The organism is Bacillus sp. EB106-02-03-XG38 (assembly GCF_058792175.1).
Window position 1 is genome coordinate 152,809 of sequence record NZ_JBYTED010000005.1, and the last position, 230,686, is coordinate 383,494.

192 protein-coding genes and 25 pseudogenes are annotated in these 230,686 nt (G+C 32.1%); 90 read left to right on the forward strand and 127 right to left on the reverse strand.

Going from position 1 to position 230,686, the window contains the following annotated elements; all coding sequences use genetic code 11:
• Positions 1-19: 19 nt before the first annotated feature.
• The 7 genes from AC3WTI_RS21455 to AC3WTI_RS21485 all read left to right on the forward strand — a co-directional run bounded on the left by AC3WTI_RS21455 (position 20) and on the right by AC3WTI_RS21485 (position 7,900).
• On the forward strand, positions 20-1,972 hold the full coding sequence (locus tag AC3WTI_RS21455; RefSeq protein WP_097841361.1) for a B12-binding domain-containing radical SAM protein: 1,953 nt from the start codon (positions 20-22) through the stop codon (positions 1,970-1,972).
• A complete protein-coding gene (locus tag AC3WTI_RS21460) occupies positions 1,953-2,918 on the forward strand; it encodes a multinuclear nonheme iron-dependent oxidase (RefSeq protein WP_097841362.1) in 966 nt (321 codons plus the stop codon). Before AC3WTI_RS21455 ends, AC3WTI_RS21460 begins: the two co-directional genes overlap by 20 nt.
• Positions 2,903-3,694, forward strand: coding sequence for a hypothetical protein (locus AC3WTI_RS21465; protein WP_097841363.1), 792 nt, complete (start codon positions 2,903-2,905; stop codon positions 3,692-3,694). The genes AC3WTI_RS21460 and AC3WTI_RS21465 overlap by 16 nt, the downstream gene beginning before the upstream one ends.
• On the forward strand, positions 3,691-4,935 hold the full coding sequence (locus AC3WTI_RS21470) for a hypothetical protein (RefSeq protein WP_097841364.1): 1,245 nt from the start codon (positions 3,691-3,693) through the stop codon (positions 4,933-4,935). The genes AC3WTI_RS21465 and AC3WTI_RS21470 overlap by 4 nt, the downstream gene beginning before the upstream one ends.
• Before the next feature lie 107 nt (positions 4,936-5,042).
• Positions 5,043-6,053 (forward strand): metallopeptidase TldD-related protein, encoded by a 1,011-nt coding sequence (locus AC3WTI_RS21475; RefSeq protein WP_179861173.1) that lies wholly within the window; start codon positions 5,043-5,045, stop codon positions 6,051-6,053.
• Between the two features lie 19 nt (positions 6,054-6,072).
• Positions 6,073-6,786 (forward strand): cupin-like domain-containing protein, encoded by a 714-nt coding sequence (locus AC3WTI_RS21480; protein WP_097841366.1) that lies wholly within the window; start codon positions 6,073-6,075, stop codon positions 6,784-6,786.
• 37 nt (positions 6,787-6,823) lie between these two features.
• A complete protein-coding gene (locus tag AC3WTI_RS21485) occupies positions 6,824-7,900 on the forward strand; it encodes a M42 family metallopeptidase (RefSeq protein WP_097841367.1) in 1,077 nt (358 codons plus the stop codon).
• A 308-nt stretch (positions 7,901-8,208) separates the two neighbouring features.
• Here the strand turns inward: AC3WTI_RS21485 and AC3WTI_RS21490 are convergent, their stop codons facing one another.
• Positions 8,209-9,201, reverse strand: coding sequence for a helix-turn-helix domain-containing protein (locus AC3WTI_RS21490; protein WP_097841368.1), 993 nt, complete (start codon positions 9,199-9,201; stop codon positions 8,209-8,211).
• 403 nt (positions 9,202-9,604) lie between these two features.
• Here AC3WTI_RS21490 and AC3WTI_RS21495 point away from each other — a divergent pair, with 403 nt between their 5' ends.
• A complete protein-coding gene (locus AC3WTI_RS21495; RefSeq protein ID WP_097841369.1) occupies positions 9,605-10,777 on the forward strand; it encodes a tyrosine-type recombinase/integrase in 1,173 nt (390 codons plus the stop codon).
• Positions 10,778-11,218: 441 nt separating this feature from the next.
• Here AC3WTI_RS21495 and AC3WTI_RS21500 read toward each other — a convergent pair whose 3' ends face one another.
• Complete coding sequence (locus AC3WTI_RS21500) at positions 11,219-12,532, reverse strand: condensation protein (RefSeq protein ID WP_097841370.1); 1,314 nt, start codon at positions 12,530-12,532, stop codon at positions 11,219-11,221.
• Between the two features lie 499 nt (positions 12,533-13,031).
• On the opposite strand from AC3WTI_RS21500, the gene AC3WTI_RS21505 reads away from it, so the two are divergent.
• The 9 genes and pseudogenes from AC3WTI_RS21505 to AC3WTI_RS21545 form a co-directional block, all read left to right on the forward strand.
• Positions 13,032-13,769, forward strand: coding sequence for a lipoprotein BA_5634 family protein (locus AC3WTI_RS21505; protein WP_097841371.1), 738 nt, complete (start codon positions 13,032-13,034; stop codon positions 13,767-13,769).
• A 26-nt stretch (positions 13,770-13,795) separates the two neighbouring features.
• Positions 13,796-14,503, forward strand: a complete 708-nt coding sequence (locus tag AC3WTI_RS21510; protein WP_097841372.1) for an ABC transporter ATP-binding protein — start codon at positions 13,796-13,798, stop codon at positions 14,501-14,503.
• Positions 14,504-14,505: 2 nt separating this feature from the next.
• Positions 14,506-16,488, forward strand: coding sequence for an ABC transporter permease (locus tag AC3WTI_RS21515; protein ID WP_097841373.1), 1,983 nt, complete (start codon positions 14,506-14,508; stop codon positions 16,486-16,488).
• A 79-nt stretch (positions 16,489-16,567) separates the two neighbouring features.
• Complete coding sequence (locus AC3WTI_RS21520) at positions 16,568-17,266, forward strand: response regulator transcription factor (protein WP_097841374.1); 699 nt, start codon at positions 16,568-16,570, stop codon at positions 17,264-17,266.
• 8 nt (positions 17,267-17,274) lie between these two features.
• Entirely contained in the window at positions 17,275-18,510 is a 1,236-nt protein-coding gene (locus AC3WTI_RS21525) for a HAMP domain-containing sensor histidine kinase (RefSeq protein ID WP_097841385.1), read from the forward strand.
• A 48-nt stretch (positions 18,511-18,558) separates the two neighbouring features.
• Positions 18,559-18,972, forward strand: a pseudogene (locus AC3WTI_RS21530) (hypothetical protein); the annotation flags it as partial.
• 202 nt (positions 18,973-19,174) lie between these two features.
• Positions 19,175-20,293: an IS200/IS605 family element RNA-guided endonuclease TnpB gene (tnpB, locus tag AC3WTI_RS21535; protein ID WP_179861174.1), complete on the forward strand. Its 1,119-nt coding sequence runs from the start codon at positions 19,175-19,177 to the stop codon at positions 20,291-20,293.
• Positions 20,294-20,370: 77 nt separating this feature from the next.
• Positions 20,371-20,760, forward strand: a pseudogene (locus AC3WTI_RS21540) (hypothetical protein); the annotation flags it as partial.
• 234 nt (positions 20,761-20,994) lie between these two features.
• Positions 20,995-21,429, forward strand: a pseudogene (locus AC3WTI_RS21545) (carbohydrate-binding protein); the annotation flags it as partial.
• A gap of 234 nt (positions 21,430-21,663) precedes the next feature.
• On the opposite strand, the gene AC3WTI_RS21550 reads toward AC3WTI_RS21545, so the two are convergent.
• Positions 21,664-22,110: a GNAT family N-acetyltransferase gene (locus AC3WTI_RS21550; RefSeq protein ID WP_097841376.1), complete on the reverse strand. Its 447-nt coding sequence runs from the start codon at positions 22,108-22,110 to the stop codon at positions 21,664-21,666.
• 445 nt (positions 22,111-22,555) lie between these two features.
• Between AC3WTI_RS21550 and AC3WTI_RS21555 the strand changes: the two genes are divergently transcribed.
• The 5 genes from AC3WTI_RS21555 to AC3WTI_RS21575 all read left to right on the forward strand — a co-directional run bounded on the left by AC3WTI_RS21555 (position 22,556) and on the right by AC3WTI_RS21575 (position 27,633).
• Positions 22,556-24,517, forward strand: coding sequence for a M6 family metalloprotease domain-containing protein (locus tag AC3WTI_RS21555; protein WP_492304407.1), 1,962 nt, complete (start codon positions 22,556-22,558; stop codon positions 24,515-24,517).
• A 475-nt stretch (positions 24,518-24,992) separates the two neighbouring features.
• Entirely contained in the window at positions 24,993-25,385 is a 393-nt protein-coding gene (locus AC3WTI_RS21560; RefSeq protein ID WP_097841378.1) for a GntR family transcriptional regulator, read from the forward strand.
• A complete protein-coding gene (locus AC3WTI_RS21565; RefSeq protein WP_097841379.1) occupies positions 25,370-26,068 on the forward strand; it encodes an ABC transporter ATP-binding protein in 699 nt (232 codons plus the stop codon). The genes AC3WTI_RS21560 and AC3WTI_RS21565 overlap by 16 nt, the downstream gene beginning before the upstream one ends.
• Entirely contained in the window at positions 26,065-26,859 is a 795-nt protein-coding gene (locus AC3WTI_RS21570; RefSeq protein WP_098904169.1) for an ABC transporter permease, read from the forward strand. The genes AC3WTI_RS21565 and AC3WTI_RS21570 overlap by 4 nt, the downstream gene beginning before the upstream one ends.
• Before the next feature lie 39 nt (positions 26,860-26,898).
• Positions 26,899-27,633 carry a Bax inhibitor-1/YccA family protein gene (locus AC3WTI_RS21575; RefSeq protein WP_098904170.1) on the forward strand — a complete coding sequence of 245 codons (735 nt, stop codon included), beginning with the start codon at positions 26,899-26,901 and terminating at the stop codon, positions 27,631-27,633.
• An 849-nt stretch (positions 27,634-28,482) separates the two neighbouring features.
• Here the strand turns inward: AC3WTI_RS21575 and AC3WTI_RS21580 are convergent.
• A pseudogene (locus AC3WTI_RS21580) lies at positions 28,483-29,913 on the reverse strand (IS4 family transposase).
• Positions 29,914-29,997: 84 nt separating this feature from the next.
• Positions 29,998-30,627, reverse strand: coding sequence for a LysE family translocator (locus AC3WTI_RS21585; protein WP_144488523.1), 630 nt, complete (start codon positions 30,625-30,627; stop codon positions 29,998-30,000).
• 677 nt (positions 30,628-31,304) lie between these two features.
• On the opposite strand from AC3WTI_RS21585, the gene AC3WTI_RS21590 reads away from it, so the two are divergent.
• The 5 genes from AC3WTI_RS21590 (at position 31,305) to AC3WTI_RS21610 (ending at position 37,924) form a co-directional block, all read left to right on the forward strand.
• Positions 31,305-32,681 carry an alpha/beta hydrolase family protein gene (locus tag AC3WTI_RS21590; protein ID WP_097842117.1) on the forward strand — a complete coding sequence of 459 codons (1,377 nt, stop codon included), beginning with the start codon at positions 31,305-31,307 and terminating at the stop codon, positions 32,679-32,681.
• Between the two features lie 289 nt (positions 32,682-32,970).
• Positions 32,971-35,187 carry a binary toxin-like calcium binding domain-containing protein gene (locus AC3WTI_RS21595; protein ID WP_097842118.1) on the forward strand — a complete coding sequence of 739 codons (2,217 nt, stop codon included), beginning with the start codon at positions 32,971-32,973 and terminating at the stop codon, positions 35,185-35,187.
• Between the two features lie 372 nt (positions 35,188-35,559).
• Positions 35,560-36,273: a response regulator transcription factor gene (locus tag AC3WTI_RS21600; protein WP_086391258.1), complete on the forward strand. Its 714-nt coding sequence runs from the start codon at positions 35,560-35,562 to the stop codon at positions 36,271-36,273.
• On the forward strand, positions 36,270-37,328 hold the full coding sequence (locus tag AC3WTI_RS21605) for a sensor histidine kinase (protein ID WP_142305944.1): 1,059 nt from the start codon (positions 36,270-36,272) through the stop codon (positions 37,326-37,328). Before AC3WTI_RS21600 ends, AC3WTI_RS21605 begins: the two co-directional genes overlap by 4 nt.
• Before the next feature lie 98 nt (positions 37,329-37,426).
• Positions 37,427-37,924 carry a DM13 domain-containing protein gene (locus AC3WTI_RS21610; RefSeq protein WP_097842119.1) on the forward strand — a complete coding sequence of 166 codons (498 nt, stop codon included), beginning with the start codon at positions 37,427-37,429 and terminating at the stop codon, positions 37,922-37,924.
• A gap of 368 nt (positions 37,925-38,292) precedes the next feature.
• Here AC3WTI_RS21610 and AC3WTI_RS21615 read toward each other — a convergent pair.
• Positions 38,293-38,451, reverse strand: a pseudogene (locus tag AC3WTI_RS21615) (IS4 family transposase); the annotation flags it as partial.
• Between the two features lie 554 nt (positions 38,452-39,005).
• Entirely contained in the window at positions 39,006-39,950 is a 945-nt protein-coding gene (locus AC3WTI_RS21620) for a nucleoside hydrolase (protein WP_097841950.1), read from the reverse strand.
• A gap of 371 nt (positions 39,951-40,321) precedes the next feature.
• On the opposite strand from AC3WTI_RS21620, the pseudogene AC3WTI_RS21625 reads away from it, so the two are divergent.
• The 3 genes and pseudogenes from AC3WTI_RS21625 to AC3WTI_RS21635 all read left to right on the forward strand — a co-directional run.
• Positions 40,322-40,629, forward strand: a pseudogene (locus AC3WTI_RS21625) (DUF1963 domain-containing protein); the annotation flags it as partial.
• A gap of 437 nt (positions 40,630-41,066) precedes the next feature.
• Positions 41,067-42,467, forward strand: coding sequence for a zinc dependent phospholipase C family protein (locus tag AC3WTI_RS21630; protein WP_097841949.1), 1,401 nt, complete (start codon positions 41,067-41,069; stop codon positions 42,465-42,467).
• A gap of 561 nt (positions 42,468-43,028) precedes the next feature.
• The gene (locus AC3WTI_RS21635; RefSeq protein ID WP_097841948.1) at positions 43,029-44,843 is read left to right on the forward strand and encodes an acyltransferase family protein; all 1,815 of its coding nucleotides are present in this window, start codon (positions 43,029-43,031) and stop codon (positions 44,841-44,843) included.
• 562 nt (positions 44,844-45,405) lie between these two features.
• Here AC3WTI_RS21635 and AC3WTI_RS21640 read toward each other — a convergent pair.
• The 4 genes and pseudogenes from AC3WTI_RS21640 to AC3WTI_RS21655 form a co-directional block, all read right to left on the reverse strand.
• Positions 45,406-46,038, reverse strand: a complete 633-nt coding sequence (locus AC3WTI_RS21640) for a sterol desaturase family protein (protein WP_048528524.1) — start codon at positions 46,036-46,038, stop codon at positions 45,406-45,408.
• Between the two features lie 21 nt (positions 46,039-46,059).
• A complete protein-coding gene (locus tag AC3WTI_RS21645) occupies positions 46,060-46,743 on the reverse strand; it encodes a GntR family transcriptional regulator (protein ID WP_097841947.1) in 684 nt (227 codons plus the stop codon).
• A 377-nt stretch (positions 46,744-47,120) separates the two neighbouring features.
• A pseudogene (locus AC3WTI_RS21650) lies at positions 47,121-47,319 on the reverse strand (DDE-type integrase/transposase/recombinase); the annotation flags it as partial.
• Positions 47,320-47,542: 223 nt separating this feature from the next.
• Positions 47,543-48,207: pseudogene (locus AC3WTI_RS21655) on the reverse strand (transposase); the annotation flags it as partial.
• Positions 48,208-49,013: 806 nt separating this feature from the next.
• Here AC3WTI_RS21655 and nheA point away from each other — a divergent pair.
• From nheA to nheC, 3 genes are all read left to right on the forward strand, one after another.
• Entirely contained in the window at positions 49,014-50,174 is a 1,161-nt protein-coding gene (nheA, locus tag AC3WTI_RS21660; RefSeq protein ID WP_097841946.1) for a non-hemolytic enterotoxin subunit A, read from the forward strand.
• Between the two features lie 59 nt (positions 50,175-50,233).
• Positions 50,234-51,364 carry a non-hemolytic enterotoxin subunit B gene (gene nheB / locus AC3WTI_RS21665; protein WP_071758603.1) on the forward strand — a complete coding sequence of 377 codons (1,131 nt, stop codon included), beginning with the start codon at positions 50,234-50,236 and terminating at the stop codon, positions 51,362-51,364.
• Positions 51,365-51,637: 273 nt separating this feature from the next.
• Positions 51,638-52,726 carry a non-hemolytic enterotoxin subunit C gene (gene nheC, locus AC3WTI_RS21670; protein ID WP_071758595.1) on the forward strand — a complete coding sequence of 363 codons (1,089 nt, stop codon included), beginning with the start codon at positions 51,638-51,640 and terminating at the stop codon, positions 52,724-52,726.
• A 368-nt stretch (positions 52,727-53,094) separates the two neighbouring features.
• On the opposite strand, the pseudogene AC3WTI_RS21675 reads toward nheC, so the two are convergent.
• A pseudogene (locus AC3WTI_RS21675) lies at positions 53,095-53,355 on the reverse strand (zinc ribbon domain-containing protein); the annotation flags it as partial.
• Positions 53,356-53,476: 121 nt separating this feature from the next.
• Between AC3WTI_RS21675 and AC3WTI_RS21680 the strand changes: the two are divergent.
• From AC3WTI_RS21680 to AC3WTI_RS21690, 3 genes and pseudogenes are all read left to right on the forward strand, one after another.
• Positions 53,477-54,136 (forward strand): annotated as a pseudogene (locus tag AC3WTI_RS21680) (BBE domain-containing protein); the annotation flags it as partial.
• A 458-nt stretch (positions 54,137-54,594) separates the two neighbouring features.
• The gene (locus tag AC3WTI_RS21685; RefSeq protein WP_097841944.1) at positions 54,595-55,017 is read left to right on the forward strand and encodes a PH domain-containing protein; all 423 of its coding nucleotides are present in this window, start codon (positions 54,595-54,597) and stop codon (positions 55,015-55,017) included.
• A gap of 61 nt (positions 55,018-55,078) precedes the next feature.
• Complete coding sequence (locus AC3WTI_RS21690) at positions 55,079-55,309, forward strand: hypothetical protein (RefSeq protein WP_097841943.1); 231 nt, start codon at positions 55,079-55,081, stop codon at positions 55,307-55,309.
• 313 nt (positions 55,310-55,622) lie between these two features.
• Here AC3WTI_RS21690 and AC3WTI_RS21695 read toward each other — a convergent pair whose 3' ends face one another.
• Together AC3WTI_RS21695 and AC3WTI_RS21700 are read right to left on the reverse strand one after the other, a co-directional pair.
• Positions 55,623-56,696 carry a DUF5105 domain-containing protein gene (locus AC3WTI_RS21695; RefSeq protein WP_097841942.1) on the reverse strand — a complete coding sequence of 358 codons (1,074 nt, stop codon included), beginning with the start codon at positions 56,694-56,696 and terminating at the stop codon, positions 55,623-55,625.
• A gap of 640 nt (positions 56,697-57,336) precedes the next feature.
• The gene (locus AC3WTI_RS21700; RefSeq protein WP_179861190.1) at positions 57,337-57,510 is read right to left on the reverse strand and encodes a hypothetical protein; all 174 of its coding nucleotides are present in this window, start codon (positions 57,508-57,510) and stop codon (positions 57,337-57,339) included.
• 380 nt (positions 57,511-57,890) lie between these two features.
• Here AC3WTI_RS21700 and AC3WTI_RS21705 point away from each other — a divergent pair, with 380 nt between their 5' ends.
• The 5 genes from AC3WTI_RS21705 (at position 57,891) to AC3WTI_RS21725 (ending at position 61,222) form a co-directional block, all read left to right on the forward strand.
• On the forward strand, positions 57,891-58,196 hold the full coding sequence (locus tag AC3WTI_RS21705; RefSeq protein WP_097841941.1) for an ArsR/SmtB family transcription factor: 306 nt from the start codon (positions 57,891-57,893) through the stop codon (positions 58,194-58,196).
• Positions 58,197-58,434: 238 nt separating this feature from the next.
• The gene (locus AC3WTI_RS21710; RefSeq protein ID WP_179861189.1) at positions 58,435-58,641 is read left to right on the forward strand and encodes a hypothetical protein; all 207 of its coding nucleotides are present in this window, start codon (positions 58,435-58,437) and stop codon (positions 58,639-58,641) included.
• A gap of 8 nt (positions 58,642-58,649) precedes the next feature.
• On the forward strand, positions 58,650-59,384 hold the full coding sequence (locus tag AC3WTI_RS21715; RefSeq protein ID WP_255448470.1) for an ABC transporter permease: 735 nt from the start codon (positions 58,650-58,652) through the stop codon (positions 59,382-59,384).
• Positions 59,385-59,903: 519 nt separating this feature from the next.
• The gene (locus tag AC3WTI_RS21720; protein WP_097841939.1) at positions 59,904-60,887 is read left to right on the forward strand and encodes a hypothetical protein; all 984 of its coding nucleotides are present in this window, start codon (positions 59,904-59,906) and stop codon (positions 60,885-60,887) included.
• Between the two features lie 92 nt (positions 60,888-60,979).
• Positions 60,980-61,222, forward strand: a complete 243-nt coding sequence (locus AC3WTI_RS21725; protein ID WP_097841938.1) for a hypothetical protein — start codon at positions 60,980-60,982, stop codon at positions 61,220-61,222.
• A 302-nt stretch (positions 61,223-61,524) separates the two neighbouring features.
• On the opposite strand, the gene AC3WTI_RS21730 is transcribed toward AC3WTI_RS21725, so the two are convergent.
• From AC3WTI_RS21730 to AC3WTI_RS21740, 3 genes are all read right to left on the reverse strand, one after another.
• The gene (locus tag AC3WTI_RS21730; protein WP_097841937.1) at positions 61,525-62,334 is read right to left on the reverse strand and encodes a lipid II flippase family protein; all 810 of its coding nucleotides are present in this window, start codon (positions 62,332-62,334) and stop codon (positions 61,525-61,527) included.
• A gap of 694 nt (positions 62,335-63,028) precedes the next feature.
• Positions 63,029-63,970 (reverse strand): ABC transporter permease, encoded by a 942-nt coding sequence (locus tag AC3WTI_RS21735; RefSeq protein WP_097841936.1) that lies wholly within the window; start codon positions 63,968-63,970, stop codon positions 63,029-63,031.
• A complete protein-coding gene (locus AC3WTI_RS21740) occupies positions 63,951-64,856 on the reverse strand; it encodes an ABC transporter permease subunit (protein WP_097841935.1) in 906 nt (301 codons plus the stop codon). The genes AC3WTI_RS21735 and AC3WTI_RS21740 overlap by 20 nt, the downstream gene beginning before the upstream one ends.
• A gap of 231 nt (positions 64,857-65,087) precedes the next feature.
• On the opposite strand from AC3WTI_RS21740, the gene AC3WTI_RS21745 reads away from it, so the two are divergent.
• The 7 genes from AC3WTI_RS21745 (at position 65,088) to AC3WTI_RS21775 (ending at position 69,172) form a co-directional block, all read left to right on the forward strand.
• Positions 65,088-65,276: a hypothetical protein gene (locus AC3WTI_RS21745; protein ID WP_087952090.1), complete on the forward strand. Its 189-nt coding sequence runs from the start codon at positions 65,088-65,090 to the stop codon at positions 65,274-65,276.
• A gap of 37 nt (positions 65,277-65,313) precedes the next feature.
• Positions 65,314-65,502 carry a hypothetical protein gene (locus tag AC3WTI_RS21750; RefSeq protein ID WP_001031853.1) on the forward strand — a complete coding sequence of 63 codons (189 nt, stop codon included), beginning with the start codon at positions 65,314-65,316 and terminating at the stop codon, positions 65,500-65,502.
• Positions 65,503-65,539: 37 nt separating this feature from the next.
• A complete protein-coding gene (locus AC3WTI_RS21755) occupies positions 65,540-65,722 on the forward strand; it encodes a hypothetical protein (protein ID WP_097841934.1) in 183 nt (60 codons plus the stop codon).
• Positions 65,723-65,758: 36 nt separating this feature from the next.
• Positions 65,759-65,956: a hypothetical protein gene (locus AC3WTI_RS21760; RefSeq protein WP_097841933.1), complete on the forward strand. Its 198-nt coding sequence runs from the start codon at positions 65,759-65,761 to the stop codon at positions 65,954-65,956.
• A 249-nt stretch (positions 65,957-66,205) separates the two neighbouring features.
• Positions 66,206-68,311 carry a peptidase domain-containing ABC transporter gene (locus AC3WTI_RS21765; RefSeq protein ID WP_097841932.1) on the forward strand — a complete coding sequence of 702 codons (2,106 nt, stop codon included), beginning with the start codon at positions 66,206-66,208 and terminating at the stop codon, positions 68,309-68,311.
• Between the two features lie 11 nt (positions 68,312-68,322).
• Entirely contained in the window at positions 68,323-68,730 is a 408-nt protein-coding gene (locus AC3WTI_RS21770; RefSeq protein WP_097841931.1) for a thioredoxin family protein, read from the forward strand.
• A gap of 31 nt (positions 68,731-68,761) precedes the next feature.
• Positions 68,762-69,172 carry a disulfide bond formation protein B gene (locus AC3WTI_RS21775; RefSeq protein WP_097841930.1) on the forward strand — a complete coding sequence of 137 codons (411 nt, stop codon included), beginning with the start codon at positions 68,762-68,764 and terminating at the stop codon, positions 69,170-69,172.
• A 342-nt stretch (positions 69,173-69,514) separates the two neighbouring features.
• Here AC3WTI_RS21775 and xerS read toward each other — a convergent pair whose 3' ends face one another.
• The 23 genes and pseudogenes from xerS to AC3WTI_RS21890 all read right to left on the reverse strand — a co-directional run.
• Positions 69,515-70,591, reverse strand: coding sequence for a tyrosine recombinase XerS (xerS, locus tag AC3WTI_RS21780; RefSeq protein WP_097841929.1), 1,077 nt, complete (start codon positions 70,589-70,591; stop codon positions 69,515-69,517).
• Between the two features lie 1,417 nt (positions 70,592-72,008).
• Positions 72,009-72,488 (reverse strand): DUF2306 domain-containing protein, encoded by a 480-nt coding sequence (locus AC3WTI_RS21785; protein WP_097841928.1) that lies wholly within the window; start codon positions 72,486-72,488, stop codon positions 72,009-72,011.
• A 41-nt stretch (positions 72,489-72,529) separates the two neighbouring features.
• Positions 72,530-72,805: a 2TM domain-containing protein gene (locus tag AC3WTI_RS21790; RefSeq protein WP_097841927.1), complete on the reverse strand. Its 276-nt coding sequence runs from the start codon at positions 72,803-72,805 to the stop codon at positions 72,530-72,532.
• Positions 72,795-74,540, reverse strand: a complete 1,746-nt coding sequence (locus AC3WTI_RS21795) for an MFS transporter (protein WP_097841926.1) — start codon at positions 74,538-74,540, stop codon at positions 72,795-72,797. The genes AC3WTI_RS21790 and AC3WTI_RS21795 overlap by 11 nt, the downstream gene beginning before the upstream one ends.
• A 35-nt stretch (positions 74,541-74,575) precedes the next feature.
• Positions 74,576-74,965: a hypothetical protein gene (locus tag AC3WTI_RS21800; protein ID WP_097841925.1), complete on the reverse strand. Its 390-nt coding sequence runs from the start codon at positions 74,963-74,965 to the stop codon at positions 74,576-74,578.
• A complete protein-coding gene (locus tag AC3WTI_RS21805; RefSeq protein WP_097841924.1) occupies positions 74,955-77,384 on the reverse strand; it encodes a beta-ketoacyl-[acyl-carrier-protein] synthase family protein in 2,430 nt (809 codons plus the stop codon). The genes AC3WTI_RS21800 and AC3WTI_RS21805 overlap by 11 nt, the downstream gene beginning before the upstream one ends.
• 11 nt (positions 77,385-77,395) lie before the next feature.
• Positions 77,396-78,478, reverse strand: coding sequence for a glycine cleavage T C-terminal barrel domain-containing protein (locus tag AC3WTI_RS21810; protein ID WP_097841923.1), 1,083 nt, complete (start codon positions 78,476-78,478; stop codon positions 77,396-77,398).
• 26 nt (positions 78,479-78,504) lie between these two features.
• Positions 78,505-79,005: a 3-hydroxyacyl-ACP dehydratase FabZ gene (fabZ, locus tag AC3WTI_RS21815; protein WP_097841922.1), complete on the reverse strand. Its 501-nt coding sequence runs from the start codon at positions 79,003-79,005 to the stop codon at positions 78,505-78,507.
• Positions 79,002-79,301: an acyl carrier protein gene (locus AC3WTI_RS21820; RefSeq protein ID WP_097841921.1), complete on the reverse strand. Its 300-nt coding sequence runs from the start codon at positions 79,299-79,301 to the stop codon at positions 79,002-79,004. The genes fabZ and AC3WTI_RS21820 overlap by 4 nt, the downstream gene beginning before the upstream one ends.
• A 23-nt stretch (positions 79,302-79,324) precedes the next feature.
• Complete coding sequence (gene fabG / locus AC3WTI_RS21825; RefSeq protein ID WP_097841920.1) at positions 79,325-80,065, reverse strand: 3-oxoacyl-[acyl-carrier-protein] reductase; 741 nt, start codon at positions 80,063-80,065, stop codon at positions 79,325-79,327.
• The gene (locus AC3WTI_RS21830; RefSeq protein WP_144488512.1) at positions 80,058-81,017 is read right to left on the reverse strand and encodes an ACP S-malonyltransferase; all 960 of its coding nucleotides are present in this window, start codon (positions 81,015-81,017) and stop codon (positions 80,058-80,060) included. The genes fabG and AC3WTI_RS21830 overlap by 8 nt, the downstream gene beginning before the upstream one ends.
• 16 nt (positions 81,018-81,033) lie before the next feature.
• Complete coding sequence (locus AC3WTI_RS21835) at positions 81,034-81,381, reverse strand: holo-ACP synthase (protein WP_097841918.1); 348 nt, start codon at positions 81,379-81,381, stop codon at positions 81,034-81,036.
• A complete protein-coding gene (locus AC3WTI_RS21840) occupies positions 81,378-81,815 on the reverse strand; it encodes an acyl-CoA thioesterase (protein ID WP_097841917.1) in 438 nt (145 codons plus the stop codon). Before AC3WTI_RS21840 ends, AC3WTI_RS21835 begins: the two co-directional genes overlap by 4 nt.
• Before the next feature lie 26 nt (positions 81,816-81,841).
• Positions 81,842-82,579, reverse strand: coding sequence for an SDR family NAD(P)-dependent oxidoreductase (locus AC3WTI_RS21845; protein ID WP_492304408.1), 738 nt, complete (start codon positions 82,577-82,579; stop codon positions 81,842-81,844).
• 489 nt (positions 82,580-83,068) lie between these two features.
• A pseudogene (locus AC3WTI_RS21850) lies at positions 83,069-83,428 on the reverse strand (Tn3 family transposase); the annotation flags it as partial.
• Between the two features lie 600 nt (positions 83,429-84,028).
• Positions 84,029-84,370, reverse strand: a complete 342-nt coding sequence (locus AC3WTI_RS21855; protein WP_097841915.1) for a zinc ribbon domain-containing protein YjdM — start codon at positions 84,368-84,370, stop codon at positions 84,029-84,031.
• A 132-nt stretch (positions 84,371-84,502) separates the two neighbouring features.
• Positions 84,503-84,742, reverse strand: coding sequence for a D-alanine--poly(phosphoribitol) ligase subunit DltC (dltC, locus tag AC3WTI_RS21860; protein WP_046955295.1), 240 nt, complete (start codon positions 84,740-84,742; stop codon positions 84,503-84,505).
• Between the two features lie 41 nt (positions 84,743-84,783).
• A pseudogene (locus AC3WTI_RS21865) lies at positions 84,784-85,092 on the reverse strand (hypothetical protein).
• 79 nt (positions 85,093-85,171) lie between these two features.
• The gene (locus tag AC3WTI_RS21870; RefSeq protein WP_097841953.1) at positions 85,172-86,935 is read right to left on the reverse strand and encodes a SulP family inorganic anion transporter; all 1,764 of its coding nucleotides are present in this window, start codon (positions 86,933-86,935) and stop codon (positions 85,172-85,174) included.
• Between the two features lie 135 nt (positions 86,936-87,070).
• Positions 87,071-87,511 (reverse strand): DNA mismatch repair protein, encoded by a 441-nt coding sequence (locus AC3WTI_RS21875; RefSeq protein WP_097841914.1) that lies wholly within the window; start codon positions 87,509-87,511, stop codon positions 87,071-87,073.
• Between the two features lies 1 nt (position 87,512).
• The gene (locus tag AC3WTI_RS21880; protein WP_016090018.1) at positions 87,513-87,866 is read right to left on the reverse strand and encodes an ArsR/SmtB family transcription factor; all 354 of its coding nucleotides are present in this window, start codon (positions 87,864-87,866) and stop codon (positions 87,513-87,515) included.
• A 674-nt stretch (positions 87,867-88,540) separates the two neighbouring features.
• A complete protein-coding gene (locus AC3WTI_RS21885) occupies positions 88,541-89,047 on the reverse strand; it encodes a GNAT family N-acetyltransferase (protein WP_097841913.1) in 507 nt (168 codons plus the stop codon).
• Positions 89,048-89,296: 249 nt separating this feature from the next.
• A pseudogene (locus AC3WTI_RS21890) lies at positions 89,297-89,461 on the reverse strand (ABC transporter ATP-binding protein); the annotation flags it as partial.
• Between the two features lie 215 nt (positions 89,462-89,676).
• Here AC3WTI_RS21890 and hfq point away from each other — a divergent pair.
• Positions 89,677-89,862 carry an RNA chaperone Hfq gene (gene hfq / locus AC3WTI_RS21895; protein WP_087985476.1) on the forward strand — a complete coding sequence of 62 codons (186 nt, stop codon included), beginning with the start codon at positions 89,677-89,679 and terminating at the stop codon, positions 89,860-89,862.
• A 481-nt stretch (positions 89,863-90,343) separates the two neighbouring features.
• On the opposite strand, the gene AC3WTI_RS21900 is transcribed toward hfq, so the two are convergent.
• From AC3WTI_RS21900 to AC3WTI_RS21925, 6 genes and pseudogenes are all read right to left on the reverse strand, one after another.
• Positions 90,344-90,628, reverse strand: a complete 285-nt coding sequence (locus AC3WTI_RS21900) for an ArsR/SmtB family transcription factor (RefSeq protein WP_097841952.1) — start codon at positions 90,626-90,628, stop codon at positions 90,344-90,346.
• Positions 90,629-90,727: 99 nt separating this feature from the next.
• Positions 90,728-91,147 (reverse strand): disulfide oxidoreductase, encoded by a 420-nt coding sequence (locus tag AC3WTI_RS21905; RefSeq protein ID WP_097841912.1) that lies wholly within the window; start codon positions 91,145-91,147, stop codon positions 90,728-90,730.
• 101 nt (positions 91,148-91,248) lie between these two features.
• Positions 91,249-91,479, reverse strand: a complete 231-nt coding sequence (locus AC3WTI_RS21910) for a hypothetical protein (RefSeq protein ID WP_097841911.1) — start codon at positions 91,477-91,479, stop codon at positions 91,249-91,251.
• A 76-nt stretch (positions 91,480-91,555) separates the two neighbouring features.
• Entirely contained in the window at positions 91,556-91,756 is a 201-nt protein-coding gene (locus AC3WTI_RS21915) for a hypothetical protein (protein ID WP_087985472.1), read from the reverse strand.
• A gap of 51 nt (positions 91,757-91,807) precedes the next feature.
• Positions 91,808-92,444: pseudogene (locus tag AC3WTI_RS21920) on the reverse strand (thermonuclease family protein).
• A 579-nt stretch (positions 92,445-93,023) separates the two neighbouring features.
• On the reverse strand, positions 93,024-93,278 hold the full coding sequence (locus AC3WTI_RS21925; RefSeq protein ID WP_097841910.1) for a DUF3947 family protein: 255 nt from the start codon (positions 93,276-93,278) through the stop codon (positions 93,024-93,026).
• 280 nt (positions 93,279-93,558) lie between these two features.
• On the opposite strand from AC3WTI_RS21925, the gene AC3WTI_RS21930 reads away from it, so the two are divergent.
• On the forward strand, positions 93,559-93,717 hold the full coding sequence (locus tag AC3WTI_RS21930; RefSeq protein ID WP_179861579.1) for a hypothetical protein: 159 nt from the start codon (positions 93,559-93,561) through the stop codon (positions 93,715-93,717).
• 147 nt (positions 93,718-93,864) lie between these two features.
• Here AC3WTI_RS21930 and AC3WTI_RS21935 read toward each other — a convergent pair whose 3' ends face one another.
• From AC3WTI_RS21935 to AC3WTI_RS21980, 10 genes and pseudogenes are all read right to left on the reverse strand, one after another.
• Positions 93,865-94,605 (reverse strand): epoxyqueuosine reductase QueH, encoded by a 741-nt coding sequence (locus AC3WTI_RS21935; protein ID WP_370452654.1) that lies wholly within the window; start codon positions 94,603-94,605, stop codon positions 93,865-93,867.
• A gap of 308 nt (positions 94,606-94,913) precedes the next feature.
• A complete protein-coding gene (locus tag AC3WTI_RS21940; RefSeq protein ID WP_097841908.1) occupies positions 94,914-95,552 on the reverse strand; it encodes a nuclease-related domain-containing protein in 639 nt (212 codons plus the stop codon).
• Positions 95,553-95,568: 16 nt separating this feature from the next.
• Complete coding sequence (locus AC3WTI_RS21945; RefSeq protein ID WP_097841907.1) at positions 95,569-95,952, reverse strand: hypothetical protein; 384 nt, start codon at positions 95,950-95,952, stop codon at positions 95,569-95,571.
• A gap of 343 nt (positions 95,953-96,295) precedes the next feature.
• A complete protein-coding gene (locus AC3WTI_RS21950) occupies positions 96,296-96,928 on the reverse strand; it encodes a hypothetical protein (RefSeq protein ID WP_142305925.1) in 633 nt (210 codons plus the stop codon).
• Positions 96,928-97,557, reverse strand: coding sequence for a hypothetical protein (locus AC3WTI_RS21955; protein WP_097841906.1), 630 nt, complete (start codon positions 97,555-97,557; stop codon positions 96,928-96,930). The genes AC3WTI_RS21950 and AC3WTI_RS21955 overlap by 1 nt, the downstream gene beginning before the upstream one ends.
• A 328-nt stretch (positions 97,558-97,885) precedes the next feature.
• Positions 97,886-98,610: pseudogene (locus tag AC3WTI_RS21960) on the reverse strand (hypothetical protein).
• Positions 98,611-99,794: 1,184 nt separating this feature from the next.
• Positions 99,795-99,896: pseudogene (locus AC3WTI_RS21965) on the reverse strand (VOC family protein); the annotation flags it as partial.
• Positions 99,897-100,040: 144 nt separating this feature from the next.
• Positions 100,041-101,099: an RNA-guided endonuclease TnpB family protein gene (locus AC3WTI_RS21970; protein ID WP_097841905.1), complete on the reverse strand. Its 1,059-nt coding sequence runs from the start codon at positions 101,097-101,099 to the stop codon at positions 100,041-100,043.
• 5 nt (positions 101,100-101,104) lie between these two features.
• Positions 101,105-101,506, reverse strand: coding sequence for an IS200/IS605 family transposase (tnpA, locus tag AC3WTI_RS21975; RefSeq protein ID WP_097841904.1), 402 nt, complete (start codon positions 101,504-101,506; stop codon positions 101,105-101,107).
• A gap of 292 nt (positions 101,507-101,798) precedes the next feature.
• Positions 101,799-102,890, reverse strand: coding sequence for a patatin-like phospholipase family protein (locus tag AC3WTI_RS21980; protein WP_097841903.1), 1,092 nt, complete (start codon positions 102,888-102,890; stop codon positions 101,799-101,801).
• 864 nt (positions 102,891-103,754) lie between these two features.
• On the opposite strand from AC3WTI_RS21980, the gene AC3WTI_RS21985 reads away from it, so the two are divergent.
• The 4 genes from AC3WTI_RS21985 to AC3WTI_RS22000 all read left to right on the forward strand — a co-directional run bounded on the left by AC3WTI_RS21985 (position 103,755) and on the right by AC3WTI_RS22000 (position 108,553).
• On the forward strand, positions 103,755-104,597 hold the full coding sequence (locus AC3WTI_RS21985) for a hypothetical protein (RefSeq protein ID WP_097841902.1): 843 nt from the start codon (positions 103,755-103,757) through the stop codon (positions 104,595-104,597).
• A gap of 601 nt (positions 104,598-105,198) precedes the next feature.
• Positions 105,199-106,083, forward strand: a complete 885-nt coding sequence (locus tag AC3WTI_RS21990; protein ID WP_097841901.1) for an endonuclease I family protein — start codon at positions 105,199-105,201, stop codon at positions 106,081-106,083.
• Positions 106,084-106,109: 26 nt separating this feature from the next.
• On the forward strand, positions 106,110-107,105 hold the full coding sequence (locus tag AC3WTI_RS21995) for a S8 family peptidase (RefSeq protein WP_097841900.1): 996 nt from the start codon (positions 106,110-106,112) through the stop codon (positions 107,103-107,105).
• A gap of 221 nt (positions 107,106-107,326) precedes the next feature.
• Complete coding sequence (locus tag AC3WTI_RS22000; RefSeq protein WP_257127476.1) at positions 107,327-108,553, forward strand: histidine phosphatase family protein; 1,227 nt, start codon at positions 107,327-107,329, stop codon at positions 108,551-108,553.
• Between the two features lie 473 nt (positions 108,554-109,026).
• Here AC3WTI_RS22000 and AC3WTI_RS22005 read toward each other — a convergent pair whose 3' ends face one another.
• Together AC3WTI_RS22005 and AC3WTI_RS22010 are read right to left on the reverse strand one after the other, a co-directional pair.
• Positions 109,027-109,494 (reverse strand): hypothetical protein, encoded by a 468-nt coding sequence (locus AC3WTI_RS22005; protein ID WP_098903309.1) that lies wholly within the window; start codon positions 109,492-109,494, stop codon positions 109,027-109,029.
• A 19-nt stretch (positions 109,495-109,513) separates the two neighbouring features.
• Positions 109,514-109,723: an EndoU domain-containing protein gene (locus tag AC3WTI_RS22010; RefSeq protein WP_253621760.1), complete on the reverse strand. Its 210-nt coding sequence runs from the start codon at positions 109,721-109,723 to the stop codon at positions 109,514-109,516.
• Positions 109,724-110,442: 719 nt separating this feature from the next.
• Between AC3WTI_RS22010 and AC3WTI_RS22015 the strand changes: the two genes are divergently transcribed.
• Positions 110,443-110,847, forward strand: coding sequence for a DUF3221 domain-containing protein (locus AC3WTI_RS22015; protein ID WP_048524861.1), 405 nt, complete (start codon positions 110,443-110,445; stop codon positions 110,845-110,847).
• 332 nt (positions 110,848-111,179) lie between these two features.
• On the opposite strand, the gene AC3WTI_RS22020 is transcribed toward AC3WTI_RS22015, so the two are convergent.
• Positions 111,180-111,911, reverse strand: a complete 732-nt coding sequence (locus tag AC3WTI_RS22020) for a M15 family metallopeptidase (protein WP_098903307.1) — start codon at positions 111,909-111,911, stop codon at positions 111,180-111,182.
• Positions 111,912-112,169: 258 nt separating this feature from the next.
• Between AC3WTI_RS22020 and AC3WTI_RS22025 the strand changes: the two are divergent.
• Positions 112,170-112,423: pseudogene (locus tag AC3WTI_RS22025) on the forward strand (SunI/YnzG family protein).
• A gap of 139 nt (positions 112,424-112,562) precedes the next feature.
• On the opposite strand, the pseudogene AC3WTI_RS22030 reads toward AC3WTI_RS22025, so the two are convergent.
• The 3 genes and pseudogenes from AC3WTI_RS22030 to AC3WTI_RS22040 all read right to left on the reverse strand — a co-directional run.
• Positions 112,563-112,684: pseudogene (locus tag AC3WTI_RS22030) on the reverse strand (sensor histidine kinase); the annotation flags it as partial.
• A gap of 339 nt (positions 112,685-113,023) precedes the next feature.
• Entirely contained in the window at positions 113,024-113,317 is a 294-nt protein-coding gene (locus AC3WTI_RS22035; RefSeq protein ID WP_000964481.1) for a hypothetical protein, read from the reverse strand.
• A gap of 5 nt (positions 113,318-113,322) precedes the next feature.
• Complete coding sequence (locus tag AC3WTI_RS22040; RefSeq protein WP_000903072.1) at positions 113,323-113,523, reverse strand: helix-turn-helix transcriptional regulator; 201 nt, start codon at positions 113,521-113,523, stop codon at positions 113,323-113,325.
• Positions 113,524-114,070: 547 nt separating this feature from the next.
• On the opposite strand from AC3WTI_RS22040, the gene AC3WTI_RS22045 reads away from it, so the two are divergent.
• Both AC3WTI_RS22045 and AC3WTI_RS22050 read left to right on the forward strand, forming a co-directional pair.
• The gene (locus AC3WTI_RS22045; protein ID WP_000217983.1) at positions 114,071-115,171 is read left to right on the forward strand and encodes a response regulator aspartate phosphatase; all 1,101 of its coding nucleotides are present in this window, start codon (positions 114,071-114,073) and stop codon (positions 115,169-115,171) included.
• Positions 115,171-115,329 (forward strand): Phr family secreted Rap phosphatase inhibitor, encoded by a 159-nt coding sequence (locus AC3WTI_RS22050; RefSeq protein ID WP_000721404.1) that lies wholly within the window; start codon positions 115,171-115,173, stop codon positions 115,327-115,329. The genes AC3WTI_RS22045 and AC3WTI_RS22050 overlap by 1 nt, the downstream gene beginning before the upstream one ends.
• A gap of 275 nt (positions 115,330-115,604) precedes the next feature.
• Here the strand turns inward: AC3WTI_RS22050 and AC3WTI_RS22055 are convergent, their stop codons facing one another.
• Both AC3WTI_RS22055 and AC3WTI_RS22060 read right to left on the reverse strand, forming a co-directional pair.
• A complete protein-coding gene (locus tag AC3WTI_RS22055) occupies positions 115,605-117,557 on the reverse strand; it encodes a bifunctional metallophosphatase/5'-nucleotidase (RefSeq protein WP_098903305.1) in 1,953 nt (650 codons plus the stop codon).
• Positions 117,558-117,859: 302 nt separating this feature from the next.
• Positions 117,860-118,375 (reverse strand): DinB family protein, encoded by a 516-nt coding sequence (locus AC3WTI_RS22060; RefSeq protein ID WP_098903304.1) that lies wholly within the window; start codon positions 118,373-118,375, stop codon positions 117,860-117,862.
• A gap of 265 nt (positions 118,376-118,640) precedes the next feature.
• On the opposite strand from AC3WTI_RS22060, the gene AC3WTI_RS22065 reads away from it, so the two are divergent.
• The gene (locus AC3WTI_RS22065; RefSeq protein WP_098903303.1) at positions 118,641-118,853 is read left to right on the forward strand and encodes a hypothetical protein; all 213 of its coding nucleotides are present in this window, start codon (positions 118,641-118,643) and stop codon (positions 118,851-118,853) included.
• Positions 118,854-119,046: 193 nt separating this feature from the next.
• Here AC3WTI_RS22065 and AC3WTI_RS22070 read toward each other — a convergent pair whose 3' ends face one another.
• The 7 genes from AC3WTI_RS22070 to iolG form a co-directional block, all read right to left on the reverse strand.
• Positions 119,047-119,838, reverse strand: a complete 792-nt coding sequence (locus tag AC3WTI_RS22070; RefSeq protein WP_492304409.1) for a 5-deoxy-glucuronate isomerase — start codon at positions 119,836-119,838, stop codon at positions 119,047-119,049.
• Between the two features lie 105 nt (positions 119,839-119,943).
• Entirely contained in the window at positions 119,944-120,789 is an 846-nt protein-coding gene (locus tag AC3WTI_RS22075; protein ID WP_144488506.1) for a class II fructose-bisphosphate aldolase, read from the reverse strand.
• 128 nt (positions 120,790-120,917) lie between these two features.
• The gene (gene iolE, locus AC3WTI_RS22080; RefSeq protein WP_144488505.1) at positions 120,918-121,814 is read right to left on the reverse strand and encodes a myo-inosose-2 dehydratase; all 897 of its coding nucleotides are present in this window, start codon (positions 121,812-121,814) and stop codon (positions 120,918-120,920) included.
• A gap of 122 nt (positions 121,815-121,936) precedes the next feature.
• A complete protein-coding gene (iolD, locus tag AC3WTI_RS22085) occupies positions 121,937-123,871 on the reverse strand; it encodes a 3D-(3,5/4)-trihydroxycyclohexane-1,2-dione acylhydrolase (decyclizing) (protein WP_492304410.1) in 1,935 nt (644 codons plus the stop codon).
• 154 nt (positions 123,872-124,025) lie between these two features.
• A complete protein-coding gene (locus tag AC3WTI_RS22090; RefSeq protein WP_144488503.1) occupies positions 124,026-125,489 on the reverse strand; it encodes a CoA-acylating methylmalonate-semialdehyde dehydrogenase in 1,464 nt (487 codons plus the stop codon).
• 78 nt (positions 125,490-125,567) lie between these two features.
• Positions 125,568-126,566, reverse strand: coding sequence for a 5-dehydro-2-deoxygluconokinase (gene iolC, locus AC3WTI_RS22095; RefSeq protein ID WP_048524889.1), 999 nt, complete (start codon positions 126,564-126,566; stop codon positions 125,568-125,570).
• Between the two features lie 71 nt (positions 126,567-126,637).
• Positions 126,638-127,663 carry an inositol 2-dehydrogenase gene (gene iolG / locus AC3WTI_RS22100; protein WP_098374899.1) on the reverse strand — a complete coding sequence of 342 codons (1,026 nt, stop codon included), beginning with the start codon at positions 127,661-127,663 and terminating at the stop codon, positions 126,638-126,640.
• Positions 127,664-128,157: 494 nt separating this feature from the next.
• Here iolG and AC3WTI_RS22105 point away from each other — a divergent pair, with 494 nt between their 5' ends.
• Positions 128,158-129,438, forward strand: a complete 1,281-nt coding sequence (locus tag AC3WTI_RS22105; protein ID WP_492304411.1) for an MFS transporter — start codon at positions 128,158-128,160, stop codon at positions 129,436-129,438.
• Between the two features lie 87 nt (positions 129,439-129,525).
• Here the strand turns inward: AC3WTI_RS22105 and AC3WTI_RS22110 are convergent, their stop codons facing one another.
• On the reverse strand, positions 129,526-130,527 hold the full coding sequence (locus AC3WTI_RS22110; protein WP_098346286.1) for a LacI family DNA-binding transcriptional regulator: 1,002 nt from the start codon (positions 130,525-130,527) through the stop codon (positions 129,526-129,528).
• A 287-nt stretch (positions 130,528-130,814) separates the two neighbouring features.
• Here AC3WTI_RS22110 and AC3WTI_RS22115 point away from each other — a divergent pair, with 287 nt between their 5' ends.
• From AC3WTI_RS22115 to AC3WTI_RS22125, 3 genes are all read left to right on the forward strand, one after another.
• Positions 130,815-131,804: an S-layer homology domain-containing protein gene (locus AC3WTI_RS22115; protein ID WP_492304412.1), complete on the forward strand. Its 990-nt coding sequence runs from the start codon at positions 130,815-130,817 to the stop codon at positions 131,802-131,804.
• Between the two features lie 712 nt (positions 131,805-132,516).
• Positions 132,517-133,236 (forward strand): S-layer homology domain-containing protein, encoded by a 720-nt coding sequence (locus AC3WTI_RS22120; RefSeq protein ID WP_492304413.1) that lies wholly within the window; start codon positions 132,517-132,519, stop codon positions 133,234-133,236.
• A gap of 735 nt (positions 133,237-133,971) precedes the next feature.
• Positions 133,972-134,268, forward strand: a complete 297-nt coding sequence (locus AC3WTI_RS22125) for a hypothetical protein (RefSeq protein ID WP_071680174.1) — start codon at positions 133,972-133,974, stop codon at positions 134,266-134,268.
• Positions 134,269-134,511: 243 nt separating this feature from the next.
• Here AC3WTI_RS22125 and AC3WTI_RS22130 read toward each other — a convergent pair whose 3' ends face one another.
• Positions 134,512-134,682 carry a hypothetical protein gene (locus AC3WTI_RS22130; protein ID WP_166689422.1) on the reverse strand — a complete coding sequence of 57 codons (171 nt, stop codon included), beginning with the start codon at positions 134,680-134,682 and terminating at the stop codon, positions 134,512-134,514.
• A gap of 467 nt (positions 134,683-135,149) precedes the next feature.
• Here AC3WTI_RS22130 and AC3WTI_RS22135 point away from each other — a divergent pair, with 467 nt between their 5' ends.
• Entirely contained in the window at positions 135,150-135,824 is a 675-nt protein-coding gene (locus AC3WTI_RS22135; protein WP_098903292.1) for a hypothetical protein, read from the forward strand.
• Between the two features lie 217 nt (positions 135,825-136,041).
• Here the strand turns inward: AC3WTI_RS22135 and AC3WTI_RS22140 are convergent, their stop codons facing one another.
• The 3 genes from AC3WTI_RS22140 to AC3WTI_RS22150 form a co-directional block, all read right to left on the reverse strand.
• Positions 136,042-136,440 carry a hypothetical protein gene (locus AC3WTI_RS22140; protein ID WP_492304414.1) on the reverse strand — a complete coding sequence of 133 codons (399 nt, stop codon included), beginning with the start codon at positions 136,438-136,440 and terminating at the stop codon, positions 136,042-136,044.
• A 257-nt stretch (positions 136,441-136,697) separates the two neighbouring features.
• Positions 136,698-137,111 carry a CDI toxin immunity protein gene (locus AC3WTI_RS22145; RefSeq protein ID WP_000212604.1) on the reverse strand — a complete coding sequence of 138 codons (414 nt, stop codon included), beginning with the start codon at positions 137,109-137,111 and terminating at the stop codon, positions 136,698-136,700.
• A 9-nt stretch (positions 137,112-137,120) separates the two neighbouring features.
• Positions 137,121-139,976 carry a pre-toxin TG domain-containing protein gene (locus AC3WTI_RS22150; protein ID WP_492304415.1) on the reverse strand — a complete coding sequence of 952 codons (2,856 nt, stop codon included), beginning with the start codon at positions 139,974-139,976 and terminating at the stop codon, positions 137,121-137,123.
• 308 nt (positions 139,977-140,284) lie between these two features.
• Between AC3WTI_RS22150 and AC3WTI_RS22155 the strand changes: the two genes are divergently transcribed.
• Complete coding sequence (locus AC3WTI_RS22155; protein WP_492304416.1) at positions 140,285-141,211, forward strand: aldo/keto reductase; 927 nt, start codon at positions 140,285-140,287, stop codon at positions 141,209-141,211.
• 486 nt (positions 141,212-141,697) lie between these two features.
• Here AC3WTI_RS22155 and AC3WTI_RS22160 read toward each other — a convergent pair whose 3' ends face one another.
• Complete coding sequence (locus AC3WTI_RS22160; protein WP_492304417.1) at positions 141,698-142,108, reverse strand: hypothetical protein; 411 nt, start codon at positions 142,106-142,108, stop codon at positions 141,698-141,700.
• Positions 142,109-142,204: 96 nt separating this feature from the next.
• Positions 142,205-142,402, reverse strand: a complete 198-nt coding sequence (locus AC3WTI_RS22165) for a helix-turn-helix transcriptional regulator (RefSeq protein WP_492304418.1) — start codon at positions 142,400-142,402, stop codon at positions 142,205-142,207.
• Positions 142,403-142,554: 152 nt separating this feature from the next.
• On the opposite strand from AC3WTI_RS22165, the gene AC3WTI_RS22170 reads away from it, so the two are divergent.
• Positions 142,555-142,914 (forward strand): helix-turn-helix domain-containing protein, encoded by a 360-nt coding sequence (locus tag AC3WTI_RS22170; RefSeq protein ID WP_492304419.1) that lies wholly within the window; start codon positions 142,555-142,557, stop codon positions 142,912-142,914.
• 161 nt (positions 142,915-143,075) lie between these two features.
• Here the strand turns inward: AC3WTI_RS22170 and AC3WTI_RS22175 are convergent, their stop codons facing one another.
• From AC3WTI_RS22175 to AC3WTI_RS22195, 5 genes are all read right to left on the reverse strand, one after another.
• Positions 143,076-144,185: a tyrosine-type recombinase/integrase gene (locus tag AC3WTI_RS22175; RefSeq protein ID WP_492304420.1), complete on the reverse strand. Its 1,110-nt coding sequence runs from the start codon at positions 144,183-144,185 to the stop codon at positions 143,076-143,078.
• A gap of 332 nt (positions 144,186-144,517) precedes the next feature.
• On the reverse strand, positions 144,518-145,678 hold the full coding sequence (dprA, locus tag AC3WTI_RS22180; protein ID WP_492304421.1) for a DNA-processing protein DprA: 1,161 nt from the start codon (positions 145,676-145,678) through the stop codon (positions 144,518-144,520).
• Positions 145,679-145,690: 12 nt separating this feature from the next.
• A complete protein-coding gene (locus AC3WTI_RS22185; RefSeq protein WP_492304422.1) occupies positions 145,691-146,935 on the reverse strand; it encodes a ComF family protein in 1,245 nt (414 codons plus the stop codon).
• Entirely contained in the window at positions 146,895-147,458 is a 564-nt protein-coding gene (locus AC3WTI_RS22190; protein ID WP_492304423.1) for an HAD family hydrolase, read from the reverse strand. The genes AC3WTI_RS22185 and AC3WTI_RS22190 overlap by 41 nt, the downstream gene beginning before the upstream one ends.
• 380 nt (positions 147,459-147,838) lie before the next feature.
• Positions 147,839-148,813, reverse strand: coding sequence for a putative endonuclease domain-containing protein (locus tag AC3WTI_RS22195; RefSeq protein WP_492304424.1), 975 nt, complete (start codon positions 148,811-148,813; stop codon positions 147,839-147,841).
• Between the two features lie 285 nt (positions 148,814-149,098).
• Between AC3WTI_RS22195 and AC3WTI_RS22200 the strand changes: the two genes are divergently transcribed.
• Positions 149,099-149,341 (forward strand): BRO-N domain-containing protein, encoded by a 243-nt coding sequence (locus AC3WTI_RS22200; RefSeq protein ID WP_492304425.1) that lies wholly within the window; start codon positions 149,099-149,101, stop codon positions 149,339-149,341.
• A 593-nt stretch (positions 149,342-149,934) separates the two neighbouring features.
• Here the strand turns inward: AC3WTI_RS22200 and AC3WTI_RS22205 are convergent.
• The gene (locus AC3WTI_RS22205) at positions 149,935-151,701 is read right to left on the reverse strand and encodes an ImmA/IrrE family metallo-endopeptidase (protein ID WP_492304426.1); all 1,767 of its coding nucleotides are present in this window, start codon (positions 151,699-151,701) and stop codon (positions 149,935-149,937) included.
• Entirely contained in the window at positions 151,702-152,292 is a 591-nt protein-coding gene (locus AC3WTI_RS22210; protein ID WP_492304427.1) for a hypothetical protein, read from the reverse strand.
• An 899-nt stretch (positions 152,293-153,191) separates the two neighbouring features.
• Between AC3WTI_RS22210 and AC3WTI_RS22215 the strand changes: the two genes are divergently transcribed.
• Positions 153,192-153,332 (forward strand): hypothetical protein, encoded by a 141-nt coding sequence (locus AC3WTI_RS22215; protein WP_492304428.1) that lies wholly within the window; start codon positions 153,192-153,194, stop codon positions 153,330-153,332.
• Between the two features lie 385 nt (positions 153,333-153,717).
• On the opposite strand, the gene AC3WTI_RS22220 is transcribed toward AC3WTI_RS22215, so the two are convergent.
• Genes AC3WTI_RS22220 through AC3WTI_RS22230 form a run of 3 tightly spaced genes read right to left on the reverse strand, consistent with a single transcriptional unit; the run spans position 153,718 to position 154,860 of the window.
• On the reverse strand, positions 153,718-154,134 hold the full coding sequence (locus tag AC3WTI_RS22220) for a hypothetical protein (protein ID WP_492304429.1): 417 nt from the start codon (positions 154,132-154,134) through the stop codon (positions 153,718-153,720).
• Between the two features lie 11 nt (positions 154,135-154,145).
• Positions 154,146-154,562 (reverse strand): tetratricopeptide repeat protein, encoded by a 417-nt coding sequence (locus AC3WTI_RS22225; RefSeq protein ID WP_492304430.1) that lies wholly within the window; start codon positions 154,560-154,562, stop codon positions 154,146-154,148.
• A gap of 16 nt (positions 154,563-154,578) precedes the next feature.
• The gene (locus AC3WTI_RS22230) at positions 154,579-154,860 is read right to left on the reverse strand and encodes a hypothetical protein (RefSeq protein ID WP_492304431.1); all 282 of its coding nucleotides are present in this window, start codon (positions 154,858-154,860) and stop codon (positions 154,579-154,581) included.
• A 714-nt stretch (positions 154,861-155,574) separates the two neighbouring features.
• On the opposite strand from AC3WTI_RS22230, the gene AC3WTI_RS22235 reads away from it, so the two are divergent.
• Entirely contained in the window at positions 155,575-155,868 is a 294-nt protein-coding gene (locus AC3WTI_RS22235) for a hypothetical protein (RefSeq protein WP_098251677.1), read from the forward strand.
• Between the two features lie 717 nt (positions 155,869-156,585).
• On the opposite strand, the gene AC3WTI_RS22240 is transcribed toward AC3WTI_RS22235, so the two are convergent.
• On the reverse strand, positions 156,586-156,996 hold the full coding sequence (locus AC3WTI_RS22240) for a hypothetical protein (RefSeq protein WP_492304432.1): 411 nt from the start codon (positions 156,994-156,996) through the stop codon (positions 156,586-156,588).
• Between the two features lie 113 nt (positions 156,997-157,109).
• On the reverse strand, positions 157,110-157,298 hold the full coding sequence (locus AC3WTI_RS22245; RefSeq protein WP_492304433.1) for a helix-turn-helix transcriptional regulator: 189 nt from the start codon (positions 157,296-157,298) through the stop codon (positions 157,110-157,112).
• Between the two features lie 160 nt (positions 157,299-157,458).
• Here AC3WTI_RS22245 and AC3WTI_RS22250 point away from each other — a divergent pair, with 160 nt between their 5' ends.
• Entirely contained in the window at positions 157,459-157,782 is a 324-nt protein-coding gene (locus AC3WTI_RS22250) for a helix-turn-helix domain-containing protein (RefSeq protein WP_492304434.1), read from the forward strand.
• Positions 157,783-158,743: 961 nt separating this feature from the next.
• Here the strand turns inward: AC3WTI_RS22250 and AC3WTI_RS22255 are convergent.
• The 5 genes from AC3WTI_RS22255 to AC3WTI_RS22275 all read right to left on the reverse strand — a co-directional run bounded on the left by AC3WTI_RS22255 (position 158,744) and on the right by AC3WTI_RS22275 (position 166,292).
• Positions 158,744-159,799 carry a hypothetical protein gene (locus AC3WTI_RS22255; protein WP_492304435.1) on the reverse strand — a complete coding sequence of 352 codons (1,056 nt, stop codon included), beginning with the start codon at positions 159,797-159,799 and terminating at the stop codon, positions 158,744-158,746.
• The gene (locus AC3WTI_RS22260) at positions 159,799-161,520 is read right to left on the reverse strand and encodes a restriction system-associated AAA family ATPase (RefSeq protein ID WP_492304436.1); all 1,722 of its coding nucleotides are present in this window, start codon (positions 161,518-161,520) and stop codon (positions 159,799-159,801) included. The genes AC3WTI_RS22255 and AC3WTI_RS22260 overlap by 1 nt, the downstream gene beginning before the upstream one ends.
• A complete protein-coding gene (locus AC3WTI_RS22265; protein ID WP_492304437.1) occupies positions 161,517-163,022 on the reverse strand; it encodes a restriction endonuclease subunit S in 1,506 nt (501 codons plus the stop codon). Before AC3WTI_RS22265 ends, AC3WTI_RS22260 begins: the two co-directional genes overlap by 4 nt.
• The gene (locus AC3WTI_RS22270; protein WP_492304438.1) at positions 163,019-164,584 is read right to left on the reverse strand and encodes a type I restriction-modification system subunit M; all 1,566 of its coding nucleotides are present in this window, start codon (positions 164,582-164,584) and stop codon (positions 163,019-163,021) included. The genes AC3WTI_RS22265 and AC3WTI_RS22270 overlap by 4 nt, the downstream gene beginning before the upstream one ends.
• A gap of 460 nt (positions 164,585-165,044) precedes the next feature.
• Positions 165,045-166,292, reverse strand: coding sequence for a DNA cytosine methyltransferase (locus AC3WTI_RS22275; protein WP_492304439.1), 1,248 nt, complete (start codon positions 166,290-166,292; stop codon positions 165,045-165,047).
• A gap of 106 nt (positions 166,293-166,398) precedes the next feature.
• Here AC3WTI_RS22275 and AC3WTI_RS22280 point away from each other — a divergent pair, with 106 nt between their 5' ends.
• A complete protein-coding gene (locus AC3WTI_RS22280; protein WP_492304440.1) occupies positions 166,399-167,271 on the forward strand; it encodes an NgoPII family restriction endonuclease in 873 nt (290 codons plus the stop codon).
• An 811-nt stretch (positions 167,272-168,082) separates the two neighbouring features.
• Here AC3WTI_RS22280 and AC3WTI_RS22285 read toward each other — a convergent pair.
• The 6 genes from AC3WTI_RS22285 to AC3WTI_RS22310 all read right to left on the reverse strand — a co-directional run bounded on the left by AC3WTI_RS22285 (position 168,083) and on the right by AC3WTI_RS22310 (position 180,528).
• Positions 168,083-168,835: a hypothetical protein gene (locus AC3WTI_RS22285; protein ID WP_492304441.1), complete on the reverse strand. Its 753-nt coding sequence runs from the start codon at positions 168,833-168,835 to the stop codon at positions 168,083-168,085.
• A 260-nt stretch (positions 168,836-169,095) separates the two neighbouring features.
• On the reverse strand, positions 169,096-173,034 hold the full coding sequence (locus AC3WTI_RS22290) for an nSTAND3 domain-containing NTPase (protein WP_492304442.1): 3,939 nt from the start codon (positions 173,032-173,034) through the stop codon (positions 169,096-169,098).
• A gap of 124 nt (positions 173,035-173,158) precedes the next feature.
• A complete protein-coding gene (locus AC3WTI_RS22295) occupies positions 173,159-174,577 on the reverse strand; it encodes a UvrD-helicase domain-containing protein (protein WP_492304443.1) in 1,419 nt (472 codons plus the stop codon).
• Positions 174,578-174,621: 44 nt separating this feature from the next.
• The gene (locus AC3WTI_RS22300) at positions 174,622-174,807 is read right to left on the reverse strand and encodes a hypothetical protein (RefSeq protein ID WP_071758279.1); all 186 of its coding nucleotides are present in this window, start codon (positions 174,805-174,807) and stop codon (positions 174,622-174,624) included.
• 11 nt (positions 174,808-174,818) lie between these two features.
• Positions 174,819-177,452 carry a hypothetical protein gene (locus AC3WTI_RS22305; protein ID WP_492304444.1) on the reverse strand — a complete coding sequence of 878 codons (2,634 nt, stop codon included), beginning with the start codon at positions 177,450-177,452 and terminating at the stop codon, positions 174,819-174,821.
• A complete protein-coding gene (locus tag AC3WTI_RS22310; RefSeq protein ID WP_492304445.1) occupies positions 177,442-180,528 on the reverse strand; it encodes a UvrD-helicase domain-containing protein in 3,087 nt (1,028 codons plus the stop codon). Before AC3WTI_RS22310 ends, AC3WTI_RS22305 begins: the two co-directional genes overlap by 11 nt.
• A gap of 448 nt (positions 180,529-180,976) precedes the next feature.
• Between AC3WTI_RS22310 and AC3WTI_RS22315 the strand changes: the two genes are divergently transcribed.
• Positions 180,977-182,674: a DUF2075 domain-containing protein gene (locus tag AC3WTI_RS22315; protein WP_492304446.1), complete on the forward strand. Its 1,698-nt coding sequence runs from the start codon at positions 180,977-180,979 to the stop codon at positions 182,672-182,674.
• A 578-nt stretch (positions 182,675-183,252) separates the two neighbouring features.
• On the opposite strand, the gene AC3WTI_RS22320 is transcribed toward AC3WTI_RS22315, so the two are convergent.
• The gene (locus AC3WTI_RS22320) at positions 183,253-184,518 is read right to left on the reverse strand and encodes a gluzincin family metallopeptidase (RefSeq protein ID WP_492304447.1); all 1,266 of its coding nucleotides are present in this window, start codon (positions 184,516-184,518) and stop codon (positions 183,253-183,255) included.
• A 172-nt stretch (positions 184,519-184,690) separates the two neighbouring features.
• On the opposite strand from AC3WTI_RS22320, the gene AC3WTI_RS22325 reads away from it, so the two are divergent.
• The gene (locus tag AC3WTI_RS22325) at positions 184,691-185,299 is read left to right on the forward strand and encodes a histidine phosphatase family protein (RefSeq protein WP_492304448.1); all 609 of its coding nucleotides are present in this window, start codon (positions 184,691-184,693) and stop codon (positions 185,297-185,299) included.
• A gap of 483 nt (positions 185,300-185,782) precedes the next feature.
• Here the strand turns inward: AC3WTI_RS22325 and AC3WTI_RS22330 are convergent, their stop codons facing one another.
• The 3 genes from AC3WTI_RS22330 to AC3WTI_RS22340 form a co-directional block, all read right to left on the reverse strand.
• The gene (locus AC3WTI_RS22330; protein WP_492304449.1) at positions 185,783-190,579 is read right to left on the reverse strand and encodes a hypothetical protein; all 4,797 of its coding nucleotides are present in this window, start codon (positions 190,577-190,579) and stop codon (positions 185,783-185,785) included.
• 452 nt (positions 190,580-191,031) lie between these two features.
• Positions 191,032-191,577, reverse strand: a complete 546-nt coding sequence (locus tag AC3WTI_RS22335; RefSeq protein WP_492304450.1) for a hypothetical protein — start codon at positions 191,575-191,577, stop codon at positions 191,032-191,034.
• A gap of 14 nt (positions 191,578-191,591) precedes the next feature.
• Positions 191,592-194,357, reverse strand: a complete 2,766-nt coding sequence (locus tag AC3WTI_RS22340; protein ID WP_492304451.1) for an S-layer homology domain-containing protein — start codon at positions 194,355-194,357, stop codon at positions 191,592-191,594.
• Positions 194,358-195,441: 1,084 nt separating this feature from the next.
• Here AC3WTI_RS22340 and AC3WTI_RS22345 point away from each other — a divergent pair.
• Positions 195,442-197,328, forward strand: coding sequence for an ATP-binding protein (locus AC3WTI_RS22345; protein ID WP_492304452.1), 1,887 nt, complete (start codon positions 195,442-195,444; stop codon positions 197,326-197,328).
• A gap of 344 nt (positions 197,329-197,672) precedes the next feature.
• On the opposite strand, the gene AC3WTI_RS22350 is transcribed toward AC3WTI_RS22345, so the two are convergent.
• From AC3WTI_RS22350 to tnpB (AC3WTI_RS22385), 8 genes are all read right to left on the reverse strand, one after another.
• Positions 197,673-198,203 carry a hypothetical protein gene (locus AC3WTI_RS22350; RefSeq protein ID WP_492304453.1) on the reverse strand — a complete coding sequence of 177 codons (531 nt, stop codon included), beginning with the start codon at positions 198,201-198,203 and terminating at the stop codon, positions 197,673-197,675.
• Entirely contained in the window at positions 198,193-199,572 is a 1,380-nt protein-coding gene (locus tag AC3WTI_RS22355) for an AAA family ATPase (protein WP_492304454.1), read from the reverse strand. The genes AC3WTI_RS22350 and AC3WTI_RS22355 overlap by 11 nt, the downstream gene beginning before the upstream one ends.
• A gap of 81 nt (positions 199,573-199,653) precedes the next feature.
• The gene (locus AC3WTI_RS22360) at positions 199,654-199,893 is read right to left on the reverse strand and encodes a helix-turn-helix domain-containing protein (protein ID WP_492304455.1); all 240 of its coding nucleotides are present in this window, start codon (positions 199,891-199,893) and stop codon (positions 199,654-199,656) included.
• 598 nt (positions 199,894-200,491) lie between these two features.
• Positions 200,492-201,805: an McrC family protein gene (locus AC3WTI_RS22365; protein ID WP_492304456.1), complete on the reverse strand. Its 1,314-nt coding sequence runs from the start codon at positions 201,803-201,805 to the stop codon at positions 200,492-200,494.
• Positions 201,806-201,819: 14 nt separating this feature from the next.
• Positions 201,820-203,325, reverse strand: a complete 1,506-nt coding sequence (locus AC3WTI_RS22370; protein ID WP_492304457.1) for a DUF8426 domain-containing protein — start codon at positions 203,323-203,325, stop codon at positions 201,820-201,822.
• A gap of 15 nt (positions 203,326-203,340) precedes the next feature.
• A complete protein-coding gene (locus tag AC3WTI_RS22375) occupies positions 203,341-203,688 on the reverse strand; it encodes a hypothetical protein (RefSeq protein WP_000470160.1) in 348 nt (115 codons plus the stop codon).
• Between the two features lie 111 nt (positions 203,689-203,799).
• Positions 203,800-204,159, reverse strand: coding sequence for a hypothetical protein (locus AC3WTI_RS22380; protein WP_257127607.1), 360 nt, complete (start codon positions 204,157-204,159; stop codon positions 203,800-203,802).
• 60 nt (positions 204,160-204,219) lie between these two features.
• The gene (tnpB, locus tag AC3WTI_RS22385; protein WP_186326974.1) at positions 204,220-205,356 is read right to left on the reverse strand and encodes an IS200/IS605 family element RNA-guided endonuclease TnpB; all 1,137 of its coding nucleotides are present in this window, start codon (positions 205,354-205,356) and stop codon (positions 204,220-204,222) included.
• A 1,102-nt stretch (positions 205,357-206,458) separates the two neighbouring features.
• On the opposite strand from tnpB (AC3WTI_RS22385), the gene AC3WTI_RS22390 reads away from it, so the two are divergent.
• Complete coding sequence (locus tag AC3WTI_RS22390) at positions 206,459-207,019, forward strand: hypothetical protein (RefSeq protein ID WP_492304458.1); 561 nt, start codon at positions 206,459-206,461, stop codon at positions 207,017-207,019.
• 677 nt (positions 207,020-207,696) lie between these two features.
• A pseudogene (locus AC3WTI_RS22395) lies at positions 207,697-207,816 on the forward strand (recombinase family protein); the annotation flags it as partial.
• A gap of 422 nt (positions 207,817-208,238) precedes the next feature.
• Here AC3WTI_RS22395 and AC3WTI_RS22400 read toward each other — a convergent pair.
• Positions 208,239-208,871 (reverse strand): hypothetical protein, encoded by a 633-nt coding sequence (locus tag AC3WTI_RS22400; protein WP_000439082.1) that lies wholly within the window; start codon positions 208,869-208,871, stop codon positions 208,239-208,241.
• Positions 208,872-210,180: 1,309 nt separating this feature from the next.
• On the opposite strand from AC3WTI_RS22400, the pseudogene AC3WTI_RS22405 reads away from it, so the two are divergent.
• Positions 210,181-210,648: pseudogene (locus tag AC3WTI_RS22405) on the forward strand (right-handed parallel beta-helix repeat-containing protein); the annotation flags it as partial.
• Positions 210,649-211,176: 528 nt separating this feature from the next.
• On the opposite strand, the gene AC3WTI_RS22410 reads toward AC3WTI_RS22405, so the two are convergent.
• A complete protein-coding gene (locus AC3WTI_RS22410) occupies positions 211,177-211,596 on the reverse strand; it encodes a hypothetical protein (protein WP_098904153.1) in 420 nt (139 codons plus the stop codon).
• A gap of 19 nt (positions 211,597-211,615) precedes the next feature.
• Positions 211,616-212,743 (reverse strand): hypothetical protein, encoded by a 1,128-nt coding sequence (locus AC3WTI_RS22415; RefSeq protein ID WP_098904154.1) that lies wholly within the window; start codon positions 212,741-212,743, stop codon positions 211,616-211,618.
• Between the two features lie 382 nt (positions 212,744-213,125).
• Here AC3WTI_RS22415 and AC3WTI_RS22420 point away from each other — a divergent pair.
• Positions 213,126-214,151 (forward strand): annotated as a pseudogene (locus AC3WTI_RS22420) (right-handed parallel beta-helix repeat-containing protein); the annotation flags it as partial.
• A gap of 395 nt (positions 214,152-214,546) precedes the next feature.
• Here AC3WTI_RS22420 and AC3WTI_RS22425 read toward each other — a convergent pair.
• A pseudogene (locus AC3WTI_RS22425) lies at positions 214,547-214,972 on the reverse strand (GTP pyrophosphokinase).
• 148 nt (positions 214,973-215,120) lie between these two features.
• Between AC3WTI_RS22425 and AC3WTI_RS22430 the strand changes: the two are divergent.
• From AC3WTI_RS22430 to AC3WTI_RS22455, 6 genes are all read left to right on the forward strand, one after another.
• Positions 215,121-215,321 (forward strand): hypothetical protein, encoded by a 201-nt coding sequence (locus AC3WTI_RS22430; protein WP_492304459.1) that lies wholly within the window; start codon positions 215,121-215,123, stop codon positions 215,319-215,321.
• A gap of 283 nt (positions 215,322-215,604) precedes the next feature.
• A complete protein-coding gene (locus tag AC3WTI_RS22435) occupies positions 215,605-215,970 on the forward strand; it encodes a hypothetical protein (protein ID WP_492304460.1) in 366 nt (121 codons plus the stop codon).
• Positions 215,971-216,108: 138 nt separating this feature from the next.
• Entirely contained in the window at positions 216,109-216,381 is a 273-nt protein-coding gene (locus AC3WTI_RS22440; RefSeq protein WP_064475131.1) for an HU family DNA-binding protein, read from the forward strand.
• 598 nt (positions 216,382-216,979) lie between these two features.
• On the forward strand, positions 216,980-217,300 hold the full coding sequence (locus AC3WTI_RS22445; protein ID WP_001074671.1) for a helix-turn-helix domain-containing protein: 321 nt from the start codon (positions 216,980-216,982) through the stop codon (positions 217,298-217,300).
• A gap of 35 nt (positions 217,301-217,335) precedes the next feature.
• A complete protein-coding gene (locus AC3WTI_RS22450; protein ID WP_304487561.1) occupies positions 217,336-218,007 on the forward strand; it encodes an IS3 family transposase in 672 nt (223 codons plus the stop codon).
• 33 nt (positions 218,008-218,040) lie between these two features.
• Positions 218,041-218,175: an IS3 family transposase gene (locus tag AC3WTI_RS22455; RefSeq protein ID WP_149282397.1), complete on the forward strand. Its 135-nt coding sequence runs from the start codon at positions 218,041-218,043 to the stop codon at positions 218,173-218,175.
• Positions 218,176-218,280: 105 nt separating this feature from the next.
• Here the strand turns inward: AC3WTI_RS22455 and AC3WTI_RS22460 are convergent, their stop codons facing one another.
• The 4 genes and pseudogenes from AC3WTI_RS22460 to AC3WTI_RS22475 all read right to left on the reverse strand — a co-directional run bounded on the left by AC3WTI_RS22460 (position 218,281) and on the right by AC3WTI_RS22475 (position 220,883).
• A complete protein-coding gene (locus AC3WTI_RS22460) occupies positions 218,281-218,439 on the reverse strand; it encodes a Phr family secreted Rap phosphatase inhibitor (protein WP_098904157.1) in 159 nt (52 codons plus the stop codon).
• The gene (locus AC3WTI_RS22465; RefSeq protein WP_098521819.1) at positions 218,439-219,530 is read right to left on the reverse strand and encodes a response regulator aspartate phosphatase; all 1,092 of its coding nucleotides are present in this window, start codon (positions 219,528-219,530) and stop codon (positions 218,439-218,441) included. The genes AC3WTI_RS22460 and AC3WTI_RS22465 overlap by 1 nt, the downstream gene beginning before the upstream one ends.
• Before the next feature lie 684 nt (positions 219,531-220,214).
• Entirely contained in the window at positions 220,215-220,685 is a 471-nt protein-coding gene (locus tag AC3WTI_RS22470; protein ID WP_142306610.1) for a DUF6773 family protein, read from the reverse strand.
• A 1-nt stretch (position 220,686) separates the two neighbouring features.
• Positions 220,687-220,883 (reverse strand): annotated as a pseudogene (locus AC3WTI_RS22475) (helix-turn-helix transcriptional regulator).
• A 368-nt stretch (positions 220,884-221,251) separates the two neighbouring features.
• Between AC3WTI_RS22475 and AC3WTI_RS22480 the strand changes: the two are divergent.
• The 6 genes and pseudogenes from AC3WTI_RS22480 (at position 221,252) to AC3WTI_RS22505 (ending at position 226,906) form a co-directional block, all read left to right on the forward strand.
• Positions 221,252-221,702: pseudogene (locus tag AC3WTI_RS22480) on the forward strand (hypothetical protein).
• 407 nt (positions 221,703-222,109) lie between these two features.
• Positions 222,110-222,598 carry a hypothetical protein gene (locus AC3WTI_RS22485; protein WP_144488477.1) on the forward strand — a complete coding sequence of 163 codons (489 nt, stop codon included), beginning with the start codon at positions 222,110-222,112 and terminating at the stop codon, positions 222,596-222,598.
• 100 nt (positions 222,599-222,698) lie between these two features.
• Complete coding sequence (locus tag AC3WTI_RS22490) at positions 222,699-222,998, forward strand: contact-dependent growth inhibition system immunity protein (protein ID WP_098904065.1); 300 nt, start codon at positions 222,699-222,701, stop codon at positions 222,996-222,998.
• A gap of 678 nt (positions 222,999-223,676) precedes the next feature.
• Positions 223,677-224,954, forward strand: a complete 1,278-nt coding sequence (locus tag AC3WTI_RS22495) for a YncE family protein (RefSeq protein ID WP_098904064.1) — start codon at positions 223,677-223,679, stop codon at positions 224,952-224,954.
• A gap of 92 nt (positions 224,955-225,046) precedes the next feature.
• Complete coding sequence (locus tag AC3WTI_RS22500; protein WP_306647851.1) at positions 225,047-225,238, forward strand: hypothetical protein; 192 nt, start codon at positions 225,047-225,049, stop codon at positions 225,236-225,238.
• 1,134 nt (positions 225,239-226,372) lie between these two features.
• Entirely contained in the window at positions 226,373-226,906 is a 534-nt protein-coding gene (locus tag AC3WTI_RS22505; protein ID WP_492304461.1) for a sunset domain-containing protein, read from the forward strand.
• Between the two features lie 236 nt (positions 226,907-227,142).
• Here the strand turns inward: AC3WTI_RS22505 and AC3WTI_RS22510 are convergent.
• The 6 genes and pseudogenes from AC3WTI_RS22510 to AC3WTI_RS22535 form a co-directional block, all read right to left on the reverse strand.
• Positions 227,143-227,277, reverse strand: a pseudogene (locus tag AC3WTI_RS22510) (N-acetylmuramoyl-L-alanine amidase); the annotation flags it as partial.
• A gap of 32 nt (positions 227,278-227,309) precedes the next feature.
• A complete protein-coding gene (locus AC3WTI_RS22515) occupies positions 227,310-227,549 on the reverse strand; it encodes a holin (RefSeq protein ID WP_098904061.1) in 240 nt (79 codons plus the stop codon).
• Positions 227,549-227,785 (reverse strand): hemolysin XhlA family protein, encoded by a 237-nt coding sequence (locus AC3WTI_RS22520; protein WP_000348715.1) that lies wholly within the window; start codon positions 227,783-227,785, stop codon positions 227,549-227,551. Before AC3WTI_RS22520 ends, AC3WTI_RS22515 begins: the two co-directional genes overlap by 1 nt.
• Before the next feature lie 76 nt (positions 227,786-227,861).
• Complete coding sequence (locus tag AC3WTI_RS22525) at positions 227,862-228,233, reverse strand: hypothetical protein (RefSeq protein WP_098904060.1); 372 nt, start codon at positions 228,231-228,233, stop codon at positions 227,862-227,864.
• Positions 228,234-228,737: 504 nt separating this feature from the next.
• Positions 228,738-229,733, reverse strand: a complete 996-nt coding sequence (locus AC3WTI_RS22530; protein ID WP_098904069.1) for a GH25 family lysozyme — start codon at positions 229,731-229,733, stop codon at positions 228,738-228,740.
• A 66-nt stretch (positions 229,734-229,799) separates the two neighbouring features.
• On the reverse strand, positions 229,800-230,621 hold the full coding sequence (locus tag AC3WTI_RS22535; RefSeq protein ID WP_144488475.1) for a M23 family metallopeptidase: 822 nt from the start codon (positions 230,619-230,621) through the stop codon (positions 229,800-229,802).
• Positions 230,622-230,686 lie beyond the last annotated feature (65 nt).

The following is a 230,686-nucleotide window of genomic DNA, read 5'->3' on the forward strand; positions in this document are numbered from 1 at the left end:
ATTTTAGGGAGATGATTTATTGGAACTTCAGGATTTGAAAATTATTTTCCCACCAGTAACTGAAGCAAGGCTTTTTCCGTATTTGAGCTTACCAATGATAACTGGTTATTTAAGAAATAAAAAATTAAAGGTAGAGCAAAAAGATTTTAATATAGAACTTTGTCATAATATTTTTTCTAAAACAAACTTATTAAAATTTATTGAAAGCTATAAAGGTAAAGAGCTACAAAATATTAAGAACATTTACAGGTTAGAATTTGCAAAATACTTGTATGAAAATCAAGAAGAACTATTTCACAACGTGTTTATCAATAAAAGATCAGATAATGAATTGAAAAATGACGTTAGATTAGTAAGACAAGGCATAGAGCTTTTATTGGAAGCTTCTTTTTTAAAAAAAGAAGTTACATCATTACCCCAAATGATTTCTGAGATAAATATGTTTATTGAAAATCAAGAAGATATTGGTAGTGTTATTCAAAAAAAAATGTTAGTTGAATTTTTAAATCAGAATCCCACCAAAATTCTTGGAATTTCAATTGCATATTACAGTCAGTTATTACCTTCACTACTGTTATGTAAATGGATTAAAGAATTAATGCCAGAAGTTTTTGTTACTCTTGGCGGACAACAAATAATGTTAAGGAAAGAACAACTTTTAAAATTAGATGACCTTAGTCAGTATGTAGATGGTTTAGGAACTGGAGCTGGTGAAGAAACACTTTACCTCCTTTCTAAACATTTGGACGGGGAAGTAGAAAAGCATGATGTACCAGATTTTATTTTTTTAAAAGATAATGTACAAAAAGAGATTTTTAAAAAGTCAGATTATCATATAAAAGACGCTTTACCTCCTGATTTTTCAGATCTTCCCTATAAAAATTATTTAGATGAAGAAGTACATATGTCCATTATTACTTGTGTAGGTTGTTATTGGGGAAGATGTGCGTTTTGTTCATATGGAAATAGATCTAGACAAGAAAAAAATTATCAACAGAAAACCCCTAAACAAATTGCATATGAATGTGAATATCTAATTAAAAATTATGGTGCAACAAGAATAAACTTTATTGATGAAAATACTAATCTACGTTTAGTACTAAACGCAATGAGAATCTTAAATGATAATGGATATCGTATATCTTTTAGTACTAGAAATCGATTGGAAGATATACTTTTAAAGAAGGAATTTTGCAAAGAACTAAAGGATCGAGGCTGCATACTGATGTCCGTAGGGTATGAAACAAATTCGCAAAGAATTTTGGACCTATTGGATAAGGGGGTTACAGCTAATAATTATCAACAAATTATAGATAATCTTCATGAATTAGGAATTCCTCTGCGTTTTTCAATAATTGGTGGATTACCCAATGAAACTGAAGAAGAAGTTATGAATTCAGAAGAGTTTTTGAAAAAAAATGCAGATAAAATAGGTATTGATGTCATGCAAATGCTTGTTGCTGAACCAACAACATATTTAGCAAAAAATCCAGAGAAATATAATATAACTATAACATCGGACGAAAATTTAAGGGGAAATAAGTTACTGAATTATGGTATGGGTAGAATGGGGGCAACATTTAACCATAGTGACGGTGATACCTTTAATGAAAGATTAAACCGATTTCTTGAAATTTATAAAAATGTTAATCCACAAAAGAATGATGAACTACCACCAGATAAAAGGAGCTCTACAGAGTCTAGAGATAATTTGAATCCAAATTCATATACATATATGTTGCAATTATATCCATGGGTGAGAGTAGTAAAAAGCGAGAGAATACTTTTAATGGATTTCTTATGGCAAAGAGTCTTCCCTCTCCCAAATGCAATATATTGTGATCAGGATTATTTATATGTAGTGGAAGAAGAACATCAAGTTTATCTTCAGCATTTTAGTGATAAAGGAGCCGGAATACTAGTTGCTGTTAATGAAGAGGAGGTAATGTTGAATGAAGCTTATAGAAAATAGTGTACGTTTTCCTAAAGTTGAGAATAAGTTAGGCCTGGGTATTGGAATGGACTTACCTTGGGGAGAAGATATTGGATTTTGTACAGCGGAAAATGGAGATGATATTACTCCCAAAATGAAAATCTTTTTTGAAAACTATAAAGATGAGTTTAATTATATGTTTTTCGCATTCCAACCTAAAAATCGAAGTATTCTTAAAGCAGAAGATTACTTTGTAGCGTATGATCGGCTATTTAATGCTGTTCCTAATTATAAAGCAAGAGCATTCCATCAAACCATATTAAATATGGGAGCTACTGAAAAATATGAAAAAAGCTCCATAATAGAATTTACCAATAAGATAATTGAAAGGTATGACATCAAATGGATTGTTGAGGATTTAGGGTTATGGTCCATTAAGGGAAAAACTGTGCCATTTCCATTACCACCATATATGACGCCAAGAGGGCTAGAAGCTTGCATTGAAAATATAAATGAATATCAGAGAAATCTACTGGTACCAGTTTGTATTGAATTTCCTGGTTTTACAGAAGGAACTAATTTCTTTATCGGTGAAATGGATGGTTTTGAGTATTTTAATACTCTAGTTCAAGAGACGAATTCCCCAGTAACTATTGATATAGGGCATATCTTGAGTTATCAATGGCTTATTGGGAATACAAATGAAAAAATGTATACAAATCTTTCTAAGCTACCGCTTGATAATTGCTTTGAATTACATTTATCAGGGTGTCAGATTATTCGTGGAAAGTTTAGGGATCTGCATCATGGAATACTATTAGATGAACAAATAGATTTACTTAAATATTTACTTCCTTTATGTCCAAATTTAAAAGCTGTGACTTATGAAGATCCTAAGTATACTAATGATGGTATTCTCATTCCAAAATCTCAAAGAAATTATCAGAGGATGAAAGAGGTGGTAAAACAATGGCAATATCAGTAGATAAATACTATTCTCTTGACGAAATATTATATAATTTACTACATGATTATGAGTATAGAAATTTATTCTTAAAAGATAAATTCAGTGAGCTAAATATTTCTGAAGAAAACCTAAAACAGATTCAAACCATTGACAAGGAAGAACTAATTGCTACTTCAAAAACCATTGTAAGAAATTTATTGAATGGGAATATAGAACATAGTGGTGGATTAAAAACAGCTTTTCCTGGAACTTTTAAAGAACTAGAACTAAATAATATTGACTTGCAACAATTGATGTATGAATTTGTAGCATCAAAAGAATTTGAAGATTATAAGGAAATCCCTTATGCCGGAGATGGTCAGTGTATTGAGGAGTCATTTTTTTGTTTTTTAAGTAATATTGAAATAATTAAAAGTAATAAAAATATAGAACTGCTTTTAAAACATGAATTCTTAAATGCGATGATATCTATCTTGGTAGTAAATGCAGAGCCAGCATTTAAAATTTTAAGTAAGGATATTAAACATAATGGTCATATTTATTATGCCTCGATTAGACTCGATAGAAATATTGCCGAAGCTTTATTGGGTAAAAAAATTCAGGTGCAACAGGACAAGATTATATGGTTATTTGCAGCAGCTAAAAATAGACTAATAAAAGGCCCTATAGAAGAAAATGTATTACAGTTAATTGAAATTGGAAGCCTACAAAAGATTAATGAAATGAAATTGACTAGTAATGAAGAATCTAACCTAGCAATGAGCATATATAAACTGGGTTTAATCAAATCATGAATACAATTACAACATTTGAAGAGCATGGTGAAGTACTTCCTTTTTGGCAAGGAACTATTAAGGAGCCAGCAACTTTGTTGTATTTTGATCGTCATTTAGATCTTAAATTAATAAGTGAAACTAAAATTCAAAAAATACATCAAAGAGTAGAAAAAAATCAATCATTAAACATTCTAAATAGGGACATACCCTGTAGAGAAGATGAACAATATGCTTATGGATTAGATGACTTTTTATATGCAGCTATTGATTTAAATATGTTTAAAAAAATTATATGGGTCTCTCCAGTAGTTGAACATAAAGGTAATGTAAATGATTTGGGCCAGGTATTTTGGAATTTACTATCTTTAATTCCACAGCATGGTACTGAAATTATTGATTCCTTTAAAAAATATTCGTTTGGTATAGAAACAAAAATAAAAAATACAACCCTCATGATTACAACTTTAAATAATCTTAAGTATATGCAACTTTATAATGAGAGTAATTTAATTACGGATATTGATTTAGATTTTTTCTATAATCCTGAGAACAAGAATTTATATTATAAGCTTGATCAGGTTTTACAGATTTTAAAAGAAAATAAAATTACAGATACCATAAAAACAATGACCTATTCAATAAAGAGTGGTTTTATGCCGGAGCCATATAGAAGATTAAGTAGTATATTTTCTCATAAATTAGATATGAAACTTATTAGTAATCCAGCTCGAAATCATTTGGTACCTATAGAAACAATGGCTGCTCTTTCTAATAGAAAACCAATAGATCAAAAATACTTAAATTATTTACAAGAAAAAGAGCTTGATATTTTAAGTGGAATCGGATGGAAATTACGCTCTTTATTATTAGTACAAATGGGACAGTTAGGCGAGGCTGAAAAATATTATTATCAAGCTAAAGAGCACGGTGATGAAGCTTTTTGGGCAGCCTATAATATTGGTATGAGTTATATGAAGCAAAAAGATTATGAGCATGCATTGAAGTGGTTTCAACAAAAAAAAGGTGTTGTTGACACGATCCAGGCACATAGTTTAATTCTTCAAATTTTATGCCATTTGCATCTAGAAAATTTCGAATATGGCTTATCTTTAGCACATAGAACTCTAGAACTATTACCCATGAGAACGGAAATATATGAACTAATAGAAATTTTTTGTAAGAAAATGAATATGAAAGAAAAAGATTATATCCACTATAAGGAAAACTATCAAAAAATTAATCAATTATTAAAAACATAGGAGGGATTAAGTTTAATAATTTTTTAATCAAACTTCAGTATCAATCTCAAAAAGATTGCATTGAGGTCATTAATGATCAAATTAAAGACACTAGTATTAATAACTTTTTGAAGGGGCAACTTAAAGATTGTATTAAATTACTAGAATTAAATATCTTAAAATTCAGTAAAAATATTATTTCGTATAGAATAAACCTTAATTTAAACAATGAGAGAATCTCCTTATATGAAGAGCCTATAAATAGATATAATTTATTAATCCTATTTCATGTTGAAGGGGAAGAATCTATAATACCCGTTTTATGGCAAGTAAGTACGGAATCTTCACCAGTTCGTATTCTTTCCAATCAAATAGAAGAGTTAAGAATAGAACTAGAGCAAACTGTTCAGGGCAAATCATTAAAAGATAAATTAAAATTACCAGTTATATTAGATCAGTGGCCAGCCTCTCATTTTGTTCATGAATGTTTTGGACATACCTCAGAAGCTGATAATTATATGGAGTATGCTTGTGAAAATGGTTATAGCCTAGGTTATAGATGGTCTGATTATAAGTTTAATGTATATGATGATCCAACTTTATTAGGGCACAAAGCTTATTACGGAATGGATGATGAAGGAGAGAAATCTTTTCGTACCCAAATAATTAAAGAGGGTATTTGGAGTAATTTACTTCATAGTTCAGAAACGAAAAAGAAGCTACAAGCAAAAGGTTCGTGTAATGGTCGAAAAGTTTCATATGACGATAGTATTCTTCCACGTATGTCCATAACGTATATGGATAAAGGTAACGAGAATATCAATGATTTAATATCAAAAATAGAATATGGTCTCTTTTGTAAAGGTTCATGGGGAGGAGGATCAATAGGTACAAAATTTGTAATCAGACCATCTTATGGGATTATTATTAAAAACGGAAGTTTAAGTAATTTAATTATTAGAAGGTTTGATATTAAAGGTTGTAAGTTTGAGGCTGCGAAGAATATCGTTGGTAGTAGTAATGAATTGCGAATTTTCAATCCGGTATTTGGCTGTGATAAAAACAATCAAAATAATTTAAGTGTAACTCAAGGAGCTCCACATATTTATTTTAGAGAGTTAAATATTTACCCAATATAACATTGAAAGAGTGAGGCCAATGATTGAAAGAATAGATTGTAAGAATCTAACCTATGAAAGATTTATGAAGGAGTTTGCAGATAAGAAGCCTGTTATCTTAACAAATCTCGTGAATAATTGGGAGTGCTTTAATTGGGATTTGAAATATTTAAATGATAGATTTGGAGAGCAAGAAGTTGTAATTAGAAAGTCTGATTATGAAGGGAAAAAGAAAGTTTATACAGTGAAGCTTTCTAAATTTATTCAATTGTTAGAAGGTGGAAATGAAGAAAATTGGTATTGTGATTGGCCTTTCTCCATTATGGGAAACAGAGAAATCGCATTATCATATAGTATACCTTCCTTTTTAACAGAGCAAACAGTTAGGAAAAAAGGAGATAAAGAATTGAAATGGGTATTTCTAGGTTCAACGAACACTGGAACTCCATTACATAAAGATTTTCAAGCAACACACAATTGGAATGCCGTTATATTTGGAAAGAAAAAATGGGTGTTTTTTAATCCGGAATTTAATCAAGAAATGGAATATTTAGCGAGTGTAGATTGTAATATTTTTAATCCAACTCCAGAAGAACAAGAAATTATTTTAAAAGCAAAACCTTACTATATAGAACTTAATCAAGGTGAGATTATATATACTCCTAAAAATTGGTGGCATCAAGTTATAAATGAAGAATTAACCTTTGCTATTAGTGAAAACTTTTGGTTTAAGCATGAGCTTCAAGTTAATTAACTTTAAATAAATCATTAAAAAATAGGGGGATTTAATAATGCTAAAAGTAGAAGAACATGTAATTAAGAAAAGTATTTATAAAACATTAGAAGAATTAGTAAGCTTACCTGGTCCTGTTGGTCATGAATATATAGTTAGTGATTGGTTAAAGAAACGTTGGATCAATAAATCAGAGGAATGTTTTGAAGATAAAGTTGGAAATTTAATTTGTAAAATTGGTGGAAAGGGGCCTAAATTATTAATCCAAGCACATATGGATGAAATTGGATTTATAGTGAGGTATATTACCCCTGATGGCTTTTTACTAATTGATCCAGTGCAAGAAGCACATAGGTCTGGTCCTAATCATTTACATATGATAGGTCAATTAGCTCAAGTAATAAGTAGAACAGGGGATGTAGCAACAGGAGTTTTTGCAACATCTACTGGTCATGTCCTTACCGAGCAGCAAATGGCTGGAAATTTAAATTTTAATAGCCTATTTATAGATATGGGGGTTAATAGTAAAGAAGAGGTAGAAAAATTAGGAGTTCATATTGGCTCTAGTGTGGTATGGAAAAGAGAATTAACTCAGATTGGAAATAAGCTTATTGGAAAAGCGTTTGACGATCGGATTGGACTTTTGGTCATGGATCTCCTTTTAGAGAAAATGGACGTTTCCAATTTAAATTATGAAGTATGGTATGGCGCTACAGTGCAAGAAGAGAATAAAGCTCATGGCGCTTATGCTCTAGGTTCAAGAATGGACTTCGATATGGCAATTTCTTTAGATATTGGTTTAGTAGGAGACATACCAACTGTAAATGAACAAGATTATCCTACTAGATTAGGTGGAGGGCCGACACTAGTTTATAAGGATGGTGCTATTCATTATAATCCTAAAATAACATGGGGGTTAGAGGATATATCTAAAAAGTATAACATCCCTTATCAAATTGGTATTTATAGTAATTATGGCTCTGATGGTATAGCCCTTTTTGATAGTGGTATTCCTGCAGCACTTATTGGTATTCCAACTCGTTATACACATACACCTTTTGAAATGGTTGATATCAAAGATATTTATTCTACTGTAAATTTACTAAATCATTTTATTGACAATAAAGCAAACTAGATATGGTCCTGTTGCAAAGTTGATTAAAGTATAGATGATTTTAACTAAAAGCACTTCATTGTATGTGGCTTTTACAAAATTTTATAATTCATCGTACGTTGAAAAACCGAAATCTGTTCGCAGATTTCGGTTTTGTTTATTTAAAGTATGATCTATCTCAATTATTTTTTTCTTTTAGCTTAATGGCATGCGGCCTTATCCATAAATGTATAGAATTGAAATGACTTTTAACCATGGAATAGGCTATAAATTATTGAAGGTAAAAGTATAATAATGTACTGGTTTAAGAATGTTAGTGGAAGAAGTATTTAAATTTTTTCAATATAAGATTTTACTGCCTGTAATAAAAACTCTTCCTGTCCCATACCAGCATCTGTGGCCATTTGCACTATTTTTTGTTTAAATTCATAATCCACATGAAAAGTTAATGGCTCTATATTACTTTTAAAGTAAATTCTTTCTACATGTGGAAGGATTGTGCCGGATTTCATATGAGAATGTAAGTATTTAATTTCCTCTTGAAACTGCACTGGATCAACTTCTAATACGAAAGGTTTGATTTCTAAATTGATAGTACCAGATGAAATACTCAATCGCATATTTGTGACACCTAGCTCTTTATAAAATAAATTTATTAGATTATATGTGATGGAATGAAATAGCTGAGGTTTTTTAAATGAAAAAGATAAATACCCACGTTTCGTAATTACCACTTGTTTCTGGAAAGGATCAAAGGAGTAATCACGCTCCTTATAAGTGGATAGAGGGAAGATCTCCTCATCTTCTGTAAGAATCTTTCCATCTGCTCCATTGATCTCTATTACCCTAGCTGTTTTTCCGGTATGTTTATGTGTTAATAATTGATATAAATATATATCTTCATCTTGAAACTTAGTAATAAATGTTTTTCGCTCTTTTGTTTTAGTTTTTTCATAATCAAGCATAAAAATCTCTAGCTCTTCCTCATCGATAATATATACTTGTTTTCCTCGTTTTTCTACCATTGTTGCGGGTAATTTTCCAGATTTGATGTATGTAAAGATAGTAGATGGTGCAACATTAAGAATTTCAGCTACTTCTTTCGTGCTAAGGCCTTTAACCTCATTTTTATTTTTTAAACGTTCAATATCCTCTAAATAGAAAATCTTACTACCGAATTGCTTCCAGTTATCTTTATATACACATTCTATTAATCCATCTTTTTCTTTTTTTAAAATTGTTTGTACTGTTACTCCTAATAAGTCGGCTGCCTCTTTTGTCGTTACAGTAGGTTTAGTAATGAACAATAAATCTTGTGTCATGAAAGGACACCTCCATAACTATCGTTTACTAGTAATTTAGATATGTATCTATCATATCAGAATATGATTTATATTTAAAATAAGAAATAGAATTTATTAAAGTTCTTATACATATTTATAATATAAAAATACTTGTAATTCGTTTTATATTTTAATGGGTTTTTACAGTTCATTTTATTATAAAAGTAATTTTAATGCTAAATAGCAAATGATTAAACTATAACTATTTAATAATAAATTATAAAAAAATATAATTATAAGTAAATAGAGAAGAATATAGACTTATTACAGAAATAATATGATTTTTAATTTCTATAATTGATGTAAGTGATATAAAAATCATAGTATACTTAATAAATATACTAAAGATTAAAATCTATACAAGAAGAGGTGATCTATAGGTATGGATAATAAAAGTCAAAACGAAAATTTACCTATTTTAAAAAGTCAAAGAGAATTTACAGATATATATTTACACAATATAAAAGTTATATCTTCATTTATGTATAACAATCGTTATATGAATGATTTGGAACAAAAGATAGAGGATGCAGAAAAAGAAGGAAAGGGAAAATATGCATTTCTAGGTGATCTTGAAGTGATATATCATTTTGTAAATTTACAAAATGATATGGATGAAAAGAAAAATAGAAAGGATGATACAAAAAAGAGTTATGTGTCTGAGATACTATCATTTTGCGAATGTATGGTGCAGCATGCAGAAGAGTTTGAAGTGAATGGGGAAGAAGTTCAGCGAAATGCTTCCTTATTAAAAACATTACAGCCTTGGCATATTCGTAAATTTAATTACTGGTTAAAAAATATACAAAATGGTCGAGGTGGGAATACGTATGCTGTTGCAACTTTGGCGAAGAAAACGGTATTGATTCGTTCCTTTTTAAAACATCTTCATGTATTTGGGTATATTGAAAAACCACTTCATGAAGAATTACAGCGTGCAAATGTAAATGAAAAAGATCGGCCGAATCGAGATTTATCCTATGAGGAAGTCATGAAAATATTAGGTTTTTATAAAGAAAGAGGACATTTAATAAACTATACAATAATACTTGCATTAGCTAGTACTGGTGCACGTATTCAGGAGTTGTGTACTGCAAGAGTAAAAGATTTACACTATGATGGAAAGTATTGGTTAAAGGTTAGGGGGAAAGGGGACAAGGTGCGTGAACTTTTCGTTTCAGAACATTTATACCAATGTATTTGTGAGGTGAGGAGAAGAAGGGGTTTCCAAACGGTATTGGAAAAAGGGGATGATAGTCCGTTATTTATAAATCAAAGAGGAAATGCATATAACTCTAAAACATTATCAAACCAAGTAACAGATATGATAAAGAAGACAAACTTAGAGTTCTTACAATATCGTGAAAATCCAGTAACCGCACATACATTTCGACATGCTTTTGCAATTATGGCAGTAGAACAAGGAAATGCAGATTTATATCATTTAATGCAAACACTTGGTCACGAAAATATTCAAACCACAAAAATATATTTAGAAAAGCATATGAAGCGTAAAAATAATGTTGGATCTGCTTTCGCTGATATGTTGATATGAGTTTTATAATAGTTATAGCTGTATTTAATTGTGTGTTTTTTACATAATTAAATACAGCTAATTCTCTTTTATTTTCAATTAATATGAGCATTTATCAAATATAATTGATTGAAGATTAAAAAATTCCTTCTATTTTGATGATATGCATAACTTCTATTGCAGCATTTTTTTAAAAGCTGTTTGTAATGATTTTAATCCAAGCATATGAGGGAACCGAACCATGTGCATCAAGCCAATATTTTGAAGTATCTCACATTTGTTTTCTTAGGTTAATGGGAATGGGCCGGTATCCCATGTATGGCGAACAACTAAACTGGCTTCCTTACATCTTATGTCCGAAGCCAGTTCATCTCTCACATCCTTCCTTCGCATTCCTTGAGGAAGGAATCTTCCTGGCTAGATTTATAAACTTAACTTATTGAGCTTAGGGTGATACTCCCATTACAATTTTGATAATTGATTGACCACACTTTCTAAAAATTGCTCTACCTTTTCTTTTGTAGTATCTGGCGAATGATAACCAATTGTAAATGTAAGTCTCCCATTGTAAGAGCTTGCACCCATTGTAAAGAATGGTGCATACATAATTGGTGATGTTATATACCCGTCCTGAGCTTGAACTTCACCAAACTTAATAGGTTCTTCAGCTATTGATCCGAAATTAGTAAGTAACGGTAAAGCCATTCCCATTTGTAAAGCCAGTTCGTATTGCTGTTTATACATTTCCTTCACTTCAGATAGCTTTTTACTTGCCAGTAACTCCATTCCTGCAGCTGAAGAAAGACCTGGATTTTGAGATTTTATTGTAGCCATTGATTCTTTGACTCGAACTAGAGTTTGATTAAATGAGTCATCATGTTCCATTTTAATCACTGGCATTTCCATCCCGGATAAGTTGCAAATTGAACCAGTTGTATGATTAGGGAGATATCGGCGTAAATCAATTGTTAAACCAATCATTTTTTCTGCGGTGCGAGGTTCTGCATACACAGCAAAATGTGATAAAGAGCGGAAGTATGCAGTCATGATGGCATCATTTAAGGTAGCTCGTTGTGCTTTTGTCCATTGGGTTAAACATAGAGTTTGCTCATGGCTTAACCGTCGAACGGCCATTTTGGGATAAGTATTTTTATTAGGTTGAGATGGAAAAGACCATAATGCTGCTTGTTGTTCTTGGCTGGGCCGATACGCACTTTTGATGTCTATTATTCCAGTATATTCGAATACAGGTGATTGATCACGAAAACCGTCATTTTCTTCATTAAATCTCTTTATAATTTCATCCTTAGACTGCCCCAGAGAAAGTTGAGTATAAATTGCTCCCAGTAAATTAATATATTCCTTGACTCCAGCACTATCTGAACAAAGGTGAGATAATTTCACAACTAACATATTTGTTGAAGTACCTTGTAATAATTTTGTCTGAACCATTGGCCCCTGAATAAGATCTCCAGATTGCTTAATAAAATCTATTGCCATCGTTTCAAGATTTTGATCATTTCCTTCTGCAAAAAAACAAATTGGTGAGTTAGTACTAGATGAATGTTCCTCCCAGTAAGGTATATCACTTTCTACAAAACGGCTGTTTAAAACGGGCTGTAATTGTAACGTTATCCTTACTGATTGTTCAAGTACCTTTTTCGATATACCTATAGGAAAATAAAGAACGGCATTAATTTGTTGATTTGCGGAATAAAGACCTAGTATATAATTCATTCGATCTTGAGGTGTTACTGAATATTTCCTTTGTTCCATAATTTTCTGCCTCTTTTCAAGCTATTTTTGGTAACAATCTTGTTTTTCATAGGATTGTAATTTTTTCAAGAATCCATAATGTTTTCTTATCAATTTTTTAGTATTTCACTTATGAAGGTATGTTTTTCGTAATGATGAATGTTGTTATTGGTATTAATAACATTTATCAATTTTGTTTAGTTCCCGTATGACTTAACAAACGGAATGTGATTTTGTTTGGTTATACATAAACATTTTATATAAAAGTTTGTAAAAAATCCACTGAAATAAACGTGTCATTTTTCTCTTTTTTCGACAGTATCTCCCATCTATTTACTAGCGCTATCCCAACATTAAACAAATTAATTAAGGCGCCTTCTGACATTAAATATACACGTTGTAACTTCTAATCTTACAAAATTGTAAGATTAGAAGTTACATAGTTAGATAGAAGTCATTAACTTATGAAAAAATCTCATCTATAATCCAGATATAAATCATTTATTAAAGGAGTATTTTAATGAAAAAAATTATAAGTTATGCGGTGGTTATTGCCATTTTCATGGGAATAGGATTAGGAGTAAAACGTTATGTGCAAGGTCCAGGACAACCAGTCGATGGAATTCTAGTTAGTGGTACTGCAGCTGATGTAGAAAAAGTCAAAAAAGAATTTAAAGACGATATAAAGCAATCTATAGACTATAAAGTTAAGTACGTCGCTACAATAAGAAAGACCCAATTATCAAAAGAAGATAAGAAACAAAATGATACAAATGAAGAATTTGAAATCAATACTACAGAATATGCAGTTATCAATAGTTCTACCGCGGTAAAATTATTTAATAAGGGACTTCTAAGAGCTAGAAAAGATCCGAATTCAGCGTCTACTATTTCTGAGATGGTGAGAGATAAAAATAAAGTATCTAGTGATCAGAATCTATTATTTTCTTATGCGGGTGATAATCCTACGGTTGATAATTTTGAAAATAACCAGTTGAATTTGAACGGTAAGATGGTACCTGCCCAGCATGTTAAGCAGCAAATTTGGATTGGGTATGACCCCATGAACCTTGTTATTCTAAAAGACCAAGACTATAATGCAATTTCTGAATCAGAGTCAATAATGAAATTAATTCAATTTAAAAAACGTGATTTTGATTATAAAAACAAACAAGAAGTAAACAAAGTTTTACAAGATATTGATAAGGTCTCACCGAATAATCAGCATAAAATAAACTTTGTAGAGGTACAAGACTAATTTAAAATGAAAATAAGGTGATATGAATGGAAATCGTAAGAATAGAGGATGTCGTCAAAAGTTATGGTGAAGGTAATAGTAGGGTAGATGCTTTGAAGGGCATAAACCTTACAATACATCAGGGAGAATTTGTTTCAATCGTAGGAGCTTCTGGATCAGGTAAAAGTACATTGTTGCATATTTTGGGAGGATTAGACCGCCCAAGTTCAGGAAAAGTATTTATTGGAGAGAATAATATTTATAAATATCCAGATAATGAACTTTCAATATTTAGAAGAAGAAAAGTTGGCTTTATATTTCAGTTCTTTAATTTAATTCCTGTATTAAATGTGCAGGAGAATATAGCTTTACCCACTTTACTGGATAATGAACCTATAGATAATTCTTATATGGACGAAATTATTGAAATTCTGGGACTTCATGAAAGAAGAAATCATTTACCATCAGAATTATCAGGAGGTCAGCAACAACGGGTTTCGATTGGGAGAGCACTTATAAATCGCCCACATTTGATTTTAGCTGATGAGCCTACAGGGAATCTTGATACTCAAAACACAAAAGAAGTCATGGATTTATTAAGATTGACAGCAAAAAAATATAATCAAACTATTGTATTGATTACTCATGATTTAAAAATTGCATCAACTTCTGACCGTATTATTACAATTGAAGATGGTCAGATCATTTCCGATCAGTGGCTATCCACCAATAAGCCTAAGACGGGAGGAAATTAATTTTGATTGGTAATTATAAACAATTAAGCAGGAGATACTTAAAGGGGAATATGAAACGAACAATTTTAACTTTGATTGGAATCATACTCTCTGTATCGTTAATTTCTACAATCGGCCTATTTATGAACGGCACTCAGATTTCTCAAATCGAGAATACGAAAAAGAGGCAAGGGTATTCTTTTCATGCTGTGGTATTAAATTACGATGAATCGATATTGAAAAAAATTAAATATAACCCGCAAATTGAATCATTTGGTTTTATGTCACAGGGAGAAACAGTCCAAGTCGGAGACGCTGCTGTACAAATGAATTTTGCTGATGATAACGCCTTGGAGTTTTTAAAATACAGTATTATTAAGGGGAGATTGCCATCTAATGATCAAGAAGTTGCTGTTGATCCCTGGGTATTACCTTATATAAAAGATAATATCAAAATAGGTGATTCATTCGAATTAAATGAAAAAAAATACAAATTGGTAGGTTTTCTAAGTGATAGTGTATATACACAAGAAAATAAAGTGGGACGGGTACTAACCTATAAGCGTAAGTTTAGCGCTGGGGAAGGAAAAATATTAGTCGGAATTAGCCCGGAAGCAAACTTTAATGAGGTTTTAGAGGGACTCAAGACTATTTCCGGAGGGAATAATATTAATATAAGTGAAGAATTAATTCAATTAGAGAAACCAGGTTACAATAATTCGATTATGGCCACGCTAATTATTACTATCAGTATTGTTGTGATAGCGACAGTTGTTGTGATTTACAACGCTTTTCAAATTAGTGTCGTGGAACGGACGAGACAGTTTGGATTGTTGAGAAGCATCGGTGCAACACGAAAGCAAATTAGACAAATCGTGCTGAGAGAAGCTACTTTTCTGGCTGTTATCGCTATACCATTAGGAATTATATGCAGCTTAATAGCACTTGCATCTCTTCAATTCACTTTTTCACTTTTAATGGAAAATAGTAAAGGAGTCTCCATATTCCATGTTGATTGGAAGATTTTATTGATTAGTTCAATTATTACCTTCCTCTCTGTAATAGCATCAAGTTTCTACCCAGCTTATTTTGCAGGAAAAATCTCCCCATTGTTAGCAATCAGCAGTAGGTTGTCAATTAAAAAGGAACAAATCAAAAAACAAAAGAATTACATATTGAGAAAACCTGTATCTTTTCCTTTGAGCATGGCTATGAAAAATGTGAAGCGCAATAAAAATCGTTATACCATTACAATTTTATCAATCATTATAAGTAGTGTGTTATTTATTACTTTTTCGTATTTAATGAATGTTGCATTTGCATCTAAATCTTTTGATAAGTTATCTGTTACATCGGATATTACAATTAAGCTAGAGGATAATAATTCAGATCATTTAGCTGAAAGTGAACAAGTTTTGCGTCAATTGAAATCACTTGGAAATATATCTAATGTAAACGAAAAGAAGAATAGATTTGAAACTAAATTAAAGGATGTAACTCAATCTTCTGCGACAGTTAAGGAAATAGAAAACACGATTGGAAAAAGATATTCCATTGCAATTGTAAATAATTATCAAGAAAATAAGACTAAAAAAGAAGAAAAACTTACTTTACAAGTACTTGCATATAGTTTTATCATAGTCATTTCTTTAATTAGTAGCGTTAATATCCTCAATACTATAACTATAAGTATCATGACTAGACGAAAAGAATTGGCTGCTTTGAAATCCATTGGTATGTCACAAAAAGATTTGAAAAAAATGATTACCTATGAAGCTCTGATTTACGGTTTTTCTGGAAGTTTACAAGGAATCTTTTTTGGTTGTATATTGTCTTATATTTTATATTTAGCTATTTCTGATAAGTTGAAAATGGCATGGACGATTCCTTATGAGGCTTGTATCATTACGTTTGTTTCAGCTTTAATAATTAGTTATTTATCAGTCTTAAATCCATTGAAAAAAATTAAACAAGATAATATTATTGATACTATCAGAGAAGAATAATATTATAGGCCTGGCTAGATTATAGTCAGGCTATTGTAATTGAAGAATAAACTAGGGGAAGAAAAAGGAGAGGGCATACTTGAATAAAAAAATATTACTAGTTGAAGATGATGAAGCTCTTGGCCTAGCCATCGAATTTTCATTAAGAAATGAAGGTTATGAGGTAATTAGAGCGTGCAGTGTACAAGAAGCAAAATACCAGTTTGTTCACAATACATTTGATTTGTTCATCCTTGATATTGGTTTACCAGATGGTAATGGTTATGACTTATGTATATATTTTAAAGGACAAAATGAAAAATCAATTATTATTTTCTTAACTGCACTAGATGAGGAAGCAAATGTGGTAATGGGGCTAGATATAGGCGGAGATGATTATATAACCAAACCATTTCGGGTTAGGGAACTCATGGCTAGAGTGAAAGTACAATTGCGCAAACAAGCAACGCTTGAAACACCTCCTCAGATTTTAAGGTCTGAGAATATAAGAATCGATACGAATCTAGTCAAGGTCTATAAAGATTGTGAAAGTATTACATTGACGAATTTAGAATACAAGCTTCTATTGAATTTCATGATGAATGCTCACAAAGCTATTAAAAGAGATGAGCTCTTACTAAAAATAACGGAAGGAGATAATGTCTTTTTTGATGAAAATACGTTATCTGTATACATTAAGCGTTTAAGGGATAAAATTGAAGACAATCCTCAAAAACCGCAGTTTATCGTTACCGAAAGAGGATATGGTTATCGTTGGAGTAAGGATGTGATTGGGTGAGCAAAATAATGAAAAATACTGAAATAAAAAGCTATATGACGATACTAACCGTTCTTTTATCTTTATTTACGATTTACCAATTTATTACTCAGCAATTATTCTATGATCATTTAAAACGCGATTCTATTGCAACCTGGGGGGAAATCACCGCTAGATTGGTTGAGCAAAATCCTGAAAATGAATCCGAAATTATGAAAGCCTTAACAAATCATTCGTCTCATTCAAGTGAATATCAGAAAAAAGGGACCGAAATCCTAAAACAGTATGGATTATATGAAGACTTGGAATCAAAATTTTTTCCTCACTTAAATAACTTAATTATTGATCACAATCAATTCATTATTTGGGGATTGATTGCTTTTGGGTTGTTGCTTTTTTTGGCAAACTACATGCAACAAAAAATTATTTTTAATAAAATTAGCCAGCTTACTAGGGCTGCCAAAAAAATAATCGAGGGAGATTACTCAGTTGTCATTAATGAAAATAAAGAAGGGGATTTCGCGAAACTGGCAATTTCATTTCGCTCAATGAAGGATATCATTAGAAAAAATATGCAGGATTTGCTTGAGGAAAAGCAATTTTTAGGAGAAATGTTGCAGGATATATCTCATCAGTTAAAAACACCGCTCTCAACTATTTCTATCTATAATGAAATGTTATTAAGTGAAAAACTATCACGTGAGCAAGAAGTTCAATTATTGCAAAATAATGATATTCAAATATCTAGAATGAATGTCTTGATTCAGAATTTGTTAAAAGTAGCAAAAATTGATGCAAAAGCTATTTCGTTTGATAAAGAGCCAGGTAATTTAGTAGATACGACTAAGGAAGTTCTAAATCGCTTGCAAAGCATGATAAGTGATAAGAATATATTGATTGATTGGCATGTACCGAGAGAAATAGTCGTTATTTATGACAAATTATGGATGCAGGAAGCTTTATTAAATCTGTTGAAGAATGCAATCGAACATTCTAAACACGGTGGTAAAATAATGATTCAGGCCAAAAATTCTCCAATTTATACAGAACTAGTGATCCAAGACTTTGGCGAGGGAATCTCAGCTGAAGAATTACCTCATATTTTTGAACGATTCTATAAATCAAGTAGTTCTAAAAAGCACGGCTCGACCGGAATTGGGTTGGCACTTGTCAAAGCTATTATTGAGGCACATCACGCCTTAATTACAGTTGAAAGTGAAAAAAATGTTTATACAAAATTTACAATTACTTTTATGAAATTGTAATAACAGTTGGGTATATATTTTAATCTTTTTCATATAAAGGGGTTTGTTATGTTTAATAGATTGAAGTATTTTCTTTTGTCTGAGAAAGAAATAGTTGATACTGTGAAAAATTACAAGGAGGAAAAAATACACGTTTCCATAATAAAAGATTTTTTAGCGGATTTAATTTTAATAAGAACTTTTATATTTTTAATGTTTGTTCCAATATCAACTTTTGTTTTTTCAATTATAATTTATGGAGCTGTTTTCTTTTTATCTGGTATTAAGATTACTGTTTGGGGCATCACTATAATGTTATTGGTTCCAATAACATTACTTTTCTATATGAATATAACTAATACATCAATTATTATTACTGATTTAGTGAGGAAATTTTTATTAACCATAAAATATCTAAATCCATTTTACTCAATATTAAATAAACCTTGGATATTTATATTGGAGGTATTATTTGGTTTTTTATCATTTTAGCCAAGAAGACTCCTTCCTCAAGGAGCGTGAAGGGTCACAGCCCAGTGAGTAGGTGGGAGCTGAATTGGCTTCGAACAAGGGATGGCAGGAAGCCATCTTAATTGTTCGACATACAGAAAGTGTTACTTTACTATCTATCGAATGTATGTTTGGTGTATAATAGTTATATACCGAAATGGAGGTGAATGAAATGATGATCAATAAAACCTATAAGTTTCGTATCTATCCAAATCAAGCACAAGCAATTCTAATCAACAAAACGATTGGTTGTTCCCGCTTTGTATTCAATCATTTCCTATCCTTATGGAATCACACATACAAAGAGACAGGAAAAGGCTTGACCTATGGTACATGCTCTGCCAAACTCCCTGCCATGAAGAAAGAGTTTGTTTGGCTCAAAGAAGTGGATAGTATTGCGATTCAATCGTCTGTTCGCAACCTTGCGGATGCTTATACGCGCTTTTTCAAAAAACAAAACAGCGCACCGTGCTTTAAATCAAAGAAGAACAACGTACAATCTTATACCACAAAACAAACAAATGAAAACATTGCCGTTGTAGGAAACAAAATAAAGTTGCCAAAACTAGGTCTTGTTCGATTTGCCAAAAGTCGTGAAATAACGGGACGTATTGTAAATGCTACAGTTAGACGAAACCCTTCTGGTAGATATTTTGTGTCACTATTAGTTGAAACAGAAGTACAAGAACTTCCGAAAACACATTCTTACATAGGAATAGATGTAGGACTAAAAGATTTCGCTATTTTGTCAGATGGAAAACCCTATGAAAATCCGAAGTTTTTTCGATCATTAGAAGATAAGTTGGCGAAAGCACAGCGTGTCCTTTCTAGAAGAATGAAAGGATCTTCTCGCTGGAATAAACAACGAGTAAAAGTAGCTAGAATTCATGAATACATATCAAATGCTAGAAAAGATTACTTAGACAAAATCTCAACTGAAATCATCAAAAACCACGATGTTATCGGTATAGAGGATTTGCAAGTATCAAATATGTTAACAAATCGTAAGTTAGCAAAAGCAATTAGTGAATTATCTTGGTCACAGTTTCGAACCATGTTGGAATATAAAGCAAAATGGTATGGCAAACAAGTCATTGCCGTATCGAAAACATTTGCTTCCAGCCAATTATGTTCTTGTTGTGGATATCAAAACAAAGACGTTAAAAATCTAAACCTACGTAAATGGGACTGTCCTTCTTGTCGTACACACCATGACAGGGATATTAACGCAAGTATCAATATAAAGAATGAAGCCATAAGGCTTCTAACCGCAGGGACTGCGGGGCTAGCCTAATCAATTAGAGTTCGATAGAACTCTTTACTTAGGAATCCCTCACTTCTAAACGAAGTGAAAGTGGGGATAGTTCAAATGTCTTTGTACTATCTTTATTTTCTATTTGGATAGTATTACATTCATTAGAAATAGATTTCTCTGAATTTAGTTCGGAGGACAATCGAAGTTTCCAATTTTCAATTGTTATTTTGCATACAGCAATTTATTTGTTTATAAGAGTTCATGGCCAGTATTGTAAGACAACTAAGCAAAAAATTAAAAAGTTGAAAATGAAATTTTATTTATGGTTTTGTTCTATGATTGCAAGTATTGTATATATATTTGAATCACTCTTTAATTATATGAATGGAATTCAAGCAATTTATTTTATATTTGTTTTAATGATTGCTTTAGAAAGAACAGTGACACATTATAAGAAATTTATAGATTTTTTAGAATCTGAAAATTTGTATGAAAAATATTTTTAGAGAGAAAAGTCTTTTGAAATACAAAAAGTTATACCTACTAAGTACTGGGCGAGTAAAAATACGCTATTCTTCCGCTTGAATCATATGAGTGAGCCCGAATGGTGATACATGAAAAAAAGACCTCCCGAATTCGCATACTAAGTGAACTGTATCCTATAAAATAGATGGTTAAAAAAACTGAAAAATCAAGCACTTAAAAGCATGATATATTAGTCAAGTGAAAATTTTCACATAGAAGCACCAACACAACCTAAAGGATTACATAGTATGGGAACGACTGCATCAAGTGTTGATTTAATGTCAGGTCCATCTGACGATAATATTGGTGTAGACCATTAAGATATTTATAGAGAAACAGAAGGATTAATGAAAAAGATTGCAACATCCACTACGACTTCTTATTTGGATAAAAACTTAGTTGCTAATACTACTTATAAATATGTAGTGAAGGCGGTTGATATAGCTGGAAATGAATCTGTACAGAGTGATACATTCACATTTACTACAAAAACTGAAAACGTTCCATATGAAGCATGGGATGCAAAGAAAGCATATAAAAAGGGAGAAAGAGTTCTACACGAGGGAAAAGTGTATGAAGCAGTCCAGAATTATCAAGGAAATGGGGATCCAAACTGGATTTATGCTTTATCATTATGGAAAACAGTGTAAGCTTTACCTGAATATAAACTAAGAGATAATTGGCTTTGATGTAATAAGAAAACTTTGAGAAATCACTTTGCTCTTTATAAAAAAGACGACGTATTCAGCGTCGTCTTTTTTTATCTATTATATGTTTTAGGATGTTACTAGGTAAAATGAAGTATAAATCATTTCCTATCTACATTGCTATACTATTGAACTGTTTTTTATAAGTCCAAAAGTCAACGTGGAGATTGCAAGTACTCATAAAGGATATTTAGCTAACTGTTCACCCCAAGGTGATAAATCAGTTTCAATAAATCCTGCTTTTTTATATACAAATTTAGCTGTAAGGTTTTCAGGAGCATATCCAATCATGATTAAAGAAATATTTGTGTGATTATTACGTTTTATTTCATCAATAACTAGATATATAGCTTGTTTACCTATACCTTTTCCTTGAAATCTTTTATCAATCATAAGTCTATAAATCCAATAATTATTATCATCAGGATCAATCCCAAACATAGTAAATCCTATCATTTTTTCATCAAGATAAATACCTTTTGCATAGAAATTATCTAAAAATTGAACTTCTGCGATTGAATAGAGGTTGGATGCAATAAATGTTTGTTGTTCTTCTTTAACAGACAGTTTAGTTGCTTCTTTCCAATTACTTTTGTCAATTGGCTTTAAATATAATTTCTTCAACTTTATACTCTCCTTCGATTATTGAAGAGGAACACGTAGTTTATAGGCTAGTGAAACGTTATCCTCTTGTTTTTTTGCCCAATCAAATAAAAATATTTACTCATTGACAACGCCTCCTTAAAGGTACAATTAAAAACACGTTATTATATTCAATATAATTATATTCTTTCTCTATAAATTCTTTTCCTGTTGAATAAATCCTATTTCTTAAATACTCAATATTAATATAAGAGGGTTTTATATTTGAAAGTTACGTGAATTATTGGATAATCTTGAGAAAATATTAATTTAATTAAAAAATAACATTTTTTCAATTTCCTGTAATTATAATTAAAGGGTGTTCTGTTAGCCTTATACAGATGTATCCGTTGATTGATTCCATGTATGAATCTAGTTTGGCTATCAATAGAATATTCCACATACCATTGAAAAAGGGGGAAGGTTTATGCAAAGAATTTTTAAATTCCTGTTCATATCCGTTTTTTCTTTAATTTGTGTTTTGTATGTTGAAACGAACGCTTTTGCGGCACCAGCATACGATGGAGTTGTCAACATGAAGCAGCCGTCAGGCGAATCTTTTGAGGGCACATTACATGGTGATGAATGGTTCCATTGGATAAGTACAAAGGATGGTGACGTACTTTTACAAGATCAGAAGGGATATTGGAATTACGCTGAGCTTACATCAGATGAACTGAAATTGACGGGGAAAAAATATAAAATTGATAAGAAGCCTTCGATGGCGGTAAATGAGAACAATTTTAACAAATGGATAAAGAAATACAACCCTCAAGCAAAGAAAAAACAGGAGTACATGAATAAATTACAAATAGAAGCACCAAAAAATATAGATGGAACTGTCACTCCAGTTTTAGGAAATAAAAAATTGCTTGTTTTGTTAATTGGATTTACAGATGTTGATATTGCATATAGCGATAACGATTGGAGTAATAAATTCTTTTCTACAAATCAAAAGTCAGTAAAGAATTACTATAATGAAGTAAGTAATGGAAAAGTACAAATTACTCCAACTTCCGAAACATATGGTACGCAAAATGATGGGGTAGTTAAAATAAAATTAGACTACGCTCATCCGAGTACATCGGGAAAAAGCATGGGAACAGTTATAACAGATGCATTAGCTAAAGCTGATTCCCAAGTGAATTTTGCTAGTCTTGATACTAATAATGATCAAATTATTGACTCCAAAGATGGTTTCTACATTGTAACTGTTCTTGCTGGTAATGAACAGGCTAGTGGCGGTCCACTTCCAAATATTTGGGCACATCAGTCATATGCTCCTAATACAAATCACGATGGTGTTACAGTATCAGGCATGTATACAGCGCAGGGTGAAAAACAATATGGTCATATGGCGACAATTGGTATACCTGCTCATGAGTTAGGACATTCTTTTGGTCTTCCAGATCTATATGGCGACAATAACCGTGTGGGTAATCTAAGTATAATGGGGAATGGGGCTTGGAATAGTCTTCCAGGAGAAGAGTATGGAACTACGCCAGATCATATGGATGCTTGGTCCAAGGTAAAACTAGGCTTTGTAACGCCAAATGTAGTAAATACCAGCAACAATTTTACTCTAAATGCGATCCCAAATAACTATAATGTGTTAAAGATTCCTTTAAAGGATAATACGTATTTTTTAGTTGAGAATCGTGCAAAGGTTGGGTATGATGCGAGCTTACCAACTAATTCTGGTGGTATTGCGGTTTGGCATATTGATGAATCCATGAATAATAATTCCAGTGATCCTCATCCTTTCATTGATATAGAACAATCCGTCAGTGAATACCAAGACCCTTTCTATTACACGAATCAAAATCATGCTGCTACCTTTAGTCCAGACACCAATCCGAATAGTAATACCTACACGGGAGAAAAATCAGGAGTAACAATTACCACTACAAGTACAAGTAATTCTGCAATGAATGTAGCAGTCACAACAAAAGAAGCTAGTTTAATTCCACAAACAAACTGGACACTAAAATATGTAGATAGCTATAATTGGTACAATTTAGGTACGTATGCCTTTGATGGAAACAAAGACACATTTTGGCATACAAATTGGAGCCCAGTAGCTCCAATGCCGCACGAGATTCAAATTGATTTAGGAGCAACCTATAACCTCTCCAAATTCAGCTACCTGCCAAGGCAAGACGGCCAAATAAATGGAACGATTAAGGATTATGAGTTTTACGTAAGTAGTGATGGAGTGAATTGGGGAACAGCTGTATCCATAGGTGCTTTTTCAAATAATACTAATTTGAAAGAAGTCAGCGTTGCAAATAAGACAGGTCGTTATATTAGACTACGTGCATTAAGCGAGGTAAACAATAATCCATGGACAAGTGCAGCTGAAATCAATGTATTTGGAGTGGCTCAATAATATATTTGTGAGGGTATCTATTTAAATCATTGAAACACTATTTCAAAAGGTTATCATACGCTGAGAGTTTCGTTCAGCCTTTGATAACCTTCTTATTTTGCTAATATGTAAATAAATACAGATTAATAAAATTCACTTGCTTACCTTAGTTTAGCCTAAACGTGAAACTTGTTCCAATAGAATTAGGTGTAGGGAATTTAATAAAGCAATATCATGATGATGTAGTAAATGATGGGATAGGTACCATCTTAACGTTAATAAGATAATATTAGGCTGATAGTGCTTCCATTTGAACCATACACCTTTTTAGTAATAGTCCTCAGTAAGTCCAAGATTAGAGATTACTTGTAATTAACGTGAAATTTTTGTATCAGAACCTCAATTTCTATTTATTATAGTTTTTAAAATTACTATTTACATATAATTTACATTAGTGTACTATTTGTCTAGTACACTAATACAGAGGAGTAAAAAAATGAAAACTGAGTTTTCTCCTAATATCCTCATTTATGTTCAGGTAATGGAATACATCAAAAAAGAAATTGTAACAGGACGGTTGGCACCAGGTGAAAAAATTCCTGCTGTACGTGAATTAGCGGGGGAATTACAAGTGAATCCAAATACAATTCAACGTACATTTCAAGAGCTAGAGCGGGAAGGTGTTGCTGAGACACGTAGAGGAACAGGAAGATTTGTAACAATGAATGAAGAAAAAATCAAAGAGCTACGCAAAGAAATGGCTAAAGAGTTGCTTGATAATTTTATAGATGGAATGAATAATTTAGGTTTTATGGAAGAGGAGATTCTCTCAATACTTCCTTCTTCTTTGGAAAAGAAAAAGGAGGGGAATGAATGGAAGAACTATTGAAAATTGAAAATCTTTCGAAAGTATATGATTTAAAAACAGTGATTCAAGATGTAAGCTTAACTATATCAGAAGGGAAAATTATCGGTCTTGTTGGTGAAAATGGTAGTGGTAAAACGACATTATTAAAAATGATATCTGGTTTACGTTACCCTTCTAAAGGAAGTATTACAATTAAAGATAAAAAGGTGGGATTAGAAACGAAAAAAATCGTTTCATTTATGCCCGATAGTCCTGTTTTTGAAAAATGGATGACTGTAAAAGATGCCTTGTTGTTCTATCGAGATATGTATGCCGATTTTAACCTACAACAAGCAATAGAATTAATAGCTAACTTTAAAATCCCGCTAGAGGAGAATATAAGCATCTTATCAAAAGGGAAAACAGGGATATTGCAGCTAATATTAACCTTTTCAAGGAAAGCAAAGGTATATGTACTAGACGAGCCATTGGGTGGAATTGATCTTGTTTCTAGACAGCATATATTAGATTTAATTCTTAACTTTTATTGTGAAGATAGTACCATTCTTATTTCGACTCATTTAATCGAGGAAATTGAAAATATATTTGATGAGGTAATCTTTTTAAAAGACGGGAGTATTGTATTGCATGAAAATGTAGAAGAAATTCGTTTTCATCATGGAAAAGCAGTACATGAGTTATTTAAGGAGGTTTTTGGGAAATGAATCCGCTTTTTCGTTATTTATTTAATTGTAATAGAAAAAAGATAGCCGTCTTTTATTTTGGATTTATTACTATTTCGTTACTTCTTTTATTTAATATGATGGGAATATCGAAGGTTACAAATAAGCTTACAAAGGATATAACATTAGGTATATTTATCTCAATAATAGGTAGCACAGCATTTTTACTGATTTTAATAGCTTTGCCTTCTTTCAATAAAATGCTAAAAAATACTATGATACGTTATACAGCCATCTCAGGAAAAAAGTATATATATGCAAATTTATTCTTCTTCACGTTAATGTTTATTCTTTTATTAGTAATAGGCTTAATTTTTCTATACTATTTCTCCCAGAGTACCTACGGTGGAAAAGTAGGCGGGGGCTACCAACAGGAGTTTCATGAGTTATATGCATATGGATTTCTTCATCACATGCTTTCTGTTTTATTATGGGGAATCGATTTCATGAGTATATTAATCTCCTGCTATTTCATCATGGTAATTACAAAGCTGATTCCTATAAAGTCATCAAAGGGTAAGATGGTTTTATCTGTTATTTTCTTTGCTTTATTTTTAACAATCCAAACATTCGTACTGGATTTATTAAGTAAATTAGAGAAATATGTAATCCCTATAAAGAGTACGAGATTTATAGATAAAAATGGTTTTATTGACACATCACTGTATCCTAGTGAAGGATTTACTATTTTAGATGTATGTTTTACTTGCTTATTCATAATTTTCCTAGCAGCTATTACAGGGCGTATGATTGATAAAAAATTAGAAATATAAAGATTCACTTTAAAGGTAGAGTGTACTTAGGAGGAACAAATGAGGACAACTAATCCAATATTAAAAAAAGAAAAATTTCATAAACAGAAGACAAATGCTTCTATGATGACTATTGGTGGAACGATAGCCAAAACATTCATTTTGCTTATCTTACTTCTTACAGCTTCTGTCTATTCATACGTACAAATGACACAAGGGACAATGAAAATACCTGTGTTAATTGGAATTATAATAGTTACTCTAATTGTCGCATTTGTAGTTATATTCATTCCTCGCATATCACCAATTTGCGCACCGATTTACGCAGTATTACAAGGTATTTTATTAGGAAGTATTTCAGCATATTATACAATGCGATTTGGTGATTCTATCGTTTTAACTGCCGTATTATTAACAATTTCGATTTTATTTGCCATGTTAGTGTTATACGCAGCGAGAATAGTAAAAGTGACTAAAAAGTTTCGTGCGGTTGTAACGGTTGCAACACTTGGAATTCTTATTATGTATTTTATTGTTTTCTTACTTGGCATCTTAGGGGTGACTGTTCCATATATTCACCAAGGTGGGACAATTAGTATCATCATAAGTACAATTGTAATTATTGTCGCTGCATTAGATTTATTACTAGATTTCGATTCAATTGAAAATGGTGTTCATAGTGGAGCACCAAAGTATATGGAATGGTACAGTGCAGTAGGGCTTATGATGACATTAGTATGGTTATACTTGGAGATCCTTCGTCTGGTTTCTTATATTATGAAAAACAAAGACTAAAAAACATCCTGCATGGTTCAGACATGCAGGATGTTTTTTAGTCTTATATTATCAATTGGATTTATATAGATAGTTACAAATGTATGAGTTCAGCCCATACTTATAAATGTAATCTTCCTTTGTATTCAGTATGGGAGGGATTGGTTATGCTGAAGGGAAGTACACTTTAGATGTTAGTTTATCCATACCAAATACCTAATCAGAGAATTTTGTTGCTCTAGCAGATATTGAATATGAAAATTTAACAGGAACATTTGTGAAAAGGGATAGACTTGGTCCAAGTGTTGAATACTCACATACATATTGTCTATAGAGTTGATAAAAGTAATGATAAAAATAAAGGCAGGTGATAGTTAAGGAATTATATCTTACAATATACCAGAGTTATTTAGAATATGTTCAAAGTTTTAAACAGTGTGTTGAAATTACATACCGTAAAAGGTGTTTATCGGGAATTTTGTTTATAAAAAGAATGTATTTTTCAAAAGTTATGTAAAATATAATCATGTATCAAATAGTGAAAGTAGTAACTGATTTTATAGTGAAAAATGTTGAATTATCTACAGATATATTTCTTTTAGTACCCATTTTCTTGTCTCGATATATAGACAAGAAAATGGGTACTTTTTTAAACAAGGATACCAAAGTGGATACTTTGTAAAAGTAGCGAATACTAATTAAATGTGAACTTAAAATTTGATTCTCTATTGGGGTAGCACCACATTGCTATCAAGCTAAGCTCATACAACGTCAATTAAAGTAGAGGTTGTTTCTTTATTATAAAATTTATGTGTAGGGAACCTAAAGATTTGCACACGAAATAAACCCTAACGGGTTTCATTTTTTGAATTAAGCCACTTGATTATCAGACATGGTACAATTGTAAACGACACCTAATATATCAAAGACTGTTTTCTTCTCATATCGATGAGATTTTCTCCCGTTTTGCTGTAGGAGGTTGAACAGGCGAATTAGAATCTTTGATAGCTCTTGGGTGTCTTTCTGTATTGCTTGGAAAAGAAGGAGGAATTAATCTTTAATCATATATATGGCCTTATATTCACTCAGTTCTCGTTTCTTTTTCATAAGAAGCAATTGACGCATTTGAAACATGGTAGAAGAACAGAGTAAAATGGCAATCAGTTGCCCATACAAATGGCATTCCAATCGTTCTCGTTTTATCTTTTTACAATGATGAATATGAAAGAATGATTTCCACGTTTTAAATAAAATCTCGATTTGCCAACGTAAAGAATACCAATCATGTACTTGTCCCATTGGGATAATATCTATAGGAGTATTTGTCATATATACATTGATACCACTAAGCCGTTTACTACGAGCAGAATACTTCATTCCTTTCTTTTTTCTCTTACAGTTTGATCGCGTAATCGTTTTTGTTGTTGTTCTTTTGTTAGTAGATGAAAAATCACACGAGTTGGGACTTTATCAGTCATTCCTACATAAGTGTTGGGTATTTCGTATGTTTGTCCTGGCTGAAGAGAGTTCATTAAAACCTCCATATCTATCTGGATATACTCTGTACCTTTCTTGATTCTGCCATCTTGAAAGTAATCGGGTTTAGGATTTTTTTGATAAATACGTGTATTCGATTTGATACGTGAGATATAGTAAGCCTTTTTATCTTGTATATGTTGAAGATCTTTTAAATGAAAATATCCTAAATCTCGTATACATAAATCATTCGCTGTTACAGTTGGGACACACAGGGAACCGTAGGTTCGATCATGCTGTTTACTGGGACCTGTATGCATATGTAGGAACTTTCCGCTTAATAAATCATACTCAAGCTGAATCTTGACTCCCGCAGTATGGCTGCATCCTCCTGCACCCGCATAAATGAATGTAAAGTAATCTGGGATTTGAAATGCAGTTGAATCTTAAAATACGGATACGCTTGAAAACAGAAGTATATGGAGAAGAAATCGACATAGATGAGGCCAATTTTTGGTTTAGTAGTTCAGCTAGTATGTGTTGTAAGAATTGGACCGCCGCTTTGTTAAATCGTTGATACAGTCCCTCAGGACTGATGAGTACTTCTGTTGATACTTCTAAACAGCTAGATAACTGAGTTAAAGAAGTCGCAGCGACATTTTGACTCATCCATACACATAAAGCAACTAAATCCTTCGCATGATACTTACTAGTTCGTTGTACAAAACCAACATCTCTAGCAAGATCTCCTAAGATATTTGGAGATAAACAGCTTTGAATCTCTTGAGCAAATAGTTGTAATTCATCGGATACAGAAATAGACATACAAAAACGCCATCCTTTCCTATGATTCTACAGAAAGAATAGCGTATTTTTTCATTTTAGGGGGCATTTTTATGTTATTCAGGTTTATTGAGGAGCTTTCGTTTGAAGCAATTTTAACCCCATACCAATAAAAATCAGTCCTGTTATCTTATTTAGAATCATTCCTATCTTTTGGTTTCCTCTTAATTTTTTTGTAACATATGAAGAGAAATAAGCAATAAATAAACACCATAATAGTCCAGTTACTGTAAAAGTAAGTCCTAAAATGATAAAAGGCATAGGACCTGGAACCTTTGTATCTATAAATTGCGGAAGAAACGCAATAAAGAATAAAGAGACTTTTGGATTCGTCAGACTTGTTAAAAGTCCTTGTACATATATCTTTCTAATGTTCAATTTATTGGATGAGGCTTGGAAAGCTACATTTGTCTTATCAAGTATCATTTTAATCCCTAAATATACAAGATAGATAACACCTATAACCTTAATGGTGTTAAATAGTACAATGGATTTTGTAAGTATAATAGATAAACCAAAAGCAACCAATAACGTATGAACTAAAGAACCAGTAATAATACCAAAAACAGAATACACACCTGCTTTTCTACCTTGTGAAATACTTCTCCCCACAATATACATGGTGTCTGCGCCAGGAATTAAATTTAATAAAATCCCTGTTAGTAAAAACACTTCATAATTAATAATACCGTACATTCTAGCATCTCTATCTATTTTTTTGGTGCCCTTATTGATATTAAATTAAATAGACGAAAAAGGAAAGTATTTTCTATTTATTCAATAAAATCAGTGGATTTTTGATTTACAACCAATAAAGTTGATTATGCGAATTGAAAATTCTTTCAGTACTTCTGAAGGGGCTTTTACATGTTTTGCAAGACTTTTTATGGTAGCAAAAAGTACTTTCATGTACAGAAAATCTCTTTTCAGTCTACAACTATTTTTAACAGTCTAATATTTTTTTCTATAGTCTAAAACATTTATTTAATAAGATATTTTTTTAAAAAAATGAGCTTTTTAGTTGCAAATCAGCACAAAATTTCGTTCTGGGGGTACTATGAATTTTTAGCTTGATAGCGATGTGTTGCTCCCCCATATCCATCAAGCTAAGATTTTTAACACTTAAGGAATTTGTAAGTATCAAGTAAGAAAAACGAGAGCTTTGTTTCTTATAATTAAAATATAAAGTGAAGGAAGAAAGGTTGTTTCTGGGGTTAATATGCATGTGGAAAGAGGAGAAATCTACGGTTTTTTAGAGTAATAATATCAGTATGTCAAAGTTTTGGAGATTACTTGCAAATATTTTGAAGTTTTTGCACCAGAACCCTAATTACCATACCTGTTTTTTACCATCACATATTGGAGGTTAAAACATGAATAAAAAAAAGAAAATACAAAAATCAGTACTTACCTTTACCCTACTCTTTTCTTTAGGTGTTTCATCTTTCCCGCTTACAACAGTTATTCAAGCAGATACACGTGAGGAGAAATCTGCAGAAAAGAAACAAATCTCTTTAACGGGACGTACATCATTATTTTTTGAATATCTCCAGCAAGGTAAGTATGCAGAGGCACTTCAGTTGACGTCTGCTGCTTTTCAATCCAAGTTTACAGCAAACACATTACAAAACTGGTGGACACAAAGTGGGATAAAAATCATGGGAACACCTGTAATAAAAGAACGAAACTTGGTCCATCAGACGGTGGGAATTCCAGGAGCTATTGAAGGAACTACCATACCGCTACTCATTAAATTCACACCTGGCGGGAAAGTAGATGAAGTTGGGGAAAGGTCTCCCCAGGAATCTTACATTCCGCATCCTAGATATGACCAACCTGCTTCCTATCAAGAACGTGAAATCGTCATTGGAAATTCTACTTATCCGTTACCAGCCACATTAACAGTTCCGAAACATAAGCCTGGTGAAAAGGTACCCGTCGTTGTTCTTGTTCATGGTGCTGGCATCCATGATCGCGATGCTACCTATTTGGGAACAAAAATCTTACGAGACCTTGCGGTGGGGCTTTCATCCAACGGAATTGCAGTGTTGCGCTATGAAAAACGTACCTTAGAACATGCATTAAAGATGAGTGCAGAACCTGTTACATTAGACCGTGATACTACAGAGGATGCCATATATGCAGCAAAGTCAGCAGCGCAGCAGGAAGGCATTGATCCAAATAATATTTTCATTCTCGGACATAGCCAAGGAGCTGGCACAATGCCGCGTATACTGAGCAAAGCGCCTTCCTCACTTGTTCGAGGAAGTATCTTACTCGCACCACCTGCACGCCCTTTGACTGACACTGCCATTGATGTGAGTCAATACCTTGGGGCGCCAAAGGAAGTAATCGATGAACTAAAAAGACAGTTCGCTTTTATCCTGGATCCCACTTTCAATCCTGACCATCCGCCAGCTGGCTACAATTTTCCGTTTCCGCCTCCTCATTTTATGTATGATGTTACTAGGTGGCGTCCAGTTGAGGAGGCAAAATCACGAAAAGAGCCTTTACTGATTCTGCAAGGGGCACGCGATTATCAAGTAACAGTAAAAAATGACTATACAAAATGGCAGGAAGGACTTTCAAACAGCGGGAATGTTCAGTTCAAAGAATATCCGAAATTGAATCATTTCTTCACGGAGGGTGACGGGGAATTGAGTCTTCCAAGTGAGTACGAAATCCCTGCAAATGTTCCCGAGTACGTCATCCAGGACATTATTACATGGGTCAATGAGACAAAAAAATAAGAAAACATCAAAAGCCTTCATGCAATCATCATTGCGTGAAGGCTTTTTTGAAACTGGTGATTTCATCCAAGTGATTCAGACATATCTATTATTTTCATTATTTTACTGCTTTTTGATGATTCATATATAGATTTTATAGCTTTTAAAAACTCTGTAAGTGTTTTGTAATATTTACGAGAGACTTTTTTAACAGTTATGAGAGAGAAAAGAAAGGTTTGTTATATATGATGAAATTAATCTTATTAGTAGGTGTTCTAATTGACCTAGAAACCAAGGAGGAAAAATAACAATGAAACAATTGAAGCCAGCAATTAGTGTATTAGGTAGTGTATCGATGGCACTGACTTTAGCATCTCCTGCTTTAGCAGATGAAAAACAACAGAATCCAGGACGTACAGTTGAAATATTCAAAGAGAATGCAAATGTAAAAAAAGAAGATAAGAATTTCACGCTCGGATCTGATGGGGAAATAGGTTCACTCATTACACAAAACATTGAAATGGCCAATAACGATTGGGATAAAGATGGTATTTCTAACGACTTAGAGATTAATGGATATAAAATTGAATTCAATTCACAAACTGGAAAAAATGAAGCGAAAGCATGGGATCCTGAGAAGGATAAAGGGAAACCAAAATTTATATCGAATCCTATAAATGCAAATACGGATGGTGATCCTTTTACTGATATGTATGAGGTTGAGAATTATAACAAAGATTCTGATACTAATTTCAATCCGATAGTTGCCAACATGCCGAATTTGCAAATTGGTGTCAAACGAATTGAAGTAATCCCTATTGCAACCATTACGGATAATAATGGCGGATCCGTTAGCAGAGGATGGGAAAAAAGCGTATCTACACAACATTCATTTAATGTAGGTCTAAGTGGTTCAGGTGGTGTAGAAGGTTCTGCAGCCGGTCCTGTTCCTTCCGGAAGTGTTTCAGCAAATGTGGGATACGGATATTCAAAAACAACTACGGAAACGGAGAGTTATACAAATAATTTTGATTGGTCTACTGCAACAACTGTGGATACAGCGAACGCAGCAAAATTACGGGTACATTTGGAATATAAGAATGTAGGAACAGCATCTGCTGAAAATGTTTCGCCTCATTTTAATATTCGTTTAGGAAACAAAATTATTAATACTGTAAAGGCAACACAAGATCGTTATAAAGCAAATTATTTAAGTACAGAAAAAGGTGGACGGAATAAAACAGAAGTTGTAATTGATAGTTTAGAAGGACAAGCAGATGCGAATATTGTCTTATCTTTGGATGAATTGAAAGCCGTTGAACAAGGGGAACTTCTTTCGATTGAAGTTTTACCTACAAGTACAATGGATTTATCTATTGAAAAAGGTGAAGAAATTATGCATTTGGGGGATTCAGGGAGATATGAGTCTAGAGTAAATGCGGCTACTGAACAATTAGAAACAGATATAGGAAATATACCAAAGTTTAGGGTATATACTCCTAAAGACAAATCCCTAGCTGATAAGCCAGTTTTATCCTATAACGAAGTTTTTCAACATGTAAATATAGATACGAAAAAAGTAAATCATATTGTAAACAAGGCAAAAAGTACTAATAATGTATCAGTGGTTTCAGCTAATAATGAAACTGATACATTGAACGATTTAAAAGTTGGACAGGGAGATCGCGGTTATTTACATAAAGATTCTGTACACGGTGCTTTTGCAAAACTACAGCAACCAACATTAGTAGAAGCCAGTTATGATTCTGTGACGCAAAAGATTAGGGCATCAATCTTACCGGGTTTATTTGGAGTGAGTAAAGAGATTCCTACTACTTATAGCAAGAAATGGAATGCTCCGTCACAAACAGTAAAACTAGTTAAACGTGAGAATGGATTTACATATGAATCTAGAGAAAATATACACCCTATTAAATCTGAAATTGCTGCGCACAGAAAAGTTACATTTGAAATCAATGACGCACACAATCTAACGCCTGCACAAAAGATTGATACTGAAGTTAAAGCTAATAAAGAATTTGAAGATTATGTAGTAGATACTTCAGGTGAATTTGTTACAGAAGGAGTTCCTTATACCGTAGCTTCATATGGAAATACAGCTTATTGGGGAAGTCATCATGCCGGGAATAAATGGGAGTATCTTTGGGCTGAAAAATCTAGCGATGAAAAAGTGAATGTAATTATTGAAAGAGTAGGTCAACCTAAACCTGGAAAGCCAATTAAAAAGGATGAAGAGGTATTAATTAAATTTCAAAATCCTATTTATTCAGATTATGCATATTTAAAACTTCAAGATAGTTATATCCATTTAGATCAAAAACAGAACGCAAGTACTTTTAAATTTAATCATGCATATCCAAAGAATTTCACTGGACACCATAAGCAATGGAACATACTATCGAATGGTAACAAGTTAAAAGTAGGATATTTAATCGATTATATGAAATATGGTAATGGAGAGAATGGAACTGATACTATAGCATGGAATCTATCAAGAGTTCAGTAATAGGTAATAATTCTGTTGCTAAGTTTGGAAAGAGAAACGGAAATGAATTGAATCTGAAAAGTTAGATACAATAATTTAGGCTACTAATAAGGAATGAGTTCGATGTTGAATCGGACTCATTTCTTTTAATTTATATGATTTAGTAACTACTATTTTAAATGCTTATCTAGTCATATAAGTAATCAAATGTTAAGATTACTATCTATATTACATAATTTATTTTCCGAATTTTCATTTGTTTCGAGGCTGAAATGTGGAATTCTGATTTATTTATATGATTAGTTTCAATATCTTTACCTATAAAGATATTTTTATTGAATAATAGAAAAAATAAATTTTGTGTTATTGGTGAAAAAGAAGTGAGGATAGTATATGAAGAAAAGAATTTTAATCGTAGAAGATGAAGAAAATATTCGAGAAGTATGCAAACGGTATTTAGAAAGAGAAGAATATGAAGTTTATACCGCTGTAAATGGTAAAGAAGGTTGGGATTTATTTCTTACACATCAACCAGATTTAATTATATTAGATTTGATGATGCCAAAAAAAGATGGATGGGAATTATGCGAGGAAATTCGTCAACAGTCAAATGTCCCTATTATTATGTTAACTGCTAAGGGAGAGGAAAGGGATCGAATTTTAGGCTTAACAATGGGGGCAGATGATTATTTAACCAAGCCCTTTTCCCCTCGTGAATTAGTATTAAGGGTTCAAATTATACTAAGAAGAGGAAGCTATGTACCAATACAAGCGAAAGAATCCCTATTGGAAGTGATAGAGTTTCCAGATTTAAAAATATATCCAAAGACAAGATATGTACTTGTTTGTGATAAAGAAGTGGAGTTAACGGTGAAAGAGTTTGAGGTACTTTATCTCATGGCAAAGCATCCAAAACAAGTATTTTCTCGCTCGCAGCTTCTTGAATTAATTTGGGATTTTGGACATGAAGGGGCCTCAAATACAGTTACCGTATTAGTGAGTCGTTTACGTGAAAAGCTCGAGAAGCATACGATAAAGAATCGTTGGATTCATACGGTTTGGGGTATAGGATATCGCTTTGAGCCAAATGGAGGAAATGAAACATGAGATTACGTATTCAATTGTTACTCATGAATCTATTAAGTACTAGTATTATGGTAATTGCTATATGGTATAGTGAGACCAAAATGTTACTAGAACCGGAACAAACGCGGTTATTAACAGTAATTGCATTTGTGGCATTCATTATTTCAACGTTTATTTATTGGTTAATGACACGTCCTATCATGAGATCTATACAAAATTTAATAAAATTGACGAAACAATTTAGTGATAGACACTTTGAAACGATGTATATAATTGGGCAAGAACCACGTGAGTTTAAAGAATTAGCAACAGCCTTTCAACAGATGGCAAAAAAACTAGAAGAAGGGTTTACTAAGTTAGAGCAACAGGAAAACTCTCGTAAGGAGCTAATTACCAATATCTCACATGACTTACGAACACCTATGGCTAGCATGCAAATGATGATAGAAGCATTACAAGATAACCTGATTGAAGATCCTGAAATGAAAAAGCAATACTTAGCGACGATTTTAAAAGAAATAGAAAGATTAAGTGGATTAATTAACGACTTATTTGATCTTTCGAAATTAGAATTTGAGCAAGTAGATTTTCACCCAAGTTTCACACATTTAGATAAAGTTCTATTAGATGTATTAGAGTCGCATTCTGTCTTATTGGAAGATAAACAAATCAATGTGCAATTGGTTGTTCCAGATACATTACCTAGACTTTTAATTATGCCTTGTAAAATAGAAAGGGTCATAGGAAATTTATTACATAATGCAATACGATATTCTCCTATCTTTGGAACAATTGAATTGACTGTAGTGGAAAATAAACTAACTCAACAGGTCCAATTCACTTTGCGGGATGAAGGAATAGGAATTTCTCCAAATGATCAATTACGTGTATTTGAACGTTTTTTTAGAACAGATCGATCAAGAAGTTCACAATCTGGAGGTTCCGGACTTGGATTAGCTATTGCAAAATCATTAATTGAAATGCACAAAGGGGAAATTGGTGTAAGGAATCGCGCAGATGGTAAGCAGGGAAGTGAATTTTGGTTCACTCTTCCCATTACAACAGTAAAAAAATAAGACGGCTGAAAGACTTTTGTAACATTTACGTTAGAAAAATGAAAGACCTTCTTGTTAACATACTACTACACAGTATGTTACAGGAGGTTTTTTACTTTATGAAAAGAAAATATGTATGGTTTATAGGTGGTTTGATAATTGTATTGGGGATTTTATGGTCATTGTTCCGGCCAGAGAAATTATTTATTGATAAGCACGTAAATGAATCATTGCCACAAGCAGAGATACAATCAACTGAAGTAAAGCAGCAAAGTGATCGAGTAATAAGGGAAGGTCAGTTTCAAAACGGTGTCCATGAAACAACCGGAACGGCAAAAATTTACCAATTAGCGGATGGAAAACGTGTTTTACGACTTTCTAATTTTGCAACATCTAATGGGCCAGATGTACGAGTTGTATTAGTTCCTACAAATCGTTTGAAAAATAATGAAGACGTGAAAAACTATCAGTATATTGAATTAGGAAAATTGAAGGGTAATAAAGGAGACCAAAACTACGAAATTCCTGAAGGGATAGATGTAAGTGAATATGGTTCGGTTTCAGTTTGGTGTAAAAGATTTAATGAAAACTTTGGTGCGGTTTATTTTAATAATTAAATATGAACTTAAAATTTCCTCTTACAGGTGAAATTTATATGAGATATGGTAATAGCTGCAGCGGACTTAGTTGCTAAGAAAGGCACTCATAAGAGTGTCTTTTTCATATTTCTCAATTTTGGTATATTTTAAAGTTATTGGACGTTTACGGAGAGATTTTATTCGTGCATAAAAAATTTTAAGAGTATGTCAGGAAATCTTTGATTTATAAAAAAATATATTTTAAATGTATTATATACAGAAGCCACTTGAGGGGAGGAGTGTTAAATTACAAAACGTATCATAATGTAAGGGGAAGATTTTAGTGAAAGTTTAATGATATGATGGTCACTACACTTTAATTAGGAAGGAAAGAACATGAAATTTCTGTCTCGTTTCTTCTTGATGAGGAAGTAATTGATGCATTTGAAACATGATGGAGGGACAGAAAGAATGCTAATTAGTATTTTATATAAATGACACTCTAGCCATTCTAATTTCACAGAATTACAGTGATGAATACGAAAAAATGATTTCCATGTTTTAAAGTTGAACTACTCACCACTTAACGTCCTTACGGACTGTTTGAAGTAGGAGATTCCTGCGAACACCGGTGTATCCACCGGTTATCTTAGCAGGCTCTACCCGTAGTCCCTACGGTGAAAATATAAGTATCTTGTACGTTGACTCACCACACTACCTACTTTAGCTTGGTTTTCGCAACTTCGGCAAGTATGGGGCGAAAGAACGTTGAAGATTTTACGGTTGCAACGTTTTTCTGCAACCAACCTCATATCTTCAGTTTTCAAAGAGCAATCTGTACAAGTAAATGATAGCAAACATGTTGGCTTATGCCAACCGACATTCATCTCCCACCTAAAATTGGTGTTTCACACCTTCACATTTTTGAGGAAGGAGTCTTCTGTCGGAAAACGATAAATTGTTTTAGGAGTCTCAACAACATCATCATCAACTTAAGGAAATAAGTTACCCCCAAACATAATTAAATTCCAGGTCTATAAAAACAACAAATTTCCAATTAGAGGATACTTTAAAATCTTAGCTTGATAGCAAAACATATCCTTATATATAAGGGTTTTACCTAAAATAGTTCGCCAGTCATTACAGTCATAAACTCCTTAAAAAACTGTTCATAATTCATTTGTATTGCAATCCTATGTTTTGGACGATTACCGAATGTTTCTGGTTCAAAGGTAGATCTAAAATCTCCTATACTTTGTCCTCTTACAGTATCAAGTACATTAACTGTGACTGCTGATTGATGGTAGGTAAAAATGTCATCACGATTAATCGCAATTAAAGTAAGCGCATCATGAACCGGGCTACCTTGTATTCCAGGAACCTTTTTTTGATAAAATTGATAATAGTAATAGTCTAAAAGGGGCTTTAAAAATTTAGTTTTTCCTTTAGAGTGGATATAATTAACCATTTCTGGTGTTACAATAGCCGATTGCGTGACATTCAACGGATAAATTGATAGATTCTTTGCGTATCTCATTACAATATTAGCCGATCCAGGATCGCCATAAAAGTTAGCTTCAGCAATGGGAGTAACATTTCCTGGATATAGAAAAGCTCCGCCCATAATATAATAAGAATGTACATATTCCATCACATCTCCATAAAGGAGAAATAAAGTTGCAAGTGAAGTTAGCCTTCCGGTATTCACGATAATAAGTTCATTTTTATACTGCTTAATAAGTGTAAGCACCTCAAAAAAATTCTCAAATGTCTGAATCTCTAATCCTGTGTAAATGGGCCCTATCCCAAATTTGCCGTGAACTTCTGGGTAAAAAGTTTCAGCTTCTGAAGACATGGAATGCTCCGCCCCACCAAAAACTTTTATATATTCTTTTCCTACACTTTTAAGTAAAAAGCGAACATTTCGAACAACTTCGGCTTTAGGTACGTTCCCATAGTCTGCAACAATTCCTATAACATCAATTTTGTCTGTCAAATGCGCGTATATGATAGCTACCGTATCGTCAATTCCGAAATCCCCAAAAAACAGTACTTTTTTCCCCATACAATGTTGCTCCTTAATTTTACTAATTTTTAAAACGGATCATAATTATGTATCGTAGGATCAGATTGTTCTCATGTTTTTTTTGTAATACGGTATATGAATGAATTCATCTAGTTAATATACACTTTCGTTAATAATGAGCAAATTCCTTTTGTATGAAATGAAATAGTATGGAATTACTAATCTTAACAAGTTTTTTCTGATACCCTATACTCATTATGTGTTCCTCAAAATGATTAAAATACGTTATCTTTTTCTATAATTTTACAGAAAGAATAGCGTATTTTTTCATTATTGATACAATATAATTACCTATTAAAATTAGGAGAAAATAGAATACACATTTAGGCGGAAAAAGACCGGATTTATCTATAAATGAAAGTTGGATTGGAAGATCCCCTATTCATTACCAAATGAAACTTACCGAATCGACCGCTATCAAGACAAAATGTATGCAACCATGATACTTAATTTAGCTCAAATACCTTTTGTTCCAGAAGCAGTAAAAAGTATGAAAGTTATGGCAGTATTTCTTTCTCCAAACTTTGCTAAAGACTTGTCCAGCTTATCAGGAAATTTTCGTATTAGAGAATATGGTTCTTTAGAGGAACTAGTACCAAATGAGATGTCACTTACGTTTCCAAATTTAAAATCTTTTCCCTTAATACCTAGATTACTTTTTGGGAATATAGAAAAGCAAACAAAACAACACTTCAAAAAGTTCATTTTTCATTTTGGGGTAATTCTAAATTCTTTAGTTGATGGATATAGATTATTAACTTAAAACAACATAATTTCAATTATCTAGAGACAACGGTCTTTCATTAATATAATAAATGGAAGGTTATTCAATTCCCTATTTTTGGATATGTAAAATTACATAAAAAAACATGTTTAAATAAGACGCGCTTTTATATATAACTAGAGGTAGAGAAGAAAAACTATTGTTTAGGATTAATTTAAAATTTTTAATTTAATCGATGTTTGTTGGTATTCCATTAAGAGAGAAATTAAGCAATTAGCCTTTGCTACTCGCTCTTTTATTAGAGCTATTTAACTTTCTTGAATAAGATGAATATCCGCATAAGAATCTTTATATTTAGAAAGGGATAAAAAATGAAAAAAATCGTATCAACACTATTTATAGCTGGAGTGACTTTAACTATTTTAGGAGTATGTCCTCAAAGTAGTTATGCTCATCTCGATCAAATTGATTTAAATGAGAATGATCCTATTACTGCAAGATGGTCTGCAGAAGCTCCGTATCATTCTGATAAAAGTACACATTTATGGATTGCAAAACAAGCTATTGAAATTATGAAAACAGAATCTAATATTGAAGCAAATAAGCAGGCTGTGGACTTTTTAAATTATCCACAATATAATGATTTATTTTCTAAAGGATTATATGATGCAGATTATAATGCAGAGTTTAACGATGGTGGTACAGGAATAGGTGGCGTTTTTAAAGGCGGATGGAAATCTCACTTTTATGATCCTGATACTAAAGAAAATTATAGAGGAGAAACAAATCCAACGGCTCTTACACAAGGTAAGAAATACTTTTATGAATCTGGAGAATATTTACGAAATAAGGACTATGAAAAAGCTTTCTATTACTTAGGAGTAGCTACCCACTACTTTACAGATGCTACTCAACCTATGCATGCAGCAAATTTTACTGCAATTGATACGAGAGCTATAAAATATCATAGCTACTTTGAAAATTATGTTACAACCATTCAAAAGCAATTTGCAGTCAATACTGGAGGGAACTATAATAATTCTCTATCCACACCTGAAGAATGGATTGATTATGCGGCTCGAGTAGCTAAACCTGAAATCCAAAATATTACTAATGATAAAACATTTAAGTATTATAATAGTGGTAAGGCACAATTGTGGCAAGAAATGGTTACCCCAGCTGTGCAGCGAAGCTTAGGAGAAGCTCAGCGCAATACAGCAGGTTTCTTAAATCTGTGGTTTAAAACTTTTACTGAAAATGTGAAAGCTCCAAGTATAGAGACTGCATTAATCTATGATATAGAAGGAAGCGTCATAGAAGCAGGGAAAAATTATTATATCGTACCAAGTGAATCTCCTTATCAAGGTTTAACATTTGAATGGTATTTAGCAAATCGTTACGATTATGTCACACTTGCAAATAAAGAAAACAATGGTTTATCTGGTACACCTATGGAATTTGAATTCTACAAAGAAAATGATGCAAAGCTACACCACGGGGAGAGTATATACCTTCGCATGAAGCACTCAAATTACGACCAATTCCAATATTTAAATTGGTCTAATTATTCTAGTTGGATTCACCTTGCTCAAAAATCTGATAGTTTAGCTGATTTTAAAATTAAAATTAACCCGGATAATCCTACAGAATATAATATTTTTACAGATGACTATCCATTAAATTATGAGAATATAAATGCAAAGAAAAATTGGATTGTACTAGGTGAAAAAAAACAAAAACCTAGCTCGTGGAAGTTTATCCCTGTTAGATAACCTAAAAAGAAAAACACTCGTTCTTAATCAGAATGAGTGTTTTTTATCATTTTAACCAAGAAGGCTCTTTCCTCAAGGTATGCGAAGAAGAAAAAAGAAAAGTTCAATCAATATACTATAGATTATAATAAGGAGAAATTAAGTTTCTATAAAGGCGCGAAGATAGAAATAAAAGAGCAAAAGCCAGAGAAATAATTATGAATTTAAGTATCTTGAAATTCTTCTATCTACGGACAAATCAAAGTTCTACATCGAGCTTCTTATATAGAAAATCTGTAAAAAGGATAAATTGGGATTGTGAAATATTACAAGGAGATATTCAAGTACTAGTTAATTAAATGATATATTGTAAAAGTCGAAAAAGCATTTTATAATGTTCTTTCGACTTTTTGGCTTGGTAACAAAGAACATAATTACAAATTAAGGAATTGCTATATAAAAGTTTCGTTGTATAGATGTACTTTTCCTTATATTCATAGAGTTTTCATTTGTTTTCTGTTGATGATCACTTATGAGAAAAAGTAACCAAACATATCAGCAAAGTTTAAGGGAGGATTATATATGCTCACACCATTAAAGAAAAATAATCGTTATATGGTCGGATTAGATAGTTTAAGAGGGCTGGCTATACTGGGCGTCGTGTTATATCATGTCAACTATAAGTGGATACCTGGAGGATTCCTGGGCGTTACAGTTTTCTTTGTACTCTCGGGTTATTTAATTACCGATCTACTTGCTACTGAGTGGGAGAAATATAAAAGAATTGATTTAAAAAATTTCTGGATACGTAGGGCAAGAAGATTACTTCCAGGAATGTTTGTTATGTTCATTATTGTGTTTGCATGGGTGACGTTATTTCATAACTCCTTACTAGGAAAAATGCGGGGAGATTCGTTAGCAGCAGTACTATATATTAGTAACTGGTGGTACATTTATCATAAGTTATCATATTTTGATAACTTTGGCCAATCTACTCCTTTAAATCATTTTTGGTCGTTGGCTGTTGAAGAGCAATTTTATGTAGTCTGGCCATTCATACTTAGTTTAGGATTCTACTACATAAAAAAACGATCACGTATGCCACTATTTATTTTTTTAGGAGCAATTGCTTCAGCAATTGCAATGGCTGTACTGTATGAGCCAGGAAGTGATCCAAGTAGAGTTTATTATGGTACCGATACAAGAGCGTTTTCTCTATTAATAGGGGCAGTACTCGCTCTACTTTGGCCAAGTAATAGACTTTCTAATAAAATTATTCCGTCAGCCCGTCTAGTGTTAGATATAGTTGGGGGAATCGCTTTAATTATTATTTTAATTATGTTTTGGGAGACAAATCAATATGACTCATTCCTATATTGTGGAGGAATGTTATTTTTATCAGTTGTTACTGCTTTATTAGTAGCCAACCTTGCTCATCCAACTAGCAGAATTAGTGTGCTTTTAAGGTTTAAACCATTACGTTGGATTGGTATTCGGTCCTATGGAATATACCTTTGGCATTATCCGATTATCACATTGACAAGCTCGCAAGCTAGTACAGAAGAACCTCATCTTACTAAAGCTATTTTTCAAGTTTTTTTGATTCTACTTATGGCACATCTTTCGTGGAAGTTTATTGAAAATCCAATTCGGCAAGGTGCATTGAAGAATCTTCGTTTAAAGGACTTGAAAATAAGAGACTTATCATTCGTTAATAGAGTTGCTTTAGCATGTACAATATTCCTCTCCATAACAGTTATCTTTGGTTTCTCAACAGCCGGCAAAGTAAAAGACAATTCTAAACAAGTTAGGACAGAGGCGGTACAAGTGAAAAAAAATGAGGAACCAGCTCATCCAGTTACTAAGGAAGAGAAACCGGTTGATAAAACATTAGAGGACGAAAATAAAGATTCCTCTAAACAAATTAAACAACCTAAAACTGTTACAGCCATTGGTGATTCAATTATGATCGATGTCTCTCCGTATTTAAAAGATGCTTTTCCTAATATTACTATTGATGCGAAAATTGGAAGACAGATGTCTCAAGCATTGGAGATAGTAGAGGGAATGAAAAAGGAAGGCACTTTAGGAAGTCATGTTATTATTGGATTAGGTACAAATGGAGCATTTACTACCCAGCAACTAGAATCGTTAATTCAGTTAATAGGTGATGAATGTGAAATTGTATTAGTTAATACTAGAATACCTCGTCCGTGGGAGGCCGTAGTTAATGAGAAATTAAAAGAAGTCTCTTCCAAATTTCCAAATACTGTGCTAGTTGATTGGTATGCAGCAAGTGCTGGAAATCAATCATATTTCGAACCAGATGGAATTCATTTAAATCCAACAGGAGCAAAAGAATACGCTTCACTTGTTGTTCAGCATATTGATAAGTAATTTGATTCTCGTCTAGATAATTTACCATTCATTTTATTTTTAAAGTAGAGGTAGTCAAAACGTCTTTTTGTTATATCTATCAGTAGGATTTAGCTATAAGACAAGTTATTTAACTCGATAATTAAGTAAACTCAAGGGATGTTATAATAAAGAACATAAGAATGTTATTAGTTTAGAATAGAATTTAATCAGAAAAATTTATATTCCTTGATTTTACGTCAAACAAAAAGACTTCATTTTGAAAAAGATTACTCAAAATGGAGTCTTTTTTTGCTAATCAGTATATACATCAGAACAATTTTGTTATATCCGTATTCTTTTAAGTCTATATTTTCTGTTTCTATATAATAATCATAAAACTTTATTTGTAACCATTTGTTACTTCTAAATAAAATAGTGATAAATTAGACATTAAATTAACTGCTAAATAAATTCTTTACGTTAATATGTGAAAAGTTTCTTAACGTACTATTTAATAGGGAAAATACCTGTCACTCCCTGGGAAATGTCGAAACTGCAAAATTCTTTCGATATTTCTGGGATGATGACAATGGATTATTTTTTATAATTCTATTTTCTGGTCACCACGTTTTTCTAGATTTTTAGCAGTTTTACTTTGGACAACATCTTTTTGGTCTTTAAAGGTTCCCATGAGAAAATCATAGGCTGGATTTGTAACACCATACCAGTAATTTTCATTTTTGAAGTGATGCCATAAATGAACTTTTTTCATCCATCGCCCCCATGGTGATATTGGTTGAAGGGGGCGATGCGCGATATAATGCTTCCACTCATAAAATAATAAAAAGAGCATAATACCTGCAATAAATGCGTTTGTCATGACAAAGCTGGATGAAAGAAAATAAAAAATGGCTCCTGAAATTGCAATGTTTGGCACACTATACCATAAGGGTAAAAATAATAAATGTAATTCATTCGGATTTGTATGATGGTCATAATGTAGGCGCTTAAGCATTTTTAATAAAAATGCATTCTTTGGTGGCTTTAGATGAAAAATAAACCTGTGAGTAGCGTACTCAGCTAAGGAATACATAATCATTCCCAAAATAAAAGCACCCCAAATTTCGATAGAGGTTAAATGTAAAATCATAAATCCAAAGCTAGTGAGGAAAAGACAGCTCATAATCAAAATATCAGGATAGGAAAAATATTCTTTAAAATATTTTAGTTTCATTTATCACGCCTCCAGCTTTCTTTATTTTTTTCTATCTTTCCAAAGAGCCAAGCTTTTTTCCAAAGTTGTCTTACACAATCTTTCTGCTTCAATCGCATCTCCTTTTAATGCAGCTTTTAATAAATCGTGATAATAGTTGAAGGATAACTCACGATGATCTTTTACAGAAAAATACCTTTTTGCCATATCTACATAAATGGAATCAAAGCTATTTAAAATGAGTAGAAAGATCGGATTGGCAGCAAGCCCAGCACACCTTTTTTGCAAATCCCAATCAAATGCTGCATAGCTTTCTGCACTATCTTCAAGTTGCTCAAGATTAGCCAGGAGAGCAACCACTTTAGGTTGATTAAACGTAACAGCATTACGAATATAAGTCGGAGTCAACGAACTTCTAAATTCTAATAAATACATAATAAATTCATCTGTAATGGTATGATGATTCTCAACAATATTAATAAGTGTCGTTAGATTACCATTGCTCCAATAATCATTAATAATCGATGGCATTCCTTTTCTCCCTGTTATCCATCCACTCCTTCCTAAACGTTGAAGCGCCTCACGAATAGTTGGGCGACCGACACCAAATTCTTTCGCAAGCTCTCTTTCCGGTGGTAAAGTACTTCCTACAGAATAAACACCACTCAATATGGATCTAATTAATTCATTCTCAATTTTATCTGAGGTGCTTTCCTTTTCTTTCAAGCCATCTTCCCCTTTATTTTCATGGTAATACATGTTAAGTATATTGGTAATACCAAAAATTATATAATGAATTTGAATTTTCCGTCAATAACAAAGATGCGGATTTTTATAAATAGGTTTATCGAACAAGCCCGTAAACTATTTAGTTAGATGGAAAATGATTACTTAAATACGCTGTTAAAGTAACGGGTGTTACAGTGAAAGAAGAATTAATTGAATTAAAAGATTGAGACCATATTTTTTTATAAAAGGATGACTCAATTGAATATAGAAAAAGCGTGTTTTGATTAATCTTTTTTCAAAACACGCTTTTTCTATTTGTTGTTTTATCAGGATGTATTAAGTTAATTTAATCAAACTTTTTTCAAGAGCTACAAATCAATCGTGTTTCCTTCTGAATCGATGGCACGATATAAATACATCCATTGTCTTTTTACTTTAATATAGGTTTTATCGGCTTTCCATGAGTTATTTGTTGATTTAAGATGTTACCATACTTTCTCTAACAAATGAATGAACCCAGCTCATAATCGTTGTATGAGCAACAGATAATCCTCTTTTCTCCATCATTTTCACCTGGAGATGCCAATTTTCTTGTTCTGGGGTATTTATTTTTCTTAGGTTGATGGCGATGGGGTAGCATCACACATCCATCAACTTAAGGTATATTTTTATACAAAATGCGTTCTTTCCATATAGTTTTTTATTATCTTTTATGAATTTTATAAAAGTTGGTATATCAAATAAACCCTGATGGGCTTCAATTTTTTTACTATGTTACCTGATGAGTAGAAGTGGTCTACTCATATATAACACCCAAAATATCAAAGACTGTCTTTTTCTCATATCGATGAGATTTTCGTCCGTTGCGCTGTAGGAGGTTGAATAGACGAAGGAGAACCTTTGGTGATTCTTGGGTGTTTTTGTGTAATGCTTGGTAAAAAAGTAAAAATAATTCTTAATTATGTACATCGCTTTATATTCACTTAGCTCTTTTGGTTTCTTATGTAACAGGAGTTCTCGCATTTTAAACATAGTAGAAGAACATAATAGAATACTAATGAGTTGCCCATAAAGGTGACATTCTAATCATTCTTGTTTAATAGATTTACAACGATGAATTTGAAACCAAGATTTCCATATTTTAAATAACAGTTCAATTTGCCAACGTAGTGAATATAGAACATAAATTTTCTCTTTTGGTACCCATTCCGTAGGAATGTTTGTCATATATCTCGTAATGCCTTGTAAAAGTTTTGTACGCTCTGTATATGTAATTACTTTTTTCTTTTCGCGAATAGCTCGATCACGTAGGCGTTTCTGTTTTTGCTCCTCGGTACATCTATAAACCACAATGCGATTAGGCAGTTTGTCTTTACTCTCCACATATACATCATGTAATTCATACACTTGACCAGGTTGTAATTGCTTCATAATGTCTTTCAAATGAATTTGTATATATACCGGTTAGTTCAGAAAAAATGGTCTTAGCAATGTGGTATCCCATATATGTTTCATTGACTCTATAGGGGGGCATTTAGTTGTTTTAGAGCATGTCGGATTCTTTTGTCCAAGACTGATGAATCCAACGCATAATTGTTATAGAAGTCATGGAAACTTAATATTGATGTAGCGGTAGTACATAATAGTTATTTGAAAAATTACCACTTATGACTATGTATATATAATAGTTAACTTTCCTCTATATAGATATGCAATTTTACATATCCATATAGAGGAAGAAATAAGTGAAGAGTACTGAAAAATTATACTAAAATATTTTTTTGAAAATGAAAATTCACCTAGTTAAATTAAATCAGGTATCTTTTTATCGGTATTATTAAATTATAATTATTTTAATTATAGGAGTGAAGTTCTATAGCAATTTTAGAAGTATAGTATTTTAATGTGTACACATATTACATAATTAAGATAAAAAAACAAAAAAAGGACAAAATTATACAAAAAACTACAAAATTTTACTATATACGCACTGAAAATTTGATGTTTTAATAAGGGCACAAGGTGTTAGTTACATTTTAAGACATATAAAATCAAGATCATCTTCGTATATGTCTTTTATGTAATGACTTAGGGAAAAGTTTATAGTAGGGCATTATGTACAAATGTTTACAATCTATATTTATATTCCTTAAAATTCATCTTTAAATTAATCTATATAGATTAATTGTTGTAGTGTTGGATTTCAAATAATTAAAAATTTAGTCCAACTATTTTATCAAAAGACACCAATAAATGGGGGGATCACTATGAAAAAAGCGTTAGTCGCAGGGTTATTAGTTACAGCAGTATCTACAAGTTGCTTCTCACCTGTAAATACTTTTGCAGAAAGTAATACGACTTATTTACAACCAAGCAGTGTACTTGGATCCGCTATGGATAGGTTATCAAATTCGATTACGAAATTAGGATCACAGACGCCATTAATTCAAGGATATGGGCTAATCATATTACAGCAACCAGACCTTGATGTAAATACTATATATGGAATAACAACTGATCAAGGTACTGCAAGAAACCATGTTCGAGACTGGCTGGATGTATATAATCCCAAATTATTCAAAGTAAATCAAGACATACAGAGTTTCGGAATAAGATTTACAAATTATTATAATACATTGGTTGAACTAGCTGGAAAAATGAATGAAGATCCGCAAGCAAAAGCATCATTTGTACGTATTTTTAATTTACTTCAAGGTGACGTGCAAACAATTCAGTATAATATAAAAATAAATTCAGAAGACTTAAATAATTTTAAAGACGATTTGGTTGAAGATAGTAATAAATTTTCTATTAAAGTTACCAGAGCGTTTGAATCTTATAAGAGTTCAAACGGAGACATTGAAAAATTAAGAACAGAAATGGGACAACTTAATGCAGGCATTCAAGAAGATTTTGAAAAACTTCTAGCTCTACCAAAAGAAAATCTAGACGGTTCTTTAAATATTACAAAGTCGGTTATTAATATTTTGAAAGACGGAGTTAAGGATAAAACTGTAGACGTGTCTAATTTGGAAGCGATTTATAACCAATATGGACAACTCAAAAATGATAAAGTAACAGAACTGAATAAAGCTATTGCTCAGAAGCAACAGAAACTAATTCAATTGGTACAAAATTTATCGAATATTGAAGTGCAAGCAACTCAAATGACACTTATTGAGCAGCAATTAAATAACTTTACAAGAACAGTTAAAAATCAAACTCAGAGTTTTGACAATCTAGTAAGTAGTTGGGACACCTTTAATAACATAATGATTCAAACGGGGACAAGTCTTAATGCTGATACGAAAATAGATTCCAATTCATTACAAGCACGTTTAAAAGAGCTTAAACAGTTTACGGATGAATTGAAAAAACAAACAACGGAATATCAAGAGAGTGTTACAAAAATAAAAGTAACAGGATGAAATTTGTAGAATGAATAATAGTAATTCCCAATAATATAATGTAAGGAGAGAAAAATGTGATGAAAAAACCTTATAAAGTAATGGCCTTATCTACATTAATAGCAACAATCGTAGCAGGTGGCATTATGCCATCATATGCCTCAGCAGAGGAACCAGCACCTATTCATGCAAATCAAGACCTTAAATACCCTAGTTATTACCTTGGACCAACAGGGCTTGATAATGCGATGAAGGATACTAAATCCAATATGTTGGTAATGGATCTGTATGCTTTAACTATACTTAAACAAGCAGATATTAATTTGGATGGTTTACCTTCAGTTGGCGATGATTTAAAAACAGACATTAAAGCCAACCAAAATATTACTAGAGAAAATGCAACATACTGGTTAAATAATTTAAAATCAGGAATAATTACGACGAATCAAAATATTATCAGTTATGATACAACATTCCAAAATTATTCTCGTTATTTATTACAATATAAAAATGATCCAGTCAAACTAACAGCTTTGCTTACAAAGTTGAATGGTGAAATTTCACAGAATAAAGCTCAAGTTACCAAATTAGTGGATGATTTGAGAAGCTTTCGCGGCAAATTAGAAACAGATACACAAAAATTAAAAGGGAATGCTGAAAAAATCGTAAATATTTTAACTGGTGAAGAAGCTGGAATTCCACTGTTCCAGCAACAAATCGAAGCAAATAAAGCATTAATTGATGAAAATAATAAAATTTATATTGGATCGTCGGTTGCAACTGCTTTTAGTGTATACTTAATTCTTTCACCTTTTGCGCCTCTTGGTGCAGCTGGATTAGGAGGCTCTATATTCGGAGTTGTTTCATCGCAGCAGCAGATAATCAAGGCACAAGAAGAAATTATAAAGCTAACACAAAATATTTCAATGGCGAAACTACAGTCAGGTAGGTTAACGATAGTACAAGGTGATATTAAAAATTTAACAGATACAATTGATAAAGCTATTGTTTCTCTTGAAAATATAAAGACTACGTGGGATGTAATGGGTACAAAATATGACGCATTGATTGATAAGGCTAAAAAGGTTGACCCAGAATTCCTTGCTATGGATATAACAGCAGATCTGGATACAGCGAAGGAACATTGGGAGCAGATTAGAAAGTATGCTGAAAATATTCAAAGTAGTGAGATTTCATTCTTGAACAAATAATATTACATCAAGAAATTGCCGAAGTAATGAAAAATATAATATACTAAGTTTCCCTTTTGAAGAACACATAATATGAGTCTCCTGTTCAAGTTTGAGCAGGAGACTTCCTATATAGTTATGAAACTTAATAAAGATTATAGAATAAGAAAGTAAGAGTATCTCTATTTTAATATGTTGTTTTATTTGCAATAATCTTAATTCATTTGAAGTAAAGAATAGAAGCTTATGAATTTAATAAAATATGTGATGCATGTAAAAGAGTAGGTGAAAAAGATGAATAAGAATTTATATAAGAAAATTATTTTGTCAACAATCATTACGGGAATGGCAGCGAATAATGTAATTCCACTTCATACTTTGGCAGCAGAACCAACTGTGTCCCAACAGCAAGAAAGTTTGAAGAACTATTCCCTTGGTCCTGGTGAATTTAAAGAAGTAATGGGAAAAATGGTGGCAAATATCCTTACAATGGATTCATATGCCAATACAATCAGTAATCAACAGCTAACAGATTTAAGTAAAATAAGTTCTATAAATGGTGATTTACAAGCAAACATGATTAAGCATCAACGGGATGCAATAGAGAATGCCGACTTTTGGTTCATGTATTTTAAAACTCGTATTATGTACACGCATCAGAATATTGTAAGTTATAATGATACGTTTCAAGCAAGTTATAAGCTTTTACTAACTGCTATAGAGCAAAAAGATACAGAGAAATTAAAATATGAACTAGAAAATTTGCACAATAGTATTTTGTACAATAGTCAAAAATTAGATGTACTGTTAGAAAAATTGAAAAATTTTCAAGGTGAAATAGCAGAAGATACAAGAAATTTCAAAGAAGATTTCAATCAATTGGAGAATATTCTAGAAAGTACGAACGCTGGTATTCCGCTTCTACAACAACGAATTGAGAATTGTAATAATACCATTAAAGAAAACTATGATAAACGTGGTGGCTATATAGCTTTATCTGTATTTATGCCTCCGGTTGGTATACCATTGATTGTCACTGCTGACAAGAATATCGCATCTGCACAACAAGAAATAGAACAATTAAAGTCCAGAATTTCTGGAGCAGAGGCAGAAGTAGTTATTTTGACTGATGCCAAAAATAAAACGGAACATATGGCTGCAACAGTTGGTACAGCTGTTACTGCTCTTGAAAATATAAAGACTCAGTGGGGGACAGTGGAGAAAAAATATAAATCATTGATTGACAGTGTTGACAACATTAGCCTAGACTTGTTTGATGAGATTATAATAGCAGATCTGAATACAGCGAAGGATAATTGGCAGGACCTTAAAAATTATACGGATAAATTATTTGAAGGTGCTAAGATTGCACAAAATAAATAGATTGTACAAATAGGAAAACCGCAAATAGGACCGGATTACAACTGAATACGTGTAAAATAACAAAATTAAAATTAAATAATAAAAGCTTATCGTAAACTAAAAGAAGCATAAGATGGACAAAATGGTCAGCTTATGCTTCTTGTTACAGCAATATTCTCGTACCTCAACAGATTATTGACTCGTGCAACTTCAATATATTATTCATATAATTTGTTTGAGGATTTATTCCATGATTTTATAATTTTAAAGCTGCCATCTTAATAATAATTTCCCCCGAGTTTCATAACCGCTACTTGAACTACCCCCACTTTCACTTCGTTTAGAAGTGAGGGATTCCTAAGTAAAGAGTTCTATCGAACTCTAATGGATTAGGCTAGCCCCGCAGTCCCTGCGGTTAGAAGCCTTATGGCTTCATTCTTTATATTGATACTTGCGTTAATATCCCTATCATGGTGTATACGACAAGAAGGACAGTCCCATTTACGTAGGTTTAGATTTTTAACGTCTTTGTTTTGATATCCACAACAAGAACATAATTGGCTGGAAGCAAATGTTTTCGATACGGCAATGACTTGTTTGCCATACCATTTTGCTTTATATTCCAACATGGTTCGAAACTGTGACCCTTCACGCTCCTTGAGTAAGGAGTCTTCTTGGCTAAAATGATAAATTTGTATAAATGGGATAAAAAAGAATCGTTGTTTCAATGATTCTTTTTTTATTTGGAGGTTTCTTACAATTGTGCGTAGACCTACTTCTGATAAACGCTTTACCCCTACATTATTATTGTCGTCAGAAAAGACAGCCCCCTTGTTGATGCATGGGATTTTTCATGGATCAGTTACAGACTTACAGAAATTGATACAACCACTTCTCCAAATTGGATCACCTATAAAGGTAGATATAAAAGAATTGTCTTATTTAGAAGCTATAACGTTAATTTCCAATCATCAGCCTGCAACTCCTTTTCCATTTAAAAGCGTAGCACCTTTTATGGACACTTTATTACCTGAAGAAGGTATTGCTACGATTCAACATTTTATAAATCAAGCTCCATCTAATTCTACTGTTTCTGTATTTTTCCAGGGGTTAGGTGGGACTGTTTCTGAAGTATCCGAGGAAGCTACTGCTTATTTTTACCGAAAAGCTCTAATGAATATGGTGTTATTTTCCACTTGGGACAAACCTGAGGGAGCTGCACAAGGGATTCGCTGGGTAGAAGATTTTCGTCACGCATTGATTCCTTTTACGAAAGGAGTCTACGTTAACACACCAGATCTTTTAATGAAAGATTGGCCAGATTTATATTATGGTGAAAACTTCAAACGATTGACTCAATTGAAAGCTAAATACGATCCAGAAGATGTTTTCAATTTTCCACAAAGCATTCCACCTGTTCATAAAAAATAGTATTCCTTTACCGTTATTAAATTTTGCAATTTATAAAAAATACGTTCTAGTTTAAAAAGTATTCAGTTTCATGTCTTTCTTCAAAATTTCTATATTATTAAACAAGACTGATTTAGTTCTATAGAACTGTCTATTAGACTTTTTGTCTAAATAGTTTGGGATTTCATAGCCTTGTTGTAGAAAGACTTGAAAAATAGGAGCTAATTTTATAGTGTAAAATGCAAATTTCCGGCGAAGACTGTCCATTTAGTACCCATTCCCTTGTCCTCATATGGAGACAAGGGAATGGGTACTTTTTAAAAGGAGACAACAAAATGGATATTTTAAAACTTCTTTATTATAAATGAAAATACTTGTGTAATAAATAGTTTCTATTATAAATTGATGTATAATTATATAAAAAAATATAGATATAAAGGTCGTTTTTTCTTATACTTAATGTAAAGAGGTGAACAATAATGAAATTTAAGATTAAACAAAATCCGATTCATATGATTATATTTTTATTAACCATATTCATTTTTATTGCTATGCTTTTTACACAAGGAACCCAAAATATCTACCTTAGCTGCATGATTCTATTAAATATAATTAATTTTTTCTTTATTTACTTTAAATCCACTTATAGAATTGCTGATAAATCATTAATTATCAAATATTATTTTACAAATACTGAAATACCTTATAAAGATATTCAACAGATTAGATACCACGGAAAATCACAGAATTCAACATATTGGTCAAGACAACGACTAGAAATTATATATGGATTATTTAATACTTTATCAGTTTGTATACCAAAGGAAGAAGATAAATTCATTAATTCATTAAAAGATAAATGTCCTAATCTTAAAATTATAGACAAGCCACTTAAACAATAAAACGAATGGAATTGTTTTTATTTAGAATCTATGAATTTACGAATGTAAAAGAGGTGTGAATATGAATCTAGCAACATTCAAAAAAGAATATAAAATAAATTTTTTATTTTGGGGTATACCAATGTTTATCTTTATGAATTTAATCTTTTATAAAGATACTATCGAATACGTTCGAAATAAAGAGTGGATTAATATTATTTTAGATTCTTTTATGGCTCTATTGATAGTTATGGTAGGAACAATACTATATACAATTTTATATCTAGTAATTTCAAAACAAAAAAACAAGTAAACTTTAAATATCGAATGAAAAGGGGATCTAAATAAAATGCTCTCTTTTTTTAGTTTTCAGCAAAATCTAATTAAAAGTGAAGTTAATATTCAATTCTAGATAAATAAGGGTTTCATCACATTGTTATCAAGCTAATCTCATACAACGTCAATTATAGTAGAATTAAATATATAAAATTAATATGAATTTAAGGGGAATAATTTAGATTATAAGTGATGGAATTAATATGAAACTTCTAATAGTTGTTGTAAGTTAATATAAATTGAAAAAACGAAGGTTGTTTGTTACAAACTTCGTTTTCGTTCATATCTTTCTATTGTTTTAAAAATTCTCCCATTATTTCCATTACGTCCTCTGAATCATTTACTTTATCTTTTGAAAAACGCCAGTGTTCTTTTCCGTATCTCTCCATCTCAACCTTTATTACTTTTTCTTTATCTGAAACTTTTGCTTCTGGCAAAATAGATATGAAGTAACTAAACGATTGGCTAAATAATTTAGACTGTTCGATTCCTGGAGTTTCTTTTAGCAATCTTTCATTTTCCTTATTTAATTTTGGTTGCAATTCACTTAATAATAATGGTTTCACTTTTAATTCTACTTCAACTTTATCTTCCTCAGGAGAAGAACCTACTGATTTTACTTTAAATGTAACTTTTTCCTGAAGTACAGATTTCAACTTTTTGTAATAACTTTCAAATTCCTGATCACTAATTCCATTATGCGTACTGGACATTGCGTCTTTTTTAAATTCTTGTTGTATATTTTGAGTAAATTGTTTTCCGTCTTCACCGGATAATGTATTAATTTTGTCTATATCTTTATCATAATAAACAGCATTTATATAGGCTTTTAGAACTTCAGCTGGTTTGTTTAAGTCTTTTGTATTCTTTTCTATTTCTTGCGTATCAATTTTGAAAGAAACTTTTTCTGTTTCCTCGTCTCTTTTTTTTGTTTCTTCATTGGAATAAACGAGCTCATATGATGAGGCTTTATTCACTTCATAGTAGAGAATCCCCGATGTTTTTTTACCAGGTTCTAATTCTATTAAACGTAATTTATCTGAATCAGCCTTATCATATTTCTTCATTTTTTCATCACCTTGATATAGTGTAAAGAGATAAGGTGATATCTCTAACATTTTATCCCCTTTATTTTTCAAACTCACTTTGAATTTCAATACTTTATCTTTATTTATTCCTCCCATTGACCCATTTAATGGTAATACGTATTCAGCATTTTCAACTTCAATTTCCACATTCTTTGAAGACGAAGATGCCTTTCCATTTTTTACAGTTGTGGAAGTTTGTGAAGAACTACAACCAGTCACAATAGTTAATGTAAATATAAACAAAAAACAAAACATAAAAATATTTCTAAGTTTCACTTAAAAACCCTCCATCCCCTTATTTAAAAATATTTACTATTTTACCATGAAATTCTATGTATATGTCTATTGAGCGACAAAATAGCAAAACTTAGAGATAGAAGAACAAGAGATCCTCCAAGCCATGCTGGTGACATTGTACACTTGTTACCTTCGATTGCAGCACAGAGTGAAATTGTTAAAACTTTACTTTATGTCTGATGTGTTCGAATCAGTTTGAATTAAATAATTTTGCTGAAGTAGTGCAAGTCACCAACTCAATGTATCCCAACTTATCATAAAGGGAATAAAAAGATAAAAAGGACAATCCTGTATATAGAAGAAGTTAGTTGATAAATCTGATTTAAAAATTAATGAGGAAACACTAAAAGACATGTATAAAAAGAAAGAAGTAATTGAAAAAAGTTCACCAAAATAGGGATTTATTAAGCAGTATCAATCATTATTTCATAATAAAAAATACCAAATAAGATGATATTGTTTTCCAATGAGATAAAATGTATAATGAGAGTGTAGAGATAAACCATTTGTTAAAGGTTTTAACTCACTAACTATGAGCATAATAATAAAAGACGAGATGCTGGTAACATCCCGTCTAATTTGTAACTGCTGCCGTTAGGTGGTAGATTGCAAAGTTTAATTATTTTTTCGTTGAACCACCTTTCTTGCGTTTGGCAGACGTCTGGGTGGTTCTTTTACTTTTATTATTACGTTTTGCTACTAACTTGTTAGCACAAGCAGTTGCAAAAGTTGTTATGAACACTGTTACGAATAGTTTCGTAGCGTCCTGTAATAATTGTTGTAAAAATTCCATATCGGTTACACCTCCTTTCCCTCCAAATTAAGAGAAAGAAAGGCTGCAACCTCCCACCACACGCCTTCAGTTACTTACTATATTATACCATAATTAGAATACGTTATAGTTTATATTTTATTTTAAAACTTATTATTACAAAGAGTCTTAAAGATAAATATCTTTAAGACTTTTTATGAAATTTAACCTTTATATTAATTAACTCCTATAAATGCCCGCGAATAATTTACTAATTTACAAAAAACTCATAATAAACACACATTAACTCCACTCAAAATACATATTAAAATCATATAATTAATTCAAGACATATAAAACAAATTTATCATTATATAGTTATATTACAAATAAAAAATGCTATTAGAAAGTGAGGCTATATTATGAATAGAATTCTAGATACTAATATTGATACCCAAATTCCAGAAGATGATATCGAACTATTAAAGGCAATGGCACACCCATTACGCCTACAAATCATTAATGAATTAACTAATAAGAAAACGTTAAATGTAACTCAACTAACAGAGATATTGAATATTCCACAATCTACAACATCTCAACATTTATCTAAACTAAAAAGGAACGTTCTACGTGCTGAAAGAAAAGGGCTAGAGGTATACTACTCTATAAACAATTCGAAAGCAGATAAAATTGTAGGAATACTCAATGTTTCGAATATGAATTAAGACATAAATATAACCAAATAAGAAGCCGTTATAAAAATTACATCCACGATATTTTTATAACGGCTTCTTATTTTATCATTTGGTCAATAATGGTCAAATTGTTTTTTTGATAGAGATAACTGATTCCTAATATATAAACATTAATACTATGTATTTTTTCATATATGTTGTAAGAATGTTTGCTCGTTGTTTAAATTACATTAGAAAATATTTACTATTTTTACAACAGGGGCATTGCATGAAATCCAAGGCTGACATAATCCTTACCATATTTGAAGATAAATTAACTGAAATATATAAGACGAACAAAGTCAGACAATCACAAGTTCAAATGGCTTTAGATATAGCGGAATTTCTAGATACAAATAAAAAAATGATGATTATCCAAGCACCCGTAGGAACAGGAAAATCGTTAGCTGCGTTAGTACCGACCTTAGTAGATTAGAAATACAATTGGTTGCAAGGTATACAATCTGGGCCTTCATTAGTGCGATTATTAGCGTAGCTTCCAGCTTGATCGGTCCATTTATGATTGGGATTACGATCGATCATATGGTCGGCAAGGGTGCTGTTGAGTTCGCGGATATCTTCAGACTATTTATACAGCTTAGTCTGGTGTATCTCATCGGAGGCTTGTTCGGTTGGTTGTTGACATATCTTAAGAATCGGCTTGCTAATCAAACAGTAAACGATTTGCGCAGTGAAATGTTCGACAGGCTGAATGTACTGCCACTGAAATATCATGATAATCATCCGCAAGAGGACAGCATCAGCCGATTCGTAAACGATATGGATGCCATATCGGACGGGTTGCTGCAGGGATTCGCCACATTATTAACCGGTGTTGTTACAATCATTGGGGGGATCGCTCTCATGTTGTATACGAATCCGCTCATGACCATGGTTGTACTGTTATCTGCACCAGTGACTTTCTTCGTAGCACGGTTCATCACGATGTGCTCCCAGCAGCTATTTCGTGTTCAGGTACGTATATTGGGTGGGCTGAATGGCTATGTCGAGGAGATGATCGGCGGGCAGAAGGTTGTTCAGGCCTTCCGTTATGAAGATCACTCTTTTACGGAGTTTACAGAGCAAAATGATGAATTGTATCACACAGGGGTAAAACCACATCGCTATCAAGCTAAAAAATACATTATTCCCCAAAACAAAAAATATATATTTTTATAACGTACTACAACTTCTGTTTGGCTACTAAAGTATCTAAAAAAACAAGGTCAACACCAGCTCTGAAACTAGGTTTAACCAATAAACGATTTACTTTAGTAGACGATATGTAACTTTAAGTTATAGCTATATTATAAGTAGGGTTAAAAATATTATGTGAAATTAAAAGTAAACTAAATAAAAACTTTATTTCGTATAAATAAGGAAACCAAAAAGAGCACTAGGTACAAGTGCTCTTTCAGATAGGAGGAAACTCCGTGAATAGGGCCTAGGTTAGAAGTATGTGGTGTAAAAGCAATAAGAACAAAATTTATTAACTAAGTAAAAAACAAAATATTTATATCTGTTAATATCTAAAGATAAAAATTCATAATCGAATATACATATCAAAATAATTCCGAATAATCCGATTGATTATTCGGAATTATTTTGATATGTATATTATAGTATTTACCTTTTATTACCTATTGTGTTAATATATTAATATACAGTTTATTAAATATATTTCAAAGGGGTGGAAAAATGATTAAATTCAAGAAATTTTCTACATTATTACTTGTAAGCGCTTTACTGACATTACCTACAAGTGCAAGTGCAGCAAATCTGTATGGTGTTGTGAGTAATAAATGGGATGGAATTGGCACTATCCAGGAAGCTGTAGGTATCGATGGGGATACTATTTTTGTTGGAAATTCTACTGATTTAGCTGTATTAAGCACTGAATCTGGTGGATCAATGGTTTCACATGAAAAGAACAAACCTTCTTTTCCTACAAAAGGCATTGTAAAAACATCTGATGGTAACTTTTTTATTGCGGGTACATCAGGAAAATGGAAAGTTGTAGATTCATCTGCAGGTTTAGTTGAACAAGGGCAACTATCGGACAAACGTAATCCAAGATTTGTTAAGAAACTATTGGATGGAAGGCTTTTATTAGTTTACGATAAAGGTTATTATGCTATCCTTGATGGTGACTCTTATGGCGTAACACGAACAGGAAAATGGCCAAATGATTGGAATATTAACGATTCAATTCAGTTATGTGGACACCTGATCTTGATGGTAGGTGATAAAGGGAAATATCAAGTCATGTCACTAACAAATGGAAACGTCATCAAATTTGGGGATTGGGGATCAACAAAACATGATATTACGTCAATTGACAGACTTTCTGATGGTACTATAATAGCTGTTGGAGAGGGTGCAAAATTCGCCCTTTTTAATAAAGAAGGGGAAAAGATTGAGAGTTCAGAACTGACTGATCAAGAAAGTAAAAATTATAAATGGAATAAAGTGGTGGCCCTCAAGGATAAACATGCAATAGTAATTAGTTCCACTGGTCAGATGCTTTTGGTTCAGATTGATGGAAATAATAAAATTTCTGTTAAAGCAAAAACAAAATTAAATAATTATACTTCTAACGGCACTGTAGTAAAAATTAAAGATAATCAAGTATTCGTTACCCTTGCTAGTGGGCGATATATGGTTTATCAAGCAGATTTATAAAAATTCGAATTCAATAGTAAAACCTTTGAAATGCAACAACCTTATTATTTATATAATCAAATTATAATATAAAAATAACCAAGGGGATTACTTTGGAAAAAATATACTTATTTGTTGGTTTTTTGATGGGGTTTATAGTCTTTAATTTGGATAGTATTATAGTTGAAGCTGCTGAGCTAAATGTAGAGAAAATAAAACATTTAGAATCTTTAGGTTTCACTGAAGAAGAAATTTCGGACATGCCTGAAATGGAAATAATGAAAAACTTAGAAATTGATGGTCAAGTTGTAGCTCTTATGGAAAATAGAATGAAAGTAGCACGAAAATTTAGTTAAATCCCTGGACAAAATTTTCGTAATGCTTCAACTAATTTAACTGAATTTGAAACAAAACTAAATAGTAAATAACTAAAAAAGAGAGCCATGCTCTCTTTTTTAGTTATCAGTAAAACCTTATTAAATGATGAGTTTTTAGGTAGCTGTCATTTATTTTTAGGAAAGCTGTTTGGAGGGGAATATACTGCAGTATTGAAAGTTTAGAAGTTGTCTATTGATGAAGTAAAGTGATTTTTTGTTGTTTTTTAAATGGGCGACGATTAATGTGAAATCGCCGCCCATTCTGTTCTCATATAGAACTTTCATGAAATAAATTTAGCAAACCATGCTATATAATATGCACCTGGAACTAATATAATCTGAGCAACTAATGTACCTAAAAATCTCGAAATTAATATCATGAATGTGAAATTCTTTAGTTCCCAATAATTATGATTGTCTTGCACAACTTTATCAGTTAAAAAAGACAATTTAGGATCAATAAGCAGTGTTAATAGAATCGTAGCTACTCCAGTAATAATATTGGATGAAGACATCGCTGCTTTATCATAATCAGGAATTAGTAGGGTTGCATACAATGCAGACATAACACCTACTGTAAATACGGCAGAAACAATTGTATTAATAACAAATAATTTAATTGGTATATTTCTAAAATTTACCCCTTCTAGATTATTTTTATTTATTAAAACAAAATAGTTTTTCATTCTTTTCAAATTAGTACTATTTATTAATTTGAACATGTTTAAAAACGAACCATCTTTTGATAATGGTATTAGCGCTTTAGAAAAAACTTTCATAAAAAATGGTACTAATAATCCTCCGAGTAGTACTCCCATCGTAGAACCTAATAACAAAAATCTAAATTGTTTAATTAGTAATTCTAATCCACCATTTTTTGCTGCACTATCAACCAAAGAAGCAGTAAATGGTTGTTGAAACATATTAGAAAATCGGGCAATTAAAGACATAATATTATATATAGCAAAAGCCGATGCAACTAAAGCTAATTTAGCCCCAACAAGTCGAACTCCATATCCTAAAACTTCAATTGAAGTCATAAGCATTAAAAATAAAAAAATACAAATTACTTTAAAAGTAATAAACTCCATAACCATACCCCTTAAGTTTCTATAAATACATAACTTAATAATTATATTACTAGCATTCAATATTTTCACTATAACATAAATCGATTTCTATTTTTTAATCACATACTATACTCCTTTAATTTGAATGGTAGCAGTACTTTTAATAGAACTGCCACCTTGTTTTAACAAAACCTTTTTTTGTAAATAATATATTTGTTAAAACATTAATTAAGGGGGACTATTATGCCAATTTTGGGATGTTTCTGATTCTGAGGCCGTCATTGGCCCATAGAAGGGTAGTCCCTGCATTATCATTTTTACAGAATAGGTTTGGCTCGAAGCTGGCTTTCTGACACGTCTCACGGATTCAGCTGTTTGAATCGGCGATAAATGACCAAAAGGCATTCGTGCAGCTCTTCGATACAATTTCCATCCCGGCCGCTGCTCCAAACCAGATCCGGGGTCATCACCGCCTCGCAAATTTGAAAAGGTATTATAAGATTAAAATCCTGTACATTATTTCTTTAATTTTTTTTGAAAACTTGATGTTTTCATATACAAGCATTTTTCTAGGCTAAGGTTAATTACATTTATATTCTCCTATGAACTTTCAACAATAATCTCTAGTACTTTTTTATTCTCTTTTGCTTACAATTAAGGTGTTAATCTTGGTATATCTCATTTTTTAAGTGGAAAATAAATATTAATGTACTAATTATAATTTTATTGAAATCCATTGTTTAAATTTTTGTAAATGTATCTTCCATTTCTCATGCTTTACTTGCTCTATTTTATTTAGTAGAAGAGAAGATTCGTGAAATGCATCATTGCCTTTTAGTGTGCTTTGTAAACCTGATAGCAAGGCATTAATAGATAAAATAACAATGGTAAAGAAAATAACAGGCCCCATCGCTAACCAAGGATAATTTATTAGCTTTTGACTTGTGTCATTAATTAATAAAAGGCTGCCTCCAACATTTAAGGAAATTGTTTCAAATAATGCTAAATGCATCATTAATATCATTATTTGCAGTATTTGTTGTTGGAACCAAATAAATAATTTAGGAAGTAAATAGGGCTTAATATGAACTTTATATATGTGATAAGTATGTCCACCAAGTAGCTTGGATGTTAAAACGTATTCACGATGTAGAAGTAATCTAACTTCATTACTAATGAGTTGTGTTAAATTTGGTATGCCAATAAGAGTAAGAACTACAATTGTATAACATATCCATTTAGTTTCATGGATATTATCCATACTTGAAATTGTAGGACTAAGTAGTAAAATTGCTAACAATACAGTAGGTGTAAATTGGAAAATATCAAACACCCAATTAATATATTTGGTCCAAGTATAAAAATAAGCATGTAATACTCCAAATAAAAGTGAAAAAGTAAGTCGAAAAATACAGATGATTAAAGCAAAAAAAATTGGTGTTTTTGCAAAAATAAGAACTTGTTGTAAAACATCAACTCCATATTCCCCAGTACCTAATGGATGTGTTAAAGAGGGGGAAGTTGGTTTAGATTGAATATTAAAATCTTTAGAAGTAAATTCAATGAAATACTCAAAAACATAGCTAGCGATAATAATGCTGAATAGAATTAAAAATCCTATTAAGAATTGTTTGTTTTTATATAATCTTCTTATCATATAAATGCCTTCTTTCTACTATAATCAATTTTATGATTTCAAATAAAAAATATAACGGAATCATCAAAAGCAGAATACCAATGGAGATAATTTCAGGATTTTGATGGCTAATTAAAAATCTAAATAATCCAAAAGAATTAAATAAAAATTCAAGAATAATCGAATTGGAAATTATTAATAACATGATAGATTTTGCATTATAAAAAATTGAAATTAAAGCATTACGCAAAACATGGTGTTTTAGTATATAAAAATGTTTCAATCCTTTAGCAATTGCTAGATCTATATAACTATTTGACATTTCATTTTTATAGTTAAGTAAATTTATCTTAAATAGATAAATCGTTGGCAAAATTGAAAGAGTTGCAATAGGTAAAAAGTATGTTTTATTAGTTATTGTAGAAAAGGGGATAGTAATAAGCCAATTTGTATTTTTATATATTGAAATAATGATTAATTGTACAGATATTATTAAAAATAAGTCAGGTATAGCTTCTATGGTGCTCAAACTTTTTGAAATTATAGATTGGATTCTTTTTGGTAAATAGAATGTTAAATTCGCTAAAACTATTGATAAAAATACAGCAATAAAAAAAGCTGAAATTATAATAGTTAAGGTATAAAAATATGACTCTAGTAAATTGGATAGTAATAAACGTTTAATCCCGTAAATTTCATATGTTAAATGAAATGGATCTAGTAGGGAATGAATCACTTTTTTTATATAATCAATATACCCTAACCAATTTAATTCTAATATAATTAAGTCCCCTTTATTTTGAGATGTAGTCAAAAACAATTTTGGTAGACAGCAAAGAAAAACAATTCCTAAAGCAATTAAAATAATTTGTAGAAAAATTAATATTATCTTTTTTGTAAAGTACATAAAATATATCTCCTTAAAATGGTTTTATTTACATTGTTTTCAACTACTGCTATCAAATTTCCTTTTTAATTATAAAAATATTGATTTAATTTTCGTTTTTTATAAAACGCTATCAATTCTATATTCTGAACATTTGAATATTCTTAAAATTTTTTATATTGGTGTTGACATCTGAAAAATAGTAATTTATTGTAATTACTGTAATAAAAAAACTTTAAGTGAGGGATACAGATGAACAAATTTATACGTGAACTAAAAACAGAAGAACTAACAGAGCATGTTGGAGGGATTGATCCTAAAAATGAAACAGTAATCCATGATGGCGGAGGAGTAGGACCTAATTGTAAGGTGTTATTTGTAGCATGTCGAGCCAAGGATTGGGGATCATGTCAATTATGGTATGATTTTTGTAGATATTAATTTATATATTTAGCAAGTTAACAAAGGAGGAATACAAGTGAACAAATTTATACGTGAACTAAAAACAGAAGAGCTAACAAAGCATGTTGGAGGAATTGATCCTAAAAATGAAACAGTAATCCATGATGGTGGAGGAGCAGGACCCAATTGTAAGATGTTATTACTAGGATGTCAAATGAAGTATATATCTCAATGTAATTTATGGACTCAGTTTTGTAGAAGTTAATTTATGTATTTAGCAAATTAACAAAGGAGGAATACAAGTGAACAAATTTATACGTGAACTAAAAACAGAAGAACTAACAGAGCATGTTGGAGGAATTGATCCTAAAAATGAAACAGTAATCCATGATGGTGGAGGAGCAGGACCCGATTGTAGAAGATTAGCTCATTCATGTCTTTGGAAACATTGGAAATCATGTAACCTATTTGATCAGTTTTGCTAACATTCTTAAAAACAAATATTTACAGGAGGAATACAGATGAACAAACTTATGCGTGAATTAAAAACAGAAGAATTAACAAAACATGTTGGAGGAATTAATCCTACAAATGAAACAGTAATCCATGATGGTGGAGGAGCAGGACCGAATTGTAAAAACTTGCTCAATCAATGTATATTAAAGAATGCTAAGGCATGTGGCATATTTGACCAATTTTGCTATACAGAGTGGAAATAAGACATATTGATGAATAAATGTAGTTTCATTGTATAAATTATCTTAATCTCAAAAAGTATAAAAATCAGTATAATAATATATTTGAAAAATAGAATTTATATTCTTTTTATACCAGTTTAAATCCTTATTATAGTATTTTGTAACAGATTCCAAAATCTATTTAAGTAAGCAATATTTTGGAATCTGTTACAATAAAATGTGGGAATTTTAAAATTAAAAATCCTAATATTAAGTAAAGGTGATATTAAAATGAAATACATACATACAAAACAACAAGAAGAATACGATTGTGGAATTGCTTGTGTAGCATCTATTTTTAAATATTATCATTTGCATCATGGTATTAATTATCTTAGGGATCAAGTTACTTATAAAAATGGATATGATTTAAAAGATTTGATATCGTTATTCAGTCAAGTTAATCATTTTTCTTGTAAAGCTGTTGAGATAAATAAAGATGATATTGGAGAAGCACTAAAGCACATTGAAGGACCTTGTATAGCTTTAATAAATAAAGAGATCAATGAATCTTATGAAGGTCACTATATAATTATTTATAAACGGAAGAAAAATAAATTGGTAATAAGTGACCCGGGTAACGATAAAATATCTACAATTACTATTGATGAATTTAAAAAACATACTACAGGCATATTTCTTCTAATTGAATCTAAAAATAGTAATTCTGATAAAAAAACAAGTTATCATCAGAAATTTTTTAGAGAATTGATAAAAAATAATAAATTAAGTATCTCATTTGTCTTATGTCTATCCATCTTATTTGTTTTATTTTCAATTAGTAACTCATTCTTCTTTAAACTCGTAATAGATGAGATTATTCCTTACAATTATGATTACCTATTGTTAGAATTTACTTTGATTTTTTTAGGAATCAATTTTTTAAGTAACGCATTTGATTATTTAAGAACGTACATAATTAACAAGGCTGCAATAAAATTAGACCAATCTATATCAAAAGAATTTTTCAGGAAAATATTAAAATTACCTATTAATTTTTTTGAAAATAGGGATGATGGTGACATTATATCAAGATTTAATGATATTTATTATATTAGAAATTTAGTAAATGTAGCTTTTGTTTCAGTAATATTAAATACTGTAATTTTTTTAGGAATAGGATTTGTCCTTTATAGCATCAATGTTTTACTTTTTTTCACTGTTCTTATTTTGACGTTGATTTTAATAGCAATTACTTTTATGTATTATGATATTATCCAAAAAAGAAATAAAGATTCTATGAGTAAAAATGCTGATACACAATCGTTTTTAATACAATTTATAAAAAATATGACTAATATTTATTCTTTAAACAAGAAAGAATATTTTTCCTCTGCATTTAACAAAATATTCAATAGGGAACTTAATGCGGCGTTAAAAGAAGCAGTTACAATAACAAATAATAATGGACTAAAAAAACTTGTTCAGACTTCATTTTCTATCATATTATTATATGTTGGTGCTAAACAGATTATGGCGGATACTATATCATTAGGAGATTTGCTTTTTATAAACTCGTTAACTATGTTTATGCTAAGCTCTTTAACAGGATTAATTGAATTGCAAGGAGAAATTCAAAAATCGCTTGTCGCTAAGGATAGATTGACTGATTTAATGAATTATCCAGTAGTTCAAAATAAGCCTCAGACAGACATTACAAGGATTAAAGACATATCTATAGACAATTTAAACTTTAATATTAATGATCACTGTATTATTAAAAATGTTAATATGAATATTTCTAATAACGAAAAAGTTATTTTAATCGGTGAAAGTGGTTCAGGAAAAACTACGTTTTCTAAATTATTAAACAAACTCTATCAGACTAACCCATCACAAATATATATTAATGGTGTTGATATTAATGAAATTAATGACAATAGTTTAAGAAAGGAACTTATTTATTTAAATGAAAATCCATTTCTCTTCAAACATACAATTAAAGAAAATATATGTATGGGAGAATATTTTACTGAAGATGAAATTATTAAGGCTTGTCAAATTGCACATATTTATGATGTAATCACTTCACTTCCTAAAGGTTTTAATTTTGTAATAAATGATAGTAATTCCAATTTGTCTACGGGACAAAAACAGCGATTATGCCTTGCTAGAGCAATTCTTCACAAACCAAGTGTTTTAATTTTAGATGAATCGCTTAGTAATGTAGATCCTGATAATTTCAGGAAAATTTATGATGCTTTATTAGATTTAAATTTGATAATAATTTTTATTACACATAATCCTGAGTATATAACAAAATATGATAAGAAATTTATTTTTAGAGAAAAATCTATCTTCGAAATGCAAAGAGAATTTGAGAAACAATTAAATTAGAGGTGAATAAAATGTCAAAAAAAATCTTGTTTTCCAGTTTAGTTATTCTAATAAGTATAGGTTCTCTCTTTTTTATTTTCACTTCAAAAGACTTAGATAAACCTAACTATACTAATATCGATATGAAGGAATATAAAGGTAAAATAAACTCAAAAGATAATTTTTATATTTACGTTTACAAAACTAGCTGTACAGCATGCCAAACTACTAAGCCATCCTTAAATGAAGTGATTAAAGAAGATAAGAAAAAGGTATTTGCTATAAATATGGAGTCAGAAGAAAATATGGATATTGAATTTTTAAAAAAAAATAAAATTCAAAAAACACCTACTCTACTAAAATATAAAAATGGGGAAGAAATGAACCGGGTAGAAGGGATCCAATCTAAATCTGAATTAAAGTCATTTTTGGCAGAATAAAATTAATTTGATTTTTTAAAGGAGTAAATGTATGATATATTTTTCTTTTCTTGTTTCAATAGTAGCTACGATAGGGAGTTTATATTTTAGTGAAGTAAAGGGTTATGTTCCCTGTAGTCTATGTTGGTATCAAAGAATTTTTATGTACCCAATTCCTTTGTTAATTTTTATTTCAATACTAATTAATGATAAAAATATAAAATATTATCTTCGTTTTTTTTCATTGATAGGTATAATTATTTCTTCTTACCATAATTTCATTCAATTTACTCAACAGAAAAGTAGCTTTTGTGGTATTACAAGTAGTTGTTTAACAATCTATGATAAATGGGCAGGTTTTATAACAATTCCGCTCATGTCTTTAATAGCATTCATAATAATATTTGCTTTATCATTTTTTATAAACGAGAAGGTTCTATTACAAAATTCGAAAGAATCATAAACTGATTGATAAATGAGAAACAACGTTTGGGATGTAACTACTGGTTAAGTTGAAAAATTCAAGAAAATATAAAGTGGTTTTATAGATTTGGGATAGACGTTAGGCAATCGCTATTAATTGCTCAAAACATTCGATAAATGTATTACAAATAGTATTTCTCATTAAGTAGAATTAATAGACAAGTAAAAGGTAAATATAAAATGTTTTAAATATTAATTAAGATAGAAATTTAAATTGTGTACTTTTTACATAATAAGATTAGATTTAAACTGAAATATATATGATATTTAAATCTAGAGTAGGAAAAGAATAAAAGTTCAGCAATCATATATCGCTGAACTTTTATTCTTTATTCTTTCCAATTCTTCCTAAACTATCTTTAATGGTTGTTTCTCCAAGTTGAGTGTATAACAAAGCTGTATCTTGACTCGTATGCCCAAGTTGCTGCATCACTTGTAAGGAGTCTTTTTCTTCCATGTATAATTTATTTGCCAATGTGTGCCTTAATTTATGAGGGGACATTTTTTTACCATAGGCTTTAGTATATTTTTCTACTATATCTTGGATAGCCCTAACAGAAAGAGGCTGTGCAGTATGTTTATACTTTGATAAGAATACATTTTGTAATTCTTTCCCTGGAGCATATTTGTTAGCTCTAATCTCCATATAATTTTCAAGATCATTTAATGCAATTGGGGTAATCCAAACGGAATCTTCTTTGTTTCCTTTTCGGATTACATCAATTAGTCTTTCCTTTAAATTTATATCTTCCATGCGGAGATCGGCCAATTCACTTACACGAATACCACTACCAAGAAAGAGGGAGAGGATAGCTACATCACGCTCCTTATCTCTTAAGAAATAGAATAATTGATGTTTTGTTAAAGATTTTTCATGTTCGTACTTAACATAATTCAGAAATTCTTGATCATCATCATTATGGAATATTTTAGATCTCATACGTTTTGCACGAGCATTTAATGTTTCTTTATCTTTATGTATTTCAATTTTAGCCATTACATTTCTATAAAAATAGCATTCTCCATCTTCATTCTCTGATAGGGAGGTGAGGTACTTAAATAAAGACTTTAAGGCTGAAATTTTTCTGTTAACAGAGGAATTCTGCATGTTTTGTTGTAGTTTTAGAAACCTCATAAAGTTCTCAACATCTTTTTTCTTTAAATTCTCCAAATCAGAGAAAGATATGTCTTTAATGGGCTTAAATTCAATAATTTGTTCCGATAATAGCCAATTAAAGAAGACTCTAAAATCATATACATAATTTAGTAGGGTGGAGGGAGAGGCATCATGCAATTCTTTGTACTCCACAAATTCTTCTATGTAAAAGGGCATTTCATTTAAATTCTCGTATAATTTCTTACGATGTACAGATTTTTGACGTTGTTTACTGTAATCCATAAATATCACCTCATATATACTATAACAGAAAAGAGAATCGAACACAAGTTCGCGTTAAATTCAATTTTTACACAAACTTATTTACATAATTAAATTATGAGATGCTAAAAATACTCAATAGTGAATGGAATAATGTATTTACTCAAGTAAAAATTATAGATAATTAAGCTAGAAATTTGTATTTGACCATAAAAATGAGTGCAAAAACTAGATATAAATGTATGGAAAATAAAACAAATTTGATTTATAAATTTATACAAAAGATTAATACATGAATATAGTTTAAAAGTCTTTATAAAAATATAAATTGGTTTATATAATCATAATTATGGGGATTTAATTAGGTCAACGTGAGAAAAAATCTTATAAAGCAAAATGCAATTTACTATAAAAATTAGTAATGAGTTATTCAAAAGTTAATAATTTCTGTATAAAGTATGAATTATATAGGTACAAACCAACATACTAAGATTCATGCAACTAAGCTCGAAATCCCTAGATGCTGTTATTAGATGTTTATTTAACTCCCTTATTGTTCGTAAAATTGGTATTTCGTGCGAAGTTTGTGTGTTTCTTATCCGCCTAATCCTATTACCTTGTGTTCATTCAATGAATGCTTCCCATTTCGAAATTGACTTTATTGCATTCAAAACTCAGTTGCTTGTAATAACAAAAGAAATACTGTTATTTAATTAATTTTTCACTTCAATAGCGTATACTTTACTGAATATAAACGTTGTGTCTAATTAATAATACAGTTGGAATTCTTAAGTATTTCTCAATAGCATAACAATTCTTTTCATTTTGAGACATATTTTAACAACTTCAGATAAAAAAATATTATAAAAACTAAATATGATAATTTTAAAATTAACTCCGTCCCTCCGTCCCTCCTACGCTTAAGTCAATAAACAAGATTAAATACTATAAAGGACTTGTAATTCAATTCATTGTTTCTAATGAAATTGTATCTTCCTTATATAAAATTTCATTAGAAAGTTATATACATTTTTCTTCTTCTGTAACATCGATCTAATAACAATGGTTATAACTTCTTTTTATATAAGTTAGAAACAATATTTCCAATCTTCTTTACTCAAGAATATGAAGTAAATCACTATAATCTAATGCATAATTTTTAATCATCTCATTATTATTTTTTATAGTGAGTGGTTTGACACATGTTATGTGAAAATCTCTTCAATTACTTCATAACAATTAATTATCCAAATATAGCGACACCAAATCCATAGCACCTATAAATTCAATCTTATAACGTTTATTTCTTCAACATTACATGTCTGTTACTTAATAAAGTTCTGAGATTGCTTAAATGAAAAATACACCCTTAGGTAGACAGATTTATATTTTTTAACTGTCTATCTAAGGGTGTATTAATCTTTTTTATAAAGGTTTTTTATTTTAAATTACAACAATTTTTCTTATTACTATCTTCGTATTTCCTTCTAATTATATAAATAATTGGAGAACCTATGATTGTAGGAAGTAACCAGAAAATTAGAGGATTATAATTATTTAATACGGGTAATCTATTTACATTTACTACAAGAACCGCGGTTATAATAGCAATATATGAACCGAGAATGCTCCCTATATGTATAGCAAGCCAATTTTTACATTTAAACTTTCCAGCTAAATAACCTATTAGAGCTAAAGAATATGAAATAAACCCAATATAGAGTAAATGCGAACTGCTTTCCCAATGTATTATTGCCATACCTATTGTAGTTATTAAAACAATTATAAAGCTAAAATGATAAATTTCTCCTAATTTTTTATGTAGTCTCATTTTCTTTGGCGCGAGCATTGCTGCAAGTCCAGCTACAAGACAAATAGCTCCTACAAGAATATGTATAAAAAGAATCATTCTAAACATTTAACGTTTTTACTCTCCTTTTTGTTTAGAAATTAAGAGGATTAATCTTTATCCATGTATTGCTTAATTTTTCTCTCTTCCCAATTCTGAGTATTAAAGTAGTAAAAAAATACTACATAGAGTAAATGTACCAATATACCTATACCCCATCCAAAAATAGATTTAGTTACCCATAAATCGCTGGGAGATTTAATTAAATTTGCGATTATTAAGAAAATATTCACTGATACATATATAAATAAATGGGTGTAGAAACCTTTTAATCGCTTCATTTTTCTAATTGCATTTTGATGTCTTGCACTTTGTTCATTCTCCAAGATCAGTACCTTCCTTAATTCTATTAATTTTTAACTTCTTATTTTTTCTGTAAAATATTGAAATCAATATACTTATAAATATATACGGTAGAGCATGACTAAAAACTGTAGAAAATATGCTAGAAAATTCATCCCTTGTATAAGAGATTACATTGTCGGTATAATTTTTAAGTTCTCGATTAATGATTAAAATTTCTTGATCAACTTGTTTTGTAACTTGATCTGTAATTTGTTTTTTCACTTTTTCTTGTGCAGCTGAAGGATAATGAGATAAAGAATTTTCAACATTTTTATCAATTAAATCTTGTCTCTCCGATACAGAAACTTTAGGTTGTTCAATTACTTTTCCAAAAGTTGATTCACTACTTATTCTCACCTTAGTATTTTCTATAATTTCTAACCGTTTCTCCGGTGAAACATTAATATCTTGAGTTTGTTCTTTAGCATATGAAATTACATTTTGTTTTTTTGATTCAACCTCATGTGTAATAGAAGAGACAAATATAGCTACTGCTAAAACTACTCCAATTTGACGTAACATTGTAAATACGCTCTGTGAAGCGGTTAGCATTTCCCCCTCAAAAGAAGAAACACTTGCCATAGTTGCAGGAGAAATAATAAAACTAAATCCTACTCCAAGTGTTATACCAATTACTATTATTTCTGATACTGTACTAGAAGTGTTCAGGTGCGCTAACTGGAAATACGAAGTTGCTACAGCTAGATAACCAATGATAATGGGAATTACATAACCAATTTTCTTTACTAAGAATCCCACAAAATTCACTACAATAAAAATTGTCACTGAAATAGGAGTTATTAAAAGTGCTGCTTGTAATTCCGTTTTCTCTTGAAAGTTTGTTAAAAATTGAGGTAATAATACCATTACTCCAACTAAAAATAAGTATCCAGTTGATACTGCTAAAGTAGCTCCAACATATAAACGGTCTTTAAAAAGATTGAGGTTCACCATTGGATTTTGGCTATTTTTTTCCACTATAATAAACGTTATCAAAGTAATAACAAATATGAGGAAACAAAGTAACGATACAAAACTTGTCCATCCCCATGCGTTCCCCTTAATTAATACTAAATTTAAGCTGAAAATTCCAATCGCAGATAAAATGAGTCCGGCCCAATCTAGTTTTGCTTGCACACGAATATCTTTTTTGAATGGAAGGATTATGAAAGCAATGACTAATGTTACCATACAAATAGGTATATTTACAAAAAAGACCCAACTCCATCCAAGATTTTGAGCGATTAGTCCACCTATGCTAGGGCCAAGTGCTGTTGAAAGGCCTTGTGTAGCTCCTAATAAACTTAATGAAATATGCCTTTTGTTAAGTGGTAGTGATTCTATACCAATAATAGTAGCTACCGGTACTAAAATAGCTGCGCCTATACTTTGACAAAAACGAGCAAAAATAAGCATATCGCCACTTTCAGAAAATCCACAAAGAGCTGATCCACCTGCGAAAATAATGAGACCTATAATGAAAAATTTCATTTTCCCATAAATTTCAGCTAATCTCCCCATAGGAATTGATAAAACAGCAATTGTCATTGTATATGTATTTAACATCCAAGAACTAGTTTCTAATGTTGTATTTAAATCTTTCTGGATAGCTGGTAGCGCAATGTTCATTATAGTGGTATCTAATAAGCAAATAAAAATCCCTAAACACATTAGTAATAGAATAGGGAAACTGCTTATGTTTGATTTATGGTCCATATCTTCACCAACTTTCTTTTTTATAGAATATAATATTAAAAAGTATTACTTTTATGTAGACAAGCACCAGAGTAATTAGGTATGTGAGTTAAACTTATAACTGCATGTTTAATTTCATACGTCTGATACCAGAGAGTTGGTGCTCCTCTGGTATCCCGCTGAATAAAAATATCATTTAGGTTCGTTTTAGGGTGAATTTTATTATAAGCTAACTTTACTGCAAGACATGCCCCAATACGTTCTATAAATCTACCATTTGATTTTGCATATTGTATATCGTTTTTATGTAGAAACTTTAATAAGGAAGTATTATTATCCCACATATACTCTACTTTTTTATTATTTAGAATAATTAGTTGAAATTCCTCTGTTTGCTCGTAATAAAAAACTAAATTATCCCATAAATTTTGCATATCAGCTTTCATATTTCCCTACCACAATGCTAGTATAAGTGCCACCGAAGTTTGCAGAATTAAAGATAAAATTATTTGCAGATTTTAGTTTTTGATTTTCTGTTGCAAAATTTAACTTATAAATAGGTTTTTTTACCTTTAACCCTGGAATTTTATGATTATTAAATGCTTGTAGAGCAGCTACAATATGAATTGGAGTCATTCCACTTAGATTATATCCATTTTTATTACTTAAAGTAGTTACTGGGATCTTGGTTCCACCAAAGTGACGAATAGCATTCACTTCTGTAAGATCCATAGAACGTAATCCTCGAGCATCAGAGAAAATTGCATCAATATCATCAACAGAAAGACTACTTTCTTTTAATGCATCATTCATTGCAAAAGAATATGCCTTACCATTTGGGTTATTTCCAGCAATTCTATATGCATCGGACGAAATACCATACCCTTTAATTTGTCCATAAACATTTGCTTTTCGTTCTTTGGCATGTTTTTCTGACTCTAAGAAAATAGCTGTACTTCCACAAGATAAGGCCATTCCATCACCTTCTCTCTCAAATGGATAAGGAGAATTTCCTAAAATACCAAGTCTATCGTAACCAGCATGTATTGTTTCAGTATACTCGTCTGCTACAACTACTAAGGCAGCATCAATTAATCCTTGGTTTATCATATGGTATGCATATGCAATTGATTGACTCCCCGCAACATTTCCCGTACAAATAGTGGTAGATGGACCTTTAATTTGAAAAGCTGAACAAATATGACCGGCCGCTGCATTCATTACTGTATTAGGAAATTGGCTAGGGTTAACTTTCTTTACGCCATCTACTACAATAGTTCGATGTATATCTTCAACAGTTTGAATTGGACCTGAAGATGTACCATAAATCACTGCAATTTTATCACTATTATCACGGTTTATTTTAATTCCTGAATCATTAAGTGCCATTTTAGAGCTAGCTAAAGACAATTTCCCCAATAAGTCTAAGCGTCTAATTAGAGAAGGATTAATATATTTTAAATATTTCTTTTCAGGAACTAATGCCCCCATCTTTCCAATATATTGTTCTTTTTCAAAGTTGATGGTGTCTATAGCACTAGTGCCTTTTTCAATTGATTCCCAAAGTTCATCTTTACCGATACCAAGAGGTTGTACGCAGCCAATACCAGTAATTAAAACTTTTTGTTTAAACTCTGGTAATACATTAGTCTGTTTGTGCTTTTCCTCATATTTCTTAAAAATTAGCGATGCATTATTTCCTCCAAAAGCAAATGAATTAGATAGTACTGTATTAATAGGCATCGATCTGCTAATGTTAGGGATGAAATCCATATTATATGGATTTTTAGCAAAACTAATTGTTGGAGGAGCAATTTGATTCATTAAAGAAAGTACGCATGTAATTCCCTCAACGGCACCCGCAGCACCTAAAGTATGCCCTATCATTGATTTAGTACTACTTACTGGCACGTTTTTATCTGTATTTGAAAAGAGATTTTTTAGTGCTGTTGTTTCTGCTGAGTCATTGGCTCTAGTACCCGTTCCATGTCCATTTACATAATCTATATCTTGAGGGGTTATATTAGAACGCTCTAATGCCATTTGCATAGATTTAAATGCACCAGCTCCACCAGGATTTGGTGCAGTAGGATGATATGCATCACTTGTTAAGCCAAATCCCGTTACTAATGAAAGTATTTTCGCCCCTCTTTCTATAGCACGATCAAGTCTTTCGAGAATTAGAATACCGGCCCCTTCAGCGAGTGTGATTCCTTTACTCTGTGAATAAGGGGAACAAGGTTCGTCAGATAAAGCTTTTAAACTATTAAAACCAGCTAGTGATAACATTGATAAAGGATCTGCTCCCCCAACAACTAACATATCAGCCTTACCACTTTTAATTAATTCAATCCCATACCCTATTGCGTTGCTTCCTGCAGAACAAGCTGTAGAAATAGCAACTTTAGGTCCCATTAGATTAAATCGCATACTTAAGAAATCTGCTGCAGTATGAAGAGGGTATGATAATAAAAGATTGGGGTCTGTATGTTCATAGCCCGTTCTTATCCATTGCTTATGAAACTTTTCACCGTTAGGAATCCCACCTAGAGATGTACCCAAGATGACACCTTGTTTAAAAGAATTATAAAAACCTGTAGGTATATTGGCTTGCTTCAGAGCTTCTGATGCAGCTAAAAAAGATAATTGTGTACATCTTTCCGTCTCTTCCATCTCTTTTTTTGTCATGAATTTTTCAGGGGAGAAGTTTTTTACTTCTCCCGCATAATTTGTTAATAATTCACTAGAATCCAGTTGAACCATTTCACTAATACCAGTTTTTCCTGATTGTACTTTATCCCAAAACTCATATTGATTGTTTCCTAATGCAGATAAAATACCTAATCCTGTTATTGCAATTTCCATAGTAATCCTCCTTAACCAATACGAATCGATAGACTCTTTGGATAAATCATTGGACTTGAAACTGTCTTAATAGTCATATCGTTATCTAATGTGAAAGTTAATCCCGAAGCTACATACATTTCATCTAAATAAGCTACACCAATATTTCTATTAAGTCCAGGTGAATAAAGTGCATGCTGAATATAACCCACCTTATTTCCATCAACTATTATATTTTGATTTTTAGATATCTTTGAATCTGATGTAAAACATACTAGTACCTGAGATAAGCCTGAAGTTAAACCTTCTAAATTTTTATCTTTCCCAATGAATTCCTTATTAAAATCAAGCAACCAATTCACACCTGATTCTACTATTAATTTACTGGAAGTTGCCTCTTTAGACAAATCTGGAAAGCGAACTTCTAATCTACAAACATCTAAAGCATCTAAACCGATTTGTCGAATATTGATTTCAGATAGATCATATGCAAATAATGCCTTCCAAAAAAGATTTATTCCTGCTTCAGGCCCAAAAACTTTATATCCATATTCTGCTGTATATCCTAATCGAGCGATATACAGGTTGTGTCCCTCAAAGTTAAATGGTGCAAAGTTTTTATATGGAAGAATCTCGATAGGAAAAGGTAATAAAGATTGCGCGACTTCCCACGATTTTGGTCCTTCTAGCTGAATCATATGAAGCTTTCCAGCTAAATTTTCTATTACTACACCATCTTTTAAACGTGACTGTAAATAATCTTGAGCTTTTTCTGAAAGACTTGGTTCTATTTCCAGTATATAGCCATTTTCCATAACATAAACAGTTAAATCTGCCACTAAGTGTCCATCTTCATCTAACATTAAACAATTGACAGTTTGTTCCTCAGTTAAATAGTCTAAGTCTTTAGTAATTATTTCTTGTAAAAAAGAAGCAGCAGCATCACCACTTACTTTTAAAAATGTGTTAAACGAAAAATCTAAAACTGCCACCTCTTCCCTAATAGCTTTGTATTCTTCCTCCAAGCCATTAAAAAAACAAGGAACGTTTTGATTACCAACTATTTTAGTTATCGCCTCTACTGATTCATTTGCAGGAGATTTTCTATACGTCATTTTTATTCATCCTTTTTTTTAAAATTTTACACCTTTTCAGACACACTAATTGAACCTTCTACTACAATTTTTCCGTTTACTTCCGCCCAGACTTTCACTTGACTTAGTGCACCCATTTTTCCAACTACCTTTGCACGTAAGATTAGCTGATCACCTGGTATAACTTTATTTTTAAATTTTATATTCTTAACGGCTGCTAAATATCCTACTCGATCAGCATAATTAGTATCATTTAAAATATCGTTTGATTCTAATTCCACGATAGCTTTTGATACATAAATTACTGCAATTAATTGTGCCATTGCCTCAATTATAAGAACACCTGGCATAATTGCTTCTCCTGGAAAATGTCCTTGAAAGAATGGTTCATTTGCTGTGACATTTTTAATTGCTTCACCCTCAACTCCTGGGTTCAGTTTATTGACTCGATCTATTAATAAAAATGGATAGCGGTGAGGTATCATATTTTTTATTTGATCGAGCTCTAAAGGTAATTTTAATAATTTCTTATCTAATAGATCATTCATAGATTTTCATTCCTTTGTGAGGTAATAAAATCAGCGATTTTATTAATTGAACCCAGAACTTCCATATTATCGTCTGTTAGCATCACATCAAAAACTTCTTGTAGAGCAATTGAGATTTCAAGAGTATCGATAGAATCCAACTCTAGTCCTCTACCAAATAAAGGTTGATTATCAGCAATCCATGCCGGTTCAATATTTAAAGAAAGTCTTTCGACAATTTCTGTCTTTATTTGTTGGCAAAGTTGTTTACGTTCATTAACTTGTTCTAATAAATCATCTTGAGTTATTGTTGACATTTTATTTTCCCCTTTAATGTTTTTTAAGTAGTTAATCCGCCATCAACCACTATGCATTGACCCGTTATGTAGCTTGCTTTAGATGAAGCTAAAAAACCGATTGTTTCTGCGACTTCATCCGCTTCACCTATTCGCCCTAATGGAATATGTTGAATATATGAATCTAAAGTATTCTGTGGCATATTGTTTGTCATACCAGTTTGTATAAATCCGGGTGCTATACAATTTACACGAATATTATAAGAAGCTAACTCTCGAGATAAAGTTTTTGTCATGGCAATAATTCCGCCTTTTGAAGCACTATAATTAGCTTGACCTGGTTGGCCTTTTAATCCACTAGTTGAAGAAACATTAATAATAACGCCCTGTTTTTTTGTGGCCATCATCTTGGAAGCTTCTCTTATACATAGGAAAGTACCTTTTAAATTAATATTTAGTACATCATCCCAGTTTTTATCTCCCATCATCATTAACCAACTATCTCTTGTAATACCCGCATTATTTACTAGAATATCTAGTTGCCCCCATTTATTCTTTATAGTTCTAAACATCTCTCTGACAGAGCTTACATTTGATACATCAGCACAAACAAAAAGTACTTGATCTTGTTTGTTAGACAGCATTTCTTTAAGTTCTTTAACGTAGTTTCCTTCTTTGGAATAATTGATTATCACCTTTGCACCTTCATTTAAAAAGTAAAGTGCAGTTGCTCTTCCAATTCCTTTACTTGCGCCTGTAACTAGGACAACTTTGTCTCTAAACACCTACTTCCACCTCCCTTTCTAGTTGCTTTTTAAATCTCAGTAAGTCACTCCTGTTCCCGATGTTTGTGACATTTAAATTTCTGTGGGATGATTTTATTAAACTAGATAAAACACGTCCCGGTCCGATCTCAAGGACTAAGTCTGGTTGGAAAGACTCAATTGTTTCCATGGATTTTTTCCATAAAACAGATGATATCATCTGTTTTTTTATTAATGTAATAATACTCTCTTCACTCACCTCAGCTTCACCATTTACATTCATTACAATAGGCGCTGAAGGTTCATGGAATTTCGCAAGTTCTAAATAGTGAGAAAAACAACTATTAGCATCGTTCATTAATACACTATGAAAAGCTCCACTAACTTTTAAAGGGATGGTACGGGCCTTCAACTTATTTTCAATAACATTCTTGAACTTTGCTATTGATTCATTAGCCCCACTAATAACTAGTTGGTTCGCAGAATTGTAATTAGCAATTGTTATAGTATTATGTTGTTCTTTTATCTCTTCATGTAATAAAGAAATTATTTTTTGCTCAGGGCTTAACACAGCCAACATTCCACCACTATTCTTTTCACAAGCTACACTCATTAATTTCCCTCTAATTTTAACTAAATTGAAGCCTTCCTCGAAACTTAGTGCGCCAGAGGCAACAAGGGCAGAAAACTCACCTAAACTATGTCCCCCGAACAAAATTGGTTTTAGGGAATATTTGCTTGATATAAGTTCAAACAAAGTAACGCTTATAACAAAAATATACGGTTGAGATATTTCTGTTTTTTCAATTAATTTTATATTATTAGGATAAAAAAGTTCATCTAAAGTTAAATTAGCTAATTCTGCTACTTTGCTTAAACGTTCTGCAAACAAAGGAAGAGAAAGAAGGTCTTTTCCCATACCAATAACTTGACTACCTTGTCCTGGAAAAACAACTGCTACTTTTTTATTCAATACTTTCAACTCCTTTCTATAAGATTAAATGAGTAACAATACAGTCCTTGAATTCTTTATACGATCCCATAATAGAATTAGTAGGTAGATCAACCCTTTCATACAAAGGGTCTCTTAGCGTAACTAAGAGTTCATTGTTGGGCAATATATCTACTTGAATGTCTTTAAAACAAAAACCCTCCGGTAGTTGTTTGATTATTTTGACAACTGATTCTTTAGCGGAAAATAAAATTGCCCACTGATGTGAATCATATTGTTCTACCTCATCAGTAGTCAAGATACGAGAAATAAAAGGTTCTCCACTTCTTGATACGGCTAACTTAAATCTTTCAATATCAACTAAGTCAATCCCAACCCTAATCATTTGTAAATCTCGAAAACACTCAAAAACTTATCCTTTTTTTCCTGTGAAAATCTAACATATAATTTATGAGTTTTTTTATCTTGTAATGCATGACGACTTGTTCCTTCAGCTATTAACAATTTTCCCTGTGATTTTAAAATCTGGTATTCAAACTGAAATGTAAAACCCAAAGTAGAAGACATTGCAGCTGAAGAGGGATGTTTCATTCGAGTTCGAATAATAAGTTCATCTCCATACTTAGCGGGCTGACGATATTTTGCAGTGGTTTCTAAAGTTATTACATCAAATTCATCTGTCAAGTATTCTAAATCTACCTTTTCAGCGACATATTCTCTTCCTAAATCAAAATAAAGAAAGTAATTTCCGTAATATACATGATTTTGAGAGTCCACTTCTGACCATCTTACTCTTACTTTTGTTTCAAGCCATTTCATAATCCTCTACCCTTTCTAATTTTTTATTATAGGGACCAACCACCATCTATTGAAATACAGGAACCCGTTATAAAAGAAGCCTGAGGTGACGCTAAATAGGCGACCAATTTTGCGACTTCTTCTGCTTTACCTGTTCTTCCAATAGGGGTTTGAGCTAATTTCATCACTAATTTTGAGGCACCAGGAATTTTCTTTGTATCCTGACAAAATGAACGCACAAAAGAAGTTTGAATAGGTCCTGGAGATATTGCATTAACTCTAATTTTTTTTGGTGCTAACTCTTTTGCTAGACATTTAGTTAATGTAACAAGAGCAGATTTCATTACCGTATAAATTGCTGACTTCTCTTCATAAGTTTCTCCGAGTACAGAGGAAATATTGATTATACTTGGACTCTTAGATTTAAGTAGAAAATTACTCGCTCTTTTACTAAACACTAACGCGGATTTAAGATTTATATGAAATCCAAAATCCCAGTCTTCTTCTGAAGTATCGAGAACCCCACCTAACTTCATAGCACCTACTCCATTAAACAAAAGGTCTAAATGTTTTTCCTGGGAAGAGAAGTAAGAAAAAAAACTACTAATATCTTTCTCATTTAAAACATCACATATAATGGGAATGATATTATTATCATCCCCATTATTTACAATTAACTTTTCGTTCTTATCTAATGCATAAACTCGATAACCTTGTAATACTAATTCGATAGCAGTTGCTCTTCCAATTCCTGATCCTGCACCAGTAACTATAGCGACCTCCATATTACACAATCACCTCCATAAATAAATTCAAAAAATAACCAAGGGAAAAAATGTCATAGTTATTTTTTACCACTAAATAAATAAAAAATCAACTATTTTTCTATATATTTAGATTAAGTGTTTTATTGACCTTAAATTTAAGGATGCCTATTAGAAGTACATAGAAGACTTCGATTCAGCCAATAAATATTGATGTGCTGTATGAAAATAGATAAAAAAATTCTATTTTTAAAAAATTAATTTTGTTCAGCTAAATTTTCATTCTTAAAATAGAGTTTGCAATACTTTATATATTATTCACTGCAATAACACTATATTAAATACTAATTTTTAACATATACAATGCGTTAACATCCTTTTATATTAATGAATCGATTATATATACTAGAATAATAATTCTAAATAGGATGCGGGAAAACAAATGAAAAATTCCCTATTGGGTGTTTTTGCCCATCCCCCCGAAAAGGGGGAATAAGGGAAAAGTACACTCTATTCCTTTTCAAGTGAACCTTCTTGTACCAACCTGGTTAGAATATCAACTTCATTGATGTTCTTAATAATTGCGTCCAAATTTACTACAGTTGGGGATTTACTAAATTCATACCGACCATAAAAATTGATATGTTGCCATGCGACTGGTGAAATGTATTTTAGTATGTTCATCTTGATCCCTTTATCCTGGGATTTCGTTAATAAATTCGATAATATACTTGCGTTGTAATAAATAATACAATTGGTGAGTAGCCTACTACATTCATTCCAGATATGCTAATCTTGTTCAGTCTTGAAACGAAGTTTCCCAAAGTTTGCATAAGATACAGACCGACGTAATTTATGATAACTATCCCCATTAATAAAACAGGACATTTAGTCAGTAAAGAAAATTATTCTATTACCTAATTAGTTAATTTTCGCTAGATTCTCTTTTGATATTTTCTTACTCTTTTTTTAATAAATATATAACGACGTTTTTCCCATATGTATACATTATAGATGCTTAATTTTCTTTAAACTGAAACTTACATTAGAATATTTTTCTTTATTTCTCAATATTAAGACCCTAGGATTTTTATTAATCATGTAATATACGAGCCAGAAGTAAATAAAAAGAATTACTCTGCGCTATTGAGGAAGAGGCTGAGGGCCATCTCAATATGTGGCTCCTTAGAGTCTCGCCACCAAAACTTGGAGATTATACGCTAAAAGACAGTTCAGATTTAAAAGCCGATTTTCGCACGTTAAGGAATTTCCCTTCTTATGTTTCTAGCAAATTCACACATCATTTTTTAAAAATACAGTTGAGATGAGTTCAAAAAAATAGAAAGACCTCATTCAAGCATACTTATCATGAATGAAATCTTTCCCTTATAAAAGTTATTTAATTTCCACCTTGAAAATGGTATATGTTAATGGATTTTAAATAATTAAGTCCAACTAGTCCTATTTCATTTAAATCTTTTTAACAAATTCAGATTTTAATTTCATAGCTCCAAAACCATCAATTTTACAGTCAATATCATGGTCGCCATCTACTAAACGTATACTTTTTACTTTTGTACCGATTTTCACAACCGATGAAGTTCCTTTTACTTTAAGATCTTTGATTACTGTTACAGAATCACCATCGTTTAAGACATTTCCATTAGCATCTTTAATAACCTTTGTATCTTCATTATTTTCAGTTTCTGATTCTAAAGTCCACTCATGAGCACATTCTGGGCAAACAAAAAGATTTCCATCTTCATAAGTGTATTCTGAATTACATTTTGGGCAATTTGGTAAATTAGACATATTTTTATTTCCTCCACACTTTATCATTCTAATAATTATTTTTCGAATTTTCTGTTTGCAACTTCATAAGAATAGCAATTCTGACCTTTAATTTTGAAAAGTGGTTCTTATCTGTATCTCAAACACCTATTTTCATCCCATAGCTTTCAATTTCTTAATAATCATGTTCGGTGTCGCCCACTCGTCACGGTCAAAGTCAGAAATAGACACTTCGATGTTTAAACGGTCTTGAAATTCTACTAATAAAGATACTGTAGCAAAAGAATCTAGAATTCCTTCTTCAAATAATTGCACATCTGGATTCTCTTTTACGATATCATTTTCACATACTTCTTCTAACACATTTAACACTTGATCTTTAAATTCAGACATTATTTTTTCTCCTCTATAACTATAATTTATATTAAACTTCTTCATAGACTTCTATTTTTTAACACATTATTTTTAAAAATCTATCCATCATCATTACAAAATTATGCCTGGTCTTTGTATAATAATTATTAAGGCATAACAGATAGTTGTTCCCCGGAATATATGTGATTACAAATCTGGTATTTGTTTCTTGTGTAAAAGGAATATATATGATTGATACCGATTATATAATCCATTTTGCATTTAGACGTAAGGAAAATATTCTCTTCTTGCTGTTCGATAATCATTTATTGGATGTATGAAAAACCTTCTTGTTCACACCATGTAAAAATATTCTCCGCATTCGCCAAAGTAAACTATCTCCTTCTCTATTTTTATAAAAGGATTAAAAGAGTGAATCAAACAAACTTTGTATGTGAAGTGAATTTTTTAAAAATCTAATGCATTTGTCTTATTCTTTATTGTATTCACTTCCTGGGATTGCTGAGAAAGCCCGGTACACTCATGAAATGCGAAATGCTTACATCCTATACATTTTTTTGTATTCAAATGTCCTAAAGCACAATTAATAGCTTCCCCTGTATGATCAAAAAAGTTTTCTTTCCCAATCTCAGCATACAATCCACTCTTATCTAGTGTTACTTTTAGTTCTGATTGAATTCCTGAAATAAGCAGTATACCACCTTGTTTTTTAAAATGCTGAACGATATTCCTAAAGTAAGACTCTCCTGTGGTATCAATAAAAGGAACTTTTCCCATACGCAAAATTAGAACTTTTGGTTTATAATTAATAGTCGTTAAAATATTATGTTCAAATGTTTGAGCAGCCCCAAAGAATAATGGCCCTTCTATTGTGTAAATACTAATTTGTGGGCAGTCATGAGCTTTATTTACCACATGTGGTAACAATTTTTCATTCCTTTTTGTATGATCAGGAAGCACTTTTGTTATGACAAGCATATTACTCATACGTTTTGTAAACAAAATAATAGCTAAAATAAGACCAATTTCCACAGCTGTCGTTAAACTAGTAAATACAGTAAGTAAAAATGTTATCAGTAATACAAGAGAGTCTCCTGTCTTCATTTTAAGTATGTGATAAAAATGTTTTTGTTCGCTCATATTCCAAGCTACCACCATTAAAATGGGAGCCATACTAGCAAGAGGAATATGTGAAGCATATGGAGCTAACAGTAAAAGTGTAAATAACACAAATCCCCCATGAATAACACCCGACAGCGGAGATACAGCTCCGCTCTTAATATTAGTTGCTGTACGGGCAATTGCTCCAGTTGCAGGAATTCCACCAAATAACGGGGTTACAATATTAGCAACTCCCTGACCGATAAGCTCTTTGTTGCTGTTATGTTTACTATTTGTCATCCCATCTGCCACGACAGCGGATAAAAGAGATTCAATTCCACCGAGCATCGCAATAACAAATGCAGGGCCAATTAACTGTTTTATACGTTCTAATGTGATTTCTGGTATATCAAACTGAGGAAGTGTATTTGGAATCGTACCATATGCTGTACCAATAGTAGGTACATGCCCTGAGAAAAATACAGTTGCAATTACAGTTGAAATAACAACACCCACTAATGAACCTGGTACTTTTGGCAAAATCTTTGGTGTGATGAGTATAACAAAAAAGCAAATCAAAGCAGTTATAACACAATAAAAATTGGTTGTATTGATATGCGTAAAGAGTTCCTTTAGATTCGCTGAAAATTCCTCATGCTTTTTTATACCTGTTAGACCTAAGAAACTAGCAATTTGTCCCGTAAAGATAATAACAGCAATACCTGACGTAAAGCCAATTGTTACAGGACGTGGAATAAACTTAATCAAAGATCCTAGTTTAAAAATTCCCATAAGGCATAAGATGATTCCGGCTAATAAACCAGCAAGCAGTAAATTTTCATACCCATAGGTAATTACAATTCCTAAAAGAATCGGAACAAAAGCACCTGTAGGCCCTCCAATTTGATACTTCGAACCACCAAATAGTGAAATGAGTATCCCAGCAATACATGTTGTATAAATCCCATACTCCGGCTTAACGCCAGAAGCTATAGCAAAGGACATAGCAAGTGGAATCGCTACAACTCCGACAATCATTCCAGAAAGAAGATCCCTTTGAAAATGTCCCAATGAGTATCCTTCAAACCTTCCCGTAAATAACCTTCTCATTACAAACCCTTCTTTTCTATTTTTAATAAATCTTACTTCTTTTGAAAAAATATTTTTTTGATAAAATTGAGCTACAAGTGCGTTTCTCATACCCTTATACAGACAATTTTTAACTCTTTACACAAGATAATCATTCTAATATTGGTTATATGTTTTACTTAAATGACGTTCTAATTTACCAATATCTCCTCCTTCTTGTATATATGAATTTAATCTTTCTACTAAAAGTAAACTACCTCGACTATCTAAATTTTTCATTTCAATAAACGATTTAATTTTCACATTATCTGGGGTGCAATCTCTACGAAACATTTGCCCCGGAATTCCATTCCAGAAACGATTCCATTCGTTCAGTAACCCTATTTGATCAAATAAAAAGCTTTGAATCCCACATAACCAAGCTGTACAAGCTGTATTTCTCTTTTGGCATCCAACTCCATCCTGTAGATGCTGGCATGAAAAACAGCAAGAATGCCCACTTTTAATACAAACATTACAAACATGCTGAGCTCCTATTGAGCGAAATACTTCAATTCCGTGCTGAATGATATCTTCTTTTTTAACGTCAATGCTCAACCTATCCCTCCGTTACCATGGTTTCACTTTCTGTTTCATCTAGCTCTTCTAACATTGAAATTGTATCGATTAAATGGTTGTTAAAAATTTTACGTGCAACTACCAATAAATCCACAATCATAGGGTCTCGTAGAGAATATAAAACTCGTTTTCCATCTTTAGTACCAACAACAATGTTTTTTGAACGTAGCACACTTAATTGTTGAGAAACAGCTGAACCTTCCTTGTTAAGGATAGTTTGAATTTCATTTACACTTCTTTCACCCTCTGACAATAGTTCTAGAATACCTATTCGTAATGGATGTGATAAGGCTTTAAAAAAATCAGCTTTAAATTGTTGCATTTCATTTCCCATAAAAACACCTACTTATTTTTGATTAAAAACACAAAAGTATCATATACATCTTCAAATGTTTGAATATGTATATGATACTTCCAGGACTTTAAATTTTCAATACAAATCATAAAATATTAAATAAGAAACAAAAAGCACAGAAAACATTTGCTACACTCTATTCACAAAGAAACAGCATCAGATTCCATTGTCATGAGCAAAATGGAATCTTACTCCCGGCAAAACAGTCTTATACCAGCACTAAGGGACATATTGAAAAACACTGTTTAACCTAGACTATTTTTTTCAAAACCTTACGCCGATGGGGTCTACGAAGATTGCATTTACGCGAAGTTACGAATGCCTTAGCACACGTAATTTTTTTGGAAAATACGGGAATTTACGAGAATGAGCACTACAAGGCCAATTACAGTGTGCCAGCGCATTAAATTTAATTATCAATACAATCAGCATATGGAATACTGTGTATCTAACCAATGATTATTCAAATAAAAACTCCTGTATCATTAAACAGATACGGGAGTTTTTTTATCACTTTCACTTTCCTCATTGTATAAACTTTACTTTTCAGACACATCGCTCACATTTTAACGATTTTATACACCAAGCGATTCTCAAAAATCAAAATAACAATTTAAATTGTTATTTTGATTTAAATAATGCGCTCTGAAACACTACTCTTCTTCTAAAATAGCGTAATAATATTCATCCCACCATTCATTTCCATGGGGTATACACTTCTTGAAATAACCTTCTCTCCTCATTCCAATTTTCTCCATCACTCGATATGATGGGGTATTTTCTGGCTGACATGTAGCTATAATTCTATGTAATTTCATTTCCTTAAACCCATATTTCAATGTAGCTTGTGCTGCTTCAGAAGCATATCCTTTATTGAAATATTTAGGATTGAATACCCAACCAATCTCATAAGTATGTTTACCAAAATATTTATGAAAAACAATATGACCAATCAGGATATTTTCATCTATTAGTATCACAGGAAAGTTCTTAGCATTTTCATCCATATTTCTATTTACAAAGTTTCTTGTATCTTCTTCAGTAAAGACCCCTTCGGGTATGTATTTCATAACATTGCTATCTGATGTATACTCATGGACAGCTTGCCAATCTTTGAATTCAAAATTTCGTATTAATAATCTTTCTGTTCTTATAAACATTTACTTTTCTCCTCTCAAAAAATTGTTTCTTTATTTCAATTCCACATTCAACCCTTAAACTAAAAAGAACTTGTAGGAATTCCTGCAAGCTCTTTTTAGTTTAAGTTGAATATATGGGGCAAACAAACGATCTTACAGATTCATCATAGAAGCTACAGGAATAGTACTTTGACAAATATATCATATAACAAATATCAATATTTGTATTTTTTGAAAATTACGTTAATAAAGAGCGGAAATAGCTTTTTCTTAACTATTCTTAATTTCGTTTACTACTGACTTCATTTTACTTAAATAAAATGCTCGATCTGATTTTTTTGCAACTTCTTGTGAATGAGTAACAACAATTACGCATTTACCTTCTTGATGTTCGAGTTCTTGAAACAAATCAATTATTTTATTTGCTGTTGGTTCAACAGCAGTAAATCTATACAATTATATTTAATAATATAAAAAGAAAATAAAAATAGGTGTCTTATAATAAATAAGCAAAGGTCTTTACTTCATTGTAAGGGCTTTTATTTTTTATAAAAATCCATCCTAGAAATGTTATAATTACTCCATTCCTTTTATATTAATAAGAAGAATTTAAAAGGATTAGAATATTTAAAGAGAGGAGGAAATTACTAATGTATACACAAGACAATTTTTATAAAAAATTAATTGAGGAACAAAGGATAGTAAATATTATCCTACTCAACGGAGTTAGAATACCTGGAATCATTATTGCTGTGGATAAATTTTCAGTGCTAATCTCTAGCAATGGAAAGCAACAATTCCTATATAAGCAAGCAATTTCAACGGTCGCTGTATAAAATACCATAAGTTTTGATGTTTCATTTTTAATATTCTTCAATTTAAAATTAGATTTGAATTATATTATATTGTATGAAGCAATAAAAAAGGATCCTTTTTAAAAGGATTCACCCCAGAAAAATATAAAGAGATACATAAATAAAAAGAATTAGGTATATTATAATATAAAAACAAACAAAACATATTGAGAAACAAATAATGAGATTGAATTTTCTGATTACTAAATATAAAATGAGTATGAGTCGAATAGCAACTAATCTCTAACCCTTGTATGGAAAAGAGATTGAGTATCATAATCTCTTTTCCATACGTAATTTTAGCCTGTGCATACAGGCTCTTTTTATTTGATAGAAAAGAAAAATGTTTGCTATACTAAATGCGCACAAATATATGCAAAATCACAAATAAAACAAGGGCTGCCTGGCATAGCTGCCCTTGTTTTATTTTTATTTCCGAAACCTACTAATTAGCTTAAGTTATTTATAAACCTAACACACTAACAATCTGGCATGCTTTGGAATTTACAATATGATAGTACATCTCTAACCCTCTTCTTTCCGAACGAAGAATCTTCCCTCGCATCTTAGATAAATGCTGTGAAACAGTAGATTGAGGTATCTCTAATAGCTCCGTCAATTGTGTTACATTACAAATTTTGCGATGTTCTAATTCTTTCACAATTTGTAATCTAACTGGATGAGCCATAATCTTCAATAATTCTACATCCGCCTCTGGAATTTTGTGCATTTCTTTATTTATTTGCATTTCTGCCATATTTTATTTCTCCTTTTCTACATTCTTTATTATTTTTAATATCAATTTATTATTTGTACAAGTATATATAGTTCATAATCACTGAGCCATTTACTCTTCTTTATCTTTATGACCTTTTGCATATAGAAGTATTATGATGGCTAAAAATCCAACAAAAGATAGCATAGGTATCGAAATGAAACCAAATAAATTCAAGTAATCTTCTGTACAAGAAACACCTACTGAACATATCTTCATTTCACTTGTTGGGAAAGTCTGAATTGTTATCTGGTAAACGGCTATTATTAAACCAATACATGCAAATGGAAATGCATATGTACTTACGTTGGGATCTTTTTTATACATTCCTATACCCAATATGAATACTAATGGATACATGGCCACCCTTTGATACCAGCATAAATCACATGGAGGTAGTTTCATCCATTCACTAAACACCAAACTTATGAGCATTGCACTAGTAGCGATTGTCCAAGCAATTGCAATGTGATACTTTCGAATGATTGACATCCTATATTCCCCTCAACTGTCTTATTTAGAATGTAAAACGTTTGCTAATATATGACTGGTTTATTTCCGTGTTTCGGTTACCCTGTTTTAGTAGGCAGTATTCAATCTTTGACACCTTCCCAGTCATAACCCTTCTCTTTGAATTCTAAAGGGAAAAGATTCTCAAAATCATCACGCGTTACATACATGGCTTCTAACGCTTTTGCTAGCGGGCCAAAACTATATACAATATGTGTATTCACCCTTTTGTTTTTCTTTTTTGCTACCGCTAAATATACATACCGTCTTTCTTTCGTTAAAACAAACTTCAAAAATCCAGGTACTTGAATCACCTTGCGCACTCCTTTTTTGGTTTTCCATACCCTTATTAAAAAGAAAAAGTATGGAAAACTATTAAATCTCACTTTACTAATTTAATAAATGTCCCGTTTTTTTGATTTGAAAATACAAGAAGACGCTCATCATAACGATATTTATTACGCCAGCTGCAGCACCAATTTTGAAGATAACATATACATATTCATTACTACTAAAAGGTAATAGACTCGCGAAAATAAATAAAATTGAAATAATAAATGATAAGAGCATATTTCTTTTGTTTTCATTCATTCAAAAAACCTCCATTTTGTAAGAATATTTATATTGCAATAGATTAGGGGACTAAGCCGCATCAATACGGTTACCATGATGTTTCTCTTCATCCACAAACCCTTTTATGCTCCACACACCAGTTTTTGACGCCTTTGCATGTTTTTCGCTTTCTAGCATTTGTGGGAGCAGTGAAGTGTTAGATTTTGAAGTGTAAGCTACAATACCATATCCTGATTTGACCATTAATTCGTTAATAGTAATCCCTTCACAAAATACATATGCCAATTTCCTGCCATACTTGTCCTCTTTTAGTCCACCATCATAGGCCAATGTTACGCTTTTTTTAATTGTTTCTTTAAAAATAACGACGCTTCCTTCCACATCTTTTGTGGTGGACTCTTCTGTGATACGAACTCGGGAGAATCCAATAACAGCAATCTTACCGTCTATTTCTGACATCTATGCTTACGTCTATCGGATCTCAATCCTTTATGTGCACTATCTTTCCTTTGACCTTTTCTAAGTCATTTAGCTTATCCATATTAACTTCTGGAATATCAACAATATCTCCCTTCTACGTGCTGTTGTACTCCCTTTGTACTGTTTAGGCAAGCCTCGAATCATTTATTGGTTTAGTTAGAACTGCTACATGTTGCTATTTGAGAAACGAATGCTGTATACAAGCGATTTTAATCCATGATTTCATCGTAATATCTTCCTTCTACTAAAGGCGTGTAAAGTACTATATTCATTTTATTTCCGATGTTTTTAAACAACTAAAAAAGGACACACCTATGGCATATGTATGCTTAGGTGTGTCCTTTTGCAAGATAGATTTAGAGATATTTTGTTACTTTCATCATATCATAATTCGTATTAATTTTATATATAAAATTAATGATTTTTTAGATATTATTTCTCCTTTACAAAATTGATTCTCTTCTGCGCGGAATCATATGTTAATTTTGCACCAAACGATGTCTCTGTTTTTTTAATTTAAATCCTGAGATTATATCTGTCATATTCTTTTTTATAACTCCTTAATCTAGCTTGCTTTGATTCTTTTTTCAAGTATCATGCCAGAAACGATGAACTCACAACCCCTTTTTATATTGTTTGCATAGATAATTTGTTTTCCTTATAATTACCTTCCCTCGACACAAAGGACATTTTGTCACCCCCTCAAGATTGCTAGATTACAAAAAATTAGGGGGCATACAAATTATGAAAGGGAAGAAGTAAAATTGCGATTCCTACTAACATGTAGACTTATATACACTACTACTTATAAATTGTATACAGTCCCATATGGAATCATTGAAAAAGGCATTTCATATGGCATAGTTTGATACATTGGATAATAATACTCCATAGATGAATAGTACGGTTGTATACCTTGTTGTATTTGCTGTTGCATTTGTTGTTGCGATTGCAACGCTTGTTGAGCAGCTTGAATTGTACTTTGCATCCCACTAAACGTGATACCTACAGTACCATACGGCCGTGTTCTAGCTCGAGAATCAAAATATGAATAAAACATTATTATTCAACTCACTTCCATATAAGTTATTACACAATATGTTATGATTCTTAGTTTCATTGAGTGTTAAAAACTCCCCTTAACTTTTTTCCTACTTAACCCCAAAAAGGACAAACCTCCGCTAAGGTTATGCGGAGGTTTATCCTTTTGCAAGTTAGATTTAGAGGTATTTTATTGCTTTGTTCACCTTCTTACTGATATTCGTTTCACTACTCAGAGTATACCAAGTGTACTCTGGTACATAATAAGGTTATTAAACGTTAAATTGAGGAGGGTTTGTATGCAACATCATAAAAAAGTTATAGAAAAGTCTGGTTCTGTTATGAATCCAAATTTTTCCGAAACTGATGCGCAAAAAGTGAAACAAGAAATTCAGAACGATGTAAGTGCGGGACAAGGAGCAATGACTTCCCGAGAAGCAGGGGCAATGCGAGATTAAGAAAACACTCCTTACTGATTAAATTTCTAGAAATTTAATCAGTAAGGAGTTATTCCAGAACTATTTTAGCTCGTTACATTTATCATTTAAAAATATAATGCACTTCTTTTGTAGATCATAGGTTAATTTCACATTAAATTTTCACGATTAAATCTCTTTTTTCAAACTAAGATTATTTTCTTTCAGATAATTAATTGCATCTTTGTTCACCACTCGTAAATCTATACCTTGTTTTTCCGCTGCAAATGAACATCCACAATAACATTGACGGAAAACATCATATTCATTACACATTTCAATTGAGCGTTGATACCCATTACTTTTTTTAAAATCACTTGGTAAATAACGTGAATCATAATTTTGTTGTACACCAATTCCAAGTTCATTTATTAATTGACTATTTTTATTTTTAGAAAGAGTAATTGCACTGCCGAAGTAATCAAATCCCCTTTCCTGTGCTACCTCAGCTGAACGATCCAATCTCATATCAAAACAAGCTGAACAACGAAGCCCGCCTTCTGGCTCTTCTGCAAAACCTTCCTCTTTTACCATTTTAAAGAATACATTTGAACGATATTCATCCTCAATAAATCCTACTGTATGCCCTGTACGATCATTAAACTTGTCTACAAAAATCTTTTGTTCATTAGAGCGTCGCATGTATTCACTTTTCGGGTGGATATTTGAATTTGAGAAGAAGATTGTGACATCTGCATGTTCTGCAAGAAATTCCAATGAAGCGGTACTACACGGAGCGCAACATGAATGAAGTAACACTTTTGGTCTTTCGTTCTTTGCTTCCCAATCTTTAATCATTTTTCTTAATACTTTGTCATAATTTATTTTCTGATTCTTCATTTTTTGTAAATACGTTTCAACATCTAACACTTCTTTCACAACTAAACCTCCTATTTATTTTTATTTATCTATTTTATCATCCGAATTCATAAATACAAATATAGTTATATGCATCTATTTACAAGCCTTAAAATTATTCTTTTGAACTTTTCATGACGGTCCTAATAATGTACGTAGTCTATTAGCTTTATCTCTACAATATATCTTTAGACATTCTTTTTCATCACAAAATCTTTTGGGTTACCTTTTAACTGGTAATACTTCACGTTAAGACGAATAACTACTACGATGATTACCAAAAAACCTATTATATATAACATTGTTCCTTTCTCCGTTTCTTATTGTTTAGCGAATCTATTCTGTAAATACTTCACATGTTTCTTCTCAATATCCTTACCGGTAATATTAGCTCGTAAAATAGTTTGGTAGATATGCTCAACCTCGTTCTTTGTTAGTTTCAGATCAATATAAGATTCGATACATTTTTTCAGATCGTTATAATATAAGATATGTTTATCTTTAGAATGAACATTTACTCTTTTTAAACTGCATTTTGGATGAAATACAGCAATAGAGATACACGGCAGCTGTTTTTCCATCACCCATTCAATTGCCTTTATATGTTTATAGTTTTGTCGAAATGGGTTTTGAAAAGAGGATTTCTTTCTAAAAATACCCTGTGACCACCTTGCTGATTTCTCACTTCCATCAATCCAGCCCTCGTAATTCTTTGTCTCTATAACAAATACACCTGTTTCCGCGATAACAATATGGTCAATTTGCGTTGTATCACCATACTCGGTATAAACCGTCACATCATGTAACACATAATAACTTTTGGAATCTAATTTTCCCAATATACGTTTCACAAATTTTCCCCCAGCTTTCCTTTTCCATTTCGGTACATGTTTTTTTAAAACGATATTCAAAGGAATCAGAATTACAATGAGAATCAGTTCGAATATCAATACTTTCATAATATAACTCTCCTTTTCACATTCTTGTGTTACTACGCATCAAATGATATATATACGTTTCTAATCCTAAAATAAAATATGAGATACATAAGCCTTTTATCACCATCTCTACGAATCCTAACGCTAAAGAAACAAGGAGCCCACCCCGAAACTGAAAAGGTCTAGTTACCCTTCTATTTACTGGCTTTTCAATGACACCAAAGTTAGCCCAGGTGGGTAAACGTTTTTCTACATTCTTTATTGTGCCCATTAATCCGTATTTTAGGGACAGAATGAAACAACCGATTAATAAATATATAATGGAAGAAAAATAGACAGATAGCCCCATAACAATAATTGTGAGCAGCCAACCGATTAAAATGGAATTTCGCAAAACAATATATTCTCGATTTCTTTTCAAAGCAAACAGTCCTTTCAAAATAAATGAGGTTATTTTCAATCGGAAAATTTTTACATTTAATTATAAGAATGATATGATACTCCTCTATTAATTTACGAACTAGCCTAAAGAGGATGGTAATAGATATGTTAAAGCTTATAGTAGATAATACGGTAACAGAACAAGAAACCGATTCAGCTTTTTCAAACCTTTTCACCTGTAAAAGTACAACTGTATTTCTAAGTTGCATATTATCTCCTATATTGCCGGAGATACTTGAAGAATATGAAAAAAGAAACCAAATAGATAGATAAAAGGTACAGAATGTAAATTCAGTACCTTTTATCATCTTTATATATAGGTTTTACATATTAGAAAATAGCCATGGAGCGAGTACTGCTAACATACACAGCAAACAAGATCCCGTTATAACACGGTTGGACCAACGGTAATACTCTGGCTGTTTCGTACTCTCATGAATTTTTCTTAAACGAATACCTGCGATTAGCATAAACGGTGTGAAAATAAGTGCTGTTGCTTTAAACAGGTTTAAAAAATCCGTAAAGATGTTCATAAACGAAACTACATCCGAACTGAACAAGAAGTACACACTCAGTCTCATGGACATCATACTAATAAATGAGAAAATCATACTTCCAGTTGCCCACTTCATCCATTGGCCATTCTTTGTAATTAACGCCATAACCATGACAATAATGCCTAATACGAATGAAATAGAAAAGATATTTACTCCTACCTTAAAAGCAGGTGCATACAAACCTTCAATCTTTTGTATGATCGATGAGCCAAATGAATCATCTTTCTCTGTTGTTTTCGTTCGATTGTTTAATCCCTCTTTAAAAGATGACGAAACATCGTTACCCTTTAATTCATTAAAATCTACTTTTACAGAGGCCTGAGCTTGTAAGGGGATAAAAAGTAAAGCCATTAAAACAAGCGTACATAAGATACCTATCATCCTTTTTTCTTGTATCATCACACATCCCCCGCTAATTTTGGTTTAACGCTCTTTAATTTGATTTGATCTCCTTCTGCAACGTAATAGAGATCTGCAGCATAATAGATATTTGCTTTTGTATATGCCCCCATAATTGCATTCGCGATTTCTTCCTTCTCTACTGCCATATATGTTTCATTTTCATTGTAAAATCCAATTTCAATTCGATTAATATTATTATTTAATACCGCAATATATAATTCTTTTAAGCTATCTAAACGATTTCCTAATCCACACACTAACTTAAATACTTTATTTGCAATTGTTGGTGGTTTGACATAAGTCGTATTGAAATGAATAGTTTCATCATCTATCACTCCATCCTCCTCAACTGTACATGTCATAATGAACGAATGATTTTGTTTTTCTATTTCTTGTTGACTCAACTTGCGATCAATGACATATTTCAAGCTTATTGATAGATTTTCTATATATTCATCCAGTTCGGTATTTGAAATTTTAACCTCTGTGAATTCTGGAAAAATCATGTAAGCATGTGTATTTGAACTACTTTTATTTACACGTAATACCTGAACTTGTTTCTTTTCATAGCGCACCGTTTGTTTTAATTTTTCTACTACGTTGTTGCTTATATGATCGATTGCCATATATTATCACTCCTATTTACTTTAATAAAATTTTTTCATACAATACTCATGATTTGATACTATTTATTTAAAGCATTGTAATATTACGAAGAGTTCTCAATTCTCCTATTCTAAGACTGTTAATCACCTCAATCTCAAAATATTTTAATATTACAATGACGTACAATGTCTCATTATAGTCGAATATCCTTATATGGTGAATTGTTCTATCCCACTCACTTGTACAAAAATAAAAAATATTTTCTCCTTGTACAAATGAGTGAGATAATGCTGTATTTCATGCTATCTAAGAAAAGATAACTAAGAAGTACATTCTTATATTTCCGAGTTATCTTTTCTTAGATGCAACTAATGTATAGAAATAAGATGAATCAATTTATAATGCTATATACAGCAGTTAATTTTCTGTTACTATTTCTCCACCTGTATGAATCCAATAGCCCTTGTTATTAGATATGTTTATAACGCAGGTGAATTCTTGCTCTCGTTCTACCACTTTAGCAGTCCATATCACAACCTGAAATTCTTCCTCTTCTGACACTAAATTTTGAACAGAAGTAGCATGTGCTGTGTCTTGTGGGATTTTCAGCTGTTCTAGTTCAGTAAATGTATCTTCATATCCTAATATCCCCCTAGTTTATCCATATTTCTGGAAAATGGTATGTCCTCATCAATTGGAAATGAGGTATCATATACTGTTTCAGAAGCAGGAGTAAAGTGAAAACTATTAACATGCTCCACTACTTCAGCATCAATTTCCTGTTCTAACTTGTTACTGAATTCTTCATCCAAATTCTGTTGAACAGTAATAGCAACTAAATCATATATACCTGCTACATCTTTTTCTAAGGTGATTTCTTTTGTTAGGACAGTAAAACGCTCTTGTTCCCTACCAATAGGTCTATTTTCTCTCGGGCACCAATAAACGGGACGTTCTACCGGTGTATTTTCTCTTTCTTCCCTCTTCGCTTCTTCTATTAGAAATTTTTTTCTTGAATTACGAACTACAAAAAATACATAACAAAATAAACCGATAAAAATGTTTGTAAACATGGTTTTCCCCTCTCGATCATGCAAATAAATCGAATTCAAATTTCCCATCGATTACTTTGCTTTTTCGTTCCATTTCTTTTGAGAAGTATCTACTTCTACAATCCATTTACCCTAGAATGCAAAATCTTATTTATGTATAAGCAGACGCTTATCCGCATTCAGTGTTTCCCTACTGTTAGTGTGGGTGGATAAAATCTCACCACTAAAACATTTCCTACACCCATAATAATTGCCCCCCAGTTCTTTTTTGCAATAAAAAAAGAAGATCCAAGTATATACATCACTCAGTTCTTCCTTTTCCCCTCTGTAAACTACCTAGATTTTATTAAAAGAGTAGTTCTTCACCTGTAATTTTAGATAGCGCATCCCTTCCAGCAAATATATCATCCGGCTCTTTGGATCACTGTCTTGTTTCCTGCTCTTTTGAATCATCTAATACTGTCCAAATGTTATCTTTTTTCATTTTCATATCTCCTCTTTCTTGTAGTTTGTTAAGATTCATAACCTAGCCTGCGAACTTGAAAACAGTACAAAAAAGGCTTCTTCAAGTCGATTAAAAATGTGCATAGCAAAATAAGCTATATATACACTAATCGGCTCAAAGAAGCCCTTTCACAATTGAAACAAGACGTAACTTGCTTCTACAACTCAACCACAACACAAGAAGGTGTGGGAATAAACGGAATCAATTAAACTAGCAATACAACTATATATTATATAATAACGTTATATATTTCAAGAAGTTTTAATTAAAGTTAACACTTTACCTAAAAGAATCCTTTTCCTTAAGCTTGTGAAGGACGATTGTCAAAAAGTATTAGGGTATTGCGTTAAAGGTTAATAATATACTTTCAACTTTATCTAAAAGTTTTCAAAAATTTGTCTTGTTAAACTTGGTTTTCTATTCATACTTATCTCCATAACTTGAAATAGTCCTTTAGGACAGCCATTGGTATTGGTGGATATTTACAAAAATCGCTATTGTATGTGAATTAAATTAAAATGACAATAAAGTTATTTAATTTTAAATCCTAAAATACATATAACCCCGTTCTTATTTTAAGAAGGGGTTAAAATATAGTCGTTTAATTATTATTATAATATACTTCACTGCAAAGATAATCGCTACACTTCACAGCACTACATACCATTCTTCGTTGAACTGTGTATGTCGACGGCGAAGGTCACGCTTTTCGGGCCGAACTCAGAACCTCTAAATAGTGCTGATTGTACATAATACCTAAGATGTTACCAAAGGGATCGATTACGGAAGCATTGACACTCCCACGGCTAAAGCCGCAAGTCCTACACCTTACGGTGTAACGGATGGGATTCTTGAATGACTAACCGTTCGCAGTTCATTTCTGTTTTGAACAGCCTTCAAGATGAGGGTGTGCCATCACCCCTCCTAAGACAGACCATATAGGTTCTTAGGCTGATTGACTATTACCATCAATCACAGTTGCGTAGCGAATGTTCATCGCCCCAACGATATCACGGTGCTTCTCAAATCCACATTGGCACTTATATTTTCTATCTTGTGCTTTGTTCTTTTTAGAACACTTCGGACATGTTTGACTTGTATAATAAGGGTTTACATATTCGGTCTTTATACCAACTAATTTCGCTAGACGAAAGAATGACCAAGTGTGTAGATTTCTTTCGTTTTTACGGCTTGTTCGTGCCGTCTGTCTAATGTTCGTTAGTTGCTCTAATCGAATGACAGAGATATTATTATTCGTTGCGAAATCAACGATTTCACGACTCACTTTGTGGTCTTGGTCTTGCATCCATCTTTGTTCTTTATCATCAAGTTGCCGAAGGGCATTCAATTTCTTGGCTTCTCCTAACTTTTTGCGAATACTACGAAACTTACGTTTCATATATTTATTTTGTCTACCGTTTCCGAAGAAACGAACCTTATCATCGTTTGTGATGGCCACTGCAGGAACTTTGAGACCTAAGTCCACTCCTAAAATCTTTGTTCCCATTTTTTCATTTGTAGGGATTGTGACAGACATTTGAGCGATCCATTTAGCAGATTTCTTTGTGATACGAAGTGTACCTAACTTATGTTTCAATAATTCAAAATTTCGATTGTATTTGCCAGTTAATAAAGCACGAATCTTGAACCGAGTTGACTTTCCATTTACCATAAAGGGCATTGAAATGTGTGTGAAGTCAAATGAATAGTTTTGATTATTCCACACGCAAACAGGTCTTTTTAGAATCGGAACAATTTTGTATTTACTCTTTTTCACTTTTGTAGAAAATACACTTTTGGCATCTTTAATCGCTTGATTTTTAACCGCGCTTGGAAGGTTGGCTTTAATATCCTTTGTACTTTTCTTCGTGCTTTTCTTCGCTTCAACCATTTCAGATACCAGTGTATTAATGAGTTTGATATAATCGCAACTACTTTGTTCCAATAGCCGAATTTGTTCTTTTGTCGGAAGCAATTTAACTTTGACCGTGATGGTTTGTGTCACAAGTTTCACCCTCTCGTTTTTTGACTTTCAACATAATGTTGTATTGTTTCACTTGATACATTCCCAGCCGTAGAAATAAAATAGGAACGTGTCCACAGACTTGGCAAATGCACGAGATGAGAAAATTCTTCTCTTAAACGCTTCGACGTCACGCCTTTAACTTTCGCCATAATGTCCGCAGGACTAAGTGTTGGTAGTGCATTTAAGAACAAGTGGACATGGTCTTTGTCACATTCCATTGCAATAATAACAATATCTAGTTCGTTACATAGCTCTTGAACCAACGCTTTGAAACGTTCTTCTACTTTTGCGTTAAGAAAAATCTTTCTTCTGTATCGTGGGCAAAACACAAATTGGTAGTTAATTAAGGAAACGGTTGTTTTGGTTTTTCTATAATCATTTATCATACTTATAATGTATCAGTTCGATTACAAAACTGCAACGAGAAAAGTGAAAAATTAAAGGATACTCACATTTTGGATACCTAAAGTGCCACAAACCTTGCGTTTATTTAGTAGCACTCCGTATCCAACCTCACTTTCATCCCATGCCTAAAGGCGATGGGCTTTCTCGTTCGGGAAGGACTGTAAGGTCTCAATCTTGCCACAGAATTAGATTTAGACGATGCTTTAAAAGCAATTATTGAAGCTGAACATAGGCTACAAAAGTAAATAACATTAAAGTAAATTAGGGGGATTTTCAAACACTCGGGATGACTTTATTTATACTTTGATTGTTTGGATCATCATATGTTTGGAAGAATTCTTCCGCTGCCTGTTTACCAGATGCTATTAATTCCAGTTGCTTCTCTTCTGAAATATTAAAATCTATCGCCGTTACCCCTACTGTGTTAATGTAAATAGTTCGTACAGTATCATCTTTATGTAAATGCATACTATCCTGCCCTTTCACAATAGTCCCCATTAAATTCCAAGTAAAATCAAAAAAGTTGTCTATTTCGTGAGAGACTGGTGCAGCAATATTCCTCATTACATCTATTTCTACTTTTGAATCTAAACGAAATCCTAAAGTCTCTTTATTATAAACCTGCACATCTTCCAAATTAGCACTAACTCTTTCTGCAGATATTGTTTCTAAAAATTCTGCCGCTCTTTCATAATAAGAAGTGACTTCATAATGTTTTTCATCTAATACATACTTTTTTTGGTCAAATAATCTAACAGGGTAATTATTTAGTACCCCTCCATCTACAAAATATTCCCCTTTCCAAACAATGGGTTCGAAAAAAAATGGAATAGATATAGAAATTCTAACCGCTTCTGCTACAGGCATATCAGGTGTTGTTTCATGTGAAAAAGTTACAACTTGTCTAGTTGAGACATTTGTGCCCTGGAAATATATTTCTTTTCCTGTTATTTTGACTATTTCTTCAAAAGTTAAATCTTTATCCTTCATTTCTTCTTTAATAATTCCTTTTTGAGCCCATTCTACCATCTTTGGTTTAATGATATCTTCTTTTATCCATTTTAAAAACTCATCCCCTTTGTATCTACCATATCCACCTACTAGTAACCGAAATGTATCTATAATTATTCCATCATCATCTTTAAATTTTTCAAATTGTACCTTCTTTAATTTTTCCGTTAGATCCTTAACTGAGTATCCTAGTCCCAGAATTAAAGCTGTAATTGCACCCGCAGATGTACCTCCAAACCTTTGAATATTTGACAATATTTTTTTGTCATTTTCTAAATATTCTAAGGCACCTACATATCCAATACCTTTAATTCCGCCTCCTTCAAAAACCAAATTTTTAAAAGGGTAATTCATTTAAATTCCTCCTTGAGATTTTCTTTTGTGCTTCCGACATTAATTTCATTCAATCTAGAATATGTACAATAATCTAAATTTAAATATTAAGAAAAGATGTGAACTATTTGTATCGTCCTGAGATATCTACTAGAAATTATTTAGCGCTCTTTCATATCTTTTTTTGTAACAGAGACACTACCATATGTTTTGCTTTTTTACTCCCTCTGGTTTTAAAGGACAATCGTAATCATTATCTTCCGCTTCACCATGGCGAATAATAAATATTTTTCATTCATTATTCTTTCCTCCAATACTGGTCAATAAGGCATATCAACATATATACTCACCTACTTTTTATATTCATATTCATTTTGATAATTAATATATTTTTATATTAATTTTTATATAAAATATAAGATTGCAATATTAATCGCTATTAGATATAACAACAATATAAATAAAGCAACTCTCCCCATCCATGCGGAGCAAGTCGATTACATATTTGCTTGACTTGTTCTTTTAATGATGACATTATTTTCTTCCTTTCATGAAAGAAGTGGAGCAATACATACTATTATCACCAATATATTAAGTTCTTTAATTTCGGATAACACACTTAATGATTGGAATATATCTCATTCTTAGCTCCTGAAAAAATATCACTTAAATGAAGTACTAGGAAACACGGTTGATAGGTCTATTAATATAATAAAATCTACATAAAATCATTTACAAATATCAATTTTACAGTTCTCAAGACATAGGATTCTATACTCTTCCTTTTTCTAAAATTTTTCATTTTTATTATGAATAGATTTTGTGATTTAACAAACAATATATCTTGAATGAACAATTTTATTAAGGAAAAGGAGTGATAAATATATGTCAAATATTTATCAGGAAATATGGGATGCAGATATGCTTGGAAATGGGATACAACCTACATTTAATAAAGATAATGTAGATAACAACAAGGGCTATGTATTAGTTGAACCTACAAAAGTTAGAACAAAAGAAGAAAAACAAGACCATATGTTAATAAAAGAAGTACACATACCAAATAGTAAAATACGATCATATGATTTAGTTAAAAAATTATTTAATAATTTCTTTTTAAATCCACACTTAAGAGAAGATAATACTGTTGAAGAACAAAAAGAAGTAGATGAACTTTTAAAGTATGCTATACAATCTAATCCTATGAAGCTTTGTAGAACTTTTGTTGAAACAAGAAAAGGTACGAGTTTATCTGATGAACAATGGTATACGTATTTGCATAACATATGGTTTTTACAGTTCAATAGTAGCTCTGGTGTAAATCTAAGTGGATTTGAACATGTATTCGTTGGAGAAAAAAAGAAAAAAGGCAGTAGTCTAAATGGATATCATTTCTGGTATAAGTATTATCTAGAAGATCAACTCGGAGAAAATGATAAAATTACCTATTTAGGTCCACGAGATAAAAATTCAGTTCCCGACGTCATTACTTTTGCTTTCACGTTAGAAGCTTCTGACGCTCAAACTGATAGTACTTTACTATATAAACCGAAGGGTGGCTTTTTTATAGGTATTAGTCCCGAAGGATTATTAGCTTTAGGAGCAGCTCGTTTTGCTGACACACTTAGCGAACATCATACAATTGAGTTAAATAATCAAAATTATGACTTAGTATTATATTCTTTTGGAAAACGATCTATGAGAACCTTCTTTCCTATGTACCAGTAAGAAACTTTTCTATATTTTTGCCACTAAAAAACAAAGATATAGTACCTTATTAATCAATTTTGTAAAATTATTATGCTCAAGATAATAAAGATTATACGTCTTATGTGAAATAATTAATTTTTCACCTTATAGAATAATCCTAATAATAGATTAGAAAACCGAACATTAAAACTACCTATTTTCTTTATTTTTTAAAGTCCCGTAGTGTATTTCACTAATTCGATTAAGCATAATTATTAATAATCTTTGTATATTGATAAAAAACTTGTTTAGTTTCTATCTATTTAATTGTGTTTTTATCATTGAGTTAAATACTCTCAAAAAAAGTGAGTATTTAACTTGATGAAACTATTCACTAACAGGTAATTTTAAATGTGGAATTTTACTCAACAAAGAATACATCGATATAAATTCGTTACATCCGTATATACAGTTGAAGTAAATTTTGGGATATCTTCCCCCTTCTACTGTACATATCCATTCAGAGAGATTAGAAAATAACGTTTATATTCTTCATAATCAATTGAAACATTAAGCAATAAAAACGCTACAAGAATTTTTATAAAAAATGGGATAACATCAAGGGAGGTACAAGACAGAAATGAAAAACACGAAACAGCAAGACCAAGAAAGCATAGTACATTCTAAGAAGCCGCTGATTGCCACGCTCGAAACGAATTTAGAACGAATTCAATCTGAGGAAAGAGCATATTATGATGCAGCACGAGATGAAGAGGATATCAAGAAGTATTATACAGGAATAAATCCTCATGAAACGAACGGCAAGGCTTTATTTCAGCAACTCTCTGAATTGCTAGAGAATACACACAGCACAAAAGTACGCTATTCCAGTAGCGATGAGCATTTAAAAACATGGGTCGATTTACATGCAGATGGTTCCTTCAGAAGCATTTACTCTGGAAAAGAGGCAGAGCCTAGAGTTGTTATTGAGGAGAGTCTTACGCAATTAACAGCAGATGAAACTACATTAACAGGGCACATTGCAAACATCGAACACGTAGTTCCGCAGTCTTGGTTTAATAAGCAAGAGCCTATGAGAGGAGATATGCATCACTTATTTTACTGTGAAAAAGAATGCAATAACCGAAGAGGTAACAAGGTGTATAAGGATTTCACCGACTACAACCCAGAGGAATTCCGTACAGAATGGGTACGCGATGAGTGTGGAAAAGGCGAAGGCGGAAGCGGCGAGCAAGGCGGCTCCTTCGAACCAGAATATGGTAAGGGTTTCGTAGCCCGCGCGATGCTATACTTCTTCCTGCGTTATCCCGATGCCATAGATGCAGATATTCACGGTAAAATCGATACAAACGTGTTGCTTCAATGGCATAAACAGGATCCTCCAGGACACTTGTACGAAAAGCATCGCAACCAAGCAATTTTCGACATTCAGGGAAACCGCAACCCTTTAATTGATCTTCCCGAGCTGGCGGAGATCATCGATTTTGGAGTATTTCACCAATAACATTAAAAGAAAGGTTTTGATTCTATATGTCAGTAGCGAATCGGAATGAGGATACAGTCAATCTGCTACCCTTTCAAACAGAAGAAGTCAACCGGCCAATCAAGGAAATCCCTAAAGGTGTTCAAATGATCCAAGCCCCGCAATTCTGGGAAAATGGTAACTATGGCCAAGGTGTAACCATCGCCGTTCTTGATACCGGCTGTGATGTTAATCATCCCGACCTGCGCGACAGAATTATCGACGGGAGAAATTTCACCGATGATGACAACGGAGCTGTTGACAACTATAAAGACTATAACGGTCACGGAACCCATGTTGCAGGTACCATTGCTGCTTCCAAGAATGATAACGGGGTTGTCGGAGTCGCTCCTAAAGCAAACCTGCTAATTCTCAAGGTACTAAATCGTCATGGTTCTGGTAAACCAGAATGGATTGTTCGGGCCATAGAATACGCCATTCAGCAGAACGTCCATATCATCACCATGTCGTTATCTACCACCAAAGATAATCCGAAGATTCACAAAGTAATTCAACAAGCGGTCGGACAAGGTATTATCGTCACCTGTGCTGCTGGTAACGGTGGGAGATCCGAATTGCGCTACCCGGCAGGATATAACGAAGCTACCTCCGTCGGTGCAGTTGATTTTACCGGCAAAGCAGCCGATTTCCTATCCAGCAACAACGAAGTGGATTTGACAGCTCCCGGGGTAAACATTCTGTCTGCATACCCCCTCGATTTGGTATCGGATCCGAGTAATCCGTACAAAGTATTATCTGGTACCTCGATGGCTACACCTCATGTGGCCGGGGCTTTGGCGCTTTTGCTGAATTATTGTAAAGCCTCTGATCAATTCAACCGACAGCTGACAGAGGATGAGTTGTATGCACAGCTGGTCAAGCATACTGTTCCCTTAGGTACGGAAAAATCGATAGAAGGAAACGGACTGCTATTCCTTACAGCTCCAGATTTACTTGCGGAGTATTGGAAGCAGAATCCACCAGATTTAACCCCTTATCTTTAATCGAACATTGGGAACTCTTTTCAGTTGAATTAAAGTAACAAAATATACAACAGGGCGTATTTCGTATGGAGCATGCCCTGTTGCTAGACTAAATTTGGAATCGTACTCGATTGGCTTGTAGCGCAATGATTCTGCAGAGCCCAGGAATCCTACATAGAGGCGTTCTGCTGTAATTTCTGCCATATCTATTTGTGGTCTATAATTATCTAAGGAGTGTTTATATGAATTATTCCGAAATACCGTTTGAAGTCAAACTACTGCTTGATGTTAACCAAGTACTGACTAATGAGAATCAACTTCAGTTAGACCAATTAGACATAGAAATTCAAGAAATTGAAATGATCGACATTCTTTTTTTGGATAGCCCAGATTTAACCTTGTATCAGAATGACTGGATTATTCGCGGACGATTAAAGCCGAATAAAGACAAATGGGAACTAACCTTTAAGTACAGAATCAAGCTTTCGCAAAGCGAGGAGCCGGCAATCGCTTTGGAGCAAGCGTTGCAAGCTGCAGCTTCGTCAGGCTTTGATTTATCCGATCCGAACTGTGAATTAGAATTAGAGTGGAGCGAGGAACAAAAAACGCTTAGTTTGTCCTACGAGGTTAACATCCCAATCGCTTCTCCTGACAAGAGTGAAGCGTGGAGAGATCTTATTATGCAACATGCGCCTCAGCCGCTCCGTTTAAAGGAATGGGAGAGAATGGATTTTCCAGAACTCGTCAATCAATTAAATGTTTTAGGCCCTATACGGGCACAAAAAAACAAAGGAAACTGGCATGGCTTAAAAACGAGTGTCGAAAGCTGGTATATCACAAATGGTACAATTGTTGAAATTTCTTTAAAGGCTAAAGGCGGCGAGGATGCAAGAGAAAAACGAGAACAAATGAAACAACAACTCAAGGATAAGAAGTTGATGACAGGACAAAGCTTCTCAAAAACACAGTGGGCATTGTCGCGGCTTATCAGACCCACACAAAATCCATTTTCTTTGCTTCAAACAGGAGGATACAATTTATATTTTCGACACGCAGAGCCTGAAAATACAAGCAGCGAGAATGCCTCTCTTAGCGAAACTGGTCTAGAACAGGCAAGAAAAATAGGAAGACTGTTCGTTGATAGACATATCCCGATTCAAATTCCTGTCCGTTCCAGTCCAATTAATCGAGCAAAGCAAACCGCTCAGAATGCATTCGGAGAAGAACAAGTTCAGCTAGATGAGCGCCTTTTCCAACCCGAATTGTCGAAATTACTTGAATCAACGCCGGAAGTAGGAAAAAATCAAGTATTTATTGCTCATCGCTTTACTTCTGACAACCCGCTTACAGAAAAACTTGATTACATGAACATGGTTCTGATTAAACCGCTGGGAGCCGGCAGTGGATATAGACTTGAGCAAGTGTATGATTTGTTAGCAGAATCAATCATTAGGTACGATCATTTGTAGCAATTTATCTGGGTATGATTTGTGTTTTTAAATTTTTAATATCTAGCGAACTTGATGTTAATCTGATAATAACTATTGCAACTCTTCGCATCTCTGCAGAGAAAAATAGTAACTTAGTCTGTTGTAGCTTTTTTCATTCCCAAAATAATATCACATGAGATGAGAGAAGACATGGATTGGATTTGTTTGCAATCCATGTCTTTTCTATAAATTAGGAGAACATTATCCTTGCACAAGCAGGGCTCAATGGGATAATATCTGGTTGATGCTGTTTCCACTTGAATAAACTTTGATTTTCCATACCGATCCCATTCTTTTTAGAGTAATAGTACCAGTATGTCCAAGTTTTATAGATTTTTCACACCAGAACCCACTATTTCATTCCATAAGTAACAGATCCTTATTCTATCTACCCATATTTTTCATTTTTATAATTTATTTTAAACTCTTCATCTATTATTACTCCATGATTCTTATATTTGATTACTATCCTCTATACTATTAACTTCTTCCATCTTTTGTTCAATCCAATTCATAGCCATTTTTGCATCTTCTTGAGCAATTTCTCCTCTTTCGCTCTTATACTTATGTGTTTCATAAGCCCACACTAATATGATTTTAACAAATTCAACTGTCTCTAATTTACATATCGGCTCAAATTCATCTTCTTCATCATAAAATGGATCCTCAATTATGGTAAAATCCCTAAAGGATATTATGCTAGAAGCGTTTCCTCCATGTCTATATTCGGATATGTTTCCCCTCAATAAATCAATAAAATTGTTAATATCATTTTTTAAATCTCTTAACCTCCAAGGTATATCAGACCCTAAAGGATCATTTATCATATTGGCAAATTTCAACGATTTTTCTTCATCAAAATCCATAACAACCACATTGAATTCTTCTATATATTTAAATTCATAATTATACTTAATCATTAAGAACACTGCCTCCAACTCAATATACTGGATAAGCTGAGATTACCTTATTATTCCTCAAAATCATCTCTATTGTCATTCCATCACTTGTTTTTCCAAGATATCTATTGTTTTTTATATTCACTTTGTTATTAAAAGCCTCATTCACTGCATCTATTACTTGTTGAGGTGTCCAATCCTTTGGAAAGAATGTGGATTTAGGACCTTTTAATACTCCATCAATTTCCACTTTAGCTTGGCAGAAACCAAACGTACATTTGATAGATAGTGAAGTAACACTTTATGTATGTCGAACAATTAGGATGGCTTCCTGCCATCCCTTGTTCGAAGCCAATTCATCTCCCACCTACTCACTTCGCGTTCCTTGAGGAAGGAGTCTTCTTGGCTAATTTATAGACTTCATCCGAAAAGAACTCCTAAATAACATAGGAGTTCTTTTTATGAAGTTATGTTTTTCTATCGTGCTCGTAAGACCTAGTATATTAATCGTGATTTACTTTCTGTCCAACAGTAACTATCTTATTTTTATTTCCATAAGTTTTTATCAAGAGACAGAGCTCAATTTACCCTTCTTTCTTTTAACTCCCCACTCTCACTTCTAAATAAAGTGAAAGTGGGGAATTCAACTGTTTAAAAAAAATCAAATTTTATTCCTCAAGACACCTTCTAATTTTACAAAAGATGAAAAAAGAGGGATTTCTTCCCTCTTCACCAATAAAATCGAACATATTTACAATTAAGGAAGGGTATCCATTCATCAGGGGATGAATGAAATAATAACAGTTCACCTAGTGAATTATAACACGACTACACTTCCATTAATAGATAATTTTAACATTTATGGATTGATTGTGACAGAACTGTTAAACATCTTAATATTAAAAGGTTTTATATGATAGAACTAGAAATTGGCTAGTGTAGGGATAAAATATAAGGGGGATATATATTATGTTTACAAAAAAACAAAAATTAGTAACAACCGTAACAGCTTTAACATTAGGATGCGGATTTACTTTCGGATTAACACCGGCATTTGCAGATTCTAATAAAGCGTCTGTAAGCACTACACCTATTTATTCTATTCATAAACAAGAACAAGATCCTTTTACTGGATATGTCATTTCAGTAGAAAACAATTATTTAGTGGTTGCTTCTACATCTACAAAAGATGAAGCTCTCGCTTACCAAAATGATTGGTGGGAGTTAGTAAATCAAAATAAGATTTTAAGAGTACCTATTTCAGATGGTGAAAATTACACTATAGGTGAACAGTTAAATGTTTATGCTGCTGCATGGACCAAATCTTTACCACCAATTGCCGTAATGCCTAAAATTGAAAAAGTACTTCAATAGATTATACTAAAAATAATAGGGCATTATTCTAATTAGAATGCTGCCCTATTATTTAGTAAAAAACCGAATACGTAATATTTATATTCTTTTTCGTTGCTCTCTGATTTTCATCATATATTAACCTAATACTTATCATTCTGCACCTGACGCTAGATCCTACATCTCACATTACTGTAAAGATATTACTCGCTATCTTTCATCTCTACAATAGTAGTATCGTTTACAATTCCATGGCATACCCTTTAAAAACATTAAGAAATATCTTATTTCATACCCCTATCTTTTACAATCTTACCGCTATCGCTAGCCAATTTAATTCTTTAATTCTATTTTCACAGATTCATATATTCTTCTAAAGTCAATTTTTTCTTATATATACTTTCAGCAATATCTCCTACATAGCGAATATGCCACGGTTCATATGCATATCCAGTAATACTCTCTTTACCTTTTGGATAACGAATAATAAAACCTGCACGATGCGCATTTTCTTTCAGCCATTTTCCTTCTTTCGTATTCGCAAAGGTTAACTCTAGCTCATTATTTGCACTTTTAGAAGAAACATCCATCGTTAATCCTGTTTGATGTTCACTATGTCCAGGGTTTGCCGAGAAGCGATCCGTATGCTCTTGTCCTTTTCTTTTCACGTTGTTTGCATACAGTTTTTTTTGATAATCATAGGAGCGAAACCCAGAAACAGCATTCAACTGGATTCCTTCTTTCTTTGCTAAATTAAATAACCTTTCTAGTGCTTCTGCTGCCTCTTTACGAAGGTAACTCTTTTCTAGCGTTCCACTGAATGAGAATGGTACATTTGGTACAACTAAATCTTCCGGTTTAAAGTCTTCATGCAATCCATATTCTTTATTAACTACAGCTTGTACACTAGCAAAAGAACTTGCTATGTTATTTGAAGTACCATTTTTCTCTCTATTTATGGAGTTTTCATGAGTTTCATAGTTTGTTTTTTTGGGTTCTTTACCAATAGATTGATTGGTATAAACGATAAAGATACCAAGTATCACAATCATACAAGTAAAAATCCCTACTAATTTAATTCTCATTATTCATTTCCTTCCTGCCACTCTTAATATTTCTCGTTTATAATACTACAACCATATCAAATTCATATTAATTTGAAGTTAACTTTTGTTCTTAACATATTTCTTAACAGAAAGAGAGTATATCCTCCTTTTCGTTCGATACGCTAAAGATACTAACACGCAGAAACCAATTCTATTCCTACATACGGAAAAATAATCTAAAAATTCGTATAATAAGATTAGAACTGTAGCATTCTATTATAGAAAGGTCTTGGTATAATGCTAGGTATTGATGTAAAAAAACAAAAGAAGAGTTAATAATTTCATGGCAATTGGCGGAGATTACCATTCCATTAAGTGATGTAATTGAGGTTACTGAAGATGCTACCTATGCGGGTGTTGAAGAGACTAGTGCAATCCGTATTGGCAATGCATATGGAACAACGGATCGTATTTTAATCAAAACGGTAAAACAAAATTATGTACTATTTACGACAAATAAGATTTCAATTTTAAACGCAATAAACGCTTAAAAATGAACAAGCTAACGGGATTAAACAAGTCCAAGTTAAATAAAAAGGTGCGAAGCCATGGAATTGACTTTACACCTTTTTTAAATACTCTATATGAATATAAATCCCCTTTAATATTTCAATACTTTATCACTTCTTACTACTTTATACCCCATTTTTCTAAGCAAAGTAGAACATTACCCCATTCTCTGTATTAGTTACACCATACTTCCCAACATGTAAGTCAAATATGTTTTTTACAATTGAAAAAACAAAGCCCGTGCTGCAGCTTGAAAAATTATTCGAGATATACAAGGTTTTTATGCCTGAATACAGCATGAAAAAAACCTTGGCGACCAAACCAAGACTTTTTATGATCTTACGACCTATCAATCAACAAGAATCAGAACCACCCGACTTCTTGCTCATTATAATCTAGCATACACCCTCAATTTACTATACATTTTTTATATTTTCAACAATTTGCATTGCTTTTACACAACATTCATACTTTTCAATTCTGAAAGTCCCCTTACTCTACCTCTGCCATATAAATCTCCGTTCTAATACAGTTTGTACATCGGTATCATTCTACCTTCATCATAATCCAAATACACTATATTAGTAATTTTTGCTGTGTCTATTGATAAATATAATAAGACTGCCAAGTACACTTAATGAAAGCACAAAATATAACAATAAATCAGGTAGAAATTCTAAAGAAATTATTTCTACTGATTGAAAAATAAAAATGGCAATGATACCTACAGATAAGATATTGTACAACACATTATTTGTTTTATATTGAATTTCTCTCCCTCTTTCGTCTTTTGCTTCATCACTGGACTGAAATTGTATTACGTACATCTGACTAATGAATATTACAACTAAAAATAAAATTTTTAACCACAACATATGACTCACTCCTCCTGATAATCAAACACGTCAGTTATTGACTTTTCAAATACATTTGCGATTTTAAAGGCAAGAATTAGAGAAGGATTATATTTATTCTTTTCAAGAGTAGCGATAGTTTGTCGACTAACACCAACCCTTTTTGCCAATTCTTCTTGAGTCCAACCTTTTTCTGCTCGACAAACTACAATTCTATTATGTAACAATAGGAACACCTCTTAGAAAAATTGTAATTTATTTCTTACAATTCGTAAAGTATTTTTTACAAATCTTTCAACACTTAAAATAAATTTAGATTAAAAGATCCTGAGTTATAAACCCCAAAATTCCCCCCCTTTATAAAATAAAGCTCTTTACTTTAAAGTATATAAATATCCCTAACCAAAACTAAGAAAGTATTAAATCATATTTGATTAAGTAGAAGTTTCGTTTGATACATCTATATACTCTCATTATGATAATTACTTAGCGGAAGTATAAACCTACATTTTATGAAAAGTTACACTTCCTATGATACTTATCAAAAACCTACGCTCCCTCTCATAAGAAGTATTTAATAGAAAACTGTAAAAAAATCAAAAAATACATTAACGAAACTTGTACTACCTTACCTATACTTTTCAAATTTAAAAACATGGACAACTCTTTAATTCAGAATATTATGTATATTCATGAAAAAAATCGTGATTAAATTTAATTTATCGAATTCCTGTTATTATCAGAATAAGCCTTTACAGAGAAATGGGGGATATTATGACTGTTCAAGAAAAAAGTAATAAACAATTGATGGAATTATTACATGAATGGTATGAAGAAATTCGTTTATATCATGTAGTAGAAGCAAAACAAACATATCTAAAAGTAAAAGAAAGTTTAAAAGAAATAGAAACAGACCAATATGTATCATTCTATTATTCCCTGCTGAATTTTAGATATAAAGTTTTGGTAGATGGAATGAGTATTACAAAAGATTCTTTTAATCAAATAGAAAAACTACCTCATATTAAAGATGAATTTTCATTTTTAGCTTACTATTATTATTTCTTTAAGGCAATCCACTCTACAATTATAGCAAATTATACTGAGGCAAAAACATACTATGAAAAGGCGGAAGGACTTTTAAAAGATATACCTGACGAAATAGAAAAAGCTGAGTTTGAGTATAGATTTTCAACATACTGTTATCAATCTTATCAACCATTTGAAGCGATTCAACATGCAGTAAAAGCCAAAGAAATATATTTGAATCATGTAGGCTATAAAATTAATATTGCTTTATGCGACAATGTATATGGACTGGCTTGTATAGATCTAAGAGAATTTGAAAGAGCGGAAGAATGTCTCAATATGGTTATTGATATTTTTAAGAAGTATGATGAAGAACAATTATTATTACGAGTACGATCCAATTTAGGCTGGTTATATAATATTCAAGATTTATATCCATTGGCGATTAGACAGAGTTCTGAAATTATAAATACCATACCGAACCATTTTAAAGCATTATTTGTCTTAGCAAGAGCATATTATAAGTTAGAAGGCATTGAAACAGCAAGAGCATATATCGAGCAAGGAATGAAATATACAAATGAATCAGGAAATGAGGAATATAAACACCGTTTCGCAGTTTTAAATGAACTAATTACAGAACTGCCTAGAATTAAACTAGAAAAAGTAGTTACTGATGCCATTTCTTATTTTGAAAAAGAGGAAATGTGGGATTGTGTAAAAGAATATGCAGAGATTTTAGCACTACAATTTTACGAGGCAAATAATCATGTTAAAGCGAGCAAGTATTTCTATATTAGCAATAATGCTGATAAGAAACATTTAAGAAAAGGAGCGTTAAAGTAATGAAAAAAATAAAAAAAGTGTTATTCAGTACGATAATAGTAAGTACATTAGCATGTAGCATGATTAGTTTAAATGTATCACAACACTCTTCATTTAATGGTGGAGATACGCCAGCACCAACAAAACTGAGTGTCTCTGGTGGAGTATCTATTAATTAACGTAATCCAGTTTTCTCACTTAAAAAGACAGAAAATTCATACTACAAATACAAAAAAGGTTGAATAAAGTGGATAAAATATTGAACCCCCAGTCCGAAACAGGTTTGTTTCGGACTATTCACGTTACTATAATTGTGCGTAGGGTGATAGACTAAAAGTAGACAAGATTTTCTTAACATAAAAAAGAGCATCCTATCGCCATGTATAGGAGTGCTCTTTTTTGCGTATATATTTAAATTTCTAGTTATAACTTTTTTGCACTAGAGTCATGTTTCTTATATTTTTTTTACAATTCTACTAAGTTTTTTATAAAATTCACCTTTCGTTTTTATATGCTTAAACTGATTTGGATTAATATTTGCTTTTTGTGAGAGTGCTACAATCTCTTCTTTTGTAATTGAATCTTTAGTATTTATAGAGGCTATATTTGTATATTTTCCATCTTCAGTTTTTGGAATTTCTAAAATCCCTTTATTTACAAGATCCACTACAGCCTTATGCTCTGAAGAATGTGTATTCACGCCAGTAATTTTCCAATTATGCATAACTTTTGGTGTGTATACACCATTCTTTACCTCTTTTAAATATGTAATAGCAAGGTTACGAATGGTTCCACCAGTTTCCCCGAATGCATTCTCTTGTTTAGATGACCAAATTTGTTCAAACTTACGCCCCTCTAAAGCTCCACCTTTTGCCTGAAGAGCCTCCATTCTATATGCATTCATTCCCAGCGTCATAACATCGTTCGTTTTGATTGGTTTATTTGTACGAATAGAACGTAAATTTGTAATTCTACTTCCATATGGTTTTGTTAAGTCAATTTCGTATTTTACGCCTCCAAAGAAATCATTCGTACTGTATTTAGACGCACGACGGGTTTTATCAAAACTAACTGTTACATCTCCAGGACGAGATGAATTAAAGTACCCTGCTGCCCATTCCATATAGTCTTTTAAGTCTTTCCCAGTTACCTTATATACCGTAATTTCACCCAAAGCATATTGATAATTATATGCAATATCTTTTTTCTTAATAGGACCTACATCCAAACGGGCATTATCGTTATCAATTTGATGGGCTACTACATCTGCTTTGCTGTAATAGAGCATGACCTCATGAAAGAAATCTGACAAAGGTGTCTCTTGAATCTGCACACTTGGAATACCCTTTATTTCATTTTCAGGAACAAGATTTCTACCCTTTAATTGAGCGACTACAACATTTGCATCACCCCTCGCATACTCATGAAAAGGTGTCAGTGTGTCTTCAAGTGTAGGATCAGATACTACTGTTGTTCCATCAGTATTTTTTACAGGTATAGCTGTAGCAGTTTTATCTTTTAGAACCAGCTTTCCATCTTGCTTTGTAAAATTAAGGTCAATACGTGAGATATGTGTTCCATATTTATCTGGTTCTGTAATAATGACACCATTTACAACTTCTTTTTTAACAAGTTTATGCATATGAGCTGCAAAAATAGCGCTTAGTTCCGGACAAGCATTCGCAATATCTTGAACCCCAGTACCAGGAATCCCATTCTCATTTTCTAGTCCCATATGCATAACCCCTACCATTACATCTACTTTACCCTCTAATTCTTTAATTGCCTTTTTTGTCTCTTCTACTGGATTTTTCACTACCAATCCATCCAAATGATCTGTCCCTTTTTCAAAATCACTAATCATCGGTGTATTCATACCAATAATCCCGACTTTAATTCCACCTTTTTCAACAATTGTATATGCAGGAAGAAAACGCTCTCCATTTTCCTTATAAATATTTCCTGCCAATGTCTTGCCCTTATATTGCTCACTAACTTTTTTCAATGTATCTAATCCAAAGTTAAATTCATGATTTCCAAATGCCCAAGCATCATATCCCATTGCATTCATCGCTACCATCATTGGCGATTGCGGTTGATCATTGAATAATTCTACTGAGTTTCCTTGAATTGTATCCCCAGCATCTACTAATATTGTATTTGGATTTTCTTGACGTACTTTCTTTATAACCGTATAAAGCTGTGTTAAACTTCCACTCGTATTTGCACCATCAAGCGCATAATCCCAAGGCATAAATCTACCATGAATATCTGCAGTACCTAACAGTGTAATATTAACATCAGATTCCTCAGCTTTCGAGATAGATGGTTTGACTGTTACTGCTGTTCCAAGAAGTATAAAAATAACCAAATAACATAAATAGTTCTTCCATTTCATTTTTTGCATAATAACAATATTTCTCCCCTTTTGTACTGTCATATAGTTGCTTGAACTTTAAAAATGTAACTTATTATTCGGAAAACTTCAACTACAAAAAGAAATTTTGCAGGTGATTCTGTTACAAAAATAAAAATGCATACTAACAAATTTGTATTTTATGTGTAAAGACGTCACAAAACGCTTTCTATTAATAATTAGGAACAATAAAAAAAGTAGCGATTTTACACTACTTTTTGGTATATAAATTATTGCAATTCTTTTTTATATAATTTAATAGCATACATTTCACTAAAAATAGACAATGATCTTTACATTCCAACTTTACAAAGTAATTTTATTTCCTTGATTTGTTCTATATGACGCTGTTCATGCAAATAGATCAGTTCTATCCACTGATCAAGAAGTAATTCTCCAAGAGCTGGATGCATCACTGATTTTTTCACCAATATAGATTCATCTTCTATTGTACTTAGGAAACGCATTAGTTGTTTTCTCGATTCGTTTAACAAATCCACCATTTGCTGCACCTCAAATGGCTCTATGCTTGGTTCAATCATTTCTGGGGCTATAAATTTTATTGATCTATCTAATAATATAGATTGAATTTCTTTACGCTCATTTTGTGTACTATCCATCTTTTTTAATCCAGATGAAATGACCTTTATAACCCTTTCATCTAATAACACTAAGTGATGACATACTTGTGCTATACTCCATTTATCCTTATCTGGTTTCCTATTAAATTGAGTATCACTTAACAAAGTAATTTCCTCAAATAAATGATTTCGCGTTTCATAAAACTTGTCATTTACAAATGTATTCATGAGAATTCCCCTTTCATCAAAAAGCAAAATAGATTAATTCCTACTCTAGCAATATTCTCTATGAAAAAATATTATCCTTCACTACCTATAGTTATCATATGTGTTGTTGTTCGTACAATTTAACAACAAAACTTATACCGAAACGAAAAAAAGTAATCTTTGCAATATAAGTTTGTATATAATACCATTCAAAGGCTCAAAATATCGAAGTGTCTATTCATAATTCCATTGTTTTTAATCTCATCTCAAAAAGGAGCTGTATTATATGGATAAAGAAAATCTAGTAAGCGAACAGATGAATCGCATCCCACCGGATGCTCTGAATACCCCTAGTAAGGAACAAGAACAAATGCAAGAAACATCATCTCAAGTGGAACATAATCCAAACAATAATGTTAACAATAAAGATATTAACCAAGACCTATACGACACAGACTTACCCACTTCAGATGTAGATAGAACAACAAACAAAAAATAAATAACTAACAAGTCAAAAACACAGACCAAAATAAAAGATTTATTTTACATAATTTCTGAAAGAATTCTCCTTCTTTAAATATTCGCAGGACAATAATCCGGAGATAACAGTAAGAGGGATTTTCCTTTCCACTTACAAATAAAAAAACGAGCACCTTATCACTATGAATAGGATTGCTCGTTTTTATTTTTGTCTATTCCTTTTCTGGCCAAATTTTCGCGTTTGGTTCTAATAACCACTTGTGTTCTTCCTCCATGATACGATCATTCCAAGGATTATTCTCAAGATGTCGAATCATCCAACAAAAATACATGGCATATCCAGGCGCTGTTGCTTGTGGATGGTCTAGCTCACCCGGAATTGTAATAAAGCTATTATGTACAACGCGATATGCATCCTCACCAACCATTGCACATCCAAACCCCTGTGGTTTGTTAAAGCGATAATAATATACCTCTGGCTGGTCATGGTGATGTGGTGGATAACTAGACCATCTCCCAGGATAAGAAATAACCTCGCCTACTACCATATTAGAATATGCAGCATTGTTATAGTCAAAAATCGTACGAATAACACGCTGTGCTGTTCCCTCCCATACTCCATCTCCAGCTACAACACTTTGACACTCATTTGGAGTATATAACTTAGAAGCAAATTCTTGATCATTATCCGTTTTTTGAACAAGCACTTCACTATCTGAAAGAGCAGTAATTGTAACCTTCACATTTTTAGATACATGTAAACACCAAGGGTTTTCTTCAAACACAGACTGCCTTTGAATAACTTGTTCCTTCCCTTCCCACTCTAAACGTATTGCACCTTCTAGTAAAAGTACTGCCGTTTCATTTTTATCATCAAATAGCAATTCTTCTTTTCCATTAGGCATCTTATATATGCCTATATCCATTAACATATCACTGCATTGCCTGTTCATTTCTGTTAATACATTATATCCTTCATTTAATTCACCTAATTTTCCTAACATGGCTTTCTCCTCCTTTTATAAAATAGCTACTCAATCATTCTCTACTTTTGTCAGTTCACTACATTCCGAGTTTCTTCTAACTATCAATGAAGAAAGCTTTTCTGATTATGCTCTGTTTTCACTTCCGAATATTTGCATATGACTTTTAACGTTTTCATATGCGGCCTCAATAACATTCTGGTGGTACGTAAAGTAATCTGAATACGGATTATTTAGGACGGCAGTGTTAACCGCAGTAATTATATTCTGAAATGTGGCTGTTGCTACATTAATTTTTCGAACACCATGTTGAATACATAGCTTGAAATCCTCTGGACTAATGCCAGAGCCGCCATGTAAAACGAGTGGGATATGGACTACCTCATTAATCTCTCGTAGGCGGTCTAATCGTAAATTAGGATCGCCATTGTACATACCATGCGCATTTCCAATTGCAACAGCTAACGCATCTACGTCTGTCTCTTCAGCAAATCGTTTTGCTTCTATAGTGCTTGTCAGCAACATTTCAATATCTTCTGATCCGTCCTCACTACCACCAACTCTACCAATCTCAGCTTCTACCGTCGCTCCATACTGTTTCGCAAGTTCTACAATTTCTTTTGTCTTTTGGATATTCTCTTCTAACGGATAGTGAGAGCCATCAAACATAACCGAACTAAAACCAATTTCTAACGTCTCTTGAATCTTTTCAAATGTCATACCGTGATCAAAGTGAACTGCTACTGGAACAGTTGTTTTTTTCGCTGCAGCTACCATCAAAGGACCAATCATATGAATTGGCGAATGATTCAAACGAACTTCCGCAATTTGTAGAATAAGCGGTGAACTTAACTCTTCAGCTGCTTTAATAGCTCCCATTACCATTTCCATATTCGCGACACTGAAAGCCCCAACCCCATAATTCTCTTGATTTGCTTTCATTAAAATATCTTTCATTTGAACTAATGGCATTACATACTCTCCTATTTCAATATTATTTATTACATGTAAAACCAACCTTCACGTCTTTTTACCCCTTTTATAAGAATACATGTTGATTACCCTACCATTTTCTTAGGGATAATCTTAAAATGCTTAAATTACAGACCGGCTTTTTCTTGTATAAATTTTCGGGCTTTTAATGCGTATTCAAAAGGATTCGCTAAAGCTGGATCTTGCTCTGCTTCTACCACAAACCACCCTTGATAATTAGAGTTTGCAAGGATAGTAAACACTTCATCAAATTCAATTACACCATCCCCGGGAACTGTAAATGCCCCATTCTTCACTGCCTGTAAGAAGCTCAATTCATTTTCCTTTACAGCATCTACTACTTCTTGACGAATATCTTTTAAATGTACGTGTTTAATACGAGGTAAATATTTCTTCAAAATATAAAGTGGCTCTTCTCCTGAAAAAACAAGATGACCTGTATCAAAAAGCAGAGATACAAGTGCTGAATCAGTCATGTCCATTAACTTTTCAATTTCTGCCGTTGTTTGAACACCCGTACCCATATGGTGATGGTATACAATATGTAGCCCCTTTTCCTGAGCTAATTTACCGAGGTGATGTAATCCATCCGCAAGCTTATCCCACTCTTCTTCTGTAAAAACAGGTTTATTTTTAAATAGTGGTACATCCATTAACCCTTGAATACTATGCCCTTGCTCTGATACAACGATGACTTTTGCACCCATGTCATGCAAGAAATCCCTATGCTTAATAAATTCTTCTACCGTCTCTTCAATCGGCTTCGTTGTTAAAAACGTACTAAACCATGCACTTGCAATCTCCAAGTTTCGTAATTCCAAAGATTTTTTTAATACAACCGTATTTCTCGGATATTTATTCCCTACTTCACTTCCATTAAATCCAGCTAGTGCCATCTCACTAATACATTGTTCAAACGTATTTTCTGCCCCTAGCTCCGGCATATCATCATTTGTCCAAGCAATTGGTGCAATTCCAAGCTTAATTGTATTTTCTTTAAACATCCCCTTGTCTCTCCTCTTATTAAAATGTGATAGAATTTCGCCAACTTCTCTTATCTATTCTTTAAAAAGAGAGCTTCTTAAACCATATGCATGTAGATAAAAAGCTCTCTTTGTGCCCTAATCTAATAAGACCTTGCCTGTTGCAAGTTACTTACTTTACTCTCGTACGCAGCTTGTACACTTTGACTTTTAGATACTTCGGCAATACCTACATGCCACCATGACTCGTATCCATTTGTCATTGTTTTTGGTAATACTTTAATATCAATTAATGTAGAAACTGTTTGTTTTATCGCATCTATAAGCGCTTCTCGTAATTGTTCTAGTGATGTAACATGATATGTTTTCACACCATATCCAGCTGCGCTAGCTGCAAAATCAATTTTCATAATTGCCCCATCTAATTTACGAGTTTCCTGGTTTCGGTAGCGAAACTCTGTTCCAAAGCTCCCCATTCCATTGCCCATTTGTAAGTTATTAATGCAGCCAAATCCGGAGTTATCAAACAATAAGACGTTAATTTTTTTGTTTTCTTGGAGACTTGTGACAAGCTCAGAATGAAGCATCTGGTAACTACCATCCCCTACCATTGCATATACTTCTTTCGATGGTTCAGCTAGCTTTGCACCAAGTGCGCCCGCAACCTCATAACCCATGCAAGAGTATCCATACTCCATGTGATATGTATTCGGTTTTCTTGATGTCCACATTCTTTGTAAATCACCTGGAAGACTTCCTGCCGCTCCAACGATAATTGCATCTTCATCGAGTAATGTATTGATTTGTCCAATGACTGCGGTCTGTGTTAATTGTGTACCAAGTGCATCTACATACTCATTTAAATTTTCATCGAAATGACCTTCGACTTCTGGTGTGAAATCTTGACCTGTAAAGCGAATATTATGTAGACGTGCTAATTCTGTTTCCCAAGCCTCTTTTGCATCACCAATTTCTACTGTATAACTAGATCGATAATCAATTACTTGCAGTTCATCAATTAGAGCAAGAAGCGCTTCTTTCGCATCCGCTATAACCTTTAATGCATCCAGCTTATTCGCATGGAATTCTGAAATATTGATGTTTAAAAACTCAACTTCCTCATTTTGAAATAATTGTTTCGATGCCGTTGTAAAATCCGTAAATCTCGTCCCGATTCCAATAACAAGATCCGCTTCCTTTGCAATTGTATTAGCCGCTACATTTCCCGTTACCCCAATGCCGCCTAGATTATATCGATGACTACTTTCAATCGCACTTTTTCCAGCTTGTGTTTCTCCAAATGGAATGTGGAATATTTCAGCAAACTGTTTGAGTTCTTCTGCCGCTTCTGCGTATCTTACACCACCACCACAAATCATAACTGGCTTTTTCTTTCTCTTAATCATTTCCACTGCATCCGCTAAGCTGGCTTTTGTAGGTAGACGACGTTCAATACGGTGAACACGCTTTTGGAAGAAGTAATCTGGAAAATCCCATGCTTCCCCCTGGACATCTTGTGGTAAACAAATTGTTACAGCCCCTGTATCTGCCGGATTCGTTAAAACACGCATCGCTTGAATCATAGCTGTCATCAATTGTTCAGGACGATTTATCCTGTCCCAGTACTTACTTACTGCACGGAAAGCATCATTTGTAGAAATAGATAAGTCATGTGTTTGTTCAATTTGTTGAAGAACAGGATCGGGTTGTCTCGTTGCAAATACATCTCCTGGAAGTAATAAAACGGGAATATTATTTGCAGAAGCTGTTGCTGCAGAAGTAATCATATTTGCTGATCCAGGACCAACAGAAGAAGTACATGCCATAATTTGTTTTCTATGTTTTTGTTTTGCAAAAGCCATCGCAGCATTTGCCATTCCTTGTTCATTTCTCCCTTGATATACTTCTAATTCCCCTGCATCTTCTTCTAAAGCTTGACCTAGGCCTACTACATTCCCATGACCAAAAATCGTAAAGATTCCCTTAATAAACTTTTGTTGCTTTCCATCAAACTCTACGTATTGCTGATTCAAAAATTTCACCAATGCTTGCGCCGTCGTCATTCTAACAGTTTGCATATGATTTGCTCCTTTCTATCTCTAACAGTCATTCTGCATATGAAAAAGGAGTATTAGGAATTTGATAGACTCCTAATACTTCCTTCTTATGTTTTGCTACCTTCGTTACTTTCGCTTCCAAGCACCTAGAGAGATTCTACTTCTCTCTTCATGATTACTTTTCCCAACGAGATGTAAGCATTTTCTTTCTAGTATAAAACTCAACGCCGTCAGTACCGTTCGCATGAAGATCTCCATAGAAAGAATCTTTCCAGCCAGAGAACGGGAAGAATGCCATCGGTGCTGGAACCCCAACATTCACACCTAACATGCCGGATTCAATTGTTTCACGGAATTGACGTACACTTGCCCCGCTATCTGTATAAATGCAAGCTCCATTTGCAAAGCGAGACTCATTTGCAATTTCAATCGCTTCATCTAATGATTTCACACGAACAATCGATAAAACAGGGGCAAAAATCTCATCTTGCCAGATTTTCATTTCTTTTGTAACATGGTCAAAAATTGTTGGACCAACGAAGTAACCAGCTCCTTTTACAGCTGTATCTTCGCGTCCATCACGAACTAATGTAGCGCCCTGTTCTACACCTGAATCGATATAACCAATTGTGCGCTCTTTATGGTTATCACGAATAACTGGTCCTAAAAATACATCTTCATCAAGACCATTGCCGATGACGATTTTATTTGCTTCTTCTACGAGTCTTTCAACTAATTGATCTGCAATTTCTTCTTCTACTGTTACAACAGAAGCAGCCATACAACGCTCACCTGCTGAACCGAATGCGGCACTAATAATTTGCTTTGTTGCTAGTTCAAGATTTGCATCATTTAATACAATGGAATGGTTTTTCGCACCTGCTAATGCTTGAACACGTTTTAAGTTTTCTGTTCCTTTTTTGTATACATATTCTGCGACAGGCTGAGAACCTACAAATGAAATTGCCTTCACTAATTTATGTTCAAGAAGACCGTTTACTACATCGTGAGCACCATTTACGATATTTAATACACCTTTTGGTATGCCTGCTTCTGCAGCTAATTCTGCTAACTTTGCTGCTAGAAGTGGTGTACGCTCTGAAGGCTTTAATACAAATGTATTACCACAAGCAATTGCAAGTGGGAACATCCAGCATGGAACCATCATTGGGAAGTTAAAAGGTGTAATGCCGCCTATAACACCAATTGGGTAACGATACATACCAGACTCAATACCTGTTGCAATATCAGGTAACTGTTTTCCCATCATTAATGTAGGAGCACCCGCTGCAAACTCCACGCACTCAATACCACGAAGAACTTCACCGTAAGCCTCGTTATAGCTTTTTCCGTTTTCAATCGTAATAAGTTTCGCTAACTCTTCCCAGTTATCTACTAGTAATTGTTGATATTTAAATAGAATACGAGCGCGTTTTGGCACAGCCGTTTTAGACCAAGATTTGAATGCTTCATTTGCTGCTAATACAGCATGTTCAACATCTTCTTTTGTTGAAAGTGGTACTTGAGCGATTACTTCTCCTGTTGCCGGATTATATACAGCTTCCATCTTAGTTGAAATGGATTCTACCCATTCGCCGCCAATGTAGTTTTTTACAATTTGTGCTGTTTGTACTGTCATATTCATTCTCTCCCTTTTATGTAATGTAGAAGCGTCCAATAGGATACGCCCTTACTTAATTATTGATTCATGACGTTTCTATACCAATTCCTCAGCCGTTTCCATGAATGCAGAAATCTCTGCCCTTGTTGGCATTGCATCAGAACAGCTATGTTTAGAAATAACGATCGAAGCAGAAGCGCCTCCTAATCGCATCGCTTGAGGAATCTCAAGCCCTTGCATTAATCCATAAATAAACGCGGATGCATACGAGTCGCCAGCGCCAAACGTCTTTAACACCTTTGTTTTAAAGATACCGCCTCGGTGAGTTTGACCGTCTCTCGTATATGCGATTGAACCATCCCCGCCATGTTTAATTACAACGATTTTCGCATGATGAGAAAACCATCTTTCAGCTGTAACTTGGTCATTAGATTGTTCATAGTTTAATAGTTTTTCCATCATATCGAACTCTTCACGCGTCCCAATAATGACATCAGATTTTTCAGCAGCTAGATTGTAATACACAGCCGTTTCAGCCTCTGATTGCCATGTATACGGGCGGTAATCAACATCAAAAAATACGACTACATCATGTTTACGTGCATATTCTAGCGCTAAAAATACTGCCTCGCGAGAAGGACTTTTCGCTAAAGCTGTTCCTGAAATTAAGAGTGCTTTTGATTGTTTAATATAGTCCTCAGATACCTCTGTTGGATCTAGGTTTAAGTCTGCGACATTGTCGCGGTACATTAAAATACTGCAATCCTCAGGGCTTTTAATTTCTGTAAATGCTAAACCTGTCACTGCACCAGTACGATCGATACATATCTGATCTGTATTAATATTGTTGTCCTTTAGGTACCCCGTAATAAAGCGGCCCATTTGGTCATCGGACACTTTACCGATAAATCCTGTTTGTAAGCCAAGACGTGCAGCACCAATCGCAATATTCGCAGGAGAACCTCCTACATATTTAGTAAACGTTCTTGTTTCTTCCATTGGACGTTGTGTTTCATTAGCATTTAAATCAACGCATAAACGTCCAACCGCAATAAGGTCTAATGGACAATCTTCTTTAAAAATAAGTGGATTCATTGTTACTACCTCCCATGCTTTATCGTTTTCCGACAAATTACTCTTTATCTAGCTAGAAGTAAGCGCTCTCTTTATTGATTTAATGCTGGCTGTTTATGTTCAATTTGCACAGGTTTTCCTGTTAGTAAGGATTCCTTTGCAGCCTTCGCAATTCGCTCTGCTTGTAATCCATCATTACCACTGCAAATAACAGCTTGTCCTTCTATAATTGACTTTGTAAATTGTGTTACTTCCTCAATGTAAGCTTGCGTGTAGCGCTCTAAGAAGAAATAAAGCGGCTTATCTTTTACAATACCTTCTGTTTTTGACACTTGAACTGTTGTCGGGCAGCAATTATCCGCAGCAACCGCACCTTTTTCACCAAACACTTCCACACGCTGGTCATATCCATAAACAGCTTGGCGGCTATTATCAATTACTCCTAAAGCTCCATTTGCAAATTTTAATGTGACAATTGCTGTATCTACATCATTTACTTCCTGAATGGATGGATCAATTAATGTTGTTCCATATGCAAATACTTCAACGACTTCACTATTCATCACATAGCGAGCCATATCAAAATCATGAATCATCATATCCATAAACAATCCGCCTGAAGAGCGAACGTATTCTATACTTGGCGGTTGTGGATCGCGTGACGTAATTTTTAAGATATGCGGCTGCCCCACTTCACCTTGTTGAATCAGATCATAAACTTTCCTGAAGTTCGGATCAAAACGACGATTAAATCCTACTTGAAGAGATACTCCCTGTTCTTTTACCACTTCTAATGCTTCTAATGTTTCTTCTACTGAGAAACTAACAGGTTTTTCACAGAAAATATGTTTTTTCGCAAGAGCTGCTTCTTTAATAATTTGCGCATGTGTATTTGTTGGTGAACAAATAAAGACAGCATCAATTTCTGGATCTGCTAATAAATCCTGATAATTTGTAGTCAGAGTAGAAATCCCTTTATCTTGAGCCCACTTTTCTAGATGACTAATTACTACATCTGAAACCGCTTTAATTTTTACTTGTGGCATAAGTTGCAAATTATCAACATGTAGTTTCCCAATTCGCCCAGCACCAATAATCCCAATCTTTAAAACGTTCATATGATTTCTCCCTCTATATTAAAATTTAAGAAACGAAATGAAAGTCTATAGGGTTTAGCGTATCAATTTAGTTAAGCGCTTTCCCTATTTTTCTTCATTATACACACTTGATTCTAAATTTAAAACATTTTTATTTTTTTGAATACTTCTCTTTACATCCGAATTTTACATTCCCTCAATATACGTATTACATAAAAATAAAAATTAATAATTAGAAATAAACACTCTAAAAAGCTACAAATATATTCTTTTAAAATACTGATATAACAAAGATAACGAAGCCTTTTAAATAGTAATCCCCATCTATAAGGTATTTCTTTCTTTTCATACTCACTATTATTTTATTGTCCAATAAGTAAATAGAATGACTCTATAAAAGAAAGTTGTAAATTGTCAAAAAATTTAATTGACGACCCCATAATGTAAGCGTATACTTTTTTTATCAAAAAGAATTAAGCGCTTAACCAAAAAAATAACTTATCGGTGGTGGGAGAATGAACGCTATTAGTTCAAACAAAACATTTATGGACAGGATTGGGATCCCTTCTAATTTAACTTGGGGATACATAGGGATTATTGTTTTTATGATTGGGGACGGGTTAGAACAGGGATGGTTATCCCCTTATCTCGTTGAAAAAGGACTAACGCTAGAACATGCTGCATTTTTGTTTACTATTTACGGTATTACTGTATCTGCTTCTTCTTGGTTTTCAGGGGTATTTGTACAAATGTGGGGACCAAGAAAAGTCATGACGTTTGGTTTAGTATCATTCATTTTAGGATCAATCGGGTTCATAGGTATTGGAATTCAACATATGAATTATCCAGTAATATTAATTTGCTATGCCCTACGCGGGTTTGGTTATCCTTTATTTGCTTATTCTTTCCTAGTTTGGGTATCTTACAGTACGCCTCAACAAATGCTTTCAAGAGCAGTTGGCTGGTTCTGGTTCGTATTCCAGCTGGGGCTTAGTGTGATAGGAGCCTTTTATTCTAGTTATATGGTTCCGAAAATCGGAGAAATTGCTACATTATGGAGCGCTTTAATTTTTGTTGTCGTCGGGGGATTATTCTCAATTGTTGTAAATAAGGACAGATTTAAAGCACAAACCGTAAGCGCTAACAAATCAAGCGAATTACTAAAAGGCATTACCATCGCATTTGAAAACCCTAAAGTTGGTATAGGCGGAATTGTAAAAATTATAAACTCGGCCGCTCAATTTGGATTTGTTGTTTTCCTACCTACCTATATGATGAAATATAATTTTACGATGACAGAATGGCTTCAAATTTGGGGTACTCTTTTCTTTGTAAATATGGTATTTAATATTATTTTTGGTATCGTTGGGGACAAGTTTGGTTGGGTAAATACGATTAAATGGTTCGGAGGAGTCGGTTGCGGAATTGTAACTCTTGCACTCTATTATGTACCACAAATGGTAGGACATAATTATTGGGCTATATTATTTGTTGCCTGTTGCTACGGAGCAACACTTGCCGGTTATGTACCTCTTACCGCATTAGTCCCATCTTTATCTCCTGAAAATAAAGGAGCTGCAATGTCTGTCTTAAATTTAGGTTCAGGGTTATCAGCATTCGTTGGGCCATTAGTAGTAACTGCCTTCATCGGTCCATTAGGTGTTGGCGGCGTGATGTGGATCTTTGCTGGTTTGTATTTCTTTGGTGCATTTTTAACTCATTTCCTTACTATTCCAAAGGAAAATGAAATACAGCAGGATTTAAATACGAAAAGCGGTGAGCAATTCTCTGTATAGTCCTAAATATAAAAGAAGGTCATCCTAACTATACTTAGTTACGATGACCTTCTTTTGTTACATTCAAATAGGCTTATAAAAAATCTATCATGTAATATCCTTTACTGAGGATCGCTCTACTAACTGAGGAATAATTGTAATTTTTTGCTTAGCATGCTCCTTCATTTCCATCGTTTTTAGCAGTTGTTCAAAAGTACAGGCTGCCATTTGTTTAATTGGCTGCTCAATTGTCGTTAACCCCGGATCTGCAATCTCAGCATAGATTGTATTATCAAATCCGATAATTGATAGGTCTTCCGGAATTGAAAGTCCTTGTTTTCTTGCTTCATTCATAAGGCATATAGCAATCAAATCTGTACAAGCAAAAACCGCTGTAGGCCTGTTAGGCAAATGAAGTAATTCCTTACTTGCACGTTTACTATCTTCCACTGTCGAATAGCAGCTAATGATAGCCTCATCATCTAACGAAACCCCCGAATCTGTAAGAGCTTGTTTGAAACCATTTAATCTCCCTAAGCTACTTTTTCTATCCTTCTCCATCATAATCGTTAAAGATGTATGGCCTTTCTGCGTTAGATAACTTCCAGCTAGATAGCCTCCCCTCATATCGTCAGTTGTCACAACATGAGTCGTGATGGAAGGATGATCTACAGTGAATAGTACTAGTGGCAAATCTCGATTCACGATTTTTTTTACAAGTTTATAATCATTTAGCTCCGTTGCAATAATAATGCCGTCTACTTGCTTTTTAAATAATAAATCAATGTATTCATGCTCACGTTTTGTTTGATGGTCTGTACTACATAAAATGAGCGTATACCCTGATCCTTGTGCACTATTTTCAAAAGCTCTTGCTACTTCTGCAAAAAAAGGATTTGAGATATCTGGGACAAGTACCCCAATTGTATATGTTTTTTTGCCTGTTAACGCTGCTGCTACACTACTTGGCTGGTAATCTAATTCATCCATTACCTGATTTACTTTGTTTATTGTTTTTTCACTAATACGCCCAGTTTGATTAATTACCTTGGATACAGTCGCTATTGATACACCTGCTTTTTCCGCAACATCATAAATTGTTGGTTTCACTTTAATTGTCCCTTCTTAATCATCTTTTTCTATATTTTATCATAAATATATTTTGCTTCTTGGTACACGAAAGGAATTTTTTAAAATTTGTAAATACCTCTATATTTAGACGTAGTTCCTCTCATTAACATAACAACTAGCTCAAAGTGAATACTTCAACTAATAAATATCACATACCAACTTTTTACAAAAACACATTTTACACCTATAATAATATCTATATAAATATATATAATAGATATATATTTTATATAAAATCAAAAAATTAATTTTAGGAGAAAATAACTATGAAATACAAAAACGTAATCGCAACTGGTTTAATTGCTGCTACTTTATTTGGTGCAACAAATCCAACACATGCACAGACTAAACATTTCAACGATGTACCACAAGGACACTGGTCTGAAGAATCGATTTATTATTTAGCTGATAAGGATGTAATAAATGGGTATGGTAATGGAAATTTTGGATTTGGAGACAAAGTAACACGTGGGCAAGTTTCTGCAATCATTTCTAAATATTACGGTTTACGGGATGACAATTATTACGGTAAAAACTTTTCAGATATCAAAGGACATATGTTTGAAAGTAATATCAAAGCTGTTGTACATGCAGGTTTTATGAGTGGAGACAATACAGATAAATTCCGACCTGATGATACGTTAACTCGTTATGAAATGGCTGTTATTCTTCAAAAAGCTTTTGGTTTAGAAGTTAAAGGGAATATGCCATTCAGTGATATACCAAGGGGGCATTGGGCAACAGACTACATACGTGCCTTGTATAGCAATGGGATAACAAGTGGTGTCGGACAAAATCAGTACGGTGGGCAATATAGCGTAACAAGGGAACAGTTTGCTAAGTTCATGTACAATTCAATCTTCATTCATGGTAAAGAAGATAAATCCTCAGAATTAATTAACCTTGCAAAATCTTTAGGTTTTGTTGATAGAGATGTGGAATATGGAACACTTGGATATAATCTTCATGGAAATAAAGCTGACGCTATGTCTGACATTATAACTATATTCCCATATGGTGACGGTGGTGGTTATTGGAACACTATAATTTCTATCAAGAGTAGAGAGTCTGCAATTAATGAGCCTCTCAAAGCTTTATACAATCAATTGCTGCCAACAAAAGGAGCTTACTTATATTCTATAGTTAATAATCCAAACCTACCGAAAACAAGACAAACTTTTGAATTAGATGGTAGAGAAGTTCAAGTAGATAATACATATAAACTAAGTGTTTCTTTTGGGAAGGTAAAAAAATAATTTACAAGAAAAGAGTCATTCAAATGTGGCTCTTTTTATAATATATTGAAATCTTTTTATTTATTCAATTCTTTCATTTTATTCATTGTAATTCCTAATATTAAGATGTAAAATAACATTATCTTATATGCGCTTAAGATAGATCGGAATAAGAAAAGGAACCCTTCTGGGTTCCTTTTTCTATGAAAAAATAAAAAAGTATCCTATTTAGATGCTCCCTGCTCTTATTTTTTCTATATAACACTAATTCCTATTGCCATAAGGATATCTCATACACTACATACTAACCCTACTAATATTGAAAACTCTGGTAACTCAAAATATCCAAGTATCATACATAGAATTAAGCCTATAGGATATACAAAAACCTCTATCCAATTTACCCGTTCATTTTCCCTAGCTATATAGGACATAGTTATACGATAATTAAGACTCCTAATATAATTAAAACAACACACTTTCTTCAAATGTAATCCTTTTTACTTGTCCTTTTACTGTATCACTAATTGAAACTATCTCTTTCCCCTTTATAAAATAAAAAATATTATAACCAACTCTAGTTACTGGTCAATCCTGCAATTTTTTAAATATGAAACCATTATGTTTTACATCTACATAAATACATCTATCAAACCTATTATATTTATATATAATTATAATAGGTTTCGTTATACTTATTAAAATACTATATCGCTTTTACGGAGGAAATGTTATGAAAAGAAAATTAGTTAAATTATGCTCTGTTCTATCTATTAGTACCTTAACAATACTTGGAGCTGGACATTATACCGCCCATGCTGAAGAAGTCTTTGCTGATGTACCACAAAACCATTGGTCATTTACAGCAATACATGACTTAAAAGAAAAACAGATCCTATCTGGATACGGAAATGGGATATTTGGCTTTGGGGATGATGTAACACGAGAACAAGTCGCCATTCTTATGTACAATTACCTCAAACCAGAAAATAAAGAAACATATACTAATCCTTATTCAGATATCAATTCTCTCACAACCCATTACTCAAAGGAGATTTTATCTCTCACAAACTTAGGAATCTTCACTGGAGATGAACATGGTAACTTCCGCCCTAAGGATACTTTAACGCGTGCTGAAATGGCTTCTGTATTAACGAAGGCTTTCCAGCTAAAAGCAACGGGAGCATTTATATTTAAAGATATACCGAATGGATATTGGGCAAAAGATGCCATTCATGCTATTCATTCCAACCAGATTGCGAAAGGGACAGGTAATAATGACTATAGTCCTTATATGAAGGTATCTAGAGAACAGTACGCACAATTCATCTATAATGCTATGAACAGGAATAATGAACCAGTTAATAATAATTTACCACTTATTCCTGTTGAGGAAATTGGAGAGATTGGAGAGTCTCATGTTACTAACGGAGGGACACTATTTAAAGAATGAAATGCACTCATACAATATTAATAATTAACCCTCTATATCTACTTTCGTATAATACACCTTAAGTTTGTTAATACTAGAAAAACCAAGTCTCCAATTCCCCTGGAGTTGAGCAGTTAGTTCATTCTAACTGCTCTTTTTATTTTTTATCGTCACCCTTTCATAGCACCTCCATATGTTGTATAGAGATATCTCCTTCTAAATTGTCATTGATGCCTCTTTCAAGTCCTAATACACACCTTAAAAAGAGCACTTTTAAAAAGTGCTCTTTTTACTTTGTATGTCACTCACTCTACGATGAAGTAAGATCTTAACTTATGAATAATTTATTCAACCCCTGCTAATACTAAAAATAAGCGGTACAGCCAATCTGTATCCATAATAAATCTCTATTTTTCTTGCATTCTCCCTGAGGCAAGACGGCTATTTTTATAGCGGCCTTTCTTGTATGGATTATAAATATTTACACATACTATTAGCGGAATGCTTGAATCATTGTCATTGTAAAATGTTCAGCACTTCCGCTCCTTTAGAGAACAGTCTCCGCACCTGTTCTCTTTCCTATTTCCTTGTTCACACATATAATATAACAAGCATTATTAACTCCGCTACAATCCATAGCATCTCAACATTCTCAACGTTCCCTCAACAATTTCTCAATATTTTTCATGGACAACAGCACACTTTCTCAACAGTTTTAATATCTTAATATTAAATACTGAAAGGAGGTGTTGAAAAATGACTTGGTTCATTATTTTAGGATTTATGCTTATTTTAATAATAAGCGGTTTTCATGCACATAGTATTCATATCATTTTCAAAATAGGTTCAGATACAAAAGCTGTACCAAGTTGGTCTTTCGTTAATAAAATAAACTTCCAAACATTAAAAGAATTAATAAAAGGACTAAATAAGGATAAACTTAAAATCCTTACAATAGGAGAACTTGTTATTCCTTTAAGTTTCTTTAATAGATTATTTAGCAAAACATTCATTTTTCTATTCCTATTCTTTTACTCTCAATACTTAAACTAACGTAATATGAGATGAGTTAAAGAATAACAATCACTGAGCGTAGCAAGCCAACAATCGATCGCCTATGATGAACTGGGCCTGAAGTATTAAACAAAAAATTAAGCGGCTGTTTGAATGTGAGTCCGGTATTGTACTGGACTCATTCCTTTTAAGTGTACTTTGATTTTTTGCGATTGTAATGACCTCTATAATTATCTAGTACTATCTTAATATGTTATATACTTTCGAATTTTGTAAGATAAATTACTCTTGCTTTGTCTTGTTCTGTAATTCCATCTCTTTTTGAAGGAAGGCCTTTAACTTTTTTAAGTAATCGATTTCCATACATAAACATTCATTTTCATCTTTTAATGCCTCTATAGCCTCTTCAATAGCTGCATTATCTAACTTCGATCTTGTATTTGTAATTCCCATAGCTGGATCCCCTTTCTTCTTTTATATAGGAAATCCATGTCTTATAAATCATATATTTCCTTTCATCTACAAACTATTTCAATGAATTCCTTAAGAAAAACGATTCATTTATTTCCTTTGTTTTTAATCTATTTCTAAATATTTCAGATCTACCCATTGAAAAAAACTATATTCATTCCATATTTCTCTCTCCTAAATGAATCGTAGTACATACTATCCCCAACACATTGATAGGTTTTTATATTTTTTAACAAAATCTTCTTACATTTAAATAAACGCATCACTTCAATCTGTCAACTCCACCTATATTGATAAATACGAAAAAACAAATTTATTTGACATTCCAATGACTTATAACAGGAAAATATATACATTAAATAAAACCTGATTTATCTTTAATTTGTAAGTTATAGTTAGTTGGCCAACTTTCCATACAATTTAATAATTTAAAATATGGGGGATCTAACATGAATCAAGTATTAAGGAAAAGTAAGAAAAAAATGATGTATCTAGTTGGTTCACTTCTAATTTCTCTATCAATGTTTTCAACTACTAGTTTTGCAGCTACAGAAGGTGCTGTAAAAAGTGTTACAAATAGTACCTATACTGGGATTGCAGCTGATATAAATCTACCAAAATCAGTTGTTGTTAAAGATGGATATGTGAATTGGTATTTAGGTATTGGAGCATCTAAAGTTGAGGGTGGTATTTCCAAAACACCAAGTGGATATAAAGTATTTCTAAATTCAGGATATAATGAATCAGGTCAAAACAGTAAGTATTGGAACACGCAGTATGATGCATCAATTAAAGATGGTGACCGAGTAAACCTTAAACTCGTTAATAACGGAAATGGTACGGTTACTATGTATGTAAATGGAAACCCTAGATATGCAAATCAGCCTGTATATGGCTCATTTTCTCAATATGAACCAGTAAAAATGGTTCAGGGGGTTGAAGATACTGGACGTAACTCCTTTAGCCAAGCTAGCTTTTCAAATGTACTTCTAAGAACAGATACATCTGGGTCTACCTACAAAAGTTGGAATGGTTCAATTTCTTCCTTATTTTCAAGACACGGTACTTATGGTAACAATTTCACAGTTTATTCTCAAGTACCATTAAGCGCGAGTTTACGCTAAAGGTGTTATTTGAATAATAATGTTTTTGAAAAAAGTAGTTGCATTTGCGACTACTTTTTTATATAGGGTCCATTGTAATAGATATTCGCGCCAATATAAATACCATCTTTCATTTTTTTCAAAAAACAAGCTGTTTATTTAAATGTTATGTACAAAAAAACGTAGAAATATTTAATTTCTACATTTTTTATAGGTTAATCAATTAATTCACTTACTATTACAATTCCTCAAATTCCTCAAATTCATCAATTTCAGCTTTACGTTTTAAAAATAGTTCCATATCTTTACTCTCTCTTTCTATTAAACCAAGAGCATGTGTATCATCCAAGGCTAACTCTTTATATCCCCATATATAATCTATAGTTTTATCTTTGACATGTCTGTGTTCTGCACAATACCATTCTATAGGTTGTAACGCATCAGTTATTTCAAATAATTCTGCTGGATACCATGATGGCATATTTTCACGTTCTCCTAAGATTAAGTATGTTAATTCACCACTTTGTAACTTACATATGCCATAAACAATATACTCCTTCTTAATAACTAAGTTAAATATTTCCTCGGTTGCTTTTGTTAGATAATCTCCAATGTTATACAAACAAGTTACTTTCATAATAAACGCCCCTTATTTATTTTTTATCTCTAAATTTAAAACCATCAAATTCACCAGTTTTTGTATTTTTAACATAATGTAATTCCACACCATTTACACTATGGGCCATTTTAACCTATCCATCTTCATTAGGCCATCTAGAATCGTTCATAGTTACAGTTACCCTTATTTTCTAATACTCTCTGGTGATTAAATTTTTATTTAATACTAAACAAACGTAGGAATCAATGATCCTACGTTTGTTTATAAAAATCTATTTATTTAACAATATTTTTTACGTCCCCAATACGTATATCACCATCATGATGATACTCAATAACATACCCCATATCTGGTGAATATATCCAGGTATCAAAACTAACAGCTGTAACATCATATATTACATTTAAAACTTGATGTAAATTTGTTTTGATTACTGGTACTCTAGCATTATCCCAAATAATATATACTGTCTGAGAATATGTTCCAAAACAGTTCTGTAGATATAATTTTATTTCATCCTCATTATATAAATCACCATAGTTTTCAATGTTGGACCAATCTACTCTCCCCCATTGTGTAATAGGGAATGCATTTTCAAAACTTTTTACTACCATTTTTCCTTGAGTATTCTCTAAAATTTCAATGTCTTCACCTAATGCTTCAATACACTCTTCCAACAATGTTGCCATTTTATTACCTCATTTATTTAGATATTTTAATAACGATTTAAAGGTTTCTTCGTCTCCTTCAAAAGGAATTGCATATTTAATTGCTTTATTTTTTTTTCCATTTCTAAAATCTTCTACATTTATATGCATCCCTTTACTAGGATCATAATCTAATCGCCATCTTGCTTTATGATCAGCTGTCTCTCTGCCAACAATTTTACCATAACCAGCGCTTTTTTCCATTGATCCTATAAATGGTTGTGAATCTGCCCCAAAATCCCCTAATAAGCTCATTGCTTTATTTCTTGCTTGTTCATATGTTTGAACCTTATCAAGAACAATCTCTCCTGAACGACCACCTTTAGCAGCTGCTTCTAGTGCCTTTCCTTTCTTTTCAAGATCGCCAATCTTCCCTACAACTTTACCAACAACTCGTGTTGTACCACCAGATACGACGGCCAAGGTCCCCCATGCATAATCGTCTGGACTGTATTTTTGACCTGTTACTAAGTCTTCACCTTTGATAAGTTGTCCAATTTCTTTTCCTGTACCAATTATTGGTGTAATACCCAATACGAATGATAAATCTCCATCATTTGCACGATTATAAATGCGAGATGGATCTCCACCCAAATCATACAATGCACTGCTTAAATCAATATTACCAATATTTCTAGCTGCAGCAGATACATCAACTTTATGTCTTGCTATTTTATTGGCCGAGTCCATAAAGATATTTGCAAGATCTATTCCCATATTGAAATCTGTGTAGAATCCTGGGACTTTGGCATCTAATGCTTGTAAATCTTGCGCAATGATTGGAGCGTTTTTTCGTGTTACTTGTACAAGTTCCTCCATAGCAGGTTTCGCTATATCTACAGAATGTTTTAAGCGAATAGAACTATCTACAACTGGTCCTAAATCTTTAACAACACCAGAAAGCCCTTCAGCTAACTTACGATGATTTTCCTCGATTTGACGAAGTCCTTTATTAATCTCATTTTGTGTTTCAATTGCTTTTACTGCAACCACATCTAATGCTTGATAGTAACCAGCATAGACTTCTAAAAGTGATTCATAATGTTGAAGAATAGATACATATACATCAGCACTAAATACCATCCATTCTTTTCCGTAGGCTAGAGCATCTTTTCCCGTATTTCCAAGCAGTTTAAATAGCTCTTTTCTTTGAGTGACCGTTAAATTTTTAATGTCACCTTTCATTGCATTCACTAATTCTTGCAATTTATCATGTGATTCTTTCATCAATTGCATTTTATACTGTGCATCTTGCTTCGCATTGTTTATGTTACTAGAAATACTTTCCCAGTTCTCTGCATCATCTAACAAACGTTGTTCTTCTTTTTCTAAAATTTTAATCGTGTTATTTATGACTGGTTCGTCACTTTTTAAATAATCTAGTACACCTTCAAATATCTTTACTTTTCCATCAAGCAAAGTAAGTGGACTTTTAGCTTCCTGATCGAAAATAATGGCATCATGAATACGTACATATCCTTTTTCTCCTTGATATTTAACCTCATACCAAGAGCCAATTTTCCCAGTTACTTCTATCACTTCACCATTATTTACACGTTTTGCACGCAATACTTTTCTTAAATCTGGCTCTGGATATACTTTTTTAACAAGGGATTCTAATGTAACCCACCCTTTAATCATTTCTCCGTCTTGATTAAAGGAGAATTTCTTATCTTTATATGTAAAATCTCCTGTTTGTAATGCACCTGAAGGCTGTAGTAAGTACCAACTAAACTCTTGCTTCATCCAACCATTTTTTGACTCATGAGAAGCATCAAAATAATATGGTTTTCCATCAACATTTGTAAAACCTGATTGTACATTACCTAGTGGACTAAAGTAATAGATTTTCCCATCAATATGTTGGATTCCGGACTGTACTACGCCATCGGTTCCCAAATAATAATCTGATCCATTTGTATGTACCCATCCCGTTTGCATAAACCCATCGGTACCAAAATAATAACGTTTCCCATCAATCGCTTGGAAACCAGTTATTCTTTGCCCGTCTTTTTTATAATACGTCCATTTTCCTTCTTCTTGTACCCACCCTTGCTTATTATCTAAATAAAGTGCTTCTTTTAATTGATCAATCCATTTTAATCCATTCGCAAGAAGAGCTAAATCACTATCTAGTTGTTTATCAAATTTCTTTTGAATATTGGGCGGAAAGTATTTTTCAGGATCTTTATGATACTCAGTTATAATAAAATGAGACAAATTCGTTGCTTCCTTTGTTACATCCCATGAACGAACTGGTGATTCACCAATTACAACAGATTCAAATATCCGAACATAACCAACTTCTCCTTGGTATTTTACCTGATACCATAAGCCCTGCTTTGAAATAACTTCTAAGACATCCCCATCCTTTACAGATTTAGATTTTAATAGAAATTTTGTTTCTGGCTTTGGATAGATTCTTTTAACAGCAGAACGAAGGGTAACCCATCCCTTTTCCATATCTCCGTACTTATTTATTTCAAATGGTTTTCCTTGGTAGGTAAATGTTCCTGTCACATACTTCCCATCTTTTAAATAGCTCCATGAGGTTGCAGAAAAACTCCATCCGGTCTTTAGTTTACCAGGTTCACTATAATATAAAGTGTCTTTTCCTGCTTGCTTTTTACCTTCAACTAGCCTTCCATCTTTAAAAAAGGAGTACTCTATTCCATCTAAAGTAACGTTATCTCTTTGCTTACTTCCATCTTTTTGATAATAGTACCAATTCTCATTCTCTTTGACCCAGCCTACTTTATTTAAAACTTCGGCTGCTTCTGTAAATGTTGGTGCATAGGTAGAAAATAATAAAAATAATGACACTATAAGTCCTATGACTTTCTTCATACTCGCATCTCCTAAATAATTTATTAAAAACTTTTTAATTATATATTAGATTTTATTACTATAAAAATAATAAATACGTATATGCATAATTGCATATACGTATTCTCAATAGGACGTACTTTATTAAAAAGCAATATTTTCCTTAATATTCTTAGTCTAAGAAACCCCCAATAACACTTATCAAAAATACTTATAGAAAGAGGGATAAATAATCCTAATTTATTCCCGAAAATAAATTCAAGAATATTCCAACTGGTCACTATGTATATTTCTAATAATATAAACTGAAAAGGAGGAGTCCGTACAGAATGGAATATAGATTGTTAGGTAACACGGGATTAATAGTTTCAGAGATAGGATTCGGTTCTTGGGCAATTGGTGGAGATGAATGGGGAGCAGTAAAAGATAATGAATCCATTGATGCAATTGAGAAAGCAATTGATCTAGGGGTTAATTTTATTGATACTGCTGATGTTTATGGGCTTGGTCATAGTGAAACACTCGTTTCAAAAGCTATACATAAACGTAGGCAGGATATTATTCTTTCTACAAAAGGTGGATTAATTGGTCATCATTATGATCCAAATCAACCAGCGGTTTATGGAGACCCTCAAAAAATTATTGATGCGTTTGATGCTAGTTTACTGCGGCTTAAAACTGATTATATAGATGTGTACTTTTGTCATATTTGGTGGGATAAACATGAAGAAACAGAAGCCTTTCTACAAGCTTTCCAAATCTTAAAAAAATCTGGCAAAGTGAGAGCAGTTGGCGTTTCTACTAATGATTTAGATTATATTAAACATTTTAATCAGAATAATGATTTAGATGTTGTGCAATTCGATTATAGTATTTTGAATAAAGAACCTGAAAAAGACATCCTTCCTTATATTGAAAAACATAATTTAGGTGCTGTAATAAGAGGTCCACTTAAGATGGGAATTTTAACTGGGAAATTTAATCATGAAACCCAGTTTACAGACGATGATTTAAGAAAGGACTGGACCAAAGAAAAGTGGTTTAAAGATAGCTTAGACAAAGTAGAAAAATTACGTTCACTTGTACGATCAAATCGAAGTATTACGCAAATTGCCTTACGTTATGTTTTAAGCCACCCAGCTGTTTCAGTTGCGATTCCTGGTGCAAAAAATTCTACTCAGGTTGAAGAAAACTCTTCACACTTAACTCGTCCATTATTATTAGATGATGAAATTGAATTCATTAAAAAGCTTTAACTATAATTTTTCTTCCATAAAAATCAGACTAAATTAACTACCAATTCATCCCCTATTCCATGTCTATCTACTCTTCGTCAAAGAATCTAATATAAAATTTGTAATACAAGTAAATAACCGTTTCATATGAAAATTACTTTAGGGAAAGGAGTGTGATTTACTGGATTCTCCTTTCTTCTCATTATCTTTAAGGAATTTCCCAAGTATATTTCTACTACATTCCTGCTAGATAACATGTCCTTTAATCATTAACAATTTATATAACTGTATAAAGACGCTACCAAATTACTAAAGGAATCTCCTTTCCCCTATCGAATTATTTGTAGAGGAAAGGAGAGGAATACATGGAAATTCTAGGATTAGATCCTCGCGCATTAGCGACTTTAGGTGCACTTGAATACACCCATCGTCGCAATAAATTAATTGAAGACTCGGAGAATAACATATACGAGTGTAAAGAAATTAAAGAAATACTTCAATCACTCCCTAAAGAGAAGCAGATTGAGGTTCTTGAGAATCAAGCTTACTTTGAAGCTGTGGCAAAGATGATTGAACAAAACAATTTAATTCTTTTAGAACAGATGAAAGCTCTACAGCTAATTCAGAAATAACAAACTTATGATTGATTAATTCTACATATGCTTCCATATATAATGTCTCTTTATTTATACCATCAGCCTCTGCTTCTACAGGGGCTTTTGTTATGCGTTGATTCATATTTTGGATTTGAATGGTTTCTTTCACATGTATGAATAGATCTTCTAATAAACCTGGTGTAGACTCTAACTCTTGCTTTTCTATTTCTTCTGTAACAGCACTAATAAATTCCCATAGTACCTTTGCACCTAGTAGTTCGGCTAATCGTTTTTCACGCATTTCAAATATTTTCATATTCATATTTAAACACTTCCTTTTCTGTGTTATCTACTGTGAACTAAATTTTCTAGATTGTGATGTATCTAATATGTAGTAATTAAACCATCTATTTGTAAACTATAGTTTACAAATAGATCCAAAAATAGATTCTACATTTGTTCCCAGACTTTCCGCTATTTTTATAGCTAACTTAACGTTGGGTTGTTTTTTATTATTCTCTATTTCGGAAATATAAGTGCGGGATAGACCCACAAGTCCTGCTAATGTTTCTTGTGACATTAGTTTTTCTTTCCTCAACTCAGCTATCTTATTCATTTATCCAATCCCCTTCATTCTTGTATTCATTTGATTACAAAACCATTGTAAACCATAGTTTACTTTATCGTCAACAATGTTTTACATGATTTTTCTCTATTTTTGTTTCTTTTTGTAAATTATTGTTTACAATTGTACTAGGAGGATTACACATGAAGAAAACTCTTGGTGAAATTATTAAAAATTATCGTTTAGCAAATAAACTATCCTTACGCGACTTTGCTCAAAAATGTGGTGTTAGTCATACTTATATAGACAAACTTGAAAAAGGCGTAGATTCCAGAACTGGAAAACCAGTAGAACCAACACTATTAGTAATAGAAAAAATAGCAAACGCCATGAATATAAGTACTAAATCCTTATTAGAAGAGATAGGATTCATTGCAAAAGATAGTACCGATGTACCTGATACAGAATTAGAGAAATGGTTTAAAGCTATTAAAAATTCCTCTCCCCAAAAGCGAGAGGAATTAAAGAAGTTTTGGGAGTTTATAATACAGAAAAAAGATTAATATATCAAATAGATCTCCACCTTGACAGGGTGGAGGTCTTGAATTCGAGCCTCTCCGGGGGTCATAGTATTGGAAACCGTCTCAAATTAATGTTTGATGCGGTTTTCATTTTTTTACTTTATATTCTATAAAGTCAGTGGTCACCGAATTGGTCACATTCCCTACAAAATCTCTTCTATTTTGTTAACCGCATCTTCTGGCATCGTTGGTAATACATGCGAATAAGTGTCTAATGTGATTTTGATATTACTATGACCTAATCGCTCAGAAATCACTTTCACATTCACACCTTTAGCCAATAATAGAGTTGCATGTGTATGACGTAAATCATGAAATCGAATCTTTGGCACAGCTGCTTTCTTAATCAAAGCGTTTAAACTTCTTCTAACATTAGCAGGATTGATTGGTGTTCCAGAAGGAGTACATATCACTAAGTCATTGTCTTGGTATTCCTCACATTGACTCAGCTTCTCTTTCAATACAACTGCTCTATACTTCTTTAGTTTTGCTACTGTTGATGCAGGTAACAGTATCTTTCTTAAACTTGATTTCGTCTTTCCTCCAAGTAAGAACGTCTTCCCATCATGACTTAACGTTTGGCTAATGGTCAAATGCCCCTTTTCTAAATCAACATCTTTCCATCGCAACCCTAGCACTTCACCTTGCCGCATTCCAGTCACAAGAGCCATATGAAAGACGATAGAATACCTACTATCCTGTGCAGCTAAGAACAGTTGTACTTCCTGTTCGTTCCACACCGTTAATTCTTCCCTATCAGCCTTAGGCAACTTCGTTTTTGCTGCAACATTTTTAGTAATTAACTCTAAATCTATTGCATGTTCAAGAGAGTTCCGAATGATTTTAATTATCTTCTCGATTGTCCCTCTCTTTAATCCTTCATCTCGCAGTGAATAAGCATAGTTTTGCATATGCAATGATGTTAATTTAGCTAATTTGATATTACCCAGAGAAGGAATAATACGACTGTTTAAGTACCCTTTCAGTACTTTTGCTGTTTGGATACCCACACTGTGCTTCTTGGTATTGAACCAACTTTCCAGATATTCACCATAGAGAAGTTTGCTAGGCTCTACATATATTCCAGTATGAACTTCTGAAAGCAACATTGTTAAAGCATTTTCTGCTTCTTTTTTGGTAGTAAAGCCCCTCTTCTTTTTTTGCTTTCTTTTACCTGTTAAAGGTTCAATACCAATATCTACAATATTAAAATACTTTCCTGTTTTCTTATCTTTTTTGACGCTTCCTTTCATTGTTAAGAGCCTCCTTGGAGTCCTTAACTGTTGCTGTATATGGTAAGTTAATTATAATTGATAACTCTTCATTTTTTTAGTAAAGAGTTTTATTATACTAGTGTATAAAGACAGTTAAACATTTTTTACAGATATCCCCTCATAAGTTGATGAAAAATAAAGTGAGGTTTAATTCATTGAGTAAGTTATTCTAATATCCCTTTAAGGAATTCCAAAAAATGAATTCTTTGAGGCTGCGAACAAACGAGACATTGGTCATATTTTAACAATTTATACTACATCAATCTTAAACAAAAAAAAGAAGCTTATTTAAGCTCCTTTTAACACGATAATTAAATCATTAGTCTATTCTTATATACTTCTTCAATTTTATTTATTAACTGCTGTGGAGAATACCCCAATTTTTTACTTATTTCAATAACCTCATTTAATTTTAAATCCAAAGACTCTTTCAAGTGCTGAACTTCATCAAATTCTTCATAGCTAAAAAGGTTAAAATCTTGTTGTTTAGAGGCGTTAACAATAGTTTTGCTTCCCTTACTTAACTTATTTTTTTGTTCTTCCTCAGCACTAATTAAAATTTTATACCTTTCAAACATTAAACTACATATCCGCTCATAATCTTGCTCTCCAGATATTTTTTCAGCTACTTTACTATTTAATAGTTCATGAATCCCCTGAACCGCTTCTTCATACGGCTCTAAAGGTTCTGGACAAAAAAGCACACGATTTTGTTGCTTAGCAAATTTAATTGTATGCTGTGTTCCACTTTTTAGAGGGGTTTGCACAGGACACACTCCTAGAGAAAGACCACTTTGTAACCTATCTCTAACCACAAAAGATTGTTTAAATGTTTTTGAGCCAATTGGATTTTCTGAAATAAGCAGACCATTCTTTTCAATAATCTGTTGTGCTAAGTCAGTATTCTCTTTAGGATAAATCTTATCTAAACTACCTGCTAAAACTGCTATAGTTGGTCCATTAACCTCTAAAGCACCTTGATGACCAGCCGTGTCTATTCCGACGGCTAATCCACTCACAATAACAAACCCTCTTTCACTAAATCTGCTTGCTATTCTTTTGGCTATTCTCATCCCTAAAGGAGTAGGCTTTCGGGTACCAATTATTGCAACGTTTTTGGGGCAACTTAATAAATCGACATTCCCTTTACAATATAAAGCAACTGGCGGGTCTTCAATTAGCCTTAAAAGTTTAGGGTATTTAGGTGAATCTATTGTGATGATAGATATTCCCTCTTTATTATGCTTACTTATTAAGTAATTAGCCCACAACATTTTCTCAGTTATGAATTCTTTATCGGTAATATTAGCAACAATAGCTGAGTTCTTTATAACATTATTTATTAGTGTAAAGTTACGCTTATCAGTTAAAAATTCCAAACTTAAATTATCATTAACTTCATAATAAAGTTTTTTTAGAGTTTTAGTTCCAAGCCCTTTAACAGAACTTAAAGCTAGCCACAAAGTAGACAATATATCACCAACCTAAAAAAGAGTTTCTTCTTCGCCAACATCCATAGTAAACTGTAAATTATAATCGTTCTTTATTCTGTAATAATTCTTTGTATTTTTACAATGCGGAAACTGGTCACATGCCCAAAAAGCTGTTCCATCTCTATTATTAAATCTTAACTTAAATACACCTTCCATACAATTCGAACAACTTACTTTACTTAAATTTTGGATATCAAGCTGCGATTGCATCACAGCCAAAGGAACAATTGAAATTTTTTCTGCTCCACTTTCATATAAAACTCTAGCACATTCTAGAGTAGTTGAGCCACTAGTAAGTATGTCATCAACAATTACTATATGCCCCTTTACATTTCTCCTTGATGCAAAAGCGTTTAAAACATTATTTGCCCTGTTTTCCCAATTTCCCGCTGTCTTCTGTTTAGGATAATCTTTAGTTGTATACAAAATATCTGTGTCAATAAGACCTCTATAATCATTTAAATTATTACTATTTAACAAAAGACCCAAATGATTTTTCCCCATAGGTTTTGGAGGTACAGTAGTAATAATATCTATATCACCCCAAAAATTTTTAGCAGTTTTTAAGTTTTGATTCAATATCCTAGCTAATTGGTCAGTAATCACTTGATTACAATCCTTTAACTTTAAGAGTTTATTTGTTAAACAATGAGTGTATGCCCTATGGTCCTTTGAAGTAAAATAACGTCCTCCTGCAAGCAGAGATGCTTTTATGTCAGGAAATAGAGAATGACTTATTTCCCCCAGATTATATGTATATCCTGTTCCATTTAAATCTTCCGCAACCATTTCGTTATAATAACCTAAAATGGATTTAGTTAAAATTCCCTTTAGGTTCTCAGACTCCATTATAATATGATCAGGTAGCCCAGTGTGTTCCATATTAGATAAGTCTCTTGTTAATAGGATAGTAGACATACATTGATCATGAGCAGTTCTTACCATTTGTTGACTCCCTGTTATAATAGCTGATTCATAAAGATGCAAATCTATTTCACACAAATATCTACCTATAATAAAAAATGGATTTCTCACTTCTTTATATATAAAATTATTATGTATATCAAGACTCTCATAATAACTTTTATACCATGGATTTCTAAATATAATTATTACTTTTAGTTTTTTCAAATCTTGTTGAATAAATCTCCTATATTTATTATCACTGTAATAGGATTCATGAATATTATCAGCATCAATAATTATATTTCTCAACTGATTTAGCTGTATGAACATGATTTTCTCCTCCAAATAAACTATCTAATAAACTAATCAACTCGCTAAAAGAGTCCACAACATAATTAGGATTAGCAGCTAATATTTGCTTTCTGCTACAGTCCCCCCAAGAGACTCCAATTGATGTCATTCCCGCATTATTAGCAGATAATATGTCATTCATGTGGTCTCCTATACTGATTACTTCCTCAGGTAAAGTTTCTAAATAATCAGCACACATTAACATCGGATCAGGATAAGGTTTCCTTCTCTTGCAATCATGATATGCAATTAATCTATCATACATAAAACAATGGTGTTTTAACATTTTCTCTGCATAAGGTCTTGGTGAATTTGTAACTATGCCTAATTTACTATTCCACTTTCTTATATTATCTTCCAAGATATCCTTATGACAAATTGCTGAAGTAGCGTGTAAGTTTTGATAACAACTTTGCCACTGTCTATTGTCTCTAAACTCTCTTAAACTATTTGTATCTATTAAAGTGTTGTCTAAGTCAAATATTAACCCCTTGTATCCCATACTTTCTCCTCCCAATTAATTCTCAAAAACTCCAGTTAGATAAACATTTAAACTAGTTTTAGTTTATCATTTAGGGTTTCATTTGTTAATATATTCATATTAGATTAGAAAAATATTTGAAGGAAATACGAAAATCAAGAAAATTATTATTGCTGTTCCTTATACTTTTTCTCGGAATTGGTGGTTTAATTATCCAAAAAACATCAAAATCCCCGTCTCGTATCGGGATATTTTTACACCGTGTTGGTTTGGAATAATGTACTAGCCCTACAAAATTGAAAACTGTTTTACGACAGCAAATAACTATCTCTTTACTGGTAGAAGTTTATTTCTGCTTTCCTAAATAACCAAAGATGTCTAGGACAAATACAGTATCATCCCTATGTTATCTTTAGAATATTTTTTAGAATGTTTTCTATATCATTTTGCTCACGATAATTGATTCTAACTAGGTTTATATTATTCTTCGTAGTATATTCATTCTTAAGCATATCATGATACTGTTGAGTTATTAGATCGTGTTCTTCGTGTACCTGTTTATCATGGAACTCTCCATCATACTCAATTAGAAGTTTAAGACATCTTTTTTCGTTAAATATAGCAAAATCAAACCTTAGCTCCGAGCCTTTGACACCTAGCAAATCTTCAAATTTATACTCCCTTTCAAACGATATTTTATATGACTTTAAAAATAATCGTATTCGTCTAGCACCTTTGCTTTCTTTACACAAAGGACATCTCTGTCCATGGAGAAAATTATTTGGCTTGATATACCATGTATGATTATCGCACGAGTCGTTAATATGTTGGATCTTAATTTTAGTATGATTGTTTGAATAACTATCACTTAATACTCTATATTCTTCAAATGTTAAGGTTAAAACTTCTTCTTTAAATTTTTCAATGGTTTTTCTTTTATCATCAGCTCTCTTTTTATATGAACACTTCGGACAGCGCCTATTAAGTAAAAACTTATGCGGTGTAACGGTATATTCAAAATTATCACAGGATTCATTATTATGTCTTATGCTTACCTTTTTGTCTGTTCCGTTATATCTGCTTAAAACTGTATATTCGTTACCAACTAACTTGAATACCTCTATTATAAATTGTTCATGAGTTTTGGTTGTTTTTTTGTGACTACGTTTATGTCTACATTTTGGACATCTTTGACCACTTAGAAAATGAGCTGGAGTCATTAGAAATCCTTCAGTGAAGCCTTGTGAACAGGTTTTATCATTATGTAAAAATCTAATTTTTGTCTTAGCACCAATATAATGTTCAATTACTATGTATTCATTTTCAGTTAAATCAAGTACTTGCTGAACAAAATCTTCATGGGTTTTTTTAGCCATATATACCTCCATTTAATTACCAGTAGAATAGACCAGCATTGTTTTGATCTCCTAAATTGTTATCTTTCATTATTTTCATTAATCTTTTCCTCTTTCTTATCACACTCCAATGCTCCTAATAAAGATGAAACTCCTTTTTTGTTCTCTTTTACAATTTTTCAATCCATTAACAATCACTGCTTGTTCTTATTATCTGTATATTTCTCACAATTATTCTAAAAAGTTATGTAGCTATTAAAACAAAAGTATTGCAAATAACATTAAACAACAATGGATGAATTAATGATGACAAACGAATTACAAGTAATTCACGAACAAGAAGTATTAGGTAAAGGATTTAAGGTTTATGGAGATGCAGATAATCCATTATTCTTAGCGAAAGATGTTACTGAATGGATTGGTTATGATCCAAGTAGCGTAAATAAAATAATTTCCAATGTAGACGATGATGAAAAGCTGATGGCAGGATTGTTTACCACAGGTCAAAAACGAGAAATGTGGTTCATAACAGAAGATGATTTATATTAAATTACAATGGAGGCACTAATGATGACAAATGAATTAACAGTAATGGAACAAGATGAACGCAAAATTGCACCTATCTAATTTCTTTGTAGAACGAACTTATATTGATGGATTGAATCGAGTAAAGCCCTGTTCTTCACCTTTTTGCGCTGTATTCCGCATATCGTTCACCATATTACAATATTATTCCAAATTGACTCGTATTTCATGACAAATGGCATGATCCATTTCAGCTGCTTTACCTTTTGATATCCCTCTCTCTTCTAACAAAAAAGAGAACAGCCATATGACTGTTCACTTCCACTATATCTTTTAACTTACATTTATATTACAAATATCTGTTTCTATTCATTAATGACTCAATTAAGTGACACCACCAATAATTGCACCCCCCTACAATTACTCTACCTGCAGAACTTGCCAATGACGTTTTATATGCTAATGAATCATTTATTACTAACTCAATATCTGTTATACGATTATATGTGCGGCCTATATATCCTCCATTTTTATAAATCAAAAGCAATACTACATTAGATAACTTAATATATCGTTTACTTATCAACATATACAATAATTTTCGGAGACAATTATCTTTAATACTCATCAATTATTTGTAATAAAGTAAGAACCTTATCCTCGAACAGCATATACGATTGCTCTTGAATCCTATGTCTTGGGTATTCCGCTTGAAACCACTTATCAAAAATCACTTTATTACCTGTTAATTTACGTTCTAATTCAATTGCCCGAAATACTGAAGACTGTTTATAAATAGCGCCTTCAATCTTATAATAAGGAAAACTTTCTGACCTGCTCCACCAATCTACAACTCCGTTTGTAGAGAAAACCATAGCTATTTCTAACTTGCTTGATTCTACCCACTTTTTAGCTACAAGAACCCATGATGCATTATACTTTTTACTTAACCTCTTAACATTTTTTATTGTGAAATCCATACAAGAAATATCTTCTATGAATTGTTTATAAGGTAAAAGTATATACGTTGCAAAACTGTTAGCTTCCTTTTCTAAGTGCTTATCCATCTTAAATTTGCTTGTTTCATTTACATCATCTAAAAAGCAGAAGAAATTATTTTGTGCGTGATGTGGCAATATAGCATGAGCTATTTCATGTGCTATTGAGAAATTAATTCTTCCCCTTGATTTTTTCGTAGAATTCACAATAATTACAGGTGCTTTCAATGTACAATCTCTCACTAAACACGCATCAAACTGTTCTGTTTCCAGTTTCTTTACTATTGTTTTTATCCCTAAGTCCTTAGCCAATTGAATTACATCTACGACCTCTTCATTTGGATGTCTTTCCTTATAATATTTAACTAGATAATGAGCATAATCTTCCCACTCCCACTGTTCATTCGCAGGTGGAATAAATACCTCATTATAGTTAAGTATCTTAGCTTCTGATAATTCCTTAACTCTTTGCGTGATATAATTTTTATCATTTTCCTTTAGCTTATTTATTTCTTGTCTAGCAGCAATTGCAAAACCAGATTCCATCTCGCTTTTAAATCTATTTAAAGTATTAATAGTAATGTTCCTTAAGCTCTGGGACATTACTGCTTTATTACGAGCAAAATTTTTATATAAACGTTCTAACAAATTAAAATCCCAAGATTCTTTCAAAAATCTTTGTACAGTACTTAACTCAATTAAATCTGCAATAAACTCAATAACATGCTCTTCTTCACTTCGATTACATTTTTCAAAAAATAGAGCTAATTCTTCTAACTCACCCTTATTTTTGGACCTAATTATTCTTTGTATTTCTTGATTAAAATGATACTGAGCAGTTACATTTTTTAATGCATTTTGAATCACACAAAAATAAGATTGATTTTTTGACGAACTTAATATCAACTCTTTAATCGGCATTCGACTTGATTCAATAATATGTACAAAATTCTCCCTAACATAGTCAGCATCTAGATCTATAGCTTTGTTCATATCCCAAGAAGCTAAAAATGCCATTAAAATGTATTTTGCTTCTTCATTATTTAAATTCTTTATCATTTCATGTGAAATGACATCTACTAATAATATCTTTTCAGCAATTAAAAAGGTTACAAGGTAAGAAAATTGGGGAAGAATTTCATGACATTGGTTTCGAATTAATTCACAGTAATATTTTGGAACTTGACTAGTTAATTCAACATTTTTTTTAAAGATAACCACTAAAGGCTCTTTCCACCCTACTGAATTATCGTAAAATATCCTTTCTGATAATTTTTGCAGTGCAACTTCTCGAGGAGTAGTTCTCAAATATTCTTCAATTATATCTACAATTTGAGATGATGTATTTTCCACATAGGGGTTAAATACAATATTATCAATCCTCAATTAACTCACCCCCTTTAAATCATCTAACAATACATCTTCCCACTTTTCTCCATCCCATTGTTGAAAACCGATGATTTTAATTGCATTTTCTTCCGAAAACACTAACATTCCTTTATGTAATTTTTGCCCAACAGGAATACTTCTAGTCACACCTGCCGTATTTTTTATCTTTTTAAAATTAGAAGTATCTTTAATTCTCATTAAAACTCGATAATTCATCCCTCTGATATCAATGCCATGAGTATGCATTACTCTAGGACTCTCTTCCTTAAGTTCTCCATTTGTTGTACAGTATGCACCATCTCCATAATGAGGAACAAAGGATAAGCTATAGTTAATACAATCGATACATAGACAATGTGCAACAGAAGCTATAGACTGACTCGATGACATCTTGAATAAATCTGCTGATGCCCAAACATATCTATAAATAATAGCTTCTGATAAATCTACTTTTTCTGCTTCTAATGTTGTTTGACTTTGTTCTAAATCTCTCATTTCAAGTAAGCCTTCAACAGTTTTTTCTATGTGAAGATGCGAGTGTTTTTCATTTCCCCACTGTTCACAAGTCCCACATCTATTCATATCCACATTCGTTCCCCCTACCTCAAAACAAGAATATACGTTCGCTTCAGATCAACTAAAACATACTAATTATACCATATTATTCTATGAAAAAAACTTAATTAATTTTAGATTTTAAAGGCATATACGAATCCACTATTGTTTATTCTCAGAGCATCTAATCTAGTAGTACTAATTTCCATTATACAGTCAGTTAAGGACATAATTTTGTGGTCACAAATGGTCACATAAATTACAATAACCTTTACTTTTTTAATAGAATTCCGTTCATACAAACCCATGACAACGCCTTTAAATCAACATTTCTCCCGTATCTCAGCAGGGAGAGCGCCACCTTGACAGGGTGGAGGTTTTGAGTTCGATCCTCTCCGGGGTCATAGTTGTAGAAACCGTGTCAAATTAATGTTTGATGCGGTTTTTATTTTCCATTGACTTAACATTGACTTGACGCAGGGTGGCGGTCGGCTGCAACGGGTAGTTATACGCCTCCCATTTCGTTTTTTCTATAACACTTAATAATGAAGGAACACGTTTAAAGACATAGTGACGAATATTCGCTACACAAACGATTGACGCTTTATTCGAGAGATTCTATCATGCCAAGGTAGCTGAAGGACGAGCTACACGCACTTTGCATCAGTATAAAGAAAACTTCTGATACTTTATATATTTCCTCGATTACAAAGGTCTTAGCAGTAAGATAGATACAATTACGACTGATGTAATCCACAATTACATAGTATTTATGAAGAATGAGAAAATTAATACCGTTTGAAGACCAAAATTACAAATCTGATGATTGTAAAACAGTTAGTCTCTCTCCTTCAACGATTAATACACGGCTGAAGACATTACGAGTGATGTTACGCTTTTTAGTTGATGAAGAATTGATTGAGTGTAATCCTATGAAGCAAATAAAAAACGTAAACGAACCACAAGAGGAGATTGCTGTACTTACAGTTGATGAATTACGACGTTTACTTGATACTCCAAATAAACAAAGCTATAGCAATTTTCAAGATTACGTTATTATGAATCTCGTATAGACACATTCTTCCGTATCAGCGAAGCGCTGTCACTTACAGTTCACGATATTGATTTTTCAATAGTAACTACCTCCGATTGTTATTGAATTCTTTTTCCTATGCTTAAATCCAATCCCTGAATTACTTCGTAACGTTAATTTCAAAAAAGCTCCAAAACTTCTTATTCGTATATCTTGGAAGAGACGCAGGTAGAGGGGTGTCCAGCTACTACTCGTCTCTCACGCTATTAAATACGACCCTAAGTCGATTTTGTAACGGAGAAACTGAAAATAACGCAAAAAAGACGTGAACCAAGGTTCACGCTTATATTTCAATTATTCTGCTATTATTTATTCTTCTTCGTCATACATAAAATGTTTAGCTATCTACCACCTAGCCTACACTCTTAACTTTTGAAGAATTTAAGATACTTAACATCCTCATCTTCAAAACATCTTCCTTCCGATTTTTTGTTAGCAAAGGTGAAAAACTCTTTTGCTATTTCTAAATCACCCAATTCATACGCAATTTTTCCTGAAATAAATTCTTTTTCACCTGTATCAATACGCATAAATCCGGTTAAAAACATTTTATCTGACCATTGTTTTGCTGTCTTAAAATCCTTTACAATAAAACAAGTATCAATAATATCATTCACTAAATCATAACTTTCATTATAAATACCTTTCGGATTAGGCAATACACTCCAAGCCTCTTCTAATAATATAATAGACTCATTATGATTACCTTTAACAAATTCATCATTACTCTGATTAACGAGACTTTCGAATTTCTCTTTTATAGGTGATTGTAATATAGCCATATTGCTCCTTCTTAAATAATATCTTTAATCAAATCAAAATATTTATCATCTTCTTCAAAAAATATCTTGTAACCTTCTAGCATGTATGCTTTTAATAAATATTCCTTAGCTTTTTCAAGTTCTCCACATTCGAACAAGCTTTCTCCAAGTCTCAATAAAATCAATGGATTCAAAATACCGCCTGGACAATTTAAAGCATTATAAAAATTACTTTTTGCCATTTCATAGTCATCTTTAATAAGATAAGTGTCGCCTATTACTGTATATAACCAAGTACTTGCTTCCCAATCCGTCTTTGGTGCTGGCACCATTTCTAAAGCCACTAAATATTTCTCCAGTGCTTGATCAAATTGTTCTACTTCAAATAGCATATCTCCCTCTTCACACAGTTGTACAATTTGATTGTATACTTTGTCATCTAGTTCCAATTCCCTTTACCTCCAATTATTTTTTTGTTGGTGGCAAATATCTCTCACCTAATTTAGCGCCTGCTGATCTATTTAAACTAAAATAATCTAATTCATAATTAACAGAATCTAGCATCCAATTTCTAACTTCCTTAGACTTTGCTCCATAATGCCTACCAATAATATTCCACCACGAGACAGCATTGGTTAGATGAGCCATATCTGATTTACTAAGATCATACCATACTCCATCACTTGCCTTAAATTGCATTTTACTTGCACGTGTTGTCCTAATTCTTGGTGAATTTTCATTTTTCATTCTTTCTATTACTTCACGGCCAGTTCTTGTTTTCTTTCCAGGTGTCTTTCCTACATATTGTTCTCTTAAACTTTTAACTTTTTAATGAAGAAAATAAAATTCAAATTACAAAAAGTATTAACAGAGAATAAGGATAAATCAAAACAAACTGGTTCAAATACTAAAGGTAATAAGTCTTTATGCGGTAAATGAAATGAGCAATGGAGATATTAAAAGGGCCAATATTGAAACACTAGCTAAAGTATCGTATTATTTCAAAACAAACGATATTAGAGAATCATTCGTGATTATAATAGAAGATGAGGAAAATGCTGAATAAGGACAGCTTTTTGATAAAATTTTTCCGAGGTCGGGAACCATTTGGATATATAAGGTCTAAATTAAACCTATTCGAATTATAAATTTTGTTATCCCGTAATGTTCCTTACATATTTGTCCATTAAAAACCAATTTAAACCCTCATATTATCTTTTTATTTGTTATAATTATATTCTAATATATTAATTAAAGTGGATGAACTAATTGATACATATGGTAATAAATCTAGGAATCTGGTTATGAAATTACAAATAGCTCGTGATGACTTAGATAAAATTACATTTGATCACTTTGATTATAAAAAAACCTTAAAGTCGTTACAGAATACTGGGAATCTCCTACGTATAATAGAATGTAATTAGCATCAATATTCTTATTTGAAAGGTGGTGATTGCTATGATGATTTTTGATGATATCAATATACCTATTGCTCTCTTTTTCTTGTTTTTCATTATTTTTCTTGGGAACAAAGGAAAAGATGCCAGTACGTTATGTTTATCACTTTTATTCGGTGGGATGGTGGTGGATTACTGGCTAAATATAAAGGGACTAAACGATACGTATATTAGTACAGCTTGGAATGTATTCTATTGTATTATAATGATCATTCTAATACCTATAATGATTCATAAGACTATTAAAGATATAAAATACATAAAGGCAAAAATAAAAAGAAATCGAGCTATATAAAAATGCGACCGCCCGTAATAGGCGGTCTTTTCTACATTCATTAAGGTGCGTTACTAACGTATATTTACATAAGTCGAACCAGCCGTAATGTATTGCGTATCCCCTTTCGAATTGTGCACTAAGTATTAAAGCAAACCGTTCACGTCGACCTTGGTGTCGATTTTACACATATACAGGCTTATATACGCTAAAACGCTAGATGCCCCTCTACGTCTTAGATCTGAAGTTTTAAATTTTGCACGGACTTTTCGGACACATTGCAAACCACCCCACCCCCCCGAAAACCTCCCCCGCCTTAAATAAAAAAGCTGATATATTTGTCGACTACATTTTAAACGATTGTAACTTATCTTCAATTTGTTCTACCATAATTCCAATATATAGTAACGTTACCAACGGATGACTATGATTTAATATCTTTTGCAACTCCGCTACATCTTTGTGTTATTTATATATAGTACCAATGTCTAAATAATTTTCTTAGCAAATGATTTCCCATGCTCTGTACTCCCGCAAAATCTACGGCTTTGTTTAGATGACGATACGTTTACGTTGTTGGTGATATCATTTTGTCTACCTTACGAGTTGGAAATAATGTTACTGCCAATGTAAACTATCAAGTGCATTTCCTACTCATACTATATAATATATTAATCCAAGACTCGGGGAATAACATATACGAGTGTAAAGAAATAAAAGAAATACTTCAATCACTCCCTATAGGGAAGCAGATTGAGGTTCTTGAGAATCAAGCTTATTTTGAAGCTGTGGCAAAGATGATTGAACAAAACAATTTAATTCTTTTAGAACAGATGAAAGCTCTACAGCTAATTCAGAAATAACAAACTTATGATTGATTAATTCTACATATGCTTCCATATATAATGTCTCTTTATCTATACTACCAGCCTCTGTTTTTGCAGAGGCTTTTGTTATGCGTGGATTCATATTTTGAATTTGAATAGTTTCTTTTACATGTATGAATAGATCTTCTAATAATCCTGGTGTAGACTCTAATTCCTGTTTTTCGATTTCCTCTGTAACAGCACTTATAAATTCCCATAGTACTTTTGCGCCTAGTAGTTCTGCTAATCGTTTTTCACGCATTTCAAATTTTTTCATATTCATGTTTAAACACTTCCCTTGTCTAATTTTTTTATAAATGCTTAATAAATTGTTTTGTTTTAGGAAAAGAATATAGAAATGATATTCTCGCTCTCTAGATTACACGTATTGTGACATTAATCATCAAAAAAAAGTGTCCAATCAAAATTTAGTACCTTAGCTATATTCTTTGCAACAGGGACACTTGGATTTCTTTCACCACTTTCTATCATTGCATACATACTTCTAGATATTCTTGCCTTATATGCAATATAATCTTGTGTTTTCTCTTTATGTTTACGTTTTTCCAATAACCAAAACCTCATTATTCCCCTTCTTCCATTGTCACGAAATGTGTAACTAATAATCATATTACATGATAAGATTCATAAATTCAATGTTTTTTACACTTTTCGTGTACTTTATTAAACGTTACATATTGTGACGTTATAATTGATATAGAAAACATCTGAAAGGAGGTAACATATGTTTGGCACAAGATTACATACTCTTCGAAAAGAAAGAAAACTCCGTCAAGAAGATATGGCAAAACAGCTAGGAATTGCACGAACTACATATGCAATGTATGAACAAGGTAATCGGGAGCCTGATTATAATACATTAATTAAATTAGCTGCTTTCTTTGAAGTATCTATTGATTACCTCCTCGGTACAACTGAGATTAGACAAATTACAGACATACAAGATTCTGAGCTTCATCAATGGTTTAAAGATATAAAGAACGCCCCTTCACAAAAACGTGAGGAATTAAAAAGATTTTGGGAGTTTATAATACAAAAAAAAGACTAGTATACAAAAAGGGGCTTCACCACGGTAAGGTGGAGATTGCCGATTCAAGGTCAGTCGGGATTATGGCTAACCCTTTTTATATTAAAGGGGTTTAGCTACGTATAATCAACTACTAAAATAGGGAAAACAACAATTTCTGAGCAGAAATAGGGTAGGAAATTTGATTTCATGTTTTCTATTCTTTAATTGTATCAAATAATAATATTTTAAAGCCAACTATTTATTTTTATAACTTACCTTATTCAAAAGAAAAGGCACACCATTTATGGTATGCCTTTTTAACCAACCTTTGTAGCTACTTCCAACTGTATATTGAAAATAAGGATAAAAACTACTACTCTCTAATTCTTTATGACTATGCTTTTCACTTTGATAAATCAAATAATAATAATTAAGAAATATAGGGAAAATTATATTTATTGGTTGATAATAAATCATAATTTATGGAATTAAACCGAACAATTGATAGGTGAACTCTTTCTGATATTGGAAAGATTGGTCCCGTAAATCAATTTATTCTTTCTTAATTATATGTAGGACTTCAATTATTTCCTCTAGTTAAAGAATTTGTTAGATAACTATTCTTCATCGAATTAAAGAAGTCTAATAAAGCAAAGGATATTTTCTATATTTATTTCCAAAATCGTCATATAGTTTGTTGCTTCTTGAACTTATCAATGGTAGACATTATTCTACACCTGAGTCAATATTTTAAACATCTAGCTTCCTCTAGAGTGATAAATATTGGTGCACACTCCAGGAATTTATCGTCAAATCTTTGACATTTTATTTTTTATGGGATTTCTTCCAATTTTAAAACATTTAGATAACATAACAAACCTCGATAAAATTATGCTTTCTAACTTAGTTTTACAAAAAGCTTGTAACCTAAGTCTAAAAATCTACCTCCCTGTATACAAGTTACATTTATATAATTGTAAATATGTGATAAAAATTTTATTTATTTAATAATTTCATTCCTCTCACACGCTTCTAAAAAGGGCATTCTTAAAAAATTTGCTTCACCCAACCAATTTGTTTCTGCATATTTTTTTTTTGCCTTGAAAAATTCTATTGGTGAAATTCCATAATTCGCACTTTCCTCAATTATTTGCTGAAGCCATGCTTTCCCCTTATTTTTCTTACGCAAGATATCTTTATATCGCTCTTCTATACCAAATATCTCTTTCCAAGTTTCTACTTCTTCTTGATGCTCTACTGAGTTTATCTCTAGCTCGATTTCTTGAGGAGTTATAGATGAAATATCATTATTTAATAATTGAACCTCTATAGTGATATCACCAGAATATGTATTATAAGGATAAAAAGCTTTTCTTCTTTTTTTCTCTGCTGAGTGTAACGGATCCTTTTTTAATTTATATGAAGAATTGCACTCATGACACATAGGAGCTAAATTTTTGAAATTAATTGCACTAAAAGCATATATCGCTTTTGGCAAATAGTGATCATATGCTTCACGTGTAGAGCTATAAGGACCTTTTAAGTCATGTAATCCACAAAAAGGGCAAAGCTCTTCATCATTTTCTTTTGTAAACTGTTTATAGTGATGATCAATATCACCAATCTTATTTTTAACATCTGTGAGATCAATTACATTTTCAAATAAATTAGTGAAAAATTCTTTTAATTCAACTGCAATTTCTTCATTGAATTTCTGCAGCCCAGAGTATGTTAAAGGTGTGTAATCATTACTGTTATTACAAAGTTCTTCAATAGAATTGTTTTTTATATACCAATTCTCTAAATTCTTTATCTCTTCTTCAGTAAAGTTCCTAAAACAGTTATATACTTTTTCAATAGGTCCATACAAATGATCCTTTTTAATTCTTGGATTGTTATGAACATCTAAAACTATTTGTTTTAAATCTGGGCAGCCATTTAATTTTTCAATTTTAAATTTCCCCTCAGCCTTACACCATACCTGTAAAAACAGAAAATCAATATACATTTGCATTTTTTCTATGTCATGAGATATATACTTATAACTGAAAAGCATTATGCGCCATCTCCATTGTCAATAATTTTATTAATAAAAAGAACTTTTTCTACTGAATCCCCTAGGAGAGCATTAGTTTCTTTTATGATTTTCTGTCCACTTTCCCCCTCTTCAAACCGTTTCTTCAATTTATCGAGTTCCTGCATCGCATAGTTACCAATTGTTTCTGACTTACCAAAAGCCTCTATTGTAATTTTATTTACTGAGGCTCCTAGGGTATTAAAATCAGGTCGTGATACTTCCACACCCTCTCCACTTAAAAATTTATTAAAGAGTAAAACATTTTCTTTCCTGCTATCAGATATTAAAAAAGGTGTATGGGTAGTTATAAGTATTTCACGCATAACATTTTGGGCATTTCCTTCTTTAAAACAGTCGCGAAGCCGGGAAATAAACTTTGATCTCCAATCAGGATTGAAATGAGTTTCCGGTTCGTCAAGAAGAAACAGACAAGGTTCATCTTTAAATAAAAGGCAAAGCCCAATTGAATGGATAAACTGATGTTCCCCGTCAGATAATAATCTTGTATATACAACTTCATCTACTTCATCTTTATCAAGACGAAATTCTTTTATCCGAAAAATACTTTTTTCATCTAAAGAAATGGAAGTCATATCCTGCTTCAGATAAACATTTTTTGATTGATAAATTCGATCTCTTACCCTTTGATCAATAATATAATAGTTCAATGTATACAATATTTGAAAAGCCTGAAATAGCTCTAAAGGGGAATTGTTAAAGTGAAAGCGAAATGCTTCTTTTGTAGCTTCATCAACAGAATAATCAAGAATTAAATATTGTTCTTCTCCATCTTCATTATAGATAGTGTGTTTTGTAGTAGAACACTTTTCAAATTTCTCAATTGTATCGATGAGCTTGGAAGTAAGCTCTTTTTTAGTCTTACTAGGATTTTTTTTATCATTATCAGATAACGCCAAAAAGATTTCTTCATGTACATTCTCATAATGATGCTTCCCAATTAGAAGACGAAATTCTTTTACCCCTTTAAGATTTAATTCATGTTGAAATGGGTACAACACTTCTTTTGTTTGTAAAATAAGATTACTAAGCAAAATAGCCTGACTAAAATGCTCATCTAGATATATTAATCTACCTTCAGGAACTTGATCATAAAAATCATCTCTAATGAGACGATCTCTATATTCATCAAAATGAATAAAACGCATTTTGAAAAATGGCAGGCTTAAAATTTCATTTTCGCCAGAAGAATAAGCTAAAACAAATTTAGGAAGAAAATCTTTTACCTCTGTTCGATTTAAGATACATTCACCTTTATCATCAAAATTCTTCCGGTTTAACCACTTTAACTTAGGAACTTTTTCAACCTCTTTAATAATTATTATGTGTGCATGACCCTTTTCCTGTTTATTATTCAGCGATTTTGGTACAGGTATAAAGTACTCAAGTTCAAATGCATTGGGGGTTGAACTCTCTCCTCTAAATCCATTTGGATTTTCTTCTTCGTCATATCTAAAGCTTTCAGGTCTATATCTTAGATATACGCATTCAATATGATAAAAGATAGCTGCCAATGCTTCTAACACATTAGATTTTCCAGTACCATTTGGTCCTGTTAGAATATACGGGTTAAAATTCCCTGATTCTCCATAGTCCTTCACTCTTAAAAACTGTACCTCGAACCCTTTCTGTAGCCTTCTGAAACCTTTGGGGTCATTTATTTTCATACGTATTAGTTTCATATATTTAACCTCAATAATATTTCTTCCTTTTCTTTATCAAAAACTTGAGAGAGGAGAGGAGATTCTCCCTCTAACAGTGTAAAAATTATTTTTTTTACCTCTTCATACTTTGGAGGCTCCTTATAGGAGACTGCCTCTAGACTTTCCCACAAATCGTCGAAAGCAAATAAATTACCTGACTTTGATTTTACAATTGCTATCAACTCTTCTTTAGAGAACCTTTTTACAGTTTCCAACATAGAAGAAGTTCCTCCTAAATCTATTTTATCATTTTTATATTCTAATAAATTATTCATAGAAATTGTACTTAAATCCAACTTACCCGAAAACGCATCATGACTAAGAGAATTATATAATCTTTCCAGCTCCCTTAAACTCATCTCATATTTTATTCTAACAGATTCTATATTTTTTACAGATTGGGAAAATTTTTCTTGAATAGAAAGAGGAGGAATAACGACCATTAGCTCCTCAACAATACTAGGATTAATGCTTTTCATAGCAGTACCCCTCGCTGTTTTTTCTAGAACTCTTTTTAAAGAAGAATTTGTAATTTGATGTTGAAGAAAAACTGGTCTGCACCCATTGTTTATTCTAATAATTATATTTTTATTTCCACATAGTAATCCAAATGAGTTATCTTGAACTACTGCAGATTTTCCTATTTCTCCACTTCTACCAAGGACAATATCTCCTATACTTAAATGATACTTTGTTAACTTATTGAATAGCTCTGTAGGGATGGTTAACTTAAGATTCGGCTTAATTTTACCATCTTTAATATCGCTTGGATTAACTAATGGATGTCCTCCTTTAATATAATCTACTTTGTGTAGCAAGCCATTAGGAAGGCCTGTTATTACATCAGAAAAACTACTAATCCTTTTCTTCTCCCACCTCTTTTCATTTTCCAACGGATCCCCAAACATGTGTTGAAATGTGCTCTTAACTAGCTCATCCAGGAGGCATAAGCTCTCTTTACGTTGAGCAATCAATAACTCTACTTTTGATAAAACTGTATAGATACGAATTTGATCATCATAATTTTCCGGGATAGGAATTAAGATATTAGCAATATGCTCATCCTTCAAATTATTGATTTTCACGCCTTGTACAAATCTCTCTATATTTCGTCTATAATGAGGTGTTTTTAAAAAATGTTTTAAATATCCAGGATATAAGGTTTTCTGTGGACGAATTAATTTACAAAAGGCGCCGAATGAACCGTTAAAATCAGCATCAAAGAAAATACTCTCTCCAATTCCTTTCTTACTTCCGCTCGATGCAGTTAATATAACATCCCCTTTTTTTATAAGTTGTTCATTTTTTATTTTATCGCTTTTAATATAAATTAAATCCTTCTTATTAAATCCTTCTTCAGTTATGTTATTTGCTTTAATAAGTGGGATAAAGTCCTCTATTAAATGAGATGATATTTCATTTGAATTATAAGAAATACCTCTAAATTGTATTATGTGTTTGCCTAGTTTCTCTTTTTTCATTTAATTAACTCACCTAACTCTGAGATTCCTTTTACAATTTCATTTTCAATAACGTGCAGCTTCTGTAAAATTAATGAAGGTGCTTCATACTCCACAGATTCAAATACATCTTTCTTATAACTTGCTAATGAAAGATTATAATTTTGTTCCACAATTTCAGTTTTGGGTATAAAAAAGTGTTTTTCTGTTCTATCTACATCATTTTTAAAATCACTCTTTTTGTACTTAAGTATAATATCTTGTAAATCGCCATAGCCTTCTAATTTAGTATGTTTACCATCCAAACTATATCCATCAGCTTGCATATCATAAAACCAAACTTGTTTGGTTTCGCCACCCTTTGTAAAGATAAGTATAGCTGTGCTTATTCCAGCATAAGGTTTAAAGACCCCGCTTGGCATGGTAATAACTGCTTTTAGCTTTGATTTTTCAATTAAGATTTTACGAGCTTCCACATAAGCTTTACCTGTACCAAAAAGTATACCTTGAGGAACTATAATACCAGCAGTTCCCCCTTTTTTTAGCATATTAAAGATACGTTCTATAAAAAGAATCTCTGTTTTCGTAGTATTTAGCTTTAAGTTACCATTTATTTCATCCTTGTCAATGATTCCAGTGAAAGGTGGATTGGCCATTATAATATCAAACCGGTTTTCTTTGTTATACCCCTTACTTAAAGTATCTTTGTGATCAATATACGGCATATCAATTCCATGCATCATCAGATTCATGAGTCCTAAACGCACCATAGTCACATCAATATCACATCCAAAAAGACTTTTTTCTAGTACATTTTTTACGTCCCCTGTCAACAAATCACTTACGGAATTTTGAATAAAACCATCTTCATCAGGTTGCAACTCCTCTTTCTGTTTACTAAGTTGTGTAATGATGTATTGATAAGCACCTAACAGAAAACCACCAGAACCACATGCTGGATCGGCAATACGATGACCAAGTTGTGGATCTACAAGTTCCGTAATCAGTTTGATAATATGACGCGGTGTACGAAATTGACCATTTTTACCAGCAGTAAAAACCTTACTAAGAAGCATTTCATAAACATCACCCTGAATATCTTGGATAGTTTGATTTTTTTTATTAGCATTCTTCTCAATCTCCTGAAAAACTTCCTCTATAGATTTAACTATCTCAACCAAAAATGACGCTTCATGAATGATAAATGCCGCATTTTTCATGTGTTTGGTAAATAAGGATAACTCACCACTAAGTTCTTTTAGAAACGGAAAAACTTTAAGCTGAACATGGGAAAGCATCTCTTCTGCTGGCATTTGTTTAAAATAGCTCCATCTTAGAGTTTCTTTCTTCACTTCCTCTTTTGAACCAGGGATAATAAAAACGCCATCAAATTTAGAAAGATAGGACTCACCCGTAAACTTTGTATGAGCTTTATTTTTTATATCAAGATCATCAATACGTTTCATAAAAAATAAATAAGTAATTTGTTCAACAGCTGTTAAGGGGTCAAATATCCCCCCCCTCCTACATTTGTCCCATAATTGGTCAACTTTTTTCTTTAAATTTGAATTATCTTGTAACATAGTATAACCCAACCTTTCAAGTTAATTTAATCCCCACTAATTTTCCACACAACAATATTCCATGAATTCCCTATCAATAATAGCGAATAGAGATTCAATCAAATTTCTTTCTTTAGCCTTTTCATATTCTATAACAAACTTTCTTAGAAGATATAGAAAATCCAATCGTTTTAAATTAAGACTAAAATAACAATCAAATTTTTCAGTAAAATCCTCAGGAAAGTCTTTTAAAAATAAATTGTAATTACTAATACCATACTTTACATTTATATATTCATTATAAGTATTTCTAAATCTAATTTTCTTTTCTCCAATAAGCTAACTGTAAAATCCTCCGAACTTCTCTCTATAATTTATGTATTCATACTGCATACTACCACTCGATTACTAATTAAAAAGACATCTAATTTAAGATGTCTTTTTAATATGATTTCTTTCTATTTAAGAATTTAATTTCTACTTAAATAATCTCTTCAAATAAGAACTTAATGATTGGACGAACCATTTTTTCAGCTAGTAATACCGGAACTGCATTTCCAATTTGTTTGTATTGTTCATTAAGCTTATGATTATTCGTAACGTTTTCTTTGCTACCATTTGAAAACTCGAACCAGTTAGGAAAAGATTGAATTCTGGCAACCTCACGCACTGATAAACGACGATTAAAATCACCTTGAAATTCCCAAGAATCTTTTCCAATTTTCTTCATAGGCTCACCGTGAGGGTGCATGGGAGCTTGTCTACCGCTCGCTTGAATAGTAAAACTTTGCTCGTTCCAATTCTTTTTTCGATTACGACTCATATACATACTTGAAAACGAACCTTCGTAAACGTCTTTAGCATCTAGAGGTAAATCACTAATTGTATCTTTCAAAGTAACATATGGTATCTTCCCTTCTCCATGTGTCGGTTCGGGAACTTCATATTCAAAACCATATTTTTCACGAATATCATTGCGGATTCCAACAATAAATACTCGTTCACGAAGTTGTGGAACACCATAATCACGAGAATTAACTAAATGAGCAGTAACGTGATAACCCGCAGCTTTAAAGTCCTCTATCATTTGACTTAGAACTTGCCCTCTTGCCATTGTCATAAGACCTTTTACATTTTCCGCAACAAAAAACTCGGGTGTACTTTGCACTAAGGCACGAATGTAATGTACATATAAAAAGTTCCGTGAATCATCGAGTAATCGAGGTCCGGAACTACTAAAACCAGGACAAGGAAATCCGCCAAGCATTAGATTACAACTTGGAAACTCTGTTACTTTACGAATATCCTTTGCAACTTTAGTAACAGTAGGAGCAAAGTTATTAACATAAGTTAAATTTGCCGATGCAAACATATCATTTGAATAAACAAAATTACATTTTACTTTACTACGCAAATTCAAATAGTCTTCTTTATTTTCAAAAGCTTTGTATGCTTTCTCTTCTCCAAATTGAACGACCATGCTTGAAAGTTCTACTCCCAAATCTAAACCACCCGCACCCGAAAATAACGAAACAATATTAGTTTCTTCTTCGACATAATGAAGTTTTTTTAGCATTTCTTTTTCTTCTAATCTGTCTTGTTTAGTGATATTAGTTTGAACAAGTTCATTTTCTTCACGGATTTTCTCAAACAAAACATTTTGTACTTCTTCAGGCGTGAAAGTAAGCGAAGAAACAAAAGTTCTTTTTTCTCTTTCAGTAAGTACCATAAAAAATCACTCCTTTTCAATATATAGCATCTTACCATAATAAATTAGGTTTGGCCAGTCTTTATTTTTATGAGAAAATATAGAAAAAAACAGAAGGAGCAATGGAATGGCACAATCACCTACAACAAATGTTTTAGTGGCTTTAAAGAATATTCTAGACAGAAATTCCAGTATTCTTACACCTATTTTCCGATCAAACGGCTCAGCCAATGCTGCAGGGGATAGTCTTGAATTTTTCATAAAGGATATGTTTTGCACTGGTGCTAGTCAATACCAGTACGAACAAGAAAAAATGAGGAAGTACAATGAATATCTAAGCTGGAAAGGTAATTCTTCTAACTTCCCTGATTTCATTATTAAGGGTGGAGTTGGTGTTGAGCCGAAAAAGCTAAATAACCAGAGCTATACTTCTCTGGCGTTAAACAGTTCGTATCCTAAAGATTACATTTACCCTGAAAGTCAGAACTTACCCAAAGAGATTAATGAGGATACGTGGGAGAGAAAAGAAATTGTTTATGTTGCTGGGAATTTAAACACTCAAAATAACAAACTTCTTTCGCTTTGGTTTGCTTACGGGAATACAATGATAGCCGATCGCTCTATCTATTTAAACCTAATTGATGAAATTAAGGATGCAGTAGCAAGCACAAATGCAACATTAATTGCTTCTAAGGAGTTGGCTCGTGCCAAGGGAATTGACCCGTTAAAACTATCAAACCTACGAGTTCGAGGAATGTATGAATTAGAACATCCCTATAAAGTATTTAATAACTACATTACAAGAGATGATATTCCCAATGATGCTTCAAAAATATTTTTAGTTATGCTAGTTAACGATTACATTGCTCTTGAAGAACAACCTGATTTTTCAACACATTTTGCTAGTGGGAGATTAAAAAAAACTGAAATATGTATTCCAAACCCCAATAAACCAAGTGAAGAACTCAAGGCAATTTTATTCGAAGGTTGGACTGATTAATACATATAAGTGAATAATAATTCTGGCTACTACGTTTAAATTAAAGAATGTAAGGAAAAAGAAAATCTTGAATACAACATTTTAACCTTAATAAATTTTAATAGTTGATTCCTGAAGAATGTAAAAGTCATGGTTTAAAATCAATTTTGGCACATAAAGTCACAATTTCTTGTTGAACTAACAAATGTGTTAGCTTAATTAGAGACAGTAATTGTCATCATAAGATATACAATGCTGTCTCTTGTATTTTAAAGCTTGAACAACTTTATAAGACTCTCTGTAAAAGAGCTTTCTTTCCTGTAAAACTCATAACCAATAAGAAAACTATACCTGTTCATAAAATAATCTTCATACTCACTTCAACTTTAAACACTTCTAAAATCTCTAATTAATGCTTAAACCTCTTTAGATGATATATACAGCTTCCAATATATTTTGATTTTCTACCCAATTAAATCTGAAGTCATCAATCGTTTCAATTATTTTAGACATAAACAGACTCTCTTTCCCCCTTCTAATTAGGACATTATTTTGAAAATTCAATAGTTGCAGCTGATGTAGCAGTTTTAATACTCGAAAATGCCACAAAACCTTGATAAACTTAAAGCCGTTTTAATTCTTATAAAATATACGTATAATTAGGAAAAGAACCCTATTAAGTCAAAAATTATAGTCATTACTATATAGATAATATCTTCAAAAAAGTTAGATTTAAACAAAATTTAAAATCAAATATTGTAGTATCTATTCGTTTGTTTGCTGCCATCTACTTATAATAAAATTAGAGTTACCAAAATTAATTACAAATATATTACTTTTGATAATAACTATAAACCTCATCAATTGCTACTTCAATTCCACTTGCTTTAAGTCTTTCTCTTCTACTATTAAATAACTTGTCTAATATTTCTTTTTTATCCTCAAATAATCCGTAATGTATTTTTTTATGACAGACTAAACAGATTGAGACTATATTGGCATGAACATCTAAACTACAATCAAAGTAATCTTGATATTTCATAGGAATTAAGTGATGTGCCTCTACATAATTCTTTTGATTAAACTTAGAAATAAAATGTCTATGCTCATTATCAAATTCGCATAAATTTTTAGCATCAGCCACAACCTCACTTGCATATCTTGGATTCCTATTCCATATTTTTTTATTATTTATTGTTTTATAAGTAGGTCTCCCTTTTTTTCGATCTACAATTTTAACTTTCTCTTTAATTATATTTTTTACAATATTCTTTTCATAATCAACTTCTTCTTTTAATAACTCAATGTGATATTCTTTATAATAAAATTCCATGTACTTTTTAAAATGCTTTAAAGCTGTACTATACATTCTATTTCCCCTGGCATTCTTTTTTTGAAACTCTTGGTTATTAAGAATAGTATCGATAAATACCGTATCAGAAATATCATATAAATCCGCCTCAGGTAATCCATAACTATCTAGTTCAGATGTTAAGGTATCAATTGCATTAGCATATCTTCCAATAGAATATTTCTTCAAATCAGAGTTTGTTTTTAACCATTGAGCAAAGGTCTCTTTATTCATTTTTTTTACCTGCTTCCCGTTTATATAGTGACAAAAAGAGAGCTGACTGAGCTCTCTTTAAATATAAACTTTTATTTATAGTAACTGAGAAATTCATTCTTTGTTAGTTTTATTTCACAATCATTTAATCTGCCAATTCTATCATCATATAACTTTTTAATTAATGACTATGTGACTTTATATTCTTCAGCACGAGTACCTACTGTTCTCAAGTAGTGGCTTGGAATGAACTCTTTTAATAAGCTAGTAGCTTAGATTTTTTAATAAATCCAATTTTCAATCTCATAGTGATCATCAAATTCCTTAACCAATTGTTCCCTACTCTTATTTTGTTTCATTGAATTCTCTTTTATCTTATTTTGTAGTTCCATATCTTCAATCTTTAATGCCTCTATTGTATATAAAACATACCTATCTGTTAACGACATTCTAGGAGGCATTATGTCATAATTCTTTTCGATATAGATTCTAAAAATTTCAACTACCTTTCGATACAGTTCATTTTCTTCCCACTCTGCTTTTTTAATATTTCTATAAATCTCTAGCTGATTTATACAATATTTATATATTTCGAAGTCTTTTTGTATTCTAGGATATATTTCATTTAAAATAATAGATTTATCAAATAAAGAGTGTAAATCATTATAACTAGTATGATAGTGTTGAACAGCCTCAATATAATCAACAATTTTATCTAGGTACTCCTTTCGTTCATTTATACTACTATTTGTCAGTAGTAACATCCATAATTTTTTATTTGCTTGATTCTGTGTAATTGTTTCAAATAGTAGTCTATTAAATACTAAACTCCTCTTTTGTTTATTATTTAATAACTCCTTCTTTAAAAACTCATAACCATCAGGAAATCTTCTTGTATTATGATTATAAAGATTATCAATAAATTCTCTTAATGCTATTTGAAATGCTCTATCATAATTATTTTTTTCAAAAATTTTCTCGATTACTGTATCCCACAGTTCATGATTATTATGGTGATAGCCGTTCCACCATAAAGGTTGAGGGAAACCACAATAAATATTGATGCAAAATTCAATAAGACCACTCTCAGTTAATTTATCAACAATTTCATCAATATTTTTTTTAAAAAGAATTTCTCCAAATATTGCAATTTGCACATCACTAGGAACTTCTTTGCAATTTAATACAACAGCCTTTATCCACTTTAAATCTCTTCTCCCTGAATTTAGTAACTTTAATACTAACTGTTTTTCATCTTTTGATAAGTAATCCCAATAATCAACAATAATGTGTATATTAGTGGTAATAAAACTAGTTTTTGGAGAGTTCAATAAACTTTGAAAAACATCTTTTCTTAGTTCATAGTCTCCTTTAGTTCCCTTAATTAAATATTCTGCTACACTCATACCATGGTCTTGAGACAAATGATACTTTGAATATTTATCTAACCACTTTATCCATGCAGTAGTAAGTTCAATTACTCTCTCTTGATTTGTTATGTATTTTAAGGAGGACTTTGCTACACTAACCATATGTGCCTCATCCATTACAATATATTTAGAAGGGAATTTATTTAAAAGCTCTACAAATACATCATACCAAACTAACCATAATTCTGTTGTCTCAATGTCATTTAATTCCGACCAATTGACACCATCAGTAATGTATTGATTTTCAAAATTTTTCAAAAAACGTAACGAACGTATAGATACTGATACCACATTTAAACAACCCTTATAAAACTCTATAATCTCTTTCTGGCTCGAATGTTTATATTTATTCCAACTACTCAACGCACCTCTAAATAATTTATAAATAACATTAGGGTGTTCATGCGGGTCTAAATATACCGCTATGTTATCAAAGTCATAAGCATAGTCTTGGAATAAATGAAAAATGGCCTTTTCTCGAATAAATACCTCATCGCATTTTAAACATTGAATGAGTATATTAAGGGAATTTCTTTTTTTATTGATAATTACACTAGAATTTAAAATTTTCCACATTTCCTCTGAAGACAAATTCTCATCATTCTTTATTTTCCCTTGGATTTCATCTAAAGATTCCTTATTTTCACTATCAACTTCACTACTAGAAAATCTTCTTTTATTTAAAGAACTGAAGTAAGGGTCCCCATTCTCCCATAATATAACATCATTATTTATTATTTTTAGATATTCTATAAAATTTATAAAATCTTCTGCTTCTACTTTATTTAACTTGTCAATTCTGCTATCAAAGAAAATTATTACTCTATCTCTAACAGAGGGATAAATAGAATGCAAGCTTTTTAACATTATTTGTTTGATAACAGGGTCTTCAGTCTTCTCATAAAATGACTCTAACATCATCAGTGTGCAAATATTCACAGATTTAGAAAGGGCCCCCAAACTCCTATTTACTATTTTTAGTACTTGATCTGAATCAAATAAATCTTTTACATTTTCTTCAAATAATATTTTACTTGCAAAATGATAAATAGGATGTGTAAAAATAACTGTTTTCATTATATTATCAATCTTTATATAACCATGCCTATGAAGATACCTTAGTTCTACTATATAATTTTCCTCAATTTTATTATTTTCACTATAAGTTGGATAGTGTACTTCTTCACTTTCCTCAAAGAATGAATACTGTATTGAAAAATCAATATCTGACTCATATGCTATACTAGGAGACTCTTCTACATTGCTTAAAATGAAGGATAGGTGATCCAAATGTATAGGTCTATAAGTATTGCAACTTAGCCCTAAAGCGATATATAGTTTTTTACAAACAATACCTCTTTGTTCAATTTTATTAGCTAATTGGTTAGAATCCACTCTCGCCATCTTTATAATTGATACAGTATCGATTTTTTGCAATTCCTTAATATCACCTTGAGATTTATACAAGTGTACTATTTGTCCAGGTTGTAAACTCCCATTTTTTTCATTTTTGTTTAACCATTCACGAATTTCATTAAATAGTTCAGTAGAATTAATTGATTCTCCAAAATATTCATACCATATTTCTTTTTCTAAGTTTTCATTGTCTACGGATAAATCAAACCATGAGTTCCCCCCTATTCTACATTCATTTAATGATTCATTACTCATAGCATCCAATAAAATATCTTTTCTTGTAGTAATTATTATCTTTTTATGTGAATCACTATCTTCTATTAATTTTTGTACATCGGCAGTGATTTCTAAAGCTTTTTCACTTGTAATAACCCCTCCAAACGGGTCTTCTAATACTAATAGTCTATCTTCATGATTAATATGATTTAAGAATGATAGACCTCCGTTATCACCACGTAACTCATTGGTAACTTTAATTGTAAATCCTTTATCTTGGTATTCTTGGGCAATTTCTTTAGCTAAATAAGTTTTTCCGCAAAATGATACCCCCGTCAATAAAAGTACATGGTTTGATGATAACATTTGTTGGCATTCTACTTTTTCTATTCTATTTATTAGATGTGCATCATAATCAAATATTCTTGTTCCTTTATATTTTGTAAGTAGTTCAACAATATTAGGGCTTATTGAATTTTGGCTATCTCGACCAAATTTTATTAGTTCGATAAGTTTTAAAATGGTTTCTTCTACTTTACTTTGTGGTACAAAAAAATCTCGATTTAATAACATAGATATTTTCTCACGTACAATATCGTAATCATGTAGATCCCAAACTTTATTCTTTTTCAAGATTTTCCTTAATTGATTGTTTGTAACTTTCACAAAAAAATCTTTTAAGAAATTATAACGCTTCATACTTAAACTTGTTGATTGGTCATAGTAACTTAAAGTATGAATCTTTATCTTATTAATAAGCTCATCACTAATACCCACTTGAAGTGAACTATTAATGTGAGTATTAGTAGCAATAAAAGGACTCACTTCATCTTTACATCTTGAATTTGTTACGTATAATGCAAATCTGGTTTCTTCAGAATGTAATTTTGTAAATAGGTTTGTATTATTACTCCGATTTTCAAAATGACTAATCCATTTAGAGAATTCCACTAAATCTATTTGTTTCTCTCTCTTTTTTACCTGAACATCAATAATATATGTTTTTTCATTTTCATTAAACTTAATTTGTAAATCCTCACCATTTTCACTTTCAATAAAAATCTCCATGTTATCTTTACGTATGAATTTCAACGCCATAAAAACTGATACAAGATATTGATACTCATAACCTTGAGGACCGACCTTTTCAACAGACATAACTTCCCTACTTTCCCTATAGAATACACAAGTTTTTTAAATAAACAAGAATATCATTTTTCATCTAAAAATAAAAAGGATAGAATATTTCTATCCTTTTTATAAAATCTTTTTTATTAAAATTCTATAAAGTGAAACTCTTATAAAACTCAGAATCTAGTTCCTTAACCAACCTTAACGTGTCACCATAAGTAAATAGTTGTAAATGCCTACAAGCACGCGTAATAGAAACATACAGCAAGCGTCTTTCAATTTCCCAATAATTCTCTTCTTTATCCTCATCTGGTATTCTAGTAGGTTCAATTAAATCAATAATATATACAAAATCAAACTCTAGACCTTTTGCTGAGTGGAAGGTACAAAGTTTTACTCCAGGAGTATGTGGATTTCCCTTCTCCCTAATATCTTCTGATGGAATACCAGCATCGTTTAATGCACGTTGCATTCTAAATTTTGCTGAGTTTCTTGAAGACCCTTCACGATATAAAATACCAATTGTACAATTTGGTGCTTGTTCAATAATTTGTTTTACTGATTTAATAACTTCTCTATCTTGTGATTCAGCATTTTTACAATTCATTAAATATGGGATAGGACCTTCCCTCTCCGGTAAATTTGGAATTACGTATTCCTCATCATGAATAATCATATCATTTTGTTGAAGACTTGCTGCTAGCTGAATAATTTGTTTTGTCGAACGGTAGGATTCCTTTAATATTTTCGTACGATTACCCGTGACATTTAGACCAATCTCTTTCCATGTAAAGGATGTTTTATAGATTTTTTGTCCCTTGTCTGCAGCAACAATAAATGATTTTCTAGCAATCTGCTTTAACGCTTGTAGTTGAACCTGTTGTAAATCTTGAGCCTCGTCAATAAAAATGTGATCATATTTAATGGAATCGGGAAATATAGCTGGATTCTTCATGAGAACAACAGCTAAATCATCAAAATCAAGTAAATAGTTTTTCTTCTTATTATATTGATCAAAGACTTGATAAATTATCTCACGATCATTCATAGTAACACGTGTATTGGTACCGCGCCCTCTTCGATCTGCTTTCAAATAATCACTTAAAGTAGTGATGTTTTTTCCTTTAATCCATTGTATTTCATCCTTTAGGAAATCGAAATAATCGTCATTTTTTACAAAGCGGTGGTCAAGACTTGCTAAGCCTTTTATAGCCTCTTTTAAAAATTCTTCCTGTTTATACTTTTGTGTAATAATAGGTTTCTTTTTCATGACCTTACAATATGCACCAAACGCCCATGAATGGAATGTTTTCACTTCTAAGTTAGGAAGGTTGTACTTCTCAATTAAAAATTTAGTTGCATTAGAAAGCGATCCTGCATAAGTGAATATTACAACCTTCTCATTCGGATATTTCAGTGCTGTTTGCTTCGCTTTTTTTAATAAAACAAGCGTCTTTCCACTACCAGCAATACCTCTAATCAAAATTTCATTCCCTGTGTAATCAACTATATCCTGTTGTTGCTTAGTTAATGTTATTTCAGTACTCTCGAGTTTATTTTCCATACACATACAAAGGGGAGTTTCTCCCCTTCTCCTACACCTCACTTATCATATTACGGCCAATCATCGTCATCATCATTTTCTTCTTCATCTAAATATTCCAATGCACTTTTAAAGGAGTCTTCTACTAAAACCATATTTAATGCATCATTTGTTAGTTCTTCTATCAAAACTTCTGAATCACTATCGTTTTCAAATGTTCTCCAGTTAGTAGCTATTTGCCTCCAAATATTATTCATCCTGTTCCCTCCTAACCAATGAGATGTCGTCCTTCACTACAAATATCTAAATGGGGGCAGTAACGACAATTCTCTCCTGGTTTAGCATGGAATATATTCTCATTCATTACATCTTCCTTCATATCAATCAACAAGGAAGGCTTATTCTTAACAGTTTCTTCTATCCATTCATTTCTTTTAGCATTTGTAAGACCTGGAAGCTGAAAATTCTTCCTTGTTTTACTGATACTAATATTTCCACTAACTTGCTCTCGCTCTTCATCTTGCCTCGCAATTTTTATAAACGTTTCGGCCATTACTTCTTTTTTATAGTTCGTCCAGTGAGGGAATAATTCGCTTACCGTTTTAATAACCTTTTCATCCGTTAAAGTGGTACTACGCTTGACCAATCGAATTAATTCCGTAAACATAAATTGATGAATAAATTCATCATTAAAAACAGGTGAATGACCTAGGATATAACTAAAGTAAAATCTCCTTTTACATTGGTTATATTCTATTAGAAAATCTGTAAATGTTAGTTCTGTTAAATCCTCATCATTTATATCTACCGCTATGTCTTTAAAATCAACTGAATTAGGACGTGTTTTCACTACAAGGTGATTTGCCTTCTCCTTATAATCTATTACTTTTAATCCTAGTTGATGGACATACACAGCAGGTTGCAGATCTTCCTTATCTAAAAAGTTTTGCATCCAAGACAGTTCAGTATTTTTATCTAATAAGAATTCCAAAGCAATAAATAGTAAATACCTTGAGATCTGCTTGATAGATTGGTTTCTCAATGTATGTAATTCAAGTACTTCATGACGAATGGAGAGTTTTTCAAACGTAACCTCCTGTAATGGCCATGGTGTACTGAATTCATCAAGAGGTAGACCTTTTTCATCTAGCCCTGTTAGATAAAAGGTATTAATATTTGGTTTAAAAGCTTCCCCATCAACCTCAATAAACGGTTTTATAAAGGATTCATCTGTGTTTGATAATTTCCCACTCAAATAAACATTGATAGCTTCCCCAACATCATCATATAGAAAGAAATTATCATCCTGAATTTTCTTTAATTTTTCATTTAATGAATGAATAATATCCGTTTCATCTTGAAGTAATTTAGAATGCTGAATTGGATTATGTTTATCTAATATCTCTAATAATTTATCAAAATGCTCACTTATGGAGGCTTCCTTTGCTTCTATATCGAACAATTCTTCGGCAATAAAAACGAGTTGCTCCACAAAATAGTGAACTTCTTCAACTTGCTTCTTGCTTAGTGAAAAATGAGCAAATTTAGAAAAGGGACTACGCACACTCGTTACAACCCTATCATCATCTGGCCCTTCAAAGGCTGGTAATATTTCTTTGTAATGCTTCATTAAATCAGAAAACCTCGGTAACCAATCCCCATGAATTGTACGGCAATTACCGAAGAACGGTAACAGTTGCTTTAGCAAGTATGTGTAATCTCTAGCGTTTTTCTTCGTGATAGGATTATATAACCAACCTGATGAAAACGCTGAAATTAAAATATCTTCATTTAAAATCAATGTATTATCATCAATCATCTGATGGATTTTACTAATGAATTGACCAATCGGATATTGTAAAAAGTTTCTGCTTTCCGCAAATTTATTAGGATAATATTGAACAAGGATCTCATTCAGCATATCAGCATTAGTTGCAATAATTTGTGCTTTATCCTTGTTTTTATCCTCATAATTCTCTGTCTCACCAATTGGATAATTAGGAACAATTACATCATTTAAAAAATCAAAAAAGGAATTATAACGAATAACTTCTTTTTTAAGGGTTCCCCCCGGTGCATTCTCTCCTTCAAATGCACTCAAAAATTCAGTGCCGAGGGACTCTTCCTTGTTTTCTCGATTACTTTCAATTTGCCAATTATCAGTCCACTGATATTCTTTAGAAATAAAGCCTTTTATAAAATCAAAGGTTGCTGGAAAACGCTGATCATAAAAATTAAAGAATGTAATAGAAAAGCCTGCCTTCCTGAGAGCTTGTAGAAAAACCTGCTGCTCAGGCGTAATGAAGTAAAATCCATGTAAGACAAGCTGATTCATCCCAACATCTAGGGCTGGTCTTTGAGTTTTCTCTAAAAGCTTGTTGATTTTCTCTTTGATTTCTTCTATTTCCCATCCCTTGCGAAGCTTATTTCGAATATTTTTATAGGTAGTATCTTTTTCCTCTACTTCAAACCAGATTTGTTGAAAGAGCCTTTCCTTTTCTGTTAGCTCATTATTCTCTAGATTTATTGTAGTTAAATCAATGGGTTTCACCCCGGTATACGTCAGAAAGCGAATCGTTTCAAGAAGATCAGGACGATTATTTTTAAATGCATTTTTTAATTCTGCATTCTCCGTGTTAAGCTCATTGATAACCCGAGAAAGCTTTAAATATTGCTTTAACTGCTCTTCGGGCAAGTTCCATCTTGTTAATAATTCATCAATAATTTCGCGAATTGTAAACACATAACAAAACTCTCGTTCTTCTTTGTTTTGATAAGCCTCTACAATACCGTCCTTCATATTTTTTGTAGCACATATATGAATAGCATTTTTTATCTTGTTATATTTTGAATGATTTCTCCAACGCTTCGGATCATCATATGTATATACATCAACGTTCATGATTCACCTCATTAAAAGCTCGTCCTAGTAAATTACCCCATGTATTTTCACTTATTTTTTCAGGCATCATTAAGATCAGCCTCTTTTTCGCACGGGTCATCGCTACATACAACAATCGAGTCTCTTCTCTTTCTACCTCAAAGCTTTCATAATTTTGTAGTGTAGCAAAATAATTATTTTTAATATCTTTAGCTTTCCAACCAACAGTCCGTTTATCGTCACCCATCTCTTTTTCATCTTGTATGTAAAAAGAGGCTTGTTTATTACTAAATGAGTGATTCAGTTTAGGCATAATAACAGTATGGTACTCTAGGCCTTTCGAGCGATGAACGGTCGTAATTTCTACAACTCCTAATTTCGTTTCAATCATTGGTTCATTTTCATTACGATTTACGCGAATTTGTAAGGTTAACCATTCATGTATGTTCCAAAGCGTACCACTCATGGAATCAAACTGCTTTTGAATGATGTTCATTAAATGATATAAATTTTTCTCATACTGTTTTACAGCTATCTCAATCTCTAGTTGTTTTATAGACTCATCTATGTCTGGATCATCTCCATACTTCACTTCATAATAGGATGAAATATGTTGTAGTAATCCCTTTTCAGAGATAATCTTCTGTATAACAGCCATAACAGGTAATCTTTTTAACTCATCGAGATACTGCGTAAAGTCATTTCCCATATGCAATTGTAAAAACTTTATAATCTTCTCACTATCACCTTTTAAGGGAATAAGTAGTTTAGTTGGAATTGCATATCTAAAATAAGGTGATTGTAGAAAATTAACGACATGCTTTGCCTCACCTGGATACAACAGAGCATCTAACATCATTTTAAAATGTATGACTGCATCTGATTGATAAAACGTACCATCTAAATTTTGTACAGTTCCTATTCCTGCTTTTTCACACCACTCTCGTACTTCAAGAGCTTGTTTATTCGTGCGTACCACAAGGGCTATTCTTTTATTTTCATCATCTGATAACTGCTTAACTATATCCACAGATTCGAAAATTTGACGAACTGTTTCTTCTTCTACATTATCTTTATTTGTATTAGGATAAAGGAATTCCCCTATTGTTGGTTCAGTAATCTTCATCCCCCTCAAACGGTCATCCTCCGTATAAGGAAGTAAACACTCTTTACCTTTTGGCCCCCAGCACTTCTGTCCCCAAACAGAAAATACCTTATCTAGCTTTTCTAATAAACTGCTAGTTGTTCGATAGTTTTGATTTAAAGCAACAGGCGTAAATGATGAATTTACCCTTTCTGCTAATCTTTTAAAGGACGTGTAATCTGCACCACGGAAACGATAAATCGATTGCTTAATATCTCCAACTACAAAAAGGTGATATGTTAATTGATTTTGTAGACTAGCAACTAGTTCAATTTGTGTATTATCACTATCTTGAAATTCATCGACAAATAGATATTTATCAGTTTGAAGCTGTTTGAGTGTATCCCCCTGTGTAAATAACTTTAGTTTTCGAACCATATCCCCTGTATCAATCGCATTTTCTTTCTTTTTTTGTGCTTCTAATACACCTTCACATTGCTTGAATACATATTGAAAAAGATTCTTAAGAATTTGATGCTCTTCTGTTACTACCGTACCCCAATCAATTGATTCAATTTCTCGTCTAGTTAAACCCTTCTTCTCCATTTCATCCCAGAAACTCTTCATCATATTTATAACTTCATAAAATTTTAAATTTAAATCGACTAGAACTTTCGCAGAATGTTTTTGGAAAAACTCGTTAGCAAGCTTTTCAAGGATGTCACTCTTCGTTTTAATAAAACTTCTTACCTTTAAGTTTCTACCAAAACCAATTTCATGTGCTAATTGAGTTAAAATAGATTTAGAAAACGCATGAATTGTGCTAATTTGTATATTTTTTACTTCTTCAGCAAAGTAAAGGTATTTTGTTTTCCCTGTCAATTTAAACATGCTTAATAATTTCTTTTGCAAACGCTCCTTCATTTCATTAGTAGACGCATTTGTAAAAGTAACCATTATGATGTCTTTCAGTGTAATACCAACCTTTTCTAACAGATAAAAAATACGATCAATCATAACGTATGTTTTTCCTGTCCCCGCACCTGCCGTAATCATTAAGTTATCAGTATGCGGCGTATGAACTGCTATATACTGACCCAAATTAAACTCTGGGAACGCCGGAGACAACATATTCTTTAAGAAGGATGCCTCTACCTCTCCGTCTTGGATAATTCTTGTATCCACTGAAAGGAGTGTCTCTTTAGTTTGAAAAACTTGAAGTTGAAATTCATCACAAAATTCCTTTTGCAATGTAAGCCAATTCTTAGAAATAGAAAACGTACTAAAGATATAGATTTTTAAGCCTTCCTTTAATAACTTTTCAATTTCCTCTTTCTCTTTGTGAAATTGCTCCTCACTAGTAAAAACATATAAATTAGAAAATCGTTTTTGTTTTTCGCTTTTTATTTCATCTGTTTTTTCCCTTGCCAAATTTCTAATATAAAAATGTTTTTTTAATGCATCCCAATGAGAATCCTGTAAATTCAATCTTGCTTTATATATATTCATACGCTCAAGTTTTTGAATCCAAGTCCCTTGTTCAAAGTCATCTTTAAACAATATAAAAGGAGTATTTAACAATTGGTTAAAACCACGCTCTATCCACTGTTCACTCGTAATATATGGTAAGGCTACTACCGCACGCTTAGAAAACGCTCGATTTAGACTGTCCTTTTTTTCAATATCATCACACAACATATTTAATTGTTGCTCCGCTTGGTTAAAAGGCTCACCTTTAGATGCATAATAATCTTTGGTAAAGTGCCATATATGACCTTGTATTCCCTGAATTTGTTTTATATTTATTCCTTTTACTTCAATTACAGTTACACCAATGTCACGATCAACTAATAAGATATCTATTTCTCTTTTACTAGCATGATTTTCCTTGAACATCGGAAAATGTAAAAAGCCAAAACTTTCACGTTCAATGAATGCTGATTTTACTTTTTTCCAAACGTAACGCTCCGCATCAATGCCTGGCCGATATTCAACCATTCCTTCAATAAACAATTTGTACAAACCCCCAAATAAAAAACATTAGTATTATTATACTAAACCTTCAATCTAAAATAGATAATTTTTTACAAATTAATACATACTTTGGAATTTCACATGGTAATTAACTCCCATAATTAGAATCTGAATTAGAATTTTTCTTCAGCTCAATTAAGGTTTAATCCATATATTTTCTATTAAACAGTTATATTTCTTATATCAACATAATATCCAAAGATATCAATTACTTCATATAGATGCCATTTTATATTGTACCAATAAATAATACATAAGTTGTATATTTATTTTTTAAATTATACAATTAAAGTGAAATTCTGCAATTTTTAAAGCCTTTAAACCTTTTTCTAAGTATTTCAAAGCCATTTTATTTAAGCAAGATTTAGCAGTAATGTTTTCCACTTTGAATCTAAGACATTGGTATCTAAAAATAGGAGGTATATGCATGGAAGGATTAACTATTAAAACTATCCCTTTCACAAAAGAAGAAATTGATAAAATTAAAACGGATTATAATGCTTTTAATGACTACCCTATTATTTATATCCTACATAAGGAGAAGGAAGCTTATATTGGTGAAACAGTAAATGCTTTTAATAGATTACACAACCATAGACTAAATAGGAATAATACTTCTAATGCTAAAAACAGACATGATTTTAAGCACGTAACAATGATTAAACATGAAAAATTTAATCAATCTGCTACATATAATTTGGAAACAAAGTTAATTAATTATTTCTTAGGTGATGAACGTTACACATTAAGAAATGTGAGTCAAACTGTATCTTCAGTTGTGCATAACTACTATGAAAAAAGCTTTTATAATGATGAAGTTTTTGAAGAAATCTGGAAAACCTTGAAAGATACTGAACAGATTGTTAATAAGGATCTATTTTTAATTGAGAATAATGATATTTTCAAACTATCTCCGTTTAAACAACTTACATCTGAACAGTTTGAATTATACCAAGATGTTGTATATGAATTAGAAGAGCAATTCTATAAAATGAATACGCAAAACAAAACAGAACATAAAGTAATTTTCATTGAAGGCAGTGCTGGGGTTGGTAAAAGTGTCGTTTTAAGTTCTCTTTATTATAAAACGTTAGAGATGTCTAAAGACAAAAACTCACATTTATATGATACTTCCAGTTATATTTTGATTAACCATAATGAAGCGTTAAAAACGTTCCATAGCATAGCTTCTAATGTGAAAATTATGCAGAAGAATAAGATATTAAAACCTACTTCTTTTATTAATCAAATGCCATTAGATATAGAGACTACACCAGCTGATATTGTATTTGTAGATGAAGCCCATCTACTACTTTCAAGCTCCGATTCTTATAATTCATATCTTGGTCATAACCATCTAGAAGATATTATTAAAAGAGCTAAGGTGACTATTATTATCTTTGATTCTAAGCAAGTAACCCGCAATAAGGCATATTGGGATGCTAAAACTTTAAACGCTGTCCTATCAAAATATAAGCCTAAAAGATATAAACTTTCTACTCAAATGCGAATGCATGCTGGCGATGAATTAGTTTCATGGTTAGATAATTTAGTTCAAAAGAAAATTACGCCTATGCCAAAAGTCCCTAAGACTTATGATTTTGATATCTTTGAACATGCTTCTGATATGCATAAAAAAATACAACAACAAAATACTAAATGGGGACTTTCTAGAGTTGTTTCCACATTTGATTTTGAACATAAAAAAGATGGCGGAAAGTATCATGTTACAACTGGTGACTTAGACCTACCATGGAACCTTACCGATTCTTCTACAACATGGGCGCAACGAGAGAACACTTCTCCACATGGAAGTTCAGTTGATGAGGTAGGTTCAATTTATACAGTACAAGGATTTGACTTAAACTATGTGGGTGTAATATTGGGACCATCTATCTCTTATGATGAAAAAAATAATAAGCTAGTAATATTAAGTGATAGTTATAAAGATACCGAAGCATTTAAAGGATTAGGAAATCACTCTAATGCTGCAAAAATAAAAGAAGAAATCATTTTAAATGCGCTTAATATCTTGCTAAAACGAGGGATAAAAGGTCTTTATTTATATGCACACGATGAAAATTTAAGATCTAAATTAATGGAAATAAAAAAAGCTACTCTTTAATACAAACAGCTCAATACAAGTTTACTCATTAATATTTGTTCTTTAGTCAAAACATATTATTGACAAGTTCTAACAATTAAAACCATCCATGCTTCTGATGTACTTGTTATCTTACAAGTTATTTATTAGTGAAAATTTATATACTAAGTCAAAAAGAATGTAGGTTTTTAATCTACATTCTTTATACTACTCAATTTATATAATTTGAAAAGCATTATCTTTACACTTCTAAACTTCGATTAATATTTCTAAATTCTTGTCATGCTCCACATACAATAAAAGGTTGTGAGACCATCTATTCCTTCTACAATTACTAGCATATTTCTTCTTATTTAATAACCTGTTTATACTTTTTTTAAACTTTGCAACAGAATTTATTTTAAAAATAAAGAGATTGAAGAAATTGAGAGAATTGACGTTAGCTTGGTAGTAAGGCGAAGTGTTTATGATAAGGTAGTTCGTAAGCAACTAAAAAGTAAAGTTTCCAAAAAAGTGCCCCTAGATATTAGGAGCACTTTTAGATGTAACAACTGGTTTGTTTATTTTAGAGTGAACTTCAGTAACTAGATAGTAAAGGACTATCTCTCTAATTCATCTACTATATGTGTTTTAAGGAGCATTCGGTGGCCTTCAGCTTCTGGAAGAATCTCTCTCCAATCGAAACAATCTAAAATAGCTTGCTTATATTCACCTTGATTTAATTCTTGATCAGCTTCAACTATGTGATTTAAAACTTTTCCATAAGTCAAGTGATTTGGAGAAGTATTGCTCCAAGCCTTGGCCATCAATTTTCCAAAATAGTCACGAGCATCAAGTAATGCTTTTTTAAAAGCATCTTCATTACCTTGATAACGTTCTTCGAATTCTTTGTGTATATTATTTCTTTCATCCTCTGATGTATGACGATCATGAGTTTTATAAGCTTTTTCTCCTAGTTCCTTGGTAATAAGGCCTTTCTCAATTAAATGAATTTGAAAAACCTGTACTAGTATATCAAATGCTCCCCCAGTAAATGGCTCAGATAAAAGGTGCTCCTCTTCTTCACCTTGAACATCTGACATTTTCATATCATTAAACGCCTGGCGAATTTCACGTGACTCACTCAACTCACCCATACGCGAAAGTTCATTAACACTGAACAGGTTACCTTTCGTATTTTTAAGTATATGATTAATTACTGAATCGAAGTGCAAAACAGAAACAATTGCAATTAAATCACCAAAAGCTTCATGATGCCCATGATATTCTTTAGTATCTTGATTTCTATGTGGCCAACCAATTATAGAGTTTTTTATCGTATGACCCATTTCATGAGCCAGAACATCGAAATTTTCACAATACGGATTACTGTGGTCAATAGTTCGATCTGCATTACGGCCAAATCCAAATTCAAGAAATCCGTTACCTGATTGAGCATTATCCCATTCTACTCTTGGAATCAGTTCTAGCTTAGGGAATTCTGCATGAAAGAACCATTCAATTTCATGACCAAAATAATCTTCCCATATATCTAAAACGCGTCTTACAGTTGCATACATAACTGTAGAAGAAAAGGCACGTTCATCAGGCTTAACATAATCAAAATGACCTTCTTGATCTGGTTTAACAGCTGGAAATCGAGGTCCGTGATATGGTGGCCCTTCTCCTACAAATTTATATTCTGATTTATCTTTAGCATCAACTACATACATCTTCTCATCCTCTGGACCTGGCTGAATTGTACCAGGTGGGAGATTAATAAAGATAGCCTCGGGTTGTTCAAATCCTTTTAACTTTTTATTTTGAGCATAGACTAAAAATTTTGTGCCATTCTCTCTCGCATGGGCATCTAAAAATTGTGACAAGATTATTACACTCCTTTTCAATAAAATATTAAATTCAATTTCTATTGTTTCGCAAAAGATATATTTTATTCCTTATACATAGGTATTTTAAAAGTCATTTTTAAAATACTTATATTGTGATAATCTAATAAACAAAACAAAATGACTATTAATATTTCAAGGTTTTACCAGTATGAAAAATAGACTAAATAACCAAGTTAAATATATATTTGCAAATTTTAGAGAGGTGATTACATATATGAGTACAAATTCAAATGAAACTCTATTTGAACAAATTATGGAAGGAGGTTATATCCTTTATTTAAGACATGGTGAAACAGAAGATACCCATGAATCCAATGTGGATTTAACAAAATGTGAAACTCAAAGGAACTTAAATGCAAATGGAAGAAGACAGGCAGAAATAGTTGGTGAAATAGTCAAAACACAAAAACTACCTATTGAGTTCCCTGTTCTGACAAGTCCATACTGTCGTACTCGAGAAACTGGTGAAATCGCTTTTGATGCACAAAATATACAGATAAATAATGATTTAGGTAGAATCGACTATTTAGAACGCGATGTATCAACAACTGAAGAACAAACAATAAAAGATAATTTGATTAAGCTTTTTCAAACACTACCTTTACAAGGTAAAAATAAAGTTTTTATTGCTCATAGTGCTTTTGGAGGAATCCCATATATGGGTATGGTCGTTATTAAACCAGGTAGTGCTGGAAGAACATATGAAGTTGTTACTAAGGTAGATTATGAAGAGATTAGACAATGGCCAAATTTTTAAATTTAAGGAAATATATATACTAATGATTAAATGAAGATATAGTAAACTTAATTATTCAAATTAAGAATTATATGAGATTCTGGTGTGAAACTTACATTCATTTTGAAGAGTTATATAGATACCTATTTGAATCTAACTATATTATTAGACGTACGGAAGCTATGGGGGCTACTATGAAAAAATAGTTAGCAAAATCGTTAAGAAGAACTTGTAGCTATAAATTTTTAGAAAAAAGCATCCATAACGGATGCTTTTTTCTTTGTTCATCGCAATTCCTTCCATTTTTATTTCTTAGACTATGAATCTTCTACTTATAAGGAAATGGATTTTTTTCTTTTGTTACTTTTAAAAATATCTTCCGCAAAAAAGCCAACGATTTTTATAGTGAATACTATGAAGCTCAATATTGGTACCATACCAATTGCGAATATAAGAGTAACAGCCCGCTGTAACGTAATCAAAGTACCAACACAGCTTGTCGGTTTACCCTATGTCAATCTGCAAACGAATGATTATTCTTTCCGCTTCCGCTGAGCGAATTGGCTGGCTGGCCAAATTATTAAGAAGAACGTAGCATTGTTCTTTTTCAGCTCTCTTCAATTCCGACCTAGTTGCAATGTGTTGAATAACTTGGGCTGCATAATCAGCAATTTTTCTCCATGAATTCCATTCATGTTTTTGAGGGTCTGTGACATCCAATTCGTCCGGGGTGGAAAGGATTCTTTGAGTAAACAAATCAATCAGTTCAACAGGATCTTTTGATTGAATCATTTCAAGCTTGTTTCTACTTATAGCAAAGATTACAGTATTAACTTCTCGGCGTGAGCCTTCAATCATCACTCTTTTTATCATTGGATAAATTGACTGCCACCAAATTGATAGATCGCCCATACTCATTCCTTTTTCAGGGTTTACTATCCAATGCATAGAAAAAAGCATTAAATCTTTATCCTGATTATGTTCCTTTTCCTTGACCATTTCCCAAATATGAAGCAGCCAATTTCCATATTCATATGCAAGTTGATGATTGCTAACAGAAATACAGGCCCCTTCTTTCAAACCGAATACGATTCCGGTTAAGAAATCGACTTGATTCTTTTCATCATCGAGTAATGGAAATTTCGAAAGTTTGAATGTAATATCATCAATCAGTGTCCTAGCTAATAATCGTTCATTTTTATGATTGGTCCACATTGCCCGATAGCCGACAAATTGGCCTAATTGATTTAGAAATTCATCAGTAAAAGGAATCGACTTTTTGCTTAGTAGCATTCTTATCACATGGTCTAATTGGGAGTCTGAAAAATACTTTAAAAGGCTAATGCCCCAGCTGAGGGCATTCCCCGTTGTATTATCTCCTAGAATGAGTTTTTCTAATAACTCTACTCTCTGCTTGTCTGTTCGAAACCAATGCCACTCGCGAAATCCTAATATACAAAGGCATTGTTGATATGGGAGAGCTTGGCTAAAGACTTTTTGCATTTCAGCATAGGCAATATTGAATAAATCATCCCTATTGCGGATAGTGTCTTCCGTCATCACCTCATCAAGTAAAAGCAAACTTTGTGTCCAAGTATCTCCTGGGATCATCATGCTTTGTCCCTTTGCAAAGTCTGCGGGCGCCTCTGGTAAAGTGCTGTTCTGCAATAATTCCATGGCAATTTTTGCAATAGTGGTGATGGTTTCACTTCGAATAGGCAGTAATTCTGTACAATGAGCTTCGGATTTACGAATTTCTTTATAACTTTTTAACAACTGCTGCAGCTGCCTAATTGGCCATGGATTATTTTCTAACTGATTCAGTGATCCAGACATGCCTGGTAACGCTTGTTCCAGCACAACGATGGCATTATTTACATTGGTCACTGAAGGAGAATCATTTGGATGTTCGAGTTCATTCATCCGCTGATAAAAATTAACCATTAACTCTTTATCGATAGGATTTTCCCACTCTCCAACTCTCCTTAAGATGTAGCGTTTATTGTCATTTGAAGTTACATCCTTCCAACTAGCCTTACCAATCTGTAATCTTGGGTCACTAAGTTTGATAGAATAGCCCTGTTCGTGAAAGGTCTTCAAGATAGATTGTAACTCTTCACAATCACTGGAAGGTATATAGGACAAAAGGATCCCTGTAACATACACTCCATTTACGTCAGTAGATTGAGACACCTTGAGCAAAATGCTATAAATCTGTACTCGTTCTTCTTCTTTGACAAAGTCCCACACAGCTTGTAACGTACGAGCTAACCAATAATGGTTTCCCCTTACATGATAAATTCTTTCATCAAGAATGATTTCTTTTATAACTGAGAGAAGTTTATCACCATTTTTCTCCTCCAAAAAAATCTGTATTAATAAGATTCGAATACTAGCCAGCGGAGAATTTAACACGAACGTTATAATCTGGTTTGTTAACAATTCAGGATTTTTTGCCAACCAAATTTTTAAACGGTGATGAACCCCTTTCAACAGCTTAACTTCCATAGCATTCTCATAGAAGCCGTTCCAATAATAATAACCGGCTTGATCGTCCATGAGCTTTTTGCCTGATTCGGTCTCCACATCTAAGCCTTGACGATAAGAAGCAATATATTCCTCGTTCAATTGCATAGCTAAAAGAAAATCCAGGATTATGGGAAAAAAGGTACCTGGCATTTGGTCAATCAAGGGAGGAGCCTTGATACTATGGGTTCCTAATAAGGACCAATCAATGACATAATGCTGTAGCATATTATCAGACGCAATTGTTTTATCCAAACTAGGAAAATGTCCATTGCGAGTTAAGCCTATTAAACTACAATACATTTCTCCCAAAACTGTGGAATAGTCTTTTTTTTCAGTTTGAACTCGATCCGCAAGTAAAACCAAAGATTCAAGAGCTGTATGCCTTGTCCGCCAGGTGCTATTAGGTATTTCTTCAAGTAGCCAGGCAATTGATTGTTCAAGATTTGCCCATCTACTTATAGAAGGAATGATGTTCATCATCAGCCAGGAATCATTTTTTCTCAATTCTGGTTGAAATTTCACTGCCTTTGTCCATTCCAAAATGATATTTCCTATTAATTCGTTATGTTTCGTACCTTCTCTTATATAACTTTTTTGATTATTTGCTATCACGACAAGATAATCGGCAAGCCGTTGTAGTGTAGTTTCACCTATCCACTTTTGTTGTTCCACCCAAATTTTTGATGGAGGCCAAGATGAAAATACAGCTGCCCAGTCAATGTTCAAATGATATTGAGCTGAACGAATTAGTGAATCAACGAAAATGGGTTTAGGTTTTTTATCCCATGCCGCGATATTCATTGCTTGGTTAGGGTAAAGTCCTCCAAGAATCCGGGCAATTTGTTCTTTTTCAAGATCATTTGCATGGAAAACGTAATCTTCAATTGTGCAGCCGGTAGTATAGGAGAATTCATTTACGTCAGAAATTGCTTCTAATAAGGCCCTTTGAGCTCCAAACCGAATAATCACTGAAGATTGAATCGCATCTATGTTTGAATCAATAATTTTTGGGTTTTCTTCACTTTCTTCTAGAATCCATTGGGCCATAGCAAAGTCTCTTAACAGAGGATGGCGGAAATCATAACGCGCCCGGGTATTTACTCGTGTAATTACCCCCGATGATACTAATGACTCCAGAATTCCATCATCAATTTGCCCAGAGGGAATCCAATAATTTTTTTTCGAAATTTGCTCGCAAGCTTCTTTAAGAGCTTTCCATCTCTGTACCCGTTGTTCATTAAGGACAACATATTCCCAATAAGCATTTAATAACCCGTGCCTTGTTTGCACATATCCCTCTGTTATAGTAGTGCTTGCAAACACACGAATAAAAATATCAAGATAAAGTGGAATACCAATAAGTGTTTTAATTCCCTTACTAACATCTCGACTAATCCCGTGTTGATTTAATATCAAGTTTACAACAGTTTCTGACCACCCGGCTAAGGATTGCGTCTGCCATGTCTGTAAAATTTCTTTAAGCTTTCCTTGTTCATTCCAATCTACCTTACGACATGTGACTACACCCAAAAAACCCTGTCGCTGGCTAGCTGTATGTAAAAGGGAAGATAGCATAGCTCGCTCTTGTTTCGGAATTTGATCTAATCCATCGACAAGTAGCATCAGCCTTTTTTCGCTTAATACAGCCAGATCTACTAATAAAAGAAGTGCGCTCAAAAGAGCAGATTTTTTCTCTTCTGATAGATAACCAACAAGATCTTCACTCATTAGCGAGATAATCTCAAACTTTGTGGAGGCTGTATGTTTTATTTGTTTATAAAGTTCATATAAAGTTTGTGATTTTCCATAACCAGCATCTGCTAAAAGAGCAATCGACTGTTGTTGTGTGTTCCAATCAATCTTAGAAATACTGTACTGCACTTCTTCTAATGATTTACGTTGCAGACCTTCTTTTTTCGTGAATTTACCTTCCCAACTGCTTAAACAACCAAGGTTATAGTAGTTCTTTAGTGACTGGGCAAGACGGAGGACTTCAGAATCTTGTTCTAAAAATTTCTCTAATAATTTTATTTCACGAATCATTTGAGTAACAGTAAACAAATGAATAGTGTCAACCTCGCTAGTAGCACAGTTTGATACCCAGCCTTCAAGCTGATGCCGCAAAACAGAAGGCTCTGTAATAAATGTCAGCCTTTCAATCATCGATTCAATTTTCTGTTCCAAATCTTTACCGGAAACTTGATAAAGCTTGAAACGAAGTAGCACAGATAAAGCCTTTTCTTTGGAAACTTTACTTACCAATTCTCTTTTCCCGGAAACTTTCGCTGAACAAATCCAATGAAGAGCCTCATCAATCAATTGTTTCTCTGTTGCAACGCGTTTTGGAGGTTCAAGAGGGACTGTCCATTGGTTATAATCATCAAAACTGTTTCGCTCGCTAAGATGTGACCAAGCTTGAAGAGCAACAGGTAAATTATCTGAATTTATGACTAACCCCGGGTGGATATTGTCTTCTTTTTGTTTAGCTTGAAAAATTTCTTCACGAATCCGTAGCCAAAAACTTACACGATCTTTTTGATCAACAGCTCCGCTTTTCACCTCTAAAACCCTATGCTTTTCGTCATCAATGACAAGAATGTCCCAATCAGTTGTCCCTGTATCTGGTGTGCGAGCTTCAACACCGAATTTCTTCGTCATATGTGCCGTTCCGGTAATTTCATCTCTTTTTTTATCGGCAATGTCCATAAAAACCTGGCGCAATAAATACAAATCCTGAAATCGAAAGCCATATCTTGATGTCTGTCCTGACATAATCCCACCTCTTAATTCATGTTGGCCTCATTTACCAAAACGGTAAGGATGGCTCGATAGTTAATCAAACGTCTAATTAAATTTTAGCAGAAAAGGATAGCATTAGTTAATAAAAACAAATAAGAAAAAATATATAAATAACCGTATCAAAAGGTACAGTTTTGGGTAACCTATTCACTTACTACTTTGCGGTCTACAACAAGAACCCTGTGACTAAGGCATGTAGGCTATTAAAAAAATACATTCTTTTTTTAAGCACTACAGAAATAAATATATTTTAACCCCGTCCTAAAATTAGAACGGGGTTATGCTTGGTTTAGATGTTAAAATTTAATAGCTTTATTGTCTTTTTACACAAAATGTATATTTGGCTTTAAACTCCAAATATACTCCTCCTTGTAAGGGCAATAGTATGAAATTAATATGTCTACTATATTATGAAATAATGTATATTATTCTGGACATAGATCAAGTACATCATGAAACATAGCATATTCTACAGTCACCTGAGGGCCAAAGAAAGTTACACCCTCTGGGAATTTAAGATCCATTACAACTTCATTTACTTCCGCAGAGGATAGTTGTGTATAATTGTTCGATGTTAAAGATTGAATGACTTGTTGTTCGAATTCCAATTGTTGAATCGTATAGGCCTGTGTGCTATCTCCATCTAAAGTAGACATGAGTGACGTATCATCAGGACAGTCAACTGAAAATTCATGCTGTAAGTAAAATACGGGTGCCAATTTTGAAATTAATACCGTGCTATTATAGTTTATTTGTAAATTATCTTTTCTATAAGGTACAAATTTAAATATAAATTTTTCCGATGGCCAAATATCATCATTGTAGAAAGGTATTGTTTGAATACATGCATTATTAATAAATACCGTTAATTCTTTTGGTAATTCAACTCTGTTTTCACACCTAGATAAATATTCATTTTCGTCACCATTCACATAAAAATGTTGTATTGTTTTTTTTACTAATTCATTCATAAATGAATCCTTTCTTAACCCATTATTAAATCATGTCCCCCGGATTTGTCCGCAGGTTTTGTTGAGTTTAAATTGAAATCTACTTCCCCCTGGTGTTTTCCCTTCTTATTAAGTACTTCAAATCTTCCATGTTGTGTATCTACAGCATAAAGATTTTTTGTTTTTGAATCAACATATACATCTCTTTTATTAAGTTTACTTAATTTACTGTTCTTTTCCCAACCGTTTTGCTTTGCAATACCTTTTGAGGCTATTTTTATTTCAGCAGCTTTTTCATTTATATTCATTTTTGCAATTTTTTTATCAAACGCTGCTACATCGAAAGAACCTTTAGATACATTTTTTGTTACATTACCAAGTTTCTGTGCATTTTTCTCAAGATCGCCTAATGTACCAAATGTACGGCCAATTATTTTTGTTGTACCGCCAGTAACTGCAGCAAGCGTTCCTGTTACAAATTCACTTGGACCATATTTTTCATGAGTAAACATATCCTCGCCCGTAAAGAGCTGGATACCTTGTTTTAGTTCTCCAAATCCAGGAGTAATATCAAGCATGAATGAAGTTTGTTGAGCAGAACGTTTTTCTTCTTCCAAATACTCCTTCATTTTTTCAGGTGGCACACCAAAATCACGTAAAGTGTTTCTTAGTCCATCCATATTCCCTATGTTTTTGGATGCCGCAGGCACATCAATTTTATAACTCGCAATTTTATTAGCAGAATCCATCATGTTATTAGCAGCATCTAAACCAGACATAATGTCTGTATGTATTGTTGGAAATGCTTGTTGAGCTTCTGCAACATGCGTTGAAACACTATTAATTAGTCCATCAGCCATTACGGCTTGTTTATGAAGTGATGCCCCAGCCCTCTGTACAGAATCACCAAATTTAAGGAAACTTTGATTTACAACACGTAAATCAGAAGCCATTTGTTTATATTCAGGTAATCTGCTTTTAAACCCTTCATGCATAGCTGTAACTTGCTGTCCGTAGTCCCGAACACCATCTGCAAATTTACTGATTTCATCTTTTGGTAATGTACCAATCCATTTTTCTGCTGGCTCAACAAATGTGTCATTGATTGTTAGCCAGTAAAGACTTGTTTGGTCAATAAGCGCTATCGTTAGATCCGTTACCGCAATCAAAGTATCAGCATACCATTCGACCAATTGTTTTTTATACGCCTTCATATCGTTAGCATAGTTTTGAAGCTTAATTTTATCTTGTTGTGCTAGGTTTTTACCATTCTGAATTTGTTGAATAATATTACCTGAATCCTGATTCGCTTTATCTAAAACTATTATGCTATCTTTTAGTAGCATTAATTTATGGATTTTCCCAAAATCCTCATTCATCATCTCTAAAGTTGCAATAGTAGAATTGTATTTTTCTCTTACAGCTGGATCAGCTTCTTTTTCGTAAATCTTATCCACTGTATTTTTTAAATCAGATTGTTTTAGTGTTGTTAGTAATTCTGAAATACTTTGTGCAATTTCACTTGATTCAACTATAACTGCATCATCATTTTTAGTTTCTTTTGCTTTTTTATAGCGTTCGGAATATTTCTTTACTAACTCAGCACTCGTTTTTAAATCGTCAATATCATGACGAATTGCATCTACTTTATTAGACAAGGATTGATCAAACACGAATGCAAATAATTTTTGCACAACGTATGTTTGACCATTGTAGTTCACCTTAAACCATAGCGGACCGTCTTCCCCTACTACTTCAAGAATTTCATCGTTTCTAACTTTTATTGGGTCAAATCCCCTTACAACTGTTCTGGATTTGTAGATATTTTGGTCGAGGGAGTGGATTGTTATCCACCCTTTTACCATTTTACCTGTTCTATCAAATTGGAATTGTTTTCCCTTGTAGGTTACACCGCCTTTTTGAATAACACCGTTATCGTCTGCATAATACCAATGGGTAGTTTGAGAGAACCATCCTTTTTGTGCAGCTCCACTTACCTTATCAAAATAGTAGTCTTTCCCGTCTACAGTATTCCATCCTGAAGCTAGATTACCATTTTTATCGAAGAGATATGTATCATCCCCTGAACGCAACAATCCAGTATGTTTCACGCCTGGTTTGTCATAATAGTATTTCTTTTCTCCATCTACAACCCAGCCAACTGCGTCATTATTTTTTTTACCTGTTGTTGCCATAATTGTCCTATATAAGAACATAGAAAATTGCTCTCTTGTGACAATTCCATTTGGATTAAAATTGCCGTCCCCTGTGCCATTTGTTATTTTGTTACCGGCTAATATTTTGACATATTCGTTGGCCCAGTGACCTTTCATATCCGTAAATTCAAAATTCCCTTGCGGCTTTAAATTGAATGTTCTGACAAGTACTGTAGCCATTTCAGCACGCGTCATATTATTTTTCGGATTGAATTGTTTCTCTACATTTACGGTAAATATACCCCGTGCAGTAAGTGCCAAAATTTCCTTTTTAAAATTGCTGTCACCAATATCAACAAATGGATTATTTGTACTATCTTGCGGCTTTAAATATCGATACAAGAAAGCAGCAAGATGTTCGCGAATAATAGGATCCGTAGCACCGAAATATCCATTTCCGTATCCTGTTATAATCTTATTTTCAGCCATATACATCATTTCTTTATATGCCCAGTGGGTTTTAGGAACGTCAATAAAAGATGATGAATTCGCTTGACCATTTTGTTCTGCATACGCTGTTCCTACTGTACTGATTAATAAAATACCTATCACAGAACTTAAAAATAATTTCTTAATTGTATTCATAATAGATCTCCTATTCAATTTTTAAAAATATAATTACAAAATCAGCACTTATTTTATCCTTCATTTACAGCGTTTTATATAATTATCAAATTTCTATTCATACTGATATTTCGCATAAGGACAACCTAAGTCATTCTGTCTAAACAATAATTAATTCATAAGATGTTTCATTTTTTAAATGTAGTAGCCCGTTTATGGAACCTTCTTAATCTACAGTAAAACCAAGTTTTTTAATTTGAAAATCCCTTAGTGTAAAATTCGCATTATGTTGAAGAAATCCATAATAATACCAATCTCCTTTCTCTTTGACGCGGCCTATTTAATTTAAAACTTCGACTTCCTCTGTAAACATTGGTGCATAGGTAGAAAATAATTAAAATAATGATAATATAAGTCCTATGATTTTCTTCATACTCGCATCTCCTTATCAATTCGTAAAAACCTTTTAATTATATATTAGGTTTTATTGTTATTAAAATAAAAAAATATAAATATGTATAATTACATATTTACCTTCTCAATAGAGTGCACTCTATTTGTACAAGTATAGTAGACTGATAAAATAAGGATTCAGGTTGTCTCATAAGACTTGTATCAAAAATGAGGTGGTATGTTGTGAAAAATCGGTTATATACGTGTCAGTTCGACTAGCCAAGCAACTCATCATCCATATCTCACACATAGATGCATAACTAAAATGGTTAAAACAAACGTTTGTTTAATTTTCCTATACCTAATTTCTTCATCTAATCAGTTAAAAAAGATAAGAAAAACCCATATACACATATTTAAGAATTATGGTTAGATATAATATAAAAATAATTGTATTATAGTTAATTAATTGTGAATATAAATATATGTTTTTCTGTAAGAATGCACCATTTTTCCACATTAATCTATGTATATATTTTCATTAATTTATTCTTATATAGATATTGATTAAAAGATTATGTAAAAAAACAATTAATTAATCATAAAAAAATATCATAAATCTTATACTTTTAATCTATTTTTAATTATTTTCAACTGATATATGAGATTATATATATGTATACACTTAGACTAGAATAATGGGGGAATTATATTGAGATTAAAAAAGGTAATCATTAAAAATTTTCGATCTTACTCTGAACCAACAACAATAAATATCAGTGATTTAACAGCTTTTATAGGAAAAAATGATGCTGGAAAATCAACAATACTAGAAGCATTAGAAATATTTTTTAACAATACAGCTGTAAAAATAGATAAAACTGACCGCTGTATACATAATCCAACTGATGATATTATTATTGGCTGTGTATTTGATGACTTACCCGAAAATATTATAATTGATACAAATTCTAAAACAACTCTTGAAAGAGAATATCTTCTAAACAAAGACGGGGATTTAGAAATTCACAAAAAGTTTAGTGGTGCTACATTACGACCTACTATTTATGCAATTGCATATCACCCTACCAATTCGGAATGTAACAACTTATTACATTTAAAGAGAAGTGATTTAAGAAATAAAATTAGTAATTTAAACATAGAAGACGTAAATCAAAACTCAAATGTGCAATTGCGTAGAGCAATATGGAATAGCTACCAGAATAATTTAGAATTAGCCACTGTTTATATAGAATTAAATGTGGAAGATGGTAAGAAAATTTGGGCACAACTCGAAAAAGAATTACCCATATATTCTTTGTTTAGATCAGATAGACCTAGTAGCGATGAAGATGCAGAAGTTCAAGATCCAATGAAAGTCGCAATACAACAAGCTTTAAAAACTGTAGAGAATCAAATAGAAATTATAGAAAACACAATCCAACAACAAGTTGAGGATGTAGCAAAAAGAACATTGGAGAAAATTCACGAAATAGACCCCGGCTTATCTAATGAATTAGGTGTACATTTTAAATCAGATAGAAAATGGGGGAGTTTATTTAAATTATCTCTCACTGGAGATAATCAAATCCCAATTAATAAACGTGGGAGTGGTGTGAGAAGGCTAATTCTTCTTAATTTTTTTAGAGCTGAAGCAGAAAGAAAAAGGATGAATAATGCTGAAAATCAAAATGTTATATATGCAATAGAAGAACCCGAAACTTCACAACATCCAAGTTCCCAAAAATCTATTGTACAAGCTTTATCGGAGCTGTCAGAAGCTGAAGGAACACAAGTCTTGTTTACCACACACGCACCACAACTAGCGAGTATTGTATCGATAGATTCTGTTAGATATGTAGAAAATTCACAACAAATTAAACAGGTTTCAGAATTTGATATTCTGGGTAATAATAACTTTCTTAAAACAATTGCTAACGATTTAGGGGTAAATACATATGAGACCGAAAAATTATCTAATATAAGTTTAATTATCTATGTGGAAGGAAAATTTGACGTAGATTTTTTACATGAAATGAGTGAATTATATAATCAGCAGGATCAAAATATTTTAAATTTAAAGACCTGTACCAATGTATTAATTATTCCTTGCGGTGGTAGCTCGCTTCAAGAATGGATTGATAAAGACTATCTTTCTAGACTTGGTAATATTCCAGAGTTCCATTTATATGATAGAGATGAGGTGGGAACTAGTAAGCATGAAAATATGTCTCAACTGATACAACGGATTAATGATGCAGGAAACGTAGGAATATTAACAAAAAAGAGAGAAATAGAGAATTATCTCCCTGTTGAGCTTGTAAGAAATCATTTTGGGTTTAATGAAACTTTCACCTATAATGATGATGATGATGTTTCTAAAATAGTTGCTCATACATTTTATCTCCAAAATTGCGCTGAACAAAATGAAGAACCTACTAAAACATGGGGCGGAAGTAAAAGCTTTGCCAAAAAAAGAATAAATCAAGAAATAATGCCTTTATTGACATTAGAGCATATAGAACAGCATGATATGGAAGGAGAAATTAAAGGTTGGCTACAAGTAATTAGTAATTTAGCTTTGCAAGAAATGTTATAACTAAAAAAAGAATCTCTTGTAGGTTTCCAATAAAGTTTGTTTAGAAATTCAGGAGTATTAACATGACCTCTTTTACTGGTGATACAAAATAATATACCTTTATTTTAAGGCAACACAAAGAAAATGAGGACGATTTTTATTAAAAAGCTATCCTCTTGTATACTGATCTGCAATTATAGTTTTTTCAATTTCTTTTTTTGTCATTATAAATTCGGGAATGTAGACCTTCTTCCTAATTTTTTTGGAACCTCTTCTACCAATATGTACAGTAAAAAATAAGGCTGTTTTTCCTAATGTGAAAAAACAGCCTTATTTTTTACGAATGTAATTATATATCCTACAATTTATAAATTAGGCAATTTATTATGCCTATTAACATAAGCTTCAAAAGTACTTGCATCGTACCTCATTATCTCTACTCCAGAGGTTTCTTCAATAAACTTATACTCAGGGGGACACTTCCCATTCATCCACGTATGAGTAGGACTAGCTGATTTATCAGGTCTATGCACTAAATATATTTTCACATTGTTCAAGTCACTTTTACTAAGTCCATACTCTGATATAATCAAAGCCAATGTGTCATAAATTTTATTTTTTAACCTTTCTTTACTAATTCCACTCCAATCAGAATTCTTAAACTCTACAAATCCAACTTTATCAGAAGCATTAATATAAAGAGCATCAAAAGATTTCGGCTTCTTTGAAACCCTTTCCATTTCCGCTACTATATCCTGACATATTTCATCAAAATCAAAACTAATAATTTCACTTTTTACCAAAACTACATTATTATCATCATCATATGAACAATGCGAAATGTCCCTTTCGGTAAATCGCTCTTGTATTTCTCGTTTAAGCGTTTCAATCGACATTTTCATCTTCCTCAATTTGATTTCTCAATTCTTCCAACGAATAAAAAGCAACAGCTAGATCATCATATAACTTTTTAATATTATTAGTAGCATCTTCTATTAAATAACGTTGACTTTTTCTATTTTCTAGTTTCGTTCTATAAAACCTTACTCCAGGCAAAAATGCATGTTTCTTAGAATACAGTTCAATTGCCTCAATAAAATATGGACTATGAGAAGTAATAATAACTTTTATATTCAATTCTTTAGACATGAGGACTACAAGTTCTGCATATTTCAACTGCCAATCAGGATGTAAATGAATCTCAGGTTCATCTAAAATAATATATTCACAACTACTCAAATCATTTGATGTTAATAGCATATACAATATAGAAAATGACTTTAAGCCTGTAGACATATTTTCAATATGTAACGGGACATCCATACCAGTTTTTTCAAAATAAGTACGTCCTTTATGCTTAACAAGTTTCCCTTCTTTCATTACATACTTAAATATTCCTTCAATTTTACTTTCTATATTATTCAATTCAAATAGATTTCGATCCTCCAAATCTAAACTAGGTGATAATATATTTTTTAGTGTTTCAGAATGATTATACATATTTCTGTGGGACTGTGATATTCTCTTTAATTGCAGCTCATCCAGTATAAACGGATTATCAATATAAAACGCTTTAGAAAAAGATCTACTAACTTGTAAACTTGTCTCTTCTGGGACGATTTGATGTTCTTTAAAAACTAATTTAATTTCATTTTCATTTAATTCTTGTATTCGAATTTCTGATGTTAAGCTAATATCATTCAAATGTGAAATTTGTTCAAAAAACTCTTCTTCAAAAACTTTCTGCATAATATTCATTTGAAATTTTGGATCTGTTAAAGATGTCTGTAACAATCTGATAATATCTTCTCTAACAACCTGCAAAATCCCCATTCGAGAAGCAATCGCATCCCGATCTCCATGCGAATCCAATTCAAGCATCTTGAAAAATCCATCTAAATTCTGTGACATTTCATCAGTATAAATTTTATCCAATTTTTCTATCGTAAAGTCAGCAAGGTCAATATCTGAACTCATTAACAATTCACTAATAGAACTATATTTAATTAATTCTCTAATTTTTTTCTGTGGTAAAGGGCTTAGTTCTACTAAATTTTGCAATGCATTCAATTTAGTTCTAATGCTATTTAACTTATCCTCAAAAACCCTTCCAGATTTCAGTAAATTCAGTCCTGTAGCTGAAGCATATAAAGCCTTCCCTACTGTACTTTTGCCTGTATTATTATTCCCTGCAATAACAGTAATAGAATTCACCTCTATCTCTGCATGCTTAACATGACCTATATTTTCAATAGAAATCTTCATTATAGAATCTCCATTCTATTTTTAAATTTTATATATACTTAATTATATCTATTAACAAAAAAACCTCTCGTTGCATTCAAATTAAACTTCTTTTTCTTTCTTTGAATAATTTCTTGGAAACAAAACTTCCATAGCTTCTACTGTTAATATCCATTCTCCACGCTCGTTACCTTTTGATTTGTAATACTTTATTTTCCCCTCATCTTTTAACAATGAAATTTTAGAACTATGCTTTAATTTCATTCTTAAAGCATCAGAAGTTATTCCCCACCTATCACTCGCTTCACGCGTTGTCATTATTTCATCTAACATAAATAACATCCTAATCACCTCTAATATTATTTATAAGTAACAACAGTTTTATTATAACATTACCTACAAGTAACGAACAATATAATACAAAAGGTGAGCCTCTTATTTATATATTAACTACAAATTTAACAAATCAATCCTTATGCATCAAAAGGCAGCCACACACACTTTATAATCCTCTACTAAGTTGTATACTAATCAAACTATTCCTAATTAATCACAAATGCATTATAACCTCTCTATCTCTGCATAACAGTGCCTATTTTGTATTTAAAATCTTTCTTTTTCCATTTCTTCAGAAGTTACAATTTCTTATTTTGATTCCTTATTCAGCTAATCAATCCCGTTAGTGGAAGAAGAATTTCCAAACAATTATTTACTTTTTAAATGACTTTATTATCTCTGTACAGTCATAAAACTTTATTGTGTTTCAGCTATATTCCTCTCTTAACAAAAAAAGCAACTAATTCTTTTAAAGAATTAGTTGCTTTTTAATATATCAATGGACGTAGCAAGTATTACAAAAATTTAATACAAACATAATTTACACTTTAAACCTGAACTATTTACTAGAAAGCAATATATTTCAATACTTTTCCCTATTTTTTCAGACACTGTACTTCATTCCCCCATTTATTAAATGCTTTTTTAGCACAATAAGGCTTTCTTGAATATTGGTTAAATCAACTAAGAAAACTTTTACTTTTAATTCGAGTACCTCGTCTTTATACGCTTTAAAATTAATATCAGTATCCTTCATTCCCTCATTTACCGGGTATAATAGCCATATTTCTGATGCTTCATATTTCTTGGAGTATGCATACATTTGATACATATCAGCTTGTGATATACCATAATTTCTATTTTGGTTATCAATTAGCAATTTCCACTTCGTGTCTAATATTACCCTACTACCATCTTCACGCTTAATAACAATATCCGGTCGTAATGCAAACTTTTTAGGACTATTAAACAAATAGTGCCCCTTATCCTGAATTGATAATTCCCACTTTAAATCACTTAATACTTGTTTTAGGTTTCTAGCAACATATGCCTCAAAAACTTTTTCCATAGGAAACAATAATGCTCTAGCATTTGTCTCTCCAGAAAAGGTCGTAAAGCTCTGATTCATCAAGAAAACTTTAGACCACTGCATTAGCGTTTTATAATCTTTTGTGTTCCTATCAATAACTATTTTTGAAAAATCCTTGTTATAATTAATTGAGGGTTTTACCTTTTCAAAATTAGGGAGCAACTGCCTAATTCCTTTTATATTGGCTGCACTATTAGACAGCTTTTGTAATTTTAATAATGTTGACTTGATTAATCGATTTTCTGGTCGGTTCATTCCATACTCGTCATACTCAACATAGAATCGTTCTTTATGTATTTGATTTTTCTTGATTTGTTCCCCAATTATTAACTTCCCTTTAAAATAGTTTACATTATCTACTTTAGGAAAATACGATGAACGAAGACCCTTTTTTATTAATTCCCTTACTTCCTGGATATACATATTAATAAAAAGCTCATACAGGTTCATATTATCTACGTTTAGATTAGCATCATTAAAAATCTTACTGGGAAAGTCTTTCATACTTCGGATCATTCTTAGAAATGTTTTCTTTGTATCCTCAAGCCCACTATTTGTAATCTTGGGAAGAATTTGAACCTGAAAACCATTCTTCATCTGAATTAATCCAACATAATTCCTTGCTTGAATTATTTTCCCAACATTTCTCCGCATACTTATTCTCAGAAAATTCGCTGAACTCGTTTCTTCGTTCACATTTAAGGTCAATATAAATTTTTCTAACTCTTGAAAAATCTCCTCATTTAAATACTTATAAGAGTCATTATTTTCATAATCCTTATTGCAGGTTATTGAATCGAATTCACAAACCTCTAATAACTTATTCATTTCTTCACCATGCTTTAATAGATTTGTTTATAGCTATCTGCCCTATAAAAAGCTTCTGTCTGAATTTCATATTTCTTTTCTGGTAAATCAATATCTGGATTTCCTTTAAATATATTCTTCAGTTTAACTTCTGTATCTAAAACAAATTTATTTATATTATCTGTTTTGGCATTATCTCCAAGTACTAACTGTATCTTGCTATAGTCTTCATAAAAATACTCTTGTAATAATGGTATAATATCATTTAAAAATATTTGTGCTAAATTGTGTATAGATTGCTTTTCTTCTCCAACCAAAGGAGTAAAAAAGGCATGTCCAATTGTATGCTCTCTATCATACAGGAATTCTATTCTTTCATTCATCACTTTTAAGATAGCTGGAACATCAATTCCTTCTATTTCGAGAATACCTAGTTCTTTAAGTATTTCAATGTCGGGCATCATCTCAATAAATTTAAATCTTCTCCTTAATGCTGTATCCATTAATGAAATAGATCTATCTGCTGTGTTCATTGTCCCAAGAATATGTACGTTATTAGGGACCCCAAACTCCTCCCCTGTGTACGGTAAAAGTGCAGTAGTCTGTTCTGATGCTCCAATTCTCTTTGTTGACTCAATCAGTGTAATTAACTCTCCAAATATTTTTGAAATGTTCCCTCTGTTAATTTCATCGATTATAAAGACGTATGGATCAATATTTTTTTCTACATTAATCTCTTTAGTACTAAAATACTTTTCTATTAAGTTAATTACCCCTTCAATATCCATTTTTCTTAATGGATATACAGTTTTCCTATCCAATTTTGTATTCTTGTTTAGGGCATATACTTCTTCATTAATATTAGTAGCAATCCACTTCACTTTTCTTTTCCTTGGATATCTTTTATCAGACTCATCAAATTCATAAGGCCCGTCTATAATTCCAATTGCATCAATAGTTGTATTACTTCTTTGAATAAAGACAAGATCTTGTTCTTGCATTTCCTCTTGGAAATTTAACAAAATCCTTCTTACTGTACCGTTTACACTTTCATTTTGTTCATTTATGAATTGTTCTTGCTCAGCCCATCCAATCTTAATATAGCCATTCTTAAAACATTCTTCTTTGAGTTTAGTTTGCCCCGTCCCTTCAAGAAGGACATTCCACACAACAGGGTGCTTCCGGATTTTTAAGGAAGGTGCTTTTACTCTAACCTTTTTGGCTTCTTCACAAAACTTTTTAAATATCCCAGAAGTATATTCATATTTTAAATCTGATATGGAATCTTCATCTTGTTGATTAATTACTGGTTTTATTCCTTCAATAAATTCCTCATATCCGTACGATTGATGAAATGTTGTAAAAGCAACTCTTCCTTCTTTTTTTAACATTTCATAGCGACTTAGTACTTTTTTATAAGGCATTTTCTTTAATGACTCAACACTTTTTTTATCACAAATGGCAACTGCGTATAAAACCGTATTATACGTTTTACCTGTTCCAGGTGGCCCATACAAAATTTGATTTTTTGCAAATTCCACGCCCTTACTCCCCCTTTATGATGAATTTGTTTCTTGTTGTTTAGTTATCATATTGTACAACTGAGATACTAGTGAACCATCATCTCCATCTGTCAATAATCTCGTTGAAATCCCTTGCAAAAGCCCCTGCTTATACTCGACAGGTATAAACAAGCTATCTGTAATATCGATTTTCATGTACTGTTCGTCTTGCCACGTACCTAGGTGTTGAATCACTTCTTCACCTTTTAATCCAGCTGCATTACATGCCTCTCGAATGGCTATTAAGGAGTTCTTATCCGGCATCATCTGTACTTTTTTTGCTCTCTCAACATTTGTATTTTTTCGTGAAACAGGTGTAAAATCTTTATCTAAAATAAACAAATTTCCCTTTTTATCACCAATATAATAAACATCCCCTATTTCATAGGCACGATCAAACGTTATCCTGCCTTCCCTCTGTAATTCTTCAATAATTACTCCAACTTTTAAAATTCACTCTATCTCAGCCAAGTTCTCACTTGTAAAATCTTCATCTAGATATCTCTTAAATCCCTTAAGTATTTTAAACATTTGAAACGGTAACATAACAGTGTCCCGTTTTCTTTTTTTATTGCTATGTTTATACCTGTAACAAATAATCGGATTTTCTATAATTTCTCTAACAACTCCCATATGTGTAATCATTAGCGAAGATGTAACTTTTCCCTTTAAATCTTCGAATATATTATCACGAATAGAAGCTCCTGTTACCAGGTAAACCCTGTCCCCAACCGCTTCTTCTTTTACATTTCCGCTATCGCTTTGAGACTTTGTAAGTTTAGTAAGTGATCTAGGCCATTGAACTACCCCCACTTTCACTTCGTTTAGAAGTGAGGGATTCCTAAGTAAAGAGTTCTATCGAACTCTAATTGATTAGGCTAACCCCACAGTCCCTGCGGTTAGAAGCCTTATGGCTTCATTCTTTATATTGATACTTGCGTTAATATCCCTATCATGGTGTATACGACAAGAAGGACAGTCCCATTTACGTAGGTTTAGATTTTTAACGTCTTTGTTTTGATATCCACAACAAGAACATAATTGGCTGGAAGCAAATGTTTTCGATACGGCAATGACTTGTTTGCCATACCATTTTGCTTTATATTCCAACATGGTTCGAAACTGTGACCAAGATACTTCACTAATTGCTTTTGCTAACTTACGATTTGTTAACATATTTGATACTTGCAAATCCTCTATACCGATAACATCGTGTTTTTTGATGATTTCAGTTGAGATTTTGTCTAAGTAATCTTTTCTAGCATTTGATATGTATTCATGAATTCTAGCTACTTTTACTCGTTGTTTATTCCAACGAGAAGATCCTTTTATTCTTCTAGAAAGGACACGCTGTGCTGTCGCCAACTTATCTTCTAATGATCGGAAAAACTTCGGATTTTCATAGGATTTACCATCTGACAAAATAGCGAAATCTTTTAGTCCTACATCTATTCCAATGTAAGAATGTGTTTTCGGAAGTTCTTGTACTTCTGTTTCAACTAATAGTGACACAAAATATCTGCCAGAAGGGTTTCGTCTAACAGTCGCATTTACAATACGCCCCTCTACTTCGCGGCTTTTGGCAAATCTAACAAGGCCTAGTTTCGGCAACTTTATTTTGTTCTCTACAACGGCAATGTTTTCATTTGTTTGTTTTGTGGTATAAGATTGTACGTTATTCTTCTTAGATTTAAAGCGCGGTGCGCTGTTTTGTTTTTTAAAAAAGCGAGTATAAGCATCGGCAAGGTTGCGAACAGACGACTGAATCGCAATACTATCCACTTCTTTGAGCCAAACAAACTCTTTCTTCATGGCAGGGAGTTTGGCAGAGCATGTACCATAGGTCAAGCCTTTTCCTGTCTCTTTGTATGTGCGATCCCATAAGGATAGGAAATGATTGAATACAAAGCGGGAACAACCAATCGTTTTGTTGATTAAAATTGCTTGTGATTGATTTGGATAGATACGAAACTTATAGGCTTTATTGATTATTATTTCATTCACCTCCATTTCAGTATATAACTATTACAAATCGAACATACATTCGAAAGATAGTGAAGTAACACTTTCTGTATGTCGAACAATTAAGATGGCTTCCTGCCATCCCTTGTTCGAAGCCAATTCATCTCCCACCTACTCACTGGTCTGTGACCCTTCACGCTTCTTGAGGAAGGAGTCTTCTTGGCTAAAATGATAAATTATTTGGGATTTTACAAAGATTTCATATTCCCCTATTGTATTTGAAAAAACAGCAAATTTTTGTGCCATAAAAATTTCGACTCCATTCTAACTAAACTGAGTATCATATTGCCTTTACCATAAAAATAATCACAAATGAATTTCTCTCTTATTCCATTATTGTATCATTTGTTTATACTACTCTTATGAAATATATTAAATTGATTTTTTGTTAAAAACCCATGAATTATTTACAGTTCGGTTTCAGATGACAAACGGAGACCACAGTAGTTGATGTCCCTTCCCCCACAATACATTTCGATTTCTATTTTATTAATACAAGATATAAATTGTTAGTTTAAATTATATAGTTTTAAAAAAATGCTAATAAAAAGGAGTAAGATAATGATGAAATATCATGCAATATATCCGTCATTTTATTTTGTTAAAATTTTCTTTTTTTCATAAATCTCAGCCCTTTGTTGCTATCTATATTTCATCTATGTATATCCACTTCCCTACTAAAAAGTCTTCAGACACAGTGTTGTTTTTATATCTCATGTGTAGTAATTCCCAATACAAAAAAATTCACCTACTACAAAATCACGTTTTTTTGTAAGATAACCCTATTTTAACATTAGAGATTTTTAATTCTTAAAAGGGTAATAATGGATTTTTTATTAATCTATCAATTCATTATTAATTACTCACTACCTAACATTATTTCTATATCCACAATTTAATTGATAAACAAAACGCAGAATATTCAAATAATAAAATTGTAAATATCTTGAAACCGCGGTTTTAAAGGTAATAATCATTGGATTTCATTATTTTTCCGCTTTCTGAAGGGTATATATTTTTATAGCTTTATGTATTAAGATAGATTTGTGCTAGAAAATACCGGTAAAAAAGCATAAATAAGGAAAAAGGGATGAGGTTAAAAATGAAGACTATATTAAGAAATATTGTATCAATGGCGCTCGTACTCGCTTTGTTTACAACTTCTTTCGCTGGAATCTCCAAAGCGCAAGAGATTAATAGTGAAGAAGAAAAATTAGTACAAGAAGTAGCTGCACAATTGAAATTTGTTGTTGAAGAAGCTGCAATTAAAGATAAAAATGGAAGAGTAGTAGATATTGATATTGATATGATAGAAAACAAATATGGTAAAACTGAAGAATTAGAACAATTGAGACAAGAAATCCAACGTGTAAATACACCACCTGACTATGAAGATCCATTCAAACAAGAAACGGAAGCTGTAGATAACTGTATAGAAAGAAAACTTATAGCAAATTATAAAGAATTTCTATCAGTAGGCTTTATAGGTTCTATTATTGCTAATATTACTAACAAAGAATATGAATTAGCAGCTAGAAAAATGATTAGATTAGGCGTCAAAGGTAATTTAATTGGTTTAGCTGGTCAGCTTGCTTGGTATCTAGGTACATGTATTTATGAAGAAGAAGGCTGGACAGGAAAAACATGGTGATTGATAAAAAACAACCTCTTATTTTCTAGAGGTTGTTTTTTTTGAAGAAAATAACCACATCATAATTTCAAAAAACGCTACTATAAATAGTGTTTTTATAAGGTTTTCAAACCAATTGAAATGATTATGATTTGCATAGTTAAAAGCTATTAATACAATATACAGTAGGACTATAAAAATTAACGGTCTCTTATATGTGAAATTCAAATTAATCACCCCTTAAATACTTACTTAGGAAAGTTACCTTAATACTATGTTAACCCAAAGTGCAATCACTTTCGATGATTTTCTATATTTCTCCATATTTGCAACAGACGCTATTTCTTTATAAAAGGTTCTCATAATTAATTCTAAAATACATTTATCGGAAGTTAAACTGAACATGACTCTAATGAATTCTAATATTAAATTACCCTCCAAACCTTAAATCATTTCATACCTTGATACTTCAAAATGTACTCCTTTTAGAAATAAGAAAAATTATTGAAGAACACACATCAAACGGTATAAAAAATACTATTGGAACACTTCAAAATCCAAAGGTACCTTTTAGTATATTTTTGTTATAGTTCAAGTTAACTAGATTGAATAATATTAAGATTCCTACTTTGAAAGAGGTTGTTATTTTATAAATACAAAAATTAGACTATGTTCGTGTTTCCAGTATTACTCCGAACGAAGAACAAAAAATAAATTTAGAATTCTTGAAAGAACTATTTATAATAGTGACTTATAACGGTAATAACACAAATGAAGTCATTAATAGCACTATCCAAAAGTCAACCGCACACACTTTATAATCCACTACTCAGCTCTATATAAATCAAACTTTTCCTAGTTAATCAAAAATGAATTATAACCTCTCTACCTCTGTTTAACAGAGGCTACTTTGTATTTAAGATCTTTTGTTTCTTCCATTTCTTCAGAATCTACAAGTTCTTATTTTAATTCCTTATTGAACTAATCTAATCCGTTTTTGGAAGAAGAATTTTTAAACACTACAGAATTGACTTTAATATCCCTGCACAGTCACAACACTTTAATGTGTTTTAACTATGTTCCTTTTAAAACATGAAATACATAAAACGTGCTCAATAAATAATTATAATTATTAACATGAAAAAGGCGTATCTTATTTATCAGATACGCCTTTTCACTATTTTTCTATACAACTACCAAATAATATTTTTATCTAATTTGAGAGATTTACAATTACATATTATCTATTTTTTATAAGGTTTATTAAACCAATAGTATTTCCTTCATCTATTTTATGATTAGTAACTCTTTGTAATTCCTGAATCGTTCTTAATTCATCTATTCTTCTTTCATTATGTCTTTCTTGCTCGAATATATTCACGCAATCTTTATAGTTATCTGCTCTATAATTAGAAAGATAACTCTCAAATCTACTAATTGCATATGGATAACGATAATCTACAGGTATCTTTAATATATCTAATTGTTCTACTAATTGTTTCTCAGCTAGTATTAGATTCGTCAATGTATGATTATTTTTTTCAATTCTTTTCTTTATTTGTATCCTATTTAATCTATAAATTACCTCGGTATACAATCTTGCCCCTAAATATATTGAACCACCAAAACTGATCCATACAAATATGAATCGTATTATTGCAAAATACTCTGGAATTATACTAAAAACTAATGCAAAGGGAATAAAAGCTATAAATATAAATACTATACTTAAGATAATATTTAAGAAATTTGGAAGTTGTTCTAGATTAAAATATGGACTACTTAATCTATAGTATTCTTTCCTAACATTATACAATTTTCCTACTAAAGGTTTCCCCTCACAAATATTATTGAAACATATTTCTCTTTCCATAGATGCACCTCTTACACAATTAATAAATATAATATATTAATATATTATATTTATAATATCAATATTTTATTACCATTACATACTAAATAGAATAAGCTGGGTATCTCCTCTTACATATAAACTCTTTTTATTGATACAAGATATAAATCGCGAGTTTTAATTATATAGTTGAGAAGGAATGCTATAAAATGAAAAAAGATGATGATGAAATATCAAGTAATATTTTTACTTAATTTCGCCATTTCTATTTCCTACATAATCCAAAAACAGTGCCATACTAGCTCCAATAAATATTGCAACTAGCCCTATAATAATCAAACCAATAATGTTGAAAATAAAAAATATACACATTAATTTATTTGCATATACTTATTTTTCATGTTATGATTTAATGGTTGTTAAATTAAGTAAAATTATTGCGTTTTGCTTACTTAATGATTTATAATAAAAAACCAATAAAGATAAAATTCAGCGGAGTTCTTTTCTGTTTCACCTCCGTAATTATACAAATTAAAAGAACAGGGACATATTTAGCGAAGTTTTTACCCATTCACCTTCGTAATGATATAAATGAAAAGAATGGCGATTAAATTTTTTATGCTCTACTATAGTGAGCACAAAAAACTGCCTCCCAACTGTTAGACATGTCTAACAATTAGGAGGCAGTTTTTTCTATAAAGAAATACAAATACTCTTTATACAAAAAAATCAATAACTAAGAAAATCTTTATGATTCAAGGGTAGTTCATTCTAGAGATGTATTTTCAATTCTTTTATATTGAAATCCACCATGTAGCTTTACTCTTGAGTCACTAATGACTTCTACAAATTGAAGGATTATTATAGATAATTAAAATAAGATATACCGGTAACAGAACTTTACATTGATATTAGAAATAATTATATCCATTTCGATTCATCTATTCATAATAATACGTATAGCGAATATTTAACTAATAGTATTGACGTTTATCAGGGATAGGAAGGATTTAAAACAAGAATACTTTTATATTTAGTTCGTATACATCAACTTTATACGCTTTAAAATTAATATCAGTATCCCTTATCCCCTCTTTTACCCGTTGTATTAACCATATTTCTTTAAGTACGCATATATTTGAATTAATCTTATAAGAAAAAACATGAGCTAATAACAATTCAGTTTCATATAGCATACGTAGACCACGTTAGTTGATGTCTCTTAATCCATAATACATTACTGGTTCTTTTTTTATTAGTACAAGATATAAATCGTCTGTTTGAATTATATAGTTGAGAAGAAATACTAATAAAAAGGAGGAAGAAAATGATGAACTATCAAGAAATATTCCCCTCATTAAAAAAATCTCTTTTTATCTTCATACTTCCTTTCAGTATGTTAATTTTCACACTTCCAGTACCAGCCTTTGCACAATCCAATAACAATTTAAATTCTGTTATAAATTACTATGTATCTCCTACAGGTAACGACCTCAATCCCGGCACATTAGATTGACCTTTTACTACCACTCAAAAAGTTGCTAACGTCACTAAAGAAGGAAGTACAATCTACATAAGAGGCGGAGTTTATAACCAAAAAGTTCGTGTCGCTCATTCTGGTGCTTCAGGAGCACCCATTACTTTTCAAAATTATCAAGATGAAAAAGTTATTCTTGATGGTTCTAAAGTCAAGTTAGAGGATGATGGGTTATTTACAACAAAAAACTAAAACTATATTCAAGTAAACGGATTAGAATTTCGCAATTTAAAATCTACGAAAGTTAACAAAACTCCTATATATTTCATGATTTTTAAGGTTTTAATGTAAATTAAGACAATATAAAGCAGCTCTTATCAAAAGAGCTGCTTTATATATCTTTCACATTTCTATCAATTGAAGTTCACTTCAAATTAAGGATCTGATATTTTTCCCATGATACAATACTTCCATTTTCCCCTTATACAATGATGAAATATTCGAAGTGTTTATCATAAAAGATTTTTATGTACTTTTAATTGTGGATTTAAAACAAAGTTAAACCGTTTATATATGGATTTTTGATAATATAGATAGGATTTTTTTCTTATTAAGCAAACGGGCCAGATTATTGAATACGTACTTTTAAAAGTTACCAAACATAACTTTAATTGATATAAAAATAAAAAACACAGAATTACATTGCCGATGTTTGGCTGTGTAACTACTGTGTTTTTCGCTTCATGTTATATTATTTAGTTTATGGCTGAAGCGAACAAAGACTGGCAAACGTACATTTATTATTCAAATCATCTGTAACTGTCTCGATAATAACAGAGACAGGCTCTTCTATACTACTAACTTTGTTAATTTACGTTCCATGCTAATGATTTGTAAAAGGTTATCTTGTTCTTCATTAGTTAAATGTTCTTTTGCATTCATTTCTTCAATATAGTTTTCGTATTCATGAAGAAGTTGTTCATATTCTTGCTTTTGACTTTCGAATATTTCCTTTTGGTTGAGGAAGGCATTTGCTTGAGCGAGCAATTTTTTTTCATATTCTCTAGAGGCTTTTTTATAACCATCTTTCTTGCCTTCATGTTTGCCAGCATTGTAGATATGACTACTTATTGGTGTGTCTTCTAAAAAGTCTTCACGCATTTTTTCTTTAATACCGTCAACGAAACCGTATGTCTGAACCTTTTTAATCATATCTCTTGTATTATAAAACGGAATAAGGTTTTTCTTCATAAATCGTTTAAAACCCACTGTTACTCACTCCTAAATGTTATATGTCCCCTTGAATGAGGTCGTTGAAGCCGCCAAATACAAACTCATCTTTCACTTGTTGGATAAATTCAATATCAGAAATCAAGCGGTATAATGTGACGGCAAGACCACCAATATCTAGTTTTTTAGCATCTCTACTTATCCCTACATAGATGAGATTGCTACTAGAAGCAATTAGATTTGAGTAGCTTAGTATTTTTCTTGTTTTCACTTCGTATTGTGACCACGACGAATACTTGGTTGGGTCATAATACAAGCCATGTATAGTTGCAATCAAAGTGTTAATTAAAATCGACAGAGAGGCTTGTCTCCCTACTGTTGCAACGTTTCCCATATCTATCCCATATTCAGCTAGCTTTTGTGATAACTGAGGGGAAAAAGTACTAATAGCTGGTATTGGTAAACCTGCAGTCGAATACTGATCGGATTTTAAGTGGATAGCATGTTTAAATAATGCGATTCCTAAAGCTTTTTTCCCTTCTACCCCATCATCAAGAAAGCGATCTTTGGTATATGATATGACTTTCATGGTATCTGCTCTATTGCTAATTTTATCCCGTCGATGTTCATTAGCTGTCAGACCAGTTTTAACATGAAAGGATTGAAAATCCCATGTAGTAAGTGTGCTGGTTACAATATTGGCAAGACCAAAAACCCATCCAAACAAAGGATCATGCCCCAGTGTTTTATGGCGATGATTATTCCCGCTGAAGCCCAAATCGAAATCTTTTGAACCATAGATAGCGTCATATGGAACAGGACTTGTTTGAATTTCTTCAATAGATGGCCAGTACCATTGATGCATCCGATTACTCGTTTCTTTCGGATGATCGTTCTTCACTTTTTTTGCTGCCTCTTTGTCATTTAACCGTTCTTGAAATGGAGTCAGCAAATATTGTCTGGTACATTGAAGGGCAGTAGCGAAGAAGAGAAATTTTAAGTCTAAACCATTAAGCCCAGTTTGACGCTCAAATTCTAACGTTAACTCTCGCAAATGTTTATCTGCTTGATTCGCCACTAATGCCACCCGATTAGATTCTTCCGCAATTGTAGTGATGTTATTTAATGTGATATCGGTGCTCTTACTTAACGCTGCCCTCTTTTTTCTTAGCTCTTCTAAACTCATAGTTCTTCCCCCAGCCGCACTATATATTCGGTTCTGTATATTAAGTTCTATATTACCATGTTTTTTGATTCTTTGGAGATATCCCCCTATTTTTCACAAAAAAAAGAACTAAAAATACTCTTTGTACAAAAAAATCAATGACTAAGAAAACCTTAATGATTCAAGGGTAGCTTATTTAAGAGATGTCTTTTCTATTTCTTTATATTGAGATTCACCAAGCAATGTCATTCTTGAGTCACTAAAGACTTCTACAAATTGTAGTATACCGTGGTAGATGATGTCTCTTGATCCATAATACATTACTGGTTCTTTTTTTATTAGTACAACATATAAATCGTCAGTTTGAATTATATAGTTGAGAAAGAATGCTAATAAAAAGGCGGACAAAAATTATATCCAGGTAAAAGGATTAGAGTTTCGCAATTTAAAATCAATAAAAGTTAATGAAACACCTATTGGTACTTATATTACTGGAACAGGAAGTCATATCGAGATTAGAAATAATTATATCCATCACATTGAAGCAAATGTAAAGAATGGAAACGCACACGGGATTGCTGTATACGGTACTTCATCTAGTACACAAAATAATTTAAATCATATTGTCATTGATAATAACGAAGTAGAACATTTGAAGTTAGGATTGAGTGAGGCAATTGCTGTGAATGGAAATGTAGATTCTTTTGAAGTTACCAATAACAAAGTACATGATAACAACAATATTGGAATTGTTCTGATTGGACATGAAGGAGTATCTCCGGTAGCTGCTTTAGATCAAGCACGGAATGAAATTATTCGTAACAATATTGTCCATCACAATTCATCCATCACTAATACGAGTTATAATGAATATTCTGCTGATGGTATTTACGTGGATGGCGGAAAAGAAATTATCATTGAGCAAAATCAAAGCTATGAAAACGACCTTGGAATTGAGGTGGCAAGCGAACATGCAGGAAAAAGCGCAAGCCAAATTACCGTTAGAGACAATACAATATCCAATAATATCATGAGTGGTATTGCCATTGGTGGATATGACAATCAGCAAGGATATGCTGAAAATAACACAATTATGAACAATGTAATTTATAAAAATGATACAAAAGATCAAGAGAGTGGCCAAATCGAATTAAATTATGATACCCGCAATAATGTGATTACCAATAACCAAATCTATACAAGTAATAGCCGTATTTTTATTAGCAATAATTTTAATAAAAACACTGGAAACAAACTTGATTACAATCAATACTATGGCGAATTCGATCAAAATAATGGCTTATGACAATGGAAAAGAAAAACGTATAAAGGATTTTCACCTTATCAAGCAAGTATGATGCAAGAAGGAAATGAACAACATAGTGTATTTAGCAAAATATCCCCTTCGTTCAAACTACTTTTAAAATAAACCAAATTTATTAAAACACCTTTATCTTAGCTCACTCCTCTCCCATCTCCTATAAAAGTGAATGTAAATGAAAAGTAGTAGTTTCCATTGAAACTACTACTTTCTCATACCTTTAAAAACTCTGTATCCATTCTATAAGTACATAGGCGTATCCCTGATTATTTAATAAACCATGGTTAATTTCCCCTAACATAAAATATCTATCTTCCCTTTCCTTACTGCATCATTTTAATTAGAGAATTGAGGATAAAACACTTCAAATAAAAAACTTAACCCTTTTTTATTTTACAGCAACCAGATAATTGTTCTTATATAACTTAAAACTCTTGTACGAAGTAGTCTCTTCAAACAACTAGTATTCTAGAGAATTGCTACTAAAGAAGTTGCTGTTTCTTTTATTCCTCTAAAAACTGAATCGCTTTACGGTACTTCTCCAACAGTTTTAAGTCTTTATCTGTTATCCTAGCAAGTCATGAGCGGTCAGAATTATGTTTTAAGTCTGCAAGTTTGATAGTACGGGCAAGAGAATTTCCCTTCACTTTGCTCAGATACTCAAAATAAGGCGTGTATTTCTCCTTTGTCAGTACCTGCACTGCCTCAACTATATTATGAGGTATACCAGCACTTAACAGATCATTAGCAGTTATCTCAGTATCTTCTAGAACATCATGCAAATAAGCAGTAGCTTTCTCTTCGGCCGTATTTACAAAGCTAGCAACTGCCTCAGGGTGTTTGATATAGTCCACACCCGCTTTATCTATTTGTCCAGCATGGGCATTTTTAGCTATCTCATAAGCTATCTCTATATAATAAGGTATCATCACCAAGCTCACTTTCTATTATCATTTATCAGTACTGTATTCAATAATTTCTTCGGTTATTTTCACACAATGAAACACAATAAGCAAGTGTAAAAAATGCTTTCCATTCCCTCCTCCTATGAATCTACAAAAAATAGAATCTGATTCCATGATTAAGCATGCTGAATTACTCCATACAGAAATGAAACAACAAATAAAACGTTTTTCAGAGGCTTCTAAAGAACACCCAAAAGAATATAAAAAAATGTATGAAGAAATAAAAAGGCCTAAGGAAGTATCAAGACAGCAATTACCAATGATAGTAAAAGTAAATCTGAACAGATTCAAGAATCCACAACAAAAAAGCTAACGAGGCAAAGGTAAACAACATATATATTTGAATTATATTTCTCAACAACCAAAATTAATTAACGTGGTAAAATAATAATTGGATTGGCATCCAATACCATATTACGATGGTTCAAGTCGCAGGAAGGCACCTTAGGGTGTCTTTTCTTTTGTTTGAAACACATTCTGCCAAAATACCTGTATCTTTGTTGAATTACGACTCATATAATCCAACAAACTTCGTATATATAATTTGTTACCCTAAATGGATTGACAATACGAACAGTTATAGGAGGATTTTGTGTATGGTAAAAACAGCATGTGTAAGTATGATTACTGGGATTCTTTTAATATGTTCAACAGGATGTGCCACTCAAACTGATTCTATTACAGCTAAAACTCAGTCAATTGATGATGGGACATATACAACAAAAGAGATCACAGATGCATTTCCTATAGGAACAGCCATAACTACTTATATTCGAAAAGCAGAAAAACTGAACGTAAAGCATCTCACCAGTATTCCGCTTACAGATGGTGGCGTCGGTAGAGTTCTGGAAGCAACAGATGGTTTTGTTGTCGTATGTGGAAATGAAAAAGGAGTTTTTGATGTGTTAATATTTAAAAGTTTGGAAGAAGTAAAGAAATATGAACAGAGTTTAAAGCAATAATTCATATCCTTCTTATGCCTTTTACACAGACATTGTCCCCTATCTCTTGCTATGGCTTTTTCTAAGTACAGTATAATTGCGTCATGAATACACATACGTTATAATAGTCACCTAATTACATATCAAGAGGTGCAGAAAATGAATAAAACAGAATTAACAAAAATAGTAGCAGAAAAAGCTGAACTTACACAAAAAGATGCTGCTGCAGCAACACAAGCGTTATTAGATACAATAACAAATGCGTTAGCAAATGAGGAGAAAGTACAGATTCTTGGTTTTGGTACATTTGAAGTACGTGAAAGATCTGCACGTACAGGACGTAACCCACAAACAGGTGAAGAAATGCAAATCGCCGCTTCAAAGGCACCTGCTTTTAAAGCTGGAAAAGAATTAAAAGAGGCAGTGAAATAATTATATATAGTCAAAAGGGTTTGATATTTATCTCAAACCCTTTTTTAATAGCCTTTTTCTCATAAAACAAAAAATATCATCCAAAGTTTATATAAATAATATAGATTCCCCAAAGAATGTAACTAACTTGTGTTATGATATACATTGTAAATTCGAAACCAGTGAGCTTTCTTTCTCTTTTTATTTTTCGTAAATACAGATAAAAACAAAAAGTAGATAAAAGCATTAAGAATACAGAAACATTATATATATTCTCTATACTAGTAATAACCGATCAACTCCTCACCTGAAAATTAGTTAGTATAGAATAAGCATATCATATGAAAGTTTAACTTACTTCAAATCTACTTTTTTTCAACAGAATATACTTAATATTTTCATATTTAACAGAAATACTTGTTTAAAAAGATAAAAGAATCTCTTTTGCATCAATAGATTCACAAAAGAGATTCTAATTTTAGTTCATTTACCTATAAGATATCAGGCTTATTATTCATGAGGGTTAGGTGCAATATGATATTATCCCCTTTAGGTAGACAGTGTGAAAAAGACCATGTATACACATGGATGTTACACTATTACTTGGAGGGGATTTTTCATGGCCAAAAAAGGTACAACATTTAATACATACTCAAATGAGATAAAGTTATCAGCTGTTCAAAGTTATTTAAACGGTGAAGGAAGCTACGATATGATAGCGGAGAAATATCAGATTAGAAGCTCTACACAACTTAAAAATTGGGTGAAAAAATATAAAGAATGTGGTGAAATTACAGATACTCGTGGGGAAAATAATAAAATGAAAGGTATACCTAACCCTTTAAAAGGTAAACGGATTCATTTTAAAACTGTTGAAGAAGAGCGTGATTATTATAAGGCTCAGGTTGAATATTTAAAAAAGCAGTATCCAAATCTGTAAATGGGGGCGTACTAAAATATAAAGAACGATATCATATCATTGAATTACTAAAGAGAAAATATCCCGTTATATGGCTTACTAATTTTGCGGGTGTACATCGCTCAAGTTACTATAAGTGGGTTCATACAAAAAGTATGAACAACATACGACTAGAATCCGATAAACGATTAAAAAAGGTAATTCAATCTATTCACGTAAAGCACAAAGAATATGGTTATCCACGTATGAAAATTGCTTTAGAAGAAGAGGGTTATTTTATAAATCACAAAAAGGTATATGGATTAATGAGTGAGCTTAACATTCAGTCTATTATTCGGAAGAAGCGTCGCTTCTTTAAAGGGAATTATTCTAATACTTTTCCAAATGTTTTAAACCGTGAATTCAAAGATCGCCAACAAAATGAAGCACTTGTTACAGACATTACCTACCTAAGATTTCAAGAGGGCTTCTGCTATCTTTCTGTTGTACAAGATATTTATAATAACGAAGTTGTTTCTTGGAAAATATCCAAGCGTAATGATAATGAGCTTGTATTACATACAATTGAAATGTTGGCACAAAAAAGAGATGTGCGTGGAACCATTCTCCATTCAGATCAGGGGTTCCAGTACACATCTCATGCCTACAACAAACGACTTTTAGATTTAGGTATCATTGGCAGCCACTCTCGCAAAGGAAACTGCCATGATAATGCCTGTATCGAGTAATTTTTCTCCCATTTTAAATCGGAGATGTTGTATTTGAATCATTTTAAAACAGAAGCGGATTTAATACAAGCAATTGAAGAATATATTTACTTTTATAACTATAAACGTTTCCAAAAACGACTCAACCATCGAGCTCCGATAGAATATCGAATCTCGATGGCTGCTTAGTCTTTTTAATACTGTCTACTTGACAGGGATAAGACCAATATTTCAGGGCTTTTTAAGTAAAAAATTAGTTTGATCTAACACCTTCAGAATGAAGGTGTTTTTTTCTTATAAGTCAGCGTGTGTTTGTAATAAATAATCTGGTCTTGCTGGTGCACCTCCACCGTCTCCTATATTTACAGCTTGATTTTTAAAAGAGTCGTTTACCCCTAACGATAAGATACTAATTAAAGATATTCCAAGTATAGTTAGATAGATTTTTTTCATTATTTTAACGCTCCTTTTTCTAATTCATTTTTTTGAGCTGTATTGCTCATGTAAAAATATTGACTTGCTTTGTTATGGTTATTTTCTTCATAAAACTTTAGAGCTAAGATATCAGCATATTCTTTTACGCATTCCCATAGTTTTTCTTGTTTGAAATAAGAAATTCCTTCTGAAATCGATATTTCTAAAGTTAATGTAGGGACGTTGTTGTTGAGGGCTTTTAAAATTTTAAAGCGATGTTGGAATTCTTGATTGTTAAAATCGTTACTAAGTTTTAATCCTTTTTGAATTAGTTGATCGCTGTAATTATGGTCATTTATCTTATAGTATTCATATGCTTCTACGAAAAATGCTTTGAAATGGTTTGGATTGTTCTTTGTTACTTCAGATACATGACGAATCGCGAGTTTAGATAAATTTTGTTTTGAATATAACCAAGCTAAATTATGTCTTACCATAAGGATAGAATTTTTATGGTTATTTTTTTGGAAAGTGTCTAGTGCCTTATTAAATGACTCCTCAGCTAATTCGAAATGTTTTAAATCAATACAGCACAGACCTATAAAATTGTCACAAAGTGCTACATTTATTTCATAATCTTCATGTTTTAAAAATTCTTCTCTAGCTAATTTTATATAATCAAGAGCTATTATTTGTTTATAGATTTGATAATAAAAATATCCCATTCGATAATTAAATTCAGCATGTTCTATTGGATCAGGAATGTGTATTAATAGTTCTTTTGCTTTTTCATAGTGTTCACTTGCTTCAGTGTAATTGGATGTTAAAGTACAATGGAATGCTTTAAAGAAGTGATAATAATAAGCCAGGAAGTCATCTGCTGGAGTTGTGAAATTATCCATTTCATCAAAACTGCTTTTGTTAATACTTATCCAATCTGTTAATGCTTTGTATCTAAAATCTAATAAAGAATAATATAAGAGTATGTTTTGATTTTCTTTGACATTGTTAATTTCATTGTCTATATACTCTTTTAATTGTTTTGCTTTAACTAATTGTTGTTTTAACATGGATTGATACCAGTCGTTTAATAATTTTGTTATTTGTTCATTTTCTAATTGAACATTCATAGAATCTTCCCCTTTTCCAAAATTATCTATATCTAATGTAAAACCATGGTATCATGGTATTACATTAGATTAACCTTTAAATAAGTTGATATATATATTTTTAAATATTCTGTTTATTTTACTTTTAATTTTATTCTGCCCCTTATTTAGTATGGTTTTAGCAAAAGAAATACTATTAAATTCAGGGCACATTTATGAACAGGATGACGGATATTACATACGTTTATCATAAACCTATGCTTCAATTTTATATTTATTAAGATTAATATAAAAATTAAAAGGAACTATCCATATACATTAATGTGAGGTCATTGCATCAAGTTAAGAAATTCATTATCCTGAAAACGAAAAAAATGAATTCTCATAAATTGGTGTAGAGAGATAAAAATTTTCTTTTTGTGGGTATTTCAAAATTTTAGCTTGATGGATATATGTCACTCCCCCTATAACTGATTGTTGTTAGAACCGCTGCTCCCACAAGGAAAATATCTGAAAAAATTTATTTTTAAACAAAACCTCTTTATAAAAAGTGGACGTCATTCTTTTAAATCAATAGCAATGGAGTACCACCACATCGTTATCAACCTAAGAGAAGGAACTATCACAAAAACAAAAAAACGATAAAAAAATAATAAAAAAGCTTATCATTAAGTGCTAAAGGATAAGCTTTTTTGTCTATATTTATTAAATTTTATTGGATCTCTTCCACGCTATGACTGTAATAAGATATTGAATACCAAATAGGAAAACGAAAAGTATAATGAATTTTGCTATTGCTACTAACCATCCACCGAAATCTTCAGGGAAGTAATATTTGTATGTAGTAGCACCTATTGCGACAAAACAAAAAATAAAGGTATTACTCATTTTTTCTTTTAATTTTTCTTTTAATTGCTCTTTATTATTAATATCTGTTTCATAAACTCCAGTTAGAATAGATTTAATAAAGAAGAAAATCATATAACAAATTATAATGGCTAATGAAGCAATCCATTCTAGGAATGGGCGGTGTAGATATGCTCCCCTTATTACAACATCTATAAAAGCTAAAAGTAGGACAATAATTCCAGATTGCGCCCAAATTTTCATTTCGATTTGTTGAATTCTTTCATCTGAGTGTGTACTGAGTGAAAACCATTTTTTTAGTTTTTCCATTTTAGAATTCCTCCCAAAATAATTTATCTAAATTCTTATCTATTGTTTTAGCTATATGCATACAAAGCTTTAAAGAAGGGTTACACTTATTGCTTTCAATAAGACTACTGGTTCGTCGCGTAACGTTTACAACACCGGCCAACTCCTGTTGAGTTAGACTTTTTTAACTCTTCCCATTTTCTCTTTACTTACAAACATTAAATAAACTTCATTTGTAAAGTTAATTTCATACCACAACATCTTATATTCTATATATTAAATTACAAAGAAAATAAATGCAATATATATTTTACATAAAGACATATATATATTACTGAACTCTTTGTTTTTTTATCTAAAACTATCCTACAAATATAAGAATAGAAATTTTTTCTGTAGACGCCTTTTTCTTGTAGTTATTTTCGCATCCCCAATGTAACAGCAAGGGATTTATGTATCTGAGTTTTGGTGTACTTTATATTAAATATGCATAATTACATAATTATTCTTTATATAACAATATATAAATTTACATTTTTAACCTGTAAAATACAGGATGTTAAATAAATACCTAAGGGGTTGTTAATATGAAAAAATTTATGGGCATGTTAGCTATGTGTTTTGCACTTACTTACACTAGCATTTTTACCAACTATTTCAAAGGCGGATTCTTCTCCACTACGAAGTGTTAGCATTAGTGCTGTGGGCGATAATAACAAAATGTATAGTGCAAGTTCTTACTTATCTATTCCTGTTCTTAAGGGCGATTACCTTTATGTTAAAGTTAGTGAAGTAGGTACACCAGATTCATATTCAGAAGCTTTAACTATTAATAGTATTAGATATGCAGGAAGTTCTTTAGACGAAGTCAGTTCTTATACTGGTCCATTCGGATCTGAAAAAACATTTAGATTACGTATCAAAGATTCGTACATCTTCTCAAATACACCAAATTCAACAAACACTATAGCTTTTGAAGCTAGAGTTCCTTTCTCAATGCAAGTATTATCTAAAAGCATATCGGTTCATGTAGAATAATTTATAACATTATCATTAAATAAAAAATACATCCCTATAAGGATGTATTTTTTATTTAATAGAAACATAATTTGAACTTACCGTTATAGAAAAAGGGCCACCCTAAAAATGGTGAACTTAATATTGTTCAAAGTTACTTGTATTGATCCCCAAATTAATTGTGCAATCTACCCTTTTCATCTACTAAGTTCTTTTACTAAGAAATAGAATCTAAAAAAGAAATAGAAATGAACCTTTTTTAATTCATCTTTTTTTCGTTTTAGGGGAGATTTTGTTTTGTGGCTTGATAACAATGTGGAGGTATCCTAGGTTTAAAAATCCCTGTAGTTACTGCATGCTAGCAACAACCTTTTGAAATTTAGGTTACTGAGAGGTATAATTATCAGAAAATCTAAGGAGTTATATATATGTCTAATATAAAAATAATAGCTGAGGTTCTGAGTATAGGGTTACAAATTGGTTTATTTTCAAAAACTGAAATAATTGATTGGGCTGATCAGACAATTGAAGCATTAGATAGCCCTTCTATTGAAATTATAGAAGTTTCTCTATCTAGTAATGATAAGTTGATTGACATCGTACCTAAATTAAAAAATGTAAAAGGAACGTATGATAGAAAATTACCCGTAAAAATAATACTGGGACTTTTATGGGATAAATTTATTCTAAATGAAGAAAATGTATTGAAAATAAAACCATTTATATTTAATTTGATACATAATAATTGCTGTGAGGGATTTAGTTATGTAGATGAACAGCTATATAATTTTAATGAGGATATTAATTTAGCCGCAGATAATATATATGGGAATCTAGAAGATATTAGTCAAGAATTAAAAAGCTTTTTATCTCCTTATAAAGACTTTAGTAAATACTTTAGTTTTTGGGAAACTTGAAAAATATTAAATTGATGGAAATAGATCATTTGGAAATAGATTCTCATAAAATGGTAGTTTTATAAGTACAGGATATCCAGAAAGATAAAGGAGAGTTTACATGCAAGATAAATACATACAATATGAAGAATTAAGTGATTTTTTAGCAGGAACTTTCCATCAAGATATTGAATCACTCGAATTCGCTATAAACGAATTTATCAATGAAGTTACTAATATATGTTTAGAGAATACTATTGAAGACATTACAGCATTCCTACAAAGTGGTTTATCTGTTCATGAAAAAGAAGAATTCATCATATATAATACCGAAATTTATTTTCCTACTTTAAACCTTACTCCTATAAAATGGCTAGAACAAATAATTGAACTCTTAAAAAGAGCATTAAAAAATAAATAGTAAGACCGATTTTCAACCGCCCTTTACAGGTGATCTTTTACTTTTTCTACTTCACATATACAAAAGATTTATTTGTCGTAACATAATATATCCCCCTCCTTTTCATTCATGATTTTTTACTTCTTTTCTCTCCCTTGCCAATGAATATAGTATATAATTCAGCACCTCCCAAAACTGTTTTTCTTCCACATTACGAGAAAAATCCCCTCAAGGTATCTCAAAAGCAGGACAATTATTTAATATTCCTATACTCTCCAACATACAACAAAATACATCGTAAAATATATCTTACGATGTATTTTAAAAGGGAAATCGGCATCAGCTTTCTAACCCATATATTTTTGAGGAGCTTTACCCATAAGTTGGCCTTGTGTTAATTATTAACCTATAAGCTGGCCATTATTTTATGTGAGATTTTATACATATGGAGTAAAGGAAATAAAGATAATGATTGCTTTTAACCACTGATATAATGGAATGAATAAGAAACTGCATACGTAGGTGAATAGGATAAATCTAATTCTCTTAACGAAAGGAATCAACACTGCAAAGTCTATTCTTCAAAAATCAATAATCACTACTCTATTTAATATTAATACTAAGTACAAACACACTATCACTAGTTTTGTTTGTTGCATTTAATATAATGAATCTATTTTCTGAAAGGAGTTTTGCTATTTGCCTGTCCCTAAGAAAAAGCCTCCTAAACCGCCTCAAAAACAACCCACATCACCGTCTCCCTGCATACCAGAGATTACTCTCGATGCTTCTCCTGCTAAAAATTGCTTTATTCAGTTATCTGGAACAGTTACTTGTGGAGGAGAACCTATTACAGATGCTACTGTGGAGTTCGAAAGCGCTTCTCCAGAAATTAATCCGATCCCCTCAGCAAAAACTGATAAAAAGGGAAACTTCTCCTCTGTTGTCGATATAAAATCTGGTGTACAATCCAGTGAAATATCAATAACTGCTTCAACTAAAGTTAAAGAAGGTTTTGCTTCTATATCCAAAAAAGCAATAATAGAATGCCAGGCCCCACCTCCTAAGAACAGAATTTATGTTACAAATGGGGCTCTCATTCCCCCTCTCAATGGCGCTAGTGAACCAATTTCGGTGATTGATGGCAATACAGATCTTATTATTACAAAAGTCTTGAGTGGGATTACCCCATTTGACATTGCGGTGAATCCAGTTACGAATCGCATATATGTCACAAATCGCTTCGGAGATACAGTTTCAATAATTGACATTCTCACCAATGCACTTATCACTGTGATTCCAGTGGTTAATCCTGGAGCAATTGCAGTTAATACTGTCACAAATAAAATATACGTGGCTAATTTAGGAGTAAATACTGTTTCGGTGATTGACGGAGTTTTAAATCAAGTGATTGATACCATACAAGTAGGGAAAGATCCTTCCGAAATTGCCGTTAATCCTATTACGAATAGGATATATGTTGTAAATAACGGGGATGATAATGTTTTTGTTATTGACGGGGAACTTAATATCGTTTTTGGTGTTATTTTGGGTTTAAATTCTCCAACTGGTTTAGCGGTGAACACTATTAACAATCTGATTTATATTGTAAATAATGCAGTAAATAGCGTGCTAGTAGTGGATGGTTTTACACATAAAGTAATTGAAGAGGTCAAGGTAGGAGCCTCTCCTCAAAAAATTACAATTAATCTATCTCATCCTTTTACATCTCGACTCTATGTTACAAACCTTGGTGATGGTACTGTATCAGTTATAGATGGGGATAAAAACATTGTGATGGTCACAATTCAGGTTGGGAAGCAACCACTTGGAGTTGCAGTAAATCCATTAACAAATCGCGTATATGTTACAAATTTTGCAGATTCAACTGTTTCAGTGGTTAATGGCCTAACGAATATAGTCGTTGATTCAATCAAATTAGATGATGTGAATGGTGGGATTGCGGTCCTCCCATAGAATAAGGTGGAACCTTGAAAGATTTGATGGAACTATGTCGTTCTGTGGCACCTAAAAAAAAGCCCTCCTTCTCTTTCAGAGGGAGAGCCTTTATGGTGTATATGAAAAAAAAGGATATTAAGTCATATCTGAAACCAAAAAATAAAATTCATAACTCGGTCGCTTTCTTTGGCGGACTATTTTCTTCTGAATTTCTTTGGTTTAAAGGTCTTTGTGCTATTGCAGCACTATTAGCTTTTATGGATATTAAGCGGAAAATTAATAAGTATAAGGTAGCATTGTGAAAAGGAGCCACTGCAGGTTCTTTTTTTCTGTTCAAAATAAAAAAGCAGCTAATTCGCTACTTTTATTTGCTCCAACCTTCAAAATCTTTATATTGCTCTGGATATTCATTTTTGATTACATTTTCATGCCATGCATCATCTGCGTCCGGCCTTGACTGCTTATTATTGTATTCATTCACATCACCATTTACATTGAACCACTCAGGATTCCTATGAACGTAACGGTAAATAAACTGTCTTGCTTCTTTTAAATATGCTTATAATAAATAATCATTTATACTATTAAAGTTCCTGTCAGTTATTAATATGAAATCGACAATTGCAAAAACTTTATTTCCTTGAGTCCTAATACTTTGTGCTAGGACTTTTCATCATTCAAATCACATACCACTTTAAATTAAATCCTCTATATCTAAACCCGTAGTACTTTTTATCGATTCCAAAACTGCTCCGTACTTTCTCCATACAAACTTGTAAACTAACTTCTTATATTCTTTACATACTCATCATACAACATGGCTTTCACATCAAGTATTTCAGGCATTTGCTTCACCCCTTTTGATTTCTCTCATATCAGTAGGCCCTTTCCAGATAACCGCTTGTTTCTATTGTATTTTCTTTTTCCCAACATACGAGGGGATAAAATCATATATAATACCAATATCTTTATCCAGTATACCCTGCATGTTTAAATTACTGACAACCTCAGTTACTAAACCACTCGGATTTTTCCTTTATATATATCTTCCTGGAATAGATTGCAGTTTCTCTAATTCAAATTGATCTATCACTACTTCTGATACAGTAAGAGTCGATAAACAAAAACCGAGCTTTGCATTTGCCATCTTTTTACTATCCTAAGCAAGATTTCTCCTGTAGGATACTATACTTACAAAAGACAATACGAAATCCGAGTCCCCTTCAACGCGCGTATTATACAATGAATATAAATATTGAGCTCATCGATGTAGATGCTCTTATTAGCATAATGAAGCATACATATTAAAGAGCTATTACTATACAAGGATTGGCTCTTTTCTTATAACAAATCGAAAATCAATTATTCTTGCAAAATACCTTCATAACATCTGTTATACTGTATATTGAAATTTAAAATACTTAAGGGGGATTAGGATGGCAAAAGCAATTAATGAAAAAGAAGAAAAAAAGCGCAGAGGGTGCGGATGTTTTGGGTGCCTAGGTATTATTATTTTATTAATTATTTTAATTGGCTCTTGCGCTAAAGACTCGGATAACGATAAATCCCACAAAGCCGCTACTACTATTAAACAAGAAGAAACAAAGAAATCTGAGGAATCAAAGGAAGACGAGAAAAAACAACAAGAGCAACAAGAAGAGCTCAAAAAACAAGAAGCTGAACAAAAACGACAACAGGAACTTCAGAAACAACGTGATGAACAGCAAAAACAACAAGAATTGAAGAAACAACAAGAGCAACAAAAGAAACAAGAAGCTGCTACTCAACCCAAAACAAATCAAGTAACAGAACAAAATGGTACTTGTACTATCAAAGGCAATAAAAATAGTAGGGGCGAGAAAATTTATCATATGCCTGGTCAACAGTTCTATGATAAAACAAAAGCTGAAGAAATATTTTGTTCAGAAGCCGACGCAAAATCTGCTGGTTATAGAGCATCAAAAAAATAAATTAAAAAACCGGCTCCTTATGAGTCGGTTTTTGTTTTCCCCTCGACACCTCTAATTCTAAAATAAGGTATGGATTTAATTCGACATAAAATATTCGAGTCTAGATTTGAAGGCATATTCAAAACAACATGTAGATACACACATAATGCTACAGTGAGATTGGAACGACCACGGAAAGTACCAATATAGATGCATAATAAAAAGAGCCCTCCACTAAAGGAAACGGCTCTTTTGCACTTCACATACACATAGGCTTCATTTGCTGTTACATAGTATGTTTTCCCTTTTCTATTGTGTACTTTATATTGTGACAATCTATTGACAGTTACTTTCGCATCAATCCTAAATCCTGCATCTAAAAAACCAGCAACAACTATGGATAAAATATGTTTCTATTTCTTTTTCATTTCCTATTGTCATCCTTTTTCATAATTTTCGTATGGTCAAACAATCCACTTGCTGACAATCCGATAATCATTCCTTGAAATATATTCATTTTGATATCTTGTGACAAAAATAAAACACCTAGCATAATGCCAAGCGTCAAATTAAATATCGGGATATATTTCGTTTGCAATCCATTTGTTTTTGCAATTTGTGATAACCCTATAACAACCCCAATCATTGACGCAATTTCAATCATTACATACCGCCACCCTTCAAGAGAAAGGTCAAAGCTGCTCCAATTAGACCACCAATAATAAGACGTAAGATCCATGTTGTATTAGCGCTAATCTTATCTAATTGCTTATTGATATTAATAATGTCTTTTTCATTACCTGTTGTCCGCATTTCTAAACTTCTAATCTCTAATCGTATATCCTTAATATCTTGCCTTATTTCCTGAACATCGCCTTTCACCTCTTGTATACCATCCATATTGCACCTCTTTCCCACTTCTTATTTGATTTAAAATAAAAAAGCCTACATTACATATGTTTGGCTTTACACTTCATTATTTAGTTCCTTCTTTTTTATCTGTCTCTTCTATATATTCCTCGCTAGAATCCCCAACATCAACTTGTGCAGGAACTTCTACTGCTGGATCATCTGCTTTAACAATGGAAACCGTAATTGGACTACCTCTAAATAGCTCCACGTTAACATTAAAAGTGCTAGCGGTAATAATCCCAGCATTCACTAAATTATCTACAACATCATCAATTTCCATAAACTTATTATCATTACCTGGTATCATATCCTCATTCGGAGCTGGATTTTGAATAAATTGCATAACTAACTTCTCTAAGATTGGAATGATTTGATTGATAATTTGGCTCTGTAATTGATTGTCCTCTGGATGTTTATTTTGGATAGGATTTGTCATCTTGTTCTCTCCCCCTAAAAACAAAAATAGAGCAGCTTATAGCTGCTCCGTTTAAGTTTTCTTTTCAGTTGTTATTTTTGTTAATTCTTATTTTTTATGGATGCAATATCTTTATTAACTAAATCAATGATTTCTTTACTGATTCTACATCCGGAATACGAAGATCCTAACCTGTATCACTCCATAGTTTTTATACGCCCTGTCTATAATTATTAATTTTCCACTTAAACCATACACCTTTGGCAAAGCCAGATATAAATTCCTACTCTAAAATCTCCAATGATTTTCTCTTTGTTCACTTAAATACGTGTTTTCTAATATCTTTATAAAGAATAGTCTCAGCATTTATGCGGTCTGTAAACAAACTGATTTCTGATCTAATCCTTTCATTCTTGAATCGAGGCATGAAAACAACATAGTTCAAGACAATAGTACCATTTTTTATTCCTGGTCATATCCAGATTCCAAAACAAATAGCCACTCATATGAGTGGACCTTAACCTTTTATCGAATATCTACAATGTCAAAATGTTTCTCTGGTGCCCAACGATTTCCACCAATATCAATCCAGCCTTCTTTACGGAAGAATACTGTGAGAGGTTCTTTTGAGTTAATACTGCCTTTGTATGCGCCGTTAATTCCATCACAATAACTTACTTCATATCCTTCTGGAAATTTTGATATTGCTTTGAAGGGTCTCCAATAATAATGCTCTGCTTTTACCCATCGGCTTCTACCTAAATCTAACCAAACATCATTATCTTCTCCCCAGTACGCATCCCAGTATAATACTTCTGCTGTTGTTGTAAAGTCCCCCAGATATTTACCGTGTGGTCTATCATGATAGTTAATGCCATAGCCTTCCCAGTATATTGATCTTGCCATCCCAATTCCTTCTGGTTGCGGTGTACCAACAACGCCACCCTTACCTGTAAACCATTCAAGAGATTTTTCACCGTTTAAATAATTTAAATCTACATTACCAGTTACGCCTGCAAGACTACCAGTTTCTGTATACTGCCATAAATCACAACTATATGCTGGTTTATTTCCATAACGTGGAATCCAAAGGAAATCCGCATTCACAGTATTTAGTCCATAGCTTGTATACATGTGATGTGATACATATAGCCCCACTTTCCAGCCTGCTGCACGGCACGTATCAATAAATGCCTGCGAAGCTTTTGCTAAGTTAGCCGCTCCACAACTTGCTAAAGTATCATCTTCTACATCTAATACTAAAAATTTTGCCTCTTTATCAGCGCGCGCCATAAAATCATTTGCTTCTACAATAGCATCCTGAACACTTACATAACATCCATAAGCATAGTGTCCAAATGGAACACCATAGTCTTTACAACCTTGCACATACTCTTTATAACGTTTATCAATTGTCCTTGATCCATATTGTACACGTATAATAGCAAGGTCTAGCTCCTTACTAGCTGCAGCCCAATTTATTGAATTATTGTGATGAGATAAATCTGCAATTTTCTTCATTTCCATTTTCCTTCTTTCCCCTATAAAAATTTAAGAATAAAAAAACAACTCCTAACAGATTTGTTTTTATCGAATATCTACAATGTCAAAGTGTTTCTCTGGTGTCCAACGATTCCCACCAATATCAATCCAGCCTTCTTTACGGAAGAATACTGTGAGAGGTTCCTTTGAATTAATACTGCCTTTGTATGCGCCATCAATTCCATCACAATAGCTTACTTCATATCCTTCTGGGAATTTTGATATTGCTTTGAAGGGTCTCCAATAATAATGCTCTGCTTTTACCCATCGGCTTCTACCTAAATCTAACCAAACATCATTATCTTCTCCCCAGTACGCATCCCAGTATAATACTTCTGCTGCTGTCGTAAAGTCCGCAATATATTTACCGTGCGGTCCATCGTAATAGTTAATACCATATCCTTCCCAGTATATTGATTTTGCGAACCCAATTCCTTCTGGTTGCAGTGTACCAACAACGCCATCTTTTCCCAAGTAGTCTAATGGGTTCACAGCATTACTCTTATTAATATTCCAGCTGCCTTTATGCATTTCAAAATGTAAATGCTGACCATAAGCCTGTCCCGTTTCTCCCATAACCCCGATTGTTTGTCCTTGTGTAACAGTATCGCCTTCTTTAACTGTACGAGAACCACTTCGCATATGAGCGTATACAGTTTCCCATGTAACTCCATTAATATTATGAACAATCATAATACATTCACCGTAACTAGATGAAAGATACGAACGACTAACTTTCCCACTAGCCGCTGCATAAATCGGATGATAGCCTGCTTCGGCAAGGTCTATCCCATGATGATCTGGTCTGTCACCCCTAAAACCACTTGTTACTCTCTTTGTATCTGTTGGATAAATAAATGTTGCCATATAAATCTTCCTTTCTATTTCTATATTGTTTATATTTATTATTTTTAAATATATTGTAGGTTTTC

Coding starts and splice junctions, on each gene's coding strand:
- AC3WTI_RS21460 (WP_097841362.1), top strand. CDS start 1,953: ATGAAGCTTATAGAAAATAGTGTACGTTTTCCTAAAGTTGAGAATAAG.
- AC3WTI_RS21465 (WP_097841363.1), top strand. CDS start 2,903: ATGGCAATATCAGTAGATAAATACTATTCTCTTGACGAAATATTATAT.
- AC3WTI_RS21470 (WP_097841364.1), top strand. CDS start 3,691: ATGAATACAATTACAACATTTGAAGAGCATGGTGAAGTACTTCCTTTT.
- AC3WTI_RS21480 (WP_097841366.1), top strand. CDS start 6,073: ATGATTGAAAGAATAGATTGTAAGAATCTAACCTATGAAAGATTTATG.
- AC3WTI_RS21485 (WP_097841367.1), top strand. CDS start 6,824: ATGCTAAAAGTAGAAGAACATGTAATTAAGAAAAGTATTTATAAAACA.
- AC3WTI_RS21490 (WP_097841368.1), bottom strand. CDS start 9,201: ATGACACAAGATTTATTGTTCATTACTAAACCTACTGTAACGACAAAA.
- AC3WTI_RS21495 (WP_097841369.1), top strand. CDS start 9,605: ATGGATAATAAAAGTCAAAACGAAAATTTACCTATTTTAAAAAGTCAA.
- AC3WTI_RS21500 (WP_097841370.1), bottom strand. CDS start 12,532: ATGGAACAAAGGAAATATTCAGTAACACCTCAAGATCGAATGAATTAT.
- AC3WTI_RS21505 (WP_097841371.1), top strand. CDS start 13,032: ATGAAAAAAATTATAAGTTATGCGGTGGTTATTGCCATTTTCATGGGA.
- AC3WTI_RS21510 (WP_097841372.1), top strand. CDS start 13,796: ATGGAAATCGTAAGAATAGAGGATGTCGTCAAAAGTTATGGTGAAGGT.
- AC3WTI_RS21525 (WP_097841385.1), top strand. CDS start 17,275: ATGAAAAATACTGAAATAAAAAGCTATATGACGATACTAACCGTTCTT.
- tnpB (WP_179861174.1), top strand. CDS start 19,175: ATGATCAATAAAACCTATAAGTTTCGTATCTATCCAAATCAAGCACAA.
- AC3WTI_RS21555 (WP_492304407.1), top strand. CDS start 22,556: ATGCAAAGAATTTTTAAATTCCTGTTCATATCCGTTTTTTCTTTAATT.
- AC3WTI_RS21560 (WP_097841378.1), top strand. CDS start 24,993: ATGAAAACTGAGTTTTCTCCTAATATCCTCATTTATGTTCAGGTAATG.
- AC3WTI_RS21565 (WP_097841379.1), top strand. CDS start 25,370: ATGGAAGAACTATTGAAAATTGAAAATCTTTCGAAAGTATATGATTTA.
- AC3WTI_RS21570 (WP_098904169.1), top strand. CDS start 26,065: ATGAATCCGCTTTTTCGTTATTTATTTAATTGTAATAGAAAAAAGATA.
- AC3WTI_RS21575 (WP_098904170.1), top strand. CDS start 26,899: ATGAGGACAACTAATCCAATATTAAAAAAAGAAAAATTTCATAAACAG.
- AC3WTI_RS21585 (WP_144488523.1), bottom strand. CDS start 30,627: ATGTACGGTATTATTAATTATGAAGTGTTTTTACTAACAGGGATTTTA.
- AC3WTI_RS21590 (WP_097842117.1), top strand. CDS start 31,305: ATGAATAAAAAAAAGAAAATACAAAAATCAGTACTTACCTTTACCCTA.
- AC3WTI_RS21595 (WP_097842118.1), top strand. CDS start 32,971: ATGAAACAATTGAAGCCAGCAATTAGTGTATTAGGTAGTGTATCGATG.
- AC3WTI_RS21600 (WP_086391258.1), top strand. CDS start 35,560: ATGAAGAAAAGAATTTTAATCGTAGAAGATGAAGAAAATATTCGAGAA.
- AC3WTI_RS21605 (WP_142305944.1), top strand. CDS start 36,270: ATGAGATTACGTATTCAATTGTTACTCATGAATCTATTAAGTACTAGT.
- AC3WTI_RS21610 (WP_097842119.1), top strand. CDS start 37,427: ATGAAAAGAAAATATGTATGGTTTATAGGTGGTTTGATAATTGTATTG.
- AC3WTI_RS21620 (WP_097841950.1), bottom strand. CDS start 39,950: ATGGGGAAAAAAGTACTGTTTTTTGGGGATTTCGGAATTGACGATACG.
- AC3WTI_RS21630 (WP_097841949.1), top strand. CDS start 41,067: ATGAAAAAAATCGTATCAACACTATTTATAGCTGGAGTGACTTTAACT.
- AC3WTI_RS21635 (WP_097841948.1), top strand. CDS start 43,029: ATGCTCACACCATTAAAGAAAAATAATCGTTATATGGTCGGATTAGAT.
- AC3WTI_RS21640 (WP_048528524.1), bottom strand. CDS start 46,038: ATGAAACTAAAATATTTTAAAGAATATTTTTCCTATCCTGATATTTTG.
- nheA (WP_097841946.1), top strand. CDS start 49,014: ATGAAAAAAGCGTTAGTCGCAGGGTTATTAGTTACAGCAGTATCTACA.
- nheB (WP_071758603.1), top strand. CDS start 50,234: ATGAAAAAACCTTATAAAGTAATGGCCTTATCTACATTAATAGCAACA.
- nheC (WP_071758595.1), top strand. CDS start 51,638: ATGAATAAGAATTTATATAAGAAAATTATTTTGTCAACAATCATTACG.
- AC3WTI_RS21685 (WP_097841944.1), top strand. CDS start 54,595: ATGAAATTTAAGATTAAACAAAATCCGATTCATATGATTATATTTTTA.
- AC3WTI_RS21690 (WP_097841943.1), top strand. CDS start 55,079: ATGAATCTAGCAACATTCAAAAAAGAATATAAAATAAATTTTTTATTT.
- AC3WTI_RS21700 (WP_179861190.1), bottom strand. CDS start 57,510: ATGGAATTTTTACAACAATTATTACAGGACGCTACGAAACTATTCGTA.
- AC3WTI_RS21705 (WP_097841941.1), top strand. CDS start 57,891: ATGAATAGAATTCTAGATACTAATATTGATACCCAAATTCCAGAAGAT.
- AC3WTI_RS21710 (WP_179861189.1), top strand. CDS start 58,435: ATGAAATCCAAGGCTGACATAATCCTTACCATATTTGAAGATAAATTA.
- AC3WTI_RS21720 (WP_097841939.1), top strand. CDS start 59,904: ATGATTAAATTCAAGAAATTTTCTACATTATTACTTGTAAGCGCTTTA.
- AC3WTI_RS21730 (WP_097841937.1), bottom strand. CDS start 62,334: ATGGAGTTTATTACTTTTAAAGTAATTTGTATTTTTTTATTTTTAATG.
- AC3WTI_RS21735 (WP_097841936.1), bottom strand. CDS start 63,970: ATGATAAGAAGATTATATAAAAACAAACAATTCTTAATAGGATTTTTA.
- AC3WTI_RS21740 (WP_097841935.1), bottom strand. CDS start 64,856: ATGTACTTTACAAAAAAGATAATATTAATTTTTCTACAAATTATTTTA.
- AC3WTI_RS21745 (WP_087952090.1), top strand. CDS start 65,088: ATGAACAAATTTATACGTGAACTAAAAACAGAAGAACTAACAGAGCAT.
- AC3WTI_RS21760 (WP_097841933.1), top strand. CDS start 65,759: ATGAACAAACTTATGCGTGAATTAAAAACAGAAGAATTAACAAAACAT.
- AC3WTI_RS21765 (WP_097841932.1), top strand. CDS start 66,206: ATGAAATACATACATACAAAACAACAAGAAGAATACGATTGTGGAATT.
- AC3WTI_RS21770 (WP_097841931.1), top strand. CDS start 68,323: ATGTCAAAAAAAATCTTGTTTTCCAGTTTAGTTATTCTAATAAGTATA.
- AC3WTI_RS21775 (WP_097841930.1), top strand. CDS start 68,762: ATGATATATTTTTCTTTTCTTGTTTCAATAGTAGCTACGATAGGGAGT.
- xerS (WP_097841929.1), bottom strand. CDS start 70,591: ATGGATTACAGTAAACAACGTCAAAAATCTGTACATCGTAAGAAATTA.
- AC3WTI_RS21785 (WP_097841928.1), bottom strand. CDS start 72,488: ATGTTTAGAATGATTCTTTTTATACATATTCTTGTAGGAGCTATTTGT.
- AC3WTI_RS21795 (WP_097841926.1), bottom strand. CDS start 74,540: ATGGACCATAAATCAAACATAAGCAGTTTCCCTATTCTATTACTAATG.
- AC3WTI_RS21800 (WP_097841925.1), bottom strand. CDS start 74,965: ATGAAAGCTGATATGCAAAATTTATGGGATAATTTAGTTTTTTATTAC.
- AC3WTI_RS21805 (WP_097841924.1), bottom strand. CDS start 77,384: ATGGAAATTGCAATAACAGGATTAGGTATTTTATCTGCATTAGGAAAC.
- AC3WTI_RS21810 (WP_097841923.1), bottom strand. CDS start 78,478: ATGACGTATAGAAAATCTCCTGCAAATGAATCAGTAGAGGCGATAACT.
- fabZ (WP_097841922.1), bottom strand. CDS start 79,005: ATGAATGATCTATTAGATAAGAAATTATTAAAATTACCTTTAGAGCTC.
- AC3WTI_RS21820 (WP_097841921.1), bottom strand. CDS start 79,301: ATGTCAACAATAACTCAAGATGATTTATTAGAACAAGTTAATGAACGT.
- AC3WTI_RS21835 (WP_097841918.1), bottom strand. CDS start 81,381: ATGATTAGGGTTGGGATTGACTTAGTTGATATTGAAAGATTTAAGTTA.
- AC3WTI_RS21840 (WP_097841917.1), bottom strand. CDS start 81,815: ATGAAATGGCTTGAAACAAAAGTAAGAGTAAGATGGTCAGAAGTGGAC.
- AC3WTI_RS21845 (WP_492304408.1), bottom strand. CDS start 82,579: ATGGAGGTCGCTATAGTTACTGGTGCAGGATCAGGAATTGGAAGAGCA.
- AC3WTI_RS21855 (WP_097841915.1), bottom strand. CDS start 84,370: ATGTCTAATTTACCAAATTGCCCAAAATGTAATTCAGAATACACTTAT.
- dltC (WP_046955295.1), bottom strand. CDS start 84,742: ATGTCTGAATTTAAAGATCAAGTGTTAAATGTGTTAGAAGAAGTATGT.
- AC3WTI_RS21870 (WP_097841953.1), bottom strand. CDS start 86,935: ATGAGAAGGTTATTTACGGGAAGGTTTGAAGGATACTCATTGGGACAT.
- AC3WTI_RS21880 (WP_016090018.1), bottom strand. CDS start 87,866: ATGGGAAATGAAATGCAACAATTTAAAGCTGATTTTTTTAAAGCCTTA.
- AC3WTI_RS21885 (WP_097841913.1), bottom strand. CDS start 89,047: ATGTTTATAAGAACAGAAAGATTATTAATACGAAATTTTGAATTCAAA.
- hfq (WP_087985476.1), top strand. CDS start 89,677: ATGTATACACAAGACAATTTTTATAAAAAATTAATTGAGGAACAAAGG.
- AC3WTI_RS21900 (WP_097841952.1), bottom strand. CDS start 90,628: ATGCAAATAAATAAAGAAATGCACAAAATTCCAGAGGCGGATGTAGAA.
- AC3WTI_RS21905 (WP_097841912.1), bottom strand. CDS start 91,147: ATGTCAATCATTCGAAAGTATCACATTGCAATTGCTTGGACAATCGCT.
- AC3WTI_RS21915 (WP_087985472.1), bottom strand. CDS start 91,756: ATGAATGAAAACAAAAGAAATATGCTCTTATCATTTATTATTTCAATT.
- AC3WTI_RS21925 (WP_097841910.1), bottom strand. CDS start 93,278: ATGTTTTATTCATATTTTGATTCTCGAGCTAGAACACGGCCGTATGGT.
- AC3WTI_RS21930 (WP_179861579.1), top strand. CDS start 93,559: ATGCAACATCATAAAAAAGTTATAGAAAAGTCTGGTTCTGTTATGAAT.
- AC3WTI_RS21940 (WP_097841908.1), bottom strand. CDS start 95,552: ATGAAAGTATTGATATTCGAACTGATTCTCATTGTAATTCTGATTCCT.
- AC3WTI_RS21950 (WP_142305925.1), bottom strand. CDS start 96,928: ATGATACAAGAAAAAAGGATGATAGGTATCTTATGTACGCTTGTTTTA.
- AC3WTI_RS21955 (WP_097841906.1), bottom strand. CDS start 97,557: ATGGCAATCGATCATATAAGCAACAACGTAGTAGAAAAATTAAAACAA.
- tnpA (WP_097841904.1), bottom strand. CDS start 101,506: ATGATAAATGATTATAGAAAAACCAAAACAACCGTTTCCTTAATTAAC.
- AC3WTI_RS21980 (WP_097841903.1), bottom strand. CDS start 102,890: ATGAATTACCCTTTTAAAAATTTGGTTTTTGAAGGAGGCGGAATTAAA.
- AC3WTI_RS21985 (WP_097841902.1), top strand. CDS start 103,755: ATGTCAAATATTTATCAGGAAATATGGGATGCAGATATGCTTGGAAAT.
- AC3WTI_RS21990 (WP_097841901.1), top strand. CDS start 105,199: ATGAAAAACACGAAACAGCAAGACCAAGAAAGCATAGTACATTCTAAG.
- AC3WTI_RS21995 (WP_097841900.1), top strand. CDS start 106,110: ATGTCAGTAGCGAATCGGAATGAGGATACAGTCAATCTGCTACCCTTT.
- AC3WTI_RS22000 (WP_257127476.1), top strand. CDS start 107,327: ATGAATTATTCCGAAATACCGTTTGAAGTCAAACTACTGCTTGATGTT.
- AC3WTI_RS22005 (WP_098903309.1), bottom strand. CDS start 109,494: ATGATTAAGTATAATTATGAATTTAAATATATAGAAGAATTCAATGTG.
- AC3WTI_RS22015 (WP_048524861.1), top strand. CDS start 110,443: ATGTTTACAAAAAAACAAAAATTAGTAACAACCGTAACAGCTTTAACA.
- AC3WTI_RS22020 (WP_098903307.1), bottom strand. CDS start 111,911: ATGAGAATTAAATTAGTAGGGATTTTTACTTGTATGATTGTGATACTT.
- AC3WTI_RS22035 (WP_000964481.1), bottom strand. CDS start 113,317: ATGTTGTGGTTAAAAATTTTATTTTTAGTTGTAATATTCATTAGTCAG.
- AC3WTI_RS22045 (WP_000217983.1), top strand. CDS start 114,071: ATGACTGTTCAAGAAAAAAGTAATAAACAATTGATGGAATTATTACAT.
- AC3WTI_RS22050 (WP_000721404.1), top strand. CDS start 115,171: ATGAAAAAAATAAAAAAAGTGTTATTCAGTACGATAATAGTAAGTACA.
- AC3WTI_RS22055 (WP_098903305.1), bottom strand. CDS start 117,557: ATGCAAAAAATGAAATGGAAGAACTATTTATGTTATTTGGTTATTTTT.
- AC3WTI_RS22060 (WP_098903304.1), bottom strand. CDS start 118,375: ATGAATACATTTGTAAATGACAAGTTTTATGAAACGCGAAATCATTTA.
- AC3WTI_RS22065 (WP_098903303.1), top strand. CDS start 118,641: ATGGATAAAGAAAATCTAGTAAGCGAACAGATGAATCGCATCCCACCG.
- AC3WTI_RS22070 (WP_492304409.1), bottom strand. CDS start 119,838: ATGTTAGGAAAATTAGGTGAATTAAATGAAGGATATAATGTATTAACA.
- AC3WTI_RS22075 (WP_144488506.1), bottom strand. CDS start 120,789: ATGCCATTAGTTCAAATGAAAGATATTTTAATGAAAGCAAATCAAGAG.
- iolE (WP_144488505.1), bottom strand. CDS start 121,814: ATGTTTAAAGAAAATACAATTAAGCTTGGAATTGCACCAATTGCTTGG.
- iolD (WP_492304410.1), bottom strand. CDS start 123,871: ATGCAAACTGTTAGAATGACGACGGCGCAAGCATTGGTGAAATTTTTG.
- AC3WTI_RS22090 (WP_144488503.1), bottom strand. CDS start 125,489: ATGACAGTACAAACAGCACAAATTGTAAAAAACTACATTGGCGGCGAA.
- iolC (WP_048524889.1), bottom strand. CDS start 126,566: ATGAATCCACTTATTTTTAAAGAAGATTGTCCATTAGACCTTATTGCG.
- iolG (WP_098374899.1), bottom strand. CDS start 127,663: ATGAACGTTTTAAAGATTGGGATTATTGGTGCTGGGCGAATTGGGAAA.
- AC3WTI_RS22105 (WP_492304411.1), top strand. CDS start 128,158: ATGAACGCTATTAGTTCAAACAAAACATTTATGGACAGGATTGGGATC.
- AC3WTI_RS22115 (WP_492304412.1), top strand. CDS start 130,815: ATGAAATACAAAAACGTAATCGCAACTGGTTTAATTGCTGCTACTTTA.
- AC3WTI_RS22120 (WP_492304413.1), top strand. CDS start 132,517: ATGAAAAGAAAATTAGTTAAATTATGCTCTGTTCTATCTATTAGTACC.
- AC3WTI_RS22125 (WP_071680174.1), top strand. CDS start 133,972: ATGACTTGGTTCATTATTTTAGGATTTATGCTTATTTTAATAATAAGC.
- AC3WTI_RS22130 (WP_166689422.1), bottom strand. CDS start 134,682: ATGGGAATTACAAATACAAGATCGAAGTTAGATAATGCAGCTATTGAA.
- AC3WTI_RS22135 (WP_098903292.1), top strand. CDS start 135,150: ATGAATCAAGTATTAAGGAAAAGTAAGAAAAAAATGATGTATCTAGTT.
- AC3WTI_RS22140 (WP_492304414.1), bottom strand. CDS start 136,440: ATGAAAGTAACTTGTTTGTATAACATTGGAGATTATCTAACAAAAGCA.
- AC3WTI_RS22145 (WP_000212604.1), bottom strand. CDS start 137,111: ATGGCAACATTGTTGGAAGAGTGTATTGAAGCATTAGGTGAAGACATT.
- AC3WTI_RS22150 (WP_492304415.1), bottom strand. CDS start 139,976: ATGAAGAAAGTCATAGGACTTATAGTGTCATTATTTTTATTATTTTCT.
- AC3WTI_RS22155 (WP_492304416.1), top strand. CDS start 140,285: ATGGAATATAGATTGTTAGGTAACACGGGATTAATAGTTTCAGAGATA.
- AC3WTI_RS22160 (WP_492304417.1), bottom strand. CDS start 142,108: ATGAATATGAAAATATTTGAAATGCGTGAAAAACGATTAGCCGAACTA.
- AC3WTI_RS22165 (WP_492304418.1), bottom strand. CDS start 142,402: ATGAATAAGATAGCTGAGTTGAGGAAAGAAAAACTAATGTCACAAGAA.
- AC3WTI_RS22170 (WP_492304419.1), top strand. CDS start 142,555: ATGAAGAAAACTCTTGGTGAAATTATTAAAAATTATCGTTTAGCAAAT.
- AC3WTI_RS22175 (WP_492304420.1), bottom strand. CDS start 144,185: ATGAAAGGAAGCGTCAAAAAAGATAAGAAAACAGGAAAGTATTTTAAT.
- AC3WTI_RS22185 (WP_492304422.1), bottom strand. CDS start 146,935: ATGTTCATACAGCTAAATCAGTTGAGAAATATAATTATTGATGCTGAT.
- AC3WTI_RS22190 (WP_492304423.1), bottom strand. CDS start 147,458: ATGGGATACAAGGGGTTAATATTTGACTTAGACAACACTTTAATAGAT.
- AC3WTI_RS22195 (WP_492304424.1), bottom strand. CDS start 148,813: ATGGCTAAAAAAACCCATGAAGATTTTGTTCAGCAAGTACTTGATTTA.
- AC3WTI_RS22200 (WP_492304425.1), top strand. CDS start 149,099: ATGACAAACGAATTACAAGTAATTCACGAACAAGAAGTATTAGGTAAA.
- AC3WTI_RS22215 (WP_492304428.1), top strand. CDS start 153,192: ATGAAGCAAATAAAAAACGTAAACGAACCACAAGAGGAGATTGCTGTA.
- AC3WTI_RS22220 (WP_492304429.1), bottom strand. CDS start 154,134: ATGGCTATATTACAATCACCTATAAAAGAGAAATTCGAAAGTCTCGTT.
- AC3WTI_RS22230 (WP_492304431.1), bottom strand. CDS start 154,860: ATGAAAAATGAAAATTCACCAAGAATTAGGACAACACGTGCAAGTAAA.
- AC3WTI_RS22235 (WP_098251677.1), top strand. CDS start 155,575: ATGATGATTTTTGATGATATCAATATACCTATTGCTCTCTTTTTCTTG.
- AC3WTI_RS22240 (WP_492304432.1), bottom strand. CDS start 156,996: ATGAATATGAAAAAATTTGAAATGCGTGAAAAACGATTAGCAGAACTA.
- AC3WTI_RS22245 (WP_492304433.1), bottom strand. CDS start 157,298: ATGAGGTTTTGGTTATTGGAAAAACGTAAACATAAAGAGAAAACACAA.
- AC3WTI_RS22250 (WP_492304434.1), top strand. CDS start 157,459: ATGTTTGGCACAAGATTACATACTCTTCGAAAAGAAAGAAAACTCCGT.
- AC3WTI_RS22255 (WP_492304435.1), bottom strand. CDS start 159,799: ATGCTTTTCAGTTATAAGTATATATCTCATGACATAGAAAAAATGCAA.
- AC3WTI_RS22260 (WP_492304436.1), bottom strand. CDS start 161,520: ATGAAACTAATACGTATGAAAATAAATGACCCCAAAGGTTTCAGAAGG.
- AC3WTI_RS22265 (WP_492304437.1), bottom strand. CDS start 163,022: ATGAAAAAAGAGAAACTAGGCAAACACATAATACAATTTAGAGGTATT.
- AC3WTI_RS22270 (WP_492304438.1), bottom strand. CDS start 164,584: ATGTTACAAGATAATTCAAATTTAAAGAAAAAAGTTGACCAATTATGG.
- AC3WTI_RS22275 (WP_492304439.1), bottom strand. CDS start 166,292: ATGGTACTTACTGAAAGAGAAAAAAGAACTTTTGTTTCTTCGCTTACT.
- AC3WTI_RS22280 (WP_492304440.1), top strand. CDS start 166,399: ATGGCACAATCACCTACAACAAATGTTTTAGTGGCTTTAAAGAATATT.
- AC3WTI_RS22285 (WP_492304441.1), bottom strand. CDS start 168,835: ATGAATAAAGAGACCTTTGCTCAATGGTTAAAAACAAACTCTGATTTG.
- AC3WTI_RS22290 (WP_492304442.1), bottom strand. CDS start 173,034: ATGTCTGTTGAAAAGGTCGGTCCTCAAGGTTATGAGTATCAATATCTT.
- AC3WTI_RS22295 (WP_492304443.1), bottom strand. CDS start 174,577: ATGTGTATGGAAAATAAACTCGAGAGTACTGAAATAACATTAACTAAG.
- AC3WTI_RS22300 (WP_071758279.1), bottom strand. CDS start 174,807: ATGAATAATATTTGGAGGCAAATAGCTACTAACTGGAGAACATTTGAA.
- AC3WTI_RS22305 (WP_492304444.1), bottom strand. CDS start 177,452: ATGAACGTTGATGTATATACATATGATGATCCGAAGCGTTGGAGAAAT.
- AC3WTI_RS22315 (WP_492304446.1), top strand. CDS start 180,977: ATGGAAGGATTAACTATTAAAACTATCCCTTTCACAAAAGAAGAAATT.
- AC3WTI_RS22325 (WP_492304448.1), top strand. CDS start 184,691: ATGAAAAATAGACTAAATAACCAAGTTAAATATATATTTGCAAATTTT.
- AC3WTI_RS22330 (WP_492304449.1), bottom strand. CDS start 190,579: ATGTCAGGACAGACATCAAGATATGGCTTTCGATTTCAGGATTTGTAT.
- AC3WTI_RS22335 (WP_492304450.1), bottom strand. CDS start 191,577: ATGAATGAATTAGTAAAAAAAACAATACAACATTTTTATGTGAATGGT.
- AC3WTI_RS22340 (WP_492304451.1), bottom strand. CDS start 194,357: ATGAATACAATTAAGAAATTATTTTTAAGTTCTGTGATAGGTATTTTA.
- AC3WTI_RS22350 (WP_492304453.1), bottom strand. CDS start 198,203: ATGTCGATTGAAACGCTTAAACGAGAAATACAAGAGCGATTTACCGAA.
- AC3WTI_RS22355 (WP_492304454.1), bottom strand. CDS start 199,572: ATGAAGATTTCTATTGAAAATATAGGTCATGTTAAGCATGCAGAGATA.
- AC3WTI_RS22360 (WP_492304455.1), bottom strand. CDS start 199,893: ATGTTATTTATGTTAGATGAAATAATGACAACGCGTGAAGCGAGTGAT.
- AC3WTI_RS22365 (WP_492304456.1), bottom strand. CDS start 201,805: ATGAATAAGTTATTAGAGGTTTGTGAATTCGATTCAATAACCTGCAAT.
- tnpB (WP_186326974.1), bottom strand. CDS start 205,356: ATGGAGGTGAATGAAATAATAATCAATAAAGCCTATAAGTTTCGTATC.
- AC3WTI_RS22390 (WP_492304458.1), top strand. CDS start 206,459: ATGAGGTTAAAAATGAAGACTATATTAAGAAATATTGTATCAATGGCG.
- AC3WTI_RS22400 (WP_000439082.1), bottom strand. CDS start 208,871: ATGGAAAGAGAAATATGTTTCAATAATATTTGTGAGGGGAAACCTTTA.
- AC3WTI_RS22415 (WP_098904154.1), bottom strand. CDS start 212,743: ATGAGTTTAGAAGAGCTAAGAAAAAAGAGGGCAGCGTTAAGTAAGAGC.
- AC3WTI_RS22430 (WP_492304459.1), top strand. CDS start 215,121: ATGATTAAGCATGCTGAATTACTCCATACAGAAATGAAACAACAAATA.
- AC3WTI_RS22435 (WP_492304460.1), top strand. CDS start 215,605: ATGGTAAAAACAGCATGTGTAAGTATGATTACTGGGATTCTTTTAATA.
- AC3WTI_RS22440 (WP_064475131.1), top strand. CDS start 216,109: ATGAATAAAACAGAATTAACAAAAATAGTAGCAGAAAAAGCTGAACTT.
- AC3WTI_RS22445 (WP_001074671.1), top strand. CDS start 216,980: ATGGCCAAAAAAGGTACAACATTTAATACATACTCAAATGAGATAAAG.
- AC3WTI_RS22460 (WP_098904157.1), bottom strand. CDS start 218,439: ATGAAAAAAATCTATCTAACTATACTTGGAATATCTTTAATTAGTATC.
- AC3WTI_RS22465 (WP_098521819.1), bottom strand. CDS start 219,530: ATGAATGTTCAATTAGAAAATGAACAAATAACAAAATTATTAAACGAC.
- AC3WTI_RS22470 (WP_142306610.1), bottom strand. CDS start 220,685: ATGGAAAAACTAAAAAAATGGTTTTCACTCAGTACACACTCAGATGAA.
- AC3WTI_RS22485 (WP_144488477.1), top strand. CDS start 222,110: ATGTCTAATATAAAAATAATAGCTGAGGTTCTGAGTATAGGGTTACAA.
- AC3WTI_RS22490 (WP_098904065.1), top strand. CDS start 222,699: ATGCAAGATAAATACATACAATATGAAGAATTAAGTGATTTTTTAGCA.
- AC3WTI_RS22500 (WP_306647851.1), top strand. CDS start 225,047: ATGGTGTATATGAAAAAAAAGGATATTAAGTCATATCTGAAACCAAAA.
- AC3WTI_RS22505 (WP_492304461.1), top strand. CDS start 226,373: ATGGCAAAAGCAATTAATGAAAAAGAAGAAAAAAAGCGCAGAGGGTGC.
- AC3WTI_RS22515 (WP_098904061.1), bottom strand. CDS start 227,549: ATGATTGAAATTGCGTCAATGATTGGGGTTGTTATAGGGTTATCACAA.
- AC3WTI_RS22520 (WP_000348715.1), bottom strand. CDS start 227,785: ATGGATGGTATACAAGAGGTGAAAGGCGATGTTCAGGAAATAAGGCAA.
- AC3WTI_RS22525 (WP_098904060.1), bottom strand. CDS start 228,233: ATGACAAATCCTATCCAAAATAAACATCCAGAGGACAATCAATTACAG.
- AC3WTI_RS22530 (WP_098904069.1), bottom strand. CDS start 229,733: ATGAAGAAAATTGCAGATTTATCTCATCACAATAATTCAATAAATTGG.
- AC3WTI_RS22535 (WP_144488475.1), bottom strand. CDS start 230,621: ATGGCAACATTTATTTATCCAACAGATACAAAGAGAGTAACAAGTGGT.